The organism is Serratia sp. Nf2 (assembly GCF_003028435.1).
Lineage (GTDB): Bacteria > Pseudomonadota > Gammaproteobacteria > Enterobacterales > Enterobacteriaceae > Serratia > Serratia marcescens_L.
The window spans coordinates 1-220,403 of record NZ_PYTW01000011.1 but is presented as its reverse complement, the minus strand read 5'-3'; the positions used below and the strand labels follow the sequence as shown (position 1 = coordinate 220,403).

Sequence of the window (220,403 nt, the reverse complement as noted above, 5' to 3'; positions counted from 1 at the left end):
CGGCGCGCGTGGCGGTGGAAGCGGGTATCGCGGACTACTGGTACAAGTACGTGGGCCTGAACGGCGCCATCGTGGGCATGACCACCTTCGGTGAGTCGGCGCCGGCGGAGCAGCTGTTCGCCGAGTTTGGCTTCACCGTGGACAACGTGGTGGCCAAGGCGCAGGCGCTGCTGAAATAAGCAACCCGGCGCCAGCCGATAAAAAAGCCGGTCATCGTGACCGGCTTTTTTTATGGGCGGAACCCGCGCTTACGACGCGGCGTTGGCGCTTACGACGCGGCGTTGGCGCTTTCGACGCTGCGCAACCGGTCGTAAGCCGCCGCCAGCAACAGCACCAGCAACGTAGGCTGCAGCCAGACCAGACCCTGTTCGGCCAGCGGCAGCTTATCGAACCAGGCGGGCAGCAGGCCGCTGAAGCTGGAGGCCTTCAGGCCGTCGGCGAGGCCAAACACCAGGCTGGTGGCGATCACCGGCGCGAAGACGCGCTTGGCGCTGCGCCAGCGGTTCTGGCTGAAGCTGAGTAACACCAGCGCGATGCAAGGCGGATAGATCGCCGTCAGCACCGGCAGCGAGACGCGGATCAGGTTGGCCAGCCCCATGTTGGAGACCAGCATGGCGAAGAGGGCGAGGATAACCACCAGCGAGCGGTAAGAGAGCGGCAGATAGCGGGAGAAGAAGTCCGCGCAGGCGCAGGTCATGCCGACCGCCGTCACCAGGCAGGCGATGAACATCAGCACCGCCATAAAGACGCTGCCCAGATCGCCGAAGGTGTGTTGTACGTAGGCGTGCAGGATCGCCGCGCCATCCTGAGCGCCACTCTCGACCAGGCTGCCGCTGCCGGCGCCGAGTTTGAACATGCAGATATAGACCAGCGTCAGGCCGATGCCGGCGATCAGGCTGGCCCACAGGGTGTAGCGCAGCAGCAGGCCGCTGTCGCTGACGCCGCGCGAGCGGGCGGCGGTGACGATAATCGAGCCGAACATCAGCGCCGACAGCGTGTCCATGGTTTGATAACCCTGCACGAAGCCGGTGGAAAACGCCGATGCTTGATAGCTGCCGACGGCGGAGACCGGTTCACCGGCGGGCCAAACCAGGGCGGCGATGCCGAGCGCGGCCAGCGCCAGAATTTTCAGCGGCGCCAGAATATGGCCGACGTTATCGAGCAAGCGGCCGGGATACAGCGAGACGATCATCGCCAGGGTAAAGAACAGCAGGCTGTAGATGAACTGCGGCAGGGCGCCGTCGCCGGTGAAGGGCGCGATGCCGAGGGCGAAAGAGACATTGGCGGTTCGCGGCGTGGCGAACAGCGGGCCGAGCGCCAGATAGCAGACGGTCGCCAACAGCAGGCCGGCGGTGCGGCCGATGGGGCCGGTGAGCAGGCTAATGCTGCCGCCGACGCGCGCCAGCGCGATCACGGCGATCACCGGCAAGGCGACGGCGGTCACCATAAACCCGAGGGCGGCCGGCCACAGATGTTCGCCGGACTGCAGCCCCACCAGCGGTGGGAAAATGATGTTGCCGGCACCGACAAACAGGGCGAAGGTCATAAAGCCCAGGGCGATAATGTCTTTCGGGGATAAACTCTTGGTCATAACGGTATGGCACTGCCTGTATTCATGAAATAAACGGCCTGCTGCGGAATGGATAACTGCAGAGGGCAGGCTCAGGGGGCAGCGAGCGCCCGCAAAATTTTCGTCCGGCAGGATATAATAATTCGGCGACAAAAACCTGATTAATACAGCGCTGTTTATCCTGGCGTGAACCGGCCGCACAGATAAATCCTGGCGGCCGACCCGGTAGCGCGTTAGCTCGCGCGCGCCACCATGTCTATCGACAGCGGGATTTCGATATGCGGTTTGAAAGAGTCATACGCGAAAGAGACGTGGCCGTCTTCGACCGGTTTACGGGTGAAAAAGATCAGCATATCGCGGGTCGAATGCCGGCGTTTGTCCTGCGCTTCCACCGGTGAGAGGCTGTGTTTGCGTTCATGATCGACAATCAGCAGGGTATCGAGGAAATGCCGATGCTGTATTTCGCCCAAAATCCATTCCGGCCGGGCCCGATCGAATTTGATCCCGCTGATTTCGCGCATATCGTGAATAAAGGTCTTGGCGCTGTCGTCGGTCATGTTGTCGCAGCCGAGGAAGGTCGTCATGGTGTGGTCGACGCCGTCGCTGTGCACGCCTTCCAGCGCCGGTTCACCCAGCATCTGCGGCGTGGTGACGGTGCGCAGGTTGAACACCGTGCAGACGAACTTGTTGATCTCCTGATTAAGCCGGGCGCGCGGCGTCACGCTCACGCCATCGATCACGTAGGCTTTGAATTTCATCAGCGCCTGGAATGCCGTATTCAACTGCAGATCGTCGTTGATGCCGCGGAAGTGGCGCACCTTTCCCGAATCGTAGCGGATGAAGTCTTCCTCGACCGAGAGCACAAAAGGCTGGAACTCCAGCCGCTCAATCTGGGCGCGATCGAAGTCGAAACAGAAGCGGCCGTTTCTGGACTTGCGGAAGGGGAGAGTGGGATCGTCCGCCAGATTGCCGCTGACCTGCTGCAGCTTGGCGAAATCTTCCGGCCGCGCGCCCAGCGCCAGCAAGATCGCTTGCATGGTGGCGCCGGGGATAAAGGCTGAACGGTGTTCCTGGTACGCCTTCTTAACTTCATCAAGCAGGGATAACTGTCGCATTTCTCGGTGGCCTCACGAATGATGTGGCGATTATAAAATCTTGCTGCCGATCTCCACGTCGAAATCGGTTTTCAGCAAGACGGTGCCTTGATCCCGGGTGACCGCGGCAAGTACCAGCACTTCGGATTTAAATCCAGCAACCCGCCTGGCGGGGAAATTAACGACGGAGATGACTTTTTTGCCGAGCAGATCATCTTCCTGATAGTTTTCGCATAATTGCGCCGAGCTGTTTTTAATGCCAATTTCTTCGCCGAAATCAATGCGCAGCTTATAGGCGGGCTTTAACGCCTTGTCGTTATATTCCACGGAAATAATTTCGCCAATACGCATATCCAGTTTCATAAAATCAGTGATTTCGGCCATAAGTCAGTCCAGTTAATTAAGTGGCTTCAGGAAGGCTAGCAAAGGGGAATTATTCCGACAATGTTGCCAAGAGGGGAGGAGTTATACCTGATGTAGCAATTAATTTACATTATCGTAACGTGGTGGGATTAATTATAAGTTTGGTGAATTATATAAGATTGAAACGTCATTATTTCCCGCAATAGTGTTCATTGCGCAGGCTTGAGGGGGCGATGTCGATGCTGTTAAGCCGGTGTTAAATTGGTTAGTATGTTCCGCATTAATTCATCAGCCGCATTTTTTCAGGTAGTGATATGGAAATAACCCAGCGCGAAAAACGCGATCGGCGAAAGGCATTTATCGCGCCGTTTTTCCTGATATTAATTTGGTCGACCGGTTTTATTGCCGCGCGGGCGGTGGCGGATCATGCCGATCCCAACCTTTTCCTGACCTTTCGCTTTTTGATCGCCGCGGCAGTATTCGCTCTGCTGGCGCTGCATTGCGCCTGGCCCAAGGGGCGACAGTTCGTGATGCACCTGCTGACCGGCATGCTGATGAACGGCGTTTACCTCGCCGCAAGCTGGTGGGCGGTGGCGAACGGCCTGGCGGCCGGGGTGATGTCGCTCATTGGCGGATTGCAGCCGCTGTTTACCGCGCTGATTTTCGCGCTGGTGCTGCGTAAGCCTATAGGGTTGCGTTCATGGGCCGGGCTGGCGGTCGGTTTTATCGGCGTTGCGCTGGTGCTCTCCCCGCGGCTGACAGGTATCGACGTCGGCAATATGGCGCTGTTGCCGATCCTGATGGGGTTTGGCAGCATCGTTGCGCTGACGATCGGCATCATGGTGCAGAAGTCTTCGCTGGCGGCGGCCGATCTGCGGGCGGCAGGTGCCATTCAGCACCTCGGCGCCGCGATCGTGACCGGCGTGCTGGCGGCCGTGATGGGCTCCGGTGCCTGGGATAATTCGCCGACGCTGTGGTTCTCGCTGCTGTGGTCGGCCGGCGTGTTGTCGCTGGGCGGCACCGCGCTGTTTATCTGGATGGTGCGCCACGGCGACTTGACTCGCATTACCGCGCTGATGCTGCTGGTGCCGCCGGCGGCGGCGCTGCAGGCTTACGCGCTGTTTGGCGAGGCGCTGTCGTTGCTGCAGCTGGCAGGGTTTGTGCTGACGCTGCTGGGGGTCGCCATCGTACAGCGAATTCGCCTGCTGCGGCGCTCTCGCCTGGCCGAATAGTCTGCAACAGGAAGTGCCGTAAAGCCCGCGCTGCCGGGCTTTTTTATTGGCTGAAAAACGTCCAATCTCACAAAACCGAAAGATAACAAAGCAACGCCGTTGCCTCGTCACACTTATTAACTATATGTTAATTTTTGGTTTATTAAATGTGATCATGGGATGGATGATGATGATGAAAAAAATCAGCGCGACCGTAGCGGCAATCACCTTGCTGGGCTCCGTTTCCGCCTATGCGGCCTTCCCGGCGGGCTACCCCGCCGACTATCAGAAACGGGTCGACGGCGCGAAGAAAGAAGGCAAGGTGGTGATTTACTCGACCACCGACACCAAGGCGGCGGCGCCGCTGATCCAGGGGTTCGAGGCGTTGTATCCGGGCATCAAGGTCGAATACAACGACATGAACAGCACCGAACTGTATAACCGCTTTATCAGCGAGCAGGCGGCCGGCGGCACCAGCGGCGACGTGGTGTGGAGTTCGTCGATGGACACCATTTTGAAACTGGCGGGCGATTACGCGCAGGAATACGCCTCCCCAGAGCAGGCTCAGTTGCCGAAATGGGCGGTATGGCAAGATAAGGTGTATGGCACCACCTATGAGCCGGTGGTGTTTATCTATAACAAACGCCTGATCCCGCAAGGCGATGTGCCGGATTCGCATGCGGCGCTGGCCAAGCTGATCGCCGGCCAGACGGACAAATTCAAGAAGAAAGTCACCACGTACGATATCGAAAAATCCGGCGTCGGCTTCATGCTGTCGGTGCAGGACTTCAAGGCCGATCCTAACTACTTCAAAACGCTGGCCGACGTGGCCAAGGGCGGGCTGGCGGTGCAATCCTCCACCGGCACCATGATGGAGCGCGTTTCTTCCGGTGAAAACCTGATCGGCTTCAATATCCTCGGTTCTTACGCCGAGGCCCGCGCCAAGAGCGACCCGTCGCTCGGCATCGTCTATCCGAAAGACTATACCCTGGTGCTGTCGCGCGTGAGCTTCATCAGCAAAGAGGCCGGCAACCCTAACGCCGCCAAGCTGTGGTTCGACTATGTGCTGTCGGAGAAAGGGCAAAATATTCTCGCCAATCAGGCGGATATCCCCTCGATCCGCAACGATATCGAAGGCAAGAACGACATCGACGGCATGACCAAGCTGTTGGGCAACGCGCTCAAGCCGATTCCGGTCGACGACAGCCTGCTGGAATATCTGCAGCCGGCCAAACGCCTCGATTACATCAAACAATGGCGCGCCGCCGCGGCGAAGTAACAGGGACTGCATTCGGACGCGCGCCTGTCGCAGAGGCGCGCGCCCTTTGGTCGTCGTTTACAACCATAGGGAGCATTTATGCAAGCATGGCGCAGAAAGTGGCAGAGCCTGCCGCGTGGCCTGGTGGTGTTGATAACCGCGCTGGTTATCTATGTCCCCCTGTCGTTTATCATCATTCAAAGCTTCCTCTCGGCACCGTTCTTCTCTCCCTCCAAGGTCTTCAGCCTGGAGGCCTTCGAGTTCATCTTTACCGATCCGGATTTCTACAAAGCGCTGAGAAGCGGCTTTATTCTGGCATTCGGCCTGGTAATCATCGCCATCCCGCTCGGCGGCATTTTAGCCTTCTTGATGGTGCGTACCGATCTGCCGGGGCGGCGGATCATCGAGCCGCTGATTCTGGTGCCGATCTTCGTGTCGCCGATGGTGCTGGGCTTCGGCTACGTGGTGGCGGCGGGGCCGGTGGGCTTCTTCTCGCTGTGGGCGGAGGCGCTGCTGGGCTTCGTGCCGTGGAACATCTATTCGATGGCCAGCATCGTGGTGATAGCCGGATTGACGCACGTGCCCCACGCGTATCTGTATATCTCCTCGGCGCTGCGCAGCGTGGGTTCGGACGTTGAAGAAGCGGCGCGCACCGCCGGCGCCACGCCGCTGCAGGTCATGACCGCCGTCAGTCTGCCGATGGTGCGGCCGTCTATCCTGTATGCCGGGGTGCTGCTGTTCTTTCTCGGGCTGGAAGTGTTCGGCCTGATGTTGGTGCTGGGGGATCCGGAAGGCAACCTGGTGCTGGCGACCTACCTGTACCAGTTGACCAACAAGCTGGGCACGCCGTCTTACCACCTGATGGCGGCGGTGGCGGTAGTGCTGATCTGCATCACCATTCCGCTGGTGATGCTGCAGCGCCGGCTGATGCGCACCGCCAACCGTTTCGTCACCGTCAAGGGCAAAGCCTCGCAAGCCCGCGCGCTGCCGCTGGGCAAATGGCGCTGGGTGGCCGGCGCGGTGGTGGTGTTCTGGCTGACCGTGACCATCGGCGTGCCGCTGATCGGCGTGGTGCTGCGCGCCTTTATCTCCAACTGGGGCGTGGGCGTGTCAGTCTGGGACGAACTGTCGATCAACACCTTCCGCACCATCTGGGCGCAGCCCAACCTGCTGCGCGCCATCGTCAACTCAATGGCGATTGGGGTAATCGGCGGGGCGTTGGCGGTGGCGTGCTACCTGTTTATCGGCATCGCCATGCACCGCAAGCCGGATGGCGCCACGCGCTTCCTCGACTACAGCGTGCTGGTGCCGCGCGCGGTGCCGGGGCTGCTGGCCGGTCTGGCGTTCCTGTGGGTGTTTCTGTTCCTGCCGATGTGGCTGGACAAATCGCTCAAGGAGGGTTGGCTGTCGGCGCTGCCGATGGCCGAGTGGCTGCGTGCTAACTGGATTGTCTGGTTGCGTTCGCTGCGCAGCACCATCTTCAGCGTCTGGCTGGCGTACACCGTGGTGTGGATGGCTTACGGCCTGCGGCTGATCTCCTCGACGCTGTTGCAGGTGGGGCCGGAGCTGGAGGAGGCGGCGCGCAGCGCCGGCGCCAGCCGTGGGCAGATCACCCGCCACGTTACCATTCCGCTGTCGCGCTACGGCCTGATCGGCTCTTGGTTGCTGATGTTCCTGATTTTCGAACGCGAATATTCCACCGGGGTGTATCTGCTGTCTCCGGGCACGGAAACCATCGGCTCGATGCTGGTTTCCCTGTGGGCCGCGGGCGCTATCGATATCGTCGCCGCGCTGTCGTTCATCAATATCCTGCTGGTGGTGCTGGGGTTGGGGATTGCCTTGCGCTTTGGAGTGAAATTACATGATTGAACTTTCGGTAGAGAATCTGCATTTGACCTATGGCGACAATCCGGTGCTGAAAGGGGTGTCGATGGATCTGAAACGGGGCGAAGTGGTCTCGCTGCTGGGCCCGTCGGGCAGCGGCAAAACCACGCTGCTGCGGGCGGTGGCCGGGCTGGAGAAACCGAGCCAGGGCCGGATCGTCATCGGCAATAATGCGGTATACAACGGCAGCGCACGCAGCGAAATTCCCGCCGAAGAGCGCAACCTGGGGCTGGTGTTTCAGTCCTACGCGCTGTGGCCGCATAAAACGGTGTTTGAGAACGTCGCTTACCCGCTGAAGTTGCGTAAGACCGCCTCGGCGGAAATCACCCAGCGGGTGCAGGCGGTGCTGGATCAGCTCGGGTTGGGGCATCTGGCCAAGCGCCATCCGCACCAGCTTTCCGGCGGCCAGCAGCAGCGCGTGGCGATCGGGCGTGCGCTGGTCTACAACCCGCCGGTGATCCTGCTGGACGAGCCGCTGTCCAACCTTGACGCCAAGCTGCGCGAAGAGGCGCGGGTATTCCTGCGCGAGTTGATCATCAAGCTCGGCCTGTCGGCGCTGATGGTGACCCACGATCAGAACGAGGCGATGGCCATCTCCGATCGCATCCTGCTGCTCAATAACGGCAAAATCGAGCAGCAGGGCACGCCGCAGGAGATGTACGGTTCGCCCACCACGCTGTTCACCGCCGAGTTCATGGGCAGCAACAACCGCTTGCCGGGCAAGATCGTGGCGCTGGAAGGCGACCGGGCGCGCATCGAAGGCAAGGATTGGGCGCTGTGGGGCAAAGCGGGCGAAGGCGTGCAGGTTGGCCAGGAGGGCTCGGCGGTGATCCGCGTGGAGCGCGTGCGGTTGGGCGAAGATCCGCAGGGCAACCAGCTTGAGCTGCCGCTGTTGACCAGCATGTATCTCGGCGATCGTTGGGAATACCTGTTCCGCACCGTGGCCGAGGATTTCGTGGTGCGCGCCTATGGCCACGAAGCGCGCGATCGGACGCTGTGCCGGCTCTCCCTGCCGGCCGAGCATCTGTGGATATTCCCGAAAGCCTAGTCAGGACGCCCGCAGGCGCGGGCGCTCCGTTTACAGAGTTAAACTGCTAGCGGCGATCTTTTCCGGACGGTGTACGTTTCCCGGTTGGCAACGTCGACAAAAGTGCGGGTGACGGTCGAATTTTTGCGCGACTATTTCCGCGAGCACTACGGCGAAACGGGGCCGGCGAGCGAAAATCCGCCGCGGCCTTAAGGCCAAAAATGTGCGCCAGATCATCTTATGCTCGTAAAATTCCCCTCCGTTACTTGTGGAACTGTTGCACCTGTTCCTTTTGCCAAAACTTTGGTTTATGCTCAGCTGAAGCGTTTCAGTTGAAGCACTCTTCGACAGAAATGCCGATGTGACGGCGGCGAAAAGCCGCTGAAGCGCGGGAATAATGCAAACGCGGCGATTCACAGCGGGCGGTGCGATCCACTACTCTATGCGGGTTAGTGAGACAACCAGTCAGCGCCTGTCCGGCGCCGGTGAGTCAGCCCGGCGGGGACGGCCCTTTTTCAGGAGCAGCATGACCATCCGCATAGCGATAAACGGCTTTGGCCGCATCGGCCGCAGCGTATTGCGCGCACTGTACGAATCGGGACGACGGGCGGAAATCTCCGTGGTGGCGATCAACGAGCTGGCGAATGCCGAGGGCATGGCCCATCTGTTGAAGTACGATTCCAGCCACGGCCGTTTCGCGTGGGATGTGCGGCAAGAGTGCGACACGCTGAGCGTCGGAGACGACGCGATTCGCCTGTTGCATCAGCCGGCGGTAGAGCAGTTGCCCTGGGGCGAGCTGGGCGTCGACGTGGTGCTGGACTGCAGCGGCGTGTACGGCAGCCGGGCGGATGGCGAAGCCCATCTGGCGGCGGGGGCGAAGAAAGTGCTGTTCGCCCATCCGGGCGGCAACGATCTGGACGCCACCATCGTGTTCGGCGTCAACCATCAGACGCTGCTGGCGGAACATCGCATCGTGTCCAACGCCTCGTGCACCACCAACTGCATTATTCCGGTAATCAAGCTGCTGGACGATGCCTACAGCATCGAATCGGGCACTGTGACCACCATTCACTCGGCGATGAACGATCAGCCGGTGATCGACGCATATCACGCGGATTTGCGGCGCACCCGCGCGGCGAGCCAGTCGATCATTCCGGTCGACACCAAGCTGGCCGCGGGCATTACCCGTATCTTCCCGCAGTTTTGCGATCGCTTTGAGGCTATCTCGGTGCGCGTGCCGACCATCAACGTGACGGCTATCGATCTCAGCGTCAGCGTGAGCGCCGCGGTGAAGGTGGCGGAGGTCAACCAGCTGTTGCAAAAGGCCGCACGGGAATCATTTCGTGGTATAGTTGACTACACGGAATTACCATTGGTCTCGATCGATTTTAACCATGACCCGCACAGCGCTATCGTCGACGGTACGCAGACCCGGGTCAGCGGGCAGCACCTGATAAAGACCTTGGTCTGGTGCGACAATGAATGGGGCTTTGCCAATCGGATGTTGGATACAACACGGGCAATGGCCGCCAGCGGTTTCTAGTACGGCGGCGCCGGCGTGGTTGGCGCGCTGCTCAGGCAATTTTATAGAGATTCAATAAAGAGGGTTCACCATGTCTGTAATTAAGATGACCGATCTGGATCTGGCGGGTAAACGCGTACTGATCCGCTCCGATCTGAACGTGCCGGTAAAAGACGGTAAAGTGACTTCCGACGCGCGTATCCGCGCTTCCCTGCCGACTATCGAAGCTGCGCTGAAGCAAGGCGCCCGCGTGATGGTAACCTCCCACCTGGGTCGTCCTACCGAAGGCGAGTACAACGAAGAATTCTCCCTGCTGCCTGTTGTCAACTACCTGAAAGATCACCTGAAATCCCCAGTGCGTCTGGCGAAGGATTATCTGGATGGCGTCGACGTTGCCGAAGGCGAACTGGTGGTGCTGGAAAACGTCCGTTTCAACAAGGGCGAGAAGAAAGACGACGAAACCCTGTCCAAGAAATACGCGGCGCTGTGCGACGTGTACGTGATGGACGCGTTCGGTACCGCGCACCGCGCGCAGGCTTCCACCCACGGCGTGGGCAAGTTCGCGCCTGTCGCCTGTGCCGGTCCGCTGCTGTCCGCCGAGCTGGAAGCGCTGGGCAAGGCCCTGGGCAACCCGGCCCGTCCGATGGTCGCCATCGTGGGCGGTTCTAAAGTGTCCACCAAACTGACCGTGCTGGATTCCCTGTCCAAAATCGCCGATCAGCTGATCGTCGGCGGCGGCATCGCCAACACCTTCGTGGCGGCGCAGGGCAACAACGTGGGCCAGTCCCTGTACGAACCTGACCTGATCCCGAACGCGCAGAAACTGCTGGAAACCTGCGACATCCCGGTTCCGACCGACGTGCGCGTCGCGACCGAGTTCTCCGAAACCGCGACCGCGACCGTGAAGCAGGCCAACGAGATCCAGGACAACGAGCAAATTCTGGATATGGGCGACGTCTCTGCCGAGCGTCTGGCCGTTATCCTGAAGAACGCCAAGACCATTCTGTGGAATGGCCCGGTTGGCGTATTCGAGTTCCCTAACTTCCGTAAGGGCACCGAAATTGTCGCCCGCGCGATCGCCGATAGCGACGCTTTCTCTATCGCTGGCGGCGGCGACACTCTGGCAGCCATCGATCTGTTCGGTATCGCTGACAAAATTTCCTACATCTCCACCGGCGGTGGCGCATTCCTGGAATTCGTTGAAGGGAAACCGCTGCCTGCAGTCGTGATGCTGGAAGAGCGCGCTAAGCAGTAATTCAGACAACGGGAGGCGAAAGCCGCCCGTTTGTTTTATACCGCGCGGCTCACGCTGCGCGGCGTGAAAACATCGATTTACATCCATCTACGGCCGACGAAACAGGACAAAGTAACATGTCTAAAATTTTTGATTTCGTAAAACCGGGTGTCATCACGGGTGATGACGTTCAGAAAGTCTTCGCAGTTGCTAAAGAGAACAACTTTGCGCTGCCAGCGGTAAACTGCGTGGGTACCGACTCCATTAACGCAGTGCTGGAAGCCGCGGCTAAAGTGCGCGCGCCGGTCATCGTTCAGTTCTCCAACGGCGGCGCCGCGTTTATCGCCGGCAAAGGCGTGAAGACCGATGTGCCTCAGGGCGCAGCGATTCTGGGCGCCATCTCTGGCGCACACCACGTTCACCAGATGGCTGAACACTACGGCGTGCCAGTGATCCTGCACACCGACCACTGCGCGAAGAAACTGCTGCCATGGCTGGACGGCCTGCTGGACGCCGGCGAGAAGCACTTCGCCGCTACCGGCAAACCGCTGTTCTCTTCTCACATGATCGATCTGTCTGAAGAGTCTCTGGAAGAAAACATCGAGATCTGCAGCGCCTACCTGAAGCGCATGGCCAAAATCGGCATGACGCTGGAAATCGAACTGGGCTGCACCGGCGGTGAAGAAGATGGCGTGGACAACAGCCATATGGACGCATCCGCCCTGTACACCCAGCCGGAAGACGTGGCTTACGCGTACGAAAAACTGAACGCCATCAGCCCGCGCTTCACCATCGCTGCCTCCTTCGGTAACGTGCACGGCGTGTACAAGCCAGGCAACGTCAAGCTGACCCCGACCATCCTGCGTGATTCTCAGGACTACGTGTCCAAGAAATTCAACCTGCCGCACAACAGCCTGAACTTCGTGTTCCACGGCGGTTCCGGTTCTACCGACGCAGAGATCAAAGAGTCTGTGGGTTACGGCGTGATCAAGATGAACATCGACACCGACACCCAATGGGCAACCTGGGATGGCATCCTGCAGTACTACAAAGCGAACGAAGCTTACCTGCAGGGTCAGCTGGGCAACCCGAAAGGTGCCGATCAACCGAACAAGAAATACTACGATCCACGCGTATGGCTGCGCGCAGCGCAGACCAGCATGGTGACGCGTCTGGAACAGGCTTTCAAAGATCTGAACGCGGTAGACGTTCTGTAATCTTCGGCACCTGTTGCCCGATGCAAAAGGCTCCCTGCGGGGAGCCTTTTTGTTTATGACAAGCCTGATGGCGTTGCCTGGCTTGCCATTGGCAAAATATAAAAAATAAGGAAAATCAATTTATTGATTTTCGGCTGATGATCACAAAGGAGGAAAACCACGTTTTTTCCTCCTTTGTTTGTGATTTAAAGGCTCCCTGCGGGGGAGCCTTTTTCGTTTCAGCCCAGCAGGCCGGCACCGACGTTGATAGACAGGCCCAGGATCAGCATGTTGAACACGAACGAAATAACCGACTGCACGAGCGCAATTTTACGCACCTCCGCGGCGCCGACCGCCACGTCGGCGGTTTGCGACGCGACCGCGATGGTGAAGGAGAAGTAGGCGAAATCCAGATAGGTCGGATCGGTAAGGTTACCGGGGAACAGCAGCGGCAAAGGATCCTGCTGCGCGCCCTGGCGATAAAACTGGTGGGCATAGTGCATGGTGAAGGCGGTCGGCAGCAGCAGCCAGGAGACCCCCAGCGTTCCGCCGGTTAACGCCAGATGCAGGGTTTTCAGCGAGTCGCTGGCCTGTTTGGCGCTGCTCAACTCGAACAGGATCGCCAGAATGCTCACCAGACAACCGAAACTAACCAGCGCCAACACCGTGCTGGCGCTTTCGTCCTGCCGCCGAGCGATCTGGCGAATGTGCTGTGGCGTACTGACCAACATCAGCCGCCAGAGAAACAGCAGATAGAGCCAGGCCAGCGTATTCCAGCCAATCATCAGGCGCTGTAGCAGCGAGAACTGGGCGGGCAGCAGCAGAAAGCACAACAGCCCGGCGCCGACGGAAAACAGCAGCCTGGGCCGCACTTGCCAATAATGTTTGAGCGAAGAGCGAACGTGCATGATTAACGGATCCCTTGTCGTGAAATGGCCAACGCGCTGTTCTCAGCATAGAAGACGCGGCGGGCAGTTTCGGCTATTTTTAACGCTGACGGTTGGCATGAGCCTTTAATGTTGGTTACCCTTAGGCGGTGGTTTCCTACTGGCTGCCGAGGCCAGTGTATTTTTGCGAGTTTCTCCCGTTAGGGACTGAGTTAGGACGACACGAATGAAAGATTTGAATGTAGTAGACGGCATCAACGGTGCCGGCAACTGGTTGGTGAAGAACCAGGATCTGTTGATCCAGTACGCGGTGAACATCGTCGCCGCCATCGTTATCCTGATCATCGGTTCGATCGTGGCCCGCGTAGTCGGTAATGCGCTGAACCGCGTGATGAAACTGCGCGGCATCGACGCCACGGTGGCCGACTTCCTGTCGGCGATCGTGCGCTACGGCGTGCTGGCGTTCACCTTCATTGCCGTGCTGGGGCGCGTCGGCGTGCAGACCACCTCGGTGATCGCCGTGCTGGGTGCCGCCGGTTTGGCCGTCGGCCTGGCGCTGCAAGGCTCGCTGTCCAACTTCGCCGCCGGCGTGCTGCTGGTGATCTTCCGTCCGCTGCGCGTGGGTGAATATGTCGATCTGGGCGGCGTGGCCGGTACCGTCGATCAGGTGCAGATTTTCTCCACCACCCTGCGCACCGCAGACAACAAAACCATCGTGGTGCCGAACGGTAAAATCATCGCCGGCAACATCATCAACTATTCTCGCGAGCCGAACCGCCGCGTGGATATCGTGGTAGGCGTGGCCTACAACGCCGATATCGACGTGGTGAAGAAGGTGCTGGGCGACGTGATCGCCGCCGACAAGCGCATCATGCACGCCAAAGGCGTGACCGTGCGTCTGAATGAGATGGCGCCGTCTTCCCTGAACTTCGTCACCCGTTCCTGGACCACCAACGCGGAATACTGGAATGTGTACTTCGATCTGATGGAAAACTTCAAGCGCGCGCTGGATGCCCACAACATCGGCATTCCGTTCCCGCAGATGGACGTGCACCTGTATCGCACCGAAGACGCTTCCGCCAAGGCGGAATAACAGAGAAGGGGGCCTGGCCCCCTTTTTCATTACAGGCCGAGACGTCACCGATGGCGTCTCGGCCTTTTCTTTTCCGCGAGTTCAGGCGCCGGCGGCCGTTTCCGCGAGCGGTGCGCGGCGGCGCAGGCTGAGGCGATAGAGCAGGAAGATGGCGACGGCGCCCAGCAGCGCCGGCAGCGCGAGCCAAAGAAAGAACACTTCCGCCGAGCCTGCGGCGGTCATCATCCAGGCGCCGAGCATCGAGCCGACGATCGATCCGAAGCGGCCATTGGCCATGGCCCAACTGACGCCGGTGACGCGGGCTGCGGTCGGGTAAAGGGTGGCGGAGACCAGGTTCAGGCCGTTTTGCGCGCCGGCTACGCCGAAACCTATCAGGAACACAACGGTGGCCAGCATATAGACGTCGTCCATCAGATACCCGGTTGCGCCAATCACCAGCGCGGCGCCCAGGTAGGAGACGGCCAGCACGCGGTAGGGCCCGACGCGGTCCATCAGCAGCGCCATCAGGATGGCGCCCAGGGTGCCGCCGAGCGGCACCATCGCCCCGATGCGCGAGGCGTGGGCGATATCGTAACCGGCGTCTTTGAGGATCGTCGGCAGCCAACTGGTGAGCAGGTAGAACACGAACAGCGAGCAGAAGAACGCCGCCCACAGCAACAGGGTGCGCACGGCGCGCCCTTCGATAAACAGGTGCGAGATCGGCGACGTAGCCTGTGCCGGGCGTTCGTCATCGACGATGGTGACCCCCGTCCAACGCTGGCCGGTGATACGCTCGACCACCCGGCGCAGCCGATCGGCATGTTTGGCGCTGGCGGCCATAAAGCGTACCGACTCGGGCATCTGCCAGGCCAGCAGCGGCAGCAGCGCCAATGGCGCAATGCCGCCGACCAGCAGTACGCCGCGCCAGCCGAATGCAGGAATGATCTGCCCGGCCAGCAGGCCACCCAGGGCAAGCCCTGCGGTAAAGCCGCTCCAGCTCAGGGTGACCATCAGCATGCGCCGGCGTGCCGGTGAGTACTCAGCGCTAAGGGTGATGCAGGTCGGTATCGCGCCCCCGAGGCCAATGCCGGTGATAAAGCGCAGCAGGGTCAGGGATTCGATCGAATGCGTATAGGCCGAAGCCAGGGTACAGCCGCCAAACACCAGCACCGCGACGAGCAGCACGCGTTTGCGGCCGATGGCGTCGGCGATCGGCCCGAACAGCAGGCTGCCGATCAGCAGGCCGAACAACCCTGCGCCGAAGGCGGGGGAGAGCTGCGAGGGCTGCAGGCCCCACTCTTCGCGCAGTGCCGGGGCGATATAGCCGATGATGGCGGTATCGAAGCCGTCCAGCAGGGCGATCAGGAAACACAGGGTAAGGATGAGGATTTGATAGGGCGAGATCCTGGCGCGATCGATAATTTCGCTGATGCGAGCGGTATCTGGGCTCATGAGGGTTCCACTGTTATTAAGCTGTTGTGGGCTGGCTGAGGGGCCGTTCAGGCCGCTGTGGCTGGCATCGCGTAGAAACCCGAGTATACACCAGAGGGGGAACGTTGCGGGGAGAGGGAGTTGAATGATCATCGCCCGCCGCAGGAGGTACCTGTGGCGGGCGCTTGGCAAGGTTATTTGGCTAACAGTTCACGGCGCACGATCTCGGCGCCCGCACTTAAGGCATTCAGCTTGCCGCTGGCGATCTGACGAGGCAGGGGAGCCATGCCGCAGTTGGTCGACGGATAGAGCTTGTCGGCATCAACAAACTGCAGCGCTTTGCGCAGCGTAGCGGCCACTTCCTCCGGCGTCTCAACGGTATGATTCGCTACATCAATGGCGCCGACCATCACTTTCTTACCGCGAATCAGTTCAAGCAGATCCATCGGCACGTGCGAGTTATGACACTCGAGCGAGATAATATCGATAGTAGATGTTTGCAGCTTAGGAAACGCCTCTTCATATTGCCGCCACTCGGAGCCCAGCGTCTTTTTCCAGTCGGTATTGGCCTTAATGCCGTATCCATAGCAGATATGTACCGCCGTTTCACACTTAAGCCCCTCAACGGCCCTTTCCAGGGCGGCGATGCCCCAGTCATTCACCTCGTCAAAGAACACGTTAAATGCGGGCTCATCAAACTGAATAATGTCGACGCCGGCGGCCTCGAGCTCTTTGGCTTCCTGATTGAGGATCTTGGCGAATTCCCAGGCCAATTTTTCGCGGCTTTTATAGTGGCTGTCATAAAGCGTGTCGATCATGGTCATCGGCCCCGGCAGGGCCCATTTAATCGGCTGTTTGGTCAGCTGGCGTAAAAATTTGGCGTCTTCAACGAAAACGGGCTTTTGACGCGCCACCGCACCCACAACGGTCGGCACGCTCGCCTCATAGCGATTGCGGATTTTAACCACTTCGCGTTTCTCGAAATCGACGCCGCTGAGGTGCTCGATAAACGTCGTGACGAAGTGCTGGCGCGTTTGCTCGCCATCGCTGACGATATCGATGCCGGCCTGTTGTTGCTCTGCCAGCGACAAACGCAAAGCGTCCTGTTTCCCTTCGATTAATTCTTCATTCTGCAATTTCCAGGGCGACCACAGGGTTTCCGGTTGGGCCAGCCAGGAAGGTTTGGGCAAGCTGCCGGCGGTCGAGGTAGGGAGCAATATTTTCATGATAGATAACCTGTAATTAAGTGAATCAAAGCGCGTAGTGAGCAGACCATTGCTCAAGAATGGGCTTGTAGGGCTTGATAAATTGCTCTTCCGTAAATTTCCCCTGCTCAATCGCTAACTGGCTACGCTCTTCGCGATCGTAAACAATCTTGGTTAATGAATGATCCTGGTTATTCAGGCTGGGCTGATAGCATTGCCCCGCCGCCGAGTTGGCATTGTAAATTTCAGGCCGATAAATTTTTTGGAAGGTCTCCATCGTGCTGATGGTGCCGATCAGTTCCAGATCGGTGTAATCGCTCAGCAAATCCCCGGGGAAATAAAACGCCAGGGGCGCGACGCTATTTTTCGGCATGAAATAGCGCACCTGCAGGCCCATTTTTTTAAAATACCGGTCGGTCAGCGAAGCGCCGTCTTGCCGATACTCGTCGCCCAACACCGGATGTTGATTGCCCGTCCGATGATAGGTGTCTTTGCTGGACACGCTGAGGCAGATCACCGGCGGTTTGCTGAAATTCTCATGGTATTCGTTTGAATTGACGAAATGCTTAAAGATATTGCCGTGCAAATCGCCGAAATCATCCGGAATGTTGAACTCCGCCGTGTTTTTATTGTGCGCCGGCAGCAAGACGCTAAAGTCGTAATCGCGCACGTAAGAGGAGAAATTGTTCCCGACGATGCCCTCAAGACGCTTTTGCGTTTTTTTATCAATGATGTTGGTTTTCAGGATTTCGATCACCGGGAAGCTGGCACCCTGATCTTCAACGCGCATCTCAACCGAAATGATGTCAAGTTCGACCGAATAGCGGTCGGCCTTGGGGTTATCCCAATTCGCCAACGAATTGAAGCGATTGTTAATCATCACCAGCGTGTTGCGCAGGTTCTCCCGGCGGTTTTCCCCTCTGGCCAAATTGGCGAAATTGGTGGTGATACGCGTACTTTCAGAAGGGTTATAATCTTCATCGAAAGAACTGCTCTTAATCGTAAAGGCAAAGTCTCTATTCATCGTCTTATAGCATCCTGTTATATGATATGAAGGCTGGATTTATCCATGTATTTCAATGGGTTGTTTTTCTCTTTTTTCATTCAGCCGATTTCATATTGTCTGTCGTTAATGAGGTCTATTTTTGCCAGAGTCCCGCAGGGAGTGAAAGAGACTTAATTTCATTACCACATGAGCGGTATTCATGATCTGACGTTCGGCTCGGTTTACCGCCGTTGCCCTGCAGCGCAAACCGCCGGTGGGTTGGGCCGGCAACCTGGTGCAGCCTGAAAAATTACGGGTATAATCCCCCCATAACCCACGGCTTCAGACACGAACATGACAAAACTCACCTTACAAGAGCAGATGCTCAAAGCGGGCTTGGTAACCAGCAAGAAAATGGCCAAAGTCCAAAGAACGGCTAAAAAATCACGCGTTCAGGCCCGCGAGGCCAGAGAGGCGGTGGAAGAGAATAAAAAGGCGCAGCTTGAGCGCGATAAGCAGTTGAACGAGCAGCAAAAGCAGGCCGCGCTGTCCAAAGAATACAAGGCGCAGGTGAAGCAACTGATCGAGATGAACCGTATCGTCCTGGCGAAAGGCGATATCGGTTTCAACTTCACCGACGGTAACCTGATCAAAAAAATTCTGGTGGATAAGGCGACGCAGACCCAGCTGATCAATGGCCGCCTCGCCATTGCCCGCTTGGTGGTCGAGAACCGGGAAGAGTGTGAATACGCGATTATCCCCGCGAGCGTCGCCGATAAAATCGCGCAGCGCGATGTGGCCAGCATTGTGTTGCACAGCGCGCTGAGTCAGGAAGAACAGGATGAAGACGATCCGTACGCCGACTTTAAAGTGCCCGACGATTTGATGTGGTAAGCCGCGTTCAGAACGGCGCGGCGTGACGAGCGGCGATCCGCTCTCCAGTGATGGGGTGCACAAAGTCCAGTTCGCTGGCATGCAACATCAGCCGTGGCGTCTGTTCGGTACCCGGCAGCAGTCGCCCGCCATACAGATCGCAGCCTAAAATAGGGTGGCCCAACTGCCGGCTGTGAATACGCAGCTGGTGGGTGCGCCCGGTCTCTGGGGTGAGCTGCACCCGCGTCAGCGGCAGCGAGATCCCGCCCTCCGCTTCACGATAAAAACGCTCGACGACCCGATAGCGGGAGCGGGCGGGCTTGCCGTGGAGGGCGCAAATCGACATCAGCGGGAACAGCGCCGGATCTTTGGCGATCGCCGCGTCTATTACCCCTTCGTTTTCCGCCAGGTGGCCGCACAGCAGCGCGCTGTACACTTTGCCGACGGTGCGCTCGCTGAACTGCCGGCAGAGCGCGGCGTTGGCGGCCTTGTTGCGGGCCACCACCATCAAGCCGGACGTGCCGAAATCCAGGCGGTGCGCCAGGGCGCAGCCGGGGAAGATCTGTACCAGCCGGTGGTGTACCGAATCGAGATTCTGCGGATTCTTGCCCGACAGGCTGAGCAGCCCAGCTGGCTTATTGATCAGCGCCAGATGGTCGTCCTGATAAAGGATCTCTATCTGGTCATGGCATGGCGGGGCGATAAAGGTATCGGTGATCGTAGACATCGGGCGGCCGGCTGGAAGGTGGGTGCGGATGATAGCGAATTTTTCGCCGATGAGCGAATGCGGTTATCGTTATCACTGCGCCTCATGCCCGCAGGCACCCGATGCGGCAAAGCATCAGGTGCAGCGGTTAAGGCCCCGGCGCCTACTGCCCGTAGTAGGCGTTTTGGCCGTGTTTGCGCAGGTAGTGTTTGTCCAACAGTTCGCGCTGCATGCTGTGAATGCCCGGCGTCAGCTGGCGTGAGAAAATGCCCATGTAGGCGATCTCTTCCAGCACCACCGCATTATGCACCGCGTTGTGGGCGTCTTTGCCCCAGGCGAAGGGGCCGTGGGCGTTGACCAGTACCGCTGGGATAGCGTTGGGATTGATATCGCGCCGGCGGAAGGTTTCGATAATCACCTTGCCGGTTTCCAGTTCGTAATCGTGCTCAATTTCATCCTGGGTCATCAGGCGCGTGCAGGGAATAGCGCCATAAAAATAATCGGCGTGGGTGGTTCCCCAGGCGGGGATGTCCAGCCCGGCCTGCGCCCAGATGGTGGCGTGGCGCGAATGGGTGTGGACGATGCCGCCGATATCGGCAAATTCGCGGTACAGCGCCAGATGGGTGGCGGTGTCCGACGACGGTTTTTTTGCCCCTTCGACGGTGCGGCCGCTGGCCAGATCGACCACCACCATATCCTCCGCCGTCATATGCTCGTATTCAACGCCGGAAGGCTTGATCACCACCAGGCCGCGTTCGCGATCCACCGCGCTGACGTTGCCCCAGGTAAAGGTCACCAGCTTATGGCGCGGCAGATCGAGATTGGCCTCCAGCACCTGTTGTTTTAACTGAGTCAGCATGTCATGCCCCCTTGTTGCATTTTCTGTTCGATCCAGCGGCGGGCCTGAACGATCTCGGCCACCGGCTCCTCGGCTTTTTCTGTCCACATCTCAATCAGGAATGCGCCGCGGTAATTGAGGCGCTGCAGCGTGCGAAACACCTCGACGAAGTCGACGCAGCCTTCGCCAAACGGCACGTCACGGAATTGCCCCGGCGAAGCGGCGGTGACCGGGTAGGTGTCTTTCAGGTGAATGGCGGCGATGCGATCGATGCCCAGCTCCAATTCACGCGGCACGTCGTTGCCCCAGGCGCTGAGGTTGCCGACGTCCGGATACACCGTGAACCACGGCGAGGCCAACAGGGTGTCCCAGGCTTTCCATTTGCCGATCGAGTTCATAAAGGCGGTATCCATAATTTCCACCGCCAGCATCACCTGGGCGGCGGCGGCACGGTCTACCGCCCACTGCATGCCTTCGCTAAAGCGCGCCAGCGTCCCCTCGTCCTGCTCTTCGTAATACACGTCGTAGCCGGCCAGTTGGATGGTGCGGATACCGACGTCTTGGGCCAGCTGAATGGCCTGTTCCATCACGTCGAAGGCACGCTGTCGCAGCGCCGGATCGTGGCTGCCAAACGGAAAGCGCCGGTGGCCGGAGAGGCACATCGACGGGATGCGGATGCCGGTTTCCAGCATGGCATCCACCAGCGCCAGGCGCTGCGCTTTGCTCCAGCTCAGGCGCGCCAGGCGTTCATCGCTTTCGTCCACCGACATTTCGACGAAGTCGAAGCCGCAGGCCTTGGCCAGCGCCAGGCGTTCGGGCCAGCTCAGGTGTTTCGGCAGCGCTTTCTCGTAAATTCCCAACGGGTGCTGACGCATATCATGATCTCCAGATGTCTTCGATGGCGGTGCGGAACTGCCTGGCGGCCGCCGGCGGATCGCCGGCCTCGGCCAGCGCGCGGCCGGCGATAAAAGCGGTGACGGCGATCTCTTTAAACAGCGGCAGGTCGGCGGGCGTGATGCCGCCGGTCACCGACAGCGCGATGCCCAGATCGGACAGTGCCTTCATCCGATCCAAATCCTGCCGGCCCCAGGTTTGCCCACTGGCCTGCGCGTCGCGGCCGCGGTGATAGATCGCCTGGCGAATGCCGAGGCCGCGCCATTGCCGCGCATCCTCTAATGTCCAGCGGCCGAACAGTTCGATCTGGATTTCACCGCCGTGACGCTCGGCGACTTCCCGTGCGCTGGCCATGGTGGCCAACGGCGCGGCGCAGATCACCGTCATCCAGTCCGCGCCCTGGCCGAAGGCCTGCTCGGCCAGCGTCGCGCCGGCGTCGGCCACCTTGAGATCGGCCACCAGCGTGTGCTGCGGACAGCGCTCGCGCAGCGCGCTAACCGCCTGAATGCCGGCGCTGATGCACAAAATGGTACCGGCCTCGATGATGTCCACATGGGGGCTGAGGGTCTCGGCGGTGCGCAGCGCCGTATCCAAACGGGTTTGATCGAGCGCCAGCTGCAGGCGCGGTTTCGTGCTCATGGGGCCTCCTTGTTGGCGGGCTGCAGATGTTGCAATGCAGCAATCAGCGCCTGATAACGTTGGTGTTTGTTGTCGTAAGCCTCGGCAGCGGCCGCATCAGGCAGCAGCCGCTCGATACGCGGCGCCAGCCGGTGCTGTGCGGCGGTGAAATCGTTGAAGACGCCGCTGCCGACCATGGCCGCCATCGCCGCGCCCAGACAGCCGGTTTCTTCCACCTGCGGCAGCTCCACCGGCAGGCCGCTGACGTCGGCGAACATTTGCATCCAGGGGAGGGATTTGGCGGGGCCGCCGGTCACGCGCAGTGCCTGCGCCTCAGGGAAACGCCGGCGCATGCGGTTAAGGTGCGTCATGTGGCAGAACACCACGCCTTCGTAGATCGCCTGCACCAGGTGCTCGCGCTGGTGGAAGGCCTGCAGGCCGTAGAAGCTGGCGCTCAGCCCCAGACCGGCGTTGGAGCCATACAGGAAAGGGGCGAACAGCAGATCGCCGGCGGCTTTCGGCAGGGCGGCGACCCAGCGGTTAAGCTGGCCGTAGTCCTGCAGCCCCCATTGGCGACAGAACCATTCCAGGTTGGCGGCGGAGGTGGGGCTGGCTTCGTGCACGATGTATTGGCCGCTTTCGGCGTGGCGGCCATAGACAAAGGGATGATCGAAACCCTCGACGATGGCGTCGGTGATGCCGCTGGTGACCGACCAGGTCCCCATCACCGCATTGAGTCGGGTTTCGTCCTGCAGGCCGGCGCACAGCGCGGTGGACACCACGTCGAACAACCCGCCGACCACCGGGGTGCCGGTTTGCAGGCCGGTGATGGCCGCGGCGTTTGCCGCGACGCGCCCGGCGATCTCGGCCGAACCGACAATCGTCGGCAGGGCGGGCATGATGTCGCCGATACCCAGCAGCTGCGCCAGCGCCGGGTCATAGCGTCCGCTGCGCATCTGATACAGGTTGGATTCGGAGATATTGGTTTCTTCGCAGGCCAGCTCGCCGGTCAGGCAATAGCGCAGGTAGTCGTGCGCCATCAGCACGCTGCCGATGCGGGCGTAACGCTCCGGCTGATGCCGCTTCAGCCAGCGTAGCAGCGAGACCGGGTGCCCGGTCCACAACGTTTGGCGCGTTTGCGGATACAGCGCCTGCGGCACGCCCTGCCGTTGCCATTCCTGCACCAACGCCAGCGCGCGCTGGTCGGAAGAGAGCATGGCGTTGCCCAGCGGCAGCCCCTGTTTATCCAACAGAAACGCCCCCTTGCCCTGCGCCGAGATGCCGACGGCCTGAATGGCGCCGGCGGCGACGCCGCTGGCGGACAGCACTTCGCGGATCACGTCGGCGGCGGTGTGCCACAGCGATGCCATATCTCGCTCGGCCCAGCCGGGCTGCGGCGCGACGATCGCCAGATTGCGCCGCGCAACGCCGTGTTCATGGCCCTTGTGGTCGTATAATCCCGCCTTGATGAAGGTGCCGCCGCAGTCGAGCCCCAGCCAATATTCCATCATGGGTTCCTCGCGCTGTGGTCGCATTTATTGGGCAGCATCAACGCCAGCACGGAGGCGATCGCCAGCGAAGCCGCCAGGCTGTAGACGCCGACGTCCTTGTTGAACAGGCTGATCAGGACGCCGACCATATACGGGCCGCAAAAGCCGCCGAGGTTGCCCAGCGCATTGATCACGCCGCGTGCGCCGCCGGCCACTTCGGCGTTGAACAATTTGGGCGGTATGGTCCAGAACACCCCGGCCGCCGCCTGAATAAACACGCCGCAGCCGACCAGCGCAGCGTAAGACCACCAGACGTGATCCTTCAGCAGCACCGACAGCGCCATGCAGGCGGCAAAGCAGGCCAGCGGCAGGGCGACGAAGACTTTGCGCTTGCCGGTGCGGTCGGAGAGGGTGGAGATGATCAGCATGCCGAAGATGGCACCGATATAGGGCAGAATAGCCAGCAGGCCCACTTGCTCCATATCGCCGTGGGTCAGCTCTTTCAAAATGGTCGGCAGCCACAGGGTGTAGCCGTAAATACCGGTCTGGTAGAAGAAATTCACCAGGATCAACTGCCACATGATCCGGTCGCCCAGCACCCGGCGTAGCGAGGCGTTGCGCACCGTTTTTCCTTTAATCAGCAGCTGTTCGTCGTGCAGGGTCTTCACCAGATACTCTTTTTCCGCCTGCGAGATCCATTTGGCTTCCTGCGGCCGGTTGCTGATGGTGAAGTACCACAGCGCCATCACCACCAGCGACAGACCGCCTTCCACCAGAAACAGCATGCGCCAGTCCCAGGCGGTGATGATCCAACCCGACAGCGGGGCGGTGAGGATGCCGGCGATCGGCACGAACATGATGACGATGGCGTTGGCGCGGCCGCGCTCCTTATCCGGGAACCAGTTGCTGATCATGGTCAGCACCACCGGCAGCATGCCGCCTTCGGAAACGCCGAGGGCGAAGCGCAAGAACAGCAACTGGTACTGGTTGGTGACCAGCCCGGTCAGCACCGAGATCACCGCCCAGGCCAACAGTGACCAGCCGATGAATTTCTTGCCGTTGCCGTATACCGCCAGCTTGCCGCCGGGCACCTGCAGAAACAGGTAACCGATAAAGAAGATGCCGCCGGCCAGCCCGGCCATTGAAGCAGTGATGCCGAGTTCGTCATCCATGCCGCCGGGCATGGCGAAGGCGATGTTGACCCGATCCATGTAAGAAATGATGCAGGTGATGAGGATCGGCGGCACGATCCTCAGCCAGCGTAGCTTGGGGATAGCCTGGCTTTGGCTGACGGAAACGGAGGCTGTATTCATAAGGACCTCTTTCGATGTTCGCTTTTTTGTAGGGTCGGGCGTTATTGTTTTGTTTGATTTGGGCGCAAGGGAGCCCACACAGGCCCCATGGACCGGTGTTGTTATCGTTACGGGTGTTGCGTCTATCAGGCGCTAAACGACGCCAGCGGTATCTTCACCACCACCTTGCGTATCGCGCAGGGGCGCTGGTTAATGCAGGCCGGGCGATGCACGTCCTGTGGAAAAAATACTGCGAAGTTGCCGGGTTGCATCGTGAGCCAGGATTCGTCGGTCACGTCCTGATAAAACAGGATGTCGCGCTGTGCCAGCAGCTCCTGATGAATGACGTTGTCGCCGCTGTCCGCCGCGACGCCGATAAGCTCGGTGCCGCTGACCAGAAACTGCACGTCGACGTTTTGCCGGTGGACTTCCGGGCGCAGCGCATCCGGTGGTTGGGTATGCAGATCGAGCACTTGCACCACGTAGCCGGTGGCGGGATCTTCATAACGCCCTGCGGGCAAGACGCTGAAATCGGTGCGCTGCAGATAGGCGACGGCGTTGGCGACCGGCGCCGGGTACTGCTCGGGCGCGGTGTTGGCGATGTGGCCGAATATCATGATGATCCTCCCGTTACAGCGCCTGAATGCGCGCCCAAACCCGCTCGTCGACCGGAATGCCGTCGCGCAGGTTTTCTTCCAGAATGCGCGGGAACTTGTGGCCCGGCAGGCGAATGGCGACGTCGGGGTTGTCCCGCTCGGCGCTGGTGACGTAATCCATGATGCGCTGCAGTTTTTGATCGCGGCTGTCGCCGTCGATCAACCGGTCTATCTCAATCGCGATGAACACCTGCGAGACGCCGTATTCGTCGCGGTGATCTTCCGTCACTTCCGCCACCGAGGCGCCGCCGGACAGCAGGGTGGCGATCATGTCCAGCACGATCGACAGCGCCGATCCTTTCCAATACCCCATCGGCAAAATGCGCCGATTCTCTTCGATGATGGCCGGATCGCGGGTCAGGTGGCCGTCGTTGTCGAAGCCGCCGTCCACCGGCAGGGTTTTGCCCGCCAGCCGGTTCAGCTCCAGCGCGCCGTAGGAAAACATCGACATCGACATATCCACCATGGTGATCGGGTTGCCGGGCACGGCGACGATCAACGGGTTGGTGCCGATACGGCACGTTTTGGCGCCCCACGGCGGCATCACGGCGATCGAGTTGGTCCAGCAAATGCCGATATAGCCTTTCTCCGCCGCCTGCCAGCCGTAACCGCCGCCGCGCATCCAGTGGTTGGCATTGCGCAGCGCCACCAGGCCGATGCCATGATCGTCGGCCAACTGCATGGCGCGATCCATCATGCGGCGGGCGGTAAGGTTGCCGATGCCCTGATGCGCATCCCATTGCTCGATCGCCCCCAGAGACAGCAGTTTGCTGGGTTCGGCGTCCGGCACGATATCGCCGGCGTCCAGCTGCTGAATAAAGCGCGGAAAGCGGTTAACGCCGTGGGAGTAAACGCCGCTGGCGGTGGTGTCGGCGAACATGCCGGCGCAGTCGTCGGCGATAGGTTCCGCCACGCCGCGCGCCAGTAGCACGCGTTTGAATTGGTGTTTTAACTCGCTATAACTCACTCTCATGCCGGTTCTCCGCCTGTGCGAATCGTTTGTTTTTGGTTCGCTAAATTTCAATATGCGAAATTGAATTTCAAATAAATGCTATCCCGGCGGTTCAGGGAAGTCAAAGCAAGGGGAAGTAAAATTGTTCATGAAAAACATGACGTTAAAATTGAGTGGTGATTTTGTGATCGCCGCCACGTTTTGGTGGAGATGGCGTGCTTCAGACGTGACAAAGCAGGGCGGATCGAAACCCACCCTGCGTCTTGCGAGACCCCGGCTAACCGCGGGTGTTCAGCACCATGCGGTAGAGCGAGGTGGTGGCGGTGATATAGAGTTCATCGCCGTTCGGGCCGCCGAAGGTACAATTGGAGACGCGTTCCGGCACGCTGATTTTGTCGATCTGCCGCCCCTCTGGATCAAAGACCAGCACGCCGTCGGCACAGCTGCAAAACAGATTGCCGGTCCGATCGACGCAGAAGCCGTCCGGGAATCCGGGCCCCACCGTTGCAAAACGGCGGCCGGCTTCCAGCCCGCGGCCGTTGACCGCATAGACGCGCAGCTCGCGGCGGCCCAGCGTCGGAAAATCCACGATCGACATGTCCGCAACGTACAGCCATTTTTCATCCGGTGAAAACGCCAGGCCGTTCGGGCGCTGCAGGTCGCAGGCGGCGATGGTCAGCGAACCGTCGCGCGGATCGAAGCTGTAGAGATAACAGCCGATCACCTGGCTTTCCGATTTGTAACCCTCTTCGTCGCCGATGATGCCGTAGGGCGGATCGGTGAACCACAGGGTGCCGTCGGAACGCACCGCCACGTCGTTCGGCGAGTTAAAGCGCTTGCCGTCGACGCGATCGATCAACAGACGTACCTCGCCATCGCTTTCGGTGCGGCTAATGCCGCGCCGCCCGTGTTCGCAGCTGACCACGCGCCCTTCGCCGTCGCGCGCATTGCCGTTGGCGTAGTGCGACGGCGAACGGTATAGGGTCAGCTCACCCCGGCGCGACCAGCGGAACATGCGGTTGCCTTTCACATCGCTGAACACCACCGCATCCTCCTGCGGTAGCCACACCGGCCCCTCGGCCCAGATCGCCGGCGAACACAGGCGCTCGAGCCGGGCGTGCGTGCGCAATGAATCGCCGTTCATTTCACGCCCCAGATCGCTTTGTAATGGCCCTGATAATCGTTTTGCGGGTCATACAGGTTATTGGCGCCCCCGTCGGCGGCGATATTGTCGCGGGTCACCAGATGCGCCGGGGTGACGTAGCCGGAAGGCGGCTGCTTGGCAAAGGCGCGGTTGAATTCGTCCAGCAGTTGCCAACCGTGCAGCTTCAAGGGTTCCGGCACCGTCGCCGACTGGCTGTCGCCCGACCGGATACGCTGGTAAGCGGAGATCGAACCGTCGCCGGCCGACACGTTGTAAGGCGCGTTCTTGCCGCCTTTGCCGGCGGTCTTCAGCGCCGGTGCCATAAAGTCGAAGTACAGATCGTTGATCGCCAGCGCATATTGGAATTTGTCGCCGTACTTCTGCAGCAGGCTGAAGGTCATCGCCGGCATGCGGTTGGCGGTATCGGCCAGCGGCGTATCGATGAATTCCAGCAGCGTGCAGCCGCTGCATTTGGCGATCTCGTCTTTCATGACGTTGGCCTTGTCCAGCGCGATTTGATACAGCGAGTCGGTGAAGATCAGCACGCTCGCCTTGCCGCCGGACTGCACCACCGCGTATTGCGCGGCGATGCGCGCCACTTCGTTGGAGTCCGACGTGACGTTATAGAACACATTGTATTTGGCGATGGGGCCCGGTTCCGGCACCGCATGCCAGGCGGTCAGCACGATGCCCTGCTGCACGGCCTTTTTCAGCGGGATCTTGGCGACGTTAGGGTTCCAGCCGCCGATCACGATGCCGTCCGGTTTCTGGGCGATGGCCTGATTGAGCGATGCCAGCTGATCTTTCACCGAGCCGCCGCCGTCGAGCGTTTCCAGCTTCCAGCCGGCGGCTTTTGCCGCTTCGCTCAACCCCTGTTGCACCCCTTGGACGCCGCCGTTCTTCATGTCGGAGGCGATAAAAATGATCTTCTTGTTGGCCTGCAGCTGCGGGCCGCTGGTGGGGCCATCCCACTGGGTGGCGCTGGCGGTGGCCTTCGCGACGGCGGCGGTGGCCTGATCGAGATAGGCGTCGGCCCAGGCCGGCGATGCGGCGAGCAATAATGTGGTGAACCCCGGTAACAGCCAAATGCGTTTCATGGTGTGCTCCTGGTTTAAGGGTGGGTCGCTGTCTGATTGTTGTTGTCAGTTGGCGTCGTCTGGCTGCGTTGTACCGCTTTCTGATTGAGTAGCCGGCGGCGTTGGGCATAGCCGGCCAGGGTGATCGACAGCAACAGCGTCGCGCCGTTGAACAGCGGCTCGACCCAGAATTCACCGCCGAACTGCTGAATGCCGGCGATGCCGATAGCCAGAATGGCGATGCCGACCACGGTGCCCCAGACATTGACGCGTCCTGGGCGAATGGTGGTGCTGCCGAGGAAGGCGCCGACCAGCGCCGGCAGCAGATAGTCCATGCCGACGCTGGCCTGGCCGACGCCCTGTTCGGCGGCGATCAACACGCCGCTGAAACCGGTGAGCACGCTGGAGGCGATGAAAGCGCCGATGGTGAAGCGGTTGACCGAAATGCCGTTCAGGCGCGCCGCCGCCGGGTTGCCGCCCACCGCATACATGCAGCGACCGAGCGGGGTGTGTTCGGTGATGAGCCACAGCACCACCGCGACGATCAGCACGTAAAACGCCACGATCGGAATGCCGGCGATCTCGGTGTGGTGCAGCGCGATAAAGGCATCCGGCAAGTCGCCGACGATCTGCCGCCCGCCGGAATGCCACAGGGCAATGGCGTACAGCACGGTGCCGGAGCCGAGGGTGGCGACGAAGCTGTCGATATCGGCCAGCGCCACCAGAATGCCGTTCAGCAACCCGTACAGCGCCGAGATCGCCAGCACCGTCAGCACCGCCATCTGCCAGGAGAAGCCGTATTCCACCTGCAGCGTGATCGCCAGGATGTGCCACAGCACAATGCCGAAGCCGACGTTAAGATCGATCTTGCCCACGATCATCGGGATGGTCGCCGCCAGCGCCAACAGGGCGATTTTGGCCTTGCTCGACAAGATAGCCTGCAGCGTCAGCATCGATGCGAAAGAGGGGGTGATCAGTGAGAACAGCACGACCAGCGCGACGCACAGCAGCAGCAGGCCATAGCGGGTGAGAACCTGCATCAGCCAGGGGCCGGCGCCGTCCTGCGCCAGGCTGACGCGCTGCTCCAGCGCGGTTGATTTAACGGATGTTTTAGACATGGCCTACCTCGGATTCTGACGTGATTGCGACGCTTTCCCCGGTGCTGGCAGAGGCCAGCTCCAATAAATTGGCGAATGACACCTGTTGATTTTTCAGTTCGCCGACCATTTTCCCGCGGTTGAACACCAGCGCGCGGTTGCAAATATGGGCGATCTCCTCGAAATCGTTGGAGATCACCAGCACCGCCACGCCTTCCGCCAGGGATTTATTCAGCAGGTGGTAGATTTCCGCGCGCGCGCCGACGTCCACGCCGGCGGTGGGATCTTCCAGGATCAGCAGCGGCGCCCCCAGGTGCATCCAGCGCGCCATCACCACCTTTTGCTGGTTGCCGCCGGACAGCGCGCTGATATCGATATTGACGTCCTTGGGGCGCACGTCGAACAGCTGCACTTTCCACCAACTGGCGCCGATCTCCGCTCGTCGCCCGTAGCGGGAGAGCAGCCGGTGGCCACTGGCGCAGGGGTTGATAAACAGGTTTTCACGCACGCTCATCGACATCACCAGGCTTTCGCCGGTGCGATCGCCCGCGACCAGCGAAACGCCGCAGGCCATCGCCTGCTGCGGGGAGCTCGCCTGATAGGACCGATCGCGAAACCGAATCGCGCCGCCGTCGGCCTGACGCAACCCGAACAGCAGCCGGCCGATCTCTTCTTGCCCGGCCCCGCGCAGGCCGGCCAGCGCCAGCATCTCGCCCGGCTGCAAATCGAAGCTCACCGGGCCGATGTCGCCCACCGTGACGCTATCGAGCTGCAACACCGGCGGACGATGTTCCGGCAGCGGTTCGCGCTGATCGTCCGCCATCGCTTCGCCGACGATGGTTTGCACCAGATCGCGCAGGGAGTAGTCGGCGGTGCGGCCGCCGGCGACATAGCGCCCGTCGCGCATTACGCAGACCCGATCGGCGATTTCGATCACTTCGTCCAGACGGTGGGTGACGTAAATCATGCCGACCTTTTTGGCGCGCAGCCGGTTGATCACGGCGAACAGATGACGCACGTCGTTGGCGGGCAGGGAGGCGGTCGGTTCATCCAGCACCAGCAACTCGGCGTTGACCGCCACCGCACGGGCGATCGCCAGCAGCGATTTTTCGGTGCGCGACAGTTCGAAGACGCGCGCATCGGGATCGAGCGCGATACCGACGTCTTGCAGCGCCTGCGCCGCCCGGCGGCGAATGGCGCGCCAGTCGATCAACCCAAAGCGGCGGGGAAACCCCATCACCAGCGCCATGTTCTCCGCCACCGTCATCCATTCGATCAGGCCGAGATCCTGATGAATAAAGGCGATCGGCTGGCGGCTGTCGCTTTTTATCGCGGCGGCGGAGGCGATGCTTGCGCCCTGAAAACGAATATCGCCGCCGTCACGCGGGTAGACGCCCGCCAGCACTTTGATCAGCGTCGATTTGCCGGCGCCGTTTTCGCCCAGCAGTGCCAGAACCTCGCCCGGCATTACCTGCAGGCTGACGTCGTTGACCGCCACGTTGCCGCCAAATCGTTTGACGATGTGGCTGAGGGTAAGGATGGGTTGTGCCGCATTATCCATAGTCATGTGATGCGCCCCTGGTGTTGCGCCCGAGCGAATATGCCGGGCAAATTAGCCAAACCGCTGGTGAGTATCTGGCCTTTAAATTTCAATATGCGAAATTCAATTTCAAAAATAATATGACGTTCGTTGCGCTAAATCAAAGGTGATGAAGTTTTAATTGTTTTTATTAAACAATGGGTTATTTTTTACTTTGCGGAAGTGTGACCGATGGCTCACTTCAATGCGGGGGAAATATTGCGGATTTTTGGCTCGCTGCGGACAATGAAACGGCGTTCCGTCTTCACCTGATGCGGGCCTTGGGGTAACATGCCCGGCAAAGAGCCTGCTGACTTCGCCGCAGCGCCGGTTGGCGGTTCGACACTGGAGAGATTTTCGCTATGAGCCTGAAAGCCGTCGACGAGAAAGATGACAAGAAAGACAAACCGCTGGGCAGCCAAAGCCTGTTCCGCGGTTTGCAGTTGATTGAGATCCTGAGCAATTTCCCCAACGGATGCCCACTGGCGCATCTGTCCGAGCTGGCCGGCATGAACAAGAGCACCGTGCATCGCCTGCTGCAGGGGTTGCACACCAGCGGCTATGTGACCCAGGCGCCGTCGCCGGGCAGCTACCGCCTGACCACCAAGTTCATTTCCATCGGCCAGAAGGCGCTGTCGTCACTCAATATCATTCACGTGGCCGCGCCGCATTTGGAACAGCTGAACCTGGAAGTGGGCGAGACGGTCAACTTCTCCAGCCGCGAAGACGACCACGTCATCCTGATCTACAAGCTGGAGCCGACCACCGGCATGATGCGCACCCGCGCCTATATCGGTCAGCATATGCCGCTGTACTGTTCGGCGATGGGGAAAATCTTCATGGCCTACGGCAACGACGATTACCCAGCCCACTACTGGCAGACCCATCAGCAGGAGATTCAGACGCTGACGCGCAATACCATCACCGAGCTGCCGAAGATGTATGAGGAACTGGCCGATATTCGTCAGCGCGGCATGGCGATGGATCGCGAAGAAAACGAGCTGGGGGTCTCCTGCGTGGCGGCGCCGGTGTTCGATATTCAACAGCGCGTGCCCTATGCGGTGTCTGTCTCGTTGCCGACCGCCAAGCTGCAGCAGATCGGCGTTAAAAGCCTGATTAAACCGGTGCTGGCTACCGCACAACGCATCTCGCAGGAGCTGGGGTTCGTCACGCCGATTTGAGTATTAGTTCCGCTGATGCGGGATTAGAAACATCAATTTCACCTAATGATCGCTTCCTCGTATGATGCGCGTGTTGACCGACACGCGCCCTTGTCCGGCGCCTTTTATCATTCGAGGAATCCCCATGTTAGCCGTCTTCTTGCAGGGTTTTGCCCTGAGCGCCGCCATGATCCTGCCGCTGGGCCCGCAGAACGTATTCGTGATGAATCAGGGCATTCGCCGCCAGTATCATTTGATGATCGCTTCGCTGTGCGCGTTGAGCGATATCGTGCTGATTTGCGCCGGGATTTTCGGCGGCAGCGCTTTGCTGACCCGCTCGCCGCTGCTGTTGGCGCTGGTCACCTGGGGCGGGGTGGCGTTTCTGCTGTGGTACGGGTGGGGTGCGTTCCGTTCCGCCTTGAGCCCGCAACCGGCGCAGGCCGCGGCGCAGGAGCTGGCGCAGAGCCGTTGGCGCCTCGTGGTCACCATGCTGGCGGTCACCTGGCTGAACCCACACGTTTATCTGGATACCTTTGTGGTGCTCGGCAGCCTGGGCGGGCAGCTGACGGCGGATGTGCGCTCCTGGTTCGCGCTCGGCGCGGTCAGCGCGTCGGCGGTGTGGTTCTTCGGGCTGGCGCTGCTGGCCTCCTGGCTGGCGCCATGGCTGAACACGCAGCGGGCGCAGCGCATCATCAACGCGCTGGTCGGGCTGGTGATGTGGGGCATCGCGCTGCAGCTGGCCTGGCAGGGGGCAAATTTATAAGAATTTGTCACTAATCCGAATTCAAAACGCCGCGCGATATGCTACGTTTGATGCCAGGAATCCGGCGGTTCTCACAGGGAAAAGCCGGCGATCAGAGACAGCCTGTCATTAAGGAGACACTGTGAAGCTAAAAGCATTGGCTATGGCCGCAATGGTCGGATTAGGGACGTTACCGATGGCGCTGCAGGCGGCTGAAGTGCCTGAAGGGCCACACGTCGTCACCTCCGGCACCGCCAGCGTGGACGCCACGCCGGATATCGCCACCCTGGCGATCGAAGTGAGCGTTTCCTCCAAAGACGCCGCCCAGGCGAAGAAGCAGGTGGACGAGCGCGTGGCGCAGTACTTTGATTTCCTGCAGAAAAACAACATTGAGAAGAAAGACATCAGCGCCGCCAACCTGCGCACCCAGCCGGAATACGATTACCTGAAAACCGGCGAGTCGGTGCTGAAGGGCTACCGGGCGGTGCGTCAGGTGCAGGTGACCCTGCGTCAGTTGGACAAGCTGAACGAGCTGCTGGACGGCGCGCTGAAATCCGGCCTGAACGAGATCCGCGCGGTGGAGCTGGGCGTCGCCAAGCCGGACGTGTATCGTGAGCAGGCGCGGCAAAAAGCGATCGAGAACGCGACTCAGCAGGCCGAATCCCTGGCCAAAGGCTTCCACGCCAAGCTGGGGCCGGTGTACAGCATTCGCTACCGGGTTGCCAACTACCAGCCGATGCCGGTGGCGCGGATGTATAAGGCGGCCGGCGCGGCGGCGGAAAGCGACGCGGCGCAAACCTATGAGCAGCAAAGCATTCACTTCGACGATCAGGTGGATGTGGTGTTCGAGCTGCAGCGCAACGCCGCGCAGTAAGGCTATCGTGTTGAAGAAAAGGTTCGCTGCGGCGAACCTTTTTTCGTTTTAATCCTGGCGCAGCACCTGATGACCGTGCTCCAGCAGCGCGTCGGTCACTTTGCGCATCATGCGGCTTTCCGGCGCGAAACGGTGCCAGTACAGCATGCGGCGCTGGTACAGCCCCGGCGTCAGATCGATCAGTTCACCGGATGCCAGCTCCTTTTCGATCTGCAGGTGTGGGATCATACAGCAGGTGGTGCCCTGGCGTGCCAGCTGCACGAAGGCTTCCGACGAGTTCACGATGTGGCAGGGCACGCTGCCCGGCGACAGATCGAAGTTCTGCTGCAGGAACGCCTGGTGCATGTCATCGAGATGGTCGAAGGCCACCGCCGGTGCTTTCAGCAGCGCGGAACGGGTGACGCCGCTCGGGAAGTAGCGCTCGGCGAAGCCGCGGGAGGCCACGAACAGGTAATCCAGCGCCCCCAGCCGATCCACCAGGCAGCTCGGCAGCGGCTGCGGCTGAATACTCACCGCGCCCACCACCTCACCGCGGCGGAGCCGCTCCTGGGTGCGGGTTTCATCTTCCACCTGCAGATTCAGGCGAATGGGGGAGTCCGCCAGCACCGGCTTCAGCGCCGGCAGCAGCCAGGTTGCCAGACTGTCGGCGTTGACCGCCAGCGACAGCAGCAGCGGCGTATCGACGCCGGTGTCGTTGCCCAGCCACTCTTCTTCCAGCAATTCCACCTGATGCAGCAGCGCGAGCAGCTTTTGCCCTTGTTCGGTGGGGCGCGGCGGCACGGTACGGACCAGCAGCGGTTGGCCGAACAGATTTTCCAGCTGTTTGATGCGTTGGGATACCGCCGATTGCGTGATACAGAGTTTTTGAGCGGCGCGCTCGAAGCCGCGCTCACGGATCACCGCGTCCAGCGCTTGCAGCGTACGATAGTCTGGGCGTTTCATCGGAAAGATATCCCTTAAATTAGAATGATACCGGCACTATGCCACATTTTGCGCACGGCGCAGGTGGAAAAATCACGCCCCTACCTCGCCGCCAAGCGGGCAAAAATGCGGGCTGCGGTAAATAAGTGTGATCCTGCCAGCGTGAAAAACAGCGTTTTACCCTATAATACGCACACGTTTTCGTACAGAGGCAAGGGACATATTATGACGCAGGATGAACTGAAAAAAGCGGTGGGCTGGGCGGCGCTGGAATACGTGACGCCGGGCACCATCGTCGGGGTCGGCACCGGTTCTACCGCCGCCCACTTTATTGACGCGCTGGGCTCCATCAAGCACCAGATCGAAGGCGCGGTGTCCAGCTCCGATGCCTCCACCGCCAAGCTGAAAAGCCTCGGCATCCCTGTGTTCGACAGCAACGAAGTGGACTCGCTCGATATCTACGTGGACGGCGCGGACGAAATCAACGGCCATATGCAGATGATCAAGGGTGGCGGCGCGGCGCTGACGCGCGAGAAAATCATCGCCGCCATCGCCAAGAAATTCATCTGCATCGTCGACGCCAGCAAGCAGGTGGACGTGCTGGGCAAGTTCCCGCTGCCGGTGGAAGTGATCCCGATGGCCCGCTCTTACGTGGCGCGTGAGCTGGTGAAACTCGGCGGCCTGCCGGAATATCGCCAGAACGTGGTGACCGACAACGGCAACGTGATCCTCGATGTGCATAACCTGAGCATCACCGACGCCATCGCGCTGGAGAACAAGATCAACGGCATCGCCGGCGTGGTGACCGTGGGATTGTTCGCCAACCGCGGCGCGGACGTGGCGCTGGTTGGCACCTCGGAAGGCGTGAAAGTGGTCAAATAAGCTTCTGCCGTCTGTGGCCCGGCAGTGCCGGGCCGCATAATTCTTCGGTTAAAATATCTTTTCTGAAAAACGGCAAATTTGGTGACTTATGTCACATTGTGAAACCTGACTCCCCAAAGCTTCTGCCGAAAACTTTCCCTATGGCATTTTCTGCCGTAAACCGCCATCAACGCTGCGCCTTGTCCTGCCGGGCAGGCAATCGTTTGTATTGCCGCCCGCGTTATTTTTGTTATGTTGGATGGGAGCTGTGTCGTCACAGCCGCTTCTGAAGTCTGAACATAGGGTCGGGTAAATGGCAAAAGTATCATTGGAGAAAGACAGGATTAAATTCCTGTTGGTGGAAGGGGTTCATCAGAGCACGGTCGATAACTTACGTGCCGCCGGTTATACCAACATCGAATACCATAAGGGTGCGTTAGACACCGAATCGTTGAAGGCATCCATCCGCGATGCGCACTTCGTCGGCATCCGATCGCGTACGCATCTGACCGAAGAAGTGTTCGCCGCCGCAGAGAAACTGGTGGCGGTGGGCTGCTTCTGCATCGGTACCAACCAGGTTGATCTGAAAGCGGCGACCAAACGCGGTATTCCGGTCTTCAACGCCCCCTTCTCCAATACCCGATCCGTGGCCGAAATGGTGCTGGGCGAGCTGCTGTTGATGCTGCGCGGCATTCCGGCCGCCAACGCCAAGGCGCACCGCGGCGTGTGGCACAAACTGGCCGTGGGCTCCTATGAGGCGCGCGGTAAAAAGCTGGGCATCATCGGCTACGGCCACATCGGCACCCAGCTGGGCATTCTGGCCGAAGGGCTGGGCATGAAGGTGTTCTTCTACGACATCGAGAACAAGCTGCCGTTGGGCAACGCGCAGCAGGTGCGCCATCTGTCCGATCTGCTCAATATGAGCGACGTGGTGACGCTGCACGTGCCGGAAACGCTGGCCACCAAGAACATGATGGGGGCGGAAGAGCTGGCGCTGATGAAACCGGGTGCCATTCTGATCAACGCCTCGCGTGGCACCGTGGTGGATATCCCTGCGCTGTGCGACGCGCTGGCCAGCAATCACCTGGCGGGCGCGGCGATCGATGTCTTCCCGGAAGAGCCGGCGACCAACAGCGATCCGTTCAACTCGCCGCTGTGTGAGTTCGATAACGTGCTGCTGACGCCGCACATCGGCGGTTCCACGCAGGAAGCGCAGGAGAACATCGGCGACGAAGTGGCCGGCAAGCTGGCGAAATACTCCGACAACGGATCGACTCTGTCTGCCGTCAACTTCCCGGAAGTGTCGCTGCCGGCGCATGGCCCGAACGCCAGCCGCCTGCTGCACATCCACGAAAACCGTCCGGGCGTGTTGACGCAGATTAACCAGATCTTCGCCGAAGAGGGGGTTAACATCGCCGCACAGTATCTGCAAACCGGGCCGGAAATCGGCTATGTGGTGATAGACATTGAAGCGGAAACCGCGCGCGCCGACGCCGCGCTGCAGCGCATGAAGGCTATCGACGGCACCATTCGCGCCCGTCTGCTGTTCTGATTCGGCGGCTCGCCGCAACGAAAAAGGCCGGAGCGATCCGGCCTTTTGTTATTTGGGCTCGTGCCACGCCCAGCTGCAGAGCGGGGTGAGGATTTCCGGCAGCGGGATATCCCAATGTTCGGTTGGCAGGTGCTCCACCTGCTGGCAATCATGGGCCAGGCCGATGGGATAGGGGCCGTCGCTCTGCCAGTTTTGCAGGGTGCGATCGTAAAAGCCGCCGCCCATGCCCAGACGCTGCCCGGTATGATCGAATGCCACCAGTGGCGTCAGCACGACGTCCAGCTTGCCCAGCGGCAACACCTGGCGCACATCGAGGCGCGGTTCGAGAATATTGAAGCGATTGCGCACCAGCGGCGTTTCCGGCGCATAGCGCAGGAACAGCAGGTGCCCCGGGCTGAACGGGTGCAGCACCGGCAGGTAAACCCGTTTGCTGAGGGTCCACAGTTGCTCGATCAGCGGCCTGGTGTCGAGTTCACCGTCAAACGACAAAAATACCGCAATGCTGTGCGCTGCCTGAATACGTGCGTGCGCGACGAGGCGTTCGGCTATCTTGTCTGCGGCAAAGTGTTGTTGGCCCGGCGTAAGCTCGCGCCGACGTTGGCGAATGAGTTGACGAATGGCTTGGCGCTGCTGCGCGAATTGGGGTTGAAAAGGCATCGTATCAGGCTTGCTCAGTGTGGCGTTCAGCACACATAAACCGCTGAGAAGGGGAATCTCCGAGATGCCGTCGCAGGCTGTAACCCTTGAACCCATGGTTCAAGGTGAACGTGCCGTCGCAATCTTAAGGCTTCTCGGCGCACCGAGCGTGCTCACCGATCGCGGAGCAACACATTCTGTTTGTACTAAATATCGGCTCAGGGGACTGGCCCGCTGGCGAACATCTCAGAGAAATTTTGTACTCGTTGCCGAAACTTTGATTTCAACAACTTAAGTTATTCGAATTGTGCATCCTGACGTTCAGAGATGCGACCTTGTTCAAGCAGCGCTTGTTCAATGGTCTGCTGCAGCATCCGTATGCGTTGTTCCATATTGGACGCATAGTCACGGGTTTTCAACCGTTCTTGAGCAAGTTCGTGACAGACGTTCAATGCCGCGATGAAAACCAGTTGCTCAGTATTGGAGACTCTAGTGCGAACTTTAAGATCTTGCAACCGTTGGTTAAGATCGTCCGCCGCCATATTCAACGCATCTTGTTGTTCTGGCGGGCAATTGACTCTTAACGAGCGGCCAAAAATTTGAATATCTACCGGTTGTGCAGACATGCCACCTTCCTGCCTAAATTTCGCGCCAGCCTTGTCCGCCCTGGCCGGGCCGTCAAAGCGGGCGCCACTATATATACCTCGGTACCAAGATACAACCCCTTTTTCAGTACCTGGTTGTAATCTACTGTGGCGCACATTGCCAGTCAAAAAAGGGTTTCAAAATGCGTATTTACCGCACTTTCGCCACCCGCCGGCGCAGTGTGAAACCTGCCACATCGCGATTATAACTAGCCACTGAGGTGTCGCGCTTATCTGGTATAGCGACGGACCTTGGTGGTAGCATAACACGAACTTATCCTGCCAACGATGACGAATGCGCATGTCTATACAGAATACATTTCCAAGTTACCAATCTTTGACCGTGGCCCTCAACCAGCAGTCGGTGGCGCTGACCGCGGCAGAAATGCACGGCCTGATCAGCGGCCTGTTGTGCGGCGGCAGCCGTGATGCCGGCTGGCAGGCGCTGGTGCACGATCTGACCAACGAAGGCGTCGCCTTCCCGCAGGCGCTCAGCCAACCGCTGCAACAGCTGTATGAAGTGACGCGTGAAACGCTGGAAGACGACGAATTCCTGTTCCAACTGATGCTGCCTGAAGGGGAGATCGTCAGTGTGTTTGACCGCGCCGACGCCCTGGGCGGTTGGGTCAACCACTTCCTGCTCGGGCTGGGGATGATGCAGCCGAAGCTGGCCCAGGTGAAAGACGAGGTCGGTGAAGCGATCGACGATCTGCGCAACATTGCGCAACTGGGCTACGACGAAGACGAAGATCAGGAAGAATTGGAACAGTCGCTGGAAGAAGTGGCGGAGTATGTGCGGGTCGCCGCCATCATGTGCCACGGCGAATTCACCCGTCACAAGCCAACGGCGCCGGAAAACATCAAACCGACGTTGCACTAAACGTCCTATCGCCCCTCCGCCGGCGGTGCGGATGGCATGATTTCAGGAGAAGGTAATGATTCAGCAGGAATTCAACAACCGCCGTCAGGCGCTGTTGGCGAAAATGGCGCCGGCCAGCGCGGCGGTTATTTTCTCTGCGCCGGAAACGACGCGCAGTGCAGATTCAGACTATCCCTATCGGCAGAACAGCGACTTTTGGTACCTGACCGGCTTCAATGAGCCGGAAGCGGTGCTGGTGCTGATCAAAAGCGACGAAACGCACAACCACAGCGTGCTGTTCAACCGGGTGCGCGATCTGACAGCGGAAATCTGGTTTGGCCGCCGCCTGGGGCAAGACGCCGCGCCGGCGAAGCTGGGCGTGGATCGCGCGCTGCCGTTCGATGAAATCAATGACCAGCTGCACCTGCTGCTCAACGGCCTGGATGTGGTTTACCACGCGCAGGGTGAATACGCCTACGCCGATCAGATCCTGTTCGGCGCGCTGGACAAGCTGCGCAAGGGGTTCCGCCAGAACCTGCAGGCGCCGGCCACCGTGACCGACTGGCGGCCGTGGCTGCACGACATGCGGTTGTTCAAGTCCCCGGAAGAGCTGGCGGTGATGCGCCGCGCCGGTGAGATCAGCGCGTTGGCGCATACCCGCGCGATGGAAAAATGCCGCCCGGGCATGTTCGAATACCAGCTGGAAGCGGAGATTCACCATGAATTCACCCGCCTCGGCGCTCGCTACCCGTCTTACAACACCATCGTCGGCAGCGGCGAAAACGGCTGCATCCTGCACTACACCGAGAACGAGAGCCAGATGCGCGACGGCGATCTGGTGCTGATCGATGCCGGCTGCGAGTATCAGGGGTATGCCGGCGACATTACCCGCACCTTCCCGGTCAACGGCAAGTTCAGCAAGCCGCAGCGCGCGGTGTACGACATCGTGCTGGCGTCGCTGCTGCGCGCTTTGGCATTGTTCAAACCCGGCACCAGCATCCGCGAAGTCAACGACGAAGTGGTGCGCATCATGGTGGTCGGGCTGGTGGAGCTGGGCGTATTGAAAGGTGAAGTCGACCAACTGATCGCCGAGCAGGCGCACCGGCAGTTCTTCATGCATGGGCTGAGCCACTGGCTGGGCCTCGACGTGCACGACGTCGGCCACTACGGCACGCCGAGCCGCGATCGGCTGCTGGAGCCGGGCATGGTGCTGACCGTGGAACCGGGGCTATACATCGCGCCGGATGCGGACGTGCCGGCGGAATACCGCGGCATCGGCATCCGCATCGAGGACGACATCGTGATCACCGCCGACGGCAACGAAAACCTGACCGCCACCGTGGTGAAAGACGCCGATGCCATCGAAGCGTTGATGGCGGCGGCAAGGTCATAAAATGAGCGTAATTATCGTTGGCGGCGGTATGGCGGGCGCGACGTTGGCGCTGGCTATCTCGTCGCTTACTCAGGGAAGGATTGCGGTGGATCTGGTCGAGGCGACTCGGCCGGGCGACCGCAGCCACCCGGGCTTTGACGCCCGCGCCATCGCATTGGCGCAGGGCACCTGCCAACAGCTGGCGCGCATCGGCGTTTGGCCGGCGCTGCGCGACTGCGCCACGCCGATCACTCAGGTGCACGTCAGCGATCGCGGCCACGCCGGTTTCGTGAATCTGCAGGCGCAGGATTATCAGGTCGATGCGCTTGGCCAGGTGATCGAACTGCACGACGCCGGGCAGCGGCTGTTCGCGCTGCTGGCGAAGGCGCCGGGCGTTACGCTGCACTGCCCCGCGCGGGTGGTGGACGTGATCCGCACCGCAGAGCGGGCGGAAGTACAACTGGATACCGGTCTGCGCCTGTGCGGGCAACTGCTGGTGGCGGCCGACGGTTCGCGTTCGGCGCTGGCGGAGGCCAGCAACGTGCAGTGGCGGCAGGAGGAGTATCCGCAGTTCGCCACCATCGCCAACGTCACCACGGCGGAAGATCCGCAGGGGCGCGCCTTCGAGCGTTTTACCCGCTACGGGCCGCTGGCGCTGCTGCCGATGTCGCAGGGGCGCAGTTCGCTGGTGTGGTGCCATGCGCGCGAAGATCGCGCCCGGGTAGATGCCTGGGACGACGAGCGTTTTATCGCCGAGCTGCAACAGGCCTTCGGCTGGCGGCTGGGGCGTATCCTCAAGGCCGGTAAACGGCACAGTTATCCGCTCAGCCTGCTGACCGCCGATCGCCATGTCAGCCATCGTCTGGCGCTGGTGGGCAACGCGGCGCAGACGCTGCACCCGATCGCCGGGCAGGGGTTCAACCTCGGCCTGCGCGACGTGATGTCGCTGGCGGAAACGCTGGCGGAAGCGGTAGACAGCGGCGAAGACGCCGGTGGTTATGCGCTGCTGAGCCGCTATCAGCAGCGGCGGCAAAACGATCAGCAGGCGACGATCGGCGTGACCGACGGATTGATCCGTTTGTTCGCCAACCGTTATGCCCCGCTGGTGGTCGGCCGTAATCTGGGGCTGATGGCGATGGAGCGTTTGCCGGCGGTGCGCGACGCCTTCGCCAAACGCACATTGGGCTGGGTGGAACGTTAGACACAGAATCGGGTGCCCTGTGGCGCGCCCAAAACGCGGCGCGGCAAGGCGTCGCGCGTTATTTAAGGAAATCGAGCAGCATGCAATCATTTGACGTGATTATCGCCGGTGGCGGTATGGTGGGGCTGGCGTTGGCCTGCGGCCTGCAGGGCAGCGGGCTGCGCGTGGCGGTGCTGGAGCAGCGCCAGCCGGACATGGCGCCGCCGTCGGAGCAGCCTGCGCTGCGCGTCTCCGCCATCAATGCCGCCAGCGAGCGTTTGCTGCAGCACATCGGCGTGTGGGACGACATTCTCCAGCTGCGCGCCAGCGCTTACAACGCGATGGAAGTGTGGGAGCGAGACAGCTTCGGCAAAATCGCCTTCCGCGGCGACGAGTGCGGCTTCAGCCATCTCGGCCACATCATCGAAAACTCGGTGATCCAGCAGGCGCTGTGGAAACGCGCCGAAAGCCTCTCGGACATCACGCTGATTACCCCGGCCGCGCTCAAGCAGGTGGCGTGGGGCGAGAACGACGCCTTCGTCACGCTGGAGGATGGCCGCATGCTGACTGCTCGGCTGGTGATCGGCGCCGACGGAGCCCAGTCGTGGCTGCGCCAGCACGCCGACATCCCGCTCACCTTTTGGGATTACCGCCACCATGCGCTGGTAGCCACCATTCGCACCGAAGAACCGCATCAGGCGACGGCGCGGCAAATTTTCTACGGCGATGGCATTCTGGCGTTCCTGCCGTTCAGCGATCCGCATTTAAGCTCCATCGTCTGGTCGGTGACGCCGGAAGACGCCGAGCGGCTCAAGCAGTTGGAACCGGAACAATTCAACCGCGAACTGGCGATGGCCTTCGATATGCGTCTGGGCGCCTGCAGCCTGGAAAGCGAACGGTTGGCCTTCCCGCTGACCGGCCGCTATGCGCGCAGCTTCGCCGCACACCGCCTGGCGCTGGTGGGCGATGCGGCGCATACCGTGCATCCGCTGGCCGGGCAGGGCGTGAACCTCGGCTTTATGGACGCCGCCGAGCTGATTTCCGAGCTGCGCCGCCTGCAGCGGCAGGGCAAGGATATCGGCCAGCATCTCTATCTGCGCCGCTATGAGCGCCGCCGCAAACATGGCGCGGCGGTGATGCTGGCCAGCATGCAGGGTTTCCGCGAACTGTTCGACGGCAACCACCCGGCCAAAAAGCTGCTGCGCGACGTGGGGCTGAGGCTGGCGGACAGCCTGCCGGGCGTCAAGCCAAAGCTGGTGCGTCAGGCAATGGGCCTGAACGATCTGCCCGAGTGGCTTGCCTGACACCTGCCTTCTGCGAGCCCCCTGAGGGCTCGCGCTTCTCGCCTTATGCCATCGTCTTTCCTTATATAACCCTTCATTTGAAATAATCTAATTTCAGCTGCTTTTTATCATTACTTTTTCTAATTCCATGTTCGGTAATCAAAAGTCGGAATCTCATGCGCGGCCGCCGGTTTGTTATATAACTTCGGAGTTTTGCCGCTTTAATTGTTAATTTTGTGCCTTAAAGCGCATTTTTCCAGTGAAAAACTCTGCACACTAGCCCGGCATTTTACCGCCCCGGAACGGCGATGAGCCTATTTTAACTTATGGTTAATGTGGTCGTTCGGTGATAAGTTCGGGGGAAAGGTATCGTTTGCGTCACGGCGGTTGCACGCAGTTTCCGCCCGTCCCGGCGCAGCATTTGTGTTGAGCAGTCAGTGCGCCATGGCGATCGGGCCGCGAGCCAGGCTCCGCCGCATTGCGTGGCAGCACCCTAACTTCTAGCGACGAGTGGAAAGAGGGCAAAGATGGCAAAGCAAACCCCACTGTACGACCAGCACGTGGCGTGCGGTGCGCGCATGGTAGACTTTCACGGCTGGATGATGCCGCTGCACTACGGCTCGCAGCTCGATGAGCACCACGCGGTGCGTCAGGATGCCGGCATGTTCGACGTGTCTCACATGACCATCGTGGATCTGCACGGCGCCCGCACCCGCGAGTTCCTGCGCTACCTGCTGGCGAACGACGTCGCCAAACTGACCCAACCCGGCAAAGCGCTGTACACCGGCATGCTGAATGCCTCCGGCGGCGTGATCGACGACCTGATCGTTTATTTCCTCACTGAAGACTATTTCCGCCTGGTGGTGAACTCCGCCACGCGCGACAAAGACCTGGCCTGGATTGAAGAGCACGCCGCGCCGTATGGCGTTGCGCTGACGGTGCGCGACGATCTGGCGCTGATCGCGGTGCAGGGCCCGCAGGCCAAAGAGCGTGCCGGCACGCTGTTCACCCCGGAACAAAAAAGTGCGGTCGAAGGCATGAAGCCGTTCTTCGGCGTGCAGGCCGGCGAGCTGTTCATCGCCACCACCGGTTACACCGGCGAGGCCGGCTATGAGATCGCGCTGCCGAAAGAGCAGGCGGCGGATTTCTGGCAAAAATTGCTGGCCGCGGGCGTCAAGCCGGCCGGTCTGGGCGCGCGCGACACGCTGCGTCTGGAAGCGGGCATGAACCTCTACGGGCAAGAGATGGACGAAGGCGTTTCACCGCTGGCCGCCAACATGGGCTGGACCATCGCCTGGCAGCCAGAAGATCGCCGTTTCATCGGCCGCGAAGCGCTGGAACAACAGCGCGAGCAGGGCACCGAGCAACTGGTCGGCTTGATCATGACGGAAAAAGGCGTATTACGTAATGAGCTGCCGGTGCGTTTCACCGACGCGGCGGGGCAAACCCATGAAGGCGTGATCACCAGCGGCTCGTTCTCTCCGACGCTGGGCTTCAGCATCGCGCTGGCGCGCGTGCCGGCAGGTATCGGCGAGCAGGCCATCGTGCAGATCCGCAACCGTGAAATGCCGGTCAAAGTGACCAAGCCCGGTTTTGTTCGCGCTGGCAAGCCGCTGACAAATTGATTTTTATTGATTCTTCCCTAGGGATTTCGCGCTGCGGCTAGGCGGCAAGTGCGCGAGTCCTCGGGAGCTTACTGCGGTAAGTGACCGAGGTGAACGTACGCAGCCAACAACGCTGCAGTGTGAAAGACGACGGGAAATTATTTCTTCGAAGGAGTAACCGGCTATGAGCAATGTGCCAACAGAATTGAAATACGCATCCTCCCACGAGTGGGTTCGTTCAGAAGGTAACGGCGTTTACACCGTAGGCATCACCGAACACGCGCAGGAACTGCTGGGCGATATGGTGTTTGTCGATCTGCCGGAAGTGGGCCGCAACGTCGCCGCCGGTGAAGATTGCGCCGTGGCGGAGTCCGTCAAGGCGGCGTCGGACATTTACGCGCCAATCAGCGGCGAAATCGTGGCGGTGAACGGCGAGCTGGAAAGTTCTCCGGAGCTGGTGAACAGCGAGCCCTACGGTGACGGCTTCCTGTTCCAGATTAAAGCCGCCGACGAAGGCGAGCTGGCGAACCTGCTGGACGCCGCGGCTTATCAGGCCTCGATCGACGAGTAATCGTGACCACGCCCCGGGCCTTTCGGCCGGGGCGTTTTAGTTACCGTTCAAGCTATATCCCGTATCACGCAAGCATTCAGGAATTTGTAGCAATGACTCAGACACTCAGCCAACTCGAACACAGCGAAGCGTTCATCGAACGCCACATCGGCTCTTCTGCGGAACAACGCCAGGAGTTGCTGGCAGCGGTGGGCGCTCGCTCGCTCAGCGCGCTGATCCAACAGATCGTGCCGGCGGACATTCAGCTGCCGGGGCCGCCGCCGGTCGGCGACGCGGCGACCGAACATCAGGCGCTGGCTGAGCTGAAGGCGATCGCCTCGCAGAATCAGCGCTACAAATCCTATATCGGCATGGGCTACAGCGCCGTGCTGACACCGCCGGTGATCCTGCGCAACATGCTGGAAAATCCGGGCTGGTACACCGCTTACACCCCTTATCAGCCGGAAGTGTCGCAGGGCCGCCTGGAAGCGCTGCTGAACTTCCAGACCGTGACCCTCGATCTGACCGGCCTGGATCTGGCTTCCGCTTCGCTGCTGGATGAAGCCACCGCCGCTGCCGAATCGATGGCCTTGGCCAAACGCGCCAGCAAGCTGAAAGACGCCAACCGCTTCTTCGTGGCCGACGACGTGCATCCGCAGACGCTGGACGTGGTGCGCACCCGCGCCGAAACCTTCGGCTTCGACGTCATCGTCGATAAAGCGGAAAAAGTGCTGGAGCTGGACGGCGTGTTCGGCGTGCTGCTGCAACAGGTGGGCACCACCGGCGAGCTGCACGACTACAGCGCGCTGCTGGCCGAATTGAAATCGCGCAAAATCATCACCAGCGTGGCCGCCGACATCATGGCCCTGGTGCTGCTGACCGCGCCGGGCAAGCAGGGCGCCGACGTGGTGTTCGGCTCCGCGCAGCGCTTCGGCGTGCCGATGGGCTACGGCGGCCCGCACGCCGCCTTCTTCGCCTGCCGCGACGAGTTCAAGCGTTCGATGCCGGGCCGCATCATCGGCGTTTCCCGCGATGCCGCCGGTAACACCGCGCTGCGCATGGCAATGCAGACCCGCGAGCAGCATATCCGCCGCGAGAAGGCCAACTCGAATATCTGTACCTCGCAGGTGCTGTTGGCCAACATCGCCAGCCTGTATGCGGTATATCACGGTCCGCAAGGGCTACAGCGCATCGCCGGGCGTATCCATCGCTTGACCGACATCCTGGCCGCCGGGCTGCAGAAGGCCGGCCTGACGCTGCGCCACAACACCTGGTTCGACACCCTGACCGTTGAAGTGAAAGACAAGGCTGCCGTACTGGAACGCGCGCTGAGCTTCGGCATCAACCTGCGTACCGATATCCACGGCGCCGTGGGCATCACGCTGGACGAAGCCACCTCGCGTGAAGACGTGCAGACGCTGTTCGCACTGCTGGCCGGCGACGAACACGGCCTGGACATCGACGTGCTGGACGCGGTGGTGAGCAAGAACAGTCAATCGATCCCGGCCGCCATGCTGCGTCAGGATCCGATCCTGACCCATCCGGTATTCAACCGCTATCACAGCGAAACCGAGATGATGCGCTACATGCATCGCCTGGAGCGTAAGGATCTGGCGCTGAACCAGGCGATGATCCCGCTGGGCTCTTGCACCATGAAATTGAATGCTGCGGCGGAGATGATCCCGATCACCTGGCCTGAATTCTCCGAGCTGCACCCGTTCTGCCCGCCGGAGCAGGCTGCCGGCTACCAGCAGATGATCGGCCAACTGTCTCAGTGGCTGGTGCAGCTGACCGGCTATGACGCGGTGTGCATGCAGCCGAACTCCGGCGCGCAGGGTGAATACGCCGGCCTGCTGGCGATCCGTCGCTACCATGAAAGCCGCAACGAAGCGGGCCGCCACGTCTGCCTGATCCCGAGCTCCGCGCACGGCACCAACCCGGCCTCCGCCCAAATGGCGGGCATGAGCGTGGTGGTGGTCGCCTGCGACAAGAACGGCAACATCGATCTGCACGATCTGCGCGTCAAGGCGGAGCAGGCGGGCGAAGAACTCTCTTGCATCATGGTGACCTACCCGTCGACCCACGGCGTGTATGAAGAAACCATCCGTGAAGTATGCCAGATCGTGCATCAGTTCGGCGGCCAGGTGTATCTGGACGGCGCCAACATGAACGCCCAGGTGGGCATCACCACGCCAGGCTACATCGGCGCGGATGTTTCGCACCTCAACCTGCATAAAACCTTCTGCATCCCGCACGGCGGCGGCGGCCCGGGCATGGGCCCGATCGGCGTGAAAGCGCACCTGGCGCCGTTCGTGCCGGGCCACAGCGTCGTGCAGATCGACGGCGTAACCACCCAGCAGGGCGCGGTTTCCGCGGCGCCGTTCGGCAGCGCCTCCATCCTGCCTATCAGCTGGATGTACATCCGCATGATGGGCGCGGAAGGCCTGAAGCAGGCCAGCCAGATGGCGATCCTGAATGCCAACTACATCGCAACCCGTCTGAAAGACGCCTATCCGATCCTGTATACCGGCCGCGATCACCGCGTGGCGCACGAATGTATCCTCGATATTCGTCCGCTGAAGGAAGAGACCGGCATAAGCGAAATGGACATCGCCAAGCGCCTGATCGACTTCGGCTTCCACGCGCCGACCATGTCGTTCCCGGTGGCGGGCACGCTGATGGTCGAGCCGACCGAGTCGGAAAGCAAAGTGGAGCTGGATCGCTTTATCGATGCGATGCTGGCGATCCGCAGTGAGATTGACCGCGTCGCCAAAGGCGAATGGCCGCTGGAAGACAACCCGCTGGTGAATGCGCCGCACGTGCAGGCGGAGCTGGTCAACGACTGGCAGCACCCGTACAGCCGCGAGCTGGCAGTGTTCCCGGTGGCCGGCGTGCGCGAGAACAAGTACTGGCCGAGCGTTAAGCGTTTGGACGACGTGTACGGCGACCGTAACCTGTTCTGCTCTTGCGTGCCGATGAGCGATTACGAATAACACGTTCGGCAAAGTTTGTGTTCGGGGGACACCGCATCATGCGGTGTCCCTTTTTATTTTATTGCGGCCTATTCTTTCCTGTACGTTCCCACGATTTGAGGAGTCACCATGCAAGCGGCAATCGTAACAGCGCTGGGGCAAGCCCCGGTATTCGGCACCTTTGAGGAGCCCCAGGCGCAGGCGAATGAAGTGCCGATCGACGTTCTGGCGGCCGGCATCAAACAGCTGGATCGCGCCACCGTCGCCGGCACCCATTACTCCAGCCCCAAGCAGTTGCCGATCGTGCCCGGCACCGACGGCGTGGGCCGGACGGCCGACGGGCAACGGGTGTATTTCGCCTCCTTCCGCCGCCCTTACGGCGCGATGGCTGAGCGCAGCGTCGCGTCATGGACGGTGCCGGTGCCGGAGGCGGTAGACGATGCCACGGCGGCGGCGCTGATCAACCCGGCCTTCGCCGCCTGGCTGCCGCTGCGCTGGCGGGCGGATCTGCAGCCCGGCGAAACGGTGCTGATCATCGGCGCTACCGGCACCTCGGGAAAACTGGCGGTCGCGGCGGCGCGTCAGGCAGGGGCCGGGCGCATCGTTGCTGCCGGCCGTCGGCTGAGCGTGCTGGAGGCGTTGGACGTAGACGCCACGGTGGATCTGAGCCTGCAGGGCGAGGCGCTGACGCAGGCTTTCGCGGCGGCGGCAGGGCCGGGCGGTTATCAGGTGATCGTCGATTATATCTGGGGCCCGGCGACTGAAGCGCTGCTCGCAACGCTCAATAATCACGCTCTCTCGTCTTACGCCGGCGGGCGCGGCATTCGCCTGGTCAACGTCGGCTCGATGGCCGCGCCGGACATCCGGCTGCCTGCGGCGGTGTTGCGCAGCAATCAGCTGCAGATCCTCGGCAGCGGCACCGGCAACTTCCCGCCGGTCCCGGAGATGCAGCGCTATGCGACCGAAATTCTGGCGCTGGCGGCGACGGGCGCGCTCGCTATCGAGACGCAGGAGCACGCCTTGGCGGAGATCGCCGAGGTGTGGGATCTGAACAAGAAAAGCGACGTGCGTTCGGTGATACGCATCGCCCGTTAGACTCTTGCCGCTAGCGGCAAAGGCAGACCAGGTGAATATCCTCCGGCTCGCGGGCGAACAGCTCGGCATCCGGGCGCTCGATGAGCCGACAGCCCTGCGCCAGATAGAAGTCTACGGTGCTTTTGTTGGGGATGGAGGAAACGTACAGCCCGGCGGCGCCTTCTTGCGCCGCCTGACGCAGGCAGAGTTGAAACAGCTGCCTGCCTAAGCCCTGGCCGCGTTGGTGCGCGCTGACGTAAAAGAACAGCAGCTGGCGCAGATCCCGCTGTGGGCCGCGCGGCTCGGTGTCCAGCGCCGCCGCCGCGACGATCTCCTCGCCTTCGAACAACGCGAAGAACGTGCCGCCGCGATCGAAGCAGGCTTCGTGGATTGGCGTATAGGTGTCTCGGTCGTGCGGATCCCAACCGCGCACGTCGTAGTAGTCCGGGTAGGCGTGCAGCTTGCCGTCCTGCAGGCGATACAGGGTGTCGATGATTTCACTGCGGTCGATATCCCACAGCCGGTCGAGTTGTTGCCGTTGCAGCAGAACAGGGGGGCTCATGATCGTTGTTCACTCTCAGTCTGTGGCCGGTAACTTTCCGGTAAATCGATAATAAAACCGATGCCGCGATCGTCGAGGCCTTCGGTGACGCGCAGCTGCGCGCCGATCTTGTCGGCCAGGTTCCGGGCGATGGCCAACCCCAGCCCGCTGCCGGTCTGCTGCGTGCCAGGCACGCGGTAAAAGCGTTCAAACAGGCGGGCGCGGTGCTCTTCGCTCACTCCAGGGCCGTTGTCGCGCAACGTAATATAGCAGCCGAGCGGCGCCAGCGAGCGGATATTGGCTTCGATGCGGCTGCCGGGCGGCGCGTACTTGAGTGCGTTGTCCAGCAGGTTGGTGAAGATGGCGATCAGCGCAGGACGGTCGGTGGTAATCACCACGTCCTCGCTGCCGTCGAGCGAGAGTTCCACATCCTTTTCCAGCGCATAAGGGACGTGCTGCGCGATGCATTTGCCGATCTCTGCGTAGATGTCCACCGCCTCGATTTTCAGCGGAAAATCTTCCGCCTCCAGCTTGGCCAGGTTGATCAACTGGCGAGACAGCGACGCCGCGCGATCCAGCCCCTGCTGCATGTCGCCGATGATCTCCCTGCGCTCCTGCTGCTCGCTGACCTGGGTCAGCAGGTGCAGCTGCGCCAGCACGGCGGCGATCGGCGTGCGCAGTTCGTGCGCCGCATCGGCCATAAAGCGTTTCTCGCGCTGATTGGCGGCGTCGATGCGCGCCATCAGTTTGTTGACCTCCACCACCACCGGCCGGATTTCCTGATACTGCTCGCTGACATTGATCGGCGACAGGTTGCCTGGCTGGCGATCGGAGATGGTGCGGGCGATCTGGCGCAGCGGCCGCAGGCTGAAATAGGCGGTAAACAGCAAGGTGACGATGATGGCTGCCAGAATGCCCAGCAGCGGTACGGCGGTGCTCTCCGCCGGGTTGCCGAACAGCGTGGTGCGATCGTTGAACGACTCGCCGACGATTACCCGGTACTGGCGCTTTTCGCTCCAACTGCCGGCGAGATGCCAGTTGGCGCCGGCGTAATTGACGGAGCCGGACAGCACCGAAGGCGGCAGACGCAGCGGCTCTCCCTGCGTTTGCGAACTGTAAAGCACCCGGTTGTCCCGATCGTAAACCACGAACAGCGGGTGATAGTCGATTTGATCCTGCATGCCATTATTGATGGAATCAATGTACATGCCTTCAATGGTCTTGATGATGCCGAGGTAATCGATATTGTCGGTGCCGGTTTCATCGAGAATATTGGCGATGCCTGCGGCGACGATGCGTTGCTGGTTATCGAAATATTTCTCCATGTCGGGGTAATACCAATATTTCACCCAGGCGACGAGGAGCCCCCACAATAATAAAATGGCCAGCACCTGGAAAATAATGGTGCGCATAAAGAAGGATTTGAAACCGATCATTCCGCTACTCTTTCTTCAGCAAATAGCCAATGCCGCGTACGGTAATAATTCTTTCTTTACCGATCTTGCGCCGTAAATTATGCATATGCACTTCCAGCGAGTTGCTTTCCACGCTGTCGCCGTGGCCGAACAGCCGCTGTTCCAGCACCGCTTTGCGCACCACGGTGCCGGCACAGCGCATCAGTTCGTGCAGCAGGTGATACTCTTTTTTCGACAGCATCAGCAGTTCGTTATCCAGCGTCACCTGATGGTTGACCGGATCGAGATACAGCGTGCCGAGGCTCCAGGTTTGCGACGCGAAGCCCGCCATGCGGCGGTTGACCGCCTTGACGCGCGAGATGAGTTCGGGCAGCGCAAAGGGTTTGGCCAGAAAGTCGTCCGCGCCGGAATCCAGGCTGTTCACCAGGCTTTCGATGCGGTCGCGGGCGGTCAGGATGATGATGGGGATATTTTGCCCGGCGGCGCGCCAGGCGATCAGCTTTTGCAAACCGTCGCCGTCCGGCAGCGTGAGATCCAACAGCATCAGGTCGAACCCGCCGGGTGAAAGTTTATTTTCCGCGTCTGCGAGCAGGCGCACCCAGCACAAATTAAAGCCGGTGAGCTCCAATGCGCGGCACAGCGCCTTGCCTAATTGCAGGTCGTCTTCCACCAACAGTATGTTCACGTTTGTTCCGCTGAGTTCTTCGAATCGCGATTATCTAACTATAACCCTGCCGGGAAGACAACGGGGAAACTCGCTTTGCCTGCGTGTTCTTAAGCAAACCTTAATCTGGCTTTAATCTCGCGTTAAGGGAACGCGGGGGAATTTCAGTTATTTTGCTGCCATTCGATATCACAACGGAGGGAGCGAAACATGCAGACTGACGGTTCCCCGCTCGCGGGCACCTCGCGGCGGTTGATGTACGCAGGCGTGGCGACGCTGCTCGTTCTGTTGCTGTTGTCTTTTCGCGGCGATGCGCAGAGCCATAGCCACAGCGGCCTGCATGCTGCCGGCTTGCAGCGGGTTCATCAGGCGACGACGCCGGACGCCTACGGCTGCGTCAAAGTGCGCATCAAAAAGCAGCTGCGCCGCCTGGCTCAGCTTTGAAGCGCTTTTTAGGGCGCCGCTCTATACTCTGACGGGCAAACGGGGCGTCTGCACGCAGGCCGCTATGTTGACATCGCTAACCAGAGAAAAAACAGTATGACGAAAGTGGCATTGGTGACCGGCGCGAGCCGGGGGATTGGCCGTGCGGCCGCGTTGTTGCTGGCCCGGCAGGGTTATGCCGTGGGCGTGAATTACCTGCGTGACGAAAGCGCGGCGCGGCAGGTGGTGGCAGAGATTGAGGCGCAGGGCGGGAAGGCGCTGGCGTTGCAGGCCGACGTGGCCGATGAAGCGCAGGTGATGGCGATGTTCGCCGCGCTGGACGCCCGGCTGGGCACGCTCAGTGCGTTGGTCAACAATGCCGGCATTTTGTTCCAGCAGGCGAACATTGAGCAGTTGACCGCCGAGCGCATCAATCAGGTGCTGAGCACTAACGTGACCGGTTACTTCCTGTGTTGCCGCGAGGCGGTGAAGCGCATGGCGCTGCGCCATGGCGGGCTGGGCGGCGCCATCGTCAACGTTTCTTCCGCCGCTTCTCGTTTAGGCGCTGCGGGGGAATACGTCGATTACGCCGCCTCGAAAGGCGCCGTCGATACCCTGACCATCGGGTTATCGCGCGAGGTGGCGGCGCAGGGCATCCGCGTCAACGGCGTGCGGCCCGGATTCATCTATACCGAGATGCACGCCAGCGGCGGCGAGCCCGGCCGGGTGGATCGCGTGAAGGACAGTTTACCGATGCAGCGCGGCGGGCAGCCGCAGGAAGTGGCGGAGGCGATCGCCTGGCTGCTGTCTGACGCCGCGTCTTACGTGACCGGCACCTTTATCGAGGCCGCCGGCGGGCGTTGAACGCATGAGGGGGTTTTGACATCCCGCCGTGCGGAGTGTATTTTGATTAAATAACAATCAAAATGTAGTTACAAAAATGTATGTTTATTTTGAATGGAATCAGGATAAAAATCACAGCAACCAGCGCAAACACCGCGTCAGTTTTGAGATTGCGCAACGGGTTTTTCTGGATCCCAACCATTTGGCCGTGCTGGAGAGGATCGAGGGCGGAGAAGAACGCTGGCAAACGCTCGGTATGGTCGGCTCCTGTTTGTTGCTGCTGGTGGCGCATACGACGATCGAAACGGATGTCGAAGGCGATACAGTAGAGATCGTGCGTATCATTTCAGCACGCAAGGCCGATGCCAAAGAGAGGGGAAGATATGAAGCGCAAAAATTCAGCCAAAAATCTGGCGCATAGCGTACTCCCTCCGTTGACGGAGGAGCAGAAAGCGCAAATTGCTTCGTTGAGCGCGCTGCCGGATGAGGATATCGATTATGCCGATGCCCCGGCCCTGGGTGAAGAAAAGTGGCAGGCGGCGGTGCAGGGGCGTTTTTATAAACCGATGAAAGTATCGAAAACCATCCGAATCGATGCGGATGTGTTGGCCTGGCTTCAGCGGCCAGGCAAAGGCTATCAGAAACGCCTGAACGCCGTGTTGCGTGAGGCAATGTTGAAAGAGCATGAGCACGAGGAATAAGTCGTGTCAGGCGGGTAACGGTCCGGTGAGGTTCTCACCGGATTTTTTTTGCAGCTTTTCAGGTAAAGCCTACCAGCATTAGCCGCCGCTCGGCAGCGTTCGGTCAAAACCACAAAAACGGTCATTAACGGTCATGTTGCGGAACGTGGAATTGTGACCGTTTACCGTTTCTCTCCTGCCTGTCTAAGACGCACACGCATCATAACTGTCTGTTACTCCACACTTTCGTAATTATTCATTTCATTTCCTTCCCGATTTTTTTGACAACTATCACAGCGCGATCGTTGCCCGATCGCGGGGCGATGTGCTTTGCGTCTGCGCGCAAAACGCGGCGCGGCAAATCGATATCGTAATCATCGTCGTGGAGGAGAAAAGAAACATGCTGCCTGTAGAACGTCATCGCTTTATCACCGAAGTCTTGAGCCAGCGCGGCCGCGTGATGGTGCAGGAGGTGGCGCAGCTGTGCCATATCTCTATCGAGACGGCGCGGCGTGATCTGGCCTTGCTGGAACGGCGCGGCCTGCTGCTGCGCAGCCACGGCGGCGCGGTGTTCGTCGAGCCGCCGGCAGTGGAAAAAACCTATGTGCCCGCCGAGATAGACCAGGGGGAATCTTTCCGCCAGCGCAGCAACGAGGCACCGGAGCAGAAAACGCGCATCGCCAAACGCGCGCTGGAATTTATCGCGCCGGGGGATTGCCTGCTGCTGGACAGCAGCTCCACCAGCTGGTTTTTGGCGCGCCAACTGCCGGATATCTCGCTGGTGGTGCTGACCAACTCGCTGCACATCATCCAGACGCTGGCCTGCAAGGCCAACGTGCGCACCATCGGCCTGGGGGGCGAGTATTCCGCCAAGTACGAGGATTTTATCGGCGTGCTGGCGGAGCAGATGCTGAAGGAGTTCGTGATCAACAAGCTGTTCTTCTCCTGCCACGGCATCTGCCAGGACGGCGGCGTCCGTGAGAGCAACGAGCACCATGCGCGGTTGAAACAGCAGATGCTGCTGGCGTCGGAGCGCAAGTTCCTGCTGGTGGACAGCAACAAGTTCGGCCGCCGCTCGTTCGCGCGCATCTGCCACTACCGGGAGATAGACACCCTGATCACCGACAGGCTCAGCGACGATGAATTTCGTCAGGAACTGGCCTGGAACAACGTCGACGTGATTGAAGTTTCACCCGCCGCGAAAAGGGCGGTGCGATAACAACAACGAAAACCCTTATTACAGCCAACACTTGTGGAGAGAGAACAATGAAAAAATCCGTACTGGTCGGTCTGTTTGCCTCGCTGCTGCTGTCGGTCTCCGCGCAGGCGGCGGACAAGCTGAAAATGGGCGTGGTGGTGAAGATCGGCGGCATTCCCTGGTTCAACGCCATGGAGGCCGGCATCAAAAGCGAAGGTGCCAAACGTGGCATCGACGCCTGGATGGTCGGGCCGACGGCGGCGGACCCGGCGCTGCAGGTGCGCGCCATCGAAGATCTGATCGCGCAGAAGGTGGACATCATCGGCGTGGTGCCGAACGACGCCCGGGTGCTGGAGCCGGTGCTCAAGCGCGCGCAGGAAGCGGGCATCAAGGTGATCGTGCACGAATCCCCCGGCCAGAAGTACGCCGACTGGGATTTTGAGCTGGTGGACGCCTCGCAGCACGGGGTCAACCACATGAAAGCGCTGGCCGCCTGCATGAAAGAGCAGGGCAAGTATGCGGTGTACGTCGGTAGCCTGACGGTGCCGCTGCACATCACCTGGTCGGACTCGGCCATCAACTACCAGAAGCAGCACTATCCGAACATGCAGCTGGTGGGCGACAAGTTCGGCGTGGGCGAATCGCTGGATGACAGCGTGCGCACCACCAACGATCTGATGGCCAAATATCCCGATCTGAAAGGCGTGCTGGCCTTTGGTTCACAGGGGCCGATTGGCGCCGGGCGCGCGGTGCTCAACCGCGGAAAAAGCAATGATATCTGCGTCATCGGGCCATTCAGCCCGGGCCAGGGCGCTTCGCTGGTCAACCGTGGCGCCATCAAGGGCGGTTATATCTGGAATCCGCTGGTGGCCGGCGAAGTGTTCGTGCGCATCGCCGACATGATGCACCAGGGAGAAAAAATCACCGATGGCATGATCATCGAAGGCATGGGCAAGGTGCAGGTGGATGCGCAGCAGCACACCCTTCTCGGCAACGCCACCGAAAGCCTGGATAAGCAAAACCTGCCGAAGCTGGTGAAGATGGGGCTGTAATCATGGCGATTTCCGGCAATACGGCAACGCAGGGCACGCCGCTGATCGCGCTGCAACAGCTGTCGATGACCTTTGGCGGGCAGCGTGCGCTAAACGCTATCTCGCTGGCGCTGATGCCGGGGGAAGTGCACTGCCTGGCCGGCACCAACGGCTGCGGAAAAAGTACGTTGATCAAGACGATCGCCGGCGTGTATCAACCGGACGACGGCAGCCGCATCACCATCGACGGGCAAACCTTCGGCCGGCTGTCGCCGGATCAGGCGCGCGCCTTCGGCATCCAGGTGATCTATCAGGATCTGTCGCTGTTTCCCAACCTGACGGTGGCGGAAAACATCGCCTTCGAGCACAACCTGCGCGGGCTGCTGGGTTGGTACCGCCCTGCGCGGCTGCGGCGCACCGCCGAGCGCCTGCTGCAGGAACTGAGTTTCCATCTGGATCTCGATAAACGGGTGGCGGAGCTGCCGATCGCCCAGCGGCAGCAGGTGGCGATCTGCCGCGCGCTGGTGGCGGAGGCACGGTTGGTGATCATGGATGAACCGACCGCCTCGCTGACGCGCACCGAGGTCAACCAGCTGCTGCGCACGGTGGATTATCTGAAAGCGCAGGGCATCTGTGTGGTGTTCGTCAGCCATCGGCTGGACGAGGTGCTGGAGATCTCGGATCGCGTCACGGTGATCCGCGACGGCAACAAGATCGGCACCTGGCCGGCGGCGGAGATCACCGGCGATCGTCTGACCGAGCTGATGACCGGTCTGACGCTGGACTATCGCCTGAAGTCACCGAGCATGAATAAGGAGCGGGTGATGCTGGAGGCAGACCGTCTCAGCCGCGCCGGGCAGTATCAGGACGTGAGCTTCCGGCTGCATCAGGGCGAGGTGCTCGGGTTGTGCGGGCTGTTAGGCTCCGGGCGCACCGAACTGGCGCTGAGCCTGTTCGGCATGACCCGGCCGGACAGCGGTAAGCTCTACCTCGACAGCAAACCGGTGCGCTTTCGCGGCCATGAGGACGCGATCAAGGCCGGTATCGGCTACGTCTCGGAGGATCGCCTGACGCTCGGCCTGGTGCAGCAACAGTCGGTGGCGGACAACGCAGTGCTGACCATTCTCGATAAGCTGCGCGGGCGTTTTCGCCTGATTGACGACTACCGCAAGAATCGCATCGTCGCGGAATGGATCGCCAAACTTGGCGTGCGGGTGGCGGATCCGGAGCAGGCGGTTTCGACGCTGTCCGGCGGCAATCAGCAAAAGATCGTATTGGCCAAGTGGGTGCTGACCCAGCCGCGGATCCTGATCCTTGACTCGCCGACCGTCGGCGTCGACGTTGGCGCCAAGGCCAGCATCTACCAACTGATCCATCTGCTGGCGCAGGAGGGGATCGCCATTTTACTGATCTCCGACGAGGTGCCGGAGGTGTATTACAACTGCGATCGGGTGCTGCACTTCAGCGGCGGCAGCGTGATCGGCGAATACCTGCCGGGGCAGGTGAGCCAGCAACAGCTGGCGGAGGCGGTCAATGCGTAGATTCAGCCTGAAACCGCGCGGCAACGAAGGCTACCTGGCCTGGGTACTGCTGCTGACGGTCATCGTTTTTTCGCTGCTCAGCGATCGGTTTTTAACGGTGCAAAATCTGCTCGATCTTAGCGAAAGCTATGCGGTGAGCGGCATTTTCGCCCTCGGCCTGTTCGTGGTGCTGGTGACCGGCGGCATCGATATCTCCTTCGCGGCGGTGGCCTCGGTGGTGCAGTACCTGATCGCCACGCTGGCGACCCACTACGGGCTGGCCAGCCCGGCGGGCAGCATTCTGCTGGCGTTGGCGATCGGCGCCGCGCTGGGCATGGTCAACGCGCTGTTGATCTACTGCCTGCGCATCGTCTCGATCATCGTCACCATCAGCATGCAGGCGTTCTTGTTCGGCATGCTGATGTGGCTGACCAACGGCCGCAGCCTGTACGCGCTGCCGGACTGGTGGACGCTGCCGCGCAGCGTGCTGCCGTTCCAGCTGGGTGAACAGAGCTATCAGCTCGGTTTGCCGACGCTGGTGATGCTGGCGGTGGCGCTGCTGACCTGGCTGCTGCTGAACAAGACGCACCTCGGACGCCAGCTGTTTGCCGTCGGCGGCGATGCGGAGTCGGCGCGGCGCATCGGCATCCGCGTCGGCCTGTTGCACCTGTTCGCCTATGGCTATCTGGGCGTGATGGCGGCGATCGGCGGCCTGGTGCAGGTGTACCGCATGGGGGAGGTGGTGCCCAATGCGCTGGTGGGCGGTGAGCTCGACGTACTGGCGGCGGCGGTGCTGGGCGGCGCCAGCCTGAACGGCGGCAAGGGCAGCGTGATCGGCACGCTGATGGGCGTATTCCTGATCGGCGTGCTGAAAAACGGTCTCAACCTGATCGGCGTGTCCAGCTACTTCATGAACGTGGTGATCGGCCTGGTGATCGTCGCGGCGATCACCGTCACCCACTACAAGAAACGCAAAGAAACCGACGTCGGTTTCGCCTGAGGAGCGCCTGATGGGCAACTACCTGAAATTTCGTCCGGACGGCACCGCCGTCGGTCTGTTGGCGCTGCTGCTGGCGGTGGTGCTGGCCTTCAGCTTGCTGATGCCGGGGCGCTTCTTCAGCGGCGCCACCTTCACCAGCGTGGCGTTCCAGCTGCCGGAGCTGGGCCTGCTGACCCTGGCGATGTTCATCCCGATCCTCAGCGGCGGCCTGAACCTGTGCATTATCGCCAGCGCCAACCTGACCAGCCTGCTGATGGCCTGGCTGTTCATCAGCTATCTGCCGCCGGACGCCGGGCTGGGGCTGCAGGCGCTGTGGCTGGCGTTGGCGCTGGCGGCCGCGATGCTGCTGGCCGTGATGATCGGCGCGGCGACCGGCGCGCTGGTGGCCTACATCGGCGCGCATCCGATTCTGGTGACGCTGGCGACCATGACCACGGTTAACGGCATCGGCATCTACCTGACGCGCGGTGCGGCCCTGAGCGGCATGCCGGAGATCGTGCGGTTTATCGGCGCCGAGCGCGTGCTGGGCGTGCCGGTACCGCTGTGGATCTTCCTGGCGGTTGCCGTGCTGCTGGCGCTGTTCTTGCAGAAAACCCGGCTCGGCAAATGCATCTACATGAGCGGCAGCAACATCAACGCCACCCACTTCAGCGGCGTGAATACCCATCGGGTGCTGATCGCCATTTACACCCTCTCCAGCCTGCTGTGCGTGATCGCCGGGCTGGTGATGATGGCGCGCTTCAACTCGGCGCGCATGGGCTACGGCGACTCTTATCTGCTGCTGACGGTGCTGGCGATCATTTTGGGCGGCACCGATCCGTTCGGCGGTTTTGGCCGGGTCAGCGGCGTGGTCCTGGCGCTGGTGGTGCTGCAGGTGATCGCCACCGGTTTGAACCTGATGAACGTCAGCCCGCATTTCAGTCTGGCGATGTGGGGCGCGGTGCTGATCGCAGTGTTGGCGCTGAAGTTTTTCCGCCATCGCTATCGGCAGCGGCGGGCGATGCGCCGCAGTGCGGCCCAGGCCAGAGCCGCAGCGGGCCACTGATCCTTTTTCCCTTTTGCGCAGGATAACGCTAATGAAATACCAGATTTCACCTTCACTGATGTGCATGAACCTGATGGATATCCGGCAGCAGTTGGCGGTGCTGAACCGCCGCGCCGATATGCTGCATATCGACATCATGGACGGGCACTACGTGAAAAACATCACGCTGTCGCCGTTCTTTATCGAACAGATCCGCCCGCACACCTCGTTGCTGCTGGACGTGCATCTGATGGTGGAGAACCCGACCGATTTTATCGACCCGATCGCCCGCGCCGGCGCGGACTTTATCTGCCCGCATGCCGAAACCATCAACCGCGACGCGTTCCGGGTGATCAACCAGATCCGCGCGCTGGGCAAAAAAGTGGGGGTGGTGCTGAACCCGGCCACGCCGGTGGAGTTTATCCGCCACTACCTTCATCTGCTGGACAAGGTTACGGTGATGACCGTCGATCCGGGCTATGCCGGGCAGCCGTTTATCCCCGAAATGCTGGAGAAGATCCGCCAATTGCGCGATCTGAAACGCCAGCAAAACCTGAGCTATCTGATCGAGATCGACGGATCCTGCAATCAGCGCACCTACCGCGATCTGATGGGCGCCGGTGCGGAAGTCTTGATCGTCGGCAGCTCCGGGCTGTTCAACCTCGATCCGGATCTGGAGACGGCATGGGAAAAAATGCTGGATCAGATGCGGCAGGCGGCCTGAGGCGGGGGACATGATGCGGCATTTTCTTGGCGTAGACGTCGGCGGCACCAATACCCGCCTGCTGTTGATGGATGATGACGGTGAGTTTAGCGGATACCGCAAGATAGCGACCGCCGACTGGGCGCAGCAGGCCGATCCGCTGGCGGCGTTGGGCCGCCTGATCGCCGGGCATTGCGAGGATCGGCAGGTGGCGCAGGTGATGCTGGGGCTGCCGGGGATCCTCAGCCGCGACCGTTCACGGGTGCTGTCACTGCCGTTCATTCCGGCGCTGGACGCCCAGCCGGTGGCGGCGCTGTTGGCCGATGTGCTGGCGCTGCCGGTGCGGATGGATAAGGACGTCAATCACCTGCTGTGGTGGGACTTGCAGCAGCTGCCGGCGCTGCCGCAGGTGGCGGTGGGGCTGTATCTGGGCACCGGCATGGGCAACAGCCTGTGGCTGAACGGCGATTTTTACCACGGTGCGCACGGCGCCGCCGGCGAGCTGGGGCACATTCCCTGGCCGGGCCATCATGGCGAGTGCCCGTGCGGCAAACGGGGCTGCGTCGAGAGCCTGACCTCTGGCCATTGGCTGACCGGCTGGGCGCGGGTTAACGCGGCGCAAACGCCGTTCGAACGGCTGTTCGAACGCCACGGCGATCATCCGGATTTGCAGCGTTTCGTCGAACGGTTGGCGCAGACCATCGCCATCGAAATGAACGTGCTCGATCCCCAGCGGCTGATCTTGGGTGGCGGCGTGATCGCCATGAATGGTTTCCCGTTGGCGCACCTTGAGCAGGAGATCCGCCGCCATTTGCGCAGGCCGCAGCCGGCACAGGGGCTGGCGATCTCCATCAGCCGCCTGACCGATGAAACCGGCAGCAAAGGCGCCTGCCTGGCCGCCCGGCGCCACCTCCAATTGAGCAGGGAGTACCCGCAATGAAAGGCAAAGTCTGCGTGTTCGGTTCGTTCAACCTGGATATCGTCGCCGGCATGGCGCGCTTTCCGCAGCCCGGCGAATCGCTGATCGCCCGCAACAGCATGATGGGCGCGGGCGGTAAGGGGGCCAACCAGGCCACCGCTGCGCTGCGCGCCGGGGCAAGGGTGCATTATATCGGCAAGGTGGGGCGCGACGACTTCGGCACCTTCGCCCGGCGCCACCTCGCCGCCGCCGGTTTCGATGCGGTGACGCTGTTCTCGACCGGCGATTGCCCGACCGGCAATGCGCTTATCTACGTTGCCGGCGAGGAGGCGGAGAACATGATCGCCGTCGATCCCGGCGCCAACCTGACGGTCAGCGAAGACGAGGTGCGCCAGTGCCGGCCGGCAATCGCCGCGGCGGACATTCTGTTAACCCAGCTGGAGAACAATCTGCCGGCGATTGAGCAGGTGATCGCCATCGCCCGCGAGGCGCAGACGTTCATCATTCTCAACCCGGCGCCGTTTCAGCCGGTGCCGGACAGCCTGCTGGCACAGGTCGATATGCTGACGCCCAACGCCACCGAGTGTACGTTGCTGACCGGCGTGCCGGTGCGGGATGTGGCTTCGGCGCGCCAGGCGGCGCAGGTGCTGCACGCCAAGGGCATTCGCTTGCTGATCGTGACCTTGGGCACGCAGGGGGCGTTGTTCTCGGACGGGGAAAACAGCGAGCTGATCCCGGCGTTTCCAGCGCAGCCGAAAGACACCACCGGCGCGGGCGATGCGTTTAACGGCGCCCTGGCGGCGCAGTTGGCGAATCAGGTACCGTTAGCCGATGCGGTGCGCTTCGCCGCCGCCTACGCGGCGGTCTGCGTGGAGCGCGCCGGGGCGGCCGGGTCGATGCCGAGCTATGAGGAGGCGTTGGAACGCCAACGGGCGTTCGCTTGACGTTGAAGGGCTGCGGCAGCAGCCCGGTTCACTTACTTCAACCAGCCTTTGCGTTGCGCATCCCGCAGGTGTTGCTCCATGTGGTGCCACAGCTCGGGGTGCACGTCGGCGATTGATGCATTGCGCGCCAGCACCTGCTCCAGGCTGATGCCGTTCTCTACCCAGCTCTGGCCTTCATTGTGCAGGTTCATCAGCATCGGCATGGTGCGATCCAGCAGCAAGGCGAAGCGTGCATCGGCGCTTTCGCCATCTTCATATTCCTGCCATAAAGCGGTGAAATACTCGCGCTGAGCCTCCGGCAACATGCCGAACAGACGGCGCGCCGCCGCCACTTCCTGATCGTGGATCGCCGCGCGGGCCGCCAGATCGTAGACCAGCACGTCGCCGGCGTCGATTTCCACGATGTCATGCAGCAGCGCCATCTGGATCACGCGCTGAATGTTTACGTCATCACCGGCGTAGGGCGCCAGGCTCATGGCGGCGATGGCGAAATGCCAACTGTGTTCGGCGGAGTTTTCCTGGCGCTGGGTGCCCAGCACTTTGGTGCGGCGTTGCACGCCTTTCAACTTATCGATTTCCATCAGGAATTGGATGACCTGGGTCATTGAGCCGAAATCTAACGCGGGTACAGCGGATGACATGGTGTAAACCTCAAGGTGGGTGGGTTGAAGCCTGACGATTGTAGACCACCGGGCGGGCGATTTCGATGGTTACACGCGTTCACATTTTTATTTTAGCGTACACGTGTACACTGGAATTATTCTCAGTTAAGCTGCTTTGCGTTAATTTCGCACAAAGCAGGGCATTTTGAGGGGTTGCGCGTTATGGGGAAAACGGACGTAGTGAAAGCCGGGAACAATAAGATTGTCGCCGCGGCTTATCCGTGGGCGGAAGAGATCGCCAACAGCATCAGCCACGGCATCGGGCTGGTGTTCGGTATCGTCGGCCTGGTGTTGCTGTTGGTGCAGGCGGTGAATACCGGCGCGGATGCGACGGCCATCACCAGTTACAGTCTGTACGGCGGCAGCATGATCCTGCTGTTTCTCGCTTCCACGCTGTACCATGCGATCCCGCATCAGAAGGCCAAGCATTGGCTGAAAAAATTTGACCACTGCGCCATTTATCTCCTGATTGCCGGGACTTACACCCCGTTTTTGCTGGTGGGGCTGGATTCGCCGCTGGCGAAGGGCCTGATGGCGGTAATCTGGGGGTTGGCGCTGCTCGGCGTGCTGTTCAAACTGGCCTTCGCCCACCGTTTTGAAGCCCTGTCGCTGGTGACCTACCTGACGATGGGCTGGCTGTCGCTGATTGTGATTTATCAGCTGGTTACGCGGCTGGAGGCCGGCGGCGTCACGCTGCTGGCGATAGGCGGGGTGGTCTATACCCTCGGCGTGATTTTCTACGCCTCCAAGCGCATTCGCTTTGGCCACGCTATCTGGCACGCCTTCGTGCTCGGCGGCAGCGCCTGCCATTTCATGGCGATCTATCTCTACGTCTAAACGTTATCGCTACGTCTGAATGCGTATTGAACAGGCGCCTCTTTTGTTTTAAAAAAGAGGCGCTTGCTTCTTTCGGGTATCCAGCAAGCCCGTTCTTTCATTTCTGAGCCCGCATACTCTTTCTCTTAACCTTGTTCAGGACTCATCACGATGATCGTTCGCTTATCCAAAGCGCTGCTGGTCTGCGCTATCGCTTTGTTCGCTTCGCTGGTGGCCTTCGGCAATATCACCGATTACGGCTCCAACTTCGCCTTCGTGCGCCACGTCTTTATGATGGACACCATTTTCCCCGACGCCACCATCGGCTACCGTTCGATACAAACACCGTGGCTGCATCACGCCGGCTATATCTTCATCATCGTGCTGGAGAGCCTGACCGCGCTGCTGTGCTGGATCGGCGGCCTGCGCCTGCTGTGCGGCCTGAAACTGCCCGCTAAAGCTTTCAACGGCCGGAAAAAGCTGGCGGTTGTGGGGCTGACGCTGGGCTTCCTCACCTGGCAAGTGGGCTTTATGTCGATTGGGGGCGAGTGGTTTGGCATGTGGATGTCGAAACAATGGAACGGCGTGCCCGATGCGTTTCGCTTCTTCGTCACCATCATTCTGGTGCTGATTTATCTGGTGCAGCGCGACGGGGAGTTGGACGAGTAACGAAGACGGCCGCAGGCAGGGCGCCTGCGGCCGATGAATTATTTCTCTTCGGCCAGCGAGTAGGGCAACGGTTTGATCGCCAACTGGCTGGCGGCATCGTCGCGCACCCGCAGCTTGCTATCGGCGTCCAAATCGTTGTTCATCACGACCTGCACCCACAGCGTGCCGTCGGCCAGTTGGCTCGACGCCAATACGGTGCCGGTACGGCGCCAGTTTTCACCCAGCTGCAGCTCCAGATCTTCCGCCGCCTGCGGGGCGCGGGCCGCCTTACCTTCCAGCCAGTAGAGCGCACGTTTGTTGGCGCCGCGGAATTTGGCGCGCGCCACCATCTCCTGACCGGTATAGCAGCCCTTGCTGAAGCTGATGCCTTCCAGCGCCTGCAGGTTGGTCGCCTGCGGGATCAGCTGTGCGCTGTTGGCGGCGTCGATAACCGGATAGCCGGCTTCGATGTCCAACGCCAGCCATTGGCCGCTGTCATTCAGTTCCGCCTGGTCATGCAGCTTGGCGATCAGCGGTTCGGCCACGGCGGGGCGGGTCACCAGCAGAAAACGTTCCGCCGGCGCGTTGAAGTGCAGAATCGTGGTCTCGCCGTCCTGCACCACCGGGTGTTCGGCGTCCGGCAGCGTGGCGAACAGGCCCGCCAGCGCGGCACGCGCCTGGAAACCGGCGACGCCCAGCAACACCGCATCGTTATCGGCGGCGATGGTGACTTTGGAGAACACCGCGTATTTTTTGATTTCTGCCAGTTGGCTGTCCAGCACGCTGCGGCGTTCCAGATAGGCGAAGCCTTCGCCACGGTGGAACAGACGCAGGTTGCTCCACATTTTGCCCTTGGCGTCGCAGTGGGCGCACAGCACGTGTTGATCGGCCGCCAGCGCGTCGATGTCCGCCGTCACCTGGCCCTGGAGATATTTCACCGTGTCCGGCCCGTTCAGCGTCACCAGCGCCCAATCTTCCAGCGAGATCAGCGTCAGGGGCAGATGGGTGGAAGCGGAGGGCTGACGGGGTGGGAATGGAATGTTATGCGCCATAGTAAGTTCCTGCTCAACGTTTAGCTTACCTGAAGGGTATTGAACCCATGGTAAAAGAGGCGGCGGGCTTTGCAAACTGTTATTCGCGCCGCGGCGCCGGGGTGCGCTTTTTTTGGCATTTTGCGCTTTATTACGTTTTCCGCAGCAAAGCGCCTTCCCGGCGTGTATGTCAAATTGTTACTCTATAGGCTTGCGGCCAGGGCACCCTTGCAGACAGATCCCCGGCTGATGGAATTATATTGCGACGGCGTTGCCATACAGTGTGTCATTTGAACTCTGCGCTGGCGCTGCCGCGCTGAAAAGAGGTGAGTCATAACAACATGGATATTAACAATAAAGCACGTATTCACTGGGCTTGCCGCCGTGGCATGCGCGAGCTGGACATCTCCATCATGCCGTTCTTCGAATACGAATACGACAGCCTGAATGACGCGGACAAGGCGTTGTTCATCCGTCTGCTGGAGTGCGACGATCCCGATTTGTTCAACTGGCTGATGAATCATGGCGCGCCGCAGGACAGCGAGCTGCAGAGAATGGTGACCCTGATCCAAACGCGAAATAAAGACCGTGGCCCAGTGGCGATGTGATATCCGCATTTCCTGGCGCACCCAGCTGTTTTCCCTGTTGACCCACGGCGTTCTGATCTTGCTGATCCTGATTTCGCCCTGGCCGGAAGGCTTTGGCCCGCTCTGGCTGGTGCTGCTGACGCTGGTGGTGTTTCAGTGCATTCGCAGCCAGAAGCGCATCGCCGCGGTGCAGGGCGAGCTGCGGCTGCTGGCGGACCGGCGTTTCAACTGGCACGGCCGCGAGTGGCGGCTGGCGAAAAAACCGTGGATGCCGGGTTATGGCATGCTGCTGACGCTGCTGCCGACGGAGGGAAAAAAACGCCGTCGGCTGTGGCTGGCTTCCGACTGCATGAGCAAAGAGGAGTGGCGCCACCTGCGGCAGCTGTTGCTGTATCCGCCGGCGGGTGACGGCGAAGAGCCCTGATGAAACCCGTACTCTGGTTGGTGGAGGATGAACCCAGCATTGCCGATACGCTGGTTTACACGCTGGAGAGCGAAGGCTTCGAGGTGCGCTGGTTCGAGCGCGCGGAACCGGCGTTGCAGGCGCTGGCGCAAGGCGCGCCCGCGCTCGCTATCCTCGATGTCGGTTTGCCGGATATCAACGGCTTTGAATTGTGTCGCCGCCTGCTGGCTCAGGCGGCCGACCTGCCGATTCTGTTTCTCACCGCCCGCAGTGATGAAGTGGATCGCCTGATCGGGCTGGAAATCGGCGCCGACGACTATGTCGCCAAGCCGTTCTCCCCTCGCGAGGTCAGCGCGCGGGTGCGCACCATTTTGCGCCGCCTGCATAAGCAGCAGCGCTTGCAACAGAGCGCGCTCTACCGTTTCGGCGCTTTCACGCTCGACGAAGACGCGGCCACCATCTCCTACCATCAGCGGCCGTTGCCGCTGACCCGTTACGAATACCTGCTGCTGAAGACGCTGCTGTTGGCGCCCGGACGGGTGTTCTCGCGGCAGCAACTGATGGAAAGCGTTTGGGCGCAGGCGGAAGAAAGCCTGGATCGCACCGTCGATACCCATATCAAAACGCTGCGCGCCAAGCTGCGAGCGGTGGAGCCCGGTGAACCGCCAATCCATACCCACCGCGGATTGGGCTATAGCGTGAGCCGCCAGCCATGAAAATTGGCCTGCGCCTGCTGCTGGGATATTTCCTGATTGTGGCGGTGGCCGGGTACTTCGTGCTGAGCATTTTCGTCCAGGAAGTGAAGCCCGGGGTGCGGCGCGCCACCGAAGGCACGCTGGTGGATACCGCCAACCTGCTGGCGCAGATCGCCCGTCAGGACATGCAGCGCGGCGATGCGGCGCATGGCCAACTGGCGCAGGCATTTACGCAGCTGAACCAGCGGCCGATCGGCGCCAATATATCCGGCATCCGCAAGGATCGCAGCGAATACCACGTCTATCTTACCGATGCTCGGGGCAAGGTCATCTTCGATTCTGCCGGCCGCGCGCAGGGGCAGGATTATTCGCGCTGGAATGACGTTTATCGAACGCTGCGCGGCCAGTACGGCGCCCGCAGCACCCTTAGCGACCCGCAGGATGAAAACAGTTCGGTGATGTATGTGGCCGCGCCGGTGATAGAACAAGGGCGCATTATCGGCGTGCTCACCGTGGGTAAACCCAACAGCACCATGGCGCCGGTGATCAAACGCAGCGAACGGCGCATTCTGTGGGCCGGCGCATTGCTGCTGGGGATCGCGCTGCTGATCGGGGCGGTATTCGTCTGGTGGATCACCCGTTCGATAGGCCGGCTGGTGCGTTATGCCGACGGGGTGGCGCAAGGGGAAACCGCGCCGCTGCCCAAAGTGGGCGGCCGGGAATTGACGCAGCTGGCGCAGGCGTTGGAGAGCATGCGTCTGAAGCTGGAAGGCAAAGCTTATATCGAACAGTATGCACATGCCCTGACGCATGAGCTGAAAAGCCCGCTGGCGGCGATCAGGGGCGCGGCGGAGCTGTTGCAGGAGCTGCCACCGCCGGAGACCGCCCGGCGTTTTCTCACCAATATCGAGCAGCAAAGCGCACGCATCCAGCAACTGGTGGACAAACTGCTGGTGCAGGCGCGGCTGGAGAGTCGGCCTGAAATGGAGACCGCGCCCCTCGCGATCGCGGCGTTGATCGACCAGACGGTGGCGGGCAAAGAGGCGCAGGCGACGCAGCGCGGCGTCAGGTTGCAGCTGGAGGCGTTGGCGGAGGTGACGCTGAACGGCGATGCGTTGCTGATCAGCCAGGCGCTGACCAACCTGCTGGACAACGCGATCGACTTTACCCCGCCGGGCGGTTGCGTCAGCGTGCGAGGCGAACGGCGGGAACAGCATTACTGCATCAGCGTCTGCGATGACGGCAGCGGCATTCCGGACTATGCGCTCGATAAGGTGTTCGAGCGCTTTTATTCGCTGCCGCGCGCCGAACGGCCGAAAAGCAGCGGGCTGGGCCTGAACTTCGTGCAGGAGGTCGCGCGTCTGCATCATGGCGGCATTCACCTGCGCAACCGCCGGCCGCACGGGGTGGAAGCGACTTTCATGTTATCGCTGTGACTTCACCTTCCCTTCACATAACCACATTCTGATTTCACCTGCGGGTTTTATCGTGGCCTCATTACTTATGAGGAGAGAGCATGATGAAATCGGTACTGTTCTGGAAAATAACCACGCTGCTGGGATTGATGGTGGTGATGTTGATCCCCATCGCCCAACTGATGAGCGTGATCGACGAACGCAGCGGCTATCGGCAAAGCGTGGTCGGGCAGGTGAGCGAAAGCACCAGCGGGGCGCAGCGCGTGCTCGGTCCGTTGATTGTCATTCCCTACGTCGAACGAGAAGAGAAGAAAGACGAGAAAGGACAAACGGTAGTGCAGCGGGTGCAGCATTACCGCTATTTGCTGCCGGAGTCGCTTCAGGTGCAGGGGGCGCCGAAAGTAGAGGTGCGCAAGCTGGGCATTTATCAGACGCAGGTTTACCAGGGGCCGCTGAACTTCAAGATGCGTTTCGGCCAGCCGGAGCTGACGGATTTGCAACGCGCCAACGTGACCGTCGGCCAGCCGTTCCTGCTGGTGGCGCTGAGCGACTCTCGCGGCATCAAGAGCATTTCCCCGCTGGCAATGCCGCTGCCGGTGGCGTTTGAGCCGGGCACCGGCGTGGGATCGTTGCGCCAGGGGATCCACGCCCCGCTGACGCTGGGGGCACTGCAACAAAAAGAGGGGCTGAACGCCGAGTTCACCCTGACGCTGGCGGGCACCAGCAGCCTGTCGCTGGTGCCGCTGGGGCGCAGCAGCGAGCTGCAACTGCAAAGCAACTGGCCACACCCGAACTTCCTCGGCAACTTCCTGCCGGATGAACGCAAGGTGACGGAGCAAGGGTTCAGTGCTCGCTGGCGCAGCACCTGGTTCGCCAACAACATCAACAGTGCGTTCCATTACGACGATGGCATTATCGATGAGGACAAGCTGCCGGCCTTCAGCGCCAGCCTGGTCGAACCGGTCGATCACTATCAACTGACCGAGCGCGCGGTTAAATACGCGCTGCTGTTTATCGGGCTGACGTTTATGGCGTTTTTCCTGTTCGAAACCCTGACCGGGCTGCGGGTGCACCCGATTCAGTACCTGCTGGTCGGTGCGGCGCTGGTGTTGTTCTACCTGATTCTGCTGGCCTTCTCCGAACACCTGGGATTCGCTCTCGCTTACCTGGCGGCCAGTATCGCCTGCAGCGGTCTGATCGGCTTCTATCTGAGCGCCGTACTGCGCGGCAAGCTGCGCGGTGCGCTGTTCGCCGCGAGCCTATTGCTGTTGTATGGCGTGCTCTATTTGTTGTTGCAGTCGGAGGACAATGCGTTGGTGTTGGGGGCGGGGCTGCTGTTCGCCATTCTGGCGGGCATTATGCTGTTGACGCGTAAGTTGGACTGGTATCAGGTGGCGGATCCGGCGCGGTTGACCAAGGAAACGCCGGCTGGGGAAGACGAGCCACGCTTCCGTCTGTGGAAATAAGTGAGGAGAATCGGGCGCGCTCAGCGCCCGACAGCGGCTACAGCAGCGGCTCCATCTCCAACAGGATCTGTTCGCACCATTGCTGCAGGCGCTCTTCACTCAGATCGTATTGGTTGACCTCATCGAGCGCCAGGCCGACGAAATGTTTGCCGTCGGCGCTCAGCGGTTTGGGGCTGGTGAACTCGAAGCCGTCGGTCGGCCAGAAGCCGACGAACTGCACGCCCAGCGGCGCGATCTGATCGTGCAGCATGCCCAGCGCGTCGAGGAACCACTCACCGTAACCGAGCTGATCGCCCATGCCGTACATGGCGACGATTTTGCCTTTCAGATCCAGCGCCGGCAGCTGCGGCCAGATCGCTTCCCAGTCTTCCTGCAGTTCGCCGAAATCCCAGGTCGGGATGCCGAGGATCAGAATGGAATAGTCCTCCATCAGCTTGGGAGAGACGTCTTTCAGGTTGTGCAGGTCGACCAGGTCTTCACCCAGAATCTCACGGATTTTTTCTGCCGCCATCTCGGTGTAGCAGGTGCTGGAGCCGTAAAACAGACCAATCTTCATGTGTAAACCGTTACGTTGCTGTTTAGAGAATTGCAGCGAGTATACCTGATTTGCATCGGCTTAAGGCATAATGGCGCGGGTGGAAATGCAACAAAGAGAGGACCGCGTGCAACAGCAAGACAATGCGCTGATTGAACAATTCCTGGATGCGCTGTGGCTTGAGCGCAATCTGGCGGAAAATACGCTGGCCTCCTACCGGCTGGATTTGCAGGCCCTGGGCACCTGGCTTGGCCAGCAAAACACCGCCTTGCTGCAGGCGCAGGCGTTGGATCTGCAGGCGTTTCTCGCCGAGCGGGTGGAGGGCGGCTACAAGGCCACCAGCTCCGCGCGTTTGCTGAGCGCCATGCGCCGCCTGTTTCAGTACCTGTACCGCGAAAAGCTGCGCGCCGACGATCCCACCGCGCAGCTGGCGTCCCCCAAACTGCCGCAGCGTTTGCCGAAGGATCTGAGCGAGGCGCAGGTCGATGCGCTGCTGCAGGCGCCCTGCGTCGATCAGCCGCTGGAGCTGCGCGACAAGGCGATGCTCGAAGTGTTGTACGCCACCGGGCTGCGGGTTTCCGAGCTGGTGGGGCTGAGTATCAGCGACGTCAGCCTGCGGCAGGGCGTGGTGCGGGTGATCGGCAAGGGCAACAAGGAGCGGCTGGTGCCGCTGGGCGAAGAGGCGGTCTACTGGATCGAAAATTATCTGGAGCACGGCCGCCCGTGGCTGGTCAACGGCCAGACGCTGGATGTGCTGTTCCCCAGCACCCGTTGCCAGCAAATGACCCGACAGACGTTCTGGCATCGCATCAAACACTATGCCATCCTTGCGGGCATCGACAGCGAGCGTCTGTCGCCGCACGTGTTGCGGCACGCGTTCGCCACCCATTTGCTGAACCATGGGGCCGATCTCCGTGTCGTACAGATGTTGTTAGGACACAGCGATCTCTCGACCACGCAAATTTATACTCATGTAGCGACCGAACGACTGAAACAGCTACATCAACAGCATCACCCGCGCGCCTGAGCGGCGGGTTCGAAAGGATTGGAACAATGAAAAAAGGTTTAATGCTGCTCTCTCTGCTGGTGGCTTCGGTGACTGGCGCCGCTCATGCCGATGACGCGGCGATCAAAAAAGCGCTCGCCAGCCTGGGCATCCAGCAGGCGGACGTGCAGCCTTCACCGGTCAACGGCCTGAAAACCGTGCTGACCGACAGCGGCGTACTGTACGCCTCCGAAGACGGTAAGCACATCCTGCAGGGCCCGCTGTTCGACGTCAGCGGCAAAGAGCCGGTCAACGTGACCAACCAACTGCTGGGCAGCAAGATGGACGCGCTGAAAGATCAGATGATCGTTTACAAAGCGCCGAAAGAGAAACACGTGATCACCGTGTTCACCGACATCACCTGCGGTTACTGCCACAAACTGCATCAGCAGATGAAAGAGTACAACGATCTGGGCATTACCGTGCGTTACCTGGCATTCCCGCGCCAAGGGCTAGCTTCCCAGGCTGAAAAAGACATGCAGTCTATCTGGTGCACCGCCGACAAGGCCAAGGCGTTCGACGCCGCCATGAAGGGCGACGCCGTTTCTCCGGCGACCTGCAAAACCGACATCAGCAAGCATTACGAGCTGGGCGTGCAGTTCGGCATTCAGGGCACGCCGGCCATCATCCTGGAAAACGGCATGATGATCCCGGGCTATCAGGGGCCGAAAGAGATGGCCGCCATGCTGGATGCGCACCAGGCCGCCACCAAAGCCGGTGGTTAATCGCCGGTGAGTATTAAAACGCAACTACGCCGCCGCCCGGCGGCGGACGACACGCATCTGCCCGCCAGTTTGCCGCCGCTGCTGCGTCGGCTTTACGCCCTGCGCGGCGTGCAGGGTGAGCAGGAGCTGGAGCGCGGCGTCAAGGGCATGCTGCCCTGGCAACAATTGGACGGCATCGACGCCGCCGTCAGCCTGCTGCAACAGGCGCTAGCCGACGGCCGCCGCATTATGGTTGTGGGCGATTTCGACGCCGACGGCGCTACCAGCACCGCGCTGACGGTGCTGGCGCTGCGCAGCATGGGCGGCGCAGCCGTCGACTACCTGGTGCCGAACCGCTTTGAAGACGGCTACGGCCTGAGCCCCGAAGTGGTGGAGCAGGCGGCGGCGCGCGGCGCGGAGCTGATCGTCACCGTCGATAACGGCATCTCCTCCCATGCTGGCGTCGATGTGGCGCACGCCAAGGGGATGCAGGTGTTGGTGACCGATCACCACCTGCCGGGTGAGACCCTGCCGGCGGCCGAAGCGATCGTCAATCCTAATCTGCGCGGCTGCGGTTTCCCGTCCAAATCGCTGGCCGGGGTGGGCGTCGCGTTCTACCTGATGCTGGCGCTGCGCGCCCGGCTGCGGGACAGCGGCTGGTTCGAGCAGCGCGCGCTGGCGATGCCCAATCTGGCTGAACTGCTGGATCTGGTGGCGCTCGGCACCGTGGCCGACGTGGTGCCGCTGGATGCCAACAACCGCATTCTGGTGTATCAGGGGTTAAACCGCATCCGCGCCGGCAAATGCCGACCGGGCATCCGCGCGCTGCTTGAAGTGGCCAACCGCGATGCCCGCCAACTGGCGGCCAACGATCTCGGCTTTGCCCTCGGCCCGCGTCTCAACGCCGCCGGCAGGCTGGACGATATGTCGATCGGCGTGGCGCTGCTGCTGAGCGACGACATTGCGCAGGCGCGCATGCTGGCCAACGATCTCGACGCGCTGAATCAGACGCGACGCGAGATAGAGCAGGGCATGCAGGTGGAAGCCTTGCAGCTGTGCGACCAGTTGGAGCGTACCAGCACCGAGCTGCCTTACGGGCTGGCGATGTATCACCCGGAATGGCACCAGGGCGTGGTGGGCATCCTCGCTTCACGTATCAAAGAGCGTTTCCACCGTCCGGTGATCGCGTTCGCGCCGGCGGGCGACGGCATCCTGAAAGGCTCCGGCCGTTCGGTGCCCGGACTGCACATGCGCGACGCGCTGGAGCGGCTGGATATGCTGAACCCCGGGCTGATGATGAAGTTCGGCGGCCACGCGATGGCGGCCGGGCTGTCGCTGGAAGAGGCCAGGTTTGACGAGTTCCGCCAGCGCTTCGGCGAGCTGGTGGGGGAATGGCTCGATCCGGCGATGCTGGAAGGGGTGATCTGGTCTGACGGCGAACTGGCGATGCAGGAGTTGTCGCTGACGACGGCGGAGCTGCTGCGCGAGGGGGGCCCCTGGGGGCAGGCGTTCCCGGAACCGACCTTCGACGGCAAGTTCCGCATTCTGCAGCAGCGGCTGGTGGGCGAGAAACACCTGAAGCTGATGGTGGAACCGCTCGGCGGCGGCCCGCTGCTCGACGGCATCGCGTTCAACGTGGACACCACGCTGTGGCCGGACAGCAGCGTGCGCGAGGTGGAACTGGCCTACAAGCTCGACGTCAACGAGTTTCGCGGCAACCGCAACGTGCAGCTGCTGATCCAGCATCTTTGGCCGCGCTGAGGCGAAATTGAACACAATTCGGGGATTGGGCTCTCCAATCCCCCGCATCCTTCCCGATCGCCACAAAAACTGACCAACTCGCTATAAACTGCCGCCCGGATCCGTTAGAATTAACGGTTCCAATGGCATTCCGCCATCGACGACATCAACGTAAAAGAACGAAACCATGTTTGAAATTAACCCGGTAAAAAACCGAATTCAGGACCTGTCCGAGCGGACTGCGGTTCTTAGGGGGTATCTTTGACTATGATGCCAAGAAGGAACGCCTAGAAGAAGTCAACGCCGAGCTGGAGCAGCCGGACGTTTGGAACGAGCCGGAGCGCGCACAGGCGCTCGGCAAAGAGCGCGCCGCGCTGGAAGCCATCGTTGAAACCATCGAGCAGTTGGAGCAGGGCGGCGAAGACGTCGGCGGGCTGCTGGAACTGGCGGTGGAAGCCGACGATGAAGAGACCTTCAACGAAGCGGTCGCCGAGCTGGATCAACTGATGAGCAAGCTGGATCAGTTGGAATTCCGCCGTATGTTCTCCGGCGAATACGACAGCGCCGACTGCTACCTGGATATCCAGGCCGGCTCCGGCGGCACCGAAGCGCAAGACTGGGCCAGCATGCTGCTGCGTATGTACCTGCGCTGGGCCGAAGCCAAAGGCTTCAAGACCGAAGTGATCGAAGAGTCCGACGGCGACGTCGCGGGCCTGAAGTCTGCCACCATCAAGATCATCGGCGACTACGCGTTCGGCTGGTTGCGCACTGAAACCGGCGTTCACCGCCTGGTGCGCAAGAGCCCGTTCGACTCCGGCGGCCGTCGCCACACCTCGTTCAGCTCGGTGTTCATCTACCCGGAAGTCGACGACGATATCGATATCGAAATCAACCCGGCGGATCTGCGTATCGACGTGTACCGCGCCTCCGGTGCGGGCGGTCAGCACGTCAACAAAACCGAATCCGCCGTACGTATTACTCACCTGCCAACCAACATCGTGGTGCAGTGCCAGAACGATCGTTCTCAGCATAAGAACAAGGATCAAGCGTTTAAACAGCTGCGAGCCAAGCTGTACGAGTTTGAGATGCAAAAGAAAAATGCTGATAAGCAGACGATGGAAGACAACAAGTCCGACATCGGCTGGGGCAGCCAAATCCGTTCTTACGTGCTGGATGACTCCCGCATCAAGGATTTGCGCACCAACGTCGAAACGCGTAATACGCAGGCCGTACTGGATGGCGACCTGGATAAATTCATTGAGGCAAGTTTGAAAGCCGGGTTATGAGGAATAGAAATGTCTGAACAACAAGTACAGGGCGCCGATCAGGCGCTGGATCTCAATAACGAACTGCAGTCCCGCCGCGAGAAACTGGCCGGCCTGCGCGAGAACGGCATTGCGTTCCCGAACGACTTCCGTCGTGACTCCACCTCCGACAAACTGCACGCCGCGTACGGCGATAAAGACAACGAAGAGCTGGAAGCGCTGGGCGTAGAAGTGACCGTCGCCGGCCGCATGATGACCCGCCGTATTATGGGCAAGGCATCCTTCGTCACGCTGCAGGACGTGGGCGGCCGCATTCAGCTGTACGTCGCGCGCGACGATCTGGCTGAAGGCGTGTACAACGACCAGTTCAAGAAGTGGGACCTGGGCGATATCCTCGGCGCGCGCGGCAAGCTGTTCAAAACCAAGACCGGCGAACTGTCGATCCACTGCACCGAGCTGCGTCTGCTGACCAAAGCGCTGCGCCCGCTGCCGGACAAATTCCACGGCCTGGCGGATCAGGAAACCCGTTACCGCCAGCGTTACCTGGATCTGATCGCCAACGAAGAATCGCGCAACACCTTCAAAGTGCGTTCTCAGGTGATGTCGGCTATTCGCAACTTCATGGTGGAACGCGGCTTCATGGAAGTCGAAACCCCGATGATGCAGGTGATCCCGGGCGGTGCGTCCGCGCGTCCGTTCATCACGCACCACAATGCGCTGGATATCGACATGTACCTGCGCATCGCGCCGGAACTGTATCTGAAGCGTCTGGTGGTCGGCGGCTTTGAGCGCGTGTTCGAAATCAACCGCAACTTCCGTAACGAAGGCGTTTCTCCGCGTCACAACCCAGAGTTCACCATGATGGAACTCTACATGGCTTACGCGGATTACAAAGACCTGATCGAGCTGACCGAGACCCTGTTCCGCACTCTGACCGAGAAAGTGCTGGGCACCTCTCAGGTACAGTACGGCGACGAAGTGTTCGACTTCGGCAAGCCGTTCGAGAAGCTGACCATGACCGAGGCGATCAAGAAATACCGCCCGGAAACCGATCTGGCTGACCTGGCCGACATGGGCAAAGCGGTGGCCATCGCCGAATCCATCGGCATCAAGGTTGAGAAGAGCTGGGGTCTGGGCCGCGTCGTGACCGAGATCTTCGAAGAAGTGGCGGAAAGCCATCTGATTCAGCCGACCTTCATCACCGAGTACCCGGCTGAAGTGTCGCCGCTGGCGCGCCGCAACGACGTTAACCCGGAAATCACCGACCGCTTCGAGTTCTTCATCGGCGGCCGTGAAATCGGCAACGGCTTCTCCGAGCTGAACGACGCCGAAGACCAGGCACAGCGCTTTGCCGATCAGGTGAACGCCAAAGACGCCGGCGACGACGAAGCGATGTTCTACGACGAAGACTACGTCACCGCGCTGGAGCACGGCCTGCCGCCGACCGCCGGTCTGGGCATCGGTATCGACCGTATGGTGATGCTGTTCACCAACAGCCATACCATCCGCGACGTGATTCTGTTCCCGGCGATGCGCCCACAGAAATAATTCCGCTTAGCGTGAAACCACCGGTGCAGGCAACTGCGCCGGTTTTTTTTCGCCCACCGGACTTAACCGCTTAAAACATCGACAGTTACGCGCCATCTCCGCTTGCCCGCCGCCGATAACCGGTTATAATGCCTGTCGCACACCGATGCGGGTGTAGTTCAATGGTAGAACGGCAGCTTCCCAAGCTGCATACGAGGGTTCGATTCCCTTCACCCGCTCCAGCGCTCCCTCCTGAAAACATCCTGATTCTCCGAAAGATTACCCCAACCCAATCCTTTGCCCCTGTAAGCGTTATCACTGGTTGTCTGCCAACCCACCAGCATCATCAGCGCCGTGGTGAGGAAAGCAGGGCAAAAAAATGCCGCCCCTGGGGACGGCATGTCGGCCTTTAGCGCACCAGATGCAAGAAATGCAGGTGCTTTTCGTACTGGTCGAGAATATCGTTGATCAACTGCTCCTGATTCCAGCCCATGACATCGTAGTTCTGGCCGCCTTCTTTCAGGTAGATCTCCGCGCGATAATACTTGTGCTGCTCGGCTTGCTGTTCATCGTTATCCAGCCCGGCCAGAGCGAACGTCGGCGAACTGTAGCCGCGCAGTCTGACTTCATAGATAAAGTTAAGCTCATCGCCCAAATCGACCTCGAAACGAATGCGGTCTTCCGCGGTGGCGTTGATGCTGCTGAGCGTGTTTTGTTTACTCAGCTCTTCCTGCACCAGCGTCATGGCCGGTTGGATAACCTCATCCATAAAGCGCTTAACCAGCGAGCGTTTTGGCAGATAGGCGATATTGCGCAGCCTGCGCTGCCAGGGAATGGGGTTGCGGGCGGCGGTGGGGGCGATGGTGGCCATATTTTGGCTGTCGCGCTTGGTCAGGTCGCGGCGCAGCGCTTTAAGCAAGCCGTAAATGGATATCAGCAAGATGGCCGAGAACGGCAATGCGCTGGCGATGGTGACGGTTTGCAGCGCGCTGAGCCCCCCGGCGATCAGCAAGGCGATGGCGACGATGCCCATCAGCGACGCCCAGAAAATGCGTTGCCAAACCGGCGTGTTGCTGGAGCCGCCCGAAGCCAGCGTATCCACGACCATGGCGCCGGAATCGGCGGACGTGACAAAAAAGACGATCACCATCGCCATGGCGATAAACGAAAGCACGCTGGAGAACGGGAAATGCTCCAGGAAGTTAAACAACGCCAACGCCACGTCTTGCTGTACCGTAGTGGCGAGGTCTGTCGCGCCCTGTTCCATGATGAGGTAAATGGCGCTGTTGCCGAACACCGTCATCCACATGAGGGTGAAGCCGGCCGGGACGAACAGCACGCCCGTGACAAATTCGCGGATGGTTCGGCCGCGGGAAACCCGTGCGATGAACATACCGACAAAAGGCGACCAGGAGAGCCACCACCCCCAGTAGAGCAGCGTCCATCCGCCTAACCAGTTGCTGGATTTTGGCTCATAGGCATACAGGTTGAACGTTTTGCTGACCAGCTCGGACAGATAGCCGCCGGTATTTTCCACAAAGGATTTCAACAGCAGGACGGTTGGCCCCAACAGCAAGACCAAAGCCAGGAGCAACAGCGCCAGGCCAAGATTCAACTCTGACAGAAAGCGTATGCCTTTCTCCAGCCCTGAAACCACGGAAATGGTGGCCAGCCCGGTAATCACCACGATCAAGATCACCTGAACGGTTTCGTTGATCGGCACGCCAAACAGGTGGTTAAGCCCGGCGTTGACCTGCAACACGCCATAACCCAGCGAGGTTGCGACCCCGAATACGGTGCCGATGACGGCGAAGATATCGACGGCATGGCCGATAGGGCCATAAATGCGATCGCCGATGATCGGATAAAGCGCAGAGCGCAGAGTCAACGGCAGGCCATGCCGATAGCTGAAGAAGGCCAGAATCAACGCCACGATGGCGTAGATCGCCCAGGCGTGCAGCCCCCAGTGGAAAAAGGTCAGGCGCATGGCCTGTTTGGCCGCCTCGACGCTTTCGGGCGTGCCGACCGGCGGCGAGAGGTAGTGCATCACCGGCTCAGCCACGCCGAAGAACATCAGGCCGATGCCCATTCCCGCTGAAAACAGCATGGCAAACCATGAGTGGTAGCGAAAATCGGGTTGCGCATGATCGGGGCCAAGTTTGATGTCGCCGTAGCGGGAAAGCCCCAGAAACGTCACGCTGAGCAAAATCAGCGCCACGGCCAAAATATAAAACCAGCTGGCGTTGGTGAAAATTTGTTGCTGCAGAAGTTTGAAGTTCTTGTCAGCGACGTCGGGGAAAAAGGCGGCGAACGCGACCAGAAGAAAAATGAGGACTGCAGAGGTAAAGAATACCGCTTTGTTGATATGGCTCTGCGGCTTTTTTAGGGGGGTGTCTTTCTCACTCATAAATTGATTTATTCCATTTGTTTGATTATCGCCCTGAATGGAGGAGAGGTGTAACCTGTTATATCGTAGCAAAATAGTCAGGCTGTCGGTGCCGGTCAATAGGGCGGAATTACCGCTGCCTGAGCGCGGTAATTTCGAGCTATTCCGTGTTGCCGTTAGTTAAATAAAAATGCCAATAACCCCGTCACCTTATTTTTATTTTCCCATCCTTCCAATTTCATGCAGGCATTAACGTGTTCTGTTCTGCGCATTTCATTGCTGTCCGAGGGAAAGGCGCCGCCACCGGTATTGGGGATCTCTGTGCCGTTGATCGTCATGGAGGAGAAGGTCGGTGAGCTGGCGCGTAAAGACAGATTCACGGGATAGCGCTGTTCGGCTGCCTGCTGGCAGCTTGTTCTGGCCGCTTCAAGGGGCGTTGGGGTTGCCGTTTGCGCTTCCCATTTCTCCGGCGTGGCGCAGGAAGACATCATCAACGCGGCGGCGATAACTGCATATTTTCGCAAAGTAAAAATCCATTTCTAAAATAAAATCCCCTTGATTCTACCCCCAGCGTGCCGCGATGGCCCGCTCAATAAGGTGAGCGGGCCGATGTGGCGAGTTAACTGAGTATATCTTCGGCGATCACCTTAAACAGCGCGTCTATTTCGCCCTGGGTGTTGTAGTGCATCATGCCGATGCGCAGCACGCCGCCGTCCTGTAACCCCAACTGCTGAATCAGACCCAGCGCATAGAAATGCCCGCTGCCGGCGCAGATGTTGTGCTGCCCCAGGCGGCGGGCGATCGCGTCAGGCGTCTGGCCGCTGAAGGTCAGGGCGAAGGTTGGCGTGCGGCGCGCGCTGTCTGCCTGTGAATGGCCGTAGAGTCGCACGCCGTCGAGGTGCTGCAGCCGTTGCAAAAAGTGGCGGCACAGCGCCTCTTCATGCCGATGGTAGGCGGCGAAGCTCTCCTGCAAACGCTGCCTTAACGGCGCGTCGGGCGTTCCCCACTGCGCCAGATAGTCGATCGCGGCCGCGACGCCGGCCAGCGCTTCGAAGCTCTGCGTGCCGGTCTCGAAACGGCCGGGGCCGACATCGGTGGCCGGCTCGACCTTGTAAGGCCGCAGGCGTTGCAGCCACTGCGGTGCGAGGTAGGCCATGCCGACGTGCGGGCCAAAGAACTTGTAGGCGGAGCACACCAGGAAGTCACATCCTAACGCCTGTACGTCGATCAGGTTGTGCGGCGCATAGTGCACGGCGTCGACATACACCTGCGCGCCGACCCGATGCGCGGCTTCGACGATGGTTTTGATATCGACGATGCTGCCGGTGACGTTGGAGGCGTAGCTGACCGCCACCAGGCGGGTGTTGGCGTTGATGCGCTCACACACTTTCGCGGCGTCCAATGCGCAGTCGGCGCTCTCCAGCGGTATCTGATGCACCACGGCCCCTTTGTCGGCGGCAGCCTGCTGCCAGCTGGAGACGTTGGCGTAGTGATCGAGCGCGGTGACGATGACCTCATCGCCGGCCCGCCAGTCGCGGCTGATGATGCGGCTGAGATGAAAGGTCAGCGTGGTCATATTCATGCCGAAGACGATGTTGTCGGGCGAAGGCGCATTTAACAAGGCGCGCACCGATTCTCGCGCCTGGCCCATCACCTCGCCGGTGACCCGGCTGGAGAAGTAGTGGCCGCCCAGGTTGGCATTGTATTTCCCCAGATAGTCGGTCATTTTTTCCAGCACGCCCCGTGAAACCTGTGCACCGCCGGGGCCGTCGAAAAAGATCGCCGGTTTGCCGTCGATGTGCTGGGACAGGGCGCTGAACTGGCGTCGGGCGAGCTCGGGCGTAAAGGTCATGCTTTCTCTCCCCGTGCGGTGAGGACGAAGAGATCCAAATGGCCCTCTTCAGCTGGGCTTACGGCGTTGATCGGCGTAGCGTTGTGCCACAGTTTGCTGTCCGCCAGCAGCACGGCTTCACCGTCCGCCAGCGCTTTTTTAAAGAAGGGATCGTGGTGGCTGTCGTCGTACAGCATGATTTCACCGCCGACGATGTTGTGCCGGTGAATGGCGATCATGGCGATATGGTCGAAGCCATCCTGGTGAATACCTTCCGGCGCCACCTGGGTGTCTTTCTCGATGGCGACCACGCGCATCTGGTGGATCTCTATCTCGGCGCCTTCCGGCAGTTCGTTGCTTTCTGCAAACAGGTTGCACATCTCCGCCATGCCGGCGCTCTGCAGTACGGCGCTGTCGATAGGCTCGAAGCGGCGCACCACGTTGCCCTGGAAGTGGTTGATCTGATCGGACTGCATGAAGGTGCGCGGCCCCACTTCGGCGACGTTGGGGTTGAGGTATTTGACGACCGAATAACGGCGCAGGCGATATTTTCCGTCGGCGTGTTGCGTGTGGGGCAAGGAGGAAAACGAAGGCATCAGTTGTTGGGTGGCTTGCGGGCTTAGTACAGTCATACTTATTACGTTTTCGTGTTTCTGTAACATAATCACCTCTAATAATAATAATTTCTGATGTTGTAGGGGGTAATTCGATTGAATTGTAGACGACTCTATAACCAACGCAATTTGGCGGTGGCGAGGTGTGACGGCGGTCGTAAAGTGGCGTGAACAGTGGGAGGCGTTGTATGCCGGCTGCGATGCGTTAAAGTAGCGAGCTGACTGCAGAGCAATGGTTAGCGCCAGGGTTAATGCTTGAGTTCGCCGCTTACTTCTACTGGGATACCGTTATGATTGAAATACGCGAGATTAACCGCGACAACCTGTTTGACGTGTGCGAACTGACGTCGAATCAAGACGGTGTTGGCACCGTGTTTGAGGCGTTTATTTGCTGTAACGCCATCTCCATTTCCGAGGCGGCGTTTTTTCCGGAATGCCAGCCCCGCGCGCTCTACCGCGACGGCGAACTCATCGGTTTTTTCATGTACAAGCGCTGGCCGCATAACCCGCATGAGGCTGAGCTGTGTCGCTATATGCTTGACCATAAGTTTATGGGGCAGGGGTTGGGGCGTGAGAGCTTCGCCGCGATACTCGCGCATTTCAGGCTGCACGGCGTAGAGCAGGTGACGTTAATGATTGATGAGCATAATCTCGTCGCCAAAAGCCTGTATCTCGCCTACGGCTTTCGCTTCACCGGCAAGATTGAAAAGGAAGAGCATTACTACAGCCTGGCGCTTTAGCGGCCCCGACAAAGGCGGAGTCAGAACGTCTCGAAATACAGCTCGCGCAACAGCCAGGATATTTCATTGTTGGTGCGATTAAGCGTCTCGATTCGGCGAACCCCTTTCGCTTCGGCGCGCAGATCGAGCAGCAAGTTGCGAATCTGTTGGAATAACGGGGTTTGCGGGCTGGGTTTGGCTAGCTGCTGCCCGCACAGTTTGATACCGGCGTCGCAGCCGGTGGCAATGTCCGCCAGGCAGCACGGGCAGGTGGCTTTTTGGCGCGCCATATTGCGACATTGTTGCCCGATTACCTGATTGAAGTGGCGTAATTGCAGGCAAACTTCCCGTGAGTTCAGCGGGTTGGAATGGGTGGTCATCGGCTTTTGCTCCCTTGTCTCCGTCTTATATTGGCACTTACCGATGAAGATAACCACGGACAAGCAGAGGGGGTATCGCCTTGTTTTGTCTGGAAACAACGAAAGCGATGGGGCCCGCGGCGGCGGGCCGGTAGGGTCAGGCGCGTTTAAACAGATTCGCCGCCTGGAACAGTGCAAAGGAGCTGACCAGCATCTCGATGCCGACGATCGCCGTCACCAGCGTGACCGACGCCGCCGGGCCTGAGCCGATCAGCATCCAGGCGATGATCAAGTCGAGCACGCCGATAACGAACTGCAGCCAGTTGCCCGGCAGCCCGCGGCGCATGTAGCCCGCTGCCAGGCGCGCGATGCCGCCGAGCGCGAACAGTACGGCGAGGTACACCGCCAGCGCCAGAATGCCCGCCAGCGGGCTGGTGATGAACACATAGCCGATAATCAGGTAGGCCACGCCCAGCAAAATGCCGCCGATCATCGGCCAGGTATTCTGCGCCCGGTTAGCGATCATGGCGATAATCAGCCCGGCGCCGCTCAACAGCAGCAGGATGCCGACCACGATGCTCAGCGCTGCGCCGGAGGCAAAAGGATTGACCAGGCACAGGATGCCGCCCGCCAGCAGCAGGAAGGCGATGATCAGCAGGGTGGTGCGTTGCTTTTTGAGCAGTTCTTCACTCAGGAGGGGCAGATTATTGCGGTCGAGGTTCAACATGACAGTACTCCATTTCGTCGTTGGGTAATTAATCAGTCATCCTTACCTGTTTAGCATAGACCGTCTGGGGGTTTTTGACTGACCCGGCGCAAATGTTACACTGTGCGGCTGACGCGTATCAGAACCGAAACGACGACTGAGGACTGGATTTGAGCACAGGAAGCAAATGGGCTGGGTGGCGCCGCATCGCGGTGTGTCTGACATTGGGGCTGTTGTTGGCCGGGTGTTCGGGTAAAAACACCTACAACCGCGACTACGATAAACTGCCGAAGGGCAGCTACACCGGCAAGTCCTACACCGTCAAACGGGGCGATACGCTGTACTACATCGCCTGGATCACCGACAGCGAAGTCAGCGATCTGGCCAGAATCAACAAGATACGCCCGCCTTATAACCTGGAAGTGGGGCAGAAACTGCGGCTGAGCGGCAGCGCGCCGACCAAAACCGCCGCCACGCGCCGTAAAGCGTCTTCCGCCGCGATCGCCAAGCAAACGCCGCCGCCGGGCGCAGCCCGCTGTTGGCGTTGGCCGACCAGCGGTCGGATCGTGCAGGCCTACTCCAATTCAGATGGCGGCAACAAGGGCATCGACATCGCCGGCAAACGCGGCCAGCCGATCTACGCTTCCGCCAAGGGCAAAGTGGTGTACGTCGGCAACCAGCTGCGCGGCTACGGCAACCTGATCATGATTAAGCACGGCGAAGACTTTATTACCGCCTATGCGCACAACGACACCACGCTGGTGCGCAACGGCCAGGATGTGAAGGCGGGGCAGAAGATCGGCACCATGGGCAGCACCGGCACCGATTCGGTGTTCCTGCACTTCCAGATCCGCTACCGCGCTACCGCGCTCGATCCGCAGCGTTATCTGCCGCCGCAAGGTTCGTCGCCGTCCTGTTAACGTCAATCTGGCTCCTTGCGGAGCCAGATGTCAGTTACTTCAGCGGCAGGTAAAGATCGGTCACCAGTTCATATTCCGCCACCTCGTGCACGAAGTTGTGGTAGTGGAAATAGAGCGGAAAATCGCGCAGCTCCTCGCCGCTGGCCGGCAACCACTCGCGGTACAGATAATGGGCACTTTCCGAGAGCCCATCCAGCGAGCCGTGATGGCGCAGCAGCGCGCAGCGCCCGGTCGGCAGCGTGCTGTTCACCACGCCAAAGGCGTTGTCCTCGGGGATCGGCGCCGTGACCTCGCCGCAAATGAAGAAGCGGAAGTCCTGCGCTTCGGTGGTAGCCGGATCGTGCGGTGCGATGCCGAAAGTGCGGCTGCTTCTGACCGGCGACAGGCCGCTGGTTTTGCGCCACTCGATAAAGCGCGCGGCGGTTTCGTTGACCAGCGCGGACGGGCCGCGATGTTCGATCATAGCCACCGGCGTGGCCGGGAAGTCGACAATGTCTACCTTCATGGGTTGTTTCCTTTTGTGTTTCGGCTCGGGAAAGCGCTGCTGCCAATCGATCCAGGCCGGCCGTTTGCGAAACTGGCTTGGTGTTTGGCTGAACGCCTGTTTGAAGGCACGGCTGAAGGACTCCGGGTTTTGAAAACCGGCGTCCAGCGCGATGTCAATCACTGGCTCCAGTGGGTTATACGCCAGGCGGTACGAGGCGCGTTTGAGCCTCATCCATTGGATATAACGCCACACCGAGATGCCGCAATACGCGCTAAACTGGCGTTGAAAATGAAAGCGCGAAAAGTGGGCCACTTCGCTCAGTTTTTCGACGGTGAGCGCCTCGTCCAGGTGGCGGTCGATATAGTCAAAGACCTGCGCAAAGCGCTTTGCATACGTCTGGGTCATGTGATTGTCTCCTCCATGCCTGAACTTTGCCCGAGCCGCCGTCGCTTCTCCTGACGGATGATGCTGAGTTGCCGCCGCAGGACAACGGGATGGCTGCGGCGTTCGCCGCCGGCCAGGCCAAACTCATAACCCCCGCGCGGCCGTGTGCCGCGATCCCGACCGAGAAGATGAATATTACATGATGGATCGTTCCCGTTTGCTGAAATTCCTGCTGCCCTACCTGTGGCCGAAAGACAACCCGCGCCTGCGGGGGTATCTGGTGGTGGCCTTCGTATTCATGGTGGCGGCCAAGGTCAGCACCACGCTGGTGCCGCTGGCCTACAAAGCGATGGTCGATGCGCTGAGCGGCGAGACGGCGAAAATGCTGGCGGTGCCGCTGGGGCTGATCGTCGCCTATGGCGTAGCGCGGGTGGGCGGCGCGCTGTTTGAGGAATTGCGCAACGTGATGTTCATTCACGTCAGCCAGAATGCCACGCGCCTGCTGGGCGTGCGGGTGTTTCGCCAGCTGCATGCGCTGAGCCTGCGCTTCCATCTGGAGCGCCAGACCGGCGGGCTGTCGTTGTCCATCGAGCGCGGCACCCAGGCGGTGGCCACGGTGCTGTCGCGCTTGCTGTTCTCCATCGTGCCGATCCTGTTCGAACTCTCGCTGGTCACGGCGATCATGTGGCATATGCTGAACGGCTGGTTCGCGCTGGCGATCCTGACGACGGTCGGCTGCTACATCCTGTTTACCGTGCTGGCGGTCAGCTGGCGCACCCGCTTTCGCCGCGAGCTCAACAAGGCCAACGCCGATGCCAACAGCAAATCCATCGACAGCCTGCTGAACTATGAGACCGTGAAGTACTTCGGCAATGAAGAGTTCGAGGCCGAGCGTTTCGACCTGTCGCGCCGGCTGTACGAATACGCCGCCATCAAGAACCAATTCAGTTTTACGGCGATCAACCTGGGGCAAACTGCCATTATTTCGATCGGGCTGATCGTGATGATGGCCATGGCGGCGCAGGGTATTACGCAGGGGACGATGACGGTCGGCGACTTCGTGCTGGTCAACGCCTATCTGCTGCAGCTGTATCAGCCGCTGAACTTCTTCGGCTTTATTTATTCCGAGGTGCGCCAGGCGCTGATCGACATGGAGAACATGTTCGATCTGCTGCAGGAAAAGCGTGAAATCGTCGATAGCCCGAATGCGCAGCCGCTGCGCCTCGATCGCGGCGAAGTGCGGTTCGATGCGGTCAGCTTCGGTTACGACACGCGCCGGCCGATCCTCAAGCAGGTGAGTTTTACCATTCCGGCGGGCCACACGGTGGCGGTGGTCGGCGCCTCCGGCGCGGGCAAGTCCACGCTGTCGCGGCTGCTGTTCCGCTTCTACGACGTGCAGAGCGGCGCCATTACCCTCGATGGCCAGGACATTCGCCAACTGACCCAGGCCAGCCTGCGGCAGGCGATCGGCATCGTGCCGCAGGATACGGTGCTGTTCAACGATACGCTGCGCTACAACATCGGCTACGGCAAAACCGGCTCCAGCGATGAAGAAATCGAGCGGGCGGCGCGGCTGGCGCATATCCATGATTTTATCGTCGGTCTGCCAGACGGTTACGACACCCGGGTCGGCGAGCGCGGGCTGAAGCTGTCGGGCGGTGAAAAGCAGCGGGTGGCGATCGCGCGCACCATTCTGAAAAATCCGGCCATCCTGGTGTTCGACGAGGCGACCAGCGCGCTGGATACCCAGACCGAACGCGAAATCCAGGGGCACCTGCGCGAGGTGAGCCGCAACCACACCACGCTGGTGATCGCCCACCGGCTCTCCACCGTGGTGGACGCCGATGAGATCATCGTGCTGGAGGCGGGGGAGATCGTCGAGCGCGGGGGGCACGAGGCGCTGCTGGCCGCGAACGGCCGCTACGCCGCGATGTGGCAAACCCAGTACAGCGAAGAGCAGGAATCGCGCTGACGAGGGCGTTCACCCCAGCGGCTGCGCGGAATTGAGCCGCTGTGCCACGTAGTCGCAGGCGATGCGGCAGTCCTGCTTCAGGTCGGTCTCATCACCGGCCAGGCTACCGCGTAGCCAAAGTCCATCGATCATTGCCGCCAGCCCGCGTGCGGCATCACGCGCCTGGCGTAACGGCAGCTCGCGGCGAAACTGATAGCAAATATTGGAATAGAGCCGCCGATCGTTGGCGCGCTGCAGGCGGCGCAGCACCGGCTGGTGCATGCTGGCGGCCCAGAAGTCGAGCCAGGCGCGCATGGACACGGCGTTGGTTTGGCTGGGGTGGAAGTTGCCCTGGATAATGGCGAACAGCTGTGACTGGCTGTCGCTCGCCGCCTGCGCGCGGCATTCGGCCACCGCGTCGCGCAGATCGCGCAGGATTTTGCGCATGGTGGCGCTCAGCAACCCCTCTTTATCGCCAAAATAGTGGCTGACGATGCCGGTCGACAGCCCGGCTTCTTTCGCCACCTGAGACAGGGTGACGCCGGCCAGCCCGACGACGTTAATGGTCTCGAAGGCGGCGTTAATCAGCTGCTCCTTACGCTGTTCCGGAATATCTCTGCGGTACATATTTTCCCCAACTGATAGGCCAATCACACTTTGGATTTGATTGATTGAACGGTCAATCAATACTCTATATGCTGCAAAAATGTCAAATAAATGACGATAAAATGTTAACTGAAAGTTGCATTGAAATCGTCTGTCTTTCGCACCATGGAAGCCTGCCAATGACAACAAAAACTCCTCCATCGCTTGACGAAGAACCTGTCAGATTGAATGCTCCGGTATTTTTCGGCTCGGCGGCGGTGATCCTGCTATTGGGATCGCTGGTCGTGCTGTTTCCCTCCGCCAGCAAACTGTGGCTGAACGCCGCACAAAGCTGGGTCGCCGACGTGTTCGGTTGGTACTACATGCTGTTGATGGTCGCCTGTATGGCATTCGTCTTCTGGCTGGCGCTGTCGCGCTTCGGCCATATTCGCCTCAGCCAGGATGACGAGCCGCCGCAGTTCAGCTATCCCTCGTGGGTGGCGATGCTGTTCTCGTCGGGCATCGGCATTGCGCTGGTGTACTACGGCGCTTATGAACCGCTGGATCACTTCCTGTCGCCACCGGAAGGCAGCGGCGGCACCGTGCAGGCGGCGCGACAGGCGATGGCGTTGACCTTTTTGCACTGGGGGCTGCACGGCTGGGCGCTGTATGCGCTGATCGCCACCGCGCTGGCCTATTTCGCCTATTGCCGCGGCCTGCCGTTGGCGCTGCGCTCTGCGTTATACCCGATCTTCGGTGAACGCATCCACGGCGGCGTTGGTCATCTGGTGGACAGTTTCGGCATTCTGGTGACGGTGATCTCGATGGTAACCAACCTGGGGATCGGCGCGCTGCTGGTGAACTCGGGGCTGTTTTATCTGTTCGATATTCCGCAAAGCACCGGCGTGCTGCTGGCCCTGATCGTGGTGATGATGGTGGTGGCCACGCTGGCGGCGGTCACCGGCGTCGAGAAGGGCATCGCCATGTTGTCGAACATCAACGTCGGCTTCCTGTGCCTGCTGCTGCTGTTCGTGTTTCTGGCCGGGCCGACGCTGAATCTGCTGAACGGCATGTTGCAAAACCTCGGCGATTATCTGACCTCGCTGGTCAGCCGCAGCTTCGATATGTATCTGTACGGCAAGGCGCGCCAGTGGCAGGGCGCCTGGACGCTGTTCTACTGGGCCTGGTGGGTGGCGTGGGCGCCGTTCGTCGGGCTGTTTATCGCGCGCATTTCCAAAGGGCGCACCATTCGCGAACTGATTTTCGGCGTGCTGCTGATCCCGCTGGGTTTCACGCTGGCGTGGCTGTCGATCTTCGGCAATACCGCCATCAGCCTGGTGCTGGAAGGCGGGCAGGCGATCCTGGGGCAGGTGGCGCAAAGCGATCCGCCGATGGCGGTGTTCAAGCTGTTCGAATACCTGCCCTATACCCAACTGACTGCCGGTTTCGTGGTGGTGATCAGTTTCGTGCTGTTCCTGACGCCGGTCGATTCCGGCACGCTGATGATAGCGAACCTCTCCTGCCAGGGCGGTTCCGCCCATGATGACGCGCCGGCCTGGCTGCGGGTGTTCTGGGCGGCGGTCACCACGTTGGTGTGCGCCGGGTTGCTGTACGCCGGCAGTTTCAGCGCGATGCAGACCGCGGTGGTGCTGTGCGGCCTGCCGTTCTCGGCGGTGATCGTGCTGTACATGGTCAGCCTGCGCAAGGATCTGTGCCGTTACGCCATGAAGCCGGTGCTGCCCTGAGGCGGTTTATTCGTCTGCGCGCGGCCGGTGATGCACGTACTCGACAGTCGTGCCGTCCGGCAGGCGCGCATTGAAACAGGCGCCGGTGGGCACCTCCACCGGGCCGAAGAAGATCTCGGCCCCGGCGGCCAGCAGCCGCTGGTGGTAGGGATAAATGTCATCGACCAGCAGCGTGCCGACAGTGCTGCGGAAAGGGCGCAACTGCTCTTCCGCCCCTTCCAGGATCAGAAACGGTCCCACCGCCGCCAGTACCAACCGATGCTCGGGAAAATCGAAGCGCATGTCCGCCGTTACGCCGTGCAGCTGCTCGTAAAACGCGATGGCGCGATCGATTTCGCCTTCGCCAACGTAGACCCGAATCAGCACGCGTGGCTCACGCAGCGATGAAGAGTCGGCGGTTTTGCGCCAGAAACCGGCTTTTGTCAGTGCTGTCGTCATGTTCATCTCCTTGCTGGTTACCTGCCGCTTATCATGCCGCCGTTTTTTCATCCGGGGTTGGATCGAGTTGGCATAAGCTAGCCGCGCCGGTAATAACCCATTCACAGGGCGTTAAAGGGCGTTCTGTTTGTGATTCCGGTCACGGCCTGCGCTTTTATTATTATTCAGCATTGATAATGTCATGGCGTGATTATTGATTAACACAATAGAGTTAATCGTTCGCGCCATAACCGCGATAAAGCAAACGGATTCAAATAATAAAGCGGGTGGGGCAATGCGGCCGATGAAAAGGGAAATGTCGTCCATTTATAAGAAGGAATTAAGTTTTATTTATTAACCTGTTTATAAATCACGGTGCTTTGGCTTTTTAGATAAAATTAAAAAGTGCCGGTTAATTTTATTTAAATCATTAAAAACATAATGTTGATTTATTTTCATGTCATTCGCGTTCTGTGAAAAATACCTGAATCGCCTCTCCGTCGCCGTTTTCAACGGCCGTTTGACATGCCCGTAGCTTGAGATAAGTTTATATCGTTAATATGTTAATGAGTTGTTGTCGTGACCGATGGCCATTATCTCTCTTGGCCGAGCGCTTAACCGACTTATGCCATGGCCGCTCGCCATTCATAAGTTAACTTATGGACTAATGACGCTATGAATAATTCGCCAGGACAGCGCTCGCGATTGAGCGAAGAGAACCGATTGCTGATCATTTTGTTTTTTGTTTTCGGCTGCGTATTCGTCGATCGTCTGACCATCTCTTTTCTGTTTCCGATGATTGCCGCCGATTTGAAGCTGAGCAACGTGCATCTTGGTACGTTGTCGGCGGTGCTGGCATTGACCTGGGCGTTGTCCGGCGCCGGGCTGGGGGCGATTGCCGATCGCTTTAATATCCGTAAACCGATGCTGATCCTGTCGATCCTGGTGTTTTCGCTGTTCTCCGCGCTGTCGGGGTTGGTCAGCGGTTTTGCCATGTTATTGATCTTCCGCGCGCTGATGGGGATCGCCGAAGGGCCGGTGTTGCCGATCGCGCAATCGCTGATGGTGGAAAAATCGCAGCCGCAGCGCCGTGGCTTCAACATGGGGCTGATCCAGGGGGCGGCGCCGGGGCTGCTGGGCGGCATTATCGCGCCGCCGCTGATCATCTATCTGGCACAGAAATGGGGCTGGAGCATGGCGTTTCATCTGACCGCCGTACCGGGCATCATTCTGGCGTGGCTGATCTATCGCTATGTGAACGGCAAGAAGGACCCCGCTTTCAGCGCCGCGCCGGCGGCCGGCAAGGCGGCGAACAAAGGCGCTTACGGCGAGCTGTTTAAAATCAAGAACGTGGCGCTGTGCATTCTGATCTCCTGCGTGTTCGTCACCTGGTTCATGATCATCATTACCTTCACCCCTAATTTTTTGGTGACCGACCGTGGCTTCGGTGAAGGCACGATGGGCGGCATCATGAGCGCCATCGGCGCTGCCTGGGTGTTCTGGGGCGTGGCGGTGCCGGCGATCTCCGATCGCCTCGGCCGCAAGCCGACGCTGATCTTCTTTTCGCTGCTGGCGGTATGCTGCCCGCTGTTCCTGAGCTACGTCGTTAACCCGTGGCTGCTGGGCGTACTGGTGTTCCTGTCTTATACCGGCCTTGGTTGCTTCACGCTGTTTATGGCCACCATCCCGTCTGAAACGGTGTCGCCGGCCCGCATCGCGACCGCGCTGGGGCTGGTGATGGGGATTGGCGAGGTGATTGGCGGCTGTCTGGCGCCGTTTATCGCCGGGCTGATCGCCGATCGCTACGGGCTGGTCAGCGTGATGTGGCTGGCGGCGGCCGGCGCCGTGTGTGCCGGCGTATTGAGTTGTTTTCTCGATGAAACCGCCCCCGCGGTGGTGAGCCGCAGAGCGGTGAAACCGGCGGGCGTCGCCGACGTTTGAGGCGGTTTTCATCCCATTCAATCAAGGAAAGCGAAGATGTCAGCTGAACAATCCGTACTGAATCAAAATGCCGAGCCGGACTGGAAGAATTACGACGATTTCGCGCGCGGTATCGACACTAACCGCCTACCGGGCACCCAGGACTGGCGGGGTAAAACGCTGCAGATCGCCTTTGACAACGACGGGGAAGTCACGCTGCGTTTCAGTGCCGATCGGCAGCGGGTACTGTGGGCCTGGGGTGGGGAGAGCGGCGAGGACGCTTACGAAGAGGTGCAAACCTCCGCCGCGCGTTATTTCTTCAATATTCCGCTGCAGTCGCCGGGCAACGAGTGCCTGACGCTGGTACTCAATCGTGACAGCGGCCGGGCGTTGCTGGTGCGCAGCACGCTGTTGCCGGAACAGACCGTGGAAAAGGGCTCGCGCCTCAAGCAAAGCTTCCACGTCGGCCGGATTGTCGGCGTCACGCCGAGTGGCGTCGCGCCGCATCTGACCCGCGAGCTGATCGGCCATCGTACGCTGAACGTCTACAGCCCCAACCACTATTACGAACACTTCTACGTCAACACCGAGCGCTATGCCTGGCAAAACCTGCGCGGCGAGCAATTCGGCCACGGCGATATGGACTATGCCACCTACTACAAGTTTGAGGACGAGATGTTCCTGTTCACCTTCCGGGAAAAGATTATCCCGGTGTGCTCGGTGTTCTTCTTCGACTTTATTTCCGGGCGCTGTACCGGCACTTTCCTCGGGCTGGACGCCGCCGGCCGGGTGTTGGTGTCACCGGCCGGGGCCTTCATCAGCAAGATGAGCTACAACGCCTACCCGGAAGGCGTGCAGCCGCTTTGATTCAGGCGTTTCTGACCAGCGATCCGGCGTTGATCTCCGCGATGGTTTTCGCGCCGGTGAGCGTCATGGCGACGCGCATTTCCTTGTCGATCAGATCCAGCAAGTTAGCCACCCCGGCTTCGCCGGCCGCCGCCAGCGCATAGACGAAGGCGCGCCCCAGCAGCACGGTGTCGGCGCCCAGCGCGATCATGCGCACCACGTCCAGGCCGCTGCGGATGCCGGAGTCGGCCAACAGGGTAATGTCGCCTTTCACCGCGTCGGCGATCGCCGGCATGGCTCGCGCGCTCGACAGCACGCCGTCCAGCTGGCGGCCACCGTGGTTCGAGACGATGATGCCGTCGGCGCCGAAGCGCACCGCGTCTTTGGCGTCTTCCGGATCCAGAATGCCTTTGATGATCATCGGGCCGTCCCAGAATTCGCGGATCCACTCCAGATCTTTCCAGGAAATCGACGGATCGAAGTTGGCGCCCAGCCAGCCGATGTAGTCTTCCAGGCTGGTGGGTTTGCCGCGGTAGGCCGAGACGTTGCCCAGATCGTGCGGCTTGCCGAGCAGGCCGACATCCCAGGCCCACTGCGGATGCGCAAACGCCTGCAGCACGCGGCGCAGGGCGGCGTTAGGCCCGCTCATCCCCGAGTGGGCGTCACGGTAACGGGCGCCCGGCACCGGCATGTCGACGGTAAACACCAGCGTTTTCACGCCGGCGGCCTTGGCGCGCTCCAGTGCGTTGCGCATAAAGCCGCGATCTTTCAGCACGTAGAGCTGGAACCACATCGGCCGATCGATTGCCGGCGCCACCTCTTCGATCGGGCAGACCGACACGGTGGACAGCGTGAACGGAATGCCTTTTTTGGCCGCGGCGCGCGCGGCCTGCACTTCGCCGCGGCGGGCGTACATGCCGGTCAACCCCACCGGCCCCAGCGCCACCGGCATCGCCAACTGCTCGCCGAACAGCGTGGTCTCCAGACTGAGTTCGGACATATTGCGCAGCACGCGCTGGCGCAAGGCAATATCGGCCAGATCTGCGGTATTGCGCTTCAGCGTATGCTCCGCGTAGGCCCCGCCGTCGATGTAGTGAAACAGAAACGGCGGCAGTTTGGCCTGGGCGGCGGCCCGGTAGTCGGTTGACGCGGAGATGATCATAGTGTTTACCTTCTTGTCTTGCTTGCGATAACGAGTGTTCAGTCAGAGCGTGAGGATCGCTGCCATACCGGCCGCAATCCCGCCGTACGCCAGCATCGGCAGCACGGTCTTTCTGATGATTTTGCCTTCGGCGTTACCGATCCCGAGGATCGAACAGACGGCGATAATGTTGTTCAGGCACACCATGTTGCCCATGGCGCCGCCGACGGACTGCAAGGCCAGCGTCAGATTGACGTCAAGGCCGCTGCTTTGGGCGATCGACTGCTGAATGCCGCCGAACGTCAGGTTCGAGACGGTATTGGAACCGGAGAAGAACGATCCCAGCGCGCCGAGGAACGACGAGAACAGCAGCCAGCTCTCACCGGTCAGCGCCGCCAGCGCTTTACCGATCAGGATCACCGGCGCATTGTCGTCGCCCTGCATCATCAGGTTGACCATCACCAGCGCGCCGAACAGGGCGATAAAGGGCCGCGCGATGCGCCCGCCGGTTTCGCTGAACATTTGCCGCACCTGGCCGCCATTCAGACGGAACAGCGGGATACACAGCACCACCACCAACAGGAACGGGATCAGCGCCGGGACATACAGCGTTTTGTAGCCGGCGGCGGCGGAGGTGCCCAGCACCTGCTGCAGTTCGACGATCAGCGCCCGGCTGATGCGCAGCTCTCCGAGCCAACCGAGGTTTTCTTGCCACAGCAGCGCGGTGTTGTTGAGCAGCGCTTTAAGGCCCAGCTGATGGACGCGCGTCACTATCAGAATAGCAATCAGCAGCAGAGTCGGGGTCATGGCCTTGACCACCTGCAAGAACGGCACCGCCTGCCCGGCGCTCATCGGTTTGCCGCTGCGGGCAAGGCCGATGCCGCCGCGCGCCAGCAGCACCGACAGCGCCAGGCCGATCGCGCCGCCGACCAGTGCCGGGAATTCATAGTTCACCTGAGCCAGCAGCAGATAGGGCACGGTGCAGCTCAGTACGCTGAGCAGGATAAACGGCAGATTGCGGCGAATATCCTGCCAGGAAACGAGAAAGCGCAGCGCCAGCAGAGGAATGACGAAGCCGGCGACGAAGTGGATCAGCGCGGTCTGCCGGCCAATTTCCAGCAGGCTGGCGTCCGACAGGCCGAGATTGGCAAAGCCGAACCAGGTGGGGGTGCCCACGGCGCCGAAGGAGACCGGCACCGAGTTCATCACCAGCGTCAGCAGGGCGACGCGCAGCGGGTTGAAGCCCAGCCCGACCAGAATCGGCGCGGCGATGGCGGCGGGGGTGCCGAAGCCGCTCGCGCCCTCAATCATAAAGGCGAACGCCCAGCCGATAATCATCAGCTGGGCCACGGGATTGGGGCTGATGGTTTCCAGCCAGCGGCGCACCACGTTTTCCGCGCCGCTTACCTGCATCAGTTTGTTGAGCAGGATAGCGCCGGCGATGATAGTGATCGGCGTCAGCGTCGACACCAGCGCGGTGATGATATTGGCATGCAGCAGCCGCAGCGAGGCATCGAACCACAGGAGCTGTACGGCATACACCACGGCGGCCGTCAGCGGCAGGGCGAGGTAAGAGGGCACGCCATTCCTTTTGGTCATCATCCAAATCAGCAGGATGATGGGCGCAATACTGAAAAGCAGGGGCATAAGATCCTCAGGGTTATTATTTTTATGGGCAGAGACATGTAGCTGAAAGGTTAATTAGCGCAACATTTTCATTCTAATCACAACGTTGGCGACGATGCCATGCGGTATTTTTTTAACATCGGCGAACGGCGCCAGCGGTGAAAAAAACGCCGGTCGAAGGGGGTGAATTAACTGCTTTAAAATCAGTTTGATAAGAAGTATTTTTGTGTGATGAATGCGCAGATTCACATTAATTAAGCGGTAATGTTCAATAGATTATGTCCAAAAATGCGGTAATCCCCGCGGCTTTTTACGGCCGCAGGGAAATAATCAGAGCAGGGAACTCAAAAATAATGGCTGATATTTTGGTAGGAACCGATGATATGTTCGATCAGCCGGCGGGTTTTTAACGGCAGATTGCGGGTGTAAGGATAGACGGCATAAATGCCCAAGACTTTGCCGCAGTGGCCGGCCAGGATCTCCGTCAGTTTGCCGTCTTGCAAATCTTCATACACCATGCAGCGCGGCACCATGGCGATGCCATGGCCACCGATCACCGCTTTGCGGATCGCCCGCGCATTGTTGGCCGACAGGTTGCCGTTAACCTGCAGCTCGTAGATTTCGTTGCGCCCCGGCCGTTTCATCAGCCAGTTGGCGGTGCCGCTCTCCTGGTAGGTGTAGGTCAGGCAGTTGTGGTCGAGCAGGTCTTCGGCGCTGCGCGGTTCCGGGTGGCTTTCCAGGTACCCCGGCGAGCAGACGATCACCCAGCGGGAATCGAAGATCGGCCGGGCAATCAGGCTCGAATCCGGCATGGTGCCGGTGCGGATCGCCAGATCGATGCCTTCTTCTACCAGATCGACAAAGCGATTTTCCAGCCGCATCTCGACTTTCAGGTTGGGGTGCAGAGCGCAAAATTCCGCCACGCTTTCACTCAGCAGCAGCTCGCCCGAAATGGTCGGCACCGACATGCGGATGGTACCGGTTAATTCTTCGCTCTTTTCGCTGACGGCGTACAGCGCCTCCTGCACTTTGGTGCCGATCTCTTTGGCCTGTTGGTAGAGCGCCTGGCCGCTTTCGGTCAGCGTCAGGCTGCGGGTGGTGCGGTACAACAGCCGGGCACCCAGCGATTTTTCCAGCCGCCCGATGCGTTTACTGACCACCGAACTGGTGATGCCGGCGCTCTCCGCGGCCTTGCTGAACGAGCCGCAGTCGACAATCAGGGCGAACAGAATCAGGTCGTTGGCGTATTCGTGAGTGGCGAGCATAATCGGCTGTTCCCTTCAGCGGATAGAGGCGTCAGTGTAAGTCGCTTGTTTCAATAAGCAATCATCAAAATGCCCTCGACGGCGAAATCAGAGGCCTCGTCAACAATGAGAATTCGTCTTGATCTCATTCTCCCGCCGCTTACAATGCCTGCCAGAACGCGACTTCAGAGGTTTTTTCATGGAACTGCTACGGGTGGTTTATCACCAGTACCGTTGGCCATTTCTGGCTGTCATGGCGCTGACCCTGGCCAGCGCCGGCTTAGGTATCGGTATCATTGCATTTATCAATCAATACCTGATGGAGGCCGGCGGCGATGCATTGGCCGTGCTGCCGATGTTTCTCGCCCTGCTGGCATTGCTGATGGCGGTCACGCTGGGCTCGCAATTGGCGCTGACGACATTGGGCCACTACTTCGTCTATCGCCTGCGTGGGCAACTGGTGAAGCGTATTTTAGATACCGATATTGAACGCCTTGAACAGTTGGGCAGCGCCTCGTTGTTGGCCAGCCTGTCCAGCGATATCCGCAATATTACCGTCGCCTTCGTGCGCTTGCCTGAACTGGTGCAAGGGGTGATTTTAACCCTGGGGGCGGCGGCCTATCTGGGATGGCTATCGCCGAAAATGCTGGCGGTCACGGCAGTCTGGGTGGCGGTGACCGTCGTGGGCAGCGGCTGCCTGGTATCACGGGTTTATCGTCATATGGCCAGCTTGCGCGAGTCAGAAGAGCGTCTCTATCATCGTTATGAGTCGGTGATTGACGGTCGCAAGGAACTGGCGTTAAACCGCAAGCGTGCGCAGGCGCTGTACGAACAGGCCTACCAGCCCGATGCGCAAGCTTATCGCCACCATATCATTCGCGCCGATACCTTCCATTTGAGTGCGCTCAACTGGTCAAATATCATGATGTTGGGGGCGATCGGGCTGGTGTTCTTTATGGCCAACAGCCTGGGATGGGCGGACTCGACGGTGGCCGCCACCTATTCACTGACGCTGCTGTTCCTGCGCACGCCATTACTGCAGGCGGTCGGGGCGTTTCCGACGCTGGTCAGCGCCGAAGTGGCCTTTAACAAGCTGAAGACGCTGCGCCTGGCCGAGTATCAACCGGCGTTTCCTGCCGCCGTCAGCCGTTCCTGGCAGACGCTGGAGCTGCGTGACGTGGTTTTTCATTATGCAGATACCGAACAGCAGCCCGGTTTTGCCGTCGGGCCGCTCAATCTGACGCTGCGGCGTGGTGAGCTGGTCTTTCTGATCGGCGGCAACGGCAGCGGCAAGTCAACGCTGGCGATGCTGTTGACCGGGTTGTACCGGCCGGTGAGTGGTCACATCGTTCTGGATGGTGTCGCACAGACCGCGGCGGATATGCCGGACTACCGTCGACTGTTTTCGGCGATTTTCACCGATTTTCATCAGTTCGATCGCTTGCAAGGGCCGGAAGGCGGCGAACCCGATGCGGATCTGGTCGCCGTCTGGCTCGAGCGGTTGAATATGAAAAGCAAACTGCAGTTTGACGGCACCAGGGTGACCAACCCGCAACTGTCGCAGGGGCAGCGCAAGCGTCTGGCTTTGCTGCTGGCGGTGGCGGAACAGCGCGATATCTTGCTGTTGGATGAATGGGCCGCGGATCAGGATCCGCAATTCCGGCGCATTTTCTATCGCGAGCTGTTGCCAGAACTGCGAGCGATGGGCAAAACGGTGTTTGCCATCAGCCATGACGATCACTATTTCGAACACGCCGATCGGTTGCTGGAGATGCGCTCAGGTCACTTACGTGAGCTGATCGGCAGCGAGCGTGAACACGCCAGCCGGGATTCCGTCAGCAGAATCGGTTAATTCACGCCGGCCCGAGCGAAACCAAACGGGCCGGTGCTTCTCTTCGTATGATCCCAGTACGTCGCTTCATTTTCTCCCCCGCCTTCAGCGCTGTCTGTTGCCGATTTGGCTTACGGCCAGTCAAATAATTGATAGTTGAATTATTTACCAGTGGTTTAATTTTGACCTTGCAAGGTGTGGCACACTGCACGTTCGTTCGCCTATCAATACAAGTTATCGCCTGCCGATAACAGTGATATCCACGGTGCCGTTCTTACTGAGGCGGTGATGCAGGTCTATGGCTAGCAGCTGTTTTTTTAATTTCCATAGGAAAAAACGACTTTATCGATCGTTAAAACAGATCGATAATCACCATTTGAATGGTTTAATCTATTGGTTGAGGGCGCTGTGGTGAGCAAGGATGGATCAGATATCAAACGTAGAGCATGGCTGTGTGTATTTATCGGTAGCGGGCTGTTCTGGCTGTTCACCGCCGCCGTGATTTACTGGTTACTGAATTAGCAGGTTAAGCAGGAAGGCGATTCGTGAACAAAAAGCAGGCTAAAAACCGTGAGGGCGCTGAACGCCGCGCACAGTCCAAAATTCCGCCGTCATGGGTGCTGAGCGATGAGCAGCGCGCCTTTATTGAAGACTTGTGGCAGGATACCGACTCTGAGCCGGCGCGGCCCCCATCGCGCAGCGGCGTTAGCTGATCACGCGGCGGCGGCCGGCCAGCGCACCGAACAGCATTTGCAAGACGGTCAGGCACAGCAGGGCGATTAACGGCAAACGCCAACCTTCCGTCAGGTCGTGCAGTAGGCCGAATAGGGTGGGCCCCAGCGCCGCCAACAGATAACCGACGGATTGCGCCATACCCGACAGCAGCGTCGCCTGATGATGATGCTGACTGCGCAATCCAAAAAACGACAGCGCCAGCACCAGCGAACTCCCCGCACCCAACCCGGCAAACGTCAGCCACACCAGTGAACTGGCGGGTTGCACCAATAATCCCCCGACGCCGATAAAGATCAGCAGCGAGCTGCCCAGCGCGATTGCCCGCTGATCGTGCGCGCGCGGCAAAATCACCACCATGACAAAGTTGGCGACGATCGCCACCACCTGGTAAACGAACAGCTCGAAACCCGCCTGCTGAGCTGAGGTGCCGTGGCTGGCGGCAAAGGCGCTGAACCAGCCGATGATGGTGTAGAAGGCGATCGATTGCAGCCCCATGAACATCGCCACTTGCCAACCCAGCGCGCTGCCCCAGGGAGAACGATAGCGCTGTGGCTCCGTCGGTTGCGGCTCTTTGGTGGCGGGTATGGCGGAGCGCCGCAGCTGTGGCAACCACACCAGCAGCGCCAACAGCGCGGGCAAGCCCCAGCACAGCAAAGAGAACCGCCAGCCGAGGTCGGCCAGGGCAGCCAGCGGTACCGCCAGACCGGAGGCGATGGCGGCAACCAGTGACATCACCGCCGCATAGGCGGCGATCATCGCGGCGGCGCGATGCGGGAAATCTCTTTTCACCAACGTTGGCAGCACCACGTTGGCGAAGGCAATGGCGGCGCCGATCAGGATGCTGCCCGGCCAGAGCATGGCGTCTTGCGGCAGGGAACGCAGCGCGATGCCGCAGACCAGCAGCGCGAGGGCGAGGCCCAGGGTGCGCTCGATACCGATGCGCTTCGCCAGCGCCGGGGTCAACGGCGAGAGAACGGCGAACAAGATCAGCGGCAGCGAGTTGATCAGGCCGGCGGCGGTGGCGGACAACGCCAGCTGTTGCTGGATCTGCTCCAACAGTGGGCCGACGCTGGTCAGGGCGGCGCGCAGGTTGGCGGCGATCAGCATAATGCCGACGATCAGCAGGACAGGGCGGTGTAACCGGCGACGCGGGGTCGCGGTGGACGCTGGGGATGAAGCGGGTTGCGGCATGGGTTCCTCGCACCAGGGCATGCAGTCAATCCGTGCTGCATGGCGTGATGCGTTGATTGACGTTAACGCTTACGTACCGACAAATCGACGGTATCCGATCGCAAGTGTAGGGAAGATGGCTCGCGCTGACAAGGGTATGGCCCGGTGGGATGGCGGCGGTTAACCTCCGCCAGCCGCAGGATAATTGCCATTATGTGATCCTGGTCACTGAGTGAACTAAAAGTCATGGCGCGGGCCGCGCCACGCGCCGCTTTCGCTTTCCTTGCCGCCAGCGCCGTAACTCCCCGGCGCTTGCGCCCGTCATAGCATTTCACTTTTCCCCCTTTCCGCTTTTTGGCTTTTCGATCCGTTTCGATTCGAAAGGTTTTTTGGCGGTTTTTTTGCTAAAACGGGGCTGTAAGCCCGATCACAATTTCATTGCTTTCGCTTTGCTGTAATGCCAGCGCAGTAGAGCGAAAGCCATCTTCTCCCCGGCGATGCCGGAAACCTGAGGACCGCAGCTCATGCCAGTGAATACCGCAAAGCGACGTGAACACATCATCGATCTGTTATGCGAGCACGGCAGCGTGCGCGTGGAGCAGCTCAGCAAACAGTTTGCGGTATCCACGGTGACGATCCGCAACGATCTGCGCTTTCTGGAACGAAAAGGGTGTGCGCTGCGCGCTTACGGCGGCGCAATGCTCAATCAGCAATTCGCTTTCGATCGGCCGCTGCGGGATAAAGGGCGGCTGAATCGCGACGTCAAAACGCTGATCGCCAACGCGGCGGCCGGCTATGTGCGCGACGGCGATGCGCTGATCCTCGATTCCGGATCCACCACCGCGCAGATCGTGCCGTTCCTGAAGGGGCGGCGCGATCTGGTAGTGATGACCAATGCGCTGAACATTGCCTACGAGCTTTCGGGAAACGACGGGGTGGAAGTCATGGTGCTGGGGGGCAGCGTACGCCGCAACTCTTACTCGCTCTATGGTCCGGCTGCCGAGCAGCAATTGCGTCAGTACCGCTTCGACAAGCTGTTTTTGGGCGTCGACGGGTTCGATCTGAGCGCCGGCATCACCACGCCTCACCCCGGTGAGGCGCACCTCAATCGCGTGATGTGCGAGGTGGCGCGCGAGATTATCGCGGTGGCGGATGCCAGCAAATTCGGTCGCAAGAGCTTTTGCATGATTCGCGAAGCCGGACAAATCCATCGGCTGATCACCGACAGCCGTCTTCCGGACGATTACGAGCGGGCGTTAACCGAGCTGGGCGTGGAGGTCATCATCGCCGATCGGTAGCAGGGCGCCTGCGTGGGGGCTTCATGCAGCAGTTGTTACAGCTTGTCGAGCAGCACAAGGCCGGTATGCCGGTCGGGATCTTTTCCGTCTGTTCCGCCCATCCCTGGGTTCTGAAGGCCGCGCTGCGGCAGGCCAAAGCGCGCGGCACGCCGGTATTGGTAGAGGCGACGTCCAACCAGGTCAATCAGTTCGGCGGCTATACCGGCCAAACGGCGGCCCAGTTCCGCGATGCGCTGTGGCGCCTGGCGGATGAGGTTGGCCTGGCGCGCGATCGCGTGTGGCTGGGCGGCGATCATCTGGGGCCCAACGCCTGGCAAGATCGCCCGGCTCAGGAGGCGATGGCGCTGGCGGAAACCTTGATCGACGATTACGTTCGCGCCGGCTTTCGCAAAATTCACCTCGATTGTTCTATGTCGTGCGCCGGCGATCCCGCTCCTCTGGGGGATGCCACGGTCGCCGAGCGTGCGGCGCGCCTGTGCGCGGTGGCGGAGCGGGCCTGGGCGCAGAGCGGCGGCGAAGCGCCGGTTTATGTGATCGGCACCGAAGTGCCGGTGCCGGGCGGCGCGCAGGAGGCGCTGGCGGGTCTGCAGGTCACCACGCCGCAGGCGGTGGCGCAAACGCTGGAAACGCACCGCATCGCCTGGCAAAAGGCCGAGCTGAACGATGCCTGGCAGCGAACTATCGCGCTGGTGGTGCAGCCGGGCGTCGAGTTCGATCACCACAGCGTTGAGCATTACCAACCGCAGCGCGCCGACGCATTGAGCCATTTCATCGAACGGCAGCCGGGCATGATCTATGAAGCGCACTCCACGGACTACCAACCACCGCAGGCCTACCGTCAGCTGGTACGCGATCACTTCGCCATCCTGAAGGTGGGGCCGGCGCTGACCTTCGCGCTGCGCGAAGCGCTGTTCGCCCTCGATCGCATTGAGCGTGAATGGCTGGGGGAACGCCAGTCGGCGCAGCTATGCGCCACGCTGGAGCAGGTGATGCGCGAGCAGCCGCAGCAGTGGAGCCGCTACTACCACGGCACACCGCACCAACAGTATCTCGATCGCCACTACAGCCTGAGCGATCGGGTGCGTTATTACTGGCCGCAGCCGCAGGTGCAGCAGGCGGTCGACGGTTTGCTGGACAACCTGCGCCGCAGCCCGGCGCCGCTGGCGCTGCTCAGCCAGTACCTGCCGGATCAGGCGCGGGCGCTGAACGCCGGCGAGTTAAGCGCCGATCCGCAGGAGTGGGTGCTGCATAAAGTGACGCAGGTGCTCGACGATTATCACGCCGCCTGCTACCCGGAGGGCCGCTGACATGCCGAACATTTTAATGACCCGCATCGACAACCGCCTGGTGCACGGCCAGGTGGGGGTGACCTGGACCAACACCCTCGGCGCCAACCTGGTGGTGGTGGCCAACGACGAGGCCGCCGCCGATCCGGTGCAGCAGAACCTGATGGACATGGTGGTGGCGGAAGGGGTGCAGACCCGCTACTTCACGCTGCAGAAAACCATCGACGTGATCCACAAGGCGGCGGATCGGCAGAAGATTTTTCTGGTGTGCAAAACGCCGCAGGACGTGTTGACGCTGGTGCGCGGCGGGGTGCCGATCCGTTTCGTCAACGTCGGCAACATGCACTTCGCCGAGGGGAAGCGGCAGGTGCACAAAACGGTGTCGCTGGACGACGGCGACGTGGCCGCGTTTCGCGCGCTGGCGGCGCTGGGCGTGGAGTGCGAGGTACGCCGGGTGCCGGATGAGGCGGGCGAGGCGATCGGCAAACTGCTCTTTTGAGCCAGGGGGAAAGCATGTTGACGGATGCGTTATTGATTGCGCTGTTGGCCGGGCTGGCGGGGGTTGACCTGTTCGACGGCCTGACCCACTTCCACCGGCCGGTGGTGATGGGGCCGCTGGTGGGGCTGATTTTGGGCGACGTCTACACCGGCTTGCTGGTGGGCGGTACGCTGGAGCTGGTGTGGATGGGGATGGTGCCGCTGGCGGGCGCCCAACCGCCTAACGTGGTGATCGGCGGGGTGATCGGCACCGCGTTCGCCATTCTGACCAAGGCCGACCCTAAAGTGGCGATCGGCGTGGCGGTGCCGTTCTCGATTGCGGTGCAGGGCTGCATCACGCTGCTGTTTACGCTGTTCTCGCCGATGATGCACCGCTGCGATCGCATGGTGAAAGCGCTGAACTGGCGCGGCATCGAACGGGTGAACTACCTCGGTATCAGCATCCTGTTCATCTTCTATTTCGTGGTGGCATTCCTGCCGATTTACTTCGGCGCTGATGCGGCCAGCGCCATGGTGCAGAAGGCGCCGGGCTGGCTGCTGGACGGGCTGGCGGTGGCGGGCGGCATGATGCCGGCGATCGGCTTCTCGCTGCTGATGAAGGTGATGATGAAAAAAACCTACGTGGCCTATTTTATTCTCGGCTTCATCTCGGTCACGTTCCTCAAGCTGCCGATTCTGGCGGTGGCGCTGGGCGCCCTGGCGATCGCCCTGATCGACTTCTTCAACACGCAACGCGGCGCGGCAGAGGCGACGGCCCGGCCCGCTCCGCAGGAGGACGCCGAAGATGGCATTTAACGATTCCGACGATCTGCTGGCGCAAAAGGCCGAGCAACGCATGGCGCAGGCGCTGGCCACCAGCCAGGTAGAGCAGGACGACTATCTGGACAGCCAGCCCGCCGAAGCGCTGACGCGCGGCGACATCAACCGCATGGCCTGGCGTTCGCTGCTGCTGCAGGCCTCGTTCAACTACGAACGCATGCAGGCGGGCGGCTGGCTGTATCAGCTGATCCCCGGGCTGCGCAAGATCCACCGCAACCCGCAGGATCTGGCCAACTCGATGAAGATGCACATGGAATTTATCAACGTGCACCCGTTCGACGTTACCTTCCTGTCCGGCCTGGTGCTGGCGATGGAGCAGAACAAGGAGAAGATCTCCACTATTCGCGCGGTGAAAGTGGCACTGATGGGGCCGCTCGGCGGCATCGGCGACGCGCTGTTTTGGCTGACGCTGCTGCCGATTTGCGCCGGGATAGGTGCTTCGCTGGCGCTGGAGGGCAGCCTGTTCGGGCCGATCGTCTTCCTGCTGCTGTTCAACCTGTTCCACTTCGGCCTGCGCTTCGGGCTGGCGCACTACGGTTATCAGGCCGGCACCAGCGCGCTGGCGCTGTTGAAGACCCACACCCGGCGCATTTCTCACGCCGCGTCGATCGTCGGCATGACGGTGATCGGTGCGCTGGTGGCCTCGTATGTGCACCTGTCCACGCCGCTGGTGATGCATGCCGGCAAGGCCAGCGTGGCGCTGCAGACCGACGTGCTGGACAAGTTGATGCCCAACTTGCTGCCGCTGTGCTTCACGCTGCTCATTTTCTTCCTGATGAAGCGCGGTTTCTCGCCGGTGAAGCTGATTGGCGTCACCGTAGCGATCGGCGTAGCGGGCAAATTTATCGGTATTTTGTGAGGAGCGAGCTATGCCAGGCATTGTGATTACCGGCCACGGCGGCTTCGCCACCGGGCTGTTGCAGGCGGTGGAACAGGTGGTGGGGCCGCAGCCGCACTGTGCGGCGGTCGATTTTCCCGAACAGATGAGCACCGCGCAGCTCAACGACGCCTTGCGCTCGGCGTTGGCGGCGGTGGCGCAGCCGGACGGCGTGGTGTTTCTCACCGACATGCTCGGCGGCTCGCCGTTTCGCAGCGCCTGCGAACTGGCCGATGCGCAGGGCGATTGCGAAGTGCTCACTGGCGTCAATATGCAGCTGGCGGCGGAAATGATGCTGGAGCGCGACGGGTTGAGCCTGGATGAGTTTCGCGAGGTGGCGCTGGCGTGCGGCAAACGCGGTCTGACCAGCCTGTGGCATGAGCGCCGCCGGATGAAATGCGAAGACGTGCAGACCGACGGCATCTGAACGAACGCCGGGCGCTACCGCGCCCGGCTCTGCGGGTTATACCGGCAGCGGGCTCAGCGCCAGGCGCGCCGGTTGATCTTCGCTGCGGCTGAAGCGCCAGCAGGTCTGGTGGTACTTCGCCACGCTGTTGCGGTGCGCCACGCTGATCAGCGTCACGTCCGGCAGTTCATCCACCAGCAGGCAGTACATCAACTGTTCGGTTTCGTCGTCCAGCGCGCTGGTGGCCTCGTCGAGGAACAGAATACTCGGGCGAATCAACAGGGCGCGGGCGAACGCCAGTCGCTGTTGCTCGCCCGGCGACAGGCGATGGCTCCAGTTAGCGGAGGTATCCAGCCAGCGCTGCAGGTGCTTCAGGCGGCAGTTCTCCAGCACCCGCATCAGCTGCGAATCGCTGTATTCCGACGCCAGGCTCGGGTAGCTCAACGCTTCGCGCAGCGTGCCGATCGGAATGTAGCTGCGCTGCGGCAGGAACAGCGTGTTGGCGTTGGCCGCTACCCCGATGGCGCCCGCGCCGTAAGGCCAGATACCGGCGATGGCCCGCAGCAGCGTCGACTTGCCGCAGCCGGAAGGGCCGACGATCAGCAGGCGATCGCCGCGTTGCAGCGTCATCTCGGCGCCGGCCAGCAGCGGTTGGCCGTCGGGCAAGTTCAGGCTGAGGTTATCCAGCGTTAACGGATGGGCGGTCTCTTCCCGCAGCTGAATGCCGCGCGGCTGATGATGCACCTGATCGACGGCGGCGTTGAAGCCGGCCAAACGGTTGACGCAGGCTTTCCAGGTCGCCAAATCGTTAAACGCATCGATAAACCATGACAGCGCACCCTGCACCTGGCCGAAGGCCGAGGCGATCTGCATCAGGCCGCCCATCTGAATGGCGCCGGAGAAGTAGCGCGGCGCCGCCACCAGCAGGGGAAACACGATGGCGAACTGGCCGTAGAAGTTGGTGGCGATGTTCAGCCGCCGGGTGATGCGCATAATTGCCCACCAGTTGCTGCGAATGGTGTCGAAACGATCGCCCAGCTGCTGCGCCTCGCGCGGTTCGCCGTGGTACAGCGCGATGGCGTCGTTGTTTTCGCGGATGCGGATCAGGCCGAAGCGGAAGTTCGCCTCGTACCGTTCCTGGTTGAAGCCCAGCATGACCAGCGGTTTGCCGACCCACCAGATCAGCAGCGATCCCAGCACCGCATACAGCAGTGCGAACCACACCATATAACCGGGCAGCGTGATGGCGTGCTGGCCGAGCGCGAAGGTCATCGGCCCGCTGACGTGCCACAAGATGTCGATAAAGGAAAACAGCGTCACCAGGCTGGAGAGCAGCCCGAGCGACAGCGACAGGGTATACTGGGTCAATACGTTGAGATCTTCGGCGATACGCTGATCGGGGTTATCGACGATCTGCTGCTGCTCGGTGTGGTAATACGCCTGGTGCGCCAGCCACTTTGCCATGAACTTTTCCGTCATCCAGCGCCGCCAGCGCATCTGCAACCCCTGGGTCAGGTAGATCTTGTAGACCGCCAGCACGATGAAGATCAGCGCCAGATAGGTAAAGCGCCACAGCTGCGCCTTGAATACCGGGTAGTTTTTGTTCTGCAGCGCATCGTAGAACACCTGGTTCCATTGGTTGATCTCCACGCTGATATAGACCAGACCGAGCGACAGGACGACGATGGCGATCAGCATCATCCAGGCGCGCCATCGCTCCTCCGACACCCAAAAGGGTTTGATCAGCTGCCACACGGCGTGTTTCTGCAAGGGGGTTGCGTTCATAACGGCTCGATAATTGCGGTATTTCGTTCAGCATGGGCTGCGGGCCGGTAACAAACAAACCGTGACTGTAAGCAGTTTTAACTCCGCTAACCGTTTGAAATAAGGCGGCTGAATCGCCGGCAGCGTGCAGGTGGGCGCAATTGCGGCATACACTCCGCCGCCGGGCGGTTATACTGGCGCCGAATTTTTGCAGAAAGGATAAACGATGAAGGCTTGGTTTCCCCTGTTGCTGACCTGCGGCGTCTTCGCCAGCGCCCGGGCCTGGGCGCACATTGACGAGCCGGACATTGCCGCCGACTGCCAAAAGGTGGCGAGCTACGCCGAGCTGGGAAAAAAGGCCTATCAGCGGCAGGATTACGCCAAAGCTGCCGACATCTTTCGCGATCAGGCGGCCTGGAGCGAGTTTTGCGGCCTGAGCGAGCAGGCCGTCGCCACGGCCTACAACAACGTGGCGTTGTCGCTGATGCACGCCGGCGAATTGCTTAAGGCGCAGGCCTATCTGGCACTGGCGCCGCACGATGACAAATCGCAGCACAACATGAGCCTGTTGCGCCAACGGCTGGCGCAGCGGCCGCCGCCGCAGGGGCCGGGCGGCGTGTATTGGCAATACGCCGGGCGCGGCGTGTGGAGCGAGGTGACGGTGAAGCCGCAGGGCGAGCGCTGGCTGATTGATTTTTCCGGCTACGCCATGCCGCAGATGGGGCTGTATTACGGCCCGAACATGGGCGACTTCACCGCCGAGCTGCCGATCGAGCACGGCAAGGCGGTCTACCACCAGCATGACTCGGAAAGCGCGCAGGTCTGCGACGTGACGATGGCGTTTGGTGAGCAAGCGCTGGAAATGCACACGCGGGGCGATTGCGGGTTCGGTCACAACGTGCGGGCGGAAGGGCGGTTCGTGCGGGTCGAATGACCCGCCCCGGCAGCCGGGGCGAGAAAGGTTGGTTACGCCAGCGCGGCGGCGCCCAGCAGGTTTTTCCAGGCTTCCACGTTACCCAGATAGTTGCCGGCCGGCAGCAGATGCAGGCGGCCTTCGCTGTCCTGCAGCGCAAAGGTCGGGAAGCCCTGGCCTTGCACTTTGGCCAGCAGCGCCCGGCTTTCCGCGATATGTTGCGCGGTCGGCGCGCCGCTGTTGAAACGCATTTCGGCGATAAACGCCGCCGAAGGCAACCCCAGCTCTTTCGCCAACGCTTCCAGCACCGGCGTGTCGGCGATGCGACGGCCTTCCTGATAGTGTGCCTGCTGAATGCGGTGCAGCATGTCCAGCCCGCGTCCCGCCAGCTTTTCCGCCGCCAGGATAGCGGTGATCGGCGGCTCGGAATCCATCACCGCCGTGGTGTCGCGCAGCAGACCGTTGAAATAGGCTTCGCCAAAAGGCTGGCCCGTCATCTCGGCGATGCGTTTGTCGTGCGGAATGACGTAGTTGCGCCATTCGTCGGTAATCTGACGGCGGTTGTTGCCGGTCATCATGCCGCCGGCGTGCGGCACGACCTTCAGCCCGGGGAGGCTCTGAGCCGCTTTCACCAGCGGCGCGGCGCCGTAGCACCAGCCGCACAGCGGATCGAAAATGTAATGCAGAGTGGTTTCGGTCATCTTTACTCCTCGCCTGGCGCGCGGCAGCTCACCGCGGCGCCAGGGCTGGTTCAATCACGCACGGGCGCTTATTGTGGCCACTTCATCTCGCCTTTCAGCACTTTCGCGCTCAGTTCCAGGCTCGACTCGTCTTTCAGCGTCGGGTAGTGCGTTTTCATCGCTTCAATCAGCGCGGCGGAATCCTTGGCCTTCGGCAGCTCGGCTTCCAGCGTGGTCAGGTATTTCTGGGTAAATTGTACCGATGCCAGCGTTTGCGCTGCGCCCGGCAGGAAGTGGCCCGGCACGACGACCTGCGGCTTCAGCGCTTCGATGCTTTTCAGCGTCTGCTGCCAGTGCTGGCGCGATTCCACGCTCTGGTTGTCGGCGATCCACGGATGGATGTTGTCACCGGCGACCGCGACACCGCCTACTACCGCTTTCAGCGCCGGGATCCACACGAAGGTGCGATCGGGGGTTGGGCCGTTCAGGCCTTTCACTTCCACTTTCTGGCCGTCGATGGTGAAGCTGTCGCCCTGCAGCGGCTGCGGCACGATCACGGCTTTTGGCGCGTTGTCTTTCAGAATCGGGCCCCAGTAGGCGACTTTGCCGTCTTTGGTGGCGTTGATGTCCTTGATGGTGCCTGGCGAAGCGATGATTTTCGCCTCCGGGAAGGCCGCCTTAATCACGTCCAGACCGAAATAGAAATCCGGGTCTGAGTGGCTGATATAAACGGTGGTCAGTTTCTTGCCGGTCGCCTTGATCTTTTTCACCAGCGCTTCAGCGTCGTTGCGTTGGAACTGAGCGTCGATCAGCGCCACTTCGTGTTTGCCGCTGATGATTTCGGAAGACACCGGGAACACGCTTTTCTCGCCCGGGTTATACACTTCCATGGTCAGGGTGTCGGCAGCGGTGGCGTAGGTGCTGAGGGTGGCGACGCCGGTGAAGGCCAGAGTTAACAGTGATTTCTTAAACATGGGCAGAGGTCCTTAGGTATCGGTTAATGTTGTAATGATGTTAGGTTGCATAAATCGATAGAAAAACCGGATAATAAGCAATTATTCGTTGCATAAATCGGACTAATCATGGATCGCATTACCGCCGCTGAGGTTTTTGTCACCATCGTCGATCGCGGCAGCATGATCGCCGCCGCCGACACGCTGGAGATGTCGCGTGCGATGGTGACGCGCTACCTGGCGCAGATGGAGCAATGGGCCGGGGCGCGTTTACTGCACCGCACTACCCGTAAGCTTAGTCTGACCGACGCCGGTGAGCGCACTCTGGAACGCTGTCGGCAAATGCTGGCGCTGGCGGGGGAGATCGACCTGGTGGAGGAAGGGCAGAGCGATGAGCTGCGCGGCCTGCTGCGCATCACCTGTTCGCAGTCGCTTGGGCAAACGGCGCTGGTGGGGGCCGTCGCTCAGTATTTGAAGCGTCATCCGCAGGTGGCGGTCGATCTGCAGATGAACAACCGGGCGGTGAACCTGGTGGAAGAGCGCATCGATCTGGCGCTGCGCATCACCAACGAGCTGGATCCCAACCTGATTGCCCGCCCGCTGTCCACCTGCGCATCGGTGGTGTGCGCCGCGCCGGCGTATCTGGCGGCGCACGGCACCCCGCGTCAACCGCAGGATCTGGCGTTGCACAACTGCCTGACCTACTCCTATTTCGGCAAAAGCCTGTGGCACTTCGACGCTCAGGGGGTGAAATCGGCGGTGGCGGTCAGCGGCAATCTGAGCGCCAACGAGTCGGTGGTGCTGATGGCCGGCACGGTGCAGGGGGCGGGCATTTCCATGCAGCCCTATTATTCGGCGGCACCGCTGCTGGCCAGTGGCGAACTGGTCGAACTGTTGCCGGATTACCGGCCGCAGTCGATGGGTATCTACGGCATCTATACCTCACGCCGCCAGATGCCCGCCACCTTGCGCACCATGCTGGACTTTCTGGTGGAGTGGTTCGCCACCGATCCGCAGTGGCAGGCGACGCTGCGCTGATGCTTCGGCAATATTCCCACGCCGCTTTCAGCGCCTGACGGCGGCGGCCAGCCGGGCGGCAAAGGCGGCGGCCTGTTGATGAAGGTGGTCGATAAAGGCGGTGACCAGCGCCGATGAAGGGCGGTGCAGCGGCCGGATCAGGCTGACGGTGAACGGCACGTCGATGCTGAACGGTCGCACGTGCACGCCGCTGCCGGCATAGTCAAGCGCCGTCAGCGGGTTGACGATCGACACCCCGACACCGGCCCTCACCATGGCGCACACCGACGCCGCGCTGTGCGTTTCCATCACCATGCGGCGCTCGACGCCCTGTTCGCCGAACAGCGCATCCAACAGGTGACGATAGCTGTCGGTGCTCGACAGGCTGATAAAGTTCTGCCCGGCGAAGTCCTGCGGCGTCAGCCGATCTTTCACCAGCAGCGGGTGGCCCGTCGGCAGCACGCACACTTCGTTCAACGTCATCAGCGTCACCCGCTCGGTGCCCGCCGGCGTCAGGGTGGTTTCCGTCAGCCCAAGATCGTGGCGCTGGGCAGACAGCCACTCTTCCAGCAGCGGCGACTCTTGCGGAATGACGCTGAAGCTGACTTCGGGGTAACGTTCGATAAAGGGCCGGCACACCGCCGGCAGCAGCGATTGGGAAAATACCGGCAGGCACACGATCGACAGCTGCGCTTGCTGAAACTGGCGGATGCCGGCGGCGGCGTTGACGATGCGATCGAGGCCGTAATAGGAGCGCTGTACCTCTTCGAACAGCCGTAACCCCTGCACGGTGGGAGACAGGCGCCCGCGCACCCGCTCGAACAGCTGCAGCCGGATCAGCTTCTCAAAGCGCGCCAGCTCACGGCTGACGGTCGGTTGCGAGGTTTGCAGCAGGGCTGCCGCCTCGGTCAGGTTGCCGGTGGTCATCACCGCTCGAAAGATTTCGATTTGCCGCAAAGAGATGTTATGCATGGCGAGGCCGCTCGGCTGTGGGTAAAGCCATATCATAAATGAATAGACTACGGCTAAATAGATATTTTCCACCCGATTCAGCGTGCGGCACTATGGCGTTATCTGCCGTCATTTTCGAATTGGGAATATCGCCATGCCACGCCCGTTGCACGACACCTCCACCGCGTTGAACGCCGCTAATCTGTTGGCCTTGCCGCCGCGTTTCGGCTGCCCGGTCTGGGCCTATGATGCGGACATCATCAGCCAGCGCATCGCTCAGCTGCGCCACTTCGACACTGTCCGTTTCGCACAGAAGGCCTGTTCGAACATTCATATTTTGCGCTTGATGCGCGAGCAGGGCGTGAAGGTGGATTCGGTGTCGCTGGGCGAGATCGAACGGGCGCTGCAGGCCGGTTTTCAGCCGGGCGGCGAACCGAGTGAGATCGTGTTTACTGCAGACGTGTTGGATCACGCCACGCTGGCGCGCGTCAGCGAATTGAAGATCCCGGTCAACGCCGGCTCCATCGACATGCTGGAGCAGCTCGGCCAGGTTTCCGCAGGGCACCCGGTGTGGCTGCGCATTAACCCGGGGTTTGGCCACGGCCATAGCCAGAAAACCAACACTGGCGGCGAGAACAGCAAGCACGGTATCTGGTATGCCGACCTGCCGCAGGCGGTGGAGAAGATCCGCCGCTACGGCCTGAAACTGATCGGTGTGCATATGCACATCGGTTCCGGCGTCGATTACCAGCATCTGGAACGGGTCTGCGATGCGATGGTGCAGCAGGTGATCGATCTCGGTCATGACATCAGCGCCATTTCCGCCGGCGGCGGCCTGTCTATCCCGTACCAGTACGGCGAAGAGGCGATCGATACCGAACACTATTTCGGTTTGTGGAACCGGGCGCGTGAACGCATCGCCGCGCATCTGGGGCATCCGGTGCAGCTGGAGATCGAACCGGGGCGTTTCCTGATGGCGGAAGCGGGCGTCCTGGTGGCCGAGGTGCGGGCGGTAAAAGACATGGGCAGCCGTCACTTCGTGCTGGTAGACGCCGGTTTTAACGATCTGATGCGCCCGGCGATGTACGGCAGCTATCACCATATTTCGCTGTTGCCGGCCGATGGGCGCGATACTTCGGAGCAACCGCTGCGCGAAACGGTGATCGCCGGGCCGCTGTGCGAATCCGGCGACGTGTTCACCCAGCAGGCGGGCGGCGGCGTGGAAACCCGCGAGCTGCCGCCGGTCCAGATCGGCGATTATCTGGTGTTCCACGATACCGGCGCGTACGGCGCGTCGATGTCCTCCAACTACAACAGCCGCCCGCTGTTGCCCGAAGTGCTGTTCGAAAACGGCGAACCGCGCCTGATCCGCCGCCGCCAGACCATCGAAGAACTGATCGCGTTGGAGCTAATCTGATCAGCGGGCGGGCGTGTTGCGCCCGCTTCACAGCGTCATGCGGCGGTGCGAATTACGGCTGTTCGTGCGCGTTGTTGAGGGGGGCGACCGAGTGGCGGCGCACCAGCGTCGGGCTGAACATGTTGGTGATTTCCGGCAGCGGTTGCCGAGTGGCCAAGGCCAGGGCCAGTTCCGCCGCCTGAGTGGCCATCGCGACGATAGGGTAGCGAATGGTGGTCAGGCGTGGGCGTAGATAGCGCGAAATCAACACGTCGTCGAAACCGATCAGCGAAATTTGCCCCGGCACGTCGACGCTGTTATCGCTCAGCACCGACAGCGCGCCGGCGGCCATCGGATCGTTGTAGCAGGTAATGGCGGAGAACGAACGGCCGCGGCCGAGCAACTCGGTCATCGCCTGTTCGCCGCCGATCTCGTCCGGTTCGCCGTAGGCGATCAGCTTTTCATCCACCGCAATGCCGTGTTCCTGCAGCGCGTCGAGATAGCCCTGTAGCCGGTCGGTGGCGTCAGAAATCTGGTGGGTGGAGCAGATGATGGCGATACGCTGGTGCCCTTGCTGGATCAGATGACGGGTCGCCAGCCAGGCGCCGTAGCGATCGTCGAGCGCCACGCAGCGCGTTTCAAAACCCGGCAGCGTGCGGTTGATGAGCACCATGCCCGGGATCTGTTGCATCCAGCCGCAAAGTTCCTGATCGCTCAGCCTTTTGGCGTGTACCACCAGCGCTTCGCAGCGGTGCCGCACCAGCTGTTCAATCGCCTGTCTCTCTTTTTCGGCGTCGTGGTAACCGTTACCAATCAGCAGAAAATTGTGGGTGGCGTAGGCCACCTGCTCGACTGCTTTGACCATCGCGCCGAAGAAGGGATCGGAAACGTCGGAGACGATCAGGCCCAGCGTCTCGGTGGATTGCTGCGCCAGCGCCCGAGCGTTGGCGTTAGGGTGGTACTGCAGTTGTTCCATGGCGGCCAGCACCGCAGTGCGCGACCCTTCGCTGGCCTTGGGGGAATTGTTTATCACGCGGGACACCGTGGCCACGGAAACACCCGCCAGCCTGGCAACATCCTTTATCGTAGCCATATCAGTCAACACATCCTGGGTAATCGCTTACATCCCCCAGTTTTGCGGAAAAAAACCGGGGCTGCAAGCGGTCTCGTGCGCAACTTGTGGTGGCCGTTGCAGAATCTCTTCGAGTCTGTACGCATAACCATCGGCAGCCGACCGATAGCGCAATTTGTACGTTGGCTCTGGCGGCGGGCTGAGGTAACGTCTGTGCATTCCGAATTGCGCCGAGAACGCCATGTCCATTAAATGCTATCCGCAGCTCGCCCATTGGGGCGCTTATACCGCCGTGGTTGAAGACGGCCGGCTTATCCGTTGTGAACCCTTCGTCGACGATCCTGATCCTTCGCCGCTGCTCGATTCCATCGTACCGATGGTCTACTCCGACAAACGTATCCGCAAGCCGGCGGTGCGCCGCTCGTGGCTGCAAAAGCGCGAGGGCAGCGACCGTACGCTGCGCGGCAGGGAAGATTTCGTCGAGGTGGACTGGGAGCTGGTGCTCGATTTGGTGGCGCAAGAGAATCGCCGGGTGCGCGATCGCTACGGTCCCTCCGGGCTGTTCACCGGTTCTTATGGCTGGTCGTCGGCCGGGCGTTTGCATCATGCACGCTCGCTGGTGCGGCGGTTCTATTTCAGCGGTGGCGGCGGGGTCGATCAGCAGGGCAACTACAGCTGGGGCGCGGCGCAGTTTTTCCTGCCGTATGTGATCGGCACTTTCTCGCCGTTGACCGGGCGTGTCACCAGTTGGCCGAGCGTGGTGGAGCATTGCGAATTGTTTGTGGCGTTTGGCGGTCTGGCACTGAAAAACGCGCAGGTCTCTTCCGGCGGCGCGGCGGAGCATGCGCTCAAGCCCTGGCTGCAAAAGCTGGCGCATAAGGGCACGCCGGTGATCAACATTAGCCCGATGCGCGACGATTGCCCCGGGTTCGTCAACGCGGAATGGATCCCGATCCGGCCGAATACCGACGTGGCGCTGATGCTGGCGCTGGCTTATGAAATCCAGCGGCTGGGTGCGCAGGATGAAGCCTTCCTGCACAGCCACTGCGTGGGCTATCAACAGCTGGCGGATTACCTGAACGGCGTCGGTGACGGCATGGCGAAAACGCCGGCCTGGGCCAGCGCCATTACCGGCATTCCGGCGGCGCGCATCGCGCGGCTGGCGCGGCAGCTGATCGGCGTGCGCAGTTTCATCACCTGTTCCTACTCCGTGCAGCGCGCACACCGCGGCGAGCAACCGTATTGGATGATGATCGCGCTGTCGTCGATGTTGGGCCAGGTGGGGCTGCCGGGCGGCGGTTTCTCGTTCGGCCACGGCTCGATGAACGGCGTCGGTAACCCGCGCGTGGACACCCCTGCGCCGACTATGCCGGTAGGGGATAACCCGGCCGGGCTGGCGATCCCGGTGGCGCGCATTTGCGACATGCTGCTGCACCCCGGCGAAGCCTATCAATTTTGCGGCGAGACGCGGCAGTACCCGGATATCCACCTGGTGCATTGGGCCGGCGGCAACCCGTTCCATCACCATCAGCAGCTGAACCGGCTGGTGGAAGGCTGGCAGAAGCCGGATACGGTGATCGTACAAGATATTTGGTGGACGGCGGCGGCCAAAATGGCGGATATCGTGTTGCCGGTCACCAGTTCGCTGGAGCGCAACGACATCGGCGGCTCCTCGCGCGATCGCTACGTGCTGGCGATGCATCAGGCGATTGCACCGCAGCATCAGGCGCGCAACGATTTCGATATCTTTGCCGATCTGGCGGAGCGCCTGGACTATCGCGAACGTTTTACCGAAAACCGCGACGAGCGGGCCTGGATCGAGGATATCTACCGACAATGCGGCGCAGCGCAGCGGCGTGCCGGTGTCGTCTGGCCCGAGTTTGAGGATTTTTGGCGCCAGGGCTATGTCGAACTGCCCGCGCCGGCCAAGGAGTTCGTCTTTTTTGACGCGTTCCGCGCCGATCCGCAGGCTAACCCGCTGCAAACGTCCAGCGGCAAGATCGAGTTGTTCAGCGAGCGGATCGCCGGCTATCGCTATGAGGATTTCGCTCCGCATCCGCAGTGGCAGCCGCCGGTGGAGTGGTTGGGCGCGCCGCAGGCCAAAACCTGGCCGCTGCATCTGATCTCCATCCAACCGAGCGATCGTCTGCACAGCCAGATGGATCCGGCGCCGCTGGCGCAGGGCAATAAGACCGCCGGGCGCGAAACCCTGTATATGCATCCGGAGGACGCGGCGCAGCGCGGCGTGGCGGACGGCGCCGAAGTGCTGGTCAGCAATGCGCGCGGGAGCTGCCTGGCGGGGGCGTCCCTCACTGACGGCGTGACGCGCGGTGTGGTATTGATGGCAACCGGTGCCTGGTTCGAGCCGGGTTTCGACGCGCAGCGCCGGCCGGTCGAGCAGGCGGGCAACCCGAACGTGCTGACGCTCGATATCGGCACCTCGCCGCTGACGCAGGGGCCGAACGCCATGAGCTGCCTGGTCGAGGTTAGCGCATTCACCGAACGTCGGGATCAAGATAGTTAGCGCTGGCCAGCAATTGGGTCGACAGCGGGATGTTATCGCGTTGCTGTTGACGCAGTTGTGTCGCGGAGGTGGCGAAACTGGACACTGTTAATGACAGAGTGAAGTGTTGCCCAACCTCGTTATCCGGTACAAGAATGTGTAATGCTTCACGATCGACGGATAAACGATAGTTGGGCAGATGTCTTTGGCTCAGCAGCCCGGGGCCAAGTGAAAAGGCAATCGGCTCACCATCACCATTGCGTAATTCATCAACCGTGAGGCTGAGATAGCTAGAAGCATCGGCTGCGCTGCCTCCGTTTCTATTCTCCCGCAGAGTGAATCCCTGCAACTGCACTGGCTCATCGCAAGCCAACCGATACTGCAATGGGGCGCTGTGCAGCAGAGTGGATTGTTGAGACAGTGACCCGATATTGTGCTCTCCCAGATAAACGCTGTTTTGTGTGGCCGTTAGCGTGCAGTTAGCGTTAGCCCCAAAACTGATGGCGATAGCTGTTAACCCGTAATAAATCACTTTCATATTTTCTCCTGATATCGATGAACGTTTAGCGACACACGGCTTCGGAGTGGCTGATGCCGGCACGATTGCGGGGAGAGGTGTCTGCAGCAATTGCGAAATAACATGCCTGTCCCGCAGAGGTTTTCATGCTGAAGCGTTGTGATGACGCATCGTTCTTCGCGCGGTGCGCTTTCTGATGTTCAATGAAGGCTGCGCCCTGATCATTGGTAAAAGCGACCACTCGTTGTTGTTCATCCAAAATCATGCTGCCGATAGCGGGTTTTGTGCCGTCGGCATAGCTAATCTGAACAATGGCCCGCAATGTATTAATGGCATTGATATTGATATGTTTAACGCTGCCACGTGCCAGATTGATATTGCGCACGCCGTTGTCGATATCGGCACCGGGGGGCAAGGTGCTGGTGTCCACGTTAATCAGGCTGGGTTGATATTCACGCAGTCTTGGGATGACCGCCTTACCTTGCTTGCCATAGGTTTTCACCTTTCCGCCTGGCGTGGACACGCTGATTCCGGCGAGGCCCGGTATCGTCAAGATGCCGAAGGTATCGCCGATTTTCTGGGGTGAGAGCGTTAGCCCGCTGCTGTCTGCTACCAGGGAGCCTGTGGCGCTGTAGTAAGATGCCTGCTGATTTTCTGACAGATGGCTATAGCTGCCGGAAAGAGTGGTAAACGGGCTCAAGTAGTTCACATTGCCTGAATAGGTGCCGTTATTGGATTGGGTGCCTTGCGTTGCATTGAGTCCATACGCCAGATCGCCATTCAGCGCTTGGCCGGAAAGCGAATTGCTGATGCTACGATTTCTTCCGTTGCTTATCATATTGGCGCTATAACGTCGGTTTTTTCCCAGCGGTAATGAAAGGGTGGCGAACAGTCGGGTATCGTTATCGCGAACGTCGCGGCTGCGCTCTTTTTCCAGGCTAACGCCAACGGTGGCTGCGCCAAATTGACGGTTCCAGAAGGCGTAGACTCGCTGATTCTGTTGTTCATTTCCCCCTTCAGTGCGTGTAACGCCCAAAGATAGATTTCCAATGTACTGATGGTGCCAACCTAGGCCCAGGCTGTAGCTTTGACGTTGGTGTGAAGATGATGCGCCGTGCGGTAGATGCCAATAAGCCCCTTCGCTGTCATCTTTGCGCGGAGAACGAAGCTGTGTGGGTGAACGGTATCGCTCTGACTGGATGCTGTATCCGGCGTTCAGCTTAAGGTTTTTTATCAGAGGCAATGCACTATTCAGCTGCAGTTTGGTGCCCTTACCGCTTGGTGACTGTGCCACGTGGCTCAAAGCCGTAAAACGATAATCGCTATCGGTAACGCTATAACCGGCGGCGAGGCCGCGATAATCGCGACTGAGGAAACTTCCCCCTCTCACTTGGTGATGATTGAGCCATGGCAAAGAAAATGAGCCAGTGATGAAAGACATTTCTGTGCTTTTTTCCAGGCTGTGAGTGCGCCCGAGAGCAAGGGAATAACTGCCCTGGCGGGGAGCCGGGCGTCCTGATGTCGTCAGATAAGGGACGATGAATTGTTTGCGACTACCGTTGCTTTCCGTGACGGTGACGGACAAATCGACTGCGTCGAACTGCGCGGGGATATCCGTCAGGTGGAAAGCGCCCGGTTGCACCTGCGTGGCGTAAACTAATCTACCATTCTGAAAAATCTCAACCTTGGCTTGGCTCTCGGCGATGCCTTCGACTGCCGGCACATCACTGCGTTGACTAAATGACAGTGACGAGTCAGGTAGCCATTGCAGGCCGTCCAAGGTAATGCCGCTGTATAGCGAATCTGATAACGTTGCTCGTCCCAAACGCATCATGGCGTCGTGGTCCGTCAATGTCCGCTGCACATAACTATTATAAGGCGTGTACCCCTGATGCCGTTCGGACTTGTTATAGGTGCCATTATGGCGAAACAGCCAGTTGCTGCTGTTAAAGCCGGTTTCCAACGCCGCGTAATCACTGCTGTGGTTTTGGCTGTCAAATCGGCTCGCAGTATAATTCAGCATCAGGGCATGGCCACCAAATTCATAGTCGGCCGGTTGTCGACGGATATAGCGCTCGGGCAACAGCAAAATCAATTGATTATTACCGGTTTCATTGTCGATGCGGCTGCCTTGATAGCATTGGCTCATCAGCATATCTGTTTGAGTGTTGAGCTTGCAGGGGTGTAACCCCAGGTTTTCTGCGAGTTCAGCGTCGTATTGCCATTCGCCTTGTTTGTCGATATTGACTTCATGCCGTCCATGGTTTTGGCCGTTGACGCTGATGAAGAGCGATTGTTTTCCTGCGGGGAATTTCGTTCCAGAGGAAAAGTAATCAGCAATCTCACTGGACAATCCAAGTGCGCGCATCATCTCAATATCGTAGTCGGCCTGGCTGGTCGAGACACAGCCGATAGGCAGACAAAACGCCAGCAGACGTAACGGTATGTGCAATTTCAAAGGCTGTCTCACTGGATTGGGGCAAGGTTAACCGTGATATCGGGTATGGCGCGCCCTGTGTTACTGATTGGCGTGAAGTGCAAACGGGAGGGGGGGCTGATAAGCCTATCGCCCTTACGTGTACCGATCGTTTGCCCAGGCAGCAAATAAGGTTGTTCCAAAACAAACTGCTGGTTGCTGGGTTGTACGGTGATAGTCGGGGCTAACCTGACAACGTAAGGGCTGAGATTTTTGACTTGTATAGAATGTCCGTTTTGTTGCCAGATCAGGGTTTGCCAGGGAGATTTGTTTTCTGCCAGCGCGGAGGGCGTGGCGATAGCGACGACCCGATGCCGAGTATTTACCTTAAGTTGGTTGCTTTTTTCTCCCATATCGGGAATTTCCTGGAAATAGATATGGCGCATTTGCTGACGAGCCTTATCAAGTCCCGAGGGATCGGCAAGCATGACGCGTACCAGCTGAGATTTACCCGGATCAATGCGCGCGGCTGGCGGAGAGAGAATGAACAAGGGATCTTCTCCTTGCTTGCTTAATGCATTCTTAACAACGGACGAAAATAACAACACAGGATAATTACCGATATTATCGACTCTTACGGTTGTCTCTCCTTTCTCTTGATTGACCAAGAGGCTTATTTTTTCCAGTTTAATGGTTGCCTGGCCGTAAAATGGAGTCAGCAATATAAATATTGTGGTGAGATAATGGATGAGACCTTTCATTTTATTTCCTGAATAGCGGAGAATAACGAACTCTAGTCAAAGGACGTTAAGATATTTTGCCAAACAACCAGGCTGAAATAAGTGGGGACAGAGAAATGTCCCCACCTGGTGATTACAGGTAGTGAACCGAAAGATTCACAGAGGCTTGCAATGCAATGCTGTCTTGCATTTGGATGCTTTTATCATCAATGTAGCTAAGCGGGGTAAGGAAGGAACGGTAGCTGAATGTACCGCTCAGGTTCTGGCCGATCGCCATATTGTCGTAATTAGCATCTGATGTGACCGCAAAGCGATTACCTGAGGCAGCAGAGAAAATAGCCTGTTCGTGATCTGCACCGTCAGTTACATTGGTCAAATCAAAGATATCATCGCCTTCGGGAATCAGCGCCGCACGGACGGTTTCACCGTCCATAGCGATATCCGACAGTGCCAGGCCCAACACGGCGACATCTTTATTGCTGGCGTCTTTTGCCAGCGATGCGGTGAAGCTTCTGTCCATATACTTGAAATCGGCATCGCCACTGGCGCTGGTCACTTCAATACCCATGTTGGTCGGTGCCGTGCAGTTTACGGTGAACGGAATGCTACCCATGCCGTTGCCTTCCAACTGGACGGGATTTACTTTATCAAAAGCTTCGCTGGAATGGCGGCCAAGATCAATGCTATTGGTGTTGGCAGCAATACTGCAGCTGGTGTTATTGTAAATTTCTCCGGAGAAATCTACAGACGTACTGGCTGTTTTTGCAGCCAATACGCTCGTGCACGACAGAGGTAGCAGAGCTAAAAATAAATATTTCTTCATTCGGAGTTCCTTCTGAGAATATGCCACTAAATAAATGAAAATCGTATTGCTTGAAAAGATAAAGCAAGGATGTCGCAACGTTTTACTCGCGATTCAATGCAGGAGTATTTTATTTATCAATCTCAATCTCTGCAATATTGTGCTAAGGATTTATATAAAAATAGATTTATATTCTAACTAATTGTCTTCTGTTATCGAATCTTACTTGTTTGCCCTGTTTGGTAGCTAACGCATAGGTTTTATTGCTTACGGTTTTTTTAATTATTAATAATTAATTATCCTCGATGCATGCTTTTACTGTGAGGTTACGATAACCGCAAGATCGGGAAGCGGCTCTGTTTTTAGTTTGACCATTTTTAACTTTGTCTTTTTGTTGTTATTGTTGTGCTTGAAAAGCAAGAAAGCGTGTTGCATATGTTGACGAAAATTACACGTTAGATATCTCGTCTAACTTGGTTTTTGCTTTTGAGAATAGTTTTCGTTAATTGATTTCTTTAGCGTTTAGGAGACAAGAGAGATTAGAGGATCTGTTTCAGTTTCGATTTGGCTAAACGCCAATGTGCCGTACGTATCTGCGTATGCACAGGTTTTTTTTCTTACCACCGACCCGCTTCCATCCGATGAGGCATCATTATTGATCTTTCTGTTGTGAGGATTATTTAAGTTTCATTGAGTTATTACAGCAGATCGCGAGAAATTTACAGCTGGTTGCATTTGGAGCAAAACTCTTGCGATTCGTCGGTAGTTTCCTGCACGCCATCTCTCTAGAGTAGGTGATCCCAGAGGTATTGATTGGTGAGAAATCAGCATACTCTGTATGTTGAAGCCATTTTCAATTGCACCAACCTACGCGGATGCGTAGGTTTTTTTTTGCCTGCCATATAGTATTCTTTTCCCTACAACGATTTACGCCTCCATGGCCAAGGGAGAAGGGCATGATCTTTTCACTGCTGCGCGCGCTGTTTCGCCTGCTGTTTCGGGTACGGGTCGAAGGGGACGTCCAGCACTTCGATCGGCAAAAACTGCTGATTACGCCGAACCACGTCTCTTTCCTCGACGGCGTGCTGCTGGCGCTGTTCCTGCCGATTAAACCGGTGTTTGCGGTTTACGCCAGCATCGGCGAGAGCTGGTTTATGCGCTGGCTGCGGCCCTACATCGATTTCGTCTCGCTCGATCCCACCAAGCCGATGGCCATCAAACAGCTGGTGCGGATGGTCGAGCAGGGGCGGCCGATCGTGGTGTTCCCTGAAGGGCGCATCACCGTGACCGGCGCGCTGATGAAAATCTACGACGGTGCGGCGTTTATCGCCGCCAAATCGGGCGCCACTGTAGTGCCGGTGCGGATCGACGGCCCCGAATTCAGCCGGTTCGGCCGCATGGCCGGGGTATTCAAGATCCGCTGGTTCCCGCAAATCAGCATTCGCATCTTGCCGCCGACCACGTTGCCGATGCCGGAAGCGCCGCGCGCGCGCGAACGCCGGGCGCTGGCGGGCGATCGGCTGATGCAGATCATGATGCGGGCGCGGATGGATACGCGCGAACCGCAGACCCTGTTCCATGCCTTGCTGGCGGCGCAGCACCGCTACGGGCGCCGCAAGCCCTGTATCGAAGACATCGCTTTCAAAGAAGACAGTTATCAGGCGCTGATCAAGAAATCGCTGGGCGTCAGCCGCATTCTGCAGCGCTTTACCGCCGAAGGGGAACACGTCGGGCTGCTGTTGCCGAATGCCACCATCACCGCGGCGGCGATCTTCGGCGCTTCGCTGCGTAACCGCATTCCGGCGATGCTCAACTACACCGCCGGTGCTAACGGCCTGAACAGCGCGATGCTCGCCGCCGGCATCAAGACCATCGTTACCTCGCGCCAGTTTCTGGAGAAGGGCAAGCTGACCCACCTGCCGGAGCAGGTGACGCAGGCCAACTGGGTGTATTTGGAAGATCTGAAGGATACCGTCACGCTGGCGGACAAGCTGTGGATTTTGCGGCATTTGCTGCAGCCGCAGCGCGCGGCGTTGCCGCAACGCCCGGAGGACGCGGCGCTGATCCTGTTTACTTCCGGTTCTGAAGGCCATCCCAAGGGCGTGGTGCATTCGCACGCCAGCCTGCTGGCCAACGTCGAACAAATTCGTACCATCGCCGACTTCACGCCGCGCGACCGCTTCATGTCGTCGCTGCCGCTGTTCCACTCGTTCGGCCTGACGGTAGGGCTGCTCACGCCGCTGATCACCGGCAGCCGCATTTTCCTCTACCCCAGCCCGCTGCACTATCGCGTGGTGCCGGAGCTGGTGTATGACCGCAATTGCACGGTGCTGTTCGGCACGGCGACCTTCCTCAACAACTATGCGCGCTTCGCGCATCCGTATGATTTCGCCCGTCTGCGCTACGTGGTCGCCGGCGCGGAGAAACTGGCGGACAGCACCAAACAGATCTACCAGGACAAATACGGCATCCGCATTCTGGAAGGTTATGGCGTGACCGAATGCGCGCCGGTGGTGTCGATTAACGTGCCGCTGGCGACCAAGGTGGGTACCGTCGGCCGCATTATGCCGCAGATGGAGGCGCGCCTGATCGCGGTGCCGGGCATCGATAACGGCGGCCGCCTGCAGCTGAAGGGGCCGAATATCATGAAAGGCTATCTGCGGGTTGAGCGCCCCGGCGAGCTGGAACCGCCGGCGGCGGAAGATGCGAACGGCGTGCTGCAGCCGGGCTGGTACGACACCGGCGATATCGTCAGCTTGGATGAACAAGGTTACTGCACCATTCGCGGGCGCGTGAAGCGCTTCGCCAAGTTGGCGGGGGAGATGGTGTCGCTCGAGAGCGTCGAATTGCTGGCGCAGCGGCTGTCGCCGGAAAAACTGCATGCCGCCACCGTCAAAAGCGACAGCAGCAAAGGCGAAGCGCTGGTGCTGTTTACCACCGATCCTGCTATCACCCGCGAAGCATTGCTGCGGGTGGCGCGTCAGCTGGGCAGCCCTGAGCTGGCGGTGCCGCGCGATATTCGCCTGTTGAAAACGCTGCCGGTGCTCGGCAGCGGCAAACCCGATTTTGTCACCCTGCGTCATATGGCCGAACAGCCGGAGAGTGCCTGATGAATCCTTCGACCGAATCCCCTTTGTTGTCACGCGGCATGATCGCCGTCATCAGCGCGCAGTTCCTCTCGGCGTTCGGCGACAATGCGTTGCTGTTCGCCACGCTGGCGTTGATCAAGCAGCAGCTGTATCCGGACTGGAGCCAGCCGATCCTGCAGATGGCCTTTGTCGCCACCTATATCATTCTGGCGCCGTTCGTCGGCCAGGTAGCCGACAGCTTCGCCAAAGGGCGGGTGATGATGTTCGCCAACGCCCTGAAGCTGGCGGGGGCGTTGGTGATCTGTTTTGGGGGGAACCCGTTTCTCGGCTACAGCCTGGTCGGCGTGGGGGCCGCCGCGTATTCGCCGGCCAAATACGGCATTCTGGGCGAGATCACCAGCGGCGAGAAGCTGGTCAAGGCTAACGGCCTGATGGAGGCCTCGACCATCGCCGCCATTCTGACCGGTTCGGTGGCCGGCGGTATTCTGGCGGACTGGCATGTGGTCGCGGCGCTGGCGGCCTGCGCCTTGGTTTACGCGGGGGCGGTGGTCGCCAACCTGTATATTCCGCGTCTGGCGGCGGCGCGCCCGGGGGCATCCTGGCGCCCGCGGGCCATGACGAACAGCTTCTTCACCGCCTGCGTCACGTTATGGCGCGATGGGCAGACGCGTTTCTCCTTGATCGGCACCAGCCTGTTCTGGGGGGCCGGCGTGACGCTGCGTTTTCTGCTGGTGCTGTGGGTGCCGGTGGCGCTCGGCATCGCCGATAATGCCACGCCGACGCTGCTGAACGCCATGGTAGCCGTCGGTATCGTGGTGGGGGCCGGCGGCGCCGCGCGCTTCGTCACGCTGAAGACGGTAAAACGCTGCATGCCGGCCGGGATCCTGATCGGCGTCGCGGTCGCGGTGTTCGCGCTGCAAACCACCATGCTCAATGCCTATGTCTTGTTGGCGATCATCGGCATGCTGGGGGGCTTCTTCGTGGTGCCGCTCAATGCGTTGCTGCAGGAGCGGGGCAAGCATTCGGTCGGTGCCGGCAATGCGATCGCGGTGCAAAACCTGGGTGAAAACGCCGCCATGTTGCTGATGCTGGCGCTGTATTCGCTGGTAGTGAAGCTGGGCGTGCCGGTGGTGGGCGTCGGCGTAGGGTTTGGCGTGGTGTTTGCGCTGGCGATTAGCGTGCTGTGGTGGTCGCAGCGGCGGTAAAAAAACGGGGCGCAGCCTGGCTGCGCCCCGGCTGTATTAAGGTGCCGGAATGGTAAACCGGGTATGGATCTCTTCCAGCGCCTGCAGCACGTCCTCATCCAATACCACATCGAGGCTGTCGATGTTGATTTTCAACTGCTCCACCGTGGTGGCGCCCAGCAGGGTACTGGCGACGAACGGCTGCTGACGCACGAAGGCCAACGCCATCTGTGAGGGATCCAGCCCGTGTTTTTTGGCCAGCGCCACGTATTCGGCGATCGCCAGCTGGGTTTGCTGCCCTGAATAACGGTTGAAGCGGGTGAACAGCGTATTGCGCGCACCGGCCGGTTTAGCGCCGTTGAGGTATTTGCCGCTCAGAGTACCGAACGCCAGGCTGGAATAGGCCAGCAGTTCCACCCCTTCGTGCTGGCTGATCTCGGCCAGGCCAATCTCAAAGCTGCGGTTCAGCAGGCTGTACGGGTTTTGAATCGACACGATGCGCGGCAGCTCGTGTTTCTCCGCCAGCTGCAGGTAGCGCATCACGCCCCAAGGCGTTTCATTGGAAACCCCGATATAGCGAATCTTGCCGGCGCGCACCTGCTCGGTCAGCGCCTCCAGCGTTTCCAACAGCGTAACCGTAGCTTTGTCATCGGTGTATTGATAGTTGAGTTTGCCAAAGCAGTTGGTGGTGCGCTGCGGCCAGTGCAATTGGTAAAGATCGAGATAATCGGTGTTCAGCCGCTTGAGGCTGGCGTCCAGCGCGGCGCGGATGTTTTTGCGATCCAGCGCCTGCTGCGGGCGGATGCTGCTGTCGGTACCGCGCACCGGGCCCGAGACTTTGCTGGCCAGGACGATTTTTCCGCGATTGACGCGCGCCTTGATCCAGCTGCCGATATAGCTCTCGGTCAGGCCCTGGGTTTCCGGGCGGGGCGGCACCGGGTACAGTTCGGCGGTGTCTATCAGGTTCACGCCTGCGGCCAATGCATAGTCCAGTTGCGCATGGGCGTCGGCTTCGCTGTTCTGTTCGCCAAAGGTCATGGTGCCCAGTCCCAGCACGCTCACTTCTAAAGAACTGTGGGGAATACGGTGGTATTGCATTAACGGCCTTCCTTTCTTGTTAGCGCTGACGGGCCGCGCGGCCCGGTGAAACAGGAGCCCAATGTCAGAAGACGGCGCAAAGTCCGTCGGGCGGCGATGTCGCCTTTCCTGACTATAACCAAGCGGTGAAGATGGGGGAAGCGGATTCCGCGCGGACGCGAATGAGGGCTACCGCGCTCGAGCGGGCGATAGCCGGCGGGCGATGATTAGCGTTCGATAACCTGGGAAACCTGATCGCCGTTGATCTGGCGGTGGTTGCCTTTCTCGTCTTTATAACTGATGAGGCCAGTGTCTTTGTCGATCTCCGGTTTGCCTTGCGTCAGGATCATGTTGCCGTCTTTGGTCGCCATTACGTAGTCGCTGGAACATCCCGCCAGGCCGGCCACCATCACCAGCGCAGATACTGCCATTACCCACTTTTTCATCCTGCGGATCCTCGATTATGCAGAAAACAATGTTCTTTCAAGATTAGCAAACTCTCGGCGGAGGGCGTCTCAGATAAGTCTTTATCTGATAAGAAAAAGTGAAATGAGGGGGCAACGAAGCGATGGAAGCCGCCGATGGCGGCTTCCGGGTAGGGTTATTCCGGCGCGCGATTTTTCTTGCTGCGCATCAGATTGAGCGCTTCTACCGACATGGAGAAGAACATGGCGAAGTAGATGTAGCCTTTCGGCACGTGCACCTGGAAACTTTCCAGCATCAGCGTGAAGCCCACCAGGATCAGAAACGCCAGCGCCAGCATTTTTACCGACGGATGGCGGTTGACGAATTCGCCGATCGGCCGGGCGGCGAACATCATCACGCCGACGGCGATCACCACTGCCGCCATCATGATGAACAGATGGTCGGAAAGACCCACGGCGGTAATCACCGAGTCCAGACTGAAGATAATATCCAGCAGCATAATCTGCACGATCGCGCCGAAGAAGCTATGCACCTTGGTGTGGTGCTCTTCTTCCGATCCTTCGATGGTTTCGTGGATCTCTTTGCTGGCTTTCCAAATCAGGAACAGCCCCCCCAGCAACAGGATCAGATCGCGGGCGGAAATAGCGTGATCCAGCACGGTGAACAGCGGGTGCGTCAAGCGAATCACCCAGGCGATAGAGGCCAGTAGCGCCAGGCGCATAATCATGGCAGCGGCCAGCCCGAGCCGGCGAGCTTTGTTCTGTTGCGCTTTGGGCAGCTTGGCCACCACCAGCGACAGAAAAATGATGTTATCAATACCCAGTACGATCTCAAGAATGGTTAGCGTACCTAACGCTAACCAGGCATTGGGATCCATAATCCATTCGAACATTGCCCGGTACACCTTTTAATACTTAATAAATGCAAAACGTGAATTATACGCGTTTATCGTGGCGCTGACAGTGGGAGCTAAACCAGAGTTAAACGAAATCGCTTAGATTGAGAAATGTCTTGCCAGCAGCGCGCCGGTAAAACTCTTTTTCAGATAGAAACCGCGCGGTAACGTCATGATAGGTTGCCCCTGTTCGCCGATGGCTTCGGTGAGCGCCTTGCTGTTGGCCGCTTTGGGGCGCAGCTGCAGTACTTCGCCATGGCGTGCGGTGATGCGCTCTACGTGGCCGAGCACGATCAGATCCATCAACTCTTCCCAATCGCGGCGCAACATCTCTTCTTCTGCAGTGCTCGGGCTCCACAGCAGCGGCGAACCGACGCGGCGTTCGGCCAGCGGGATCTGCCGTTCGCCTTCTACCGGTATCCACAAGACGCGCGCCAGCTTGTGGCGAACGTGGCTGCTGGCCCAGGTGACGCCGCTGTTGCCGGTGAGAGGAGCAACGCAGACAAAAGTGGTTTCCAGCGGTTTACCGGCGGCGTCGACAGGAATGGTTTTCAGCTCGATGCCCAGTTCGGGAAAGTCCTGCTCCGGTTTGCTGCCGGCCATGGCGCCGAGATACCGCTCCAGCAGCATGCCCACCCAACCTTTATCACGCTTCAGATCTTTGGGTATCGGCAACTGCGCGCGGGCGGCCAGCTCGCCAAAGCTGGCGCCTGCCAGCGCCTGAGCGCGTTCGAACAGCTGCCGTTCATTTTCCGGCGGAGGCGGCAAAGAGGATAAAAACGCCATAAATCAAGCCTGTCGAATATGGTTGAAAAACGTACTGCAATTATACGCGGCGAGCGATAACCGCTATCGTCTGGGGAAAAGAATAATAGTAGCATGATTTTACATGACTTTTTTCCTTTCCTTGCGTGGCCGACAATGCACTCCTGGGGCTTGTTCACCTGAAGCCACCGACAATAAACAGGATCTTACACCTATTTATCCACAGATTTATGGGATAACCCAAATTTTTGCCGATCACTGGTTCAATTTACAGCCTTGACTCGGGCGGTTTTTTACGAATTTGTCCGTTTTGTGCGTAACTTGCCCGGATAATCTGTGGATAAAAACGACGTTGATGGATCTTTCGCCAGGGTAAGATCCTTACCGTGCACAGATCACATTTTTGCCCTGTACATAACGATGCAACATTATTTAATTATATGTTTTTAATGTTATTTTGTTTTTTTAGGGTTGGGAGGGGATTTTGGGGTTTAAGAGTTTTACCGGCTTATCCCTCGAGTTCTACACACACCTATCCACAGAAAAAGTGAATAAAACCGGTCTGAAAGGCTGGGGTATGTTTATAACTTTGCCTATATCTGTGAGTTATCCCAATGTTATCCGGCCCGCAGCGCCGTAAAGCAGTGGTTTACCGCCTGTAGCTTGTGTGAAACAATCAGGACATCTATGCGAATTTAAGCTTATCGAGGTAGTCCGGTGATCGATGATGATGGCTACCGCCCGAATGTTGGTATCGTAATCTGTAATCGTCAGGGGCAGGTCTTATGGGCCCGCCGTTACGGTCAGCACTCCTGGCAGTTTCCCCAAGGTGGGATTAACCCTGGCGAAACTGCGGAGCAGGCGATGTACCGTGAGCTGTTCGAAGAAGTGGGGCTGAGTAAAAAGGATGTGCGCATCCTGGCTTCGACCCGCAACTGGTTGCGCTATAAATTGCCGAAACGTTTGGTGCGTTGGGACACAAAGCCGGTTTGTATCGGCCAAAAGCAAAAATGGTTTTTGTTGCAGCTACTGTGCAATGACGCTGATATCAATATGCAGCGCAGCAGCACGCCGGAGTTCGACGGTTGGCGCTGGGTGAGCTTCTGGTATCCGGTGCGCCAGGTGGTGTCGTTCAAACGCGACGTCTACCGCCGGGTGATGAAAGAATTCGCCGTGACCGTGATGCCGATGCAAGAGCAGGCGGCGCCGCGACAGGCCCCCGCTTATCGCCGAAAGAGAGGTTAAGTTAAGCCGACTATGCTCACGCGCTTGCGAGAAATTGTAGAGAAGGTGGCCGCGGCGGCCAGTCTGACGGATGCGCTGGATCTGCTGGTCAATGAAACCTGTCTGGCGATGGACACCGAAGTGTGTTCCATCTACCTGGCGGACAACGACCGCCGCTGTTACTACCTGATGGCCACGCGCGGGCTGAAAAAGCCGCGCGGGCGCACTATCGCATTGGCGTTTGACGAGGGCGTCGTCGGGTTGGTCGGCCGCCGGGCCGAGCCTATCAACCTGGCCGATGCCCAAAGCCACCCCAGTTTCAAATACGTTCCGCAGGTGAAAGAGGATCGTTTCCGATCATTCCTCGGGGTGCCAATCATTCATCGGCGCCAGCTGCTGGGCGTGCTGGTGGTGCAGCAGCGCGAGCTGCGCCAGTTTGACGAAAGCGAAGAGTCTTTCATGGTCACCCTGGCTACGCAGATGGCCGGGATCCTTTCACAGTCGCAGCTTAATGCCATTTTCGGCCAGTATCGCCAAACGCGCGTGCGCGCGCTGGCGGCCTCGCCCGGCGTGGCGGTGGCGGAAGGGTGGCAGGACAGCAGCCAGCCTTCGCTCGATCAGGTGTACCGCGCGTCGACGCTGGACACCGCCAGCGAGCGCGAGCGCCTGACGCTGGCGCTGGAAGAGGCCGGCGCGGAATTTCGTCGCTTCAGCAAGCGTTTTGCCGCCAGTTCGCAAAAAGAGAGCGCGGCGATTTTCGATCTTTATTCTCACCTGTTAAACGACGCCCGTCTCAAGCGCGAACTGTTCGCCGAAATCGACAACGGTTCGGTGGCGGAGTGGGCGGTGAAACAGGTGATAGAAACCTTTGCCGAGCAGTTCGCCAAACTGCAGGACACCTACATGCGCGAGCGCGGCAGCGACCTGCGCGCGCTGGGCCAGCGCCTGCTGTTCCACCTCGACGACACCACCCAGGGCGCCACCCAGTGGCCGGCGCGTTTTGTGCTGGTGGCGGATGAACTGACCGCGACATTGCTGGCCGAAGTGCCGCAGGATCGTCTGGTCGGCGTGGTGGTGCGCGACGGCGCCGCCAACTCCCATGCGGCGATTTTGGTGCGGGCGATGGGGGTGCCGACGGTAATGGGCGCCGACATCCAGCCTGCTCTGCTCAGCCAGCGGCTGCTGATCGTCGACGGTTATCGCGGTGAACTGCTGGTCGATCCTGAGCCGGTACTGGTGCAGGAATATCAACGGCTGATCAGCGAAGAGCTGGAGCTGAGCAAGCTGGCGGAAGACGACGTCGAACAGCCGGCGCAGTTGAAAAGCGGCGAACGCATTCAGGTGATGCTGAATGCCGGCCTCAGCCCGGAACATGAACAGCTGTTGGGCGGCCGGGTGGATGGCGTGGGGCTATACCGCACCGAAATCCCCTTCATGTTGCAAAGCGGCTTCCCTTCCGAAGAGGAGCAGGTCGCGCAGTACCAGGGCATGCTGCAGCTTTACCCGAGCAAGCCGGTCACGCTGCGCACCCTGGACATCGGCGCCGACAAGCAGCTGCCCTATATGCCGATCAGCGAAGAGAACCCTTGCCTGGGCTGGCGCGGCATCCGCATTACCCTGGATCAGCCGGAGATCTTTTTGATTCAGGTGCGTGCGATGCTGCGCGCCAACGCTGGCACCGGCAACCTGGGCATTCTGCTGCCGATGATCACCAGCCTGGAAGAGGTCGACGAGGCCAAACGCCTGATTGACCGCGCCGGGCGCGAGGTGGAAGAAGTGCTCGGCTACGCGATCCCGAAACCGAAAATCGGCGTGATGCTGGAAGTGCCGTCGATGATTTTCCTGATCCCGCATCTGGCCGGGCGCGTTGATTTCATCTCGGTCGGTACCAACGACTTGACCCAGTACCTGCTGGCGGTGGATCGCAACAACACCCGGGTCGCCTCGCTGTATGACAGTTTGCATCCCGCGATGCTGCAGGTGCTGAAACTGATCGCCGAGCAGGGGAAAACGGCCGGGCTGCAGCTTAGCCTGTGCGGTGAACTGGCCGGCGATCCTATGGGCGCGTTGTTGCTGGTGGGCATGGGTTATCGCAACTTGAGCATGAACGGCCGCAGCGTGGCGCGTATCAAATACCTGCTGCGGCATATCGACCTTGCCGACGCCGAAATGTTAGCGCAGCGGGTGTTGAACACCCAGATGACCACGGAAGTGCGCCATTTGGTGGCGGCGTTTATGGAGCGACGCGGCATGGGCGGATTGATTCGCGGCGGCCGATAATCGCTGCGCGGTGTGATTTTTTTACAGAACTTTTCCCGCCCTGCCGGACCGGACCGCGCTAAGCCTATGTTATGATGCGCAACCTCAGCGCGGCGCATGCTCGTCGCCTTGTAGACCCGCAGCGGCCAATGCTGCCGTTTGCAAGGCGCGGGATAATCTCCGTCGCCGCTTGGCACCTGCCGCCCCCGCATGGGGAAAAATAACAGACATGTTGTGGTGATAGATGAGCAATAGCTATCTGGCGTTTCCTAAATTTGATCCGGTCATTTTCTCCATTGGCCCGGTTTCTCTGCATTGGTACGGCCTGATGTACCTGGTCGGCTTCGTTTTTGCCATGTGGCTGGCGGTGCGCCGTGCCAACAAGCCGGGCAGCGGTTGGACCAAAGACGAAGTGGAAAACTTGCTCTACGCCGGCTTCCTGGGCGTATTCGTCGGCGGCCGCGTAGGCTATGTGCTGTTCTACAACCTGCCGCTGTTCCTGGATAACCCGCTCTATCTGTTCAAGGTCTGGGATGGCGGCATGTCGTTCCACGGCGGCTTGATGGGGGTGATTCTGGTGATGTTCTGGTTCGCTCGCCGCACCAAACGCACCTTCTTCCAGGTTTCCGATTTTATCGCGCCATTGATCCCATTCGGCCTGGGCGCCGGCCGCCTCGGCAACTTCATCAACGGTGAGCTGTGGGGCCGCGTGACCACCGATACCCCTTGGGCGATGCTGTTCCCAAGTTCACGCAGCGAGGACGTGGCCCTTGCCGCCGCCGATCCTTCTTTGCTGCCGTTATTGAATCAGTACGGCGTACTGCCGCGCCACCCATCGCAGCTGTATGAACTGCTGCTGGAAGGCGTGGTGCTGTTTGTCATTCTGAACCTGTTTATCCGCAAGCCGCGGCCGATGGGCGCCGTATCAGGCCTGTTCCTGATCGGTTATGGCGCATTCCGTATCATCGTTGAAGCGTTCCGCCAGCCGGATGCCCAGCTCGGCCTGTTCGACGGCGTGATCAGCATGGGGCAGATCCTGTCCATCCCGATGGTGGTGGCCGGTATTATTATGATGATTTGGGCGTACCGTCGTCGCCCGCAGCAACAACTGTCGTGAGGGACAAATGAAACAGTATCTGGATTTGATGAATAAGGTGCTCGCCGAGGGCACCCCTAAAGCCGACCGTACCGGCACTGGCACGTTGTCGATTTTCGGCCACCAGATGCGTTTCAACTTGCAGGAAGGTTTCCCGTTGGTGACGACCAAGAAATGTCATCTGCGTTCGATCATTCATGAGCTGTTATGGTTCCTGAACGGCGATACCAACATCGCCTACCTGCGTGACAACAAGGTCACCATTTGGGACGAGTGGGCCGATGAAAACGGCGATCTCGGCCCGGTGTACGGCAAACAGTGGCGCGCCTGGGGCGCAGCGGACGGCCGTCAGATTGATCAGTTGAGCAATGTGCTCCAACAGCTGAAGCAAGATCCGGATTCGCGCCGCATCATCGTTTCCGCCTGGAACGTCGGCGAGCTGGATCAGATGGCGCTGGCGCCGTGCCACGCGTTCTTCCAGTTCTACGTAGCGGACGGCAAGCTCTCTTGCCAGCTGTACCAGCGTTCCTGCGACGTCTTCCTCGGCCTGCCGTTCAACATCGCCAGCTACGCGCTGTTGGTGCACATGATGGCGCAGCAGTGCGATCTGGAAGTGGGCGATTTCGTCTGGACCGGGGGCGATACCCACCTGTACAGCAACCACATGGAACAGACTCAGTTGCAGTTGACGCGTGAACCGCGTCCGTTGCCGAAACTGGTGATCAAACGCAAACCGGCTTCGCTGTTTGATTACCGTTTCGAAGACTTCGAGATCGAAGGTTACGATCCGCATCCGGCCATCAAGGCGCCGGTCGCGATCTGACCTTAACCGCATCACACCAGGGGCGCAGCGATTGCGCCCCTTTTTTTATCCGCATTGCGCACCGCGCCGCATTTTTTTGTCGACGTCTGTCGTCGTAGATAAAACATTGCGCAGCTTGCCGCAGCGCTTGCGCATGCGGCTTTACCGCGTTGTTGCGGCCCTTACACTGGCCGCATGAACGATAATACTCTCTCGAACATCGATGACCGCCAGCGTGGCATGACGCTGATTGAGCTGTTGGCGGCGATATTGATCGCCGCCATGCTCACTGGCTGGGGCGTCGGGCAATGGCGCTATCATCAGCAAGCGCTGCGGTTGGAACACACGGCCCAACAGCTGCTGGCGTTTTTGCTGCGATTGCAGGCGGACGCCAACTGGCGTAACCGCACGACGCTGCTGTGGTTCAACAACGGCACGCCCTGGTGCCTGGGCGGTGGCGTGCCGCCGACGGATTGCGCTTCCGCCGAAGGCTCCGTTTTCTCGCCGCCTTATCGCGACGTTGTGCTGAGCGGCTACTCCGGCAAAGAGATTGGGTTTTACGGTTTGCGCAATACTGCGCAGGCAGGGCACATCCTTCTCAGCAACGACGCAGGCAGCCTGCGGTTGGTGCTCTCCGCCCGTGGGCGGCTGCGTTTGTGCAGCGAAGGGCCGCGGGTCAGGGGCATGGCGCTATGCTGACTTGCGAACGCGGTTTTACCTTGCCGGAGGTGATGTTGGCACTGGTATTCGGCAGCGTGATCGCGCTCGGCGCGGCGAAAACTTACCCGCTGTTGCGCCAGCAAAGCGTGGCCGTCGGCCAGCACTTTCGGCTGGAGTCAACGCTGCGGCAGTTGGCGTTCGGCATTGAGAAAGATCTGCGCCGCGCCGGTTTTTGCGCCGGGCAGTGCGCCGGCTGGCCGCTACTGATCGGCCAGGCATCGGGAGAGGCGGCGGGCAGTTGCGTTATCGTCGCCTACGACATCGCTCGCAGCGGGCAATGGCTCACTTCGGGCGAGGATGCGGGCTATTTCGGTTATCGGCTGCGCAATGGCGGCGTGGAAGGGCAGCGCGGCGTGAGCCAATGCGATGGCGGTGGCTGGGAGCGGCTACTCGATCATGGCGAAGTGCGCATTGAGCGTTTTCATGTGGCGATAGCGCGGGGCGATCACGGCGCGGCCTTGGCTCGCCTGACGCTGGTGGGGCGCTCCGCCAGCGATACGCGTATCATGCGCAGCCTGAACGGGAGCGTCGAAATGGCGGCGCTGCCATGAACCGGCAAACCCAGCGAGGCGTTAGCACCCTGGCGGCGGTGATGTTGCTGTTGGCGCTGGGGTTGATGTTGCTTAACGCTCAGCATCGGCAGTTGGATAACGCGCTGTTACTGGCTGCCGATCAGCAGCGTTACCTTCAGGCTTACAATCAGGCCGCTTCGGCGCTGAGTTGGGGCATGAGCCAGCGCTGGCCACGCGCCGAGCTGAGTGCGGCGGCCTGGTTATGCAGGCAGCGTGCGGAGCTGACGGCCTGCGCTCGGCTGTCTGCCAGAGCCGGCGTTGTGACGGTACGCGGCCTTGGCGAGATGCGCGGCGGTGAACCCCTATGGTTGTATCAATGGGGCACTTTTAACGGCGCGGAGGCCGCTGGCAAGGTGCAAGCACAGCCGGGCGGTCGGCTGGATTTTTGCCCAGAGAAAAGGCTGGCCGACTGTGACGGCTAACGCTCGGGCAGGGCGGATATCCCGCAACGGCTTCAGCCTGCCGGAAGTGTTGGTGGCGGCCTTGCTGTTCTCGGTGTCGCTGCTTGGCTTGTTACAGTATCATCAGGTGCTGCTGCAGTCGTTCCAGCGCCAGTGGCACTACCGGCAAGCTTGGGGACTGGCGCATCAGCAGTTGGAGGCGTTCGCCGTCACCGGCCGGCTCGATGCCGAACCGCCGCCGGAAGGCTGGCGTCGCGAGACCGTGCTCGGCGATGTGGAGAGTGATTGCCGCCGATTGACGGTCAGGATCCAAACGCCGCAGCGGCAGTGGGCAATGCTGAGCCGCTGGTATTGCACCCGCTTTTAAGCCGGTATGTCTTTTGTTTTAAAGGAGCCTTGATGTTCACGGTTTATCATTCCAATCAGCTGGATTTGTTGAAAACGCTGACCAGCGCGCTGATAGCCAGAGATCCGTTGGCCGATCCTTTTCAACCGGAAGTGGTGCTGGTGCAGAGCCCCGGCATGGCGCAATGGCTGCAGATGCAGCTGGCGGAGCAGTTCGGCATTGCCGCCAATGTCGCGTTTCCGCTGCCGGCGACCTTTATTTGGGACATGTTCACCCGGGTGTTGCCGGATATCCCGAAAGAGAGCGCCTTCAGCAAGGACGCCATGACCTGGAAGCTGATGTGGTTGCTGCCGGAGATGCTGACCCAGCCGGCGTTTGCGCCGCTGCAGCACTATCTGACTGATGACGGCGACAAGCGCAAGATTCACCAGTTGGCCGGCCGGGTCGCCGACCTGTTCGACCAGTATTTGGTTTATCGCCCGCAGTGGCTGGAGAGCTGGCAGCGCGGTGAGCGTATCGACGGTCTGGCGGAGGCTCAGCAATGGCAGGCGCCGCTTTGGGCGCGATTGGTGGAGTACACGCGCGAACTGGGGCAGCCGGAATGGCACCGCGCCAATCTGTACAGCCGCTTTATCCACGCGCTGGAGCAGGCAAAAACGTGCCCGCCCGGTTTGCCGCCGCGGGTGTTTATCTGCGGCATCTCGGCGTTGCCGCCGGTCTATTTGGAGGCGCTGCAGGCGTTGGGGCGGCATATCGATATCCACCTGATGTTCACCAACCCCTGTCGTTATTACTGGGGCGACATTCAGGATTACGCTTTCCTGGCCCGCTTGCAGAGCCGCAAACGCCGTCACTACCACCAGGCTCGTGAGCAGGGGCTGTTCCGCGAGCCGGACGAAGCGGTGCGCCTGTTTGACGCCGAAGGGCAGCAGCAGCTCAGCAACCCGCTGCTGGCCTCCTGGGGCAAGCTGGGGCGCGATCACCTCTATCTGCTGTCGCAGATGGAAGGGGCGCAAGAGGTCGACGCCTTTGTCGATATCCCGGCTGATACCATGCTGCACGCCGTTCAGCGCGATATGCTGGAGCTGGAAGACCATGCGGTAATCGGTATTACCGCGGAAACGCTGGAAACCAGCTTCAGCAAACGTCCGCTTGATGAGAACGACCGCTCCCTCAGCCTGCATGCCTGCCACAGCCCGCAGCGGGAAGTGGAGGTTTTGCACGATCAACTGCTGAGCATGCTGGCGCAGGATCCGTCGTTGACGCCGCGCGACATCATCGTGATGGTGGCGGATATCGACAGCTACACGCCTTACATTCAGGCGGTGTTCGGCAATGCCCCCGCCGAGCGCTACCTGCCGTTCGCCATTTCAGACCGTAAAGCTCGCCAGGCGCATCCGGCGCTGCAGGCGTTCATTTCACTGCTCGATCTGCCGCAAAGCCGCTTTACTTCGGAACAGGTGCTGGCGCTGCTGGAGGTGCCGGCCCTGGCCGCCCGTTTCGCCATTGGCGAAGAGGGGCTGCGCCTGCTGCGTCATTGGGTCGGTGAATCCGGCGTGCGCTGGGGCCTGGACGACGATAACGTGCGCGAACTGGATCTGCCCGCCACCGGCCAGCATACCTGGCGCTTCGGCATTACGCGCATGCTGCTCGGCTACGCGATGGACAGCAGTGCCGGCGATTGGCAGGGCATTTTACCTTATGACGAATCGAGCGGATTGGTCGCCGAGTTGGCGGGGCAGTTGGCGGATCTGCTGGCGCAGCTCAGTCACTGGCGGCAAATCTTGAGCGAAGCGCGCCCGCTCGAGGCGTGGCTGCCGCTGTGCCGGCAACTGCTGGATGCCTTCTTCGCTGCGGACAGCGACACCGAAGTCGTGCTGGCGCTGATCGAACAGCAGTGGCAACAGGCCATCAATTTTGGCCTGGCGGCGCGCTATCCTGATGAGGTGCCGTTGACCATTCTGCGTGACGATCTGGCGGCGCGCCTCGATCAGGAGCGCATCAGTCAGCGCTTCCTCGCCGGGCAAATCAACTTCTGTACGCTGATGCCGATGCGTTCCATTCCGTTCAAGGTAGTGTGCCTGCTGGGCATGAACGACGGCGTGTATCCGCGCACGCTGCCGCCGCTGGGTTTCGATCTGATGGCGCAGCAGGTCAAACGCGGCGACCGTAGCCGTCGCGATGACGACCGCTATCTGTTCCTGGAAGCGATTTTGTCCGCTCAGCAGCGGCTGTATATCAGCTTCATCGGCCGTTCCATTCAGGACAACAGCCCGCGCTACCCTTCGGTGCTGGTTACCGAGCTGCTGGAGTACCTGGAGCAAAGCTATTGTCTGCCGGGAGATGAGGAACTCAGTGCAGACGACAGCGCTCGGCGGGTTGGTGAGCACTTGCTGAAGTGGCACGCGCGCATGCCGTTCGCCGCCGAGAATTTCTTGCCGGGCTCGGAGGCGCAAAGCTATGCTGCCGAGTGGCTGCCCGCCGCCGATGGGCGCGGTGCGGCGCATCCGGCGTTCAACCAGCCGCTGCCTGCCGAAGCGCTGCAGCAAATATCGTTGGATGAGCTGCTGCGGTTTTACCGCCATCCGATCCGCGCGTTTTTCCAACTGCGGCTGGGCGTCAGTTTTATCCTGGAAGAGACCGAGCTGCCGGACGAAGAACCCTTTACGCTGGATAACCTCAGCCGCTACCAGTTCAACAGCCAACTGCTGAATACGCTGATCGACGGCGACGATCCCGAACGGCTGTTCCAGCGGGTGCGCGCCGCCGGCGGCTTGCCCTATGGCGCCTTCGGCGAAATCTATTGGCAAAAGCAGCAGGAAGAGATGAGCGAACTGGCCGAGCAGGTGCGTGCAGAGCGCGCAGAGAGCCATAGCCTGGAGCTGGATATCGATATCGCCGGCGTGCGCCTCAGCGGCTGGCTGCATCAGGTGCAGGATGACGGCCTGCTGCGCTGGCGGCCCGCTACGCTGTCGGCGGTGGACGGCATATTGCTGTGGCTGGAGCACCTGGTGTACTGCTGCGCCGGCGGCACCGGCGAGAGCCGCATGTATGGCCGCAAGAACTCCGCCTGGCGCTTTGCCGCGCTGGCGCCAGAAGAGGCACAGGCGCAGCTGGCGGAACTGCTGGCGGGCTATCAGCGTGGTCTGAGTCAGCCGCTGCTGTTGCTGAACAAGAGCGGCTGGGCGTGGCTAAGTCAGTGTTATCTGCCGGAAACGCAGCAAATCGACTGGGAGGAAGACGCGCAAATTAAGGCACGCGCCAAATTGCTGCAGGCCTGGCAGGGCGATCAGCGCATTCCCGGAGAAGGGGAAGATCCCTACGTGCAGCGAGTGTTCCGCCAAATGGATAATGAATACTTAGCGCAAATACTGGCCGAAACAGAGCGTTATCTGCTGCCGGTGGCGCGGCATAACCTGGGGTAACAATCCCCCGGTGGTGCTGTGCGGCGGGAGGTGGTAAAAATAACGAAGGTTATATTCAACCATTGGGGTAATTCCCGGTCTTACATAACGTACAGGCATATACCCGCCGTGTTTCTGGCCGCCACATTGGCGAAGAACCCGGCGAGTACCGATTTGGTTATGTGGTTTTGATGCACGTCGCCAACGTCAGGGAGTGGGCGTAGCGACGTCAGAATAGGGGTTTATTTTGGATATGCGCAGACAGTTGGCCCGTATCGTAGGGCTGGTATTATTGGCTATGTGTTGGGCACCGTTGAGTTGGGCCGCGCAAGGATGGCAACCGCTGGCGGAGAAGATCAACAAGAGCGAACACGACCCGCGTCAGTATGAAGCGATCAAGTTGGCTAACGGCATGACGGTGTTGCTGGTGTCCGATGCCCAGGCACCGAAATCGCTGGCGGCGCTGGCATTGCCGGTCGGGTCGCTCGAAGATCCGAACAGCCAACTTGGGCTGGCGCACTATCTGGAACATATGGTGCTGATGGGCTCCAAACGCTATCCAGAGCCGGAAAACTTGTCCGAATTCCTGAAAAAGCACGGCGGCAGCCACAACGCCAGCACGGCCTCTTATCGCACCGCCTTTTATCTGGAAGTGGAAAATGACGCGCTGGAGCCGGCGGTCGATCGCATGGCCGACGCCATTGCCGAGCCGCTGCTGGATCCGGGCAATGCCGATCGTGAGCGCAACGCGGTGAACGCCGAATTGACGATGGCGCGTTCGCGCGACGGCATGCGTATGGCGCAGGTCGGCGCGGAAACCCTTAACCCGGCGCACCCGAGCGCGCGCTTCTCCGGCGGCAATCTCGATACGCTGAAAGACAAGCCGGACAGCAAGCTGCACGATGAGTTGACCGGCTTCTATAAGCGTTACTACTCCGCCAACCTGATGATGGGCGTTTTGTACGGCAATCAGCCGCTGCCGAAGCTGGCTGACATTGCGGCGAAAACCTTTGGCCGCGTGCCGAATCACGACGCCAGCGTGCCGCCTATCACCGTGCCGGCCGTGACGCCGGAACAGCAGGGCATCATCATTCACTATGTGCCGGCACAGCCGCGCAAGCAGCTGAAGGTCGAGTTCCGCATCGATAACAACAGCGCCGCGTTTCGCAGCAAAACCGATACCTACATCAGCTACCTGATCGGCAACCGCAGCAAGAACACCCTGTCTGACTGGCTGCAGAAGCAGGGGCTGGCGGACGCCATCAATGCCGGCGCCGATCCGATGGTCGATCGCAACGGCGGCGTCTTCGCCATCAGCGTCTCCCTGACCGACAAAGGCCTGGCCCAGCGCGATGAGGTCGTCGCCGCCATTTTCAACTACCTGAAAATGCTGCGCAGCGAAGGCATCAAGCAGAGCTACTTCGATGAAATCTCGCATGTTCTGAACCTGGATTTCCGTTATCCGTCGATCACGCGCGACATGGACTACATCGAATGGCTGGTGGACACTATGCTGCGCGTGCCGGTTGAGCATGCGCTGGACGCGCCTTACCTGGCCGACCGTTATGATCCCAAGGCGATCGCCGAACGTCTGGATGCCATGACGCCGCAAAACGCGCGCATCTGGTTCGTCAGCCCCGATGAGCCGCATAACAAGACGGCCTATTTCGTCAATGCGCCTTACCAGGTCGACAAAATCACGCCACAGCGCTTTACGCAGTGGCAGCAGATGGGCAGCGGCATTTCCCTGTCATTGCCGGCGCTCAACCCGTACATCCCGGATGACTTTACCCTGACCAAGCCGTCTCACGAGTTCAAAAAGCCGGAAATGGTGGTGGATAAACCCGGCTTGCGTGTGCTGTACATGCCGAGCCGTTACTTCGCCGACGAGCCGAAGGCCGACGTCACCGTCGCTTTCCGCAACGCCAAGACCATGGATTCTGCGCGTAACCAGGTGCTGTTCTCGCTGACGGATTATCTGGCCGGCCTCGCGCTGGATCAACTGAGCTATCAGGCATCGGTCGGCGGGCTGAGCTTCTCGACCTCGCCGAACAACGGCCTGATGTTTAACGCCAACGGTTTTACCCAGCGTTTGCCGCAGTTGCTGACGGCGCTGATCGAGGGCTATTCCAGCTTCACGCCGACGGAAGATCAGCTCGCGCAGGCCAAATCCTGGTATCTGGAGCAGCTGGACGCCGCCGAGAAGGGCAAGGCGTTTGAGCTGGCCATTCAGCCGGTGCAGATGGTTTCTCGCGTGCCGTATTCCGAACGCAGCGAGCGCCGCGAAGTGCTGAAAACGTTGACGCTGAAAGACGTGCTGGCCTATCGCGACAGCCTGCTGGCCGAGGCCACGCCGGAGCTGCTGGTGGTGGGCAACATGAGCAAGCAGCAGGTAGACACGCTGGCGTCGACGCTGAAACATCGCCTGGGCTGTACCGGCATCGAATGGTGGCACGGCGAAGACGTGGTGGTGGACAAGAATCAGCTGGCCAACCTGCAACAGGTGGGCAGCAGCACCGATTCGGCGCTGGCGGCGGTCTATGTGCCGACCGGCTACGACGAAGTGACCGGCATGGCCTACAGCTCGCTGCTGGGGCAGATTATTCAGCCGTGGTTCTATAGCCAGCTGCGCACTCAAGAGCAATTGGGGTATGCGGTCTTTGCCTTCCCGATGTCGGTGGGGCGCCAGTGGGGCGTGGGCTTCCTGTTGCAGAGCAACAGCAAACAGCCGGCCTACCTGTACCAGCGCTATCAGGATTTCTACCCGAAAACCGAGAAACGCTTGCGCGACATGAGCGAAGCGGACTTTGAACAGTACAAGCAGGCGCTCATCAATGAGCTGAAGCAGCGGCCGCAAACCCTGAGCGAAGAGGCCAGCCGGTTCGCCAACGATTTCGATCGCGGCAATTTCGCCTTCGATACTCGTCAGAAGCTGATCGCGCAGGTGCAACAGCTGACGCCGGCCAAACTGGCGGATTATTTCCACCAGGCGGTGATCCAGCCACAGGGGCTGGCGGTGTTGTCGCAGGTGAGCGGCAGCGGGCAAGACAAGGCGGATTACGCGGCGCCTAAGGACTGGGTCACTTATCCGAACGCGTCTGCATTGCAGCAGATTCTGCCGCGCAAAGTGGCGACGCCATGACGGAAACTGCCCCGCAGAGGCTGGAGCCGCTGACGCTGCCGCTGTTCGGCGAACGCCTGATCGAGGCGTCGGCGGGCACCGGCAAAACCTTTACCATCGGCGCGCTGTACCTGCGCTTGCTGCTGGGGTTGGGCGGTGAAGCGGCGTTTCCCCGCCCGCTGACGGTTGAAGAAATCCTGGTGGTGACCTTTACCGAGGCCGCCACCGAGGAGCTGCGCGGGCGTATCCGCGACAATATCCACGGGTTGCGCATCGCCTGCGTGCGGGGCGTCAGCGTCAACCCGCTATTTTCGGCGCTGATGGCTGAAATTGACGATTTGACCGACGCCGCCTCGCAGCTGCTGGCGGCGGAGCGGCAGATGGACGAAGCGGCGATCTACACCATTCATGGCTTTTGCCAACGAATGCTGACGCACAACGCCTTTGAGTCCGGCATGCTGTTTGAACAAACGCTGGTGCAGGACGAACTGCCGCTGCGGCGGCAGGCCTGTGCGGATTTCTGGCGTCGCCACTGCTATCCGTTGCCGCTGGGCGTGGCGCGTGCGGTCAGCCAGGAGTGGAGCGGCCCGGAAGCGTTGCTGGCCGATCTCTCCGGCTATCTGCACGGTGAAGCGCCGGCGCTGCGTCGGCCGCCGAAAGAGGAAGAAACCGTCCTGATGCGCCACGAGCAGATCGTCGCGCGCATCGACGCCATCAAGGCGCAATGGCGCGCGGCGGCGGGCGATCTGGAGGCGCTGATCGCCCAGTCCGGCGTCGATAAGCGCAGTTACAGCAGCAAACACCTGCCGAACTGGCTGAACAAGGTCGGCGAATGGAGCGGGCAGGAAACTCAGGACTACCAACTGCCGAAGGAACTGGATAAATTTCGCCAGTCGGTGCTGCTGGAGAAGACCAAGAAAGGCGAGCCGCCTCGGCATGTGCTGTTCACGGCGATCGACAAGCTGTTCGATGAGCCGTTGACGCTGCGTGACCTGATCATGGCGCGCGCGCTCAGCGAGATTCGCACTTCCATTCAGCAGGAAAAGCGCCAGCGCGCCGAGCTGGGGTTTGACGACCTGCTCAGCCGGCTGGACGGCGCCCTGCAAAGCGGCGGCGGCGAACAGCTGGCGCAGGCGATCCGCCAGCGTTACCCGGTGGCGATGATCGATGAATTCCAGGATACCGATCCGCAGCAATACCGTATTTTCCAAAAGCTTTACGTCGGCCGGCCCGATTGCGGCCTGCTGCTGATCGGCGATCCCAAGCAGGCGATTTACGCCTTTCGCGGCGCCGACATTTTTACCTACATGCGGGCGCGTTCAGAGGTGAGCGCCCACTATACGCTGGAGACTAACTGGCGTTCGTCGCCGTCGATGGTCGCCAGCGTCAATCACCTGTTTTCTCAGGTAGAAAAGCCTTTCCTGTTCGGCCAAATCCCCTTTATCGAGGTCAGCGCGGCGGAAAAGAACCAAGGGCTGGCGTTTGACCTGCACGGCAAGCCGCAACCGGCGATGCAGTTCTGGCTGCAGCAGGGGGAAGGCGCCGGTGTAAGTGATTACCAACAGCTGATGGCGCGCCTGTGCGCTACGCAAATTCGCGACTGGCTCAGCGCCGGGCAGCAGGGCCAGGCGTGGCTGCAGGGCGGCAAGGAGCCACGGCCGGTGCAAGCCTCCGATATTACAGTGCTGGTGCGCAGCCGCAATGAGGCGGCGTTGGTACGCGATGCGCTGAGCGCGCTGTCCATTCCGTCGGTCTACCTGTCCAACCGCGACAGCGTGTTCGATACCCCGGAGGCCAAAGACCTGCTGTGGCTATTGCAGGCGGTGTTGGCGCCGGAGCAGGAGCGCACGCTGCGCAGCGCCATGGCCACCGGGCTGATGGGGCTGGACGCGCCGACGCTGGACGGTCTGAGTCGCGATGAGCGTGCCTGGGACGCGCTGGTTAACGAATTCGATGATTACCGCACGCTCTGGCTGCGCCGCAGCGTGCTGCCGATGCTGAGCGAGGTGATGAAAGCACGCCAACTGGCGGAGAACCTGCTGGCCAGCGCCGGTGGCGAGCGCCGCTTGACCGACGTGCTGCATCTGGGCGAGCTGTTGCAAGAGGCGGCGGCGCAGCTCGACAGCGAGCATGCGCTGGTGCGCTGGCTGGCACAGCAGATCGCCCAGCCTAATCGCCAGTCCGATAATCAGCAGCTGCGGCTGGAGAGCGACCGGCATCTGGTGCAGGTGATCACGATTCACAAATCCAAGGGGCTGGAGTTCGATCTGGTGTGGCTGCCGTTCGTCGGCAACTTCCGCCAGCAGCAGCAGGCGCTATATCACGATCGCCACAGTTTCCAGGCGTTGCTGGATCTCGACGCCAATGAAGAGAGCCAGGCCTGGGCGGAGGAAGAGCGGTTGGCGGAAGACCTGCGTCTGCTGTATGTGGCGCTGACCCGCTCGGTGTACCACTGCAGCATCGGCATCGCGCCGCTGTTCCAGGGCACGCGCAAGAAACAGGGCGATACCGATCTGCACCGCAGCGCATTAGGCTATCTGGTGCAGAGCGGGCAGGCCGGCGACGCCGTGTATCTGCAGGAGCGCCTGCAGCAATTGGCGGGCGGCGGCATCGCGCTGTCGCTGGTGGAACCGCCGGATGAAGCACCCTGGCAACCCCAGGCGTCGCTGACCGAAGCGCTGGAGGCGAAACGTTTTACCCGGCGGATCCAGGATTTTTGGCGGGTGACCAGCTATACCGGTTTGCAACAGCACGGCGCGAGCCTGATGCAGGATCTGCTGCCGCGTCTGGATGTCGACGCCGCGGGCGAGCGGGGTGAGGAGAGTGAGCCAGCGCTCACACCGCATACCTTCCCGCGCGGCGCAACGCCCGGCACCTTCTTGCACAGCCTGTTCGAAACATTAGATTTCACTCAGCCGTTGGACGAACAGTGGCTGATGGAACAGCTGCAACAGCAAGGCTTCGCCGAGCATTGGCAGCCGATTTTGCTGGCGTGGATGCAGGTGCTGCTCAATACGCCGCTCGACGACAGCGGCGTGACGCTGGCGGCGCTGAGGCCGCAGCACAAGCAGGCCGAGCTGCAGTTTTATTTGCCGATCAACCGGCTGTTGCAGGCGAAGGAGCTCGATGCCCTGGTGAAGCGTTACGATCCGCTTTCCGCACGCTGCCCGGCGCTGGATTTCTATCAGGTGCAGGGCATGCTGAAAGGCTTTATCGACCTGGTGTTCTGCTGGCAGGGCAAATACTACCTGCTGGACTACAAGTCCAACTGGCTGGGGGAAGACAGCAGCGCCTATACCCGGCCGGCGATGGAGCAGGCGATGGCGGAGCATCGTTACGATCTGCAATATCAGCTGTATACGCTGGCGCTGCATCGTTATCTGCGTCATCGGTTGCCGGATTACGATTACCGGCGCCATTTTGGCGGGGTGATTTATCTGTTCCTGCGCGGCGTGGATGCGGCGCACCCGGGCAATGGCATTTTCACCTGCCTCCCCGAGTTTGAGCTGGTGGAGGGGATGGATCGCTTGTTCAGCGGCGAAGCTGCGGCGACGGAGGAAGGATTATGATCGCACTGCTGGAGCAGGCGGTGGCGCTTGGCGTGCTGCGCCCGCTGGACGTGCAGTTCGCCCGCGTGGTGGCGAACGAAGACGAGCCCGATATTTTGCTGGCCGCCGCCTGCTTGAGCGCAGAGGCGGGGGCCGGTCACGTCTGCCTGATGCTGGAACAGCTGCAGGCGGACACGCTGTTTGAAGGGCGCCAGCCGGCGTTGGCGCTGGCGGTGTGGGAGGCGGCCGGGCGACCGGATAGCGCGCGTTGGCAGCAGCGTTTGGCGGCCAGCGCGGCGGTCGGGGACGGCAGCGGCGCGACGCCGCTGGTGCTGCGCGAGCCGCGCTTGTATCTGCAGCGCATGTGGCAAAACGAAGGTGAAGTGGCGGCGTTTATCGGCGGCGAAGGCGAGTCGCTGGCGGTGCCGGAGGCTGAGCTGCGCACCATTCTCGACCGCTTGTTCGGCGCGGCGAGCGACGAACCCGATTGGCAGAAGATCGCCGCCGCAGTGGCCGCTACGCGGCGTATCGCGGTCATTTCCGGCGGGCCTGGCACCGGTAAAACTACCACCGTCGCCAAGCTGTTGGCGGCGCTGGTGCAGCTGGATGAAGGCGCGCGCTTGCGCATTCAGCTGGCTGCACCAACCGGCAAGGCGGCGGCGCGCCTGACGGAGTCGCTTGGCAGCGCCAGCCGTCAGTTGACCCTGACCCCGGCGCAGCAGGCGCTATTCCCGACGGAGGCGGCGACGTTGCACCGTCTGTTGGGGGCGCAACCGAACAGTCAGCGCATGCGCTATCACCGTGGCAACCGGCTGCATTTGGATGTGCTGGTGGTGGATGAGGCCTCGATGGTCGATCTGCCGATGATGGCGCGCCTGATTGCCGCGCTGCCCGATCGGGCGCGGGTGATTTTCCTCGGCGACCGCGATCAGTTGGCCTCGGTGGAGGCCGGCGCGGTGCTGGGGGATATTTGCCGCTTTGCCGAGCAGGGATACAGCGACGCGCGTGCCGCAGAGCTGAGCCGCCTGACCGGCTGTTCGCTCGCAGGGCGGCAGGCCGACGCGGAAGCGGCGGTGCGCGACAGCCTGTGTCTGCTGCGCAAGAGCTACCGTTTCGATACCCGTTCCGGCATCGGTCAGCTGGCGTTGGCGGTCAACGCCGGTGCGGGGGATCGCGCGCTGGCGGCATTAAACGGCAGTTTCGACGATGTCGCGGGCTATGCGCTGGCGACGAGCGAAGAGTATCAGGCGCTGTTGGATGCCTGCGTAGCGGGCTATCGCGATTATTTGCGGCTGACCGCCGAAGGCGCGGACGCGGCGGCGGTGCTGGCGGCCTTTGGCCGTTTTCAAGTGTTGTGCGCGCTGCGTGAAGGGCCGTTCGGCGTCGCCGGCCTGAATGATCGTATTGAGCTCGGGCTGCAGCGTGCCGGTCTGATCGACCGCAAACCGGGCGTGCTCGGCCGCTGGTACCGGGGGCGGCCGGTGATGATCGGCCGCAACGACAGCGCGCTGGGGCTGTTCAATGGGGATATCGGCATCACGCTGCCGGATGAGCACGGCGATCTGCGCGTGCATTTCCAACTGCCGGACGGCAGCATCAAGTCGGTGCAGCCGAGCCGTTTGCCGGCACATGAAACCGCCTATGCCATGACGGTGCACAAATCTCAGGGATCGGAGTTTGACCATACGGTCCTGGTGTTGCCGAATCACTTCCTGCCGGTGCTGACGCGTGAGCTGGTCTATACCGCGATCACTCGCGCGCGTAAGCAGCTCTCGCTGTATGCCACGGAGGCGGTGTTGCTGCGGGCCATTCGCATGCCGACCCAGCGTCGCAGCGGATTGGCTGAACGGCTGCAGGCGACGGAATAAGCGTTGAAGGGGCGCGGCAACGGCCGCGCCGCGGGGATTACAGATCGGCCAGCAGGATTTTGGAACGGCGCTGGTAGTTGTACAGCGCCTGCTTTTGCATCGGCAGCACGTCGACTTCCGCCGGGGTGAATCCGCGCTCCTGGAACCAGTGGATGCTGCGGGTGGTCAGCACGAACAGCTTCTTCAGCCCCATCTGCCGCGCCTGATTTTCCACCCGTTGCAGCAGCATTTCGCCGCGTGATGAGCTGCGGTAATCGGGATGCACTGCGACACAGGCCATCTCACCGATTTTTTCCTCTAAGAACGGGTACAGCGCCGCGCAGGCGATGGTCAGGTTGTCGCGTTCGATAATGGTGAACTTGTCGATTTCCATCTCCAGCTGTTCACGCGAACGGCGCACCAGAATACCCTGCTGTTCGAGCGGCCGGATCAGTTCCAGGATGCCGCCGATGTCGTTGATCGTTGCCCGGCGCACCTGCTCGGCGCTTTCCATCACGATTTGGGTGCCGATGCCGTCGCGCGAGAACAACTCCTGCACCAGCGCGCCGTCCTCCTGGTAGCTGATCAGGTGGCTGCGGCGCACGCCGCTGCGGCAGCCTTTCACCGCGCCGCGCAGGAAGCGCACGGTGCCGGAATGGTAGTCGCCGCCTTCCTCGAGCTCTTCAAGGCGCTTTTGCGCGTCGTTGGGGAACAGCTCGGAAAGGATGTTGCCTTCCGAGTCGGTCACGCCTTGCGAGGAGCAGAAACCGATCATTTTTTCCGCTTTCAGCTTGATCGCCAACTGGGTAGCCACTTCTTCCGAAGTCAGGTTGAAGCTCTCACCGGTGACCGAAACCGCGACCGGGCCGATCAGCACGATGGCGTTGCTGTCGAGCTGGCGATGGATCGCGTCTTCATCGATGCGGCGAATGCGGCCGCTGTGGCAATAGTCGATGCCGTCATCGATGCCCAGCGGTTGCGCGATGATGAAGTTGCCGCTGACCACGTTAATGTGCGCACCCTGCAGCGGCGTGTTGTTGAGACTCATCGACAGCCGGGCGGTGATGTCAAGCTGCAGCAAACCGGCGGCCTGCTTGACCAGTTCGAGCGTATGGGCGTCGGTCACACGGGTGTGCTTATGATAGATCGGCTCATAGTTATGCTGCGCCAGATTGGCGTCGATCTGCGGCCGTGCGCCGTAAACCACCACCAGGCGAATGCCCAGACTATGCAGCAGCCCGATATCGTTGACGATGTTGGAGAAATTCTCGTGTTCGATGGCTTCCCCGCCGAGCATGATGACAAACGTCTTGCCGCGGTGGGCATTGATATAGGGGACTGAGTGACGGAATCCTTGCACCAGCTCTGTACTACGTTCCTTCACGACAAACCTCTTTTGCATATTTATACGGTATTTTTGTATTTTTATTCTTTTATTGTGCCGATGGCAAGCAAGAAATCGTCATGAGAAGTGCGCTAAGGGTGCTAAATCGTTAATAAATTGAAAAACCATAAAAAGATTTTCTGATGACAGGGCTGGAATGATTGGTTAAAGTTTTCGGCATCCCCATTTCATTGGTGTTTTTTTCATCTGTTGTAAACAGCTATTACTGCCGGAGCCGCATGCCAAACTCTAATCACAATCTGGGCCGCCGTCGTTTATTACAGGGGGTTGCCGCCAGCTGGTTGCTGAGTGTGAGTCGCACGGGCTTCGCTGCGTCATCGCACGTGATCGCCGTGCGCGTCTGGCCGTCCTCCACCTATACCCGCGTCACGCTGGAATCCAACGTCGAACTGAAATACAAACAGTTCGCCCTGACTAATCCCGATCGCGTGGTGGTGGATATCGAAGGCGTCCACCTCAACAGCGTGCTGAAAGGCATCGCCGGGCAGGTGCGCGCCGACGATCCGTATCTCAAGCAGGCGCGCGTCGGCCAGTTCGATCAGAATACCGTGAGGCTGGTGCTGGAGCTCAAGCAGAGCGTCAGCCCACATATTTTCACGTTGGCGCCGGTGCCGGAGTATCGCAACCGTCTGGTGATGGATCTCTACCCGACCAAGGGCGGCGGCAGCGGCGAGGAGTATGATCCACTACTGGCGTTACTGGAAGATTACAACAAGGGCGATCTGGAGCGCACGCTGCCGCCGGAAGCGCCGCAGGCCGGCAAAGCGGGGCGCGATCGGCCGATCGTCATCATGCTGGATCCTGGCCACGGTGGTGAAGATCCCGGCGCTATCGGCAAGTACAAGACGCGCGAGAAAGACATCGTATTGCAGATTGCCCGCAAGCTGAGCGCCATGATTAAGCGCGAGCCGAACATGAAAGTATTCATGACGCGCAACGAAGACGTGTTTATCCCGCTCAAAGTGCGTGTCGCCAAGGCGCGCAAGCAGCGCGCGGATTTGTTCGTTTCGATTCACGCCGACGCCTTTACCAGCCGCGCAGCGCGCGGTTCATCGGTGTTCGCGCTGTCCACCAAGGGCGCCACCAGCTCGGCGGCCAAGTTCCTGGCGCAGACGCAGAACGCCTCGGACCAAATCGGCGGCGTCAGCAAGAGCGGCGACCGTTATCTCGACCACACCATGTTCGATCTGATCCAGACCGCGACCATCAACGACAGCCTGAAGTTCGGCAAGGAAGTGTTGAATCGGATGGGGAAAATCAACCGGTTGCACAAGAATCGCGTCGATCAGGCCGGTTTTGCGGTGTTGAAGGCGCCGGATATCCCGTCGATCCTGGTGGAGACGGCGTTTATCAGCAATATCGAAGAGGAGCGCAAGCTGCGCACCAGCCATTTCCAGCAGCAGGTGGCGGAGTCGATTCTGGCGGGCATCAAGGCTTATTTCGCCAACGGCGGCGCGCTGGCGAGCCGATAGAAGCAGGGCCGGGCGCGAGTCCGGCTATTTTTGCGGATTGCAGATACAAAAAAACACCCGTCAGGGTGCTTGTCTGTTTTCATCAAGAGTTGGTTGCGGAGGCCGGATTTGAACCGACGACCTTCGGGTTATGAGCCCGACGAGCTACCAGGCTGCTCCACCCCGCGTCCGTATAATACTTTGTTATCGAAGCCAAACGCAAATACCGCCAATGCGGCATCGGTTGGTTGCGGGGGCCGGATTTGAACCGACGACCTTCGGGTTATGAGCCCGACGAGCTACCAGGCTGCTCCACCCCGCGTCCGATGGATGCGCACTATACTCTCCGTGCGTTTTGTTGCAAACCCTTTTTGCATTTTATTGGCCTAAACCCGTTTTTCTGCTGGATTTGCCCGCAATTTGCCTTCTTTTTCATCACCATCCTCCGTGCGGCTTTTTTTATTTGCAGCGATTCCTTTATCAATGAGCGTTTGTTATCGTTCAGCCGGTAGATCATATCAGTTTGAGAGTGTGCGCGATGAAAGGACGTTGGGGCAAATACCTGCTGGGCGGGTTGATGGTGGCGGTGTTGGCGGGCTGTTCGTCCAAGCCGACCGATCGGGGTCAGCAATATAAAGACGGCCGTCTGGATCAATCGCTGGAGCTGGTCAATCAGCCCAACGCCAAAGGTTCGCCGGTCAACGCCAAGGATTACTCGGATCAGCTGATGGAGATCAAGTACGCGTCGCCTTCGCTGTTTAACCGCAACAACGGTACCTATCAGGCGGTGCAAAGCTGGATGGCGTCCGGCGCCGACACGCGCATGCTGAGTCAGTACGGCCTCAGCGCTTACCAGATGGAAGGCGTCGACAATTTCGGCAACGTGCAGTTTACCGGCTACTACACGCCGGTGGTGCAGGCGCGCTATACCCAACAGGGCGAGTTCCGCTATCCGCTGTACCGCATGCCGCCGAAGGGCAGAGGCCGCTTGCCGGATCGCGCGGGCATCTATTCCGGCGCGCTCGACGATCGCTATATTATCGCTTACACCAACTCGCTGATGGACAACTTCATGATGGAAGTCCAGGGCAGTGGCTATGTCGACTACGGCAACGGCCAGCCGCTGGTGTTCTTCGGCTACGGCGGCAAGAACGGTCACGCCTATCGCAGCATCGGCAAGGTGCTGATCGATCGCGGCGAAGTGGCCAAGGCGGACATGTCGATGCAGGCGATCCGTCAGTGGGCGGATACCCACAGCGCCGCAGAGGTGCGTGAGCTGCTGGAGCAGAATCCGTCGTTCGTGTTCTTCCGCCCTGAAGCTTTTGCGCCGGTGAAGGGCGCCAGCGCGGTGCCGCTGATCGCCAAAGCCTCGGTGGCCTCCGACCGTTCGCTGATCCCGGCGGGCACCACGCTGCTGGCCGAAGTGCCGCTGCTGGACAACAAGGGTAAATTCACGGGAAAATACGAGATGCGCCTGATGGTCGCGCTCGACGTGGGCGGCGCCATCAAGGGCCAGCATTTTGACATGTATCAGGGCATCGGGCCGGAAGCCGGCCACTCGGCGGGGTATTACAACCACTATGGCCGCGTCTGGGTGCTGAAGAACAACGGCGGTGGCCAGTTGTTCAGCGCCAATCAGTCAAACGGCGGCGGTTCGTTGCTGGCCACCCGCTAAACGCATACGGCGTGAAAGAGTGACCCGCAAGGGCCGGATTTTCCGGCCCTTATCATTTGCATTACGAAGGTAATTAAAGCGTTATGAGCACAGCTTATTCGGAAGCCTATCTGCAGCGTTTCGGCGGCACGGCGCGGTTGTACGGCCAGCAGGCGCTGGCGGTGTTCGCGCAGGCGCACGTCTGCGTGATCGGCATCGGCGGCGTGGGTTCCTGGGCGGCTGAGGCACTGGCACGCACCGGCATCGGCGCCATCACCCTGATCGACATGGATGATGTCTGCGTCACCAATACCAACCGCCAGATCCACGCGTTGCGTCAGCATGTCGGGCAATCGAAAACCGAGGTAATGGCGGAGCGTATCCTGGCGATCAACCCGGAATGCCGGGTGACCTGCATCGACGATTTCCTCACCCCGGACAACGTCGCCGAGCTGCTGGACCAGAACTTCAGCTACGTCATCGACGCGATCGACAGCGTGCGGCCGAAGGCGGCGTTGTTGTCATACTGCCGCCGCTTCAAGATCCCGGTGGTGACCACCGGCGGCGCCGGCGGGCAGATTGACCCGACCAAGATTGAAGTGGCCGATCTGGCGAAAACCATCCAGGATCCGCTGGCCGCCAAGCTGCGCGAGCGGCTGAAGCACGATTTCAACGTGGTGAAAAACGGCAAGGGCAAGCTGGGTATCGACTGTGTCTTCTCCAGCGAGCCGCTGGTTTACCCGCAGCCGGACGGTTCGGTGTGCGCTTCACGCAGCACGGCGGAAGGGCCGAAAAGAATGGATTGCAGCGCGGGGTTCGGCGCGGCGACCATGGTCACCGCGACCTTCGGCTTCGTCGCCGTGTCGCACGCGCTGAAAAAGATGGTGGCGAAGGCGGCGCGTCAGGCGTAACGGGCGGCGATCGCCTTTACGGCGGCGGCCAACGCCGCCAGGCCGCTGGCGCGGGTGGCGCTCAGCTGCGCGCGCAATGCCAGGCGGTCGAACAGCGCCAGCGGATCCAATGCGGCGATCTGCTGCGGCGTTTTCCCTTCCACTTCGGTCAGCAGCACTGCCAACAGGCCGCGCACGATGCGGCCTTCGCTGTCGCCATAGAAGTGCAGCGTGCCGTCTTCCAGCAACTGGTGCCCCAACCAGACGCGGTTTTCACACCCGCTCAACGCCATTTCTTCACTGTGCAAAGCCTCCGGCAGCGGCGGCAGCCGTTTCGCGAGCATGATCAGCTGGCGGTAGCGGTCTTCCCACTGTTTCAGCGCGCTGAAGGTGGCGATCAACGCTTCGGCGGTGATCTCTCGGCCGAAAGGATGGGGGGCGAGCATAGTGTCTCCGGGAATCAAGTCAATCGGCCAGCAGATCGAGGGCGTGAGTCAACGCGCTGACCAGCGTATCGACGTCCTGTTGCGTATTGTAGGGGGCGAACGACGCGCGCAGCGTACCGCTGACGCCTAACGCCGCCATCAGCGGCTGCGCGCAGTGCTGGCCGGCGCGTAGCGCAATGCCTTGCTCCGCCAGCAGCGTGACGATGTCGCTGTGGTGTACGCCGGCGATATCGAACGCCAGCAGGCTGGAGCCGGAGCTGCGGAAGCTGCGAAAGCCCGGCAGCTGCGCCAACCGCTGCTCCGCCTGGTCCGCCAGCTCGCGGCTGTAGCGCTCTGCCGCCGCCATGTCCTGCTCGCTGAGCCAGGTGAGCGCCGCGGCCAAGCCCAGCACGCCGGCGATGTTCGGCGTGCCGGCTTCGAAGCAGTGCGGCGGTTTTTGCGGGGTAAAACCGTCGAACGACGCCTGGGTCAGCATCTTGCCGCCGCCTTGCCAGGGTGCCATCTGCGCCAGCAGCTCGGCTTTGCCGTACAGCGCGCCGATGCCGGTCGGGCCATACAGCTTGTGGCCGGAGAAGGCGTAGAAGTCGATGTCGAGCTGCTGGACGTCGGCCGGGCCGTGAACCACGCCCTGTGCGCCGTCGATCATCACGCGTGCGCCGGCGGCATGGGCCATCGCGATCGCCGGCGCCAGATCCGGGCAGCCGCCGGTGACGTTGGACATTTGCCCCAGCGCCAACAGGCGGGTTTTGTCGTTGAGCAGGGCGGGCAGCTGTGTCAAATCCGGCAACCGATTGGCGCCGATCGGCAGTTTCACCACCCGCGCGCCGGTTTGCTCCGCCACCATCAGCCAGGGGATCAGGTTGGCGTGGTGTTCCGCTTCGCTCACCAGAATTTCATCGCCCGGCTGCAGACGCGGACGCAGGTAGCTCTGCGCCACCAGGTTGATCGCCTCGGTGGTGCCGCGCGTCCAGACGATGTCGTCGGCCGACGGCGCATTGATTAACTGCGCCACCTGGCCGCGCGCCCGTTCGAAACGGGCGGTCAGATCCTGCGCCGCCCGATGCTGGCTGCGGTGCACAGTGGCGGCGTCATCGCGATAAAATTGTTGCGTGGCGTCGATCACCGCCTGCGGTTTCAGCGCGGTGGCGGCGCTGTCCAGATAGATACCGTCCTGCGCGAGCGCGGGAAACTGTTGGCGAAAAAGGCTGGGGTTAAAAGGCGTCATACCCTGATTGTCACTGGCTTGAGTCGATGGGTGATCCTGTCCTATTTTGCCGCCGGAGACAAGCGATCCCGCCTATTAGGACTTATCGCCTGGCAAAATTGGGAAAGTTTGTTATGCTATTAAATGTGCGCTTATTAATCGCATCTATACACATAAAAGGTATTTATCAGCATTTAAAACTAAAAAGGAGTCCTCAATGAAGAAAACAGCCGCAGTTCTCTCTGCCCTGATGCTTACGTTCACTCTGGCCGCCTGTTCCAGCAACTACGTGATGCATACCAATGACGGACGCACCATTGTCGCTGACGGCAAGCCTAAAGTGGACAACGATACCGGCATGATCAGCTATAAAGACGCCAATGGCGTCGAGCAGCAGATCAACCGCGCCGATGTGAAAGAGATGGTTGAAAGCAACCAGTAACCGTCAGGCAAAAAAAAAGCACCGCAAGTTTTGCGGTGCTGCATAAAATCACTATGGACAGACAGGGTAAATGTACAGGAAGTGAAAAAACAGTAGCCTAGCTACCATGTCCGGAATCGCCGGACAATTTGCAAACACAACATCACAACCACAAGCCAAAAGTTCATCGGCGTCCTCGACACCCACTCCCTTTTCGTTCCGGCCCGGGAAGTGCCGCCACTATAGGTATTTGCTGGCGCATCCTCAACGGACAAATTATAATGGCTCGGATTAAAAAAACTAATGGCAATATGCCGTTAGCGTTTACCGATGGCTTGCCACACAAAGCCGCCCGATTTTCGGCGCCGAATCATTCGGATTAATGTTACACAAAAGTAGCTAATTTAATGTCTAAACGCTTACCTCCTCTCAATGCGCTGCGCGTGTTCGATGCGGCCGCTCGCCACCTGAGTTTCACCAAGGCGGCGGAAGAGCTGTTCGTGACCCAGGCCGCGGTGAGCCACCAGATCAAGTCGCTGGAGGACTTCCTCGGGCTGAAGCTGTTTCGCCGGCGCAATCGCTCGCTGCTGCTGACCGAAGAGGGCCAAAGTTATTACCTCGATATCAAGGAGATCTTCTCTTCGATCAACGAGGCGACGCGCAAGCTGCAGGCGCGCAGCGCCAAGGGGGCATTGACCGTCAGCCTGCCGCCGAGCTTCGCCATTCAGTGGCTGGTGCCGCGCCTGTCCGGCTTTAACTCAGCTTATCCGGGGATCGACGTGCGCATCCAGGCGGTGGACCGCGAAGAGGACAAGCTGGCGGACGACGTCGACGTGGCGATTTTCTACGGCCGCGGCAACTGGCCGGGGCTGCGCGCCGAGCGCCTGTATGCGGAATATCTGCTGCCGGTGTGTTCGCCGAGCCTGCTGACCGGCGATCATCCGCTGAAAACCGCCGAGGATCTGGCTTATCATACGCTGCTGCATGACGTTTCACGCCGCGACTGGCTGGCCTATACGCGCCAATTGGGGTTGCAGCACATCAACGTGCAACAGGGGCCGATTTTCAGCCACAGCGCCATGGTGGTGCAGGCAGCGGTGCACGGCCAGGGCGTGGCGCTGGTGAACAACGTGATGGCGCAAACCGAGATTGAAGCCGGTCGCCTGGTGTGCCCGTTCAACGATGTGCTGGTCAGTAAAAACGCTTTTTATCTGGTATGTCATGACAGCCAGGCAGAACTGGGTAAAATAGCCGCCTTCCGGCAGTGGATCCTGGCGCGTGCCGCCAGCGAACAAGAGAAGTTCCGCTTCCGCTACGAACAATAAGGCCGGCCGCCGCCTTGCCGCGGCCGGTGATTTTTAATGGGATAGATCACGATGAGCAGCCGTTCCATGCTGGTTTTCGCCGCTATCAGCGGCTTTGTGTTTGTCGCGTTGGGCGCATTCGGCGCGCATGTGTTAAGCGGTACGCTCGGCGCCAACGAAATGGCCTGGATCCGCACCGGGCTTGAGTATCAGGGGTTCCACACCCTGGCCATCCTGGCGCTGGCGGTCGCAATGCAGCGCCGCGTGAGCCTGTGGTTTTACTGGAGCGGAGCGCTGTTGGCGTTCGGCACCGTGTTGTTCAGCGGCAGCCTCTATTGCCTGGCGCTGTCGCACCTGAAGGTCTGGGTATACATCACGCCGGTTGGCGGCGTGTGCTTCCTGATCGGCTGGATATTGATGTTGATTGGCGCTTTGCGTCTGAGGAAAAAGGCCGAGCGCCATGAATAAGATTGCGTTGTACTGCCGTCCCGGCTTCGAAAAAGAGTGTGCGGCGGAGATCACCGACAAAGCCGCCCAGCGGGAGATTTTCGGCTTTGCGCGGGTAAAAGAGCACAGCGGTTACGTGCTGTTCGAATGCTATCAGCCGGATGATGCTGACCGCCTGGCGCGGGAAATTCCGTTCCGTGAACTGATTTTTGCTCGCCAGATGATCGTGGTGGGCGAGCTGCTGCGCGATCTGCCGCCGGAAGATCGGGTATCGCCGATCGTCGGCATGTTGATCGGCGTGGTTGATCGCGGCGGCGAGCTGCGGGTGGAAGTGCCGGACACCAACGAAAGCAAAGAGCTGATGAAGTTCTGCCGCAAGCTGACGGTGCCGCTGCGCGCCGCGATGCGCGAGCAAAAGGTATTGATGGCGCGGGAGAACCCGACTCGCCCGGTGGTGCACGTGTTCTTCATCGCGCCGGGTTGCTGCTATGTCGGTTACTCCTATAGCAACAACAACTCGCCGTTCTACATGGGCATTCCGCGTCTGCGCTTCCCGGCCGATGCGCCGAGCCGTTCGACGCTGAAGCTGGAAGAAGCGTTCCACGTGTTCATCCCCGCCGATGAGTGGGACGAACGCCTGGCCAGCGGCATGCACGCGGTCGATCTGGGCGCTTGCCCGGGCGGCTGGACCTATCAGCTGGTGAAACGCAGCATGATGGTGCATTCGGTGGATAACGGCCCGATGGCGCCGAGCCTGATGGAAACCGGCCAGGTGACGCACCACCGCGCCGACGGCTTCAAGTTCGAGCCGAACAGCAGCAAGATCTACTGGCTGGTGTGCGACATGGTGGAGAAACCGGCGAAGGTGACCAGCCTGATGATTCAGTGGCTGCTGAAAGGCTGGTGCCGCGAAGCGATCTTTAACCTCAAGCTGCCGATGAAAAAGCGCTATGAGGAAGTGTCGCAAAACCTGATGAGTATCCGCGAAGCGCTGGGCGCTGCCGGCATCAGCGTCGAAGTGCATGCCAAGCAGCTGTATCACGACCGCGAAGAGATCACCGTACACGTGCGCCGCATGTGGTCGGCGGTGCCGGGCCGGCGCGACGAGCGCGATTAATCGCGTTAAGCTTGATGAAGGGCGCTGCTTGCAGCGCCCTTATTGTATCGGCAGGCGCAACTGCTGCAGGTTGCCGTCCAGCGACAGATCGGTGCGCAGCGTGGCGACGTGTTTGCTGACGTAGGCCAGCTCGCGGTGCTGCTCCAGCTTGCCGCGCCATTTCTCCGGCACCTTTTCCAGGTGCTGATAGAGCCCGTCCAGACTGCCCGACTGCTGCAACAGCAGCACGGCGGTTTTCGGCCCGATACCGGCCACGCCGGGGATCTTGCTGCTGCCGATCCCCGCCAGCCCCCAATAGTCCGGCAGTTGCTGCGGCTGTACGCCGAACTCCTGCTGCACGAAAGGCATATCCAGCCAGCGTTTCTGGAAGTAATCGCGGATCTGTACGTTCGGCGCCAATAGCTGGCAGTAGCCTTTGTCGGTGGAGACGATGGTCACCTGGTGGCCGCCGCCGGCGACCTTGGCCGCCAGCGTAGCCGCCAGATCGTCCGCTTCGTTGCCGGGAGAATGCCAGCTGGCGACGCCCAATTCGGCGAAGGCCTCGCGCAGCTGCGGCATCTCCTGCTGCAGGTTTTCCGGCATCGGCGAACGCCCGGCCTTGTAGTCCGGCAGAAGTTGGTGGCGCCAGCTGTCGCTGCGATCGTCCTCGTCGAAGACCGCCACCGCGTGGGTCGGGCGGCTGTGTTGGATCAGCTGCTGCAGCGCGTGGCGGCAGGCATTGACGCAAGGGGAGCCCTGCACGGCGTGAATGCGGCGGATGAGGTTCAGGGCGTCGACAATCAGTAGGTGTATCATCATGGGCGGCAAGGTCAGAAAAAACAGGGCGGCTGTTACGCCGCCCGGGATTGAGGGTCAGGCTACGATTTCGTAGCAGGGCACATAGGCGCTGCCCGGTAGCTTCATGCGGTGCTGGGCGACAAAGCCCTGCAGCAGGCTGTCCATCTGCTTCATCATCTGCGGTTCGCCGTGCAGCTTGTACGGGCCGAACTGCTCGATGGCGTGGATGCCGTTTTCCTTCACGTTGCCGGCCACAATGCCGGAGAACGCGCGGCGCAGCGCGGCGGCCAATTGCTCCGGCGGCTGGTTCGGATACAGGTTGAGGTTCGCCATGTTCTCGTGGCTCGGCTCGAACGGCAGCTGCAGATCCGGCGCGATGCGGATCGACCAGTTGAAGCTGTAGGCGTCGCCGGTATTGCGGCGGTTTTCCTTCACCAGAGGCATGGCTTTTTTCATCTGCCGCGCCACTTCCGCCGGATCGTCGATGATGATGGTGTAATGGCGGCGCGCTTCGTCGCCCAGCGTGTTCATGATGAACTCGTCTAGCACGCGGAAGTAGTCGGCGCTTTCTTTCGGCCCGGTCAGAATCAGAGGCAGCACCTGTTCGCTGTTCTCCGGGTTCATCAGGATACCCAGCAGGTACAGCAGCTCTTCGGCGGTGCCGACGCCGCCCGGGAAGATGATGATGCCGTGCGCGATGCGCACGAAGGCTTCCAGGCGTTTTTCGATGTCCGGCATGATCACCAGCTCGTTGACCAGCGGGTTAGGCGGCTCGGCGGCGATGATCGACGGCTCGGTCATGCCGATGAAGCGGCTGTTACGGTAACGCTGCTGCGCGTGACCGACCGCCGCGCCTTTCATCGGCGCTTCCATGGCGCCCGGCCCGCAGCCGGTGCAGATGTTCAGCTCGCGCAGGCCCAGCTGGCTGCCGACCTTGCGCGCGTACAGGTATTCGTTTTCGTTGATCGAGTGGCCGCCCCAGCACACCACCATATTGGGATCTTCATCCAGATGCAGCGTGCGTGCATTGCGCAGGATTGAGAATACCAGGTTGGTGATGTGGGCCGAGTTTTCCAGGTTAAGGTGCTGGAAACGGCCGGCGCTGGCGATTTGGCCGTGCACGAACAGGATGTCGCGCAGCACGGCGAACAGGTTGGCCTGCAGCGAGCGGATGAGGCGGCCGTCGACGAACGCCTCTTCCGGCGGGTTGACCAGCTCCAGCTTCACCCCGCGCTCGCGGCGCAGCACGTTGATGTCGAAGGTTTCATAGCGCGACAGCAGCTGCTTGCTGTTGTCGGTCTGGCTGCCGGAGTTCAACACGGCCAGCGAACAGTTGCGGAACAGGCGGTACAGGTCGCTGCTGGCGGTGCGCTTCAGCATGTCTACTTCCAGCTGCGACAATAAATCCATAGAGCCAAGCGGGCTGATGTGTGTAATCAAGGTAACTCCTTTGCACCCGGTGCGGGGCAGTAGTAATCCATACGCAGCAAAACAGCATCTCGTTATGGTTGGCGTGCTGCGGCACAGCGGGCGCTCTGCCCGGCCGCAGCCTCGTTTTAACCTTACCGCCGTCCCTGTGCTTTTACCAACACAAACCGCTCGTTAGCTCAGTTGTTGAGCAATGTTTCGCACTTATTGGCGCGCCAGGCGGCCGTGCTCGGGGGCGAATTCGACGTTGCTGCGCCACGGGTTGATGTCCAGCCCGCCACGGCGGGTGTAGCGGGCGTAAACCGTCAGGCTTTGCGGCCGGCAATAGCGCATCAGATCGTTGAAGATGCGCTCGACGCACTGCTCGTGGAATTCGTTGTGGTGGCGGAAGGAGACCAGGTAGCGCAGCAGCGCTTCGCGATCGATCTTGCCGCCGCGGTAGCTTATCTGCACCGAGCCCCAGTCAGGTTGATGGGTGATCAGGCAGTTGGACTTCAGCAGATGGCTGACCAAGCGCTCTTCCACCACCTCTTCATCGGCGGCGTTCAGCAGGTAGTCGGCGTTGAACTCATAATTGTCGATGCGGATATCCTGCTGATCGATGCAGTCGCCGGCCAGGCGGGCGATCGGCGTGCCTTCCAACTGCTCGACGCTGAACAGGGTGACGCTCACCTCGCCCTGCGCGCAGGCGGACAGATCGCGCTCCAGCGTGCTGCGCACCGTTTCCCAATCGGCGAACGGGGTTTGGTTGAAGCTGTTGAGATACAGCTTGAAGCTTTTCGATTCGATCAGGTTCAGGCTGTCGGCGTTGAGGCTGATTTCACCGACAGCCACCTGCGGCAGTCCGTTGGCGTTCAGCCAGGAGAGCTCGTACAGCGTCCAGATGTCCGCGCCGTGGAAGGGCAGGTTATCGGGGTACAGCCCCAGCGGCTCGCGGTTCATGCTGCGCGGCACAGCCTGCAGCAGCGTGGCGTCGTAGCGGTCGCGGTAGGCGGTGGGTTTGCCCAGCGTCAGCCCCGACAGGGCCTGGTGGTCTTGATATGAGGACATCTGCTGTCACCTCGGTCAGAGATAGGTACAATGGCCGTCAGTTTAACGTATGCGAGAAAGAATATGGACCATGATGTATCGCACGCTCTGCGTGAATTCACTCAACGCTATGTCGAGTTGTGGCAGCATGAGCGCGGCCACGCGCCGGCCAGCCAGGCGCTGTACGGCGTGCCGTCGCCCTGCATCGTGGAGAACCGCGAGGACGAAGTGCTGTGGTTGCCGCAGCCTTTCGAACCGGCGGCGACGCTGGAGAAGGTAGAGGCCGCGCTGGAGCTGCGTTTGCAGCCGGACGCGCACCGTTTCTACACGCAGCAATATGCCGGCGACATGAGCGCGCAGTTCGGCGAGCATCGCCTGAGCCTGCTGCAGGTCTGGAGCGAAGAGGATTTTATCCGCCTGCAGGAAAACCTGATCGGTCATCTGGTGACGCAAAAACGCCTCAAGCTGTCGCCGACCCTCTTCCTGGCGACCACTGAATCTGAAATGACGATGGTGTCGTTGTGCAACGTCAGCGGTAACGTGGTGCTGGAACAGTTCGGCAGCGATAAGCGCACCCTTCTGGCGGCGACGCTGGGGAATTTCCTCGATGCGCTGCGCCCGGCGCTGGACTGAATCGCGACGGATTCGCCGTCGCCCGTGTGAGAGATCTCTCACACGGGCTGTGAGATATCGCTCTTAATTTTTCCCACCTTTCCCCAGGCTATGAGATTATTGTTATCCAGATCAATTGGTTAGAATTTCTTTAGGATAACTCTTAGTCTTAATTTAGTGTGAGACACCTCCCAAACCCTTGTGATTCCGGGGAATTTAAGCGATCTTATCGTTACCGGAACGGAACCGGCGGAGCAGGAAAGCATCAGGATGATGCAGCTTCAGGAAGAAGAAAGGGATGCGCTCAGGCAAGAGCGAAGGATGGCGTCAGGAGATGCCCAGGATGTTTCAGGATAGAAACCAGGGACACCTCCAGGACGGAGATTGAGAGCCGGCACGGGACTGTCGGCGGGTCAGGAAGGCTGAGGAACCGCGTCAGGACGATGCTGCAGGATGATGCAAGGATCACTTGGTCAGGATGGCCGCAGGAAAAGTTTTCAAGGATTGAGCAGGGAGCACACTGTGTAGCGGGATAGCTATAAAACGAACCGGGGGCACTGTTAACGCAGTGCCCCCAACTTTTTGTTTTATCCCGCCGCGCGGGCGCCCTGCCTTAATCCCTCTTCAGCATTAACCAATCGCGCCCAGCGTATCGCCTGCGCTCTGTTTTTTCGGCAGCAGGAACAGCGTGGCGTAGATATCCAGCAGGTAAATTGCCGCCAGCAGGCTGATGGCCGCGGTAAACGACACCTGCGTCACCAGTGCACCGATCACCAATGGCCCCAGGCCGCCGACGCCGCGCCCGAGATTGAACAGGATGTTCTGCGCGGTGGCGCGCGCCTGCACCGGATAGGTATCGGAAATCAATGCGCCGTAGCCGCCGATCATGCCGTTGACGAACATGCCCATTAGGGCGCCGGCGAACAGCATCAGCATCGGATCGCTCAACTGGGCGTAGCCGATCACCATCACCACGGCGCCGATCTGATAAAGCACGAAGATCTTCCAGCGGGCGAAGCGATCGGCCAGCACGCCAAACAGCCAGATGCCGAACGTCATGCCGACCACCGTCACCGCCGTCCACAGGCCGGACTTGGTGAGCGAGAAGCCGAAGTTTTTCGCCAGGTAAGTCGGCATCCAGATCATCAGGCCGTAGTAGCCGAAGTTCTGCACCGAACAGAGAATGAAGATGCCGACGCTGGCTCTGCTGGTGGCGCGATCCTTAAACAGCAGGCGCAAACGCTGCAGGAAGGAGAGCGGTTGCCCAGCCTCTTTCTGTCGCACGAACGCCTCCGGCTCGCCCAGGGTGCGGCGGATCAGGAATGACGCCAGCGCCGGCAGCAGGCCGACCAAAAACATGCCGCGCCAGCCGATGTGTTCCAGCAGCAGCGGCGTCAGGAAGGCGGCCGCCAGTACGCCCAACTGCCAGCCCATGCCGACGTAAGCCGAAGCGCGGTTGCGCTTCTCTGCCGGCCAGGCTTCGGCGATCAGCGCCATGCCGATGCCGAATTCGCCGCCCAGCCCGATGCCCGCCAGGGTGCGATAGGCCAGCAGATCCCAATATCCTTGCGCCACGGCGCACAGGCCGGTGAACAGTGAAAACATCAGGATGGTGATCGTGAGTACCCGGATACGGCCGAAGCGATCGCTGAGGTGGCCGAAGATCACACCGCCCAGCACCGCGCCGATCAGCGTCCAGGTGACCAGTGAACCGGCGGCCGATGAGGTTAATCCCAATTCGATGCTGATGGCCGGCAGCATAAAGCCGAGGATCAGCAGGTCAAACCCGTCCATGGCATAACCGGTGACCGAAGCCAGCATGGCCTTACCGGGCGTCGCGTGGTTTTTTTTCTCTGTTATTACGGACATGAATCTTTATCTGTGTGGTGAACTCGGTGGGCCTATTGTGCCGCGCGGCGGCGAACGCCACCAGATAAAAACGGCGAGCTGTCTCAGGTGCGCCGAATTTGGGCTATAAAAATGCTATGCTTTGCCGCCTTTCAGCCAGCGCGCTGAATACCATGATGAAAAGAGATCGGGAATGCAGATGAGTATACATAACCAGGTGCGCCGCAGTTTGCAGGCGATTGAACAATCCATGCGCGATCTGGCGCTGTGGCAGGCCGCGCCGCCTGATCATGAGGCTTTCTCCAGCACCGAGCCGTTCTGCATCGACAGCATGTCGGCCGAAGCCTGGCTGCAGTGGGTGTTCTTGCCGCGCATGTATGCGTTGCTGGACGCCGAAGCGCCGTTGCCAACGCGCTTCGCCATCACGCCTTATTTCGAAGAGGCGCTGAAAGATCGTGAGCCGAGCAGCCTGCCGCTGCTGGTGCTGCTGCAACAGCTGGATTTGATGTTGAATAAAGAGCCGTAATTCCCCGGCGGCGCGCAGATTTTTGCCGCCCGGCAGTGTAGAGTACTCGCGCGGATGCCGGGCAGGAGAGCCGACGGCGTCTTTCGGCTCGGTTGAACCGCGGCGGTTGACCGGGGCTGCATTAGGATGATGAGGTGCTGCAATAATGGATTTATTAAGGTTTATCCTGCGTTTGCCTTTTACCCTGGTTAAGGGCGTTTGTCGCCTGCTCGGTGGGGCGTTGTCGCTGTTGGGGCGGTTGCTGAGACCGCTGGTCGGCAACCTCAGCTGGCGTGCGCCGGCCTGGTGGGCTGCGCTGCCGCGCGGTTTTTTGCGGCTCGAAAGCGGCGTGGATAAACACCCGAAAGCGATTGGTCTGGGCCTGCTGCTGTTGGCTGGTGCCGCAGGCGGCGCGTTTTACGGCTGGCACTGGTGGCAAAACCGGCCTCAGCCTATCGAGCCTGCGCCGATGGTAGTCCAAGAGGTCAGCGCCGCGCTGGCCAACCCCGAGCCGATAGATTACGCCGCCGCCCGGCTGGCGCCGCAAACGGTGAGCCTGACCTTCAGCGGGTCGGTCGCGCCGATCGCCGAAGTGGGTAAAACCGTGAGCGCCGGCATCATTCTGAAGCCGACGGCGGAAGGCCAATGGGCGTGGAGCAATGAGTCGACGCTGGTGTTCACGCCGAAAAAACCGCTGCCGATGGGCGCGAAATATGACGTGACCCTCGAGCCCGCCACGTTGCTGGCGCCGCAGGTCAAGCTCGCCAAAACCCGTTATGCCTTCACCGTGCCCGCGTTCGATTACCGTCTGGGGCAGGCCGAGTATTACCGCGATCCGCAAGATGTGCAGAAACGTAGCGCGATTTTCAATTTGCAGTTCAATGCACCGGTTGACGTCGCCAGCTTTGAAAAACAGATTTCGTTGGGATTGAAAGAAGGCAACACTTCCTCCGAGAAAAAGCTGAACTTCTCTCTGGTCTATGACGAGAAAAAACTGAACGCTTGGGTGCATTCCGAGCCGTTGCAGGCGCTGGATCAGGGCGGCGCAGTGCATCTGACCGTCGGCAAGGGCGTTAAATCGACGGCGGCCGGCAATGCGGTCGAAGAGGCGAAAAGCAACTGGGTCAAAGTCCCGACGCTGTACAGCCTGGCGTTGAGTGACGCCAGCGCTCAGGTGGTGGACACCGACGGCGGCCAAGGGCAGCGTGCGCTGGTGGTCGGCTTCAGCGATGCGGTGAAAGATAAAGAGCTGGCGCGGGCCACCAAAGCCTGGCTGCTGCCGCAGCACGATCCGAGCGATGCCGAAGCCGCCAACGATGCCGAAGATTTCTATCAATGGACGGTCGACAGCGTCGGTAAAAACGTGCTGGCGCAGGCGACGGCATTGCCATTGACGCTTAACGAGGCTGAAGAGGCCTACCAGCCGCAGTTCAGCTTCCGCTTTGAAGCCCCGGCGCATCGCTTCGTGCTGATCGAGATAGACAACCAGCTGGTTTCCGTCGGCGGTTACAAAATGCCGAAGAAGGTTTATCGGGTGGTCGAAGTGCCGGAGTTCCCGAAATCGCTGCAGTTCATGTCCGCAGGCTCGCTGCTGTCGGTCAACGGTGACAAACAGATCAGCGTGGCGGCGCGCAACGTGGCGGGCCTGCGGCTGGACATCAAGCGGGTGATCCCGAGCCAGCTGCAGCACATCGTCTCCTTCAAAAGCCGGGAATACTCGTCCACGGAATTCAACCGGCTCAACGACGAATATTTCACCGAGCATTTCAAATACCAGACGGCGCTCAACAACGAGCGGCCGGGCGAAGTGAACTATCAGGGCATCGATCTCTCCCGTTATCTCTCCACCAACGCCAGTTCCCATCGCGGAGTGTTCCTGCTGACGCTGTCTGAATGGCAGCCGAACCGAAAACCGGCGGCGGAAGAGGCGGGCGCCGAGCCAGAACAGGAACCGGACGAGAGCACCGGGGATGATCAGCCCGACGTCGGCGATTCGCGCTTTGTGGTGGTGACCGATCTGGGCATTGTCGCCAAGAGCTCGCAGGATAAGACGCGCGACGTCTTCGTGCAGTCGATTCAAAGCGGCGCGCCGGTCAGCGGCGCCAACGTGTCGGTAGTGGCCAAAAACGGCGTGACGCTGCTCAGCCAAACCACCGGGGCCGACGGCCACGTGCGTTTCCCGGCGCTCGACGTGTACACCCACGAGCGCCAGCCGGTGATGTTCCTGGTGGAAAAGGAAGGGGATGTCTCCTTCCTGCCGACCGGCAGCTATAACGATCGCGGGCTGGACTTCTCGCGCTTCGACGTCGCCGGTGAACAAACGCCGACCGATCCGCGTACGCTCGGCAGCTACCTGTTCTCCGATCGCGGCGTTTATCGACCGGGGGATACTTTCAATATTGGCCTGATCACCCGCGCCGCCGACTGGCGCGTTGGCCTGGCCGGCGTGCCGGTGCGCGCCGAAGTCCGCGATCCGCGCGACAAGCTGATGACCACCGTGCCGCTGACGCTGGGCGCCAGCGGTTTCAACGAGCTGAGCTATACCACCGATGAAAACTCGCCCACCGGCGAGTGGAACGTCTATCTGTATCTGATCGGCAAAAACAACGATACCTCCACGCTGCTCGGCCATACCGCGGTCAATGTGAAGGAGTTCGAGCCGGATCAGCTGAAAGTGAAGCTGGCGCTGACGCCGAATCGCCAGCAAGGCTGGGTCAAACCGTCCGAGCTGAAGGCCAGCATCGATGTGCAGAACCTGTTCGGTACTCCGGCGCAGGATCGCCGCGTGACCACCAGGCTGACGCTGCGGCCGATGTATCCGAGCTTCGATCGCTTCCCGGATTATGCGTTCTATGAAAACCGGCAAAACAGCGACGGGTTCGAAACCGAGCTGGAAGATCGCACCACCGATGAGCACGGCGTGGCTGAGATACCGCTCGATCTGAAATCCTACGCCGACGCTACTTATCAGCTGCAGCTGTTGTCGGAGGCGTTCGTCGCCGGCGGCGGGCGCTCGGTGGCGGCTACCGCCCGTACGTTGGTTTCCCCTTACGATTACCTGATTGGGGTGAAGGCGGACGGCGATCTGGGCTACATCAACCGCGACGCGGAGCGGCATCTGAACGTGATCGCCATCGATCCGGACCTGAAACAGATCGCCATGCCGAACCTGAAGCAGGTGTTGATCGAACAGAAATACATTTCGGTGCTGACCAAACAGGATTCGGGCGTTTACAAATACCAGTCGAAGATGAAGGAAGTGCAGCTGTCGGAACAGCCGCTGGCGCTGAGCGAGCAGGGCGCGGATCTGCGGCTGGCGACCGATAAGCCGGGCGATTTCGTGCTGGTGATTGAAGATGCGCAGGGCAAGACGCTCAACCGCGTTGCCTACAGCGTGGCAGGCAACGCCAACCTGAGCCGTTCGCTGGATCGCAACGCCGAACTGAAGCTGAAACTGAACCAGGCGGAATATCAGCCGGGCGAGGAGATCGAGGTGGCGATCAACGCGCCTTATACCGGTAGCGGTTTGATCACCATCGAGAAGGACAAGGTTTACGCCTGGCAGTGGTTCCACACCGACACCACCAGCTCGGTGCAGAAGATCCGCGTACCGGCCGGCATGGAGGGCAACGGCTACATCAACGTTCAGTTCGTGCGCGATATCAACTCCAGCGAAATCTTCATGAGCCCGCTGAGCTATGGCGTGATGCCGTTCAAGATCAGCACCAAGGCGCGCCAAAACAGCCTTGAGGTGACGGCGCCGGAGGTCATCAAGCCGGGTGAAAACCTGACGATGACGGTCAAGACCGACGCGCCGCAGCAGGTGGCGCTGTTTGCCGTCGATGAGGGCATTCTGCAGGTGGCGCGTTACCGCCTGAAGGATCCGCTGGAGTTCTTCTTCAGCAAGCGCGAACTGAACGTGAGCAGCGCCCAGATCCTCGACCTGATCCTGCCGGAGTTCAGCAAGCTGATGGCGCTGACCGCGGCGCCGGGCGGCGATGCGGGCGAAGGGCTGGATCTCAACCTCAACCCGTTCAAGCGCAAGCGCGACAAGCCGGTGGCCTATTGGTCCGGCATTACCGAGGTCAGCGGCGAGAAGCAGTTCGTCTACCCCGTACCGGACTACTTTAACGGCAAGATCCGCGTGATGGCGATTTCGGTGACGCCGGAGAAAATCGGCAAGGCGCAAACCGCCGCCACGGTGCGCGACAACTTCATCATGACGCCTAACGTGCCGGCGATGGTGGCGCCGGGCGACGAGTTCGACGTCAGCGTGGGCGTCAGCAATAACCTCGAAGGGTTGAACGGCCAGTCGGTAGCCATCAACGTTCTGCTGACGCCGCCGCCGCAATTGGAGGTGGTGGGCAGCGCGACGCAAAGCCTGACGCTGGCGGAAAAACGCGAAGGCGTGATCGCTTTCCGTCTGCGCGCCAAATCCGTGCTGGGCGATGCGCCACTGGTGTTCGACGCCCGTTACGGCGACCAGGCCAGCCGCCGCACCGTCAGCACCTCGGTGCGGCCGGCGGCGCCATACCGTACCCAGTCGGTGATGGGGCGGATGGGCGGCAGCAGCCAGAACGTTGATGGCCTGCGCCAGATGTTCGACGCTTTCGCGCAGCGCAGGGCAGCGGTGTCGAATTCGCCGCTGGTGCTGACCAGCGGGCTGGCGCAATACCTGGCGGATTATCCGTATTACTGTTCCGAGCAGATTGTCAGCCGCTCCATTCCGCTGATGCTGCAGAGCCGCCACCCAGAGATGAAAAGCAGCCTAAGCCAGGCGGAAGTCAGCAAGCAGCTGCGCAACCTGCTTGGCGTGCTGCGCGCCCGCCAGAACGACAGCGGAGCGATCGGCGCCTGGCGTTCGTCGCCGGATGCCGATCCTTTCGTCACGCCTTATGTAGTGCAGTATCTGCTCGAAGCCAAAGCGGCGGGCTACCCCCTGCCAGAAGGTATGCTGGACGAGGCCAACGGCGCATTGCGCGAACTGGCGGCCAGCGGATTCGACGATCTGTATCTGCTGCGCCTGCGCAGCTGGGCGGTTTACCTGCTGACGCTGCAGGGCGAAGTGACCACCAACTCGCTGGCGGCGGTGCAGGATACGCTGCAAAAACGCTATGGCGAAGGGTGGAAAACCGATCTGAGCGCGCTGTATCTGGCCTCTTCCTATCGCCTGTTGAAGATGGACGACGAAGCCGCCGCGTTGCTGCAACCGAGCTGGCAGCAACTGAGCAAGGCGTATGACAGCGCCTGGTGGACGCAGAATTATTTCGATCCGCTGGTGCAGGATGCGACTCGGCTGTATCTGATTACCCGTCACTTCCCGGAGAAGGTGGCGTCGATCCCGCCGCAGGTGCTGGAGAATATGGTCAAGGCGCTGAAAGAAGAGCGTTACACCACCTACTCTTCCGCGATGAGCATTCTGGCGCTGGAAAGCTATTCGACCCAGGTGGCGGCGCAATCCGCCAACGCGGACGCCTTGGGCATCGTGCAGGTAGGCAAAACCGGCGGTGAGCCGCAGCGCATCAGTGAGCTGCAGGGGTTGTTCGTGCAGGGGCAGTTCAACGCCGATGCAACCGCGGTGCGCTTCACCAACGGCGGCAATGCGCCGGCCTGGTATGTGGTGACGCAGGCCGGTTACGATCTGAATGCGCCGCAAAAAGCGCTGTCGCGCGGGATTGAGATCGTCCGCGATTACACCGACGAACAGGGCAAACCGGTGACGCAGGTGACGCTGGGGCAGAAGATCAACGTCCATCTGAAGGTGCGCGCCAACTCGAAAGAGGGGCAGAGCAACCTGGCGATCGTCGATCTGCTGCTGGGCGGGTTCGAAGTGGTGCAGCAGACGCCGCCGGAGCCGGCCGATGCCGGCGAGGAGAGCGACGATCGCGGCGGTTGGCAGTCGCCGCTGGCCGCTACCGGCTCCACCTGGGCGCCGGATTACAGCGATATCCGTGAAGATCGGGTAATTATCTACGGCAGCGCCGGCACCGAGGTGCAGGAGTTCGTCTATCAGATCAAGGCCACCAATACCGGCAGCTTTATTATTCCACCGGCCTATGGCGAAGCCATGTATGACCGAGAAGTGCAGGCCATGTCGGCCGGTGGCGGCAAGCTGGTGGTGGTGCCAGCGGGCAACGACTAGGCCGGATCCGGCGCCAGGCCAGCGTCTGGCACCGGGGTGATGAGAACGTATGAAGATCCTGACCGGGCGCGTGCTGCAAAACGGCTTGATGGCGGCGTTTTTACTGGCGCTGCTGTTGACCGCGATTCGGCTGTGGCCGCATCCGCCCCTGTGGCAGGGGCTGCCGCAGGCTTCCGTCTATTACGACAGGCATGGCGCGCTGCTGCGCATCACCCTGGCCAACGACGATCGCTACCGGCTGTGGACCCCGCTGGAGCAGGTGTCACCGCTGGCGGTACGCGGGCTGCTGCTGCACGAAGACCGCTGGTTCTACTACAACCCCGGCTTTAACCCCGTCAGCCTGATGCGCGGCTTCTGGCGCAGCTATGTCGCCGGCGGCAAAATGCAGGGCGGGTCGACCATCAGCATGCAGCTGGCGCGCATGCGCTGGCATCTCAATACCCGTACGCCGGGCGGCAAGGTGCTGCAGGTGCTGCGCGCGGTGCAGCTGGAGCTCAGCTACTCCAAGCGCGATATCCTGGAAGCCTATCTGAATTACGCCCCCTATGGCCGCAACATCGAAAGCATCGGCGCCGCCAGCCTGATCTATTTCGCCAAGTCGCCGAAGGATTTGACCCTGCCGGAGGCGCTGACGCTGGCGGTGCTGCCGCAGTCGCCCAGCTACCGTCTGGAGCCGAAAACCGGCGTGCTAGGCGCTGCGTTGACGCAGGCGCGTAACCGTCTGTTCCAGCGCTGGCGGCAGGTTTACCCCACCGACGCCAGCCAGCAAACGCTGTTCCGCCTGCCGCTGGCGCTGCGGCAGCCTGAGCAAGTACCCTATATCGCGCCGCACTTTATCGAACAGCTACGCCAGCAGACGCAGCAACTGGTGCAGCGCGATACGCGCGTCGACACCACGCTGGACGCCGGGTTGCAGCGGCTGGTCGAACGGCAGGTCAACGCGTTTATCGCCCGCAACCGCAGCCGCGGCATTCAAAACGCCGCGGTGCTGCTGGTGGACAGCCGCGATATGGGGGTGCGTGCGCTGGTGGGATCGGCGGACTATTACAACCGTCCAATCCAGGGACAGGTGAACGGCACCAACGCCAAGCGTTCGCCGGGATCGACACTGAAGCCATTCATCTACGCGCTGGGTATGGAGCAGGGCGTGCTGCATCCGATGACCATCCTGAAAGACGTGCCTTCGTCGTTCGGCGCCTATGCGCCGGAAAACTTCGACCGGCGCTTTCTCGGCCCGGTGACCGCCACCGATGCGCTGAATTTCAGCCGCAACATTCCGGCGGTGTATGTCGCCTCGCAGCTGCGCCAGCCGACCTTTTATCAGTTTTTGCGTCTGACCGGCGTGTCCAATATGGCCAGCGAGAGCCACTACGGGCTGTCGCTGGTGCTGGGCGGTGGTGAGGTGACGGCGCAGGAATTGGCGAAGCTGTACGCGCTGCTGGCGAACCGCGGCGAGCTGCGGCCGCTTCGCATGCAGCTGAACGAGGTCGAATCGACGCCGGTGCGGCTGCTGAGCGAGGAGGCCAGTTTCATCACGCTGGATATGCTGCGCCAGCACCGGCGGCCGGGCGATACGCTGGCACAGCGTTCTTCATCGCTGCCGGTGTACTGGAAGACCGGCACCTCCTGGGGCTTTCGCGACGCCTGGAGCGTCGGGATTTTCGGCCCTTACGTGCTGGTGGTGTGGGAGGGCAATTTCGACGGGCGCGGCAACAATGCGTTGGTCGGCGCCGAGGCCGCCGCACCGCTGTTCTTCAACATCATCGACAGCGTCAACGCCAGTTACCCCGGCCTGCGGGAACCGAAGCACCCGTTCCCCCAACGGCTGCGGCGGGTGGACATTTGCCTCGCCAGCGGCGATCTGCCAACGCCGTGGTGCCAACAGAAGGGCAAGACCTGGTTTATTCCCGGCAAGTCGCCGATCAAGGTCGACAGCGTCTATCGGCCGGTGGTGCTGGATATTCACAGCGGCGAGGTCGTTTGCCCACCGTATGACGCGGCGCAGACCCGCACCGAAATCTTTGAGTTCTGGCCTTCCGATCTGGCCAACGTCTTCGCTCAGGCCGGGTTGCCTAAGCGCACGCCGCCGGTCAACCGCTGCAAGGACAACGGCATCGCCGTCGGCGGCAACGCGCCGCGCATCACTTCGCCGCTGAAAAATACCACCTATACCTTGCGCCAGTCGCAGCAGGGACGGGACAAAATCGCCTTCAATGCGGTGACGGACGCCGACAGCAAAACGGTGTACTGGTTCGTCGACGATATCTATCTCGGCAGCAGCGCCAGCAAAAAGCCGATCGACTGGCGGCCGATAAACAACGGGCGCTACCGCATTCGGGCGGTGGACGATCGCGGCCGCGCCGATACGCGGCTGGTAACCATCGAATGGGTGAACTAGCGCTGAGCCGCACGCCTGTTATACTCGCGCCCGAAACGGCTATTTACCTGGGAAAGCGATGTGATTGAGATTTTGTATCAGGATGAACACCTGGTGGCGGTGAACAAACCGTCGGGCTGGTTGGTACACCGCAGTTGGCTGGATCGTCATGAAACACGCTTTATGATGCAAACGGTGCGCGATCAGCTCGGGCAGCACGTCTTTACCGTGCACCGTCTCGATCGCCCGACGTCCGGCGTGCTGCTGATGGCGCTCTCCAGCGAGGTGGCGCGCCTGCTGTCTCTGCAGTTCGAGCAGCATCAGGTGCAGAAAACCTACCATGCGGTGGTGCGCGGTTATGTGCGGGAGGGGGCGACCCTCGACTACCCGCTGACGGCGGAGCTGGACAAAATCGCCGATAAACATGCCGATGCCGATAAGGGGCCGCAGCTGGCGGTGACGCACTACCGTCCGTTGGCGCAGGTAGAAATGCCGGTGGCCGTCGGCCGCTACGACAGCGCGCGGTACAGCCTGGTGGAGCTGCAGCCGGAAACCGGCCGCAAGCACCAGCTGCGGCGCCATATGGCGCATCTTCGCCATCCGATCATCGGCGACAGCAAGCACGGCGATCTGCGGCAGAACCGCGGTATGGCGCAGCATTTCGGCTGCCCGCGCCTGATGCTGCACGCCAGCCATCTGCAGCTGACGCACCCGGTGACCGGCGAGCCGCTGCGGGTGACGGCGCGCTGGGACGAAGACTGGCAAGGGGTGATGACGCAGTTCGGTTGGGCGGGGCTATTCCCTGAACTTGCCGGGGTTGAGTTTAGCGCGGCTAACGGTCAGGATAGCTGACAATTTTTAAAGGTAATGAAGGGAGTAGGAGCCATGGCTCAGGTTGGTATCTTCGTGGGAACGGTCTACGGCAATTCGCTGCTGGTGGCGGAAGAAGCGCAAAACATCCTCAGCGAGCAGGGCCATGAGGTCAAACTGTTCGAAGAGGGCACGCTGGAGGCCTGGCAGTTTTATCGCCAGCACTACGCGCTGGTGATCACCTCCACCACCGGGCAGGGCGATCTGCCGGATAGCATCGCGCCGCTGTTCCACGCCATTCGCGATCAGGTCGGCTACCAGCCGGAGCTGCGTTATGGGCTGATCGCCCTCGGCGACAGCAGCTATGACAACTTCTGCGGCGCCGGGCGCGCGTTCGACGCGCTGTTGCAAGAGCAGGGCGCCACCCGCGTTAGCGAAGTGCTGGAGATCGATGCGATGGAACAGCCGGAGCCGGAAGTGGCCGCCTGTCCGTGGGTCGAGCAGTGGGGCACGCTGCTGCAATCGTAAAGTAAAAAGGCGCCGCGAAAGGGCGCCTTGGCGATGATGCGGATCAACCGATCCGCATTACTTGCCGCGGGTGAGTTTTTCCAGATCGGCTTCGATCTCGGCAATCTTGTGCGACACCACGCCTTCGAGATGGCGCAGGTCGTCGAGGATTTTACGTTTCAGATCCACTTCCACCTGATCGCGCTGGCAAAGCTGATCCAGTTCGTCGATCACGTAACGCAGGTTCGGGTTGATCTCGTGAATTTCCTTGTAGCCCTGGCCGGCGTTGTCCGCCACCACGGTTTTACGCTGACGCGGGTACTTGAACTTCACGCTCTTGGCGAAGAACTCGCCCTTGTCCTTGCGGAAATAGATCTTGAGGATGTCGTTGTTGGCCTCTTGACGCAGGCTATAGCGATCGACGTCTTCCGGTTGATTGATGCCCAAACTCTTCAAGTTATCGTACATACTGCGCCCTCTTTAGATGTGATCGTTATATTCCACGACTGCAATTATGGCGGAAAGCGAGATCTGCGACTGTGACTGCCAGCGAAACGCAGACAAAAAAATAGCGGGTGAATCACCCGCTATTTCAATTTAGTCGATAGTACGCAATAACTCATTAATGCCGACTTTACCGCGCGTTTTGGCGTCGACTTTCTTGACGATCACCGCGCAGTACAGGCTGTAAGAACCGTCTTTCGACGGCAGGTTGCCGGAAACCACCACCGAACCCGCCGGTACGCGGCCGTAATGGATTTCGCCGGTCTCGCGGTCATAGATGCGGGTGCTCTGGCCGAGGTATACGCCCATCGAAATCACCGAGCCTTCTTCCACGATCACGCCTTCCACCACTTCGGAGCGCGCGCCGATGAAGCAGTTGTCTTCGATGATGGTCGGGTTGGCCTGCAGCGGCTCCAGCACGCCGCCGATGCCGACGCCGCCGGACAGGTGAACGTTTTTGCCGATCTGAGCGCAAGAACCGACGGTGGCCCAGGTGTCAACCATGGTGCCTTCGTCGACGTAGGCGCCGATGTTAACGTAAGACGGCATCAGTACAGTGTTGCGCGCGATGAACGCGCCCTGGCGCACGGTGGCCGGCGGCACGACGCGGAAACCTTCCTTCTGGAAGCGCGCTTCGTCGTAGTCGGCGAACTTCATCGGCACCTTGTCGTAGTAGCGGGTTTCCGCGCCGTCCATCACCTTGTTGTCGTTGATGCGGAAAGAGAGCAGCACGGCTTTCTTCAGCCACTGATGGGTGACCCATTGACCGTCGATCTTCTCGGCGACGCGCAGGGCGCCGCTGTCCAGCAGGCCGATCACCTGGTTTACCGCTTCGCGCGTTACGGTGTCTACGTTCGCCGGGGTGATGTCCGCACGGCGCTCGAAGGCGCTTTCAATAACGTTCTGTAATTGCTGCATGCTGTTCTCTTTCCTGATGTTGTCGGTAAAAAGTTACTTGTATCACATTTTATCGTTTGGGGTGAGGGCCTCTGTCAACCGTAGCTCCAACTTTCTGCGCGTTTCTTGGTCGAGTGCGCGCCGCTCGCCGTCGGCCAGGATAAACAAATCCTCGACCCGCTCGCCGATGGTGGAAATGCGCGCGCCGTGCAGCGACAGCCCCAGGTCGGCGAACACTTCGCCCACCCGCGCCAGCAGGCCGGGCTGGTCGAGCGCGGTCAGCTCCAGGTAGCTGCGACGGTCGGTATGGGTCGGCAGGAAAGTGACCTCGGTCGGCACGCTGAAGTGACGCAGCTTGGAAGAGGGCCGGCGCACGCGCGGTGGCTGATACTCCCGCTGGGTGATGGCCTGCAGCAGCGCCTGGCGGATCGCCGCGTGGCGATCCTGCGCCAGCGGGCTGCCGTCCGGCTCCAGCACGATAAAGGTGTCCATCGCCATACCGTCGCGGTTGGTGAAGATCTGGGCGTCGTGCACGCTCAGATTGCGGCGATCCATTTCCCCGGCGACGGCGGCGAACAGATAAGGACGGTCCGGGCTCCAGATGAAGATCTCGGTGCCGCCGCGCGTCGCCTGGCGGCTGACCAGCACCAGCGGCTGGGTGGAATCGTGGGCCAGCAGGTGGCGGGCGTGCCACGCCAGCTGATTTGGCGAGTGGCGCAGGAAATAGTCGGCGCGGCAGCGGCTCCAGATGCGGTGCAGCGCCTCTTCGTCGATGTTGTCCATGCGCAGCAGCGCCAGCGCCTGCAGGCGGTGGTGGCGCACGCGTTCGCGCAGATCGGGGCTGTTCTGCATGCCGCGGCGCAGCTGTTTCTCGGTGGCGAAATACAGCTCGCGCAACAGGCTCTGCTTCCAGCTGTTCCACAGGGTTTCGTTGGTGGCGCAGATATCCGCCACCGTCAGACACACCAGATAGCGCAGGCGGGTTTCGCTCTGCACTTCGCTGCTGAACTGCTGAATCACCGTCGGATCCTGGATATCGCGGCGCTGCGCGGTGACCGACATCAGCAGGTGGCAGCGCACCAGCCAGGCTACCAGTTGGGTTTCTCGCGAGTTGAGGCCGTGCAGTTCGGCGAATTCCACCACGTCTTCCGCGCCGAGGATCGAGTGATCGCCGCCGCGCCCTTTGGCGATATCGTGGAACAGTGCTGCCAACAGTAATAATTCCGGGTGCGGCAGGCGCGGGTACAGCTCCACGCACAGCGGATGGCGCGGCCGGGTTTGCGCATCGGCGAAGCTCTCCAGCTTCTGCAGCACGCGGATGGTGTGTTCATCGACGGTATAGGCGTGGAACAGGTCGAACTGCATCTGCCCGACGATCTTGCCCCACTGCGGCATATAGGCCCACAGCACGCTGTGACGGTGCATCGGCACCAGCGCGCGCGACACCGCGCCGGGGTGGCGCAGGATGGCCATAAACAGATCGCGCGCTTCCGGAATGGTGCACAGCGGCTGTTTCAGATGGCGGCGCGCGTGGCGCAGCTGGCGCACGGTGGTGGAGTAAATGCCCTTGATTTCGCGGTTGCGCACCATCAGGTAGAACATGCGCATGATGGCTTGCGGCTCGCGGATAAACAGCGTTTCGTCGCGCAGATCGATCAGATCGCCACGCAGCTGGAAATCGTCGTTCAGCGGGCGCGGCTTCTCGGTGGCGTCCAGCGCCAGGATGGCCTCGTCGAACAGCTGCAGCAGCATGTGGTTCAGTTCGCTGACGCGCCGCGTCATGCGGTAGAAGTCTTTCATCATGCGCTCGACCGGCTCGTTGCCTTCGCCTTCATAGCGCAGCAGCTGCGCGACGCTGAGCTGCCGATCAAACAGCAGGCGGTTGTCGTAACGCGGCAGCACCAGGTGCAGCGCGAAGCGGATGCGCCACAGGAAGCTCTGGCACTCGTTCAGCTCGTTGCGCTCGGCCTGGGTGAGGAAACCGAAGCCGACCATTTCGTCCAGCGAGGTGGCGCCGAAGTGGCGGCGCGCCACCCACAGCAGCGTGTGGATGTCACGCAGGCCGCCGGGGCTGCTTTTGATATCCGGCTCCAGGTTATAGCTGGTGCCGTGGTAGCGCTGGTGGCGCTCCTGCTGCTCGTTGATCTTGGCGTGGAAAAACTGCGGTGAAGGCCAGAAGCCGTCGCTGAAGATATGTTTTTGCATCTGCAGAAACAGCGCGACGTCGCCGCAGATCATGCGCGATTCGATCAGGTTGGTGGCCACGGTCAGATCCGCCAGCCCTTCCAACAGGCATTCTTCCAGGGTGCGTACGCTGTGGCCCACCTCCAGCTTGAGATCCCACAGAAGGGTGATGAATTCGCCTACCCGCTGCGACTGCTGCTCCGTCAGCCGGCGCTGGCTGAGCACCAGAACGTCGATGTCCGACAGCGGGTGCAGTTCGCCGCGGCCATAGCCGCCGACCGCCACCAGCGCAGTTTCCGGGATATCTTCGAAGCCGTAGAAGGTCCACAGCCGGCGCAGCAGGCGATCGATGAAGTCGCTGCGCGCCGCCACCAGGCTTTCGGCGCTGGATCCGGCGTCGAACGCCGCTGCCAGCCACAGCTGGAACTGCTCCAGCCGCTGTTTCAGCTCCGGACAGGTGAGCTCGTCGTCGCCGTAGGCGCTGGGAGAGACGGGTGGCATCGGCACGGCCGGGGCCGCCTGTTGAAGGAGATTGTCAGACATAGTGCGCAGCCCATAAAAAAGGCCGGCAAAAGCCGGCCTGGTGATATTCTGCACGCGGCGTTCGCCGCGGTGCTTACATCTCGTGCGTAATGATGTTGGGGATGGTGTCATCCTTGCGCAACGTCATTATCTCGCAGCCGTTATCAGTGACCACAATAGTATGCTCATACTGCGCCGACAAGCTGCGATCTTTGGTTTTTACCGTCCAGCCGTCTTTCATGGTGCGGATGCGGTAGTCACCGGCGTTGACCATCGGTTCGATGGTGAAGGCCATGCCCGCCTGCAGCACCACGCCGCCGTCGTCGGCGTCATAGTGCAGCACCTGCGGCTCTTCGTGGAACACTTCGCCGATGCCGTGGCCGCAGTACTCGCGTACCACGGAGAACTTCTCGGCTTCGACGAATTGCTGGATAGCCTTGCCCAGGGTGCGCAGGCGGATGCCCGGCTTGACCATCTTCAGCGCCAGATACAGGCTTTCCTGAGTGACGCGGCACAGGCGCTCGCCCAGAATGGTCGGTTTGCCGACGATGAACATCTTCGAGGTGTCGCCGTGGAAGCCGTCTTTAATCACGGTCACGTCGATATTGACGATGTCGCCGTCTTTCAGCGTTTTATCGTCGCTCGGGATGCCGTGGCACACCACTTCGTTCACCGAGATGCACACGGATTTCGGGAAGCCGTGGTAGCCGAGGCAGGCGGAGATGGCCTGCTGCTCGTTGGTGATGTACTCGTGACAGATACGGTCCAGCTCGCCGGTGGTCACGCCAGGTTTGACGTGCGGCTCGATGATTTCCAGCACTTCGGCGGCCAGGCGGCCGGCCACGCGCATTTTTTGGATGTCATCAGGTGTTTTAATTGAGATTGCCATGAAATTCGTCCGCAGGTGTCGTTATCGTCGACAATAAGAAGCAGTGACTTATGGTATCAGCCCGGCCGGAGGCTGCCAAATTTCATTTCCCGATGCCCGGCGCAAAGCAACAAAAGTTGGTGTCGGCAGCGGGTTTATGGTATAAAGCGCGCCGGCGATCCGCGACTTGGTTCTTGTGACCTGGCAGGAATTGGCCGAAAATACTTTAACTGCACTCATTTTGTGTAAATAACACACACGTATCGGCACATCCGCCGGGGTGCCCTGAGGTGACTTGTCGCCGCCAGGGTCGGCGTTATGGGATACGTGGAGGCATAACCCCAATTAATCTATAGAGGTTTAATCATGGCAACTGTTTCCATGCGCGACATGCTCAAGGCTGGTGTTCACTTCGGTCACCAGACCCGTTACTGGAACCCGAAAATGAAGCCTTTCATCTTCGGCGCTCGTAACAAGGTTCACATCATCAACCTGGAGCAGACCGTACCAATGTTCAACGCCGCTCTGGCTGAACTGAGCAAGATCTCTTCCCGTAAAGGCAAGATCCTGTTCGTTGGTACCAAACGCGCAGCAAGCGAAGCGGTAAAAGACGCTGCGAACAGCTGTGACCAGTTCTTCGTAAACCACCGCTGGTTGGGTGGCATGCTGACTAACTGGAAAACCGTTCGTCAGTCCATCAAGCGTTTGAAAGATCTGGAAATCCAGTCTCAAGACGGCACCCTGGACAAGCTGACCAAGAAAGAAGCGCTGATGCGCACTCGTGAACTGGCCAAGCTGGAAAACTCCCTGGGCGGTATCAAAGATATGGGCGGTCTGCCAGACGCACTGTTCGTTATCGATGCCGATCACGAGCACATCGCGATCAAAGAAGCCAACAACCTGGGTATCCCGGTATTCTCTATCGTTGATACCAACTCCAACCCAGACGGCGTTGACTTCATCATCCCTGGTAACGACGACGCAATCCGTGCAGTAAACCTGTACCTGACTGCCGTTGCTGCCGCTGTGCGTGAAGGTCGTTCTCAAGATCTGGCCGTTCAGGCGGAAGAAGGCTTCGTAGAAGCTGAATAATAAGGCAAGCTCGTCACTGAGCCCTTATTAACCAGGTATTGACATATGTTGGTTAGGGGGGCCTGTAAAGGCCCCCTTTGCTTATCTGAATGAGAACTGTCTCCACGCGAGATAACCGAGGAAAAATAAATGGCTGATATTACCGCTGCCCTGGTAAAAGAACTGCGCGAGCGTACCGGCGCTGGCATGATGGATTGCAAGAAGGCGCTGGTTGAATCCAACGGCGACATCGAACTGGCAATCGAAAACATGCGTAAGTCCGGTGCGATCAAAGCCGCTAAAAAAGCAGGCAACGTAGCTGCTGACGGCGTGATCAAAACCAAGATCGAAGGCAACTACGGCATCATTCTGGAAGTTAACTGCCAGACTGACTTCGTAGCGAAAGACGCCGGTTTCCAGGCGTTCGCCGACAAAGTGCTGGATGCCGCTATGACCGGCAAAATCACTGACGTTGACGTGCTGAAAGCACAGTTCGAAGAAGAGCGCGTAGCGCTGGTGGCAAAAATCGGCGAAAACATCAACATTCGTCGCGTTGCTTCCCTGGAAGGCGAAGTGCTGGGCAGCTACCTGCACGGCGCGCGTATCGGCGTTCTGGTTGCGGCTAAAGGCGCTGACGACGAGCTGGTCAAGCAAATCGCAATGCACATTGCGGCGAGCAAGCCAGAGTTCGTGAAGCCAGAAGACGTGTCTGCTGAAGTGGTAGAAAAAGAGTACCAGGTTCAGCTGGACATCGCCATGCAGTCCGGCAAGCCGAAAGAAATCGCAGAGAAAATGGTTGAAGGCCGCATGAAGAAATTCACCGGCGAAGTGTCTCTGACCGGTCAGCCTTTCGTTATGGATCCGAGCAAATCTGTTGCTCAGGTGCTGAAAGAGCACAACGCTGACGTGACCAACTTCATTCGCTTCGAAGTGGGCGAAGGCATCGAGAAAGTCGAAACCGACTTCGCTGCTGAAGTTGCCGCGATGAGCAAACAGTCTTAATGACTGTCGATGGAACCGCCGTCTGGCGGTTCCATACTATCCAGCCAGAATTACACCGGTGGCAGGCCCTGCAGCGTGATACTCACCTCAGGCGCGTTTCATCGGCTGAAATCCCCAATACTAATACTGCTTCTTAGGACAGAACACCATGGCAACCAATGCAAAACCCGTATATCAGCGTATTCTGCTTAAACTGAGTGGCGAAGCCCTGCAAGGTGCAGAAGGTTTTGGTATCGACGCCAGCGTTTTGGATCGCATGGCTCAGGAAGTGAAAGAGCTGGTCGAACTGGGAATTCAGGTCGGTGTAGTTATTGGCGGCGGGAACCTGTTCCGCGGCGCGGGCCTGGCGCAAGCCGGCATGAACCGCGTAGTGGGCGACCACATGGGAATGCTGGCTACCGTGATGAACGGCCTGGCTATGCGTGATGCACTGCACCGTGCCTATGTGAACGCCCGCCTGATGTCGGCGATCCCGCTGAATGGCGTATGTGACAATTACAGTTGGGCAGAGGCGATCAGCCTGCTGCGCAACAACCGCGTGGTGATCTTCTCCGCCGGTACCGGCAACCCGTTCTTCACCACCGATTCCGCCGCTTGCCTGCGCGGTATCGAGATCGAAGCGGACGTGGTGCTGAAAGCCACCAAAGTGGATGGCGTATACTCCGCCGATCCGGTGAAAAACCCGGATGCGACGCTGTATGAACAATTAACCTATCAGGACGTGCTGGAGCGCGAGCTGAAAGTGATGGATCTGGCGGCGTTTACGCTGGCCCGCGATCACGGTCTGCCGATCCGCGTATTCAACATGAACAAGCCAGGCGCACTGCGCCGCGTGGTGATGGGTGAGAACGAAGGTACGCTGATCAGCAAATAAGGCTGTTCACACCCCTTTTTCGGCGCGCGTGACGCCAGGCGCCGCGCGCTCTCCGAGTACGATTACGGGCTATACTTGAGTATCGCCTGCCAAGTAACCAGCTTCCAAGGGTTTGCAACGTGACTAATGAAATCAGAAAAGATGCTGATTCACGCATGGAAAAAAGCGTAGAAGCATTCAAAAACCAAATCAGCAAGATCCGCACCGGCCGCGCTTCTCCAAGCATTTTGGACGGCATCATGGTGGAATACTACGGCGCCGCTACGCCGCTGCGTCAGCTGGCCAACGTGACCGTGGAAGACTCCCGCACGCTGAAAATCAACGTGTTCGACCGCAGCCTGAGCCAGGCCGTTGAGAAAGCGATCATGAGCTCCGATCTGGGCCTCAACCCGTCTTCCGCCGGTTCTGACATTCGCGTTCCGCTGCCTCCGCTGACCGAAGAGCGTCGTAAGGATCTGATCAAGATCGTGCGCGGCGAAGCCGAGCAGGGCCGCGTTGCGGTGCGTAACGTGCGTCGCGATGCCAACGACAAGGTCAAGGCGCTGCTGAAAGATAAAGAGATCAGCGAAGACGAAGAACGTCGTTCACAAGACGAGATTCAGAAAATGACCGACGCTTACATCAAGCTGGTCGACGCCGCGCTGGCGGAGAAAGAAAAAGAGCTGATGGATTTCTAATCAGCATCGCGCAGAAAGAAAGCGTCGCCTGGGCGGCGCTTTGTTTTTTGTGGCGCAGATCCCGTTTCATCGTACTGAAAGATCATGGACAAGCGGTGTCCAAGGTTCCACACTGGAACACCTCCGATCTCATCAGACAGTTATTCAGAGTGAACTCATGAAGCAACTGACCATTCTTGGCTCGACCGGCTCGGTAGGGACCAGCACCCTGGCCGTGGTCAGGGCGAATCCCGACCGTTTTGCGATCAAAGCGCTGGTGGCCGGCCGCAACGTCGCGGTTATGGCGCAGCAATGCATGGAATTTCGGCCCGCCTTCGCCGCAATGGCGGATGAAAGCGCCGCGCGTGAGCTGCGCGCTGTTCTGGCGGAAAGCGGCGTCGCTACCGAAGTCTTGGCCGGAGAACAAGCGGCCTGCGAGCTGGCCGCTTTGGACGACGTCGATCAGGTGACGGCGGCGATCGTTGGCGCTGCGGGGCTGTTGCCAACGCTGGCGGCGATCCGCGCAGGCAAGCAGGTACTGCTGGCCAACAAAGAGTCGCTGGTCACCTGCGGCCGTCTGTTTATGGATGCGGTGCGGCATAGCCAGGCGCAGTTGCTGCCGCTCGACAGCGAGCACAACGCGATTTTTCAGAGTTTGCCTGAGAGTATTCAGCGTCAGTTGGGATACTCTTCCCTGGACAGTCATGGTGTTTCGCGCATCGTGCTTACCGGCTCCGGCGGCCCGTTCCGCACCACGCCGCTGGAGCAGTTCGCCGCGATGACCCCGGATCAAGCCTGCGCCCACCCGAACTGGTCGATGGGCCGCAAGATCTCGGTGGACTCCGCCACCATGATGAACAAAGGTCTGGAATACATTGAGGCCCGCTGGCTGTTTAACGCCTCGGCCGAGCAAATGGAAGTGATCCTGCATCCGCAGTCGGTGATTCACTCGATGGTGCGTTACGCCGACGGCAGCGTGCTGGCGCAGCTGGGTACGCCGGATATGCGCACGCCGATCGCTCACGCGATGGCGTATCCGCAGCGCGTGAACTCCGGCGTCGAAGCGCTGGACTTCTGCCGCATCGGTTCGCTGACCTTCGCCGAACCGGAGCGCGAGCGTTATCCTTGCCTGTATCTGGCGATCGAAGCGTTCGACGCCGGCCAGGCGGCGACCACCGCGCTGAACGCGGCCAACGAAATCGCCGTGGCGGCATTTTTGCAGCAGCAGATTCGCTTCACCGACATCGCGGCGGTCAACCGCCAGGTGGTGGAACGTCTCGCGCTGCAGGAACCGACCTGCATCGAAGCGGTCTTAGACATTGACCGCCAGGCGCGCGCCGCCGCCGAGGAGCGCGTTCGCGCGTTGCGCGGTTGAGCACGGCGATTATCCGATTTTGCTCGTAATTCACGCGTGCCGCAGCGGGGCCGTTTGTTCATGCCCCGCTGAGGTGGTATAGTCTGCGCCACCTGTCAGCGGTTATACCGTTGAATTATGGCCCGATTGGCGCTGTATGCGCCAATGGCGACCCGGCTGCGCCGGGTATCGCGAGGGCAGGCTGAAAGCCGTGTCGGGCACACGGCTTTTTTTGCGCGTAAGGGCCTGATGTTCCGGAAAGGCAGTTATATTTCTACTGAGGAAATAAGTACGAGTTATGTCGTCCGCAAACCAACAAGAGGCTAATCCATCTTCCCCGGGGCCGCGCCATGTCGCCATCATCATGGACGGTAACGGACGCTGGGCCAAACGTCAGGGCAAGTTACGTGTCTTCGGTCATAAAGCAGGGGTGAAATCGGTTCGCCGCGCGGTCAGTTTTGCCGCCAGCCACCATTTAGATGCGCTCACGCTTTATGCCTTCAGCAGCGAAAACTGGAACCGTCCGGTGCAGGAAGTCTCCGCCCTGATGGAGCTTTTTGTCCGTGCTCTGGATAGTGAAGTAAAAAGCCTGCATAAACATAACGTCAGGCTGCGGGTGATCGGCGATATCAGCCGCTTCAGCGCGCGTTTGCAGGAGCGGATCCGCCGCTCTGAAGCACTGACGGAAAATAACGATGGCCTGACGCTCAATATCGCTGCCAACTACGGTGGCCGTTGGGATATCATTCAGGGAGTAAAGGAACTGGCCGAACAGGTACGGGTAGGGGAGTTGCACCCGGATCAGATCAGCGAGGAATTATTGAGCGAGCGGGTTTGCATGAGCGACCTGGCGCCGGTGGATCTGGTTATCCGCACCGGTGGCGAGCATCGCATCAGTAACTTCCTGCTGTGGCAAATCGCCTATGCTGAACTTTACTTTACTGATGTGCTCTGGCCTGATTTCGATGAACTTGTCTTTGAAGGTGCGCTGAATGCATTTGCACAACGTGAGCGCCGCTTCGGGGGAACAACACCTATCGGCGCCGATGCGTCCTAGGGAGAACTTTTGCTGAAGTATCGCCTCATAACTGCTCTGATTTTAATCCCGATCGTTATCGCGGCGCTGTTCCTGTTGCCGCCGCTGGCCTTTGCTCTGGTAACGCTCGTCGTGTGCATGTTAGCAGCCTGGGAGTGGGGCCAACTGGCCGGTTTTACCTCCCGTTCGCAGCGCATCTGGCTGGCGATACTGTGCGGTTTTCTGCTGGCGCTGATGATGCTCAGCGTCCCTGCTTACCATCAATCCGTGCCGCAGATAAGCGGCTCGCTGTGGCTGTCGCTGGCCTGGTGGCTGGCGGCGCTGCTGCTGGTGTTGTTCTATCCCGGCTCGGCCGCCATCTGGCGCAATTCGCGCCCGCTGCGCCTGCTGTTCGGTCTGCTGACCATCGTGCCGTTCTTCTGGGGCATGCTGGCGCTGCGCCAGTTCGGCTACGAGCAAAACCCGTTTACCGGCGCCTGGTGGCTGCTGTACGTGATGCTGCTGGTGTGGGGCGCGGATTCCGGCGCCTACATGTTCGGCAAGCTGTTCGGCAAGCATAAGCTGGCGCCAAAGGTCTCGCCGGGTAAAACCTGGGAAGGGCTGATTGGCGGGCTGCTGACGTCGGCGGTCATTTCCTGGCTGTTCGGTCGCTACGCGCCACTGAACGTGGTGCCGACCACGCTGTTGGCCTGTTCTGTGCTCGCCGCGCTGGCTTCGGTGCTGGGCGATTTGACCGAAAGCATGTTTAAACGCGAAGCGGGCATCAAGGACAGCGGTCATTTGATCCCCGGTCACGGCGGCATATTGGATCGTATCGACAGCCTGACCGCGGCGGTGCCGGTGTTTGCCTGCCTGATGCTGTTGGTGTTTTAATCCGTCGATGACGGAAAGTGAGGGATGATGGTCAGCGTGCTTTGGAACCTGGTGGCGTTTCTGATTGCGCTCGGTATTTTGATTACCGTGCACGAGTTCGGACACTTTTGGGTTGCCCGTCGTTGCGGCGTGCGCGTTGAACGCTTCTCCATCGGCTTTGGCCGGGCGCTGTGGCGCCGTACCGATCGCCAGGGCACCGAGTACGTCATCGCTTTGATTCCGCTCGGCGGCTACGTGAAGATGCTGGACGAGCGCGTGGAGTCGGTGGCGCCGGAAATGCGTCACCAGGCCTTCAACAACAAAACCGTCTGGCAGCGCGCGGCCATCATCAGCGCCGGCCCCATCGCCAATTTCCTGTTTGCTATCCTTGCCTATTGGCTGGTGTTCATCATCGGTGTGCCGAGTTTCCGCCCGGTGATCGGCGAAATCGCGCCGCAATCCATCGCCGCCAAGGCTGAAATTTCGTCTGGCATGGAACTAAAGTCGGTTGACGGCATCGAAACGCCTGATTGGGAATCAGTTCGTCTGGCGCTGGTGGCGAAGATTGGCGATGCGCAAACCGAAGTCGGCGTCGCGCCGTTCGGTTCTTCGCAGGTGGTGACAAAAACCCTGGATTTGCGCCAGTGGAACTTTGAACCGGACAAGCAGGATCCCGTTGTCGCGCTGGGCATTATGCCGCGCGGCCCGCAGATAGAATCCGTGTTGGCGGAAGTGCAGCCTAACTCGGCGGCGCAAAAGGCGGGTTTACAAGCGGGGGACAGGATCGTTAAAGTCGATGGTCAGCCGTTGGGTCGTTGGCAGACGCTGGTGAAGCGTATCCACGATGGCCCGGGGCAGCCGCTGGCTTTGGAGATTGAAAGAAACGGCGCCCCCTTGTCTTTGACGCTGATACCGGATACAAAGCCGGTGGGAAAAGACAAATCGGTGGGTTTTGCAGGCATCATTCCAAAAGTGCTGCCGCTGCCGGACGAGTATAAGACGATTCGCCAGTATGGACCGTTCCCGGCGCTGTATCAGGCCGGCGACAAGACCTGGCAGCTGATGCGGCTGACGGTCAACATGCTGGGCAAATTAATAACCGGTGATGTAAAGCTGAACAACCTGAGTGGCCCGATCTCGATTGCACAGGGAGCTGGGGCGTCAGCCGGAGTCGGGTTCGTGTATTATCTGATGTTCCTGGCGTTGATTAGCGTCAACCTGGGTATCATCAACCTGTTCCCATTACCGGTGTTAGATGGTGGGCATCTCCTCTTCCTGGCGATAGAAAAGCTGAAGGGTGGGCCGGTTTCCGAGCGAGTACAGGACTACAGCTACCGCATAGGTTCTATCGTGCTGGTGTTGTTGATGGGTCTTGCACTTTTCAATGATTTTTCCCGCCTCTAGGGGCGGGGATAGGTTAGGAAGAACGCATAACAACGATGGCGATGAAAAAGTTGCTCATAGCGTCGCTGCTGTTTGGCAGCGCCACCGTATACGGTGCAGACGGGTTCGTAGTGAAAGATATTCATTTCGAAGGCCTGCAGCGAGTCGCCGTCGGTGCGGCGTTACTCAACATGCCGGTTCGCGTCGGCGATACCGTCACTGACGATGACATCAGTAATACCATTCGTGCCTTGTTTGCCACCGGCAACTTCGAGGACGTGCGCGTACTGCGCGATGGTAATACCTTGATCGTGCAGGTGAAGGAACGTCCTACCATCGCCAGCATCACTTTCTCCGGCAATAAGTCGGTGAAAGATGACATGCTCAAGCAGAACCTGGAAGCCTCCGGCGTCCGGGTGGGCGAGGCGCTCGACCGCACCACGATCTCCAGCATTGAAAAAGGGCTGGAAGACTTCTACTACAGCGTCGGTAAATACAGCGCCTCGGTGAAAGCCGTAGTCACGCCGTTGCCACGCAACCGTGTCGACCTGAAACTGGTGTTCACGGAAGGGGTCTCCGCCAAGATTCAACAAATCAACATCGTCGGCAACCATGCCTTCACCAACGACGAACTGATCTCGCGCTTCCAACTGCGTGACGAAGTGCCGTGGTGGAACCTGGTCGGCGATCGCAAATACCAGAAGCAGAAACTGGCGGGCGATCTCGAAACCCTGCGCAGCTTCTATCTGGATCGCGGCTATGCCCGCTTCAATATCGATTCTACTCAGGTGAGCCTGACGCCGGATAAAAAAGGCATCTACATCACCATCAACATCACCGAAGGCGATCAGTACAAGCTTTCCGATGTTGTCGTGAACGGCAACCTGGCCGGCCACTCGGCGGAAGTCGCTCAGATCACCAAAATCGAACCGGGCGAGCTGTACAACGGCAGCAAGGTGACCAAAATGGAAGACAACATCAAAACGATGTTGGGCCGTTATGGTTACGCCTACCCGCGCGTCGGCACTCAGCCTGAGATCAACGATGCGGATAAAACCGTCAAGCTGCACGTCAACGTTGACGCGGGCAACCGCTTCTACGTGCGTCGCATCAAGTTCGAAGGCAACGACACCAGCAAAGATTCCGTACTGCGTCGTGAAATGCGCCAGATGGAAGGCGCCTGGCTCGGCAACGAGCAGGTCGAGCAGGGCAAAGAGCGTCTGAACCGTCTGGGCTACTTCGAAACGGTTGACGTGGAAACCCAGCGCGTGCCGGGCACCGCCGATCAGGTCGACGTGACCTACAAGGTGAAAGAGCGCAACACCGGTACCTTCAACTTCGGCGTCGGTTACGGCACCGAGAGCGGCGTCAGCTTCCAGGCGGGCGTGCAGCAGGATAACTGGTTGGGTACCGGCTACTCGGTCGGCATCAGCGGCACCAAGAACGACTACCAGACCTATACCGAACTGTCGGTCACCAACCCGTACTTCACCGTTGACGGTGTGAGCCTGGGCGGCCGCATCTTCTACAACGACTTTAAGGCGGATGACGCGGATCTGTCGGACTATACCAACAAGAGTTACGGTATCGACGGCACGCTGGGCTTCCCGATCAACGAGAACAACTCGTTGCGTACCGGTCTGGGCTACGTCCACAACGGCCTGTCGAACATGCAGCCGCAGATCGCCATGTGGCGTTACCTCGACTCGATGGGCGTGGATGCGAACAAGACCGACCGCGCCAGCTACTCGACGGACGACTTTACGCTGAACCTGGGTTGGACCTACAACAACCTGGACCGCGGCTACTTCCCGACGTCGGGTAACCGCACCACGTTGAACGGCAAGGTCACCATTCCGGGCTCGGACAACGAATACTACAAGGTGACGCTGGACAGCGTACAATATGTGCCGATCAACGACGATCGCACCTGGGTGCTGTTGGGCCGTGGCCGTCTGGGTTACGCGGATGGATTGGGCGGCAAGGAAATGCCGTTCTACGAGAACTTCTACGCCGGTGGTTCGAGCACCGTGCGCGGCTTCCAGTCAAACACCATTGGTCCGAAGGCGGTGTACTACAACTCCAACTCGTACCAGTGCCAGTTCAACGCCGGCAGCACGACCGATCGTCAGAGCATCTGTAGCTCGGATGACGCGGTGGGCGGTAACGCCATGGCGGTCGCCAGCCTGGAGCTGATCACCCCGACGCCGTTCATCAGCGAGAAATACGCCAACTCGGTGCGGACGTCGCTGTTCATCGATGCCGGTACCGTGTGGGATACCAAGTGGAAAAATACCAACGAAACGCTGATGTACGGTGTGCCGGACTACAGCAAGGCCAGTAATATTCGTTCTTCCGCCGGTATCGCGCTGCAGTGGATGTCGCCGCTGGGGCCGTTGGTGTTCTCTTACGCCAACCCGATCAAGAAATACGAAGGCGACAAATCCGAACAGTTCCAGTTTAACATCGGTAAGACCTGGTAACGGGCCTCGCCTCTGGGCATAAAAGTTATTAAGAATCGCAATGGCCAGGCGACCACCGGCAGAGGGAGATGATTCTCATTGTTTGGTGGGATAAGTCTGGCAAATTGTGTACTTCAGTGTCATATGACACAAATGGGTGATGGTAAGGAGTTTATAGTGAAAAAGTGGTTGTGTGCCGCAGGCCTCGGTTTAGCAATGGCTGCTTCAGCTGGTGTTCAGGCAGCAGATAAGATCGCTGTCGTTAACGTCTCCAGCATTTTCCAACAGCTGCCGGCCCGCGAAACGGTCGCTAAACAGCTGGAAAACGAGTTTAAAGGCCGTGCAAGCGAACTCCAGAATATGGAACGTAGCTTGCAGACCAAAATGCAACGTCTGCAGCGTGACGGCGCTACCATGAAAGCCAGCGATCGCAGCAAGTTGGAAAAAGACGTGATGGCGCAGCGCGAGCAGTTCTCTCAGAAAGCCCAGGCTTTCGAGCAGGACAACCGTCGTCGCCAGATGGAAGAGCGTAACAAGATCCTGAGCCGTATTCAGGACGCGGTGAAATCTGTCGCCAGCAAAGGCGGTTATGACGTGGTGATCGACGCCAACGCCGTTGCCTATGCAGACTCTTCCAAAGATATCACTGCTGACGTGCTGAAACAGGTTAAATAACACATGCTTTCAATTCGACTGGCTGATTTAGCGCAGCAGTTGGATGCACAATTGCACGGTGATGGCGATCTCGTCATCACCGGCATTGCTTCTATGCATTCGGCACAGCCTGGCCAAATCACGTTTTTGTCAAACAGCCGCTATCAAGAGCAGCTGTCTTCCTGCCAGGCAAGCGCCGTGGTGCTTACCGAAGCGGATTTACCACACTGCCGTGCTGCGGCGCTGGTGGTTAAGAACCCTTACCTGACCTACGCGCGCATGGCGCAGCTGATGGACACCACGCCGTCGCCGGCCCAGGATATCGCGCCAAGCGCGGTGATCTCGCCTGAAGCGCAGCTGGGGCAGAACGTCGCCATTGGGGCGAACGCGGTGATCGAGTCGGGTGCGGTGCTGGGCGATAACGTGGTTATCGGCCCGGGCTGCTTCATCGGCAAACACGCACGCATCGGCGCGGGAACGCGTCTGTGGGCGAACGTCACGATTTATCATGCGGTTGAAATCGGCCAGCGCTGCCTGATCCAGTCCGGCACCGTGATCGGCGCGGACGGTTTCGGCTATGCGAACGAGCGCGGCGAGTGGATCAAAATCCCTCAATTGGGCACGGTGATTATCGGCGATCGCGTCGAAATCGGCGCTTGCACCACCATCGACCGCGGCGCTTTGGATAACACCCAAATCGGGAATGGTGTTATCATCGACAACCAATGCCAGATTGCACATAACGTCGTGATTGGCGACAATACCGCCGTCGCCGGCGGTGTGATCATGGCCGGCAGCCTGAAAATCGGCCGCTACTGCCAGATTGGCGGTGCCAGCGTGATCAACGGTCACATGGAAATTGCCGACAAGGTTGTTGTTACCGGAATGGGAATGGTTATGCGACCAATCACCGAACCTGGGGTATACTCTTCGGGCATTCCGTTGCAGCCTAACAAGGTTTGGCGTAAAACCGCTGCGTTGGTGATGAATATCGATGAGATCAGCAAACGCTTGAAAGCTGTCGAACGTAAAGTCGGAAAAGACTAATCATTGCCGCCCGCCCTGGCGGGTACAAAACGAAACGCGTTGGTCGTGAGACCAAAAGCGCAAAGAGATGTTAATTTGCGGCCTGCATGATGATCTCCTTTTGGGGTCAGCGCAGGCCGTGTTGTTGATGCCATCAGTTTTTAGAGACAGGAAGAGTATTTTGACTACTGACACTCATACTCTGGATATTGCAGAAATTTTGGATCTGCTTCCTCACCGTTACCCGTTCTTGCTGGTCGACCGCGTCCTCGAGTTTGAAGAGCACAAATATCTGCGTGCGGTGAAGAACGTATCGGTGAACGAACCGTTTTTCCAGGGCCACTTCCCTGGCAAACCGATTTTCCCAGGCGTATTGATCCTGGAAGCCATGGCGCAGGCCACCGGTATCCTGGCGTTTAAAAGCGTCGGCAAACTGGAGCCGGGCGAGCTGTATTACTTCGCCGGTATCGACGAAGCACGCTTCAAGCGCCCTGTGGTGCCAGGCGATCAGATGGTCATGGAAGTCACCTTCGAGAAAACTCGCCGCGGCCTGACTCGCTTCAAAGGCGTGGCGACCGTTGACGGTAAAATTGTCTGCGAAGCAACCATGATGTGTGCCCGCAGCCGGGAGGCTTAATCCGTGATTGACCAAACCGCCTTTATCCATCCTAGCGCGATAGTCGAAGAAGGCGCCGTGATCGGCGCCAACGTGCATATCGGCCCTTTCTGCTACGTCGGCTCCCAGGTGGAAATCGGCGCCGGCACGGTGCTGAAATCCCACGTGGTGGTGAACGGCATTACCAAGATTGGCTGCGATAACCAGATTTATCAGTTCGCCTCCATCGGTGAAGTGAACCAGGATCTGAAATACGCGGGCGAACCGACGCGCGTTGAAGTGGGCGATCGCAATCGCATCCGCGAAAGCGTCACCATCCACCGCGGTACCGCGCAGGGCACCGGCCTGACCAAAGTGGGCAACGACAACCTGCTGATGGTCAACGTGCACGTCGCCCACGACTGCGTGGTCGGCAACGCTTGCGTGCTGGCCAACAACGCCACGCTGGCGGGGCATGTGGAAATCGACGATCACGCCATCATCGGCGGCATGACGGCGATCCACCAGTTCTGCATTATCGGTGCGCATGTGATGGTAGGCGGTTGTTCCGGTGTCGCTCAGGACGTGCCTCCATTCGTCATCGCTCAGGGCAACCACGCGACGCCGTTTGGCGTCAACGCGGTCGGCCTGAAGCGCCGCGGTTTTGACAAGGATGAAATGCAGGCGATCCGCAATGCCTACAAAATCCTGTATCGCAGCGAAAAAACGCTGGATGAAGCGAAGGCGGAAATCGAAGCCCTGGCCAAAGAGCAACCGGTGGTGCAGCAGTATCTCGATTTCTTCACCCGTTCCACCCGCGGCATCATTCGCTGAGTTATGTCGAATCGTCCATTGACTATCGGGTTGGTCGCCGGGGAAACCTCCGGTGACATTCTCGGCGCCGGTTTGATCCGCGCGCTCAAGGCGCAGATCCCCGACGCGCGTTTCGTTGGCGTCGCCGGCCCGCTGATGCAGGCCGAAGGCTGCGAAGCCTGGTACGAAATGGAAGAGCTGGCGGTCATGGGCGTGGTGGAAGTGCTCGAGCGCTTGCCACGCCTGTTGAAGATCCGCAAGGATCTCACTCGCCGCTTCGGCGAGCTGCGGCCGGACGTGTTTGTCGGCATCGATGCGCCGGACTTCAACATCACGCTGGAAGGCCGCCTCAAGCAGCGCGGCATCCGCACCATCCACTATGTCAGCCCTTCCGTGTGGGCCTGGCGGCAAAAGCGCGTTTTCAAAATTGGCAAAGCCACCGATCTGGTGCTGGCCTTTCTCCCTTTCGAAAAAGCGTTTTACGATCGCTTCAACGTACCTTGCCGGTTTATCGGCCACACCATGGCGGACGCCATGCCGCTGCAGCCCGATCGGCTGGCGGCGCGCGCTCAGCTTGGCATCGCTCCGCAGGCGCGCTGTTTGGCCTTGCTGCCGGGCAGCCGCGGCGCCGAAGTCGAGATGCTGAGCGCCGACTTCCTCAAAACCGCGCAGTTGCTGCGCACCCGTTATCCTGAGCTGGAAGTGGTGGTGCCGCTGGTCAACGCCAAACGGCGCGAGCAGTTTGAGCGCATCAAGGCGGAAGTCGCGCCGGATCTGACCGTACACCTGCTGAACGGTCAGGGGCGCGAGGCGATGATCGCCAGCGACGCGGCTCTGCTGGCGTCCGGCACGGCGGCGCTGGAGTGCATGCTGGCCAAGTGCCCGATGGTGGTGGGCTATCGCATGAAGCCGTTCACTTTCTGGCTGGCGCAGAAGCTGGTGAAAACGCCTTACGTTTCGCTGCCGAACCTGCTGGCGGGGCGTGAGATCGTTACCGAGCTGCTGCAGCATGACTGCGTGCCGGACAAACTGGCCGCCGCCGTGATGCCGCTGCTGGAAGAGAGCTCGGAAACCGAAGCGCTGAAACAAACTTTTCTTACCTTGCACCAAAGCATCCGTTGCGGTGCGGACGAACAGGCCGCTCAGGCTGTGTTGGAGCTGGCGAAAGCATGATTGAACCCTTTATCTATCCCGCTGCCACGCTGATTGCCGGTGTGGACGAAGTGGGCCGCGGCCCGTTGGTCGGCGCGGTGGTCACCGCCGCCGTGATCCTCGATCCGGCGCAGCCGATCGTCGGGCTGGCGGATTCCAAGAAACTCAGTGAAAAACGCCGTCTGGCGCTGTATGACGAAATCGTCGCCAAGGCGTTCTCCTGGAGCCTGGGGCGCGCCGAACCGGCGGAAATCGACCAACTGAACATTTTGCACGCCACCATGCTGGCGATGCAGCGTGCGGTGGCCGGGTTGCATATCGCGCCAGACATGGTTTTAATCGACGGTAATCGTTGCCCGAAGCTGCCGATGCGTTCGCAGGCGGTGGTGAAAGGCGACAGCCGCGTGGCGGAGATCAGCGCGGCGTCCATTCTGGCGAAGGTCACGCGCGATCGCGAAATGGCCGAGCTGGACAGCGAGTTCCCGGACTACGGTTTCGCGCAGCATAAAGGCTACCCGACCGCCCTCCACCTGGAGCGGCTGGCCGCGCTGGGCGCCACCGAGCACCACCGCCGCAGCTTCGCGCCGGTGAAAAGGGCGCTGGCGCTGTAGTCTGCGGGCCTGGTTGACCAGGCCCGACGAGAGCATTAACCCGGGTTCAGCTTGCTGAGCCCCTTCAATCAGGTATCTGGAGATGGCCGAACCTCGTTTTATTCACCTGCGCGTCCACAGTGACTACTCCATGATTGATGGATTGGCCAAGACGGCGCCGTTGGTGAAAAGAGCCGCCGCGTTAGCCATGCCTGCTCTGGCAATCACCGATTTCACCAACCTGTGCGGGTTGGTGAAGTTCTACGGCAGCGCGCACGGCGCCGGGATCAAACCGATCATCGGCGCGGATTTCCATGTGCAAAGCGAAGAGCTGGGCGACGAGCTGGCCCAGTTGACGGTGCTGGCCAGCAACAACGAAGGCTACCAGAACCTGACGCTGCTGATTTCCCGCGCCTATCAGCGTGGCTACGGGGCCGCCGGCCCGACCATCGATCGCGACTGGCTGATTGAACATCGTGAAGGGCTGATTCTGCTCTCCGGCGCGCGTCAGGGCGACGTCGGCAAGTTTCTGCTGCGCGGCAACCAGGCGCAGGTGGATCAGTGCCTGGACTTCTACCAGCAGCACTTCCCGGACTGTTACTACCTGGAACTGATTCGCACCGGCCGCCCGGACGAAGAGAACTACCTGCATGCGGCGGTGGCGCTGGCCACTGAGCGCGGTTTGCCGGTGGTGGCCACCAACGACGTGCGCTTCCTGGTGGAAGACGACTTCGACGCCCATGAAATTCGCGTCGCTATTCACGACGGCTTTACGCTGGACGATCCCAAGCGGCCGCGCAACTACAGCCCGCAACAATACATGCGCAGCGAAGACGAGATGTGCGAGCTGTTCGCCGACATCCCGGAAGCGCTGCTGAACAGCGTCGAGATTGCCAAGCGCTGCAACGTCACCATTCGCCTCGGCGAATACTTCCTGCCGCAGTTCCCGACTGGCGATATGAGCACCGAGGACTTCCTGGTACTCAAATCGAAAGAGGGGCTGGAAGAGCGTCTCGAGTTCCTGTTCCCCGATCCTGAAGTGCGCGCGCAGCGCCGCCCGGAATACGACGAGCGTCTGGACGTCGAGCTGAAGGTGATCAACCAGATGGGGTTCCCTGGCTACTTCCTGATCGTGATGGAGTTTATCCAGTGGTCGAAGGACAACAACGTGCCGGTTGGCCCGGGGCGCGGCTCCGGTGCCGGTTCGCTGGTGGCCTATGCGTTGAAAATCACCGACCTCGATCCGCTGGAGTTCGACCTGCTGTTCGAACGCTTCCTGAACCCGGAACGTGTTTCGATGCCCGACTTCGACGTCGATTTCTGCATGGAGAAGCGCGACCAGGTAATTGAGCACGTGGCGGAGATGTACGGCCGCGAAGCGGTATCGCAGATCATCACCTTCGGGACCATGGCGGCGAAAGCGGTTATCCGCGACGTAGGCCGGGTGTTGGGGCACCCGTATGGCTTTGTCGATCGTATCTCAAAACTGGTGCCGCCGGATCCGGGCATGACGCTGGAGAAAGCCTTCGCCGCCGAACCGCAGCTGCCGGAAATTTACGAGGCCGACGAAGAGGTCAAGGCGCTGATCGACATGGCGCGCAAGCTGGAAGGGGTGACGCGCAACGCCGGTAAACACGCCGGGGGCGTGGTAATCGCGCCGACCAAGATCACCGACTTCGCGCCGCTGTACTGCGACGCCGAAGGGCACCATCCGGTGACCCAGTTCGACAAGAACGACGTGGAATACGCCGGGCTGGTGAAGTTCGACTTCCTCGGTCTGCGCACCCTGACCATCATCGACTGGGCGCTGGAGATGATCAACGCCCGGCGTGCGAAGACCGGGCTGGAGCCGATCGACATCGCCGCCATTCCGCTCGACGACAAGAAAAGCTTCGATATGCTGCAGCGCTCGGAAACCACGGCGGTGTTCCAGCTTGAATCGCGCGGCATGAAAGACCTGATCAAACGTCTGAAGCCCGACTGCTTCGAAGACATGATCGCACTGGTGGCGCTGTTCCGTCCGGGGCCGCTGCAGTCGGGCATGGTGGATAACTTCATCGACCGCAAGCACGGCCGCGAAGAGATCTCCTACCCGGATATCCAGTGGCAGCACGAGTCGCTCAAACCGGTGCTGGAACCGACCTACGGCATCATCCTGTATCAGGAACAGGTGATGCAGATTGCCCAGGTGCTGGCCGGCTACACCCTGGGCGGCGCGGATATGCTGCGTCGTGCAATGGGTAAAAAGAACCCGGTCGAAATGGCCAAGCAGCGCGGCGGCTTTGAAGACGGCGCGAAATCGCGCGGCATCGACGGCGAACTGTCGGTGAAAATCTTCGACCTGGTGGAGAAATTCGCCGGTTACGGCTTCAACAAATCGCACTCTGCCGCCTATGCGCTGGTCTCTTACCAGACGCTGTGGCTGAAGGCGCACTACCCGGCCGAGTTTATGGCGGCGGTGATGACCGCCGATATGGACAACACCGACAAAGTGGTGGGGCTGGTGGACGAATGCTGGCGCATGGGGCTGAAGATCCTGCCGCCGGACATCAACAGCGGCCTGTATCACTTCCACGTCAACGACGACGGCGAGATCGTTTACGGCATCGGCGCCATCAAGGGCGTGGGGGAAGGGCCGATCGAAGCCATCATCGAGGCGCGCAACAGCGGCGAACAGGGTTACTTCAAAGACCTGTTCGATCTCTGCGCACGCTCTGACATCAAGAAATTGAACCGCCGCATTCTGGAAAAACTGATCATGTCCGGGGCGTTCGATCGCCTCGGGCCGCACCGCGCCGCGTTGATGAATTCGCTCGGCGACGCGTTGAAAGCGGCGGATCAGCATGCCAAAGCCGAAGCGATCGGCCAGGTGGACATGTTCGGCGTGCTGGCGGAAGCGCCGGAGCAGGTAGAGCAATCCTACGCCAACGTCCCCCCGTGGCAGGAGCAGGTGGTGCTGGACGGTGAGCGGGAGACGCTGGGGTTATATCTGACCGGCCACCCGATCACCCAGTACCTGAAGGAGATCGAACGTTACGCCGGTGGCCAGCGTTTGAAAGACATGCACCCGACGGACCGGGGCAAAATGACCACCGCCGTCGGGTTGGTGGTCGCCGCGCGGGTGATGGTGACCAAGCGCGGCAACCGCATCGGCATCTGTACATTGGATGACCGTTCGGGTCGCCTGGAAGTGATGTTATTCACCGAAGCGTTAGAAAAATACCAGCATTTGTTGGAAAAAGACCGTATCCTTATCGCCAGTGGACAGGTCAGCTTTGATGACTTTAGCGGTGGGCTTAAAATGATGGCCCGCGAGGTAATGGACATCAGTGAAGCCCGGGAAAAATACGCTCGCGGGCTTGCTATCTCGCTGACTGACAGGCAAATTGATGACCAGCTTTTGAACCGTCTCCGCCAGTCGTTGGAACCCCATCGATCGGGGACGATTCCAGTGCATCTCTACTATCAACGGGAAGATGCGCGAGCCAAGCTGCGTTTTGGCGCAACCTGGCGCGTGACGCCCACCGACCGCTTGTTGATCGACTTGCGGACGTTGGTAGGCAATGAGCAGGTGGACTTGGAATTTGACTAAAATAGGAATGCTATGAGTCTGAATTTTCTTGATTTTGAACAGCCGATTGCAGAGCTGGAAGCGAAAATTGACTCGCTGACTGCAGTCAGCCGTCAAGACGAAAAATTAGATATTAATCTGGACGAAGAGGTTCAGCGCCTGCGTGAAAAGAGCGTTGAGCTGACGCGCAAGATTTTTGCCGATCTTGGGGCCTGGCAGATTGCCCAATTGGCACGCCACCCGCGCCGTCCTTATACCCTGGATTATATCAAACACATCTTTACCGACTTCGAAGAGTTGGCGGGCGATCGCGCTTACGCCGACGACAAAGCGATCGTCGGCGGCATTGCGCGCCTGGATGGCCGCCCGGTGATGATCATCGGGCACCAGAAAGGCCGTGAAACCAAAGAGAAGATCCGCCGCAACTTCGGCATGCCGGCGCCGGAAGGCTACCGCAAGGCGCTGCGCCTGATGGAAATGGCCGCCCGCTTCAAGATGCCGCTTATCACCTTTATCGATACCCCGGGCGCTTATCCGGGCGTGGGCGCGGAAGAGCGCGGCCAGTCCGAAGCCATCGCGCGCAACCTGCGTGAGATGTCGCGTCTGAACATCCCGGTCATCTGCACCGTCATCGGCGAAGGCGGCTCCGGCGGCGCGCTGGCGATCGGCGTGGGCGATAAGGTGAACATGCTGCAGTACACCACCTACTCGGTGATTTCGCCGGAAGGCTGTGCCTCCATCCTGTGGAAGAGCGCCGACAAGGCGCCGCTGGCCGCAGAAGCGATGGGCATTACCGCGCCGCGTTTGAAAGAGCTGAAGCTGATCGATTCGGTGATCCCGGAGCCGCTGGGTTCCGCGCACCGCGACGTGCCGGCGATGGCAGCCGCGCTGAAAGCGCAGCTGCTGGCCGATCTGAAAGATCTGGACGGTCTGAACGACGAAGAGTTGCTCAACCGTCGCTACCAGCGTCTGATGAACTACGGCTACTGCTGAGTTCTGTGCTTCGCTGCAAGAAACCGCCTCCGGGCGGTTTTTTTTTTGGCTACACACCGCCGGATTTTCGTGGTGTTATAGAGACTTGGCCGTTAACTGACAGGAGCTGCCGATGAATATCATCGCCATCATGGGCCCGACGGGCGTCTACTACAAAGATGAGCCGATCCGCGAGCTCCACGCTGCGCTGGCCGCCATGGGATTCCAGCTGGTGTACCCCAAAAACAGCGGTGACCTGCTGAAGCTGGTCGAAGCCAATGCCCGCATTTGCGGGGTGATCTTCGACTGGGACGACTACAGCCTGGAGCTGTGCAGCGAGATCAACGACCTGAACGAATACCTGCCGCTGTACGCCTTTATCAATACTCACTCCACTTTCGACGTCAGCCTGCATGAAATGCGCATGGTGCTCTATTTCTTCGAGTATGGCCTGAATGCGGCGGACGATATCGCGCAGCGCATCCAGCAATACACTGCGGAATACATCGACACCATTACGCCGCCGCTGACCAAGGCACTGTTCAACTATGTGCGCGAAGGGAAGTACACCTTCTGCACGCCGGGCCATATGGCCGGCACCGCGTTCCAAAAAAGCCCGGTGGGCTGCCTGTTCTATGACTTCTTCGGCGCCAATACCCTGAAGGCCGACATCTCGATTTCGGTCACCGAGCTCGGTTCGCTGCTGGATCACACCGGGCCGCACCTGGAGGCCGAAGAGTATATCGCGCGCACCTTCAACGCCGAGCAGAGCTATCTGGTCACCAACGGTACCTCCACTGCCAACAAGATCGTCGGCATGTATTCGGCGCCGGCCGGCAGCACGGTGCTGATCGACCGCAACTGCCACAAATCGCTGTGTCACCTGCTGATGATGAGCGATATTGTGCCGATCTATCTGCGCCCGCTGCGCAACGCCTACGGCATCCTCGGCGGCATTCCGCAGCGCGAGTTTACCCGCGAAAGCATCGCCGCCCGGGTGCAGGAGACCCCGAACGCCACCTGGCCGGTGCATGCGGTGATCACCAATTCCACCTATGACGGCCTGCTGTACAACACCGACTACATCAAGCAGACGCTGGAGGTGCCGTCGATCCACTTCGACTCCGCCTGGGTGCCTTACACCAACTTCCATCCGATTTACGACGGCAAAAGCGGCATGAGCGGCGAGCGGGTGCCCGGTAAGGTGATTTACGAAACCCAATCGACGCACAAGCTGCTGGCGGCCTTCTCGCAGGCTTCGATGATTCATATCAAGGGCGATTACGACGAGAGCACCTTCAACGAAGCCTACATGATGCACACCACCACTTCGCCGCACTACGGCATCGTGGCGTCGATGGAAACCGCCGCCGCCATGCTGCGCGGCAATCCGGGGCGCCGCTTGATCAACCGCTCGGTGGAGCGCGCGCTGCATTTTCGCCGTGAAGTGCAGCGGCTGCGCGAGGAGAGCGACAGTTGGTTCTTCGACATTTGGCAGCCGGAAGAGATCGATGAGGCGCAATGCTGGCCATTGGATCCGGACGACAACTGGCACGGTTTCGGCCAGACCGATCGCGATCACATGTACCTCGATCCGATCAAGGTGACGATCCTGACGCCGGGCATGAACGAGCTGGGCGCGCTGGAGGAGGAGGGGATCCCGGCGGCGCTGGTGGCGAAATACCTCGACGAGCGCGGCATCGTGGTGGAGAAGACCGGGCCGTACAACCTGCTGTTCCTGTTTAGTATCGGCATCGATAAAACCAAGGCGATGAGCCTGCTGCGCGGCCTGACCGACTTCAAGCGCGCCTACGATCTCAACCTGCGGGTGAAGAACATGCTGCCGGATCTGTACGCCGAGGATCCGGATTTCTATCGCAACATGCGCATTCAGGATCTGGCCGCCGGCATTCATCGCCTGATCTGCCAGCATGATCTGCCGCGCCTGATGCAGCGGGCGTTCGACGTGCTGCCGGAAATGAAGCTGACGCCGCACCAGATGTTCCAGGAGCAGGTGCGCGGCAACGTGGAAACCTGCGAGCTGGATCAGCTGGTGGGCAAGGTGGCGGCCAATATGATCCTGCCGTATCCGCCGGGCGTGCCGCTGGTGATGCCGGGGGAAATGATCACCGAAGAGAGCCGTGCGGTGCTCGATTTTCTGCTGATGCTGTGCTCGATCGGCGAGCGCTATCCCGGTTTTGAAACCGACATCCACGGCGCCAAGCTGACGGAAGAGGGGCGCTATCTGGTGAAGGTGTTGAAAGCCCCGCAGCCGTAATGCATAACACGCCCGGCGGTTTGGAAAGATATGCCGGGCGTTCTCATTGACGTTATCGCCGCCGCCGGATACCTTGCCTCATCAGACCGAACAGGAGCGGCCGTCATGCTGGCGTTACATCAGGTACACCATATCGCGATCATTGGCGCGGACTACGCCGCCAGTAAGCATTTTTACTGCGACATTCTCGGATTTACCCTGCTGAGCGAAGTCTACCGCGAGGAGCGCGGCTCCTGGAAAGCGGATCTGGCGCTCAACGGGCAATACACTATCGAGCTGTTTTCTTTCCCTTCGCCGCCGGCCCGCGTCAGCCGCCCGGAGGCCTGCGGCCTGCGCCATCTGGCGTTCAGCGTCGACGACATCGAACAGGCCATCGCCCATCTGCAGGCGGCCGGCGTCGCCTGCGAACCGGTACGCGTCGATCCTTACACCCAATCCCGTTTTACCTTTTTCAGCGATCCCGATGGTTTACCGTTAGAATTATACGAGAGTTAACGGCTTAATCGCCTCCCGGCGGCCACAGCCGGGGGCGGTTATGCTATGATCGCGCCCTTGCCCTACATGCCTACAGAGTTATTTCCGCCATGCAAGAGCCTGCTTTTCGCGTCGGGGAGTGGCTGGTTACCCCTGCCGACAACACCATCAGCCGCGACGGACGCCAAAAAACGCTGGAACCGCGCCTGATCGACATGCTGTGCTATTTCGCCCGCCATCCCGACGTGGTGCTGAGCCGCGACGAGCTGATCGACAACGTCTGGAAGCGCAATATCGTCACCAACCATGTGGTGACCCAATGTATTTCAGAGCTGCGCAAATACCTGAAAGACGGTGACAGCGACAGCCCGGAATACATTATCACCGTGCCCAAGCGTGGGTATAAGCTGGCGACGTCGGTGATCTGGTGTGAAGAGGGGGAGACGCAACCCGCTCCCGCACAGGCGCCGCAGATCGCGGTGATCATGCATGAACCGGAAGACGGCAGTGACGACGACGAGACGCCGTACGTGCCGCCGCGCCGGGCAAGTGCGCCGGTTGCCGCGCCTGACGAAAAGAAGCCGCGTTTTTATCGCCGCTCGACCTTCTGGGTTTGGCTGGCGTTTCTGGCGGCGCTCAGCGTCTGCGTGGCGTTTGTCGGCATCGCCACGCTGTCGCAGCGCGTGCCGGTATCCACCATGCCGGTGCTGCTCAACCCGCGCGACATCGATATCCGCATCCAGGGCGGCGAGAGCTGCAGCAACTGGATGCCGCAGCTCTCTTATGTGGTAGGCGTCAGCGAGCTGATCACCGATTCGTTGAACACCTATTCGACCTTCCTGGTGCACGATCAGACCAACTACAACTATTCCGGCCCCAGCAACTCGGGCAAGTCGCTGTATATCGAGTTCGTCAATCAGCGCCACTACCGTGCCCAGCAGTGTTTCCTGTCCGTGCGGCTGGTGGATAACGCCGACAGCTCAGTCATGCTCGACAAGCGTTACTTCATTACCGCCGATAACCAGCTGAAGATCCAGACCGATTTCCTCTCCAGCCTGTCCGCTGCGCTGAAGCAGCCCTGGCCGCCACAGCTGGAGCAGCGTCTGGCGCAGCTGCTGCCCGACAACGGGCCGTTGCTGCAGCGTTTCTACCAGGCGCATCAATTGCTGATCCACGGCGACGCCGATTCGTTGACCCGCGCCAGCGCCCAGCTGAGCGAGCTGATTAAAAGCGCGCCGAACTTCCACTACTTACTGGCGGAAAAAGCGTTGGTGGACCTGCTGCGTAATTCTTATCAACCGTTCGACAGCCAGGCCTTGACGCAATTGCGCGCCGATATCCGCCATCTGGCGACGATCCCGGAATTGAAAAACACACCAATCATGCAGCAAGTTCTGACGGTGGATGCATTGACGCAGGGGCGCATTGACGAGGCGCACCGGGCTATCGATCTGGGGATTGAGTTGCAAATGTCGTGGCTGAATTATGTGCTGCTGGGCAAGGTGTATGAAATGCAGGGGCAGAACCATTTGGCGGCGGATTCTTATATTACCGCATTTAATCTTCGCCCCGGCGAAGACACATTGCATTGGATCACCAATGGCGTATTCCAGACGTCATTGACCAACGTGGTGCCTTATTTAAATAACTATCAGCGCCAATAATTAATCGAGACCATGCCGCCATTATTCTACCGGGATCATGGCGGCGTTATTTATTGGTGAAGGTATGTTGCATGAATGTATTATTTTGCTGCGCGATATTATTTCTTTTTTGCCGTTTGTTATTCGTTTTTAACTTTTCCATCTCGTTGTTTTAAAATGATGTTTATCTTTTCTTTAGCTTACCTTTTTATCTTGACGTGTTAATGAAAAACCTCAGGTTATCATTTGTATGATCATGAGCGTAATCTCACTTTATCTTTAGGACTTTATTCCCCCCGATGGTTAGCATCCTGACTATCAAGCCGGCTCATTAAAATCTTTTATTTATGGGTGTGGCTTATAAGAAACGTAAATCAGGAGAAACTGACCATGGCTTCACCCAAGAAAATAGGGCTTATTGCCTGCACCGGCGTCGTCGCCGGTAATATGATGGGGAGCGGGATTGCCTTATTGCCCGCCAACCTGGCGAGTCTCGGATCTATCGCCATCTGGGGATGGGTGATCTCGATTATCGGGGCGATGTCGCTGGCCTATGTGTATGCCCGCCTCGCCACCAAAAACCCGCAGCAGGGCGGCCCTATCGCCTACGCGGGCGAAATTTCCCCGGCCTTCGGTTTCCAGACCGGCGTGCTTTATTACCATGCCAACTGGATCGGTAACCTGGCCATCGGCATTACCGCCGTTTCTTATCTCTCCACCTTCTTCCCGGCGCTGAACAACCCGGTACCTGCCGGCATCGCCTGTATCGCCATCGTGTGGATCTTCACCTTCGTCAACATGCTGGGCGGAACCTGGGTCAGCCGTTTGACCACCCTGGGCCTGGTGCTGGTGCTGATCCCGGTGATCGTGACCGCGACCCTCGGCTGGCACTGGTTTGACGCCGCCACCTATCAGGCTAACTGGAATACCTCCGGCACCACCGACAGCCATGCAGTGATCAAAAGTATCCTGCTGTGCCTGTGGGCATTCATCGGCGTGGAATCCGCGGCGGTCAGCACCGGCATGGTGAAAAATCCGAAACGCACCGTGCCGCTGGCAACCATGCTCGGCACCGGCCTGGCGGGCATCATCTACATCGCCGCCACCCAGGTGATCAGTGGTATGTTCCCGGCGTCTGAAATGGCCGCCAGCGGCGCGCCGTTCGCTATCAGCGCCTCGGCGATTATGGGCAACTGGGCTGCACCGATGGTTTCCGCCTTCACCGCCTTCGCCTGCCTGACGTCGCTGGGTTCGTGGATGATGTTGGTCGGCCAGGCCGGGGTACGCGCCGCCAACGACGGCAACTTCCCGAAAGTGTACGGCGAGCTGGATAAAAACGGCATTCCGAAGAAAGGTCTGCTGCTGGCCGGCTGCAAAATGACCGCGCTGATGGTGCTGATCACCCTGATGAGCTCCGCCGGCGGCAAAGCGTCCGACCTGTTCGGCGAACTGACCGGTATCGCGGTGCTGCTGACCATGCTGCCTTACTTCTACTCCTGCGTAGACCTGATCCGCTTCGAAGGGGTCAACGTGCGCAACCTGCTGAGCCTGATCGCTTCGGTGTGCGGCTGCGGCTTCTGCTTCATCGCGCTGATGGGCGCCAACTCATTCGAACTGTCCGGCACCTTTATCATCAGCCTGATTATCCTGATGTTCTACGCCCGGAAAATGAATACCCGCCAGGCTGCCAACGCAGCGGCGGTCGATGAAAACACCACGGCCAAAGCGCACTGATTCGCGTCCGCTGACCGACTGAATTTACCCAGCCCCTTTCTTTCCGACCTGTCAGCCGCGACGGGAAGGGGCTTGCTTTGCCAGGAGAAATGCATATGAACGTTATCGCCATCATGAATCACATGGGTGTCTACTTCAAAGAAGAGCCTATCCGTGAACTGCATCAGGCGCTGGAAAGTCTGGATTTCCGCATCGTTTACCCTAACGATCGCGAAGACCTGTTGAAACTGATCGAGAACAACGCCCGTCTGTGCGGGGTGATCTTCGACTGGGACAAATACAACCTGGAGCTGTGCGAAGAGATCAGCCAGTTGAACGAATACATGCCGCTGTACGCGTTCGCCAACACCTATTCGACGCTGGACGTCAGCCTGAACGATCTGCGCATGCAGGTGCGCTTCTTCGAATATGCGCTCGGCGCGGCAACCGACATCGCCGCCAAGATCAAACAGAATACCGACGAGTATATCGACACCATCCTGCCGCCGTTGACCAAGGCGCTGTTCAAATACGTGCGTGAAGGCAAATACACCTTCTGTACGCCGGGCCACATGGGCGGCACCGCGTTCCAGAAAAGCCCGGTGGGCAGCCTGTTCTACGATTTCTTCGGCCCGAACACCATGAAGTCGGATATCTCGATCTCGGTGTCCGAACTGGGATCGTTGCTCGATCACTCCGGCCCGCACAAAGAGGCGGAAGAGTACATTTCCCGCGTGTTCAACGCCGAACGCAGCTACATGGTCACCAACGGCACCTCTACCGCCAACAAGATCGTCGGCATGTATTCGGCGCCGGCGGGCAGCACGGTGCTGATTGACCGTAACTGCCACAAGTCGCTGACTCACCTGATGATGATGAGCGACATCACGCCGATCTACTTCCGCCCGACCCGCAACGCCTACGGCATCCTCGGCGGCATTCCGCAGAGCGAGTTCCAGCGTGCCACCATCGCCAAACGCGTGAAGGACACCCCGAACGCCACCTGGCCGGTGCACGCGGTGATCACCAACTCCACCTATGACGGCCTGCTGTACAACACCAACTTTATCAAGAACACCCTGGACGTGAAGTCTATCCACTTCGATTCCGCCTGGGTGCCTTACACCAACTTCCATCCGATCTATAAAGGCAAGTGCGGCATGAGCGGCGGCCGCGTGGAGGGCAAGGTAATCTATGAAACCCAGTCCACCCACAAACTGCTGGCGGCCTTCTCGCAGGCTTCGATGATTCATGTGAAGGGCGACATCAACGAAGAAACCTTCAATGAAGCCTACATGATGCACACCACCACCTCGCCGCACTACGGCATCGTGGCATCGACCGAAACTGCTGCGGCGATGATGAAAGGCAACGCCGGCAAGCGGCTGATCAACGGCTCTATCGAGCGCGCGATCAAGTTCCGCAAAGAGATCAAACGCCTGAAAGTCGAGTCCGACGGCTGGTTCTTCGACGTCTGGCAGCCGGAGCATATCGATGAGCCGGAATGCTGGCCGCTGCGCTCCGACAGCGCCTGGCACGGTTTCAAGAACATCGACAATGAACACATGTACCTCGATCCGATCAAGGTCACCATTCTGACGCCGGGGATGAGCAAAGAAGGCGAGATGCAACCGTTCGGCATCCCGGCCAGCATCGTGGCGAAATACCTCGACGAACGCGGCATCATCGTCGAGAAAACCGGGCCGTACAACCTGCTGTTCCTGTTCAGCATCGGCATCGACAAAACCAAAGCGCTCAGCCTGTTGCGCGCGATGACCGACTTCAAACGCTCGTTCGATCTGAACCTGCGGGTGAAAAACATGCTGCCTTCGCTGTATCAGGAAGCGCCTGATTTCTATGAAAACATGCGCATTCAGGATCTGGCGCAGAACATTCACCGCCTGGTGGAGCAACACAACCTGCCGGATCTGATGTACCGCGCGTTTGAAGTGCTGCCAACCATGGTGATGAATCCGTACCAGGCGTTCCAGAAAGAGCTGCACGGCGAAGTGGAAGAAGTCTATCTGGAAGAGATGGTCGGCAAGGTCAATGCCAATATGATCCTCCCATACCCACCGGGCGTGCCGCTGGTGATGCCGGGCGAAATGCTGACCGAGGAGAGCCGGCCGGTGCTGGAGTTCCTGCAGATGCTGTGCGAAATCGGCGCGCATTATCCGGGCTTTGAAACCGACATTCACGGCGCCTATCGTCAGGCGGACGGACGTTATCGGGTGAAAGTGCTGAAGGCGAAATAACCGCAGCCAATAACAGGGGAGGCGCTCGCGCTTCCCCTTTGCCGTTCACCGACTGATGGGAGACCTCCATGAAAACACCCTCACAGCCGCGCGCAATTTACTATGTCGTAGCCATACAAATTTGGGAATATTTCAGCTTTTACGGCATGCGTGCGTTACTGATTCTCTATCTGACCCACCAACTCGGCTATACCGACAGCCACGCCATCGATCTCTACAGCGCTTATGCTTCGTTAGTTTACGTCACTCCTATTTTGGGCGGCTGGCTCGCCGATCGCCTGCTGGGCAATCGCGTCGCGGTGATTGCCGGCGCGGCGCTGATGACGCTGGGGCATATCGTGCTCGGCCTAAGTGCGGTCTCCGCCCAGTCGCTCTATCTGGCGCTGGCCATCATCATCTGCGGCTACGGCCTGTTCAAATCCAATATCAGCTGCCTGCTGGGCGAGCTGTATCCGGCGCAGGACTCGCGCCGCGAAGGGGGGTTCTCGCTGCTGTACGCCGCCGGTAACGTCGGGTCTATTTTGGCGCCGATCGCCTGCGGGTTGGCGGCCGAGCGCTATGGCTGGCACGTCGGCTTTGCGTTGGCCGGGATCGGCATGTTCGCCGGCCTGGCGATCTTCCTGCTCGGCGGGCGCCACTTCCGCCATACCCGCGGCGTGAATGCACCGCTGATGCGCGCCAAAAGCCTGGGCTTGCCGCACTGGGGTTGGCTGCTGGCGGCGCTGCTGGCATCGCCGTTGTTCTTCACGCTGCTGTTTGTGCACGACTGGGCCGGCTATTTGCTCGGGCTGGTGTGCGTGGCGGCGGTGGTGCTGGTGGCGCGCATTATGCTGCGTGCGGACGCCGGCCAGCGCCGGGGGCTGTGGCAGATCGTTGCGCTGATGCTGCTGGGCACGCTGTTCTGGGCTTTCGCCCAGCAGGGCGGCAGCTCCATCAGCCTGTTTATCGATCACTTCGTCGATCGGCGCTGGTTCGGCTGGACGGTGCCGACCGCGCTGTTCCAGTCGATTAACGCCTGTGCGGTGATGCTGGGCGGCGTGGCGCTGGCATGGCTGGCGAGCGGCGACGGTACGGGCGATCGCACGCTGCGCATCTGGTGCAAGTTCGCCTTCGGTCTGCTGTTGATCGGCGTCGGCTTTGCGCTGATGGCGCTCAATACGCGGTTGCACGGGCCGGGATCGATGGGGCTGATGATCGCTGGCCTGGCAGTGATGGGCTTCGCCGAACTGTTTATCGATCCGGTGGCGATGGCGCAGATCACCCGGCTGAATATCCCCGGTGCCACCGGCGTGCTGACCGGTATCTATATGCTGGCGACCGGTTCGATTGCCAACTACCTGGCGGGCATTATCGCTAATCAGACCGCCGAGGATCACATCGAGGGGGCGGCGATGCAGGCGTATGGCCGCATTTTCGCTCAGATCGGCTGGGGAGCGGCCGGATGCGCGCTGGCGGTGATCGCGGTGGTGGGTGGCTGGTGGTTGCTGACGCGGCGCCAGGCCCGGACGGTTAATGCTTGATTGATGACGGTAGGCGGGGTTAACGTGCAGCTATGTAGAAGTAACAAAGCCTACCGATGAATACTGATCAATTAACGACGCGGGTGGCAGACCAGTTGGGCGCGCAGCAGCGGCTGCTGGTGGCGTTCAGCGGCGGCCTGGATTCCAGCGTACTGCTGCATCTGCTGGCGGCGTTGCGCCGCCAGCGTCCGGCGCTGCAGCTGCGTGCGCTGCACGTGCATCACGGCCTGAGCGCTTTCGCCGACCGCTGGGTTGAGCATTGCCGCAGCCGCTGCGCCGACTGGCAGATCCCGCTGACGGTGACGCACGTGCAGGTGGACGCCCGCCAGGGCGGCATCGAAGCGGCGGCGCGTGCGGCGCGCTATGCCGCCTTCAGCGCCGCCCTAATGGAGGGGGAAGCGCTGCTCACCGCCCAACACCTCGACGATCAAAGCGAAACCTTCCTGCTGGCGCTCAAGCGCGGCAGCGGGCCGGCGGGGCTGTCGGCGATGGCGGCGCGCGCGGCGCTGGGTGAGCACCTGCTGTTGCGGCCGCTGTTGGGCTGTTCGCGTCAGACGCTGGAAAGCTACGCGCAACGCCACGCCTTAACCTGGATAGATGACGACAGCAATCAGGACACGCGCTTCGATCGCAATTTCCTGCGGTTGCAGGTGCTGCCGCAACTCAATCAACGCTGGCCGCACTTCGCCTCGGCGGTGGCGCGCAGCGCCGGCCTGTGCGCCGAGCAGGAGCAGCTGCTGGACGAACTGCTGGCGGAACCGCTGCAAAGTCTGTTGGCGGCGGATCGATCATTGGCGATCGACGGCCTGACGGACTGTTCGCCGATGCGGCGCTTCGCCTTGCTGCGGCGCTGGATCGCGTTGTTTAACGTCACCATGCCGGCGCGTGAGCAGCTTCAGCGCCTGTGGGAAGAGGTGGCGCTCAGCCGAGAGGATGCCGAACCGCAGCTGCAGCTCGGCGCCTATCAGATTCGCCGTTTCCGCGGCCGGTTGCACCTGTTGCCGCCGCTGGCGGCGCTGCGCGATGTGCATCTGCCTTGGCAGCCTGACGAGCCGCTGGTGCTGCCGGACGGGTTGGGGCGGCTGATTGCCGGTGAGGGCGAGCTGGCGCTGCGTGCGCCGCAGCCGTCGCAGCGGATCAGCATTCGCTTCGGTGGCGCGCAGGGTACGGTGCGCATCGTGGGGCGCGCCCATTCGCGGCCGATAAAAAAACTGTGGCAGGAGCTGGGTATTCCGCCCTGGCAGCGTGAACGCATCCCGTTGATTTATTATGATGAGCAGCTGATCGCCGCGCTGGGCGTATTCGTCTGTGAAGCGGGGCTGGTGCCGGAAGGCGAACGCCCGTGGCGGCTGCGCTGGGAAAAAAATCATAATCGCGAGGAACAATAATGAAGTTTGTGGGGATCACGCTGTTGGCCGCCGGTCTGTTCAGCCTGCCGGCGTTGGCGGCGGGGGATGCGGCGGCCGGCCAGGCGAAAGCCGCCGCCTGTGCGGCGTGCCACGGCGCGCAGGGCAAGGTGACGGTGCCGATGTATCCGAACCTGGCCGGGCAGAATGCCATGTACCTGCAGCACGCGTTGCAGGCGTATAAGAAAGGGGAGCGCAACGGCGGCCAGGCCGAGGTGATGAAGGCCTACGTGTCGGGGCTGTCGGATGACGATATCGCCGATCTGGCGGCCTATTACGCCAGCCTGAAGCCTTAAATGACGAGGGCAGCCATTGGGCTGCCCTGTTGGGATGGGGTTACCGCTGCTCAGTCCGACAGACTGACGACCACGGTACCGATTTCCGGATGACTGAAACTGCTGATATGGTCCAGGCGCAGGTCGCGCTGCTGGCCGTTCTGTTCGATGGTCAGATACTCAACGCGTTTCTTTTGCAGCAGGTCGATCGCCTTGGCCTCGATCACTTCTCCGTCGCGTAACTCCAGCTTCAGAATAAGTTTATGCTGACAGGCGAGTTCCAGGTTGTCGTAGTCATCGCAATTGATGGGTTGGTACTCATCATTCATCAACATAGTCGCTCACCAATAAGTTAGCGGCGGCAAAGGCCGCCTGTTCCCTAACGGAGGACGGTAGCGCATCGTTCGCTGCGACATCGTCCAATGCCTTTAACGCACAAGCCAGCGCATCAGGCACGTAGCCAAGATCTCCACTGCCAATCTCGGCGTAAGTACGGCGTACTAACTCACAGTATTGTTGCACAGTTTCCTCCCTTAAGAACCTCTGCATCATCAAGACTACTATCGCGATGAGGCGCAGGCTCTCGGAGTTTTATCCTATCCTAGACGACTATAGCACAGCTGTTATGGAGTTATCAGCACCCCGGCACGCCTTTCGCACTGCCGCGGCCTGGCCGCGCTGGCGGCGTTCGGCCCTGATCAAGTACACTGTCGCCGGATAATAACGAGGTCACCCATGGCGCTGAAAGCAACCATTTATAAAGCCGCGGTCAATATTGCTGATATGGATCGTCACTTCTACCACGACGCCACGCTGACGCTGGCGCAACACCCGTCCGAAAACGAGCAGCGCATGATGCTGCGCCTGTTGGCCTGGATCTGCCATGCCGACGAGCGGCTGGTGTTCACCAAAGGGCTGAGCGCCGACGACGAGCCGGAGATCTGGCAGCGCAACGACCACAATGGGTTGGAAATGTGGATCGAGATGGGGTTGCCCGACGAAAAACGCATCCGCAAGGCCTGCAACCAGTCGCCGCGCGTGGTGTTGTACGCCTACGGCGAGCGCGCCGCGCACGTGTGGTGGCAGGGAATGCAGGGCAAGGTGGCCGGCTACAAGAACCTGAGCGTGCGTTTCCTCGACGACGAGCAGTTGGCGCGCCTGACGGCATTGGCCAGCCGCACTATGACGCTGCAGGCAACGCTGCAGGAGGGAACTATTTGGCTGTCCGATGCTCAGAATAGTCTGGAAATCCAGTTTGCCGAGTGGCAGCGGGCGCAGGTGTGACCGGTGCTCGAACTGTCAAGAAACGTAGCCATACCGGATAATGAGCTGGAATTGACGGCGATCCGCGCGCAGGGCGCGGGCGGCCAGCACGTGAACAAAACCTCAACGGCAATCCATTTGCGCTTTGACATCCGGGCATCCAGCCTGCCAGAGTATTATAAGGAAAGGCTGCTGGCGCTGAATCATCATCTCATTACCGCTGATGGCGTGGTGATTATCAAGGCGCAAGAGTATCGCAGTCAGGAATTGAATCGTGAAGCGGCGTTGGCCAGGCTGGCCGCGCTGATTCAGCAGGCGATGGTGGTGGAAAAAACACGCAAGGCGACCAAGCTGACGAAAGGGGCCAAACTGCGTCGCCTGGAAGGCAAGACACGTAAAGGCGCCACCAAAGCGCTGCGTGGCAAGGTTCGCACTTAGGAATACATGAACACAGTAGGAGAATAACTGTGAAGAAAATTACGGTAGCCCTGTTCCTCGCGGCAGGCGCACTCTCGTTGTTGGGATGCAACAATCATTATCAGCCGAAGGAACAACCGCTGCAGGCGATGCCGCAGAGTTATCAAGGGCTGTTGCCTTGCGCCGATTGCGGCGGTCTGGATACGGCGCTGTTCCTGGATGAGGACGGCACCTTCGTGCTGCAGGAAACCTATCGTGGCACCAAAGACGGCGATCAGACCTTTGCCGATTACGGTAAATGGGCGCGCACTGCGGATAAACTGGTGCTGACCGACAGCAACGGCGAAAAACGCTATTTCCGTCCGGTGGGCAAGAGTCTGGAAATGCTGGATCGCAGCGGCGTGCCGATCGAGTCCAAACTGAATTACCGCCTGGATCCGGTCGAGAAGCCGTTGCCTAAAACGCCGATGACGTTGAAAGGCAGCTACACCTATATGGCGGACGCGGCGGTCTTCAAGGACTGCGCTACCGGCAAAACCTTCCCGGTGGATAACAACATCGCGCTGGAGCAAGGTTACGCCAAAGCATATAAGACCGCCGGCGAGCCGGTATTCCTGACGTTCAGCGCGCATTTCAGCGTGCAGCCGTCGATGGAGGAAGGTCTGACCGAGAAGGCGCTGGTGCCGGACGGTAAAATCGCGTTCGATCGCAGCAAGAACTGCAGCAGCAAATAAGCGATTTCGGATATAAAAAAACCCGCGTGAGCGGGTTTTTTATTTTCTGGCATTCGTCGTTTAGCGTTTGATCTGGCCCAGCAGGAAATCAACGATTTCGCCGGTTTTGATCATTTGCTTCTCGCCGACGCGGCGGTTCTTGTACTCGATCTCTTCGTTGTCGAGGTTACGGTCGCCGATAACGATAGAGTGCGGCACGCCGATCAGCTCCATATCCGCGAACATCACGCCCGGGCGTTCTTTGCGGTCATCGAGGATCACGTCGATGCCGTGGGAGCGCAGGGTGTTGTACAGCTCTTCGGCCAGCGCCTGCACGCGGAACGACTTGTGCATGTTCATCGGCAGAATAGCGACCTGGAACGGCGCGATGGCGTCCGGCCAGATGATGCCGCGTTCGTCATGATTCTGCTCGATGGCGGCGGCCACGACGCGCGTGACCCCGATGCCGTAGCAGCCCATGGTCAGCACCTGGTTGCGGCCGTCTTCACCCTGCACGGTCGCTTTCATCGCTTCCGAGTACTTGGTGCCGAGCTGGAAGATATGGCCCACTTCGATGCCGCGTTTGATCAGCAGCGTGCCCTGACCGTCCGGGCTGGCGTCACCTTCCACCACGTTACGGATATCGGCCACCTGCGGCAGCGGCAGATCGCGCTCCCAGTTGATGCCGAAGTAGTGTTTGCCGTCAACGTTGGCGCCGGCGCCAAAGTCGCTCATCGCCGCCACGCTGCGGTCAGCAACCACCGGCATCGGCAGGTTGACCGGGCCGAGTGAACCCGGGCCGGCGCCGACGATGGCGCGAATTTCTTCTTCGGTGGCGAAGGTCAGCGGCGCGGCAACCTGCGCCAGCTTCTCGGCCTTGACTTCGTTCAGCTCGTGATCGCCGCGCACCAGCAGGGCAACCAGCTTGTGGCCGCTCTCTTCGGTGGCGCGCACCATCAGCGTCTTCACGGTTTTTTCCACCGGCAGCTGGAACTGCTCGACCAGTTCAACGATGGTTTTTGCGTTCGGCGTATCCACCAGACGCAATTCTTCGCCGGCCGCTGCGCGTGGAGCCGCCGGCGCGACCGCTTCCGCCAGCTCGATGTTGGCGGCGAAGTCGGAACCGGTGGAGAACACGATATCGTCTTCACCGCTGTCTGCCAGCACCTGGAATTCGTGCGAGGCGCTGCCGCCGATCGAGCCGGTATCGGCCTGCACCGGGCGGAAATCCAGGCCCATGCGGCTGAAGATTTTGCTGTACGCTTCGTACATTGCGTCGTAAGTCTCCTGCAGAGACTCCTGTGAGGTATGGAAGGAGTAGGCATCCTTCATCAGGAACTCACGGGAACGCATCACGCCGAAACGCGGGCGCACTTCATCACGGAACTTGGTCTGGATCTGGAAGAAGTTCAGCGGCAGCTGTTTGTACGAGCTGATCTCGTTGCGGATCAGATCGGTGATCACTTCTTCATGCGTCGGGCCCAGCACGAACGGGCGGTCGCCGCGATCGACGAAGCGCAGCAGCTCGGGGCCGTATTGCTCCCAACGGCCGCTTTCCTGCCACAGATCGGCAGGCTGAACCACCGGCATGGACACTTCGATCGCGTTAGCATTGTTCATTTCTTCGCGAACGATGTTTTCAACCTTTTTCAGAACGCGCAGGCCGGTCGGCAGCCAGGTGTAAAGACCGGAGGCCAGCTTGCGGATCATCCCGGCGCGCAGCATCAGCTGGTGGCTGATCACTTCGGCGTCGGCAGGTGTCTCCTTCAGTGTGGAGAGCAGATATTGGCTAGTACGCATGGTGTTTTGGTTCCGTTAGAACTGCAAATTGCATCGGGCTGCCAGAGTGGCGGCCAAAAGTGACAAAAGTGGTTTAGTTTACCAGCGCGAGCGGGTCGCCAAAAGAGAGGCGGCGGAATTTTAACGCGGGTCGAGCGCCAACACTTCGGTATGACCGTCCACGACGCGCCAGCGCACGTTGAAATCCAGCAGCCAGACGGCGTAATCCCGTTCGACGCCCTCTCCTTTACGATAGGCGGGACGGGGGTCTTGCGCCAGCACCTGGCTGATAAAACGCCTTAATTGCGGGTAACGCGCCTGATGTTGCTGCAGCTGCTGCTCGGCCTGTGGCGCGAAACGTACCGGCATATCGCCGGCGGGCGCGGCCTGGGCAAAGCCGGCGCGGGCCTGCGGCTGGCTTTCGGCGAACGGCAGATACGGTTTGATGTCTACCACCGGGGTACCGTCGACCAGATCGAGGCTGCCAAGCTCCAGCGTCACTTCGCCGTTTTTTACCCGCACGCCTTTCAGTTCGATCAGGGACATGCCGAGCGGGTTGGGCCGGAAGGTGGAGCGGGTGGCGAACACGCCCATGCGGGCATTGCCGCCTAAACGCGGCGGACGCACCGTCGGCCGCCAGCCGCCTTCCAGGGTTTGATGGAAAATGAACATCACCCACAGATGGCTGAAATCGCTGAGGCCGCGTACCGCCTCCGCCTGGTTGTAGGGCGGCAACAGCAGCAGTTCGCCGCCACCGTCTTCGACCAGCCCCGGCTGGCGGGGAACGGCGAATTTTTCTTTATACGGCGAGCGGATCACGCCGATCTGCTCGAAAACGAATTCGGTCATTTGGACGAGACGTTAAGCGCCGAGCCCTGGCAGACGGCCTGCTGGTAACAACCGGCGACGCCGCTGACGATCTGGCAGTCGTGCAGCAGCACGGCATTGGCCTTCATGTAAGACGCGCGGATTTGCATGCGTTTACGGGCGGTGGCCAGATTCGGTGGGGAGTCTTGTACGGTGGTTTGGCACGATTCGCCAGACACTTCACCCAGATCGCGGAACGGCTTGCCCACGAGCTCTTCTGCACTTTTGTACAGTTTTACCGGAGCGGGGCGGGCGGCCGGCGTAGTTTTGGCCGGGGCGGTGGTGGTCGGCTTGCTGGTGCTGTTTGTTGAGGACGGCGCGATACGTTGCGATGAACATCCGGCCAGCGCGAGCGCTAACAAACAGAGAGGTAAAACACGCATTGAGATTCCTCTGCCTTAATGAAAGTGGCGCTATTGAAGCAATCTATGGCGGAAATAACAAGACGGGCCTTGGCCCGTCTTGCAATTATAGGAATAAAATTGGCGAATAAGCGCTTACCAGCCTTTCACCGCCCCGCCGTTGAAGATTTTGTTGGCGGCGGCGTCCACTTCGTCAGACTGATAGGCCTGCACGAATTTCTTCACGTTTTCCGCATCTTTGTTATCTTCGCGCGCAACCAGCAGGTTGACGTAAGGCGAGTCTTTATCTTCCACGAACAGGCCGTCTTTCGCCGGCGTCAGACCGATCTGGCTGGCGTAGGTGGTGTTGATCACCGCCAGCGCGATCTGCTGATCGTCCAGAGAACGTGGCAACTGAGGCGCTTCCAGCTCAACCAGCTTCAGGTTTTTCGGGTTCTCGGTCACGTCCAGCACGGTCGGCAACAGGCCAACGCCGTCCTTCAGTTTGATCAAGCCGACTTTCTGCAGCAGCAGCAGCGAACGGCCCAGGTTGGTCGGATCGTTAGGCAGTGCGATCTGAGAACCCTCTTTCAGCTCGTCCAGCGATTTGATTTTCTTGGAGTAACCGGCAATCGGGTAAACAAAGGTGCTGCCGACCGGCACCAGCTTGTAGCCGCGATCTTTGATTTGCTGATCCAGGTACGGCTTGTGCTGGAAGGCGTTCAGATCGATATCGCCTTTGCTCAGCGCTTCGTTAGGCAACACGTAGTCGTTGAAGGTTACCAGCTCAACGTCCAGACCGTATTTCTCTTTCGCCACTTTCTGAGCGACTTCAGCCACTTGCTGCTCAGCGCCGACGATCACGCCGACCTTGATATGGTTTGGATTCTTTTCATCCTGGCCACAGCCCGCCAGAGCCAGAGTGCCGATCAGTGCGCCAATTGCCGCGATGGATTTAAATTTTAACGACATATCCCTTCCTCATTAGACTCGCATTAACATGCTGTGAAACTATTTATGGGTAACGGCTTTGACGATGCGATCGCCGCAGAACTGGATCAGATAAACCAAAACTACCAGTAATACTAATACGGTATTCATCACTGTGGCGTTATAACCGATATAACCGTATTGGTAACCGATTTGGCCCAGGCCGCCGGCGCCGACCGCGCCGCCCATGGCGGAGTAGCCCACCAGGGTGATCAGCGTGATGGTTGCGGCGTTGACTAGGCCCGGCAAGGCTTCCGGCAGCAACACTTTCTTGATGATCTGCATCGGCGTGGCGCCCATGGCGCGCGCCGCTTCCACCAGGCCGGACGGGATCTCCAGCAGGGCGTTTTCCACCATGCGCGCGATGAACGGCGCGGCGCCCACGGTCAACGGCACGATGGCCGCCTGCAGACCGATAGAGGTGCCGACGATCATGCGGGTAAACGGAATCATCCAAACCAGCAGGATAATGAACGGGATCGAACGGAAGATGTTCACCAGCCCGGACAGGATTTTATACAGCGAGTTGTTGGCGATGATTTGCCCCGGGCGGGTGACATACAGCAGCACGCCTACCGGCAGGCCGAGCACGAAACCGAAGAAGCCGGAGACAAAGGTCATCATGACGGTTTCCCACACGCCACGCGCCATCAACCACATCATTGCCTCAGACATAACCCAGAACCTCTACTTTTACCTGATTTTCTTGCAGGAACTTAATCGTCGCCAGCGCATCTTCGTCGCTGCCGTGCAGCTCCGCCAGCATCACGCCGAATTTCACGCCGCCGGCATAATCCATCTGGGCGCTGATAATGTTGTTGTTCACGTTGAAGCGGCGAGCGGCCTCAGACAGCAGCGGCGCATCGACTGACTGGCCGGTGAATTCCAGGCGCAAAAGCGGCTGGCGGTCGCCCTGACGTTCCGGCGACAGGCGCGCGGCGTAGTCGTCCGGGATATCGAGATGCAGCGTGGACTGAATGAACTGCTGGGCCAGCGGGGTTTTCGGGTGCGAGAACACTTCGCTGACGCTGTCTTTTTCGATCAGCTGCCCCTGGCTAATGACCGCGACCTGGTCGCAGATGCGTTTCACCACGTCCATTTCGTGGGTGATGAGCAGAATGGTCAGGCCCAGGCGGCGGTTGATGTCTTTCAGCAGTTCCAGGATGGAACGGGTGGTGGCCGGATCTAACGCGCTGGTGGCTTCGTCGCACAGCAGTACTTTCGGGTTGCTGGCCAGCGCGCGGGCGATCGCCACGCGCTGTTTCTGGCCGCCGGACAGGTTGGCCGGATAGGCGTCGTGTTTGTCCGCCAGGCCGACCAGCTCCAGCAGTTCGGTCACGCGCTTTTTGATCTCGGCGCGCGGCGTATTGTCCAGCTCCAGCGGCAGCGCCACGTTGCCGAATACCGTGCGGGAAGAGAGCAGGTTGAAGTGCTGGAAGATCATGCCGATTTGGCGACGGGCGCGCGTCAGTTCGCTTTCCGACAGCGAAGTCAGATCCTGACCATCGACCAGGACCTGGCCGGACGTTGGGCGCTCCAGCATGTTGGCGCAGCGGATCAGCGTGCTTTTGCCAGCGCCGGAAGACCCGATAACGCCATAGATTTGCCCGGCAGGGACGTGAAGGGTCACGTCAGAGAGCGCGGTAATGGTGCGCGAACCCTGCTGGAACACTTTAGTAATGTTAGAAAGTTTAATCATATTCTTCTTATTTTAGCGTGGTTGCCCGTGGCTAGATAAAAGTAAACCTCGGCGTGGAACCAAGGTATGGATCAGATGTTAAGGCGTCTAGACGTCCAAGTCAACGGCCAACGACGTTCTCCGGCGTTCTCAGTGCGGGGTAAAACATGCGATACTGTCAGCGTATACAGGCCCTCAGGAGCAAAGCGGTGACACAAAGCGTTCCAGCAATTTTTCTCGATCGTGACGGTACGATTAACGTTGACCATGGCTATGTCCATGAAATCGACAATTTTCACTTTATTGACGGCGTGATTGACGCCTGTCGCGAACTCAAAAAGATGGGCTTCGCGCTGGTGATGGTGACCAACCAGTCCGGCATTGCGCGCGGCAAGTTCAGCGAAGACCAATTTATGTACCTGACCGAGTGGATGGACTGGTCGCTGGCCGATCGCGACGTCGACTTCGACGGCATCTATTTCTGCCCGCACCATCCGGAGGCAGTAGTAGAAGAGTATCGTCAGGTGTGTGACTGCCGTAAACCGCAGCCGGGCATGCTGCTGCAAGCGCAGCAGGAATTGAACATCGATATGGCCGCTTCTTATATGGTGGGCGATAAACCGGAAGATATGCAGGCGGCGATCGCGGCCGGCGTTGGCACCAAGGTGCTGGTGCGTACCGGCAAACCGGTGACCGAGCAGGGCGAAAAGCTGGCCGATTGGGTGCTAAATAGCCTGGCGGACCTGCCGGCAGCCATCAAAAAGCGGGTTTAATAGGCGTTACGAATGAATAGTGAGCGGTCAGATAAAAAATGCATATTATCGCTTGTCATTCTGAACCGACTCCCTATAATGCGCCTCCATCGACACGGCGCAAGTGATTCACTTCACACAGCGGCCGGGAAGAAAGAGAAAAAATCCTGAAAATTAGGGTTGACTCTGAAAGAGGAAAGCGTAATATACGCCACCTCGAGTTAGCAAGCGAAAGCACCTAACTCACTGCTCTTTAACAATTTATCAGACAATCTGTGTGGGCACTCCACAAGACGATATCCAGCATCTTCGGATGCAAAAAAATATCAAGTCTTGAAGAGTGACTAACTGAAGTAAAATTCATGCAGTAAATCTTTGAGCATCGCTTCTCGAGTGGAAGCAAATCAAGCTTTTAATTGAAGAGTTTGATCATGGCTCAGATTG

At 60.1% G+C, this 220,403-nt stretch carries 194 protein-coding genes, 3 tRNA genes, 1 other RNA gene and 2 pseudogenes; 124 read left to right on the top strand and 76 right to left on the bottom strand.

What is annotated here, in order from left to right; genetic code table 11:
• A pseudogene (locus C9411_RS22315) lies at nt 1-179 on the top strand (transketolase); the annotation flags it as partial.
• A gap of 89 nt (nt 180-268) precedes the next feature.
• On the opposite strand, the gene brnQ reads toward C9411_RS22315, so the two are convergent.
• The 3 genes from brnQ to C9411_RS22300 all read right to left on the bottom strand — a co-directional run bounded on the left by brnQ (nt 269) and on the right by C9411_RS22300 (nt 3,048).
• On the bottom strand, nt 269-1,591 hold the full coding sequence (gene brnQ / locus C9411_RS22310) for a branched-chain amino acid transport system II carrier protein (RefSeq protein WP_063990657.1): 1,323 nt from the start codon (nt 1,589-1,591) through the stop codon (nt 269-271).
• A 212-nt stretch (nt 1,592-1,803) separates the two neighbouring features.
• A complete protein-coding gene (locus C9411_RS22305; RefSeq protein WP_107227950.1) occupies nt 1,804-2,685 on the bottom strand; it encodes a 2OG-Fe dioxygenase family protein in 882 nt (293 codons plus the stop codon).
• A 30-nt stretch (nt 2,686-2,715) separates the two neighbouring features.
• A complete protein-coding gene (locus tag C9411_RS22300) occupies nt 2,716-3,048 on the bottom strand; it encodes a tRNA-binding protein (protein ID WP_048234649.1) in 333 nt (110 codons plus the stop codon).
• A gap of 293 nt (nt 3,049-3,341) precedes the next feature.
• On the opposite strand from C9411_RS22300, the gene C9411_RS22295 reads away from it, so the two are divergent.
• The 8 genes and pseudogenes from C9411_RS22295 to fbaA all read left to right on the top strand — a co-directional run bounded on the left by C9411_RS22295 (nt 3,342) and on the right by fbaA (nt 12,380).
• Nucleotides 3,342-4,259 (top strand): DMT family transporter, encoded by a 918-nt coding sequence (locus C9411_RS22295; RefSeq protein WP_049199314.1) that lies wholly within the window; start codon nt 3,342-3,344, stop codon nt 4,257-4,259.
• A 169-nt stretch (nt 4,260-4,428) separates the two neighbouring features.
• Entirely contained in the window at nt 4,429-5,517 is a 1,089-nt protein-coding gene (locus C9411_RS22290) for an ABC transporter substrate-binding protein (protein WP_060441366.1), read from the top strand.
• Between the two features lie 78 nt (nt 5,518-5,595).
• Nucleotides 5,596-7,365 carry an iron ABC transporter permease gene (locus C9411_RS22285; RefSeq protein WP_107227949.1) on the top strand — a complete coding sequence of 590 codons (1,770 nt, stop codon included), beginning with the start codon at nt 5,596-5,598 and terminating at the stop codon, nt 7,363-7,365.
• Complete coding sequence (locus tag C9411_RS22280) at nt 7,358-8,428, top strand: ABC transporter ATP-binding protein (RefSeq protein WP_063990658.1); 1,071 nt, start codon at nt 7,358-7,360, stop codon at nt 8,426-8,428. The genes C9411_RS22285 and C9411_RS22280 overlap by 8 nt, the downstream gene beginning before the upstream one ends.
• Before the next feature lie 69 nt (nt 8,429-8,497).
• Nucleotides 8,498-8,620, top strand: a pseudogene (locus tag C9411_RS26095) (LysR family transcriptional regulator); the annotation flags it as partial.
• Between the two features lie 313 nt (nt 8,621-8,933).
• The gene (gene epd, locus C9411_RS22275) at nt 8,934-9,950 is read left to right on the top strand and encodes an erythrose-4-phosphate dehydrogenase (RefSeq protein ID WP_004931582.1); all 1,017 of its coding nucleotides are present in this window, start codon (nt 8,934-8,936) and stop codon (nt 9,948-9,950) included.
• Nucleotides 9,951-10,020: 70 nt separating this feature from the next.
• The gene (gene pgk / locus C9411_RS22270; protein ID WP_025160206.1) at nt 10,021-11,184 is read left to right on the top strand and encodes a phosphoglycerate kinase; all 1,164 of its coding nucleotides are present in this window, start codon (nt 10,021-10,023) and stop codon (nt 11,182-11,184) included.
• A gap of 116 nt (nt 11,185-11,300) precedes the next feature.
• A complete protein-coding gene (gene fbaA, locus C9411_RS22265) occupies nt 11,301-12,380 on the top strand; it encodes a class II fructose-bisphosphate aldolase (protein ID WP_025304179.1) in 1,080 nt (359 codons plus the stop codon).
• A 218-nt stretch (nt 12,381-12,598) separates the two neighbouring features.
• On the opposite strand, the gene C9411_RS22260 is transcribed toward fbaA, so the two are convergent.
• A complete protein-coding gene (locus C9411_RS22260) occupies nt 12,599-13,267 on the bottom strand; it encodes a DUF1345 domain-containing protein (protein WP_063990659.1) in 669 nt (222 codons plus the stop codon).
• 205 nt (nt 13,268-13,472) lie between these two features.
• Here C9411_RS22260 and mscS point away from each other — a divergent pair, with 205 nt between their 5' ends.
• Nucleotides 13,473-14,339, top strand: a complete 867-nt coding sequence (gene mscS, locus C9411_RS22255) for a small-conductance mechanosensitive channel MscS (protein ID WP_025304177.1) — start codon at nt 13,473-13,475, stop codon at nt 14,337-14,339.
• Between the two features lie 81 nt (nt 14,340-14,420).
• On the opposite strand, the gene C9411_RS22250 is transcribed toward mscS, so the two are convergent.
• From C9411_RS22250 to C9411_RS22240, 3 genes are all read right to left on the bottom strand, one after another.
• Nucleotides 14,421-15,770 (bottom strand): aromatic acid/H+ symport family MFS transporter, encoded by a 1,350-nt coding sequence (locus C9411_RS22250; RefSeq protein WP_107227948.1) that lies wholly within the window; start codon nt 15,768-15,770, stop codon nt 14,421-14,423.
• A gap of 173 nt (nt 15,771-15,943) precedes the next feature.
• A complete protein-coding gene (locus C9411_RS22245; protein ID WP_063990661.1) occupies nt 15,944-16,975 on the bottom strand; it encodes a methionine synthase in 1,032 nt (343 codons plus the stop codon).
• 25 nt (nt 16,976-17,000) lie between these two features.
• Nucleotides 17,001-17,978, bottom strand: coding sequence for a DUF1852 domain-containing protein (locus C9411_RS22240; protein ID WP_063990662.1), 978 nt, complete (start codon nt 17,976-17,978; stop codon nt 17,001-17,003).
• 315 nt (nt 17,979-18,293) lie between these two features.
• On the opposite strand from C9411_RS22240, the gene C9411_RS22235 reads away from it, so the two are divergent.
• Nucleotides 18,294-18,833 carry a DUF2058 domain-containing protein gene (locus C9411_RS22235; RefSeq protein ID WP_107227947.1) on the top strand — a complete coding sequence of 180 codons (540 nt, stop codon included), beginning with the start codon at nt 18,294-18,296 and terminating at the stop codon, nt 18,831-18,833.
• A gap of 7 nt (nt 18,834-18,840) precedes the next feature.
• Here C9411_RS22235 and C9411_RS22230 read toward each other — a convergent pair whose 3' ends face one another.
• The 12 genes from C9411_RS22230 to C9411_RS22175 form a co-directional block, all read right to left on the bottom strand.
• Nucleotides 18,841-19,539 carry an RluA family pseudouridine synthase gene (locus C9411_RS22230; RefSeq protein ID WP_107227946.1) on the bottom strand — a complete coding sequence of 233 codons (699 nt, stop codon included), beginning with the start codon at nt 19,537-19,539 and terminating at the stop codon, nt 18,841-18,843.
• A 142-nt stretch (nt 19,540-19,681) separates the two neighbouring features.
• Nucleotides 19,682-20,377: an L-ribulose-5-phosphate 4-epimerase gene (gene araD / locus C9411_RS22225; RefSeq protein WP_033649413.1), complete on the bottom strand. Its 696-nt coding sequence runs from the start codon at nt 20,375-20,377 to the stop codon at nt 19,682-19,684.
• Nucleotides 20,371-21,231 (bottom strand): L-ribulose-5-phosphate 3-epimerase, encoded by an 861-nt coding sequence (locus C9411_RS22220; RefSeq protein WP_060422091.1) that lies wholly within the window; start codon nt 21,229-21,231, stop codon nt 20,371-20,373. The genes araD and C9411_RS22220 overlap by 7 nt, the downstream gene beginning before the upstream one ends.
• Nucleotide 21,232: 1 nt before the next feature.
• The gene (gene ulaD / locus C9411_RS22215) at nt 21,233-21,889 is read right to left on the bottom strand and encodes a 3-keto-L-gulonate-6-phosphate decarboxylase UlaD (RefSeq protein WP_063990664.1); all 657 of its coding nucleotides are present in this window, start codon (nt 21,887-21,889) and stop codon (nt 21,233-21,235) included.
• Nucleotides 21,886-23,376, bottom strand: a complete 1,491-nt coding sequence (locus C9411_RS22210; protein WP_107227945.1) for an FGGY-family carbohydrate kinase — start codon at nt 23,374-23,376, stop codon at nt 21,886-21,888. The genes ulaD and C9411_RS22210 overlap by 4 nt, the downstream gene beginning before the upstream one ends.
• Nucleotides 23,376-24,671, bottom strand: coding sequence for an MFS transporter (locus tag C9411_RS22205; RefSeq protein ID WP_063990666.1), 1,296 nt, complete (start codon nt 24,669-24,671; stop codon nt 23,376-23,378). The genes C9411_RS22210 and C9411_RS22205 overlap by 1 nt, the downstream gene beginning before the upstream one ends.
• A gap of 125 nt (nt 24,672-24,796) precedes the next feature.
• Nucleotides 24,797-25,267 carry a YhcH/YjgK/YiaL family protein gene (locus tag C9411_RS22200; protein ID WP_063990667.1) on the bottom strand — a complete coding sequence of 157 codons (471 nt, stop codon included), beginning with the start codon at nt 25,265-25,267 and terminating at the stop codon, nt 24,797-24,799.
• A 13-nt stretch (nt 25,268-25,280) separates the two neighbouring features.
• The gene (gene yiaK / locus C9411_RS22195; protein WP_063990668.1) at nt 25,281-26,279 is read right to left on the bottom strand and encodes a 3-dehydro-L-gulonate 2-dehydrogenase; all 999 of its coding nucleotides are present in this window, start codon (nt 26,277-26,279) and stop codon (nt 25,281-25,283) included.
• Between the two features lie 256 nt (nt 26,280-26,535).
• Nucleotides 26,536-27,402, bottom strand: a complete 867-nt coding sequence (locus C9411_RS22190; RefSeq protein WP_107227944.1) for an SMP-30/gluconolactonase/LRE family protein — start codon at nt 27,400-27,402, stop codon at nt 26,536-26,538.
• Entirely contained in the window at nt 27,399-28,499 is a 1,101-nt protein-coding gene (locus tag C9411_RS22185; protein WP_063990670.1) for a substrate-binding domain-containing protein, read from the bottom strand. The genes C9411_RS22190 and C9411_RS22185 overlap by 4 nt, the downstream gene beginning before the upstream one ends.
• A gap of 14 nt (nt 28,500-28,513) precedes the next feature.
• A complete protein-coding gene (locus C9411_RS22180) occupies nt 28,514-29,596 on the bottom strand; it encodes an ABC transporter permease (protein WP_063990671.1) in 1,083 nt (360 codons plus the stop codon).
• A complete protein-coding gene (locus tag C9411_RS22175; protein ID WP_063990672.1) occupies nt 29,589-31,142 on the bottom strand; it encodes a sugar ABC transporter ATP-binding protein in 1,554 nt (517 codons plus the stop codon). Before C9411_RS22175 ends, C9411_RS22180 begins: the two co-directional genes overlap by 8 nt.
• 374 nt (nt 31,143-31,516) lie before the next feature.
• Here C9411_RS22175 and C9411_RS22170 point away from each other — a divergent pair, with 374 nt between their 5' ends.
• The 3 genes from C9411_RS22170 (at nt 31,517) to C9411_RS22160 (ending at nt 33,930) form a co-directional block, all read left to right on the top strand.
• Entirely contained in the window at nt 31,517-32,335 is an 819-nt protein-coding gene (locus C9411_RS22170) for an IclR family transcriptional regulator (RefSeq protein ID WP_025304160.1), read from the top strand.
• 124 nt (nt 32,336-32,459) lie between these two features.
• Nucleotides 32,460-33,077: an arginine exporter ArgO gene (gene argO, locus C9411_RS22165; RefSeq protein WP_033635865.1), complete on the top strand. Its 618-nt coding sequence runs from the start codon at nt 32,460-32,462 to the stop codon at nt 33,075-33,077.
• 121 nt (nt 33,078-33,198) lie between these two features.
• Nucleotides 33,199-33,930 carry an oxidative stress defense protein gene (locus tag C9411_RS22160; RefSeq protein WP_025160209.1) on the top strand — a complete coding sequence of 244 codons (732 nt, stop codon included), beginning with the start codon at nt 33,199-33,201 and terminating at the stop codon, nt 33,928-33,930.
• Nucleotides 33,931-33,978: 48 nt separating this feature from the next.
• Here the strand turns inward: C9411_RS22160 and C9411_RS22155 are convergent, their stop codons facing one another.
• A complete protein-coding gene (locus tag C9411_RS22155) occupies nt 33,979-34,872 on the bottom strand; it encodes a LysR family transcriptional regulator ArgP (RefSeq protein WP_033649429.1) in 894 nt (297 codons plus the stop codon).
• A 204-nt stretch (nt 34,873-35,076) separates the two neighbouring features.
• On the opposite strand from C9411_RS22155, the gene rpiA reads away from it, so the two are divergent.
• Together rpiA and serA are read left to right on the top strand one after the other, a co-directional pair.
• On the top strand, nt 35,077-35,733 hold the full coding sequence (rpiA, locus tag C9411_RS22150; RefSeq protein WP_063990673.1) for a ribose-5-phosphate isomerase RpiA: 657 nt from the start codon (nt 35,077-35,079) through the stop codon (nt 35,731-35,733).
• A gap of 292 nt (nt 35,734-36,025) precedes the next feature.
• Nucleotides 36,026-37,264, top strand: coding sequence for a phosphoglycerate dehydrogenase (gene serA / locus C9411_RS22145; protein WP_025304156.1), 1,239 nt, complete (start codon nt 36,026-36,028; stop codon nt 37,262-37,264).
• A gap of 48 nt (nt 37,265-37,312) precedes the next feature.
• On the opposite strand, the gene C9411_RS22140 is transcribed toward serA, so the two are convergent.
• The 3 genes from C9411_RS22140 to zapA all read right to left on the bottom strand — a co-directional run bounded on the left by C9411_RS22140 (nt 37,313) and on the right by zapA (nt 38,526).
• The gene (locus C9411_RS22140; protein WP_063990674.1) at nt 37,313-37,921 is read right to left on the bottom strand and encodes a 5-formyltetrahydrofolate cyclo-ligase; all 609 of its coding nucleotides are present in this window, start codon (nt 37,919-37,921) and stop codon (nt 37,313-37,315) included.
• Between the two features lie 52 nt (nt 37,922-37,973).
• Nucleotides 37,974-38,156, bottom strand: a non-coding RNA gene (gene ssrS, locus C9411_RS22135) — 6S RNA.
• Between the two features lie 40 nt (nt 38,157-38,196).
• Nucleotides 38,197-38,526 carry a cell division protein ZapA gene (gene zapA / locus C9411_RS22130; RefSeq protein ID WP_004931621.1) on the bottom strand — a complete coding sequence of 110 codons (330 nt, stop codon included), beginning with the start codon at nt 38,524-38,526 and terminating at the stop codon, nt 38,197-38,199.
• 319 nt (nt 38,527-38,845) lie between these two features.
• Between zapA and C9411_RS22125 the strand changes: the two genes are divergently transcribed.
• The 8 genes from C9411_RS22125 (at nt 38,846) to C9411_RS22090 (ending at nt 49,459) form a co-directional block, all read left to right on the top strand.
• On the top strand, nt 38,846-39,424 hold the full coding sequence (locus C9411_RS22125; RefSeq protein ID WP_063990675.1) for a YecA family protein: 579 nt from the start codon (nt 38,846-38,848) through the stop codon (nt 39,422-39,424).
• Between the two features lie 55 nt (nt 39,425-39,479).
• Nucleotides 39,480-40,796 (top strand): Xaa-Pro aminopeptidase, encoded by a 1,317-nt coding sequence (gene pepP / locus C9411_RS22120; RefSeq protein ID WP_063990676.1) that lies wholly within the window; start codon nt 39,480-39,482, stop codon nt 40,794-40,796.
• Between the two features lies 1 nt (nt 40,797).
• A complete protein-coding gene (gene ubiH / locus C9411_RS22115) occupies nt 40,798-41,976 on the top strand; it encodes a 2-octaprenyl-6-methoxyphenyl hydroxylase (RefSeq protein WP_107227943.1) in 1,179 nt (392 codons plus the stop codon).
• 80 nt (nt 41,977-42,056) lie between these two features.
• A complete protein-coding gene (gene ubiI, locus C9411_RS22110; protein WP_107227942.1) occupies nt 42,057-43,259 on the top strand; it encodes an FAD-dependent 2-octaprenylphenol hydroxylase in 1,203 nt (400 codons plus the stop codon).
• A gap of 506 nt (nt 43,260-43,765) precedes the next feature.
• Nucleotides 43,766-44,863: a glycine cleavage system aminomethyltransferase GcvT gene (gcvT, locus tag C9411_RS22105; protein WP_004931631.1), complete on the top strand. Its 1,098-nt coding sequence runs from the start codon at nt 43,766-43,768 to the stop codon at nt 44,861-44,863.
• 163 nt (nt 44,864-45,026) lie between these two features.
• Nucleotides 45,027-45,413, top strand: coding sequence for a glycine cleavage system protein GcvH (gcvH, locus tag C9411_RS22100; protein ID WP_063990680.1), 387 nt, complete (start codon nt 45,027-45,029; stop codon nt 45,411-45,413).
• A 92-nt stretch (nt 45,414-45,505) separates the two neighbouring features.
• The gene (gene gcvP / locus C9411_RS22095) at nt 45,506-48,385 is read left to right on the top strand and encodes an aminomethyl-transferring glycine dehydrogenase (RefSeq protein WP_107227941.1); all 2,880 of its coding nucleotides are present in this window, start codon (nt 45,506-45,508) and stop codon (nt 48,383-48,385) included.
• Nucleotides 48,386-48,493: 108 nt separating this feature from the next.
• A complete protein-coding gene (locus C9411_RS22090) occupies nt 48,494-49,459 on the top strand; it encodes a zinc-binding alcohol dehydrogenase family protein (RefSeq protein WP_107227940.1) in 966 nt (321 codons plus the stop codon).
• Between the two features lie 10 nt (nt 49,460-49,469).
• On the opposite strand, the gene C9411_RS22085 is transcribed toward C9411_RS22090, so the two are convergent.
• Genes C9411_RS22085 through C9411_RS22075 form a run of 3 tightly spaced genes read right to left on the bottom strand, consistent with a single transcriptional unit; the run spans nt 49,470 to nt 52,079 of the window.
• Nucleotides 49,470-50,000 carry a GNAT family N-acetyltransferase gene (locus C9411_RS22085; protein WP_063990683.1) on the bottom strand — a complete coding sequence of 177 codons (531 nt, stop codon included), beginning with the start codon at nt 49,998-50,000 and terminating at the stop codon, nt 49,470-49,472.
• Nucleotides 49,997-51,415: an ATP-binding protein gene (locus tag C9411_RS22080; RefSeq protein ID WP_063990684.1), complete on the bottom strand. Its 1,419-nt coding sequence runs from the start codon at nt 51,413-51,415 to the stop codon at nt 49,997-49,999. Before C9411_RS22080 ends, C9411_RS22085 begins: the two co-directional genes overlap by 4 nt.
• A gap of 4 nt (nt 51,416-51,419) precedes the next feature.
• Nucleotides 51,420-52,079: a response regulator gene (locus C9411_RS22075; RefSeq protein ID WP_019455640.1), complete on the bottom strand. Its 660-nt coding sequence runs from the start codon at nt 52,077-52,079 to the stop codon at nt 51,420-51,422.
• 189 nt (nt 52,080-52,268) lie between these two features.
• Between C9411_RS22075 and C9411_RS22070 the strand changes: the two genes are divergently transcribed.
• The 12 genes from C9411_RS22070 (at nt 52,269) to rbsK (ending at nt 62,343) form a co-directional block, all read left to right on the top strand.
• Nucleotides 52,269-52,502 carry a hypothetical protein gene (locus C9411_RS22070; protein ID WP_107227939.1) on the top strand — a complete coding sequence of 78 codons (234 nt, stop codon included), beginning with the start codon at nt 52,269-52,271 and terminating at the stop codon, nt 52,500-52,502.
• A gap of 96 nt (nt 52,503-52,598) precedes the next feature.
• Complete coding sequence (locus tag C9411_RS22065; RefSeq protein ID WP_107227938.1) at nt 52,599-53,345, top strand: SDR family oxidoreductase; 747 nt, start codon at nt 52,599-52,601, stop codon at nt 53,343-53,345.
• Nucleotides 53,346-53,421: 76 nt separating this feature from the next.
• The gene (locus C9411_RS22060; RefSeq protein WP_047570632.1) at nt 53,422-53,745 is read left to right on the top strand and encodes a BrnT family toxin; all 324 of its coding nucleotides are present in this window, start codon (nt 53,422-53,424) and stop codon (nt 53,743-53,745) included.
• Complete coding sequence (locus C9411_RS22055; protein WP_063990687.1) at nt 53,708-54,025, top strand: BrnA antitoxin family protein; 318 nt, start codon at nt 53,708-53,710, stop codon at nt 54,023-54,025. Before C9411_RS22060 ends, C9411_RS22055 begins: the two co-directional genes overlap by 38 nt.
• 379 nt (nt 54,026-54,404) lie before the next feature.
• Entirely contained in the window at nt 54,405-55,223 is an 819-nt protein-coding gene (locus C9411_RS22050; RefSeq protein WP_107227937.1) for a DeoR/GlpR family DNA-binding transcription regulator, read from the top strand.
• 47 nt (nt 55,224-55,270) lie between these two features.
• Nucleotides 55,271-56,254: a substrate-binding domain-containing protein gene (locus C9411_RS22045; protein WP_063990688.1), complete on the top strand. Its 984-nt coding sequence runs from the start codon at nt 55,271-55,273 to the stop codon at nt 56,252-56,254.
• 2 nt (nt 56,255-56,256) lie between these two features.
• The gene (locus tag C9411_RS22040; protein WP_107227936.1) at nt 56,257-57,774 is read left to right on the top strand and encodes a sugar ABC transporter ATP-binding protein; all 1,518 of its coding nucleotides are present in this window, start codon (nt 56,257-56,259) and stop codon (nt 57,772-57,774) included.
• Nucleotides 57,767-58,753, top strand: coding sequence for an ABC transporter permease (locus tag C9411_RS22035; protein WP_107227935.1), 987 nt, complete (start codon nt 57,767-57,769; stop codon nt 58,751-58,753). Before C9411_RS22040 ends, C9411_RS22035 begins: the two co-directional genes overlap by 8 nt.
• Before the next feature lie 10 nt (nt 58,754-58,763).
• The gene (locus C9411_RS22030; protein WP_063990691.1) at nt 58,764-59,798 is read left to right on the top strand and encodes an ABC transporter permease; all 1,035 of its coding nucleotides are present in this window, start codon (nt 58,764-58,766) and stop codon (nt 59,796-59,798) included.
• Nucleotides 59,799-59,829: 31 nt separating this feature from the next.
• Nucleotides 59,830-60,501 (top strand): D-allulose 6-phosphate 3-epimerase, encoded by a 672-nt coding sequence (alsE, locus tag C9411_RS22025; protein ID WP_033654065.1) that lies wholly within the window; start codon nt 59,830-59,832, stop codon nt 60,499-60,501.
• 10 nt (nt 60,502-60,511) lie between these two features.
• Nucleotides 60,512-61,420, top strand: coding sequence for an allose kinase (gene alsK / locus C9411_RS22020; protein ID WP_107227934.1), 909 nt, complete (start codon nt 60,512-60,514; stop codon nt 61,418-61,420).
• Nucleotides 61,417-62,343: a ribokinase gene (rbsK, locus tag C9411_RS22015; RefSeq protein WP_038871218.1), complete on the top strand. Its 927-nt coding sequence runs from the start codon at nt 61,417-61,419 to the stop codon at nt 62,341-62,343. Before alsK ends, rbsK begins: the two co-directional genes overlap by 4 nt.
• Before the next feature lie 32 nt (nt 62,344-62,375).
• On the opposite strand, the gene C9411_RS22010 is transcribed toward rbsK, so the two are convergent.
• A complete protein-coding gene (locus tag C9411_RS22010) occupies nt 62,376-62,984 on the bottom strand; it encodes an HD family hydrolase (RefSeq protein WP_060422860.1) in 609 nt (202 codons plus the stop codon).
• Nucleotides 62,985-63,167: 183 nt separating this feature from the next.
• Here C9411_RS22010 and C9411_RS22005 point away from each other — a divergent pair, with 183 nt between their 5' ends.
• A complete protein-coding gene (locus C9411_RS22005; protein WP_038871224.1) occupies nt 63,168-63,842 on the top strand; it encodes a hemolysin III family protein in 675 nt (224 codons plus the stop codon).
• 150 nt (nt 63,843-63,992) lie between these two features.
• Complete coding sequence (locus C9411_RS22000) at nt 63,993-64,490, top strand: DUF2165 family protein (RefSeq protein ID WP_063990694.1); 498 nt, start codon at nt 63,993-63,995, stop codon at nt 64,488-64,490.
• A 38-nt stretch (nt 64,491-64,528) separates the two neighbouring features.
• On the opposite strand, the gene ygfZ is transcribed toward C9411_RS22000, so the two are convergent.
• A complete protein-coding gene (ygfZ, locus tag C9411_RS21995; protein ID WP_063990695.1) occupies nt 64,529-65,521 on the bottom strand; it encodes a tRNA-modifying protein YgfZ in 993 nt (330 codons plus the stop codon).
• A gap of 320 nt (nt 65,522-65,841) precedes the next feature.
• Between ygfZ and sdhE the strand changes: the two genes are divergently transcribed.
• The 5 genes from sdhE (at nt 65,842) to creD (ending at nt 70,066) form a co-directional block, all read left to right on the top strand.
• A complete protein-coding gene (sdhE, locus tag C9411_RS21990; protein ID WP_019455657.1) occupies nt 65,842-66,108 on the top strand; it encodes an FAD assembly factor SdhE in 267 nt (88 codons plus the stop codon).
• On the top strand, nt 66,089-66,511 hold the full coding sequence (locus C9411_RS21985; RefSeq protein ID WP_063990696.1) for a protein YgfX: 423 nt from the start codon (nt 66,089-66,091) through the stop codon (nt 66,509-66,511). The genes sdhE and C9411_RS21985 overlap by 20 nt, the downstream gene beginning before the upstream one ends.
• Nucleotides 66,511-67,206, top strand: a complete 696-nt coding sequence (gene creB / locus C9411_RS21980; protein WP_063990697.1) for a two-component system response regulator CreB — start codon at nt 66,511-66,513, stop codon at nt 67,204-67,206. Before C9411_RS21985 ends, creB begins: the two co-directional genes overlap by 1 nt.
• Nucleotides 67,203-68,621: a two-component system sensor histidine kinase CreC gene (gene creC, locus C9411_RS21975; protein ID WP_107227933.1), complete on the top strand. Its 1,419-nt coding sequence runs from the start codon at nt 67,203-67,205 to the stop codon at nt 68,619-68,621. Before creB ends, creC begins: the two co-directional genes overlap by 4 nt.
• A gap of 80 nt (nt 68,622-68,701) precedes the next feature.
• Complete coding sequence (gene creD, locus C9411_RS21970) at nt 68,702-70,066, top strand: cell envelope integrity protein CreD (protein ID WP_107227932.1); 1,365 nt, start codon at nt 68,702-68,704, stop codon at nt 70,064-70,066.
• A 37-nt stretch (nt 70,067-70,103) separates the two neighbouring features.
• On the opposite strand, the gene fldB is transcribed toward creD, so the two are convergent.
• Complete coding sequence (gene fldB / locus C9411_RS21965; RefSeq protein ID WP_038871234.1) at nt 70,104-70,622, bottom strand: flavodoxin FldB; 519 nt, start codon at nt 70,620-70,622, stop codon at nt 70,104-70,106.
• 106 nt (nt 70,623-70,728) lie between these two features.
• Between fldB and xerD the strand changes: the two genes are divergently transcribed.
• The 6 genes from xerD (at nt 70,729) to C9411_RS21935 (ending at nt 77,124) form a co-directional block, all read left to right on the top strand.
• Nucleotides 70,729-71,628, top strand: coding sequence for a site-specific tyrosine recombinase XerD (gene xerD / locus C9411_RS21960; protein ID WP_063990783.1), 900 nt, complete (start codon nt 70,729-70,731; stop codon nt 71,626-71,628).
• A gap of 26 nt (nt 71,629-71,654) precedes the next feature.
• Nucleotides 71,655-72,371 (top strand): bifunctional protein-disulfide isomerase/oxidoreductase DsbC, encoded by a 717-nt coding sequence (dsbC, locus tag C9411_RS21955; RefSeq protein ID WP_033654072.1) that lies wholly within the window; start codon nt 71,655-71,657, stop codon nt 72,369-72,371.
• A gap of 6 nt (nt 72,372-72,377) precedes the next feature.
• On the top strand, nt 72,378-74,111 hold the full coding sequence (gene recJ, locus C9411_RS21950) for a single-stranded-DNA-specific exonuclease RecJ (protein ID WP_063990700.1): 1,734 nt from the start codon (nt 72,378-72,380) through the stop codon (nt 74,109-74,111).
• A gap of 166 nt (nt 74,112-74,277) precedes the next feature.
• Nucleotides 74,278-75,376, top strand: a protein-coding gene (gene prfB / locus C9411_RS21945) for a peptide chain release factor 2 (RefSeq protein ID WP_107227931.1) whose coding sequence is annotated in 2 segments (ribosomal slippage) — nt 74,278-74,352 and nt 74,354-75,376 — 1,098 coding nt in all. Because the reading frame shifts where the segments join, the coding sequence is not laid out codon by codon here.
• 9 nt (nt 75,377-75,385) lie between these two features.
• Nucleotides 75,386-76,903, top strand: a complete 1,518-nt coding sequence (lysS, locus tag C9411_RS21940; protein ID WP_033649459.1) for a lysine--tRNA ligase — start codon at nt 75,386-75,388, stop codon at nt 76,901-76,903.
• 147 nt (nt 76,904-77,050) lie between these two features.
• Nucleotides 77,051-77,124, top strand: a tRNA-Gly gene (locus tag C9411_RS21935).
• 167 nt (nt 77,125-77,291) lie between these two features.
• On the opposite strand, the gene C9411_RS21930 is transcribed toward C9411_RS21935, so the two are convergent.
• The 4 genes from C9411_RS21930 to C9411_RS21915 form a co-directional block, all read right to left on the bottom strand.
• Nucleotides 77,292-79,289 carry a choline BCCT transporter BetT gene (locus tag C9411_RS21930; RefSeq protein ID WP_084827196.1) on the bottom strand — a complete coding sequence of 666 codons (1,998 nt, stop codon included), beginning with the start codon at nt 79,287-79,289 and terminating at the stop codon, nt 77,292-77,294.
• Between the two features lie 155 nt (nt 79,290-79,444).
• On the bottom strand, nt 79,445-79,792 hold the full coding sequence (locus C9411_RS21925) for a hypothetical protein (protein WP_233221939.1): 348 nt from the start codon (nt 79,790-79,792) through the stop codon (nt 79,445-79,447).
• Between the two features lie 95 nt (nt 79,793-79,887).
• On the bottom strand, nt 79,888-81,120 hold the full coding sequence (locus C9411_RS21920) for a cysteine desulfurase-like protein (RefSeq protein ID WP_107227930.1): 1,233 nt from the start codon (nt 81,118-81,120) through the stop codon (nt 79,888-79,890).
• The gene (locus tag C9411_RS21915; protein ID WP_233221938.1) at nt 81,117-81,731 is read right to left on the bottom strand and encodes a 2OG-Fe dioxygenase family protein; all 615 of its coding nucleotides are present in this window, start codon (nt 81,729-81,731) and stop codon (nt 81,117-81,119) included. Before C9411_RS21915 ends, C9411_RS21920 begins: the two co-directional genes overlap by 4 nt.
• Nucleotides 81,732-81,964: 233 nt before the next feature.
• On the opposite strand from C9411_RS21915, the gene C9411_RS21910 reads away from it, so the two are divergent.
• Nucleotides 81,965-82,453: a GNAT family N-acetyltransferase gene (locus tag C9411_RS21910; protein ID WP_107227928.1), complete on the top strand. Its 489-nt coding sequence runs from the start codon at nt 81,965-81,967 to the stop codon at nt 82,451-82,453.
• A gap of 20 nt (nt 82,454-82,473) precedes the next feature.
• Here C9411_RS21910 and C9411_RS21905 read toward each other — a convergent pair whose 3' ends face one another.
• Both C9411_RS21905 and C9411_RS21900 read right to left on the bottom strand, forming a co-directional pair.
• A complete protein-coding gene (locus C9411_RS21905; protein ID WP_063990707.1) occupies nt 82,474-82,812 on the bottom strand; it encodes a hypothetical protein in 339 nt (112 codons plus the stop codon).
• Between the two features lie 136 nt (nt 82,813-82,948).
• Nucleotides 82,949-83,518, bottom strand: coding sequence for an HdeD family acid-resistance protein (locus tag C9411_RS21900; protein ID WP_033644791.1), 570 nt, complete (start codon nt 83,516-83,518; stop codon nt 82,949-82,951).
• A 149-nt stretch (nt 83,519-83,667) separates the two neighbouring features.
• On the opposite strand from C9411_RS21900, the gene actS reads away from it, so the two are divergent.
• Nucleotides 83,668-84,417: an amidase activator ActS gene (actS, locus tag C9411_RS21895; protein ID WP_107227927.1), complete on the top strand. Its 750-nt coding sequence runs from the start codon at nt 83,668-83,670 to the stop codon at nt 84,415-84,417.
• Nucleotides 84,418-84,451: 34 nt separating this feature from the next.
• Here the strand turns inward: actS and C9411_RS21890 are convergent, their stop codons facing one another.
• The gene (locus C9411_RS21890; protein ID WP_107227926.1) at nt 84,452-85,309 is read right to left on the bottom strand and encodes a GyrI-like domain-containing protein; all 858 of its coding nucleotides are present in this window, start codon (nt 85,307-85,309) and stop codon (nt 84,452-84,454) included.
• A gap of 181 nt (nt 85,310-85,490) precedes the next feature.
• On the opposite strand from C9411_RS21890, the gene C9411_RS21885 reads away from it, so the two are divergent.
• Complete coding sequence (locus tag C9411_RS21885; protein WP_107227951.1) at nt 85,491-87,260, top strand: ABC transporter ATP-binding protein/permease; 1,770 nt, start codon at nt 85,491-85,493, stop codon at nt 87,258-87,260.
• A 9-nt stretch (nt 87,261-87,269) separates the two neighbouring features.
• On the opposite strand, the gene betI is transcribed toward C9411_RS21885, so the two are convergent.
• On the bottom strand, nt 87,270-87,866 hold the full coding sequence (gene betI, locus C9411_RS21880; RefSeq protein WP_107227925.1) for a transcriptional regulator BetI: 597 nt from the start codon (nt 87,864-87,866) through the stop codon (nt 87,270-87,272).
• A 158-nt stretch (nt 87,867-88,024) separates the two neighbouring features.
• On the opposite strand from betI, the gene C9411_RS21875 reads away from it, so the two are divergent.
• A complete protein-coding gene (locus C9411_RS21875; protein WP_060422926.1) occupies nt 88,025-89,569 on the top strand; it encodes a BCCT family transporter in 1,545 nt (514 codons plus the stop codon).
• A gap of 6 nt (nt 89,570-89,575) precedes the next feature.
• On the opposite strand, the gene C9411_RS21870 is transcribed toward C9411_RS21875, so the two are convergent.
• Nucleotides 89,576-90,007 (bottom strand): VOC family protein, encoded by a 432-nt coding sequence (locus C9411_RS21870; RefSeq protein ID WP_049193888.1) that lies wholly within the window; start codon nt 90,005-90,007, stop codon nt 89,576-89,578.
• 654 nt (nt 90,008-90,661) lie between these two features.
• Between C9411_RS21870 and C9411_RS21865 the strand changes: the two genes are divergently transcribed.
• Both C9411_RS21865 and C9411_RS21860 read left to right on the top strand, forming a co-directional pair.
• On the top strand, nt 90,662-91,927 hold the full coding sequence (locus C9411_RS21865) for an MFS transporter (protein WP_063990712.1): 1,266 nt from the start codon (nt 90,662-90,664) through the stop codon (nt 91,925-91,927).
• Between the two features lie 36 nt (nt 91,928-91,963).
• Nucleotides 91,964-92,773 carry a MoaF C-terminal domain-containing protein gene (locus C9411_RS21860; RefSeq protein WP_107227924.1) on the top strand — a complete coding sequence of 270 codons (810 nt, stop codon included), beginning with the start codon at nt 91,964-91,966 and terminating at the stop codon, nt 92,771-92,773.
• A 1-nt stretch (nt 92,774) separates the two neighbouring features.
• On the opposite strand, the gene lldD is transcribed toward C9411_RS21860, so the two are convergent.
• From lldD to C9411_RS21845, 3 genes are all read right to left on the bottom strand, one after another.
• Nucleotides 92,775-93,914 (bottom strand): FMN-dependent L-lactate dehydrogenase LldD, encoded by a 1,140-nt coding sequence (lldD, locus tag C9411_RS21855; protein ID WP_107227923.1) that lies wholly within the window; start codon nt 93,912-93,914, stop codon nt 92,775-92,777.
• A 42-nt stretch (nt 93,915-93,956) separates the two neighbouring features.
• The gene (locus tag C9411_RS21850; protein WP_107227922.1) at nt 93,957-95,540 is read right to left on the bottom strand and encodes an L-lactate permease; all 1,584 of its coding nucleotides are present in this window, start codon (nt 95,538-95,540) and stop codon (nt 93,957-93,959) included.
• Nucleotides 95,541-95,863: 323 nt separating this feature from the next.
• The gene (locus tag C9411_RS21845) at nt 95,864-96,784 is read right to left on the bottom strand and encodes a LysR family transcriptional regulator (protein ID WP_063990716.1); all 921 of its coding nucleotides are present in this window, start codon (nt 96,782-96,784) and stop codon (nt 95,864-95,866) included.
• A 178-nt stretch (nt 96,785-96,962) separates the two neighbouring features.
• On the opposite strand from C9411_RS21845, the gene C9411_RS21840 reads away from it, so the two are divergent.
• The 3 genes from C9411_RS21840 to C9411_RS25885 all read left to right on the top strand — a co-directional run bounded on the left by C9411_RS21840 (nt 96,963) and on the right by C9411_RS25885 (nt 99,307).
• Nucleotides 96,963-98,615 carry a multidrug ABC transporter permease/ATP-binding protein gene (locus C9411_RS21840; RefSeq protein WP_063990717.1) on the top strand — a complete coding sequence of 551 codons (1,653 nt, stop codon included), beginning with the start codon at nt 96,963-96,965 and terminating at the stop codon, nt 98,613-98,615.
• Between the two features lie 387 nt (nt 98,616-99,002).
• On the top strand, nt 99,003-99,116 hold the full coding sequence (locus tag C9411_RS21835) for a YmiA family putative membrane protein (protein ID WP_048234622.1): 114 nt from the start codon (nt 99,003-99,005) through the stop codon (nt 99,114-99,116).
• 23 nt (nt 99,117-99,139) lie between these two features.
• Nucleotides 99,140-99,307, top strand: a complete 168-nt coding sequence (locus tag C9411_RS25885) for a hypothetical protein (protein ID WP_165384388.1) — start codon at nt 99,140-99,142, stop codon at nt 99,305-99,307.
• Here C9411_RS25885 and C9411_RS21830 read toward each other — a convergent pair.
• Nucleotides 99,300-100,520 carry an MFS transporter gene (locus tag C9411_RS21830; RefSeq protein ID WP_063990718.1) on the bottom strand — a complete coding sequence of 407 codons (1,221 nt, stop codon included), beginning with the start codon at nt 100,518-100,520 and terminating at the stop codon, nt 99,300-99,302. The genes C9411_RS25885 and C9411_RS21830 overlap by 8 nt on opposite strands.
• A gap of 503 nt (nt 100,521-101,023) precedes the next feature.
• On the opposite strand from C9411_RS21830, the gene agaR reads away from it, so the two are divergent.
• Genes agaR through agaF form a run of 6 tightly spaced genes read left to right on the top strand, consistent with a single transcriptional unit; the run spans nt 101,024 to nt 105,704 of the window.
• Nucleotides 101,024-101,797: a transcriptional repressor AgaR gene (gene agaR / locus C9411_RS21825; RefSeq protein WP_004931804.1), complete on the top strand. Its 774-nt coding sequence runs from the start codon at nt 101,024-101,026 to the stop codon at nt 101,795-101,797.
• A gap of 23 nt (nt 101,798-101,820) precedes the next feature.
• Entirely contained in the window at nt 101,821-103,104 is a 1,284-nt protein-coding gene (locus C9411_RS21820) for a D-tagatose-bisphosphate aldolase, class II, non-catalytic subunit (RefSeq protein ID WP_055317448.1), read from the top strand.
• A gap of 1 nt (nt 103,105) precedes the next feature.
• The gene (gene agaV / locus C9411_RS21815) at nt 103,106-103,582 is read left to right on the top strand and encodes a PTS N-acetylgalactosamine transporter subunit IIB (protein WP_019455696.1); all 477 of its coding nucleotides are present in this window, start codon (nt 103,106-103,108) and stop codon (nt 103,580-103,582) included.
• Nucleotides 103,583-103,596: 14 nt separating this feature from the next.
• Nucleotides 103,597-104,376 carry a PTS N-acetylgalactosamine transporter subunit IIC gene (gene agaW, locus C9411_RS21810; protein WP_004931810.1) on the top strand — a complete coding sequence of 260 codons (780 nt, stop codon included), beginning with the start codon at nt 103,597-103,599 and terminating at the stop codon, nt 104,374-104,376.
• Entirely contained in the window at nt 104,366-105,259 is an 894-nt protein-coding gene (locus C9411_RS21805; protein WP_016929936.1) for a PTS system mannose/fructose/sorbose family transporter subunit IID, read from the top strand. The genes agaW and C9411_RS21805 overlap by 11 nt, the downstream gene beginning before the upstream one ends.
• Before the next feature lie 10 nt (nt 105,260-105,269).
• A complete protein-coding gene (agaF, locus tag C9411_RS21800; protein ID WP_063990720.1) occupies nt 105,270-105,704 on the top strand; it encodes a PTS galactosamine/N-acetylgalactosamine transporter subunit IIA in 435 nt (144 codons plus the stop codon).
• A gap of 36 nt (nt 105,705-105,740) precedes the next feature.
• On the opposite strand, the gene C9411_RS21795 is transcribed toward agaF, so the two are convergent.
• Nucleotides 105,741-107,468 (bottom strand): ABC transporter ATP-binding protein/permease, encoded by a 1,728-nt coding sequence (locus C9411_RS21795; protein ID WP_063990721.1) that lies wholly within the window; start codon nt 107,466-107,468, stop codon nt 105,741-105,743.
• Between the two features lie 205 nt (nt 107,469-107,673).
• On the opposite strand from C9411_RS21795, the gene C9411_RS21790 reads away from it, so the two are divergent.
• The gene (locus tag C9411_RS21790) at nt 107,674-108,381 is read left to right on the top strand and encodes a tetratricopeptide repeat protein (protein ID WP_107227921.1); all 708 of its coding nucleotides are present in this window, start codon (nt 107,674-107,676) and stop codon (nt 108,379-108,381) included.
• Between the two features lie 32 nt (nt 108,382-108,413).
• Here C9411_RS21790 and C9411_RS21785 read toward each other — a convergent pair whose 3' ends face one another.
• Nucleotides 108,414-109,061 carry a DsbA family protein gene (locus C9411_RS21785; protein ID WP_063990723.1) on the bottom strand — a complete coding sequence of 216 codons (648 nt, stop codon included), beginning with the start codon at nt 109,059-109,061 and terminating at the stop codon, nt 108,414-108,416.
• Nucleotides 109,062-109,129: 68 nt separating this feature from the next.
• Entirely contained in the window at nt 109,130-110,014 is an 885-nt protein-coding gene (locus C9411_RS21780) for an MBL fold metallo-hydrolase (RefSeq protein WP_063990724.1), read from the bottom strand.
• A 108-nt stretch (nt 110,015-110,122) separates the two neighbouring features.
• Between C9411_RS21780 and C9411_RS21775 the strand changes: the two genes are divergently transcribed.
• A complete protein-coding gene (locus tag C9411_RS21775) occupies nt 110,123-111,031 on the top strand; it encodes a LysR family transcriptional regulator (RefSeq protein WP_063990725.1) in 909 nt (302 codons plus the stop codon).
• Nucleotides 111,032-111,058: 27 nt separating this feature from the next.
• Here the strand turns inward: C9411_RS21775 and C9411_RS21770 are convergent, their stop codons facing one another.
• On the bottom strand, nt 111,059-111,982 hold the full coding sequence (locus tag C9411_RS21770) for a LysR family transcriptional regulator (RefSeq protein ID WP_107227920.1): 924 nt from the start codon (nt 111,980-111,982) through the stop codon (nt 111,059-111,061).
• 133 nt (nt 111,983-112,115) lie between these two features.
• Here C9411_RS21770 and lysA point away from each other — a divergent pair, with 133 nt between their 5' ends.
• On the top strand, nt 112,116-113,378 hold the full coding sequence (gene lysA, locus C9411_RS21765) for a diaminopimelate decarboxylase (protein ID WP_107227919.1): 1,263 nt from the start codon (nt 112,116-112,118) through the stop codon (nt 113,376-113,378).
• Nucleotides 113,379-113,430: 52 nt separating this feature from the next.
• Here lysA and galR read toward each other — a convergent pair whose 3' ends face one another.
• Nucleotides 113,431-114,450 carry an HTH-type transcriptional regulator GalR gene (gene galR, locus C9411_RS21760; protein ID WP_107227918.1) on the bottom strand — a complete coding sequence of 340 codons (1,020 nt, stop codon included), beginning with the start codon at nt 114,448-114,450 and terminating at the stop codon, nt 113,431-113,433.
• Nucleotides 114,451-114,670: 220 nt separating this feature from the next.
• On the opposite strand from galR, the gene C9411_RS21755 reads away from it, so the two are divergent.
• Nucleotides 114,671-116,953, top strand: coding sequence for a molybdopterin guanine dinucleotide-containing S/N-oxide reductase (locus C9411_RS21755; RefSeq protein ID WP_107227917.1), 2,283 nt, complete (start codon nt 114,671-114,673; stop codon nt 116,951-116,953).
• On the opposite strand, the gene C9411_RS21750 is transcribed toward C9411_RS21755, so the two are convergent.
• From C9411_RS21750 to C9411_RS21735, 4 genes are all read right to left on the bottom strand, one after another.
• Nucleotides 116,925-117,470 (bottom strand): hypothetical protein, encoded by a 546-nt coding sequence (locus C9411_RS21750; RefSeq protein ID WP_063990729.1) that lies wholly within the window; start codon nt 117,468-117,470, stop codon nt 116,925-116,927. The genes C9411_RS21755 and C9411_RS21750 overlap by 29 nt on opposite strands.
• A 25-nt stretch (nt 117,471-117,495) precedes the next feature.
• Nucleotides 117,496-119,907, bottom strand: a complete 2,412-nt coding sequence (locus C9411_RS21745) for a fimbria/pilus outer membrane usher protein (protein WP_107227916.1) — start codon at nt 119,905-119,907, stop codon at nt 117,496-117,498.
• Nucleotides 119,908-119,915: 8 nt separating this feature from the next.
• Nucleotides 119,916-120,626, bottom strand: a complete 711-nt coding sequence (locus C9411_RS21740; protein WP_107227915.1) for a fimbria/pilus periplasmic chaperone — start codon at nt 120,624-120,626, stop codon at nt 119,916-119,918.
• Between the two features lie 112 nt (nt 120,627-120,738).
• On the bottom strand, nt 120,739-121,428 hold the full coding sequence (locus tag C9411_RS21735; protein ID WP_107227914.1) for a hypothetical protein: 690 nt from the start codon (nt 121,426-121,428) through the stop codon (nt 120,739-120,741).
• Between the two features lie 935 nt (nt 121,429-122,363).
• Here C9411_RS21735 and aas point away from each other — a divergent pair.
• Together aas and lplT are read left to right on the top strand one after the other, a co-directional pair.
• A complete protein-coding gene (gene aas / locus C9411_RS21730; RefSeq protein ID WP_107227913.1) occupies nt 122,364-124,517 on the top strand; it encodes a bifunctional acyl-ACP--phospholipid O-acyltransferase/long-chain-fatty-acid--ACP ligase in 2,154 nt (717 codons plus the stop codon).
• The gene (gene lplT, locus C9411_RS21725) at nt 124,517-125,701 is read left to right on the top strand and encodes a lysophospholipid transporter LplT (RefSeq protein ID WP_063990734.1); all 1,185 of its coding nucleotides are present in this window, start codon (nt 124,517-124,519) and stop codon (nt 125,699-125,701) included. The genes aas and lplT overlap by 1 nt, the downstream gene beginning before the upstream one ends.
• Nucleotides 125,702-125,737: 36 nt before the next feature.
• On the opposite strand, the gene C9411_RS21720 is transcribed toward lplT, so the two are convergent.
• The 4 genes from C9411_RS21720 to mutH form a co-directional block, all read right to left on the bottom strand.
• Nucleotides 125,738-126,778 carry an NADP(H)-dependent aldo-keto reductase gene (locus tag C9411_RS21720; protein ID WP_107227912.1) on the bottom strand — a complete coding sequence of 347 codons (1,041 nt, stop codon included), beginning with the start codon at nt 126,776-126,778 and terminating at the stop codon, nt 125,738-125,740.
• Between the two features lie 206 nt (nt 126,779-126,984).
• Nucleotides 126,985-127,203 (bottom strand): YgdI/YgdR family lipoprotein, encoded by a 219-nt coding sequence (locus C9411_RS21715; protein ID WP_038878690.1) that lies wholly within the window; start codon nt 127,201-127,203, stop codon nt 126,985-126,987.
• 155 nt (nt 127,204-127,358) lie between these two features.
• Nucleotides 127,359-128,075, bottom strand: coding sequence for a TerC family protein (locus C9411_RS21710; protein WP_063990736.1), 717 nt, complete (start codon nt 128,073-128,075; stop codon nt 127,359-127,361).
• A gap of 102 nt (nt 128,076-128,177) precedes the next feature.
• Nucleotides 128,178-128,864 carry a DNA mismatch repair endonuclease MutH gene (mutH, locus tag C9411_RS21705; RefSeq protein WP_063990737.1) on the bottom strand — a complete coding sequence of 229 codons (687 nt, stop codon included), beginning with the start codon at nt 128,862-128,864 and terminating at the stop codon, nt 128,178-128,180.
• Nucleotides 128,865-129,560: 696 nt separating this feature from the next.
• Here mutH and rppH point away from each other — a divergent pair.
• The 12 genes from rppH (at nt 129,561) to recD (ending at nt 148,204) form a co-directional block, all read left to right on the top strand.
• Entirely contained in the window at nt 129,561-130,088 is a 528-nt protein-coding gene (gene rppH / locus C9411_RS21700; RefSeq protein ID WP_004931849.1) for an RNA pyrophosphohydrolase, read from the top strand.
• Between the two features lie 12 nt (nt 130,089-130,100).
• Entirely contained in the window at nt 130,101-132,347 is a 2,247-nt protein-coding gene (gene ptsP, locus C9411_RS21695) for a phosphoenolpyruvate--protein phosphotransferase (RefSeq protein WP_063990738.1), read from the top strand.
• Nucleotides 132,348-132,570: 223 nt separating this feature from the next.
• A complete protein-coding gene (gene lgt, locus C9411_RS21690) occupies nt 132,571-133,443 on the top strand; it encodes a prolipoprotein diacylglyceryl transferase (protein ID WP_063990739.1) in 873 nt (290 codons plus the stop codon).
• A 7-nt stretch (nt 133,444-133,450) separates the two neighbouring features.
• Nucleotides 133,451-134,245: a thymidylate synthase gene (thyA, locus tag C9411_RS21685; protein WP_016929918.1), complete on the top strand. Its 795-nt coding sequence runs from the start codon at nt 133,451-133,453 to the stop codon at nt 134,243-134,245.
• 174 nt (nt 134,246-134,419) lie between these two features.
• Nucleotides 134,420-134,923, top strand: coding sequence for a prepilin peptidase-dependent protein (locus C9411_RS21680; RefSeq protein ID WP_107227911.1), 504 nt, complete (start codon nt 134,420-134,422; stop codon nt 134,921-134,923).
• Nucleotides 134,917-135,495, top strand: a complete 579-nt coding sequence (locus C9411_RS21675) for a prepilin peptidase-dependent protein (RefSeq protein WP_107227910.1) — start codon at nt 134,917-134,919, stop codon at nt 135,493-135,495. Before C9411_RS21680 ends, C9411_RS21675 begins: the two co-directional genes overlap by 7 nt.
• Nucleotides 135,492-135,938, top strand: a complete 447-nt coding sequence (locus C9411_RS21670; protein ID WP_107227909.1) for a YgdB family protein — start codon at nt 135,492-135,494, stop codon at nt 135,936-135,938. The genes C9411_RS21675 and C9411_RS21670 overlap by 4 nt, the downstream gene beginning before the upstream one ends.
• Entirely contained in the window at nt 135,928-136,284 is a 357-nt protein-coding gene (locus tag C9411_RS21665; protein ID WP_107227908.1) for a prepilin-type N-terminal cleavage/methylation domain-containing protein, read from the top strand. The genes C9411_RS21670 and C9411_RS21665 overlap by 11 nt, the downstream gene beginning before the upstream one ends.
• Before the next feature lie 32 nt (nt 136,285-136,316).
• Nucleotides 136,317-139,688, top strand: coding sequence for an exodeoxyribonuclease V subunit gamma (gene recC, locus C9411_RS21660; RefSeq protein ID WP_107227907.1), 3,372 nt, complete (start codon nt 136,317-136,319; stop codon nt 139,686-139,688).
• A 232-nt stretch (nt 139,689-139,920) separates the two neighbouring features.
• Nucleotides 139,921-142,809 carry a pitrilysin gene (gene ptrA / locus C9411_RS21655; RefSeq protein WP_063990786.1) on the top strand — a complete coding sequence of 963 codons (2,889 nt, stop codon included), beginning with the start codon at nt 139,921-139,923 and terminating at the stop codon, nt 142,807-142,809.
• Nucleotides 142,806-146,357 (top strand): exodeoxyribonuclease V subunit beta, encoded by a 3,552-nt coding sequence (gene recB, locus C9411_RS21650; RefSeq protein WP_107227906.1) that lies wholly within the window; start codon nt 142,806-142,808, stop codon nt 146,355-146,357. Before ptrA ends, recB begins: the two co-directional genes overlap by 4 nt.
• Nucleotides 146,354-148,204 (top strand): exodeoxyribonuclease V subunit alpha, encoded by a 1,851-nt coding sequence (recD, locus tag C9411_RS21645; RefSeq protein ID WP_107227905.1) that lies wholly within the window; start codon nt 146,354-146,356, stop codon nt 148,202-148,204. Before recB ends, recD begins: the two co-directional genes overlap by 4 nt.
• A gap of 37 nt (nt 148,205-148,241) precedes the next feature.
• On the opposite strand, the gene argA is transcribed toward recD, so the two are convergent.
• Nucleotides 148,242-149,585 carry an amino-acid N-acetyltransferase gene (gene argA, locus C9411_RS21640; protein WP_175089959.1) on the bottom strand — a complete coding sequence of 448 codons (1,344 nt, stop codon included), beginning with the start codon at nt 149,583-149,585 and terminating at the stop codon, nt 148,242-148,244.
• 221 nt (nt 149,586-149,806) lie between these two features.
• On the opposite strand from argA, the gene amiC reads away from it, so the two are divergent.
• Nucleotides 149,807-151,060: an N-acetylmuramoyl-L-alanine amidase AmiC gene (gene amiC, locus C9411_RS21635; RefSeq protein WP_107227903.1), complete on the top strand. Its 1,254-nt coding sequence runs from the start codon at nt 149,807-149,809 to the stop codon at nt 151,058-151,060.
• A 90-nt stretch (nt 151,061-151,150) separates the two neighbouring features.
• Here amiC and C9411_RS21630 read toward each other — a convergent pair.
• Together C9411_RS21630 and C9411_RS21625 are read right to left on the bottom strand one after the other, a co-directional pair.
• A tRNA-Met gene (locus tag C9411_RS21630) sits at nt 151,151-151,227 on the bottom strand.
• A 57-nt stretch (nt 151,228-151,284) separates the two neighbouring features.
• Nucleotides 151,285-151,361, bottom strand: a tRNA-Met gene (locus tag C9411_RS21625).
• A 216-nt stretch (nt 151,362-151,577) separates the two neighbouring features.
• Between C9411_RS21625 and mltA the strand changes: the two genes are divergently transcribed.
• On the top strand, nt 151,578-152,714 hold the full coding sequence (mltA, locus tag C9411_RS21620) for a murein transglycosylase A (protein ID WP_063990749.1): 1,137 nt from the start codon (nt 151,578-151,580) through the stop codon (nt 152,712-152,714).
• Nucleotides 152,715-152,797: 83 nt separating this feature from the next.
• The gene (tcdA, locus tag C9411_RS21615) at nt 152,798-153,604 is read left to right on the top strand and encodes a tRNA cyclic N6-threonylcarbamoyladenosine(37) synthase TcdA (RefSeq protein WP_063990750.1); all 807 of its coding nucleotides are present in this window, start codon (nt 152,798-152,800) and stop codon (nt 153,602-153,604) included.
• On the opposite strand, the gene csdE is transcribed toward tcdA, so the two are convergent.
• Entirely contained in the window at nt 153,595-154,029 is a 435-nt protein-coding gene (gene csdE / locus C9411_RS21610; protein ID WP_107227902.1) for a cysteine desulfurase sulfur acceptor subunit CsdE, read from the bottom strand. The genes tcdA and csdE overlap by 10 nt on opposite strands.
• A gap of 19 nt (nt 154,030-154,048) precedes the next feature.
• Nucleotides 154,049-155,254, bottom strand: coding sequence for a cysteine desulfurase CsdA (gene csdA, locus C9411_RS21605; RefSeq protein ID WP_107227901.1), 1,206 nt, complete (start codon nt 155,252-155,254; stop codon nt 154,049-154,051).
• Nucleotides 155,255-155,450: 196 nt separating this feature from the next.
• Here csdA and C9411_RS21600 point away from each other — a divergent pair, with 196 nt between their 5' ends.
• From C9411_RS21600 to rlmM, 4 genes are all read left to right on the top strand, one after another.
• Entirely contained in the window at nt 155,451-155,675 is a 225-nt protein-coding gene (locus tag C9411_RS21600) for a YgdI/YgdR family lipoprotein (RefSeq protein ID WP_025304050.1), read from the top strand.
• Between the two features lie 386 nt (nt 155,676-156,061).
• Nucleotides 156,062-156,979 (top strand): transcriptional regulator GcvA, encoded by a 918-nt coding sequence (locus C9411_RS21595; protein ID WP_025304049.1) that lies wholly within the window; start codon nt 156,062-156,064, stop codon nt 156,977-156,979.
• 51 nt (nt 156,980-157,030) lie between these two features.
• Nucleotides 157,031-157,426, top strand: a complete 396-nt coding sequence (locus tag C9411_RS21590; protein WP_004931896.1) for a DUF423 domain-containing protein — start codon at nt 157,031-157,033, stop codon at nt 157,424-157,426.
• A complete protein-coding gene (rlmM, locus tag C9411_RS21585; RefSeq protein WP_063990753.1) occupies nt 157,419-158,522 on the top strand; it encodes a 23S rRNA (cytidine(2498)-2'-O)-methyltransferase RlmM in 1,104 nt (367 codons plus the stop codon). The genes C9411_RS21590 and rlmM overlap by 8 nt, the downstream gene beginning before the upstream one ends.
• A 39-nt stretch (nt 158,523-158,561) precedes the next feature.
• Here the strand turns inward: rlmM and xni are convergent, their stop codons facing one another.
• The 3 genes from xni to queF form a co-directional block, all read right to left on the bottom strand.
• On the bottom strand, nt 158,562-159,320 hold the full coding sequence (gene xni, locus C9411_RS21580) for a flap endonuclease Xni (RefSeq protein WP_107227900.1): 759 nt from the start codon (nt 159,318-159,320) through the stop codon (nt 158,562-158,564).
• Between the two features lie 54 nt (nt 159,321-159,374).
• Complete coding sequence (gene ppnN, locus C9411_RS21575; protein WP_107227899.1) at nt 159,375-160,739, bottom strand: nucleotide 5'-monophosphate nucleosidase PpnN; 1,365 nt, start codon at nt 160,737-160,739, stop codon at nt 159,375-159,377.
• Between the two features lie 192 nt (nt 160,740-160,931).
• Nucleotides 160,932-161,777: an NADPH-dependent 7-cyano-7-deazaguanine reductase QueF gene (gene queF, locus C9411_RS21570; protein WP_063990756.1), complete on the bottom strand. Its 846-nt coding sequence runs from the start codon at nt 161,775-161,777 to the stop codon at nt 160,932-160,934.
• Between the two features lie 63 nt (nt 161,778-161,840).
• Between queF and syd the strand changes: the two genes are divergently transcribed.
• Nucleotides 161,841-162,389, top strand: coding sequence for a SecY-interacting protein (gene syd / locus C9411_RS21565; RefSeq protein ID WP_107227898.1), 549 nt, complete (start codon nt 161,841-161,843; stop codon nt 162,387-162,389).
• Between the two features lie 609 nt (nt 162,390-162,998).
• Here syd and C9411_RS21560 read toward each other — a convergent pair.
• On the bottom strand, nt 162,999-164,237 hold the full coding sequence (locus C9411_RS21560) for an MFS transporter (RefSeq protein WP_107227897.1): 1,239 nt from the start codon (nt 164,235-164,237) through the stop codon (nt 162,999-163,001).
• A 178-nt stretch (nt 164,238-164,415) separates the two neighbouring features.
• Between C9411_RS21560 and C9411_RS21555 the strand changes: the two genes are divergently transcribed.
• From C9411_RS21555 to C9411_RS21535, 5 genes are all read left to right on the top strand, one after another.
• Nucleotides 164,416-164,742, top strand: coding sequence for a YqcC family protein (locus C9411_RS21555; protein WP_033638567.1), 327 nt, complete (start codon nt 164,416-164,418; stop codon nt 164,740-164,742).
• A gap of 145 nt (nt 164,743-164,887) precedes the next feature.
• A complete protein-coding gene (locus tag C9411_RS21550; RefSeq protein ID WP_107227896.1) occupies nt 164,888-170,863 on the top strand; it encodes an alpha-2-macroglobulin in 5,976 nt (1,991 codons plus the stop codon).
• 49 nt (nt 170,864-170,912) lie between these two features.
• On the top strand, nt 170,913-173,261 hold the full coding sequence (gene pbpC / locus C9411_RS21545) for a penicillin-binding protein 1C (protein ID WP_107227895.1): 2,349 nt from the start codon (nt 170,913-170,915) through the stop codon (nt 173,259-173,261).
• Nucleotides 173,262-173,321: 60 nt separating this feature from the next.
• Nucleotides 173,322-174,092 carry a tRNA pseudouridine(65) synthase TruC gene (gene truC / locus C9411_RS21540; RefSeq protein ID WP_107227894.1) on the top strand — a complete coding sequence of 257 codons (771 nt, stop codon included), beginning with the start codon at nt 173,322-173,324 and terminating at the stop codon, nt 174,090-174,092.
• Between the two features lie 33 nt (nt 174,093-174,125).
• A complete protein-coding gene (locus C9411_RS21535; RefSeq protein WP_033654121.1) occupies nt 174,126-174,578 on the top strand; it encodes a flavodoxin in 453 nt (150 codons plus the stop codon).
• 57 nt (nt 174,579-174,635) lie between these two features.
• On the opposite strand, the gene C9411_RS21530 is transcribed toward C9411_RS21535, so the two are convergent.
• The 4 genes from C9411_RS21530 to map all read right to left on the bottom strand — a co-directional run bounded on the left by C9411_RS21530 (nt 174,636) and on the right by map (nt 179,553).
• Entirely contained in the window at nt 174,636-175,025 is a 390-nt protein-coding gene (locus C9411_RS21530; RefSeq protein WP_004931929.1) for a DUF3461 family protein, read from the bottom strand.
• Nucleotides 175,026-175,154: 129 nt separating this feature from the next.
• A complete protein-coding gene (dapD, locus tag C9411_RS21525; protein WP_004931932.1) occupies nt 175,155-175,979 on the bottom strand; it encodes a 2,3,4,5-tetrahydropyridine-2,6-dicarboxylate N-succinyltransferase in 825 nt (274 codons plus the stop codon).
• A gap of 42 nt (nt 175,980-176,021) precedes the next feature.
• Entirely contained in the window at nt 176,022-178,685 is a 2,664-nt protein-coding gene (glnD, locus tag C9411_RS21520) for a bifunctional uridylyltransferase/uridylyl-removing protein GlnD (RefSeq protein ID WP_063990788.1), read from the bottom strand.
• 73 nt (nt 178,686-178,758) lie between these two features.
• Nucleotides 178,759-179,553 carry a type I methionyl aminopeptidase gene (map, locus tag C9411_RS21515; protein ID WP_004931936.1) on the bottom strand — a complete coding sequence of 265 codons (795 nt, stop codon included), beginning with the start codon at nt 179,551-179,553 and terminating at the stop codon, nt 178,759-178,761.
• Between the two features lie 345 nt (nt 179,554-179,898).
• Here map and rpsB point away from each other — a divergent pair, with 345 nt between their 5' ends.
• The 25 genes from rpsB (at nt 179,899) to C9411_RS21390 (ending at nt 211,180) form a co-directional block, all read left to right on the top strand.
• Nucleotides 179,899-180,624 (top strand): 30S ribosomal protein S2, encoded by a 726-nt coding sequence (gene rpsB / locus C9411_RS21510; protein ID WP_016929891.1) that lies wholly within the window; start codon nt 179,899-179,901, stop codon nt 180,622-180,624.
• A 129-nt stretch (nt 180,625-180,753) separates the two neighbouring features.
• Nucleotides 180,754-181,605, top strand: coding sequence for a translation elongation factor Ts (gene tsf, locus C9411_RS21505; RefSeq protein WP_107227893.1), 852 nt, complete (start codon nt 180,754-180,756; stop codon nt 181,603-181,605).
• 148 nt (nt 181,606-181,753) lie between these two features.
• Complete coding sequence (gene pyrH / locus C9411_RS21500; protein ID WP_004931940.1) at nt 181,754-182,479, top strand: UMP kinase; 726 nt, start codon at nt 181,754-181,756, stop codon at nt 182,477-182,479.
• Nucleotides 182,480-182,598: 119 nt separating this feature from the next.
• Nucleotides 182,599-183,156 carry a ribosome recycling factor gene (gene frr / locus C9411_RS21495; protein ID WP_004931943.1) on the top strand — a complete coding sequence of 186 codons (558 nt, stop codon included), beginning with the start codon at nt 182,599-182,601 and terminating at the stop codon, nt 183,154-183,156.
• 157 nt (nt 183,157-183,313) lie between these two features.
• Nucleotides 183,314-184,510 (top strand): 1-deoxy-D-xylulose-5-phosphate reductoisomerase, encoded by a 1,197-nt coding sequence (ispC, locus tag C9411_RS21490; protein WP_063990763.1) that lies wholly within the window; start codon nt 183,314-183,316, stop codon nt 184,508-184,510.
• Between the two features lie 277 nt (nt 184,511-184,787).
• The gene (ispU, locus tag C9411_RS21485) at nt 184,788-185,546 is read left to right on the top strand and encodes a (2E,6E)-farnesyl-diphosphate-specific ditrans,polycis-undecaprenyl-diphosphate synthase (protein ID WP_063990764.1); all 759 of its coding nucleotides are present in this window, start codon (nt 184,788-184,790) and stop codon (nt 185,544-185,546) included.
• Between the two features lie 9 nt (nt 185,547-185,555).
• Entirely contained in the window at nt 185,556-186,398 is an 843-nt protein-coding gene (gene cdsA / locus C9411_RS21480; protein ID WP_063990765.1) for a phosphatidate cytidylyltransferase, read from the top strand.
• 27 nt (nt 186,399-186,425) lie between these two features.
• Entirely contained in the window at nt 186,426-187,781 is a 1,356-nt protein-coding gene (rseP, locus tag C9411_RS21475; RefSeq protein ID WP_004931952.1) for a sigma E protease regulator RseP, read from the top strand.
• A gap of 35 nt (nt 187,782-187,816) precedes the next feature.
• The gene (bamA, locus tag C9411_RS21470; RefSeq protein ID WP_063990766.1) at nt 187,817-190,243 is read left to right on the top strand and encodes an outer membrane protein assembly factor BamA; all 2,427 of its coding nucleotides are present in this window, start codon (nt 187,817-187,819) and stop codon (nt 190,241-190,243) included.
• A 156-nt stretch (nt 190,244-190,399) separates the two neighbouring features.
• Complete coding sequence (gene skp, locus C9411_RS21465; RefSeq protein ID WP_025304031.1) at nt 190,400-190,897, top strand: molecular chaperone Skp; 498 nt, start codon at nt 190,400-190,402, stop codon at nt 190,895-190,897.
• 3 nt (nt 190,898-190,900) lie between these two features.
• Nucleotides 190,901-191,923 carry a UDP-3-O-(3-hydroxymyristoyl)glucosamine N-acyltransferase gene (gene lpxD / locus C9411_RS21460; RefSeq protein WP_025304030.1) on the top strand — a complete coding sequence of 341 codons (1,023 nt, stop codon included), beginning with the start codon at nt 190,901-190,903 and terminating at the stop codon, nt 191,921-191,923.
• Nucleotides 191,924-192,083: 160 nt separating this feature from the next.
• Entirely contained in the window at nt 192,084-192,539 is a 456-nt protein-coding gene (gene fabZ, locus C9411_RS21455) for a 3-hydroxyacyl-ACP dehydratase FabZ (protein WP_004931962.1), read from the top strand.
• Nucleotides 192,540-192,542: 3 nt separating this feature from the next.
• On the top strand, nt 192,543-193,331 hold the full coding sequence (gene lpxA / locus C9411_RS21450; RefSeq protein WP_004931964.1) for an acyl-ACP--UDP-N-acetylglucosamine O-acyltransferase: 789 nt from the start codon (nt 192,543-192,545) through the stop codon (nt 193,329-193,331).
• Between the two features lie 3 nt (nt 193,332-193,334).
• The gene (lpxB, locus tag C9411_RS21445) at nt 193,335-194,483 is read left to right on the top strand and encodes a lipid-A-disaccharide synthase (protein WP_107227892.1); all 1,149 of its coding nucleotides are present in this window, start codon (nt 193,335-193,337) and stop codon (nt 194,481-194,483) included.
• Nucleotides 194,480-195,073, top strand: a complete 594-nt coding sequence (gene rnhB / locus C9411_RS21440; protein ID WP_063990768.1) for a ribonuclease HII — start codon at nt 194,480-194,482, stop codon at nt 195,071-195,073. The genes lpxB and rnhB overlap by 4 nt, the downstream gene beginning before the upstream one ends.
• A gap of 82 nt (nt 195,074-195,155) precedes the next feature.
• Entirely contained in the window at nt 195,156-198,644 is a 3,489-nt protein-coding gene (dnaE, locus tag C9411_RS21435) for a DNA polymerase III subunit alpha (protein ID WP_063990769.1), read from the top strand.
• Between the two features lie 12 nt (nt 198,645-198,656).
• Nucleotides 198,657-199,616: an acetyl-CoA carboxylase carboxyl transferase subunit alpha gene (gene accA / locus C9411_RS21430; protein ID WP_107227891.1), complete on the top strand. Its 960-nt coding sequence runs from the start codon at nt 198,657-198,659 to the stop codon at nt 199,614-199,616.
• A gap of 112 nt (nt 199,617-199,728) precedes the next feature.
• Nucleotides 199,729-201,873: a lysine decarboxylase LdcC gene (locus tag C9411_RS21425; protein WP_107227890.1), complete on the top strand. Its 2,145-nt coding sequence runs from the start codon at nt 199,729-199,731 to the stop codon at nt 201,871-201,873.
• A gap of 105 nt (nt 201,874-201,978) precedes the next feature.
• Nucleotides 201,979-202,368, top strand: a complete 390-nt coding sequence (locus C9411_RS21420) for a VOC family protein (protein WP_063990771.1) — start codon at nt 201,979-201,981, stop codon at nt 202,366-202,368.
• Nucleotides 202,369-202,457: 89 nt separating this feature from the next.
• On the top strand, nt 202,458-204,011 hold the full coding sequence (cadC, locus tag C9411_RS21415; protein WP_107227889.1) for a lysine decarboxylation/transport transcriptional activator CadC: 1,554 nt from the start codon (nt 202,458-202,460) through the stop codon (nt 204,009-204,011).
• A 369-nt stretch (nt 204,012-204,380) separates the two neighbouring features.
• Nucleotides 204,381-205,724 (top strand): cadaverine/lysine antiporter, encoded by a 1,344-nt coding sequence (gene cadB, locus C9411_RS21410; protein ID WP_033635727.1) that lies wholly within the window; start codon nt 204,381-204,383, stop codon nt 205,722-205,724.
• A 95-nt stretch (nt 205,725-205,819) separates the two neighbouring features.
• A complete protein-coding gene (gene cadA / locus C9411_RS21405) occupies nt 205,820-207,958 on the top strand; it encodes a lysine decarboxylase CadA (protein WP_107227888.1) in 2,139 nt (712 codons plus the stop codon).
• 68 nt (nt 207,959-208,026) lie between these two features.
• Nucleotides 208,027-209,478, top strand: a complete 1,452-nt coding sequence (dtpD, locus tag C9411_RS21400; protein WP_107227887.1) for a dipeptide permease DtpD — start codon at nt 208,027-208,029, stop codon at nt 209,476-209,478.
• 56 nt (nt 209,479-209,534) lie between these two features.
• Nucleotides 209,535-210,866, top strand: coding sequence for a tRNA lysidine(34) synthetase TilS (tilS, locus tag C9411_RS21395; protein WP_107227886.1), 1,332 nt, complete (start codon nt 209,535-209,537; stop codon nt 210,864-210,866).
• Nucleotides 210,866-211,180, top strand: coding sequence for a c-type cytochrome (locus C9411_RS21390; protein ID WP_063990775.1), 315 nt, complete (start codon nt 210,866-210,868; stop codon nt 211,178-211,180). Before tilS ends, C9411_RS21390 begins: the two co-directional genes overlap by 1 nt.
• A gap of 50 nt (nt 211,181-211,230) precedes the next feature.
• Here the strand turns inward: C9411_RS21390 and rof are convergent, their stop codons facing one another.
• Together rof and C9411_RS21380 are read right to left on the bottom strand one after the other, a co-directional pair.
• On the bottom strand, nt 211,231-211,494 hold the full coding sequence (gene rof / locus C9411_RS21385; RefSeq protein WP_004931991.1) for a Rho-binding antiterminator: 264 nt from the start codon (nt 211,492-211,494) through the stop codon (nt 211,231-211,233).
• Entirely contained in the window at nt 211,481-211,681 is a 201-nt protein-coding gene (locus tag C9411_RS21380; protein WP_004931993.1) for a YaeP family protein, read from the bottom strand. The genes rof and C9411_RS21380 overlap by 14 nt, the downstream gene beginning before the upstream one ends.
• A 213-nt stretch (nt 211,682-211,894) precedes the next feature.
• On the opposite strand from C9411_RS21380, the gene C9411_RS21375 reads away from it, so the two are divergent.
• Genes C9411_RS21375 through nlpE form a run of 3 tightly spaced genes read left to right on the top strand, consistent with a single transcriptional unit; the run spans nt 211,895 to nt 213,573 of the window.
• Nucleotides 211,895-212,443 carry a YaeQ family protein gene (locus C9411_RS21375; protein ID WP_004931995.1) on the top strand — a complete coding sequence of 183 codons (549 nt, stop codon included), beginning with the start codon at nt 211,895-211,897 and terminating at the stop codon, nt 212,441-212,443.
• Nucleotides 212,444-212,446: 3 nt separating this feature from the next.
• Complete coding sequence (gene arfB / locus C9411_RS21370; RefSeq protein ID WP_107227885.1) at nt 212,447-212,860, top strand: alternative ribosome rescue aminoacyl-tRNA hydrolase ArfB; 414 nt, start codon at nt 212,447-212,449, stop codon at nt 212,858-212,860.
• A gap of 29 nt (nt 212,861-212,889) precedes the next feature.
• Nucleotides 212,890-213,573 carry an envelope stress response activation lipoprotein NlpE gene (gene nlpE, locus C9411_RS21365; protein ID WP_063990778.1) on the top strand — a complete coding sequence of 228 codons (684 nt, stop codon included), beginning with the start codon at nt 212,890-212,892 and terminating at the stop codon, nt 213,571-213,573.
• A gap of 60 nt (nt 213,574-213,633) precedes the next feature.
• Here the strand turns inward: nlpE and proS are convergent, their stop codons facing one another.
• The 6 genes from proS to metN all read right to left on the bottom strand — a co-directional run bounded on the left by proS (nt 213,634) and on the right by metN (nt 219,228).
• The gene (proS, locus tag C9411_RS21360; RefSeq protein ID WP_063990779.1) at nt 213,634-215,352 is read right to left on the bottom strand and encodes a proline--tRNA ligase; all 1,719 of its coding nucleotides are present in this window, start codon (nt 215,350-215,352) and stop codon (nt 213,634-213,636) included.
• A gap of 120 nt (nt 215,353-215,472) precedes the next feature.
• The gene (gene tsaA, locus C9411_RS21355) at nt 215,473-216,180 is read right to left on the bottom strand and encodes a tRNA (N6-threonylcarbamoyladenosine(37)-N6)-methyltransferase TrmO (RefSeq protein WP_063990780.1); all 708 of its coding nucleotides are present in this window, start codon (nt 216,178-216,180) and stop codon (nt 215,473-215,475) included.
• On the bottom strand, nt 216,177-216,581 hold the full coding sequence (gene rcsF, locus C9411_RS21350; protein WP_025304011.1) for an Rcs stress response system protein RcsF: 405 nt from the start codon (nt 216,579-216,581) through the stop codon (nt 216,177-216,179). Before rcsF ends, tsaA begins: the two co-directional genes overlap by 4 nt.
• A gap of 114 nt (nt 216,582-216,695) precedes the next feature.
• A complete protein-coding gene (locus C9411_RS21345) occupies nt 216,696-217,511 on the bottom strand; it encodes a MetQ/NlpA family lipoprotein (RefSeq protein WP_063990782.1) in 816 nt (271 codons plus the stop codon).
• Nucleotides 217,512-217,550: 39 nt separating this feature from the next.
• Nucleotides 217,551-218,204, bottom strand: a complete 654-nt coding sequence (locus tag C9411_RS21340; RefSeq protein WP_004932010.1) for a methionine ABC transporter permease MetI — start codon at nt 218,202-218,204, stop codon at nt 217,551-217,553.
• Nucleotides 218,197-219,228 (bottom strand): methionine ABC transporter ATP-binding protein MetN, encoded by a 1,032-nt coding sequence (gene metN, locus C9411_RS21335; protein ID WP_004932012.1) that lies wholly within the window; start codon nt 219,226-219,228, stop codon nt 218,197-218,199. Before metN ends, C9411_RS21340 begins: the two co-directional genes overlap by 8 nt.
• Before the next feature lie 188 nt (nt 219,229-219,416).
• Between metN and gmhB the strand changes: the two genes are divergently transcribed.
• The gene (gmhB, locus tag C9411_RS21330) at nt 219,417-219,980 is read left to right on the top strand and encodes a D-glycero-beta-D-manno-heptose 1,7-bisphosphate 7-phosphatase (protein WP_015378880.1); all 564 of its coding nucleotides are present in this window, start codon (nt 219,417-219,419) and stop codon (nt 219,978-219,980) included.
• Nucleotides 219,981-220,403 lie beyond the last annotated feature (423 nt).

Bases quoted from the DNA above. Each gene is read 5' to 3' on its own strand.
- recC (WP_107227907.1), top strand. From the start codon at position 136,317: ATGTTCACGGTTTATCATTCCAATCAGCTGGATTTGTTGAAAACGCTG.
- C9411_RS21840 (WP_063990717.1), top strand. From the start codon at position 96,963: ATGGAACTGCTACGGGTGGTTTATCACCAGTACCGTTGGCCATTTCTG.
- tsf (WP_107227893.1), top strand. From the start codon at position 180,754: ATGGCTGATATTACCGCTGCCCTGGTAAAAGAACTGCGCGAGCGTACC.
- creD (WP_107227932.1), top strand. From the start codon at position 68,702: ATGATGAAATCGGTACTGTTCTGGAAAATAACCACGCTGCTGGGATTG.
- rbsK (WP_038871218.1), top strand. From the start codon at position 61,417: ATGAAAGGCAAAGTCTGCGTGTTCGGTTCGTTCAACCTGGATATCGTC.
- C9411_RS22090 (WP_107227940.1), top strand. From the start codon at position 48,494: ATGCAAGCGGCAATCGTAACAGCGCTGGGGCAAGCCCCGGTATTCGGC.
- C9411_RS21560 (WP_107227897.1), bottom strand. From the start codon at position 164,237: ATGTCCGTAATAACAGAGAAAAAAAACCACGCGACGCCCGGTAAGGCC.
- serA (WP_025304156.1), top strand. From the start codon at position 36,026: ATGGCAAAAGTATCATTGGAGAAAGACAGGATTAAATTCCTGTTGGTG.
- cadB (WP_033635727.1), top strand. From the start codon at position 204,381: ATGGCTTCACCCAAGAAAATAGGGCTTATTGCCTGCACCGGCGTCGTC.
- C9411_RS22300 (WP_048234649.1), bottom strand. From the start codon at position 3,048: ATGGCCGAAATCACTGATTTTATGAAACTGGATATGCGTATTGGCGAA.
- C9411_RS21775 (WP_063990725.1), top strand. From the start codon at position 110,123: ATGGATCGCATTACCGCCGCTGAGGTTTTTGTCACCATCGTCGATCGC.
- ispC (WP_063990763.1), top strand. From the start codon at position 183,314: ATGAAGCAACTGACCATTCTTGGCTCGACCGGCTCGGTAGGGACCAGC.
- proS (WP_063990779.1), bottom strand. From the start codon at position 215,352: ATGCGTACTAGCCAATATCTGCTCTCCACACTGAAGGAGACACCTGCC.
- lysS (WP_033649459.1), top strand. From the start codon at position 75,386: ATGTCTGAACAACAAGTACAGGGCGCCGATCAGGCGCTGGATCTCAAT.
- C9411_RS21830 (WP_063990718.1), bottom strand. From the start codon at position 100,520: ATGCCGCAACCCGCTTCATCCCCAGCGTCCACCGCGACCCCGCGTCGC.
- C9411_RS22180 (WP_063990671.1), bottom strand. From the start codon at position 29,596: ATGTCTAAAACATCCGTTAAATCAACCGCGCTGGAGCAGCGCGTCAGC.
- ubiH (WP_107227943.1), top strand. From the start codon at position 40,798: ATGAGCGTAATTATCGTTGGCGGCGGTATGGCGGGCGCGACGTTGGCG.
- C9411_RS22005 (WP_038871224.1), top strand. From the start codon at position 63,168: ATGGGGAAAACGGACGTAGTGAAAGCCGGGAACAATAAGATTGTCGCC.
- thyA (WP_016929918.1), top strand. From the start codon at position 133,451: ATGAAACAGTATCTGGATTTGATGAATAAGGTGCTCGCCGAGGGCACC.
- C9411_RS22035 (WP_107227935.1), top strand. From the start codon at position 57,767: ATGCGTAGATTCAGCCTGAAACCGCGCGGCAACGAAGGCTACCTGGCC.
- aas (WP_107227913.1), top strand. From the start codon at position 122,364: ATGATCTTTTCACTGCTGCGCGCGCTGTTTCGCCTGCTGTTTCGGGTA.
- C9411_RS21865 (WP_063990712.1), top strand. From the start codon at position 90,662: ATGAATAATTCGCCAGGACAGCGCTCGCGATTGAGCGAAGAGAACCGA.
- C9411_RS22235 (WP_107227947.1), top strand. From the start codon at position 18,294: ATGACAAAACTCACCTTACAAGAGCAGATGCTCAAAGCGGGCTTGGTA.
- C9411_RS21930 (WP_084827196.1), bottom strand. From the start codon at position 79,289: ATGAGTGAGAAAGACACCCCCCTAAAAAAGCCGCAGAGCCATATCAAC.
- agaR (WP_004931804.1), top strand. From the start codon at position 101,024: ATGCCAGTGAATACCGCAAAGCGACGTGAACACATCATCGATCTGTTA.
- C9411_RS21885 (WP_107227951.1), top strand. From the start codon at position 85,491: ATGGATCGTTCCCGTTTGCTGAAATTCCTGCTGCCCTACCTGTGGCCG.
- dapD (WP_004931932.1), bottom strand. From the start codon at position 175,979: ATGCAGCAATTACAGAACGTTATTGAAAGCGCCTTCGAGCGCCGTGCG.
- fbaA (WP_025304179.1), top strand. From the start codon at position 11,301: ATGTCTAAAATTTTTGATTTCGTAAAACCGGGTGTCATCACGGGTGAT.
- C9411_RS21820 (WP_055317448.1), top strand. From the start codon at position 101,821: ATGCAGCAGTTGTTACAGCTTGTCGAGCAGCACAAGGCCGGTATGCCG.
- alsE (WP_033654065.1), top strand. From the start codon at position 59,830: ATGAAATACCAGATTTCACCTTCACTGATGTGCATGAACCTGATGGAT.
- rcsF (WP_025304011.1), bottom strand. From the start codon at position 216,581: ATGCGTGTTTTACCTCTCTGTTTGTTAGCGCTCGCGCTGGCCGGATGT.
- C9411_RS21900 (WP_033644791.1), bottom strand. From the start codon at position 83,518: ATGTTGAACCTCGACCGCAATAATCTGCCCCTCCTGAGTGAAGAACTG.
- rnhB (WP_063990768.1), top strand. From the start codon at position 194,480: ATGATTGAACCCTTTATCTATCCCGCTGCCACGCTGATTGCCGGTGTG.
- C9411_RS22070 (WP_107227939.1), top strand. From the start codon at position 52,269: ATGCAGACTGACGGTTCCCCGCTCGCGGGCACCTCGCGGCGGTTGATG.
- sdhE (WP_019455657.1), top strand. From the start codon at position 65,842: ATGGATATTAACAATAAAGCACGTATTCACTGGGCTTGCCGCCGTGGC.
- gcvH (WP_063990680.1), top strand. From the start codon at position 45,027: ATGAGCAATGTGCCAACAGAATTGAAATACGCATCCTCCCACGAGTGG.
- queF (WP_063990756.1), bottom strand. From the start codon at position 161,777: ATGTCCTCATATCAAGACCACCAGGCCCTGTCGGGGCTGACGCTGGGC.
- C9411_RS21600 (WP_025304050.1), top strand. From the start codon at position 155,451: ATGAAGAAAACAGCCGCAGTTCTCTCTGCCCTGATGCTTACGTTCACT.
- C9411_RS21850 (WP_107227922.1), bottom strand. From the start codon at position 95,540: ATGCCCCTGCTTTTCAGTATTGCGCCCATCATCCTGCTGATTTGGATG.
- dnaE (WP_063990769.1), top strand. From the start codon at position 195,156: ATGGCCGAACCTCGTTTTATTCACCTGCGCGTCCACAGTGACTACTCC.
- C9411_RS21785 (WP_063990723.1), bottom strand. From the start codon at position 109,061: ATGACCGAAACCACTCTGCATTACATTTTCGATCCGCTGTGCGGCTGG.
- ulaD (WP_063990664.1), bottom strand. From the start codon at position 21,889: ATGAGCACGAAACCGCGCCTGCAGCTGGCGCTCGATCAAACCCGTTTG.
- dtpD (WP_107227887.1), top strand. From the start codon at position 208,027: ATGAAAACACCCTCACAGCCGCGCGCAATTTACTATGTCGTAGCCATA.
- C9411_RS21420 (WP_063990771.1), top strand. From the start codon at position 201,979: ATGCTGGCGTTACATCAGGTACACCATATCGCGATCATTGGCGCGGAC.
- C9411_RS22305 (WP_107227950.1), bottom strand. From the start codon at position 2,685: ATGCGACAGTTATCCCTGCTTGATGAAGTTAAGAAGGCGTACCAGGAA.
- C9411_RS22210 (WP_107227945.1), bottom strand. From the start codon at position 23,376: ATGGAATATTGGCTGGGGCTCGACTGCGGCGGCACCTTCATCAAGGCG.
- mscS (WP_025304177.1), top strand. From the start codon at position 13,473: ATGAAAGATTTGAATGTAGTAGACGGCATCAACGGTGCCGGCAACTGG.
- C9411_RS22000 (WP_063990694.1), top strand. From the start codon at position 63,993: ATGATCGTTCGCTTATCCAAAGCGCTGCTGGTCTGCGCTATCGCTTTG.
- C9411_RS22190 (WP_107227944.1), bottom strand. From the start codon at position 27,402: ATGAACGGCGATTCATTGCGCACGCACGCCCGGCTCGAGCGCCTGTGT.
- C9411_RS22175 (WP_063990672.1), bottom strand. From the start codon at position 31,142: ATGACTATGGATAATGCGGCACAACCCATCCTTACCCTCAGCCACATC.
- C9411_RS21905 (WP_063990707.1), bottom strand. From the start codon at position 82,812: ATGACCACCCATTCCAACCCGCTGAACTCACGGGAAGTTTGCCTGCAA.
- cadA (WP_107227888.1), top strand. From the start codon at position 205,820: ATGAACGTTATCGCCATCATGAATCACATGGGTGTCTACTTCAAAGAA.
- gcvP (WP_107227941.1), top strand. From the start codon at position 45,506: ATGACTCAGACACTCAGCCAACTCGAACACAGCGAAGCGTTCATCGAA.
- C9411_RS22200 (WP_063990667.1), bottom strand. From the start codon at position 25,267: ATGATATTCGGCCACATCGCCAACACCGCGCCCGAGCAGTACCCGGCG.
- C9411_RS21675 (WP_107227910.1), top strand. From the start codon at position 134,917: ATGCTGACTTGCGAACGCGGTTTTACCTTGCCGGAGGTGATGTTGGCA.
- C9411_RS22260 (WP_063990659.1), bottom strand. From the start codon at position 13,267: ATGCACGTTCGCTCTTCGCTCAAACATTATTGGCAAGTGCGGCCCAGG.
- lpxD (WP_025304030.1), top strand. From the start codon at position 190,901: ATGCTTTCAATTCGACTGGCTGATTTAGCGCAGCAGTTGGATGCACAA.
- C9411_RS21740 (WP_107227915.1), bottom strand. From the start codon at position 120,626: ATGAAAGGTCTCATCCATTATCTCACCACAATATTTATATTGCTGACT.
- C9411_RS21920 (WP_107227930.1), bottom strand. From the start codon at position 81,120: ATGACCTTTACGCCCGAGCTCGCCCGACGCCAGTTCAGCGCCCTGTCC.
- lplT (WP_063990734.1), top strand. From the start codon at position 124,517: ATGAATCCTTCGACCGAATCCCCTTTGTTGTCACGCGGCATGATCGCC.
- C9411_RS21770 (WP_107227920.1), bottom strand. From the start codon at position 111,982: ATGCATAACATCTCTTTGCGGCAAATCGAAATCTTTCGAGCGGTGATG.
- creC (WP_107227933.1), top strand. From the start codon at position 67,203: ATGAAAATTGGCCTGCGCCTGCTGCTGGGATATTTCCTGATTGTGGCG.
- C9411_RS21425 (WP_107227890.1), top strand. From the start codon at position 199,729: ATGAATATCATCGCCATCATGGGCCCGACGGGCGTCTACTACAAAGAT.
- C9411_RS21915 (WP_233221938.1), bottom strand. From the start codon at position 81,731: ATGACTGTACTAAGCCCGCAAGCCACCCAACAACTGATGCCTTCGTTT.
- C9411_RS21590 (WP_004931896.1), top strand. From the start codon at position 157,031: ATGAGCAGCCGTTCCATGCTGGTTTTCGCCGCTATCAGCGGCTTTGTG.
- creB (WP_063990697.1), top strand. From the start codon at position 66,511: ATGAAACCCGTACTCTGGTTGGTGGAGGATGAACCCAGCATTGCCGAT.
- C9411_RS22045 (WP_063990688.1), top strand. From the start codon at position 55,271: ATGAAAAAATCCGTACTGGTCGGTCTGTTTGCCTCGCTGCTGCTGTCG.
- C9411_RS22290 (WP_060441366.1), top strand. From the start codon at position 4,429: ATGATGAAAAAAATCAGCGCGACCGTAGCGGCAATCACCTTGCTGGGC.
- C9411_RS22065 (WP_107227938.1), top strand. From the start codon at position 52,599: ATGACGAAAGTGGCATTGGTGACCGGCGCGAGCCGGGGGATTGGCCGT.
- galR (WP_107227918.1), bottom strand. From the start codon at position 114,450: ATGGCTACGATAAAGGATGTTGCCAGGCTGGCGGGTGTTTCCGTGGCC.
- rof (WP_004931991.1), bottom strand. From the start codon at position 211,494: ATGTTGATGAATGATGAGTACCAACCCATCAATTGCGATGACTACGAC.
- C9411_RS21390 (WP_063990775.1), top strand. From the start codon at position 210,866: ATGAAGTTTGTGGGGATCACGCTGTTGGCCGCCGGTCTGTTCAGCCTG.
- cadC (WP_107227889.1), top strand. From the start codon at position 202,458: ATGCAAGAGCCTGCTTTTCGCGTCGGGGAGTGGCTGGTTACCCCTGCC.
- C9411_RS21845 (WP_063990716.1), bottom strand. From the start codon at position 96,784: ATGCTCGCCACTCACGAATACGCCAACGACCTGATTCTGTTCGCCCTG.
- pyrH (WP_004931940.1), top strand. From the start codon at position 181,754: ATGGCAACCAATGCAAAACCCGTATATCAGCGTATTCTGCTTAAACTG.
- alsK (WP_107227934.1), top strand. From the start codon at position 60,512: ATGATGCGGCATTTTCTTGGCGTAGACGTCGGCGGCACCAATACCCGC.
- C9411_RS21550 (WP_107227896.1), top strand. From the start codon at position 164,888: ATGGATTTATTAAGGTTTATCCTGCGTTTGCCTTTTACCCTGGTTAAG.
- C9411_RS22140 (WP_063990674.1), bottom strand. From the start codon at position 37,921: ATGCCTTTTCAACCCCAATTCGCGCAGCAGCGCCAAGCCATTCGTCAA.
- C9411_RS21910 (WP_107227928.1), top strand. From the start codon at position 81,965: ATGCTTGAGTTCGCCGCTTACTTCTACTGGGATACCGTTATGATTGAA.
- glnD (WP_063990788.1), bottom strand. From the start codon at position 178,685: ATGTCTGACAATCTCCTTCAACAGGCGGCCCCGGCCGTGCCGATGCCA.
- csdE (WP_107227902.1), bottom strand. From the start codon at position 154,029: ATGCTCGCCCCCCATCCTTTCGGCCGAGAGATCACCGCCGAAGCGTTG.
- C9411_RS21680 (WP_107227911.1), top strand. From the start codon at position 134,420: ATGAACGATAATACTCTCTCGAACATCGATGACCGCCAGCGTGGCATG.
- amiC (WP_107227903.1), top strand. From the start codon at position 149,807: ATGCCAAACTCTAATCACAATCTGGGCCGCCGTCGTTTATTACAGGGG.
- dsbC (WP_033654072.1), top strand. From the start codon at position 71,655: ATGAAAAAAGGTTTAATGCTGCTCTCTCTGCTGGTGGCTTCGGTGACT.
- brnQ (WP_063990657.1), bottom strand. From the start codon at position 1,591: ATGACCAAGAGTTTATCCCCGAAAGACATTATCGCCCTGGGCTTTATG.
- yiaK (WP_063990668.1), bottom strand. From the start codon at position 26,279: ATGAGAGTGAGTTATAGCGAGTTAAAACACCAATTCAAACGCGTGCTA.
- C9411_RS21735 (WP_107227914.1), bottom strand. From the start codon at position 121,428: ATGAAGAAATATTTATTTTTAGCTCTGCTACCTCTGTCGTGCACGAGC.
- C9411_RS22220 (WP_060422091.1), bottom strand. From the start codon at position 21,231: ATGCGTCAGCACCCGTTGGGAATTTACGAGAAAGCGCTGCCGAAACAC.
- C9411_RS22295 (WP_049199314.1), top strand. From the start codon at position 3,342: ATGGAAATAACCCAGCGCGAAAAACGCGATCGGCGAAAGGCATTTATC.
- ptsP (WP_063990738.1), top strand. From the start codon at position 130,101: ATGCTCACGCGCTTGCGAGAAATTGTAGAGAAGGTGGCCGCGGCGGCC.
- agaV (WP_019455696.1), top strand. From the start codon at position 103,106: ATGCCGAACATTTTAATGACCCGCATCGACAACCGCCTGGTGCACGGC.
- C9411_RS21710 (WP_063990736.1), bottom strand. From the start codon at position 128,075: ATGTTCGAATGGATTATGGATCCCAATGCCTGGTTAGCGTTAGGTACG.
- ptrA (WP_063990786.1), top strand. From the start codon at position 139,921: ATGCGCAGACAGTTGGCCCGTATCGTAGGGCTGGTATTATTGGCTATG.
- rlmM (WP_063990753.1), top strand. From the start codon at position 157,419: ATGAATAAGATTGCGTTGTACTGCCGTCCCGGCTTCGAAAAAGAGTGT.
- mutH (WP_063990737.1), bottom strand. From the start codon at position 128,864: ATGGCGTTTTTATCCTCTTTGCCGCCTCCGCCGGAAAATGAACGGCAG.
- C9411_RS22085 (WP_063990683.1), bottom strand. From the start codon at position 50,000: ATGAGCCCCCCTGTTCTGCTGCAACGGCAACAACTCGACCGGCTGTGG.
- C9411_RS22125 (WP_063990675.1), top strand. From the start codon at position 38,846: ATGTCTATACAGAATACATTTCCAAGTTACCAATCTTTGACCGTGGCC.
- C9411_RS21870 (WP_049193888.1), bottom strand. From the start codon at position 90,007: ATGACGACAGCACTGACAAAAGCCGGTTTCTGGCGCAAAACCGCCGAC.
- accA (WP_107227891.1), top strand. From the start codon at position 198,657: ATGAGTCTGAATTTTCTTGATTTTGAACAGCCGATTGCAGAGCTGGAA.
- epd (WP_004931582.1), top strand. From the start codon at position 8,934: ATGACCATCCGCATAGCGATAAACGGCTTTGGCCGCATCGGCCGCAGC.
- syd (WP_107227898.1), top strand. From the start codon at position 161,841: ATGGACCATGATGTATCGCACGCTCTGCGTGAATTCACTCAACGCTAT.
- tsaA (WP_063990780.1), bottom strand. From the start codon at position 216,180: ATGACCGAATTCGTTTTCGAGCAGATCGGCGTGATCCGCTCGCCGTAT.
- map (WP_004931936.1), bottom strand. From the start codon at position 179,553: ATGGCAATCTCAATTAAAACACCTGATGACATCCAAAAAATGCGCGTG.
- C9411_RS21860 (WP_107227924.1), top strand. From the start codon at position 91,964: ATGTCAGCTGAACAATCCGTACTGAATCAAAATGCCGAGCCGGACTGG.
- C9411_RS21345 (WP_063990782.1), bottom strand. From the start codon at position 217,511: ATGTCGTTAAAATTTAAATCCATCGCGGCAATTGGCGCACTGATCGGC.
- argO (WP_033635865.1), top strand. From the start codon at position 32,460: ATGTTAGCCGTCTTCTTGCAGGGTTTTGCCCTGAGCGCCGCCATGATC.
- C9411_RS21535 (WP_033654121.1), top strand. From the start codon at position 174,126: ATGGCTCAGGTTGGTATCTTCGTGGGAACGGTCTACGGCAATTCGCTG.
- C9411_RS22230 (WP_107227946.1), bottom strand. From the start codon at position 19,539: ATGTCTACGATCACCGATACCTTTATCGCCCCGCCATGCCATGACCAG.
- lgt (WP_063990739.1), top strand. From the start codon at position 132,571: ATGAGCAATAGCTATCTGGCGTTTCCTAAATTTGATCCGGTCATTTTC.
- tilS (WP_107227886.1), top strand. From the start codon at position 209,535: ATGAATACTGATCAATTAACGACGCGGGTGGCAGACCAGTTGGGCGCG.
- C9411_RS22040 (WP_107227936.1), top strand. From the start codon at position 56,257: ATGGCGATTTCCGGCAATACGGCAACGCAGGGCACGCCGCTGATCGCG.
- tcdA (WP_063990750.1), top strand. From the start codon at position 152,798: ATGAGCACAGCTTATTCGGAAGCCTATCTGCAGCGTTTCGGCGGCACG.
- xni (WP_107227900.1), bottom strand. From the start codon at position 159,320: ATGATGATACACCTACTGATTGTCGACGCCCTGAACCTCATCCGCCGC.
- pgk (WP_025160206.1), top strand. From the start codon at position 10,021: ATGTCTGTAATTAAGATGACCGATCTGGATCTGGCGGGTAAACGCGTA.
- recD (WP_107227905.1), top strand. From the start codon at position 146,354: ATGATCGCACTGCTGGAGCAGGCGGTGGCGCTTGGCGTGCTGCGCCCG.
- C9411_RS22250 (WP_107227948.1), bottom strand. From the start codon at position 15,770: ATGAGCCCAGATACCGCTCGCATCAGCGAAATTATCGATCGCGCCAGG.
- C9411_RS21555 (WP_033638567.1), top strand. From the start codon at position 164,416: ATGAGTATACATAACCAGGTGCGCCGCAGTTTGCAGGCGATTGAACAA.
- C9411_RS21750 (WP_063990729.1), bottom strand. From the start codon at position 117,470: ATGAAAGTGATTTATTACGGGTTAACAGCTATCGCCATCAGTTTTGGG.
- C9411_RS21790 (WP_107227921.1), top strand. From the start codon at position 107,674: ATGAAGGCTTGGTTTCCCCTGTTGCTGACCTGCGGCGTCTTCGCCAGC.
- C9411_RS21795 (WP_063990721.1), bottom strand. From the start codon at position 107,468: ATGAACGCAACCCCCTTGCAGAAACACGCCGTGTGGCAGCTGATCAAA.
- C9411_RS21890 (WP_107227926.1), bottom strand. From the start codon at position 85,309: ATGACCCAGACGTATGCAAAGCGCTTTGCGCAGGTCTTTGACTATATC.
- lldD (WP_107227923.1), bottom strand. From the start codon at position 93,914: ATGATCATCTCCGCGTCAACCGACTACCGGGCCGCCGCCCAGGCCAAA.
- ubiI (WP_107227942.1), top strand. From the start codon at position 42,057: ATGCAATCATTTGACGTGATTATCGCCGGTGGCGGTATGGTGGGGCTG.
- rpsB (WP_016929891.1), top strand. From the start codon at position 179,899: ATGGCAACTGTTTCCATGCGCGACATGCTCAAGGCTGGTGTTCACTTC.
- lpxB (WP_107227892.1), top strand. From the start codon at position 193,335: ATGTCGAATCGTCCATTGACTATCGGGTTGGTCGCCGGGGAAACCTCC.
- C9411_RS22060 (WP_047570632.1), top strand. From the start codon at position 53,422: ATGTATGTTTATTTTGAATGGAATCAGGATAAAAATCACAGCAACCAG.
- C9411_RS21720 (WP_107227912.1), bottom strand. From the start codon at position 126,778: ATGCAATACCACCGTATTCCCCACAGTTCTTTAGAAGTGAGCGTGCTG.
- C9411_RS22185 (WP_063990670.1), bottom strand. From the start codon at position 28,499: ATGAAACGCATTTGGCTGTTACCGGGGTTCACCACATTATTGCTCGCC.
- C9411_RS22170 (WP_025304160.1), top strand. From the start codon at position 31,517: ATGAGCCTGAAAGCCGTCGACGAGAAAGATGACAAGAAAGACAAACCG.
- C9411_RS22055 (WP_063990687.1), top strand. From the start codon at position 53,708: ATGAAGCGCAAAAATTCAGCCAAAAATCTGGCGCATAGCGTACTCCCT.
- C9411_RS21670 (WP_107227909.1), top strand. From the start codon at position 135,492: ATGAACCGGCAAACCCAGCGAGGCGTTAGCACCCTGGCGGCGGTGATG.
- zapA (WP_004931621.1), bottom strand. From the start codon at position 38,526: ATGTCTGCACAACCGGTAGATATTCAAATTTTTGGCCGCTCGTTAAGA.
- C9411_RS21780 (WP_063990724.1), bottom strand. From the start codon at position 110,014: ATGTTTAAGAAATCACTGTTAACTCTGGCCTTCACCGGCGTCGCCACC.
- mltA (WP_063990749.1), top strand. From the start codon at position 151,578: ATGAAAGGACGTTGGGGCAAATACCTGCTGGGCGGGTTGATGGTGGCG.
- ispU (WP_063990764.1), top strand. From the start codon at position 184,788: ATGTCGTCCGCAAACCAACAAGAGGCTAATCCATCTTCCCCGGGGCCG.
- C9411_RS21805 (WP_016929936.1), top strand. From the start codon at position 104,366: ATGGCATTTAACGATTCCGACGATCTGCTGGCGCAAAAGGCCGAGCAA.
- C9411_RS22285 (WP_107227949.1), top strand. From the start codon at position 5,596: ATGCAAGCATGGCGCAGAAAGTGGCAGAGCCTGCCGCGTGGCCTGGTG.
- C9411_RS22010 (WP_060422860.1), bottom strand. From the start codon at position 62,984: ATGTCATCCGCTGTACCCGCGTTAGATTTCGGCTCAATGACCCAGGTC.
- rpiA (WP_063990673.1), top strand. From the start codon at position 35,077: ATGACGCAGGATGAACTGAAAAAAGCGGTGGGCTGGGCGGCGCTGGAA.
- pbpC (WP_107227895.1), top strand. From the start codon at position 170,913: ATGAAGATCCTGACCGGGCGCGTGCTGCAAAACGGCTTGATGGCGGCG.
- C9411_RS21715 (WP_038878690.1), bottom strand. From the start codon at position 127,203: ATGAAAAAGTGGGTAATGGCAGTATCTGCGCTGGTGATGGTGGCCGGC.
- C9411_RS21755 (WP_107227917.1), top strand. From the start codon at position 114,671: ATGTCCATTAAATGCTATCCGCAGCTCGCCCATTGGGGCGCTTATACC.
- C9411_RS21875 (WP_060422926.1), top strand. From the start codon at position 88,025: ATGACAACAAAAACTCCTCCATCGCTTGACGAAGAACCTGTCAGATTG.
- C9411_RS22245 (WP_063990661.1), bottom strand. From the start codon at position 16,975: ATGAAAATATTGCTCCCTACCTCGACCGCCGGCAGCTTGCCCAAACCT.
- ygfZ (WP_063990695.1), bottom strand. From the start codon at position 65,521: ATGGCGCATAACATTCCATTCCCACCCCGTCAGCCCTCCGCTTCCACC.
- C9411_RS22050 (WP_107227937.1), top strand. From the start codon at position 54,405: ATGCTGCCTGTAGAACGTCATCGCTTTATCACCGAAGTCTTGAGCCAG.
- agaF (WP_063990720.1), top strand. From the start codon at position 105,270: ATGCCAGGCATTGTGATTACCGGCCACGGCGGCTTCGCCACCGGGCTG.
- argA (WP_175089959.1), bottom strand. From the start codon at position 149,585: ATGCAAAAGAGGTTTGTCGTGAAGGAACGTAGTACAGAGCTGGTGCAA.
- bamA (WP_063990766.1), top strand. From the start codon at position 187,817: ATGGCGATGAAAAAGTTGCTCATAGCGTCGCTGCTGTTTGGCAGCGCC.
- C9411_RS22155 (WP_033649429.1), bottom strand. From the start codon at position 34,872: ATGAAACGCCCAGACTATCGTACGCTGCAAGCGCTGGACGCGGTGATC.
- fldB (WP_038871234.1), bottom strand. From the start codon at position 70,622: ATGAAGATTGGTCTGTTTTACGGCTCCAGCACCTGCTACACCGAGATG.
- csdA (WP_107227901.1), bottom strand. From the start codon at position 155,254: ATGACGCCTTTTAACCCCAGCCTTTTTCGCCAACAGTTTCCCGCGCTC.
- C9411_RS21530 (WP_004931929.1), bottom strand. From the start codon at position 175,025: ATGTACGATAACTTGAAGAGTTTGGGCATCAATCAACCGGAAGACGTC.
- betI (WP_107227925.1), bottom strand. From the start codon at position 87,866: ATGTACCGCAGAGATATTCCGGAACAGCGTAAGGAGCAGCTGATTAAC.
- metN (WP_004932012.1), bottom strand. From the start codon at position 219,228: ATGATTAAACTTTCTAACATTACTAAAGTGTTCCAGCAGGGTTCGCGC.
- gcvT (WP_004931631.1), top strand. From the start codon at position 43,766: ATGGCAAAGCAAACCCCACTGTACGACCAGCACGTGGCGTGCGGTGCG.
- recB (WP_107227906.1), top strand. From the start codon at position 142,806: ATGACGGAAACTGCCCCGCAGAGGCTGGAGCCGCTGACGCTGCCGCTG.
- C9411_RS21595 (WP_025304049.1), top strand. From the start codon at position 156,062: ATGTCTAAACGCTTACCTCCTCTCAATGCGCTGCGCGTGTTCGATGCG.
- C9411_RS22205 (WP_063990666.1), bottom strand. From the start codon at position 24,671: ATGAATACAGCCTCCGTTTCCGTCAGCCAAAGCCAGGCTATCCCCAAG.
- rseP (WP_004931952.1), top strand. From the start codon at position 186,426: ATGGTCAGCGTGCTTTGGAACCTGGTGGCGTTTCTGATTGCGCTCGGT.
- pepP (WP_063990676.1), top strand. From the start codon at position 39,480: ATGATTCAGCAGGAATTCAACAACCGCCGTCAGGCGCTGTTGGCGAAA.
- agaW (WP_004931810.1), top strand. From the start codon at position 103,597: ATGTTGACGGATGCGTTATTGATTGCGCTGTTGGCCGGGCTGGCGGGG.
- C9411_RS22030 (WP_063990691.1), top strand. From the start codon at position 58,764: ATGGGCAACTACCTGAAATTTCGTCCGGACGGCACCGCCGTCGGTCTG.
- C9411_RS21375 (WP_004931995.1), top strand. From the start codon at position 211,895: ATGGCGCTGAAAGCAACCATTTATAAAGCCGCGGTCAATATTGCTGAT.
- C9411_RS22280 (WP_063990658.1), top strand. From the start codon at position 7,358: ATGATTGAACTTTCGGTAGAGAATCTGCATTTGACCTATGGCGACAAT.
- C9411_RS22240 (WP_063990662.1), bottom strand. From the start codon at position 17,978: ATGAATAGAGACTTTGCCTTTACGATTAAGAGCAGTTCTTTCGATGAA.
- araD (WP_033649413.1), bottom strand. From the start codon at position 20,377: ATGCTGACTCAGTTAAAACAACAGGTGCTGGAGGCCAATCTCGATCTG.
- C9411_RS21340 (WP_004932010.1), bottom strand. From the start codon at position 218,204: ATGTCTGAGGCAATGATGTGGTTGATGGCGCGTGGCGTGTGGGAAACC.
- C9411_RS22080 (WP_063990684.1), bottom strand. From the start codon at position 51,415: ATGATCGGTTTCAAATCCTTCTTTATGCGCACCATTATTTTCCAGGTG.
- lysA (WP_107227919.1), top strand. From the start codon at position 112,116: ATGCCACGCCCGTTGCACGACACCTCCACCGCGTTGAACGCCGCTAAT.